205 protein-coding genes and 1 riboswitch (1 of these 206 cut by a window edge) are annotated in these 223,824 nt (G+C 43.9%); of the genes, 111 read left to right on the forward strand and 94 right to left on the reverse strand.

From position 1 onward, the window contains the following. Positions 1-1,885: the 5' portion of a phosphoenolpyruvate--protein phosphotransferase gene (ptsP, locus tag AY607_RS07390; RefSeq protein WP_064094880.1), read on the reverse strand. It extends 413 nt beyond the left edge of the window; only the first 1,885 of its 2,298 coding nucleotides appear in the window; the start codon lies at positions 1,883-1,885; its stop codon lies off the left edge, out of view. A gap of 89 nt (positions 1,886-1,974) precedes the next feature. Next, a complete protein-coding gene (locus AY607_RS07395) occupies positions 1,975-2,457 on the reverse strand; it encodes an RNA pyrophosphohydrolase (RefSeq protein WP_064094879.1) in 483 nt (160 codons plus the stop codon). A gap of 182 nt (positions 2,458-2,639) precedes the next feature. Here AY607_RS07395 and AY607_RS07400 point away from each other — a divergent pair, with 182 nt between their 5' ends. Next, the gene (locus tag AY607_RS07400) at positions 2,640-3,290 is read left to right on the forward strand and encodes an HAD family hydrolase (protein ID WP_064102222.1); all 651 of its coding nucleotides are present in this window, start codon (positions 2,640-2,642) and stop codon (positions 3,288-3,290) included. Between the two features lie 160 nt (positions 3,291-3,450). Beyond that, positions 3,451-3,699 (forward strand): DUF2789 family protein, encoded by a 249-nt coding sequence (locus AY607_RS07405; protein ID WP_064094877.1) that lies wholly within the window; start codon positions 3,451-3,453, stop codon positions 3,697-3,699. 43 nt (positions 3,700-3,742) lie between these two features. Here AY607_RS07405 and ovoA read toward each other — a convergent pair whose 3' ends face one another. The 3 genes from ovoA to AY607_RS07420 all read right to left on the reverse strand — a co-directional run bounded on the left by ovoA (position 3,743) and on the right by AY607_RS07420 (position 7,389). After that, positions 3,743-5,917, reverse strand: coding sequence for a 5-histidylcysteine sulfoxide synthase (gene ovoA / locus AY607_RS07410; protein WP_064102223.1), 2,175 nt, complete (start codon positions 5,915-5,917; stop codon positions 3,743-3,745). A 164-nt stretch (positions 5,918-6,081) separates the two neighbouring features. Beyond that, positions 6,082-6,957 carry a LysR family transcriptional regulator gene (locus tag AY607_RS07415; RefSeq protein WP_064094875.1) on the reverse strand — a complete coding sequence of 292 codons (876 nt, stop codon included), beginning with the start codon at positions 6,955-6,957 and terminating at the stop codon, positions 6,082-6,084. A 195-nt stretch (positions 6,958-7,152) separates the two neighbouring features. After that, positions 7,153-7,389, reverse strand: a complete 237-nt coding sequence (locus tag AY607_RS07420; RefSeq protein WP_064102224.1) for a DUF2061 domain-containing protein — start codon at positions 7,387-7,389, stop codon at positions 7,153-7,155. 272 nt (positions 7,390-7,661) lie between these two features. On the opposite strand from AY607_RS07420, the gene leuC reads away from it, so the two are divergent. The 4 genes from leuC (at position 7,662) to leuB (ending at position 11,555) form a co-directional block, all read left to right on the forward strand. Beyond that, positions 7,662-9,110, forward strand: a complete 1,449-nt coding sequence (gene leuC, locus AY607_RS07425; protein ID WP_064102225.1) for a 3-isopropylmalate dehydratase large subunit — start codon at positions 7,662-7,664, stop codon at positions 9,108-9,110. Between the two features lie 21 nt (positions 9,111-9,131). Continuing rightward, the gene (leuD, locus tag AY607_RS07430) at positions 9,132-9,782 is read left to right on the forward strand and encodes a 3-isopropylmalate dehydratase small subunit (protein WP_064102226.1); all 651 of its coding nucleotides are present in this window, start codon (positions 9,132-9,134) and stop codon (positions 9,780-9,782) included. Positions 9,783-9,869: 87 nt separating this feature from the next. Beyond that, positions 9,870-10,433: a hypothetical protein gene (locus AY607_RS07435; protein WP_064102227.1), complete on the forward strand. Its 564-nt coding sequence runs from the start codon at positions 9,870-9,872 to the stop codon at positions 10,431-10,433. Between the two features lie 42 nt (positions 10,434-10,475). Further along, complete coding sequence (gene leuB / locus AY607_RS07440) at positions 10,476-11,555, forward strand: 3-isopropylmalate dehydrogenase (protein WP_064102228.1); 1,080 nt, start codon at positions 10,476-10,478, stop codon at positions 11,553-11,555. Between the two features lie 70 nt (positions 11,556-11,625). On the opposite strand, the gene AY607_RS07445 is transcribed toward leuB, so the two are convergent. From AY607_RS07445 to infA, 3 genes are all read right to left on the reverse strand, one after another. Then, the gene (locus tag AY607_RS07445) at positions 11,626-12,015 is read right to left on the reverse strand and encodes a hypothetical protein (protein ID WP_064094870.1); all 390 of its coding nucleotides are present in this window, start codon (positions 12,013-12,015) and stop codon (positions 11,626-11,628) included. A gap of 158 nt (positions 12,016-12,173) precedes the next feature. After that, a complete protein-coding gene (locus tag AY607_RS07450) occupies positions 12,174-12,554 on the reverse strand; it encodes a hypothetical protein (RefSeq protein WP_064094869.1) in 381 nt (126 codons plus the stop codon). A gap of 134 nt (positions 12,555-12,688) precedes the next feature. Next, on the reverse strand, positions 12,689-12,910 hold the full coding sequence (infA, locus tag AY607_RS07455; protein WP_001284370.1) for a translation initiation factor IF-1: 222 nt from the start codon (positions 12,908-12,910) through the stop codon (positions 12,689-12,691). Positions 12,911-13,140: 230 nt separating this feature from the next. On the opposite strand from infA, the gene AY607_RS07460 reads away from it, so the two are divergent. After that, complete coding sequence (locus tag AY607_RS07460; RefSeq protein ID WP_064094868.1) at positions 13,141-14,148, forward strand: AraC family transcriptional regulator; 1,008 nt, start codon at positions 13,141-13,143, stop codon at positions 14,146-14,148. 113 nt (positions 14,149-14,261) lie between these two features. Here the strand turns inward: AY607_RS07460 and truA are convergent, their stop codons facing one another. From truA to asd, 5 genes are all read right to left on the reverse strand, one after another. Then, entirely contained in the window at positions 14,262-15,059 is a 798-nt protein-coding gene (gene truA, locus AY607_RS07465; RefSeq protein WP_064102229.1) for a tRNA pseudouridine(38-40) synthase TruA, read from the reverse strand. 14 nt (positions 15,060-15,073) lie between these two features. Further along, positions 15,074-16,042 (reverse strand): asparaginase domain-containing protein, encoded by a 969-nt coding sequence (locus AY607_RS07470; protein ID WP_064102327.1) that lies wholly within the window; start codon positions 16,040-16,042, stop codon positions 15,074-15,076. A gap of 47 nt (positions 16,043-16,089) precedes the next feature. Further along, positions 16,090-17,394 (reverse strand): hypothetical protein, encoded by a 1,305-nt coding sequence (locus AY607_RS07475; RefSeq protein WP_064094866.1) that lies wholly within the window; start codon positions 17,392-17,394, stop codon positions 16,090-16,092. Positions 17,395-17,460: 66 nt separating this feature from the next. Then, positions 17,461-18,972, reverse strand: coding sequence for a hypothetical protein (locus AY607_RS07480; RefSeq protein ID WP_064094865.1), 1,512 nt, complete (start codon positions 18,970-18,972; stop codon positions 17,461-17,463). Between the two features lie 138 nt (positions 18,973-19,110). Continuing rightward, on the reverse strand, positions 19,111-20,229 hold the full coding sequence (gene asd, locus AY607_RS07485) for an aspartate-semialdehyde dehydrogenase (protein ID WP_064094864.1): 1,119 nt from the start codon (positions 20,227-20,229) through the stop codon (positions 19,111-19,113). A 188-nt stretch (positions 20,230-20,417) separates the two neighbouring features. Between asd and AY607_RS07490 the strand changes: the two genes are divergently transcribed. Then, positions 20,418-21,548, forward strand: coding sequence for an endonuclease/exonuclease/phosphatase family protein (locus AY607_RS07490; protein ID WP_064094863.1), 1,131 nt, complete (start codon positions 20,418-20,420; stop codon positions 21,546-21,548). A 489-nt stretch (positions 21,549-22,037) separates the two neighbouring features. Here the strand turns inward: AY607_RS07490 and AY607_RS07495 are convergent, their stop codons facing one another. Then, a complete protein-coding gene (locus AY607_RS07495; RefSeq protein WP_064102230.1) occupies positions 22,038-22,973 on the reverse strand; it encodes a lauroyl acyltransferase in 936 nt (311 codons plus the stop codon). 107 nt (positions 22,974-23,080) lie between these two features. Beyond that, the gene (locus tag AY607_RS07500) at positions 23,081-24,985 is read right to left on the reverse strand and encodes an ATP-binding cassette domain-containing protein (protein ID WP_064102231.1); all 1,905 of its coding nucleotides are present in this window, start codon (positions 24,983-24,985) and stop codon (positions 23,081-23,083) included. 34 nt (positions 24,986-25,019) lie between these two features. Here AY607_RS07500 and AY607_RS07505 point away from each other — a divergent pair, with 34 nt between their 5' ends. The 12 genes from AY607_RS07505 to AY607_RS07560 all read left to right on the forward strand — a co-directional run bounded on the left by AY607_RS07505 (position 25,020) and on the right by AY607_RS07560 (position 36,956). After that, positions 25,020-25,265, forward strand: a complete 246-nt coding sequence (locus AY607_RS07505) for a SlyX family protein (protein ID WP_064094860.1) — start codon at positions 25,020-25,022, stop codon at positions 25,263-25,265. Positions 25,266-25,630: 365 nt separating this feature from the next. After that, positions 25,631-26,635 carry a hypothetical protein gene (locus tag AY607_RS07510; protein WP_064102232.1) on the forward strand — a complete coding sequence of 335 codons (1,005 nt, stop codon included), beginning with the start codon at positions 25,631-25,633 and terminating at the stop codon, positions 26,633-26,635. A gap of 70 nt (positions 26,636-26,705) precedes the next feature. Beyond that, a complete protein-coding gene (locus AY607_RS07515) occupies positions 26,706-27,155 on the forward strand; it encodes a hypothetical protein (protein ID WP_064094858.1) in 450 nt (149 codons plus the stop codon). A 30-nt stretch (positions 27,156-27,185) separates the two neighbouring features. After that, positions 27,186-29,828 (forward strand): type I DNA topoisomerase, encoded by a 2,643-nt coding sequence (gene topA, locus AY607_RS07520; RefSeq protein ID WP_064102233.1) that lies wholly within the window; start codon positions 27,186-27,188, stop codon positions 29,826-29,828. 92 nt (positions 29,829-29,920) lie between these two features. Beyond that, positions 29,921-30,727 (forward strand): NYN domain-containing protein, encoded by an 807-nt coding sequence (locus tag AY607_RS07525; protein ID WP_064094856.1) that lies wholly within the window; start codon positions 29,921-29,923, stop codon positions 30,725-30,727. Between the two features lie 5 nt (positions 30,728-30,732). Further along, a complete protein-coding gene (locus tag AY607_RS07530) occupies positions 30,733-31,491 on the forward strand; it encodes a hypothetical protein (protein WP_064102234.1) in 759 nt (252 codons plus the stop codon). Positions 31,492-31,622: 131 nt separating this feature from the next. Next, complete coding sequence (locus tag AY607_RS07535; protein WP_064094854.1) at positions 31,623-32,195, forward strand: HdeD family acid-resistance protein; 573 nt, start codon at positions 31,623-31,625, stop codon at positions 32,193-32,195. Positions 32,196-32,266: 71 nt separating this feature from the next. Beyond that, on the forward strand, positions 32,267-33,406 hold the full coding sequence (locus AY607_RS07540) for a glycerate kinase (RefSeq protein ID WP_064094853.1): 1,140 nt from the start codon (positions 32,267-32,269) through the stop codon (positions 33,404-33,406). Between the two features lie 149 nt (positions 33,407-33,555). Beyond that, positions 33,556-35,544: an ATP-dependent helicase gene (locus tag AY607_RS07545; protein ID WP_064102235.1), complete on the forward strand. Its 1,989-nt coding sequence runs from the start codon at positions 33,556-33,558 to the stop codon at positions 35,542-35,544. Between the two features lie 83 nt (positions 35,545-35,627). Next, a complete protein-coding gene (locus AY607_RS07550) occupies positions 35,628-35,879 on the forward strand; it encodes an RNA recognition motif domain-containing protein (protein WP_064094851.1) in 252 nt (83 codons plus the stop codon). Between the two features lie 189 nt (positions 35,880-36,068). Continuing rightward, entirely contained in the window at positions 36,069-36,572 is a 504-nt protein-coding gene (locus AY607_RS07555; RefSeq protein WP_064094850.1) for a DUF6586 family protein, read from the forward strand. Between the two features lie 105 nt (positions 36,573-36,677). Continuing rightward, complete coding sequence (locus AY607_RS07560) at positions 36,678-36,956, forward strand: hypothetical protein (RefSeq protein ID WP_064094849.1); 279 nt, start codon at positions 36,678-36,680, stop codon at positions 36,954-36,956. Positions 36,957-37,124: 168 nt separating this feature from the next. Here AY607_RS07560 and AY607_RS07565 read toward each other — a convergent pair whose 3' ends face one another. The 4 genes from AY607_RS07565 to AY607_RS07580 all read right to left on the reverse strand — a co-directional run bounded on the left by AY607_RS07565 (position 37,125) and on the right by AY607_RS07580 (position 40,994). Next, complete coding sequence (locus AY607_RS07565; protein ID WP_064102236.1) at positions 37,125-38,840, reverse strand: cation:proton antiporter; 1,716 nt, start codon at positions 38,838-38,840, stop codon at positions 37,125-37,127. 135 nt (positions 38,841-38,975) lie between these two features. Further along, the gene (gene rpmG, locus AY607_RS07570; protein ID WP_001205031.1) at positions 38,976-39,131 is read right to left on the reverse strand and encodes a 50S ribosomal protein L33; all 156 of its coding nucleotides are present in this window, start codon (positions 39,129-39,131) and stop codon (positions 38,976-38,978) included. Positions 39,132-39,143: 12 nt separating this feature from the next. Continuing rightward, a complete protein-coding gene (gene rpmB, locus AY607_RS07575) occupies positions 39,144-39,380 on the reverse strand; it encodes a 50S ribosomal protein L28 (RefSeq protein ID WP_000048256.1) in 237 nt (78 codons plus the stop codon). Between the two features lie 165 nt (positions 39,381-39,545). Continuing rightward, entirely contained in the window at positions 39,546-40,994 is a 1,449-nt protein-coding gene (locus AY607_RS07580) for a coniferyl aldehyde dehydrogenase (protein ID WP_064102237.1), read from the reverse strand. A gap of 114 nt (positions 40,995-41,108) precedes the next feature. Here AY607_RS07580 and AY607_RS07585 point away from each other — a divergent pair, with 114 nt between their 5' ends. From AY607_RS07585 to AY607_RS07605, 5 genes are all read left to right on the forward strand, one after another. Next, complete coding sequence (locus AY607_RS07585; protein WP_064094846.1) at positions 41,109-41,840, forward strand: TetR/AcrR family transcriptional regulator; 732 nt, start codon at positions 41,109-41,111, stop codon at positions 41,838-41,840. A gap of 48 nt (positions 41,841-41,888) precedes the next feature. Continuing rightward, positions 41,889-42,755: a formyltetrahydrofolate deformylase gene (purU, locus tag AY607_RS07590; protein ID WP_064094845.1), complete on the forward strand. Its 867-nt coding sequence runs from the start codon at positions 41,889-41,891 to the stop codon at positions 42,753-42,755. A gap of 193 nt (positions 42,756-42,948) precedes the next feature. Further along, positions 42,949-43,713 (forward strand): hypothetical protein, encoded by a 765-nt coding sequence (locus tag AY607_RS07595; protein WP_064102238.1) that lies wholly within the window; start codon positions 42,949-42,951, stop codon positions 43,711-43,713. Between the two features lie 25 nt (positions 43,714-43,738). Next, entirely contained in the window at positions 43,739-44,362 is a 624-nt protein-coding gene (locus AY607_RS07600; protein ID WP_064094843.1) for a MotA/TolQ/ExbB proton channel family protein, read from the forward strand. Continuing rightward, positions 44,362-44,766, forward strand: coding sequence for an ExbD/TolR family protein (locus AY607_RS07605; RefSeq protein WP_064094842.1), 405 nt, complete (start codon positions 44,362-44,364; stop codon positions 44,764-44,766). Before AY607_RS07600 ends, AY607_RS07605 begins: the two co-directional genes overlap by 1 nt. Before the next feature lie 64 nt (positions 44,767-44,830). Here AY607_RS07605 and msrA read toward each other — a convergent pair whose 3' ends face one another. The 6 genes from msrA to AY607_RS07635 all read right to left on the reverse strand — a co-directional run bounded on the left by msrA (position 44,831) and on the right by AY607_RS07635 (position 49,322). Next, a complete protein-coding gene (msrA, locus tag AY607_RS07610) occupies positions 44,831-45,355 on the reverse strand; it encodes a peptide-methionine (S)-S-oxide reductase MsrA (RefSeq protein WP_064102239.1) in 525 nt (174 codons plus the stop codon). A 103-nt stretch (positions 45,356-45,458) separates the two neighbouring features. Continuing rightward, positions 45,459-45,920: an META domain-containing protein gene (locus tag AY607_RS07615; RefSeq protein ID WP_064102240.1), complete on the reverse strand. Its 462-nt coding sequence runs from the start codon at positions 45,918-45,920 to the stop codon at positions 45,459-45,461. Between the two features lie 103 nt (positions 45,921-46,023). Continuing rightward, positions 46,024-47,070: a DUF4105 domain-containing protein gene (locus AY607_RS07620; RefSeq protein WP_064102241.1), complete on the reverse strand. Its 1,047-nt coding sequence runs from the start codon at positions 47,068-47,070 to the stop codon at positions 46,024-46,026. 26 nt (positions 47,071-47,096) lie between these two features. Next, a complete protein-coding gene (locus AY607_RS07625) occupies positions 47,097-47,609 on the reverse strand; it encodes a dihydrofolate reductase (RefSeq protein ID WP_064102242.1) in 513 nt (170 codons plus the stop codon). A gap of 198 nt (positions 47,610-47,807) precedes the next feature. Continuing rightward, positions 47,808-48,650, reverse strand: a complete 843-nt coding sequence (thyA, locus tag AY607_RS07630; RefSeq protein ID WP_064102243.1) for a thymidylate synthase — start codon at positions 48,648-48,650, stop codon at positions 47,808-47,810. A gap of 180 nt (positions 48,651-48,830) precedes the next feature. Continuing rightward, a complete protein-coding gene (locus tag AY607_RS07635) occupies positions 48,831-49,322 on the reverse strand; it encodes a lipocalin family protein (protein ID WP_064102244.1) in 492 nt (163 codons plus the stop codon). Between the two features lie 409 nt (positions 49,323-49,731). Here AY607_RS07635 and AY607_RS07640 point away from each other — a divergent pair, with 409 nt between their 5' ends. Then, positions 49,732-50,244, forward strand: a complete 513-nt coding sequence (locus tag AY607_RS07640) for a CHAP domain-containing protein (protein ID WP_064102245.1) — start codon at positions 49,732-49,734, stop codon at positions 50,242-50,244. Positions 50,245-50,259: 15 nt separating this feature from the next. Here the strand turns inward: AY607_RS07640 and AY607_RS07645 are convergent, their stop codons facing one another. The 3 genes from AY607_RS07645 to lgt all read right to left on the reverse strand — a co-directional run bounded on the left by AY607_RS07645 (position 50,260) and on the right by lgt (position 51,933). Beyond that, positions 50,260-50,646: a hypothetical protein gene (locus AY607_RS07645; protein WP_064102246.1), complete on the reverse strand. Its 387-nt coding sequence runs from the start codon at positions 50,644-50,646 to the stop codon at positions 50,260-50,262. Next, positions 50,639-51,031, reverse strand: a complete 393-nt coding sequence (locus tag AY607_RS07650; RefSeq protein WP_064102247.1) for a hypothetical protein — start codon at positions 51,029-51,031, stop codon at positions 50,639-50,641. Before AY607_RS07650 ends, AY607_RS07645 begins: the two co-directional genes overlap by 8 nt. A 92-nt stretch (positions 51,032-51,123) precedes the next feature. Beyond that, a complete protein-coding gene (gene lgt, locus AY607_RS07655; RefSeq protein ID WP_064094832.1) occupies positions 51,124-51,933 on the reverse strand; it encodes a prolipoprotein diacylglyceryl transferase in 810 nt (269 codons plus the stop codon). Positions 51,934-52,026: 93 nt separating this feature from the next. Here lgt and AY607_RS07660 point away from each other — a divergent pair, with 93 nt between their 5' ends. Next, positions 52,027-52,806, forward strand: a complete 780-nt coding sequence (locus AY607_RS07660; protein WP_064102248.1) for an NRDE family protein — start codon at positions 52,027-52,029, stop codon at positions 52,804-52,806. 53 nt (positions 52,807-52,859) lie between these two features. Here the strand turns inward: AY607_RS07660 and AY607_RS07665 are convergent, their stop codons facing one another. From AY607_RS07665 to tatA, 4 genes are all read right to left on the reverse strand, one after another. Next, on the reverse strand, positions 52,860-55,100 hold the full coding sequence (locus AY607_RS07665; RefSeq protein WP_064102249.1) for a PhoX family protein: 2,241 nt from the start codon (positions 55,098-55,100) through the stop codon (positions 52,860-52,862). 195 nt (positions 55,101-55,295) lie between these two features. Next, positions 55,296-56,072, reverse strand: a complete 777-nt coding sequence (gene tatC / locus AY607_RS07670) for a twin-arginine translocase subunit TatC (protein WP_064102250.1) — start codon at positions 56,070-56,072, stop codon at positions 55,296-55,298. Continuing rightward, entirely contained in the window at positions 56,069-56,482 is a 414-nt protein-coding gene (tatB, locus tag AY607_RS07675) for a Sec-independent protein translocase protein TatB (RefSeq protein ID WP_064102251.1), read from the reverse strand. The genes tatC and tatB overlap by 4 nt, the downstream gene beginning before the upstream one ends. A gap of 9 nt (positions 56,483-56,491) precedes the next feature. Continuing rightward, positions 56,492-56,710: a Sec-independent protein translocase subunit TatA gene (tatA, locus tag AY607_RS07680; protein WP_064094827.1), complete on the reverse strand. Its 219-nt coding sequence runs from the start codon at positions 56,708-56,710 to the stop codon at positions 56,492-56,494. 186 nt (positions 56,711-56,896) lie between these two features. On the opposite strand from tatA, the gene AY607_RS07685 reads away from it, so the two are divergent. Continuing rightward, positions 56,897-57,778 (forward strand): hypothetical protein, encoded by an 882-nt coding sequence (locus AY607_RS07685; RefSeq protein WP_064094826.1) that lies wholly within the window; start codon positions 56,897-56,899, stop codon positions 57,776-57,778. A 213-nt stretch (positions 57,779-57,991) separates the two neighbouring features. Here the strand turns inward: AY607_RS07685 and rdgB are convergent, their stop codons facing one another. From rdgB to AY607_RS07725, 8 genes are all read right to left on the reverse strand, one after another. Then, on the reverse strand, positions 57,992-58,618 hold the full coding sequence (rdgB, locus tag AY607_RS07690) for an RdgB/HAM1 family non-canonical purine NTP pyrophosphatase (RefSeq protein WP_064094825.1): 627 nt from the start codon (positions 58,616-58,618) through the stop codon (positions 57,992-57,994). A 104-nt stretch (positions 58,619-58,722) separates the two neighbouring features. Beyond that, positions 58,723-59,313 (reverse strand): tetratricopeptide repeat protein, encoded by a 591-nt coding sequence (locus tag AY607_RS07695; protein ID WP_064094824.1) that lies wholly within the window; start codon positions 59,311-59,313, stop codon positions 58,723-58,725. Next, entirely contained in the window at positions 59,310-59,903 is a 594-nt protein-coding gene (metW, locus tag AY607_RS07700; protein ID WP_004278415.1) for a methionine biosynthesis protein MetW, read from the reverse strand. Before metW ends, AY607_RS07695 begins: the two co-directional genes overlap by 4 nt. Further along, positions 59,903-61,063 (reverse strand): homoserine O-succinyltransferase MetX, encoded by a 1,161-nt coding sequence (gene metX, locus AY607_RS07705; RefSeq protein ID WP_064094823.1) that lies wholly within the window; start codon positions 61,061-61,063, stop codon positions 59,903-59,905. Before metX ends, metW begins: the two co-directional genes overlap by 1 nt. A gap of 112 nt (positions 61,064-61,175) precedes the next feature. After that, on the reverse strand, positions 61,176-62,873 hold the full coding sequence (gene leuA, locus AY607_RS07710) for a 2-isopropylmalate synthase (protein WP_064102252.1): 1,698 nt from the start codon (positions 62,871-62,873) through the stop codon (positions 61,176-61,178). Between the two features lie 432 nt (positions 62,874-63,305). Beyond that, positions 63,306-63,989 carry a Fe2+-dependent dioxygenase gene (locus AY607_RS07715; protein WP_044111892.1) on the reverse strand — a complete coding sequence of 228 codons (684 nt, stop codon included), beginning with the start codon at positions 63,987-63,989 and terminating at the stop codon, positions 63,306-63,308. A gap of 72 nt (positions 63,990-64,061) precedes the next feature. Then, positions 64,062-66,293, reverse strand: a complete 2,232-nt coding sequence (locus AY607_RS07720; RefSeq protein WP_064094820.1) for a TonB-dependent receptor — start codon at positions 66,291-66,293, stop codon at positions 64,062-64,064. A 313-nt stretch (positions 66,294-66,606) separates the two neighbouring features. After that, positions 66,607-68,784: a TonB-dependent receptor domain-containing protein gene (locus AY607_RS07725; RefSeq protein ID WP_064102253.1), complete on the reverse strand. Its 2,178-nt coding sequence runs from the start codon at positions 68,782-68,784 to the stop codon at positions 66,607-66,609. A 264-nt stretch (positions 68,785-69,048) separates the two neighbouring features. Here AY607_RS07725 and tig point away from each other — a divergent pair, with 264 nt between their 5' ends. From tig to AY607_RS07745, 4 genes are all read left to right on the forward strand, one after another. Further along, positions 69,049-70,380, forward strand: a complete 1,332-nt coding sequence (tig, locus tag AY607_RS07730; protein ID WP_064095175.1) for a trigger factor — start codon at positions 69,049-69,051, stop codon at positions 70,378-70,380. 182 nt (positions 70,381-70,562) lie between these two features. Beyond that, positions 70,563-71,168: an ATP-dependent Clp endopeptidase proteolytic subunit ClpP gene (gene clpP / locus AY607_RS07735; RefSeq protein WP_064094818.1), complete on the forward strand. Its 606-nt coding sequence runs from the start codon at positions 70,563-70,565 to the stop codon at positions 71,166-71,168. 29 nt (positions 71,169-71,197) lie between these two features. After that, positions 71,198-72,508, forward strand: coding sequence for an ATP-dependent protease ATP-binding subunit ClpX (gene clpX / locus AY607_RS07740; protein ID WP_064094817.1), 1,311 nt, complete (start codon positions 71,198-71,200; stop codon positions 72,506-72,508). Between the two features lie 170 nt (positions 72,509-72,678). Continuing rightward, positions 72,679-73,395: a DUF2846 domain-containing protein gene (locus AY607_RS07745; RefSeq protein WP_064102254.1), complete on the forward strand. Its 717-nt coding sequence runs from the start codon at positions 72,679-72,681 to the stop codon at positions 73,393-73,395. Positions 73,396-73,464: 69 nt separating this feature from the next. On the opposite strand, the gene AY607_RS07750 is transcribed toward AY607_RS07745, so the two are convergent. Then, positions 73,465-74,991 carry a fumarate hydratase gene (locus AY607_RS07750; protein WP_064094815.1) on the reverse strand — a complete coding sequence of 509 codons (1,527 nt, stop codon included), beginning with the start codon at positions 74,989-74,991 and terminating at the stop codon, positions 73,465-73,467. A gap of 720 nt (positions 74,992-75,711) precedes the next feature. On the opposite strand from AY607_RS07750, the gene AY607_RS07755 reads away from it, so the two are divergent. Continuing rightward, entirely contained in the window at positions 75,712-75,951 is a 240-nt protein-coding gene (locus tag AY607_RS07755; RefSeq protein WP_064102255.1) for a DUF2171 domain-containing protein, read from the forward strand. Positions 75,952-76,103: 152 nt separating this feature from the next. Here AY607_RS07755 and AY607_RS07760 read toward each other — a convergent pair whose 3' ends face one another. The 4 genes from AY607_RS07760 to AY607_RS07775 form a co-directional block, all read right to left on the reverse strand. Continuing rightward, on the reverse strand, positions 76,104-76,655 hold the full coding sequence (locus tag AY607_RS07760; protein ID WP_064094813.1) for a GNAT family N-acetyltransferase: 552 nt from the start codon (positions 76,653-76,655) through the stop codon (positions 76,104-76,106). A gap of 143 nt (positions 76,656-76,798) precedes the next feature. Further along, a complete protein-coding gene (pta, locus tag AY607_RS07765; RefSeq protein WP_064102256.1) occupies positions 76,799-78,937 on the reverse strand; it encodes a phosphate acetyltransferase in 2,139 nt (712 codons plus the stop codon). A gap of 54 nt (positions 78,938-78,991) precedes the next feature. Next, positions 78,992-80,212, reverse strand: coding sequence for an acetate/propionate family kinase (locus tag AY607_RS07770; protein WP_064102257.1), 1,221 nt, complete (start codon positions 80,210-80,212; stop codon positions 78,992-78,994). A gap of 451 nt (positions 80,213-80,663) precedes the next feature. Then, positions 80,664-81,929 (reverse strand): glutamate-5-semialdehyde dehydrogenase, encoded by a 1,266-nt coding sequence (locus AY607_RS07775; RefSeq protein ID WP_064102328.1) that lies wholly within the window; start codon positions 81,927-81,929, stop codon positions 80,664-80,666. A 321-nt stretch (positions 81,930-82,250) separates the two neighbouring features. On the opposite strand from AY607_RS07775, the gene AY607_RS07780 reads away from it, so the two are divergent. Next, positions 82,251-83,588 carry an alpha/beta fold hydrolase gene (locus AY607_RS07780; protein ID WP_064102258.1) on the forward strand — a complete coding sequence of 446 codons (1,338 nt, stop codon included), beginning with the start codon at positions 82,251-82,253 and terminating at the stop codon, positions 83,586-83,588. A gap of 28 nt (positions 83,589-83,616) precedes the next feature. On the opposite strand, the gene AY607_RS07785 is transcribed toward AY607_RS07780, so the two are convergent. Both AY607_RS07785 and nagZ read right to left on the reverse strand, forming a co-directional pair. Next, on the reverse strand, positions 83,617-84,480 hold the full coding sequence (locus AY607_RS07785; protein ID WP_064094809.1) for a class I SAM-dependent methyltransferase: 864 nt from the start codon (positions 84,478-84,480) through the stop codon (positions 83,617-83,619). Between the two features lie 123 nt (positions 84,481-84,603). Beyond that, positions 84,604-85,626 carry a beta-N-acetylhexosaminidase gene (gene nagZ / locus AY607_RS07790; protein ID WP_064102259.1) on the reverse strand — a complete coding sequence of 341 codons (1,023 nt, stop codon included), beginning with the start codon at positions 85,624-85,626 and terminating at the stop codon, positions 84,604-84,606. Between the two features lie 199 nt (positions 85,627-85,825). Between nagZ and AY607_RS07795 the strand changes: the two genes are divergently transcribed. The 7 genes from AY607_RS07795 to AY607_RS07825 all read left to right on the forward strand — a co-directional run bounded on the left by AY607_RS07795 (position 85,826) and on the right by AY607_RS07825 (position 95,729). Beyond that, positions 85,826-88,012 (forward strand): carboxy terminal-processing peptidase, encoded by a 2,187-nt coding sequence (locus AY607_RS07795; RefSeq protein WP_064094807.1) that lies wholly within the window; start codon positions 85,826-85,828, stop codon positions 88,010-88,012. A 435-nt stretch (positions 88,013-88,447) separates the two neighbouring features. Then, positions 88,448-90,298, forward strand: a complete 1,851-nt coding sequence (locus AY607_RS07800; protein ID WP_064102260.1) for a putative bifunctional diguanylate cyclase/phosphodiesterase — start codon at positions 88,448-88,450, stop codon at positions 90,296-90,298. Positions 90,299-90,441: 143 nt separating this feature from the next. Continuing rightward, positions 90,442-92,034 (forward strand): peptide chain release factor 3, encoded by a 1,593-nt coding sequence (locus tag AY607_RS07805; RefSeq protein WP_064102261.1) that lies wholly within the window; start codon positions 90,442-90,444, stop codon positions 92,032-92,034. Between the two features lie 111 nt (positions 92,035-92,145). Further along, positions 92,146-92,967 carry a hypothetical protein gene (locus tag AY607_RS07810; protein WP_064102262.1) on the forward strand — a complete coding sequence of 274 codons (822 nt, stop codon included), beginning with the start codon at positions 92,146-92,148 and terminating at the stop codon, positions 92,965-92,967. A gap of 47 nt (positions 92,968-93,014) precedes the next feature. Next, positions 93,015-93,977: an RsiV family protein gene (locus AY607_RS07815; RefSeq protein WP_064094803.1), complete on the forward strand. Its 963-nt coding sequence runs from the start codon at positions 93,015-93,017 to the stop codon at positions 93,975-93,977. Beyond that, complete coding sequence (locus AY607_RS07820) at positions 93,974-94,795, forward strand: TatD family hydrolase (protein ID WP_064094802.1); 822 nt, start codon at positions 93,974-93,976, stop codon at positions 94,793-94,795. The genes AY607_RS07815 and AY607_RS07820 overlap by 4 nt, the downstream gene beginning before the upstream one ends. A gap of 127 nt (positions 94,796-94,922) precedes the next feature. Beyond that, a complete protein-coding gene (locus AY607_RS07825) occupies positions 94,923-95,729 on the forward strand; it encodes an enoyl-ACP reductase (protein WP_064094801.1) in 807 nt (268 codons plus the stop codon). A 235-nt stretch (positions 95,730-95,964) separates the two neighbouring features. On the opposite strand, the gene secB is transcribed toward AY607_RS07825, so the two are convergent. The 4 genes from secB to rsgA form a co-directional block, all read right to left on the reverse strand. Then, entirely contained in the window at positions 95,965-96,423 is a 459-nt protein-coding gene (gene secB, locus AY607_RS07830; protein ID WP_064094800.1) for a protein-export chaperone SecB, read from the reverse strand. 38 nt (positions 96,424-96,461) lie between these two features. Next, positions 96,462-96,716: a glutaredoxin 3 gene (gene grxC, locus AY607_RS07835; RefSeq protein WP_004278388.1), complete on the reverse strand. Its 255-nt coding sequence runs from the start codon at positions 96,714-96,716 to the stop codon at positions 96,462-96,464. 21 nt (positions 96,717-96,737) lie between these two features. Then, a complete protein-coding gene (locus tag AY607_RS07840; RefSeq protein ID WP_064094799.1) occupies positions 96,738-97,145 on the reverse strand; it encodes a rhodanese-like domain-containing protein in 408 nt (135 codons plus the stop codon). A 93-nt stretch (positions 97,146-97,238) separates the two neighbouring features. Further along, on the reverse strand, positions 97,239-98,297 hold the full coding sequence (gene rsgA / locus AY607_RS07845) for a ribosome small subunit-dependent GTPase A (RefSeq protein ID WP_064094798.1): 1,059 nt from the start codon (positions 98,295-98,297) through the stop codon (positions 97,239-97,241). A 124-nt stretch (positions 98,298-98,421) separates the two neighbouring features. On the opposite strand from rsgA, the gene orn reads away from it, so the two are divergent. The 3 genes from orn to AY607_RS07865 all read left to right on the forward strand — a co-directional run bounded on the left by orn (position 98,422) and on the right by AY607_RS07865 (position 102,137). After that, positions 98,422-98,979, forward strand: coding sequence for an oligoribonuclease (gene orn, locus AY607_RS07850; protein WP_005103209.1), 558 nt, complete (start codon positions 98,422-98,424; stop codon positions 98,977-98,979). Between the two features lie 456 nt (positions 98,980-99,435). Beyond that, positions 99,436-100,206: a ThiF family adenylyltransferase gene (locus AY607_RS07860; protein WP_064102264.1), complete on the forward strand. Its 771-nt coding sequence runs from the start codon at positions 99,436-99,438 to the stop codon at positions 100,204-100,206. 98 nt (positions 100,207-100,304) lie between these two features. Continuing rightward, on the forward strand, positions 100,305-102,137 hold the full coding sequence (locus AY607_RS07865) for a tetratricopeptide repeat protein (RefSeq protein WP_064102265.1): 1,833 nt from the start codon (positions 100,305-100,307) through the stop codon (positions 102,135-102,137). Positions 102,138-102,206: 69 nt separating this feature from the next. Here the strand turns inward: AY607_RS07865 and AY607_RS07870 are convergent, their stop codons facing one another. From AY607_RS07870 to AY607_RS07880, 3 genes are read right to left on the reverse strand one after another with little or no spacing between them, the layout of a single operon-like run. Next, on the reverse strand, positions 102,207-103,622 hold the full coding sequence (locus tag AY607_RS07870) for an efflux transporter outer membrane subunit (RefSeq protein ID WP_064102266.1): 1,416 nt from the start codon (positions 103,620-103,622) through the stop codon (positions 102,207-102,209). 10 nt (positions 103,623-103,632) lie between these two features. Further along, positions 103,633-105,609: a MacB family efflux pump subunit gene (locus AY607_RS07875; protein WP_064102267.1), complete on the reverse strand. Its 1,977-nt coding sequence runs from the start codon at positions 105,607-105,609 to the stop codon at positions 103,633-103,635. A gap of 2 nt (positions 105,610-105,611) precedes the next feature. Then, positions 105,612-106,967, reverse strand: a complete 1,356-nt coding sequence (locus tag AY607_RS07880; RefSeq protein ID WP_064094792.1) for a MacA family efflux pump subunit — start codon at positions 106,965-106,967, stop codon at positions 105,612-105,614. A 595-nt stretch (positions 106,968-107,562) separates the two neighbouring features. Here AY607_RS07880 and AY607_RS07885 point away from each other — a divergent pair. Beyond that, the gene (locus tag AY607_RS07885) at positions 107,563-108,012 is read left to right on the forward strand and encodes a bacteriohemerythrin (RefSeq protein ID WP_064094791.1); all 450 of its coding nucleotides are present in this window, start codon (positions 107,563-107,565) and stop codon (positions 108,010-108,012) included. On the opposite strand, the gene holA is transcribed toward AY607_RS07885, so the two are convergent. The 4 genes from holA to AY607_RS07905 all read right to left on the reverse strand — a co-directional run bounded on the left by holA (position 108,009) and on the right by AY607_RS07905 (position 112,853). After that, the gene (holA, locus tag AY607_RS07890) at positions 108,009-109,007 is read right to left on the reverse strand and encodes a DNA polymerase III subunit delta (RefSeq protein ID WP_064102268.1); all 999 of its coding nucleotides are present in this window, start codon (positions 109,005-109,007) and stop codon (positions 108,009-108,011) included. The genes AY607_RS07885 and holA overlap by 4 nt on opposite strands. Positions 109,008-109,016: 9 nt before the next feature. Then, positions 109,017-109,550 (reverse strand): LPS assembly lipoprotein LptE, encoded by a 534-nt coding sequence (gene lptE / locus AY607_RS07895; protein WP_064102269.1) that lies wholly within the window; start codon positions 109,548-109,550, stop codon positions 109,017-109,019. Positions 109,551-109,756: 206 nt separating this feature from the next. Next, positions 109,757-112,378, reverse strand: coding sequence for a leucine--tRNA ligase (gene leuS / locus AY607_RS07900; RefSeq protein WP_064102270.1), 2,622 nt, complete (start codon positions 112,376-112,378; stop codon positions 109,757-109,759). A gap of 121 nt (positions 112,379-112,499) precedes the next feature. Further along, positions 112,500-112,853, reverse strand: coding sequence for a DUF4124 domain-containing protein (locus AY607_RS07905; protein ID WP_064094787.1), 354 nt, complete (start codon positions 112,851-112,853; stop codon positions 112,500-112,502). A gap of 684 nt (positions 112,854-113,537) precedes the next feature. Here AY607_RS07905 and AY607_RS07910 point away from each other — a divergent pair. The 20 genes from AY607_RS07910 (at position 113,538) to AY607_RS08005 (ending at position 134,462) form a co-directional block, all read left to right on the forward strand. Beyond that, entirely contained in the window at positions 113,538-115,265 is a 1,728-nt protein-coding gene (locus AY607_RS07910) for an acetolactate synthase 3 large subunit (RefSeq protein WP_064102271.1), read from the forward strand. Beyond that, positions 115,262-115,753 (forward strand): acetolactate synthase small subunit, encoded by a 492-nt coding sequence (ilvN, locus tag AY607_RS07915; RefSeq protein WP_064094785.1) that lies wholly within the window; start codon positions 115,262-115,264, stop codon positions 115,751-115,753. Before AY607_RS07910 ends, ilvN begins: the two co-directional genes overlap by 4 nt. Positions 115,754-115,860: 107 nt before the next feature. Next, positions 115,861-116,877, forward strand: a complete 1,017-nt coding sequence (gene ilvC, locus AY607_RS07920; RefSeq protein ID WP_064102272.1) for a ketol-acid reductoisomerase — start codon at positions 115,861-115,863, stop codon at positions 116,875-116,877. Between the two features lie 943 nt (positions 116,878-117,820). Beyond that, positions 117,821-118,291 carry a hypothetical protein gene (locus AY607_RS07925; protein WP_225215684.1) on the forward strand — a complete coding sequence of 157 codons (471 nt, stop codon included), beginning with the start codon at positions 117,821-117,823 and terminating at the stop codon, positions 118,289-118,291. A 114-nt stretch (positions 118,292-118,405) separates the two neighbouring features. Beyond that, entirely contained in the window at positions 118,406-119,107 is a 702-nt protein-coding gene (locus AY607_RS07930; protein WP_064102273.1) for a molecular chaperone, read from the forward strand. A gap of 41 nt (positions 119,108-119,148) precedes the next feature. After that, entirely contained in the window at positions 119,149-121,479 is a 2,331-nt protein-coding gene (locus tag AY607_RS07935; RefSeq protein WP_064102274.1) for a fimbria/pilus outer membrane usher protein, read from the forward strand. Positions 121,480-121,487: 8 nt separating this feature from the next. After that, a complete protein-coding gene (locus AY607_RS07940) occupies positions 121,488-121,895 on the forward strand; it encodes a hypothetical protein (protein ID WP_064095173.1) in 408 nt (135 codons plus the stop codon). Between the two features lie 252 nt (positions 121,896-122,147). Then, the gene (locus AY607_RS07945) at positions 122,148-123,428 is read left to right on the forward strand and encodes a glycosyltransferase family 4 protein (RefSeq protein WP_064102275.1); all 1,281 of its coding nucleotides are present in this window, start codon (positions 122,148-122,150) and stop codon (positions 123,426-123,428) included. A gap of 20 nt (positions 123,429-123,448) precedes the next feature. After that, on the forward strand, positions 123,449-124,000 hold the full coding sequence (locus tag AY607_RS07950) for a phosphatase PAP2 family protein (protein WP_064102276.1): 552 nt from the start codon (positions 123,449-123,451) through the stop codon (positions 123,998-124,000). An 87-nt stretch (positions 124,001-124,087) separates the two neighbouring features. Beyond that, the gene (iscX, locus tag AY607_RS07955) at positions 124,088-124,288 is read left to right on the forward strand and encodes a Fe-S cluster assembly protein IscX (RefSeq protein ID WP_064094779.1); all 201 of its coding nucleotides are present in this window, start codon (positions 124,088-124,090) and stop codon (positions 124,286-124,288) included. A 109-nt stretch (positions 124,289-124,397) separates the two neighbouring features. After that, positions 124,398-124,829 (forward strand): nucleoside-diphosphate kinase, encoded by a 432-nt coding sequence (ndk, locus tag AY607_RS07960; protein WP_064094778.1) that lies wholly within the window; start codon positions 124,398-124,400, stop codon positions 124,827-124,829. Between the two features lie 122 nt (positions 124,830-124,951). Continuing rightward, entirely contained in the window at positions 124,952-126,187 is a 1,236-nt protein-coding gene (gene rlmN, locus AY607_RS07965; protein WP_064094777.1) for a 23S rRNA (adenine(2503)-C(2))-methyltransferase RlmN, read from the forward strand. 14 nt (positions 126,188-126,201) lie between these two features. Continuing rightward, the gene (pilW, locus tag AY607_RS07970; protein WP_064102277.1) at positions 126,202-127,002 is read left to right on the forward strand and encodes a type IV pilus biogenesis/stability protein PilW; all 801 of its coding nucleotides are present in this window, start codon (positions 126,202-126,204) and stop codon (positions 127,000-127,002) included. Then, positions 126,993-127,784, forward strand: coding sequence for a helix-turn-helix domain-containing protein (locus tag AY607_RS07975; RefSeq protein WP_064102278.1), 792 nt, complete (start codon positions 126,993-126,995; stop codon positions 127,782-127,784). The genes pilW and AY607_RS07975 overlap by 10 nt, the downstream gene beginning before the upstream one ends. Before the next feature lie 23 nt (positions 127,785-127,807). Then, the gene (ispG, locus tag AY607_RS07980) at positions 127,808-128,929 is read left to right on the forward strand and encodes a flavodoxin-dependent (E)-4-hydroxy-3-methylbut-2-enyl-diphosphate synthase (RefSeq protein WP_064094775.1); all 1,122 of its coding nucleotides are present in this window, start codon (positions 127,808-127,810) and stop codon (positions 128,927-128,929) included. Positions 128,930-128,932: 3 nt separating this feature from the next. Further along, the gene (gene hisS / locus AY607_RS07985) at positions 128,933-130,228 is read left to right on the forward strand and encodes a histidine--tRNA ligase (protein WP_064102279.1); all 1,296 of its coding nucleotides are present in this window, start codon (positions 128,933-128,935) and stop codon (positions 130,226-130,228) included. Positions 130,229-130,258: 30 nt separating this feature from the next. Then, entirely contained in the window at positions 130,259-130,957 is a 699-nt protein-coding gene (locus AY607_RS07990) for a YfgM family protein (protein WP_064094773.1), read from the forward strand. After that, complete coding sequence (gene bamB / locus AY607_RS07995; RefSeq protein WP_064102280.1) at positions 130,954-132,102, forward strand: outer membrane protein assembly factor BamB; 1,149 nt, start codon at positions 130,954-130,956, stop codon at positions 132,100-132,102. The genes AY607_RS07990 and bamB overlap by 4 nt, the downstream gene beginning before the upstream one ends. A 167-nt stretch (positions 132,103-132,269) precedes the next feature. Further along, on the forward strand, positions 132,270-133,679 hold the full coding sequence (gene der / locus AY607_RS08000; RefSeq protein WP_005103252.1) for a ribosome biogenesis GTPase Der: 1,410 nt from the start codon (positions 132,270-132,272) through the stop codon (positions 133,677-133,679). A 138-nt stretch (positions 133,680-133,817) separates the two neighbouring features. Next, complete coding sequence (locus tag AY607_RS08005) at positions 133,818-134,462, forward strand: 4'-phosphopantetheinyl transferase family protein (RefSeq protein WP_064102281.1); 645 nt, start codon at positions 133,818-133,820, stop codon at positions 134,460-134,462. A gap of 20 nt (positions 134,463-134,482) precedes the next feature. Here AY607_RS08005 and AY607_RS08010 read toward each other — a convergent pair whose 3' ends face one another. Then, positions 134,483-135,253, reverse strand: a complete 771-nt coding sequence (locus AY607_RS08010; protein ID WP_064102282.1) for an SDR family oxidoreductase — start codon at positions 135,251-135,253, stop codon at positions 134,483-134,485. Positions 135,254-135,342: 89 nt separating this feature from the next. Here AY607_RS08010 and mazG point away from each other — a divergent pair, with 89 nt between their 5' ends. The 16 genes from mazG to AY607_RS08090 all read left to right on the forward strand — a co-directional run bounded on the left by mazG (position 135,343) and on the right by AY607_RS08090 (position 151,281). Next, the gene (mazG, locus tag AY607_RS08015; protein ID WP_064102283.1) at positions 135,343-136,155 is read left to right on the forward strand and encodes a nucleoside triphosphate pyrophosphohydrolase; all 813 of its coding nucleotides are present in this window, start codon (positions 135,343-135,345) and stop codon (positions 136,153-136,155) included. After that, a complete protein-coding gene (locus AY607_RS08020) occupies positions 136,115-136,534 on the forward strand; it encodes a ComEA family DNA-binding protein (protein ID WP_064102284.1) in 420 nt (139 codons plus the stop codon). The genes mazG and AY607_RS08020 overlap by 41 nt, the downstream gene beginning before the upstream one ends. A gap of 137 nt (positions 136,535-136,671) precedes the next feature. Further along, positions 136,672-138,141 (forward strand): polynucleotide adenylyltransferase PcnB, encoded by a 1,470-nt coding sequence (pcnB, locus tag AY607_RS08025; RefSeq protein ID WP_064094767.1) that lies wholly within the window; start codon positions 136,672-136,674, stop codon positions 138,139-138,141. Continuing rightward, a complete protein-coding gene (gene folK / locus AY607_RS08030) occupies positions 138,138-138,623 on the forward strand; it encodes a 2-amino-4-hydroxy-6-hydroxymethyldihydropteridine diphosphokinase (protein ID WP_064102285.1) in 486 nt (161 codons plus the stop codon). Before pcnB ends, folK begins: the two co-directional genes overlap by 4 nt. 53 nt (positions 138,624-138,676) lie before the next feature. Next, positions 138,677-139,486 carry a 3-methyl-2-oxobutanoate hydroxymethyltransferase gene (gene panB / locus AY607_RS08035; RefSeq protein WP_064102286.1) on the forward strand — a complete coding sequence of 270 codons (810 nt, stop codon included), beginning with the start codon at positions 138,677-138,679 and terminating at the stop codon, positions 139,484-139,486. A gap of 1 nt (position 139,487) precedes the next feature. Further along, positions 139,488-140,336 carry a pantoate--beta-alanine ligase gene (gene panC / locus AY607_RS08040; protein WP_064102287.1) on the forward strand — a complete coding sequence of 283 codons (849 nt, stop codon included), beginning with the start codon at positions 139,488-139,490 and terminating at the stop codon, positions 140,334-140,336. An 18-nt stretch (positions 140,337-140,354) separates the two neighbouring features. Then, entirely contained in the window at positions 140,355-141,206 is an 852-nt protein-coding gene (gene rapZ / locus AY607_RS08045; RefSeq protein ID WP_064094763.1) for an RNase adapter RapZ, read from the forward strand. After that, entirely contained in the window at positions 141,203-141,472 is a 270-nt protein-coding gene (locus AY607_RS08050) for an HPr family phosphocarrier protein (RefSeq protein WP_064094762.1), read from the forward strand. The genes rapZ and AY607_RS08050 overlap by 4 nt, the downstream gene beginning before the upstream one ends. A 2-nt stretch (positions 141,473-141,474) precedes the next feature. Further along, positions 141,475-142,008: a ribosome biogenesis factor YjgA gene (yjgA, locus tag AY607_RS08055; RefSeq protein ID WP_064094761.1), complete on the forward strand. Its 534-nt coding sequence runs from the start codon at positions 141,475-141,477 to the stop codon at positions 142,006-142,008. 711 nt (positions 142,009-142,719) lie between these two features. Next, a complete protein-coding gene (locus AY607_RS08060) occupies positions 142,720-143,988 on the forward strand; it encodes a sensor histidine kinase (RefSeq protein ID WP_064102288.1) in 1,269 nt (422 codons plus the stop codon). A gap of 84 nt (positions 143,989-144,072) precedes the next feature. Then, positions 144,073-146,823 (forward strand): bifunctional [glutamate--ammonia ligase]-adenylyl-L-tyrosine phosphorylase/[glutamate--ammonia-ligase] adenylyltransferase, encoded by a 2,751-nt coding sequence (gene glnE / locus AY607_RS08065; protein WP_064094759.1) that lies wholly within the window; start codon positions 144,073-144,075, stop codon positions 146,821-146,823. A 24-nt stretch (positions 146,824-146,847) separates the two neighbouring features. Continuing rightward, on the forward strand, positions 146,848-147,774 hold the full coding sequence (locus AY607_RS08070; protein ID WP_004278329.1) for a branched-chain amino acid transaminase: 927 nt from the start codon (positions 146,848-146,850) through the stop codon (positions 147,772-147,774). A 128-nt stretch (positions 147,775-147,902) separates the two neighbouring features. Further along, on the forward strand, positions 147,903-148,625 hold the full coding sequence (locus tag AY607_RS08075) for a hypothetical protein (RefSeq protein WP_064094758.1): 723 nt from the start codon (positions 147,903-147,905) through the stop codon (positions 148,623-148,625). 38 nt (positions 148,626-148,663) lie between these two features. Next, positions 148,664-149,407 carry a hypothetical protein gene (locus AY607_RS08080; protein WP_064094757.1) on the forward strand — a complete coding sequence of 248 codons (744 nt, stop codon included), beginning with the start codon at positions 148,664-148,666 and terminating at the stop codon, positions 149,405-149,407. 2 nt (positions 149,408-149,409) lie between these two features. Next, positions 149,410-150,222, forward strand: a complete 813-nt coding sequence (locus AY607_RS08085) for a glycosyltransferase family 25 protein (RefSeq protein ID WP_227509968.1) — start codon at positions 149,410-149,412, stop codon at positions 150,220-150,222. A gap of 6 nt (positions 150,223-150,228) precedes the next feature. Next, complete coding sequence (locus AY607_RS08090) at positions 150,229-151,281, forward strand: glycosyltransferase (RefSeq protein ID WP_064102290.1); 1,053 nt, start codon at positions 150,229-150,231, stop codon at positions 151,279-151,281. A 15-nt stretch (positions 151,282-151,296) separates the two neighbouring features. On the opposite strand, the gene AY607_RS08095 is transcribed toward AY607_RS08090, so the two are convergent. Next, positions 151,297-152,319: a glycosyltransferase family 2 protein gene (locus AY607_RS08095; protein ID WP_171255293.1), complete on the reverse strand. Its 1,023-nt coding sequence runs from the start codon at positions 152,317-152,319 to the stop codon at positions 151,297-151,299. A gap of 1 nt (position 152,320) precedes the next feature. Continuing rightward, on the reverse strand, positions 152,321-153,445 hold the full coding sequence (locus AY607_RS08100) for a glycosyltransferase (protein WP_064094753.1): 1,125 nt from the start codon (positions 153,443-153,445) through the stop codon (positions 152,321-152,323). A gap of 659 nt (positions 153,446-154,104) precedes the next feature. Here AY607_RS08100 and AY607_RS08105 point away from each other — a divergent pair. Further along, entirely contained in the window at positions 154,105-155,070 is a 966-nt protein-coding gene (locus AY607_RS08105) for a glycosyltransferase family 2 protein (RefSeq protein ID WP_064102292.1), read from the forward strand. Positions 155,071-155,091: 21 nt separating this feature from the next. Here the strand turns inward: AY607_RS08105 and AY607_RS08110 are convergent, their stop codons facing one another. The 4 genes from AY607_RS08110 to AY607_RS08125 form a co-directional block, all read right to left on the reverse strand. Beyond that, positions 155,092-155,964 (reverse strand): lysophospholipid acyltransferase family protein, encoded by an 873-nt coding sequence (locus AY607_RS08110; protein ID WP_064102293.1) that lies wholly within the window; start codon positions 155,962-155,964, stop codon positions 155,092-155,094. Between the two features lie 18 nt (positions 155,965-155,982). Beyond that, on the reverse strand, positions 155,983-156,204 hold the full coding sequence (locus AY607_RS08115) for a hypothetical protein (RefSeq protein WP_004278319.1): 222 nt from the start codon (positions 156,202-156,204) through the stop codon (positions 155,983-155,985). A gap of 114 nt (positions 156,205-156,318) precedes the next feature. Then, complete coding sequence (aspS, locus tag AY607_RS08120) at positions 156,319-158,103, reverse strand: aspartate--tRNA ligase (RefSeq protein ID WP_064102294.1); 1,785 nt, start codon at positions 158,101-158,103, stop codon at positions 156,319-156,321. 162 nt (positions 158,104-158,265) lie between these two features. Beyond that, the gene (locus AY607_RS08125) at positions 158,266-159,030 is read right to left on the reverse strand and encodes a DUF4184 family protein (RefSeq protein WP_064102295.1); all 765 of its coding nucleotides are present in this window, start codon (positions 159,028-159,030) and stop codon (positions 158,266-158,268) included. A 141-nt stretch (positions 159,031-159,171) separates the two neighbouring features. Between AY607_RS08125 and znuD the strand changes: the two genes are divergently transcribed. Beyond that, on the forward strand, positions 159,172-161,310 hold the full coding sequence (gene znuD / locus AY607_RS08130) for a zinc piracy TonB-dependent receptor ZnuD (RefSeq protein ID WP_064102296.1): 2,139 nt from the start codon (positions 159,172-159,174) through the stop codon (positions 161,308-161,310). A gap of 105 nt (positions 161,311-161,415) precedes the next feature. Next, positions 161,416-162,879 carry a phospholipase D-like domain-containing protein gene (locus AY607_RS08135; protein WP_064102297.1) on the forward strand — a complete coding sequence of 488 codons (1,464 nt, stop codon included), beginning with the start codon at positions 161,416-161,418 and terminating at the stop codon, positions 162,877-162,879. 84 nt (positions 162,880-162,963) lie between these two features. Here AY607_RS08135 and AY607_RS08140 read toward each other — a convergent pair whose 3' ends face one another. Next, positions 162,964-163,422, reverse strand: coding sequence for a hypothetical protein (locus AY607_RS08140; RefSeq protein WP_064094746.1), 459 nt, complete (start codon positions 163,420-163,422; stop codon positions 162,964-162,966). 179 nt (positions 163,423-163,601) lie between these two features. Here AY607_RS08140 and AY607_RS08145 point away from each other — a divergent pair, with 179 nt between their 5' ends. Next, positions 163,602-164,054, forward strand: coding sequence for an RcnB family protein (locus AY607_RS08145; protein ID WP_064102298.1), 453 nt, complete (start codon positions 163,602-163,604; stop codon positions 164,052-164,054). Positions 164,055-164,224: 170 nt separating this feature from the next. Here AY607_RS08145 and AY607_RS08150 read toward each other — a convergent pair whose 3' ends face one another. Next, positions 164,225-164,722: a phosphate-starvation-inducible protein PsiE gene (locus tag AY607_RS08150; protein ID WP_064094744.1), complete on the reverse strand. Its 498-nt coding sequence runs from the start codon at positions 164,720-164,722 to the stop codon at positions 164,225-164,227. A gap of 174 nt (positions 164,723-164,896) precedes the next feature. Between AY607_RS08150 and AY607_RS08155 the strand changes: the two genes are divergently transcribed. Beyond that, positions 164,897-165,103 carry a hypothetical protein gene (locus tag AY607_RS08155; RefSeq protein ID WP_064094743.1) on the forward strand — a complete coding sequence of 69 codons (207 nt, stop codon included), beginning with the start codon at positions 164,897-164,899 and terminating at the stop codon, positions 165,101-165,103. A gap of 59 nt (positions 165,104-165,162) precedes the next feature. Here the strand turns inward: AY607_RS08155 and AY607_RS08160 are convergent, their stop codons facing one another. The 3 genes from AY607_RS08160 to AY607_RS08170 all read right to left on the reverse strand — a co-directional run bounded on the left by AY607_RS08160 (position 165,163) and on the right by AY607_RS08170 (position 169,823). Further along, positions 165,163-166,944, reverse strand: a complete 1,782-nt coding sequence (locus AY607_RS08160) for an acyl-CoA dehydrogenase C-terminal domain-containing protein (RefSeq protein ID WP_064102299.1) — start codon at positions 166,942-166,944, stop codon at positions 165,163-165,165. A 169-nt stretch (positions 166,945-167,113) separates the two neighbouring features. Then, a complete protein-coding gene (locus tag AY607_RS08165; protein WP_064102300.1) occupies positions 167,114-168,916 on the reverse strand; it encodes an acyl-CoA dehydrogenase C-terminal domain-containing protein in 1,803 nt (600 codons plus the stop codon). Positions 168,917-169,217: 301 nt separating this feature from the next. Then, entirely contained in the window at positions 169,218-169,823 is a 606-nt protein-coding gene (locus AY607_RS08170; RefSeq protein ID WP_064102301.1) for a hypothetical protein, read from the reverse strand. Between the two features lie 135 nt (positions 169,824-169,958). On the opposite strand from AY607_RS08170, the gene baeS reads away from it, so the two are divergent. Together baeS and AY607_RS08180 are read left to right on the forward strand one after the other, a co-directional pair. After that, positions 169,959-171,611 carry a sensor histidine kinase efflux regulator BaeS gene (baeS, locus tag AY607_RS08175; RefSeq protein WP_064102302.1) on the forward strand — a complete coding sequence of 551 codons (1,653 nt, stop codon included), beginning with the start codon at positions 169,959-169,961 and terminating at the stop codon, positions 171,609-171,611. A 13-nt stretch (positions 171,612-171,624) separates the two neighbouring features. Beyond that, positions 171,625-172,311 (forward strand): response regulator, encoded by a 687-nt coding sequence (locus AY607_RS08180; protein WP_064094738.1) that lies wholly within the window; start codon positions 171,625-171,627, stop codon positions 172,309-172,311. Positions 172,312-172,544: 233 nt separating this feature from the next. Here AY607_RS08180 and AY607_RS08185 read toward each other — a convergent pair whose 3' ends face one another. From AY607_RS08185 to AY607_RS08220, 8 genes are all read right to left on the reverse strand, one after another. Beyond that, entirely contained in the window at positions 172,545-173,099 is a 555-nt protein-coding gene (locus AY607_RS08185; RefSeq protein WP_064102303.1) for a GNAT family N-acetyltransferase, read from the reverse strand. Between the two features lie 164 nt (positions 173,100-173,263). Beyond that, a complete protein-coding gene (locus tag AY607_RS08190; RefSeq protein WP_064102304.1) occupies positions 173,264-174,748 on the reverse strand; it encodes a DKNYY domain-containing protein in 1,485 nt (494 codons plus the stop codon). A 48-nt stretch (positions 174,749-174,796) separates the two neighbouring features. Continuing rightward, positions 174,797-175,168 (reverse strand): MmcQ/YjbR family DNA-binding protein, encoded by a 372-nt coding sequence (locus AY607_RS08195; protein ID WP_064102305.1) that lies wholly within the window; start codon positions 175,166-175,168, stop codon positions 174,797-174,799. 73 nt (positions 175,169-175,241) lie between these two features. Further along, entirely contained in the window at positions 175,242-176,687 is a 1,446-nt protein-coding gene (locus tag AY607_RS08200) for a protein adenylyltransferase SelO (RefSeq protein WP_064102306.1), read from the reverse strand. A gap of 132 nt (positions 176,688-176,819) precedes the next feature. Continuing rightward, entirely contained in the window at positions 176,820-177,986 is a 1,167-nt protein-coding gene (locus AY607_RS08205) for an acyl-CoA desaturase (protein ID WP_064094732.1), read from the reverse strand. Positions 177,987-178,431: 445 nt separating this feature from the next. Then, positions 178,432-179,145: a glycerophosphodiester phosphodiesterase gene (locus tag AY607_RS08210; RefSeq protein WP_064102307.1), complete on the reverse strand. Its 714-nt coding sequence runs from the start codon at positions 179,143-179,145 to the stop codon at positions 178,432-178,434. A gap of 142 nt (positions 179,146-179,287) precedes the next feature. Then, the gene (locus AY607_RS08215) at positions 179,288-179,872 is read right to left on the reverse strand and encodes a cob(I)yrinic acid a,c-diamide adenosyltransferase (RefSeq protein WP_064102308.1); all 585 of its coding nucleotides are present in this window, start codon (positions 179,870-179,872) and stop codon (positions 179,288-179,290) included. A 92-nt stretch (positions 179,873-179,964) separates the two neighbouring features. Then, positions 179,965-181,800 (reverse strand): TonB-dependent receptor plug domain-containing protein, encoded by a 1,836-nt coding sequence (locus AY607_RS08220; RefSeq protein ID WP_064102309.1) that lies wholly within the window; start codon positions 181,798-181,800, stop codon positions 179,965-179,967. 36 nt (positions 181,801-181,836) lie between these two features. Further along, positions 181,837-182,048, reverse strand: a riboswitch (cobalamin riboswitch). A gap of 144 nt (positions 182,049-182,192) precedes the next feature. On the opposite strand from AY607_RS08220, the gene AY607_RS08225 reads away from it, so the two are divergent. Together AY607_RS08225 and trpB are read left to right on the forward strand one after the other, a co-directional pair. After that, positions 182,193-182,837: a phosphoribosylanthranilate isomerase gene (locus tag AY607_RS08225; RefSeq protein WP_064102310.1), complete on the forward strand. Its 645-nt coding sequence runs from the start codon at positions 182,193-182,195 to the stop codon at positions 182,835-182,837. Then, the gene (gene trpB, locus AY607_RS08230; protein WP_064094727.1) at positions 182,818-184,062 is read left to right on the forward strand and encodes a tryptophan synthase subunit beta; all 1,245 of its coding nucleotides are present in this window, start codon (positions 182,818-182,820) and stop codon (positions 184,060-184,062) included. Before AY607_RS08225 ends, trpB begins: the two co-directional genes overlap by 20 nt. 127 nt (positions 184,063-184,189) lie before the next feature. On the opposite strand, the gene AY607_RS08235 is transcribed toward trpB, so the two are convergent. Then, on the reverse strand, positions 184,190-185,830 hold the full coding sequence (locus AY607_RS08235; RefSeq protein WP_064102311.1) for an acyl-CoA synthetase: 1,641 nt from the start codon (positions 185,828-185,830) through the stop codon (positions 184,190-184,192). 233 nt (positions 185,831-186,063) lie between these two features. Here AY607_RS08235 and AY607_RS08240 point away from each other — a divergent pair, with 233 nt between their 5' ends. The 5 genes from AY607_RS08240 to AY607_RS08260 all read left to right on the forward strand — a co-directional run bounded on the left by AY607_RS08240 (position 186,064) and on the right by AY607_RS08260 (position 192,048). Continuing rightward, positions 186,064-187,350: a D-arabinono-1,4-lactone oxidase gene (locus AY607_RS08240; protein ID WP_064102312.1), complete on the forward strand. Its 1,287-nt coding sequence runs from the start codon at positions 186,064-186,066 to the stop codon at positions 187,348-187,350. A gap of 10 nt (positions 187,351-187,360) precedes the next feature. Continuing rightward, entirely contained in the window at positions 187,361-188,518 is a 1,158-nt protein-coding gene (locus AY607_RS08245) for an alanine racemase (protein ID WP_064102313.1), read from the forward strand. A gap of 227 nt (positions 188,519-188,745) precedes the next feature. Further along, positions 188,746-190,668, forward strand: coding sequence for a threonine--tRNA ligase (thrS, locus tag AY607_RS08250; RefSeq protein WP_064094723.1), 1,923 nt, complete (start codon positions 188,746-188,748; stop codon positions 190,666-190,668). Positions 190,669-190,727: 59 nt separating this feature from the next. Then, on the forward strand, positions 190,728-191,225 hold the full coding sequence (gene infC / locus AY607_RS08255) for a translation initiation factor IF-3 (RefSeq protein ID WP_004647518.1): 498 nt from the start codon (positions 190,728-190,730) through the stop codon (positions 191,223-191,225). A 133-nt stretch (positions 191,226-191,358) separates the two neighbouring features. Beyond that, positions 191,359-192,048, forward strand: coding sequence for an HAD hydrolase-like protein (locus AY607_RS08260; protein WP_171255294.1), 690 nt, complete (start codon positions 191,359-191,361; stop codon positions 192,046-192,048). Positions 192,049-192,090: 42 nt separating this feature from the next. Here AY607_RS08260 and AY607_RS08265 read toward each other — a convergent pair whose 3' ends face one another. Together AY607_RS08265 and AY607_RS08270 are read right to left on the reverse strand one after the other, a co-directional pair. Beyond that, positions 192,091-192,642, reverse strand: coding sequence for a hypothetical protein (locus AY607_RS08265; protein ID WP_064102314.1), 552 nt, complete (start codon positions 192,640-192,642; stop codon positions 192,091-192,093). Positions 192,643-192,745: 103 nt separating this feature from the next. Then, positions 192,746-193,201 carry an Hsp20 family protein gene (locus AY607_RS08270; RefSeq protein ID WP_064102315.1) on the reverse strand — a complete coding sequence of 152 codons (456 nt, stop codon included), beginning with the start codon at positions 193,199-193,201 and terminating at the stop codon, positions 192,746-192,748. Between the two features lie 281 nt (positions 193,202-193,482). Here AY607_RS08270 and AY607_RS08275 point away from each other — a divergent pair, with 281 nt between their 5' ends. From AY607_RS08275 to AY607_RS08300, 6 genes are all read left to right on the forward strand, one after another. Next, the gene (locus AY607_RS08275; protein WP_064094718.1) at positions 193,483-194,103 is read left to right on the forward strand and encodes a glutathione S-transferase N-terminal domain-containing protein; all 621 of its coding nucleotides are present in this window, start codon (positions 193,483-193,485) and stop codon (positions 194,101-194,103) included. A gap of 74 nt (positions 194,104-194,177) precedes the next feature. Further along, the gene (locus AY607_RS08280; RefSeq protein ID WP_064094717.1) at positions 194,178-194,468 is read left to right on the forward strand and encodes a hypothetical protein; all 291 of its coding nucleotides are present in this window, start codon (positions 194,178-194,180) and stop codon (positions 194,466-194,468) included. Between the two features lie 7 nt (positions 194,469-194,475). After that, positions 194,476-194,898, forward strand: a complete 423-nt coding sequence (locus AY607_RS08285; protein WP_004278284.1) for a YqaA family protein — start codon at positions 194,476-194,478, stop codon at positions 194,896-194,898. Positions 194,899-195,083: 185 nt separating this feature from the next. Further along, entirely contained in the window at positions 195,084-195,278 is a 195-nt protein-coding gene (gene rpmI, locus AY607_RS08290; RefSeq protein WP_004278281.1) for a 50S ribosomal protein L35, read from the forward strand. A gap of 11 nt (positions 195,279-195,289) precedes the next feature. After that, on the forward strand, positions 195,290-195,649 hold the full coding sequence (rplT, locus tag AY607_RS08295; protein WP_004647525.1) for a 50S ribosomal protein L20: 360 nt from the start codon (positions 195,290-195,292) through the stop codon (positions 195,647-195,649). A 152-nt stretch (positions 195,650-195,801) separates the two neighbouring features. Beyond that, on the forward strand, positions 195,802-196,284 hold the full coding sequence (locus AY607_RS08300) for a GNAT family N-acetyltransferase (RefSeq protein WP_064102316.1): 483 nt from the start codon (positions 195,802-195,804) through the stop codon (positions 196,282-196,284). Between the two features lie 350 nt (positions 196,285-196,634). On the opposite strand, the gene AY607_RS08305 is transcribed toward AY607_RS08300, so the two are convergent. Further along, on the reverse strand, positions 196,635-197,660 hold the full coding sequence (locus AY607_RS08305; RefSeq protein ID WP_064094715.1) for a hypothetical protein: 1,026 nt from the start codon (positions 197,658-197,660) through the stop codon (positions 196,635-196,637). Between the two features lie 159 nt (positions 197,661-197,819). Between AY607_RS08305 and pheS the strand changes: the two genes are divergently transcribed. The 3 genes from pheS (at position 197,820) to AY607_RS08320 (ending at position 201,609) form a co-directional block, all read left to right on the forward strand. Beyond that, positions 197,820-198,800, forward strand: a complete 981-nt coding sequence (gene pheS, locus AY607_RS08310; protein WP_004278272.1) for a phenylalanine--tRNA ligase subunit alpha — start codon at positions 197,820-197,822, stop codon at positions 198,798-198,800. 134 nt (positions 198,801-198,934) lie between these two features. After that, positions 198,935-201,316, forward strand: coding sequence for a phenylalanine--tRNA ligase subunit beta (gene pheT / locus AY607_RS08315; protein ID WP_064094714.1), 2,382 nt, complete (start codon positions 198,935-198,937; stop codon positions 201,314-201,316). Further along, positions 201,313-201,609, forward strand: a complete 297-nt coding sequence (locus AY607_RS08320) for an integration host factor subunit alpha (protein WP_004783565.1) — start codon at positions 201,313-201,315, stop codon at positions 201,607-201,609. Before pheT ends, AY607_RS08320 begins: the two co-directional genes overlap by 4 nt. A 99-nt stretch (positions 201,610-201,708) precedes the next feature. On the opposite strand, the gene AY607_RS08325 is transcribed toward AY607_RS08320, so the two are convergent. The 3 genes from AY607_RS08325 to trxA form a co-directional block, all read right to left on the reverse strand. Continuing rightward, positions 201,709-201,996, reverse strand: coding sequence for a hypothetical protein (locus AY607_RS08325; RefSeq protein ID WP_064094713.1), 288 nt, complete (start codon positions 201,994-201,996; stop codon positions 201,709-201,711). Positions 201,997-202,397: 401 nt separating this feature from the next. Continuing rightward, on the reverse strand, positions 202,398-203,666 hold the full coding sequence (gene rho / locus AY607_RS08330; RefSeq protein WP_004278267.1) for a transcription termination factor Rho: 1,269 nt from the start codon (positions 203,664-203,666) through the stop codon (positions 202,398-202,400). Positions 203,667-203,990: 324 nt separating this feature from the next. Next, complete coding sequence (gene trxA / locus AY607_RS08335) at positions 203,991-204,317, reverse strand: thioredoxin (protein ID WP_064094712.1); 327 nt, start codon at positions 204,315-204,317, stop codon at positions 203,991-203,993. 261 nt (positions 204,318-204,578) lie between these two features. Between trxA and ppx the strand changes: the two genes are divergently transcribed. From ppx to AY607_RS08360, 5 genes are read left to right on the forward strand one after another with little or no spacing between them, the layout of a single operon-like run. Continuing rightward, complete coding sequence (ppx, locus tag AY607_RS08340; RefSeq protein WP_064102317.1) at positions 204,579-206,099, forward strand: exopolyphosphatase; 1,521 nt, start codon at positions 204,579-204,581, stop codon at positions 206,097-206,099. 30 nt (positions 206,100-206,129) lie between these two features. Then, entirely contained in the window at positions 206,130-206,954 is an 825-nt protein-coding gene (locus AY607_RS08345) for an acetyl-CoA carboxylase carboxyltransferase subunit alpha (RefSeq protein ID WP_064102318.1), read from the forward strand. Further along, positions 206,891-208,264, forward strand: coding sequence for a tRNA lysidine(34) synthetase TilS (gene tilS / locus AY607_RS08350; protein WP_081408808.1), 1,374 nt, complete (start codon positions 206,891-206,893; stop codon positions 208,262-208,264). The genes AY607_RS08345 and tilS overlap by 64 nt, the downstream gene beginning before the upstream one ends. A 2-nt stretch (positions 208,265-208,266) precedes the next feature. Beyond that, the gene (proC, locus tag AY607_RS08355; protein ID WP_064102320.1) at positions 208,267-209,106 is read left to right on the forward strand and encodes a pyrroline-5-carboxylate reductase; all 840 of its coding nucleotides are present in this window, start codon (positions 208,267-208,269) and stop codon (positions 209,104-209,106) included. A 19-nt stretch (positions 209,107-209,125) separates the two neighbouring features. Then, complete coding sequence (locus tag AY607_RS08360; RefSeq protein ID WP_064094707.1) at positions 209,126-209,695, forward strand: YggT family protein; 570 nt, start codon at positions 209,126-209,128, stop codon at positions 209,693-209,695. Between the two features lie 242 nt (positions 209,696-209,937). Here the strand turns inward: AY607_RS08360 and polA are convergent, their stop codons facing one another. Then, positions 209,938-212,700, reverse strand: a complete 2,763-nt coding sequence (gene polA / locus AY607_RS08365; protein ID WP_064102321.1) for a DNA polymerase I — start codon at positions 212,698-212,700, stop codon at positions 209,938-209,940. Positions 212,701-212,861: 161 nt separating this feature from the next. Between polA and AY607_RS08370 the strand changes: the two genes are divergently transcribed. Next, positions 212,862-215,570 (forward strand): DUF2339 domain-containing protein, encoded by a 2,709-nt coding sequence (locus AY607_RS08370; RefSeq protein WP_064102322.1) that lies wholly within the window; start codon positions 212,862-212,864, stop codon positions 215,568-215,570. Between the two features lie 40 nt (positions 215,571-215,610). Here the strand turns inward: AY607_RS08370 and AY607_RS08375 are convergent, their stop codons facing one another. Together AY607_RS08375 and AY607_RS08380 are read right to left on the reverse strand one after the other, a co-directional pair. Beyond that, positions 215,611-216,534 carry a mechanosensitive ion channel family protein gene (locus AY607_RS08375; protein ID WP_064102323.1) on the reverse strand — a complete coding sequence of 308 codons (924 nt, stop codon included), beginning with the start codon at positions 216,532-216,534 and terminating at the stop codon, positions 215,611-215,613. A gap of 9 nt (positions 216,535-216,543) precedes the next feature. Further along, entirely contained in the window at positions 216,544-217,365 is an 822-nt protein-coding gene (locus tag AY607_RS08380) for a hypothetical protein (protein WP_064094703.1), read from the reverse strand. A gap of 102 nt (positions 217,366-217,467) precedes the next feature. On the opposite strand from AY607_RS08380, the gene gspE reads away from it, so the two are divergent. After that, a complete protein-coding gene (gene gspE / locus AY607_RS08385; protein WP_064094702.1) occupies positions 217,468-218,955 on the forward strand; it encodes a type II secretion system ATPase GspE in 1,488 nt (495 codons plus the stop codon). A 50-nt stretch (positions 218,956-219,005) separates the two neighbouring features. On the opposite strand, the gene AY607_RS08390 is transcribed toward gspE, so the two are convergent. From AY607_RS08390 to AY607_RS08415, 6 genes are all read right to left on the reverse strand, one after another. Continuing rightward, on the reverse strand, positions 219,006-219,398 hold the full coding sequence (locus AY607_RS08390; protein WP_064102324.1) for a DUF4951 domain-containing protein: 393 nt from the start codon (positions 219,396-219,398) through the stop codon (positions 219,006-219,008). Between the two features lie 179 nt (positions 219,399-219,577). Continuing rightward, on the reverse strand, positions 219,578-220,003 hold the full coding sequence (locus tag AY607_RS08395; protein WP_064102325.1) for an organic hydroperoxide resistance protein: 426 nt from the start codon (positions 220,001-220,003) through the stop codon (positions 219,578-219,580). 102 nt (positions 220,004-220,105) lie between these two features. After that, a complete protein-coding gene (locus AY607_RS08400; protein WP_064102326.1) occupies positions 220,106-220,933 on the reverse strand; it encodes a carbon-nitrogen hydrolase family protein in 828 nt (275 codons plus the stop codon). Between the two features lie 20 nt (positions 220,934-220,953). Beyond that, on the reverse strand, positions 220,954-221,472 hold the full coding sequence (gene gigB, locus AY607_RS08405; protein WP_064094698.1) for an anti-anti-sigma factor GigB: 519 nt from the start codon (positions 221,470-221,472) through the stop codon (positions 220,954-220,956). Positions 221,473-221,584: 112 nt separating this feature from the next. Continuing rightward, positions 221,585-222,553, reverse strand: a complete 969-nt coding sequence (gene gigA / locus AY607_RS08410) for an RsbU family protein phosphatase GigA (protein WP_064094697.1) — start codon at positions 222,551-222,553, stop codon at positions 221,585-221,587. A 102-nt stretch (positions 222,554-222,655) separates the two neighbouring features. After that, positions 222,656-223,555 carry a VacJ family lipoprotein gene (locus tag AY607_RS08415; protein WP_064094696.1) on the reverse strand — a complete coding sequence of 300 codons (900 nt, stop codon included), beginning with the start codon at positions 223,553-223,555 and terminating at the stop codon, positions 222,656-222,658. Positions 223,556-223,824: the final 269 nt, after the last annotated feature.

Here is a 223,824-nt window from a genome sequence, read left to right on the forward strand (position 1 = left end):
CCGAGAAGAAATCGACCAGTTCGGAAAATTCATCAATCTGATATAGCACGCTGGGAACTTCCACCATAATACCGAGTTTAGGCTTGTTTACCTTGACCTGTTCCTCTTCCTGAATCGCCGCATGATCACGTTCCAGCAGGTAGAGCGCTTCTTCGACTTCACTGACACTGGTCACCATCGGCAGCAGAATATGCAGGTTATTCAGTCCGATACTGGCTTTGAGCATGGCGCGAATCTGTGAAGAAAAAATTTCCGGATGGTCCAGGGTAAAACGAATACCACGCCAGCCGAGTGCGGAATTTTCTTCTTCAATCGAGAAATATGGCAGGTCTTTGTCGGCCCCAATGTCCAGCGTTCGCATCACCACCGGTTTATTGGCAAAGTGACTGAGCTGCTGACGATAAATCGCACGTTGTTCTTCTTCACCTGGGAAGCGGTCACGTAACATAAACGGAATTTCAGAGCGGTATAGGCCAACGCCTTTGGCACCACGTTGCACACCACGGACTACATCAATCATCAGGCCGGTATTGACGAATAGTTTTACCGCTATGCCATCCGGGGTAATCGCATCTTTGGTTTCGTACTGGCGCAGATCTTTAGCAATCTGTTCTTCTTCTTTTTGAATTTCTTTATAGCGACTGCGCAGGCGACGTGGCGGATTAATAAAGACCCGGCCCTGATGCGCATCGACAATCATCTCCACATCATCGAGGGTATTGATTGGCAGTTCGGTTACGCCGACCACAGTCGGAATACCGAGGGCACGTGCCACAATCACCATATGCGAGTTCATGGCACCTTCAGTGGTGACAATCGCGGCAATTTTATCTACCGGTAATTCAACTAGTGCCGCCGTCGAAATTTCTTCACCAATCAGGATGCTTTCATCGGTCAGTTCACGGTGACTGGCATCTGCTTCCTGTAAACGGGCCAGAATACGCCGGCCCAGATCTTTCAGGTCTGCTACCCGCTCACGTAAATAATCATCTTCCATCTGGGAAAATTGTGCCACATGATTGTCAATGACAATCCGCACCGCGCCTTGTGCCCAGTGACCTTCACGGATAAAAGCCTTGATTTCTGCAGGCAGTGCATTTTCATCCAGCATCCGCAAGAATACACTAAACAGTGCGCGCTCTTCAGCCATGAGTGCATCCTGCATCTTGTCATCCAGCCACTGAATTTCTTCACGGACTGAATTCAGTGCGCTATCCAATAACATCAGTTCTTCACTGATATCATCGGCCTCACGTTCCGGTACGGCAGTCAGATCCGCTGGCGGATAAAGAATCACTGCACGGCCTAAGGCAATACCCCCTGAACCGGAAACCCCCTGAAAGGTTTTATAGGCAGGCAGGTTACTCGGTTTACGGAATACATCAATATTGCCGACCGCATGGGCATGCGCAATTACGCCTGAAAGCTGGGCACAGAGCGTAACCAGAAAAGATTCGGCAGCTTCGGAAAAATCCTGTGGCTCCTTGTTTTGGACAACCAGTACGCCCATGACCTTGCGACGGTACATGACTGGAACGCCAAGAAAAGAGTTATAAAGTTCTTCACCAGTTTCTGGCAAAAACAGGAACCGTTCATGTTTAGGAGCATTGTCCAGATTGACAATTTCTTCACGCTGGCCTACCAGTCCTACCAGCCCTTCCCCTGTCTGCAAGGATACATGGCCGACGGATTCCGCATTCAGGCCCTTAGACGCCATGAGTAGATAACGTTGATTGCGTTCATCGAGGAGATAAATCGAGCAGACATCAACCTGCATGGCTTCGGCTACATGATTGACCATGATGTCGAGTGATTCATGCAAACTGGTGGACGCATTGATCTCCTGAACAATACGTCTCAAGGTGTCCAGTTGCATATTCGACATAAGGTCTGCTCCATCAATTCAGAATTTCAGTAATTAAGTTTATTTATAACAATAGCCAAGTAAAAAATCTGCATTATTTATGCGATTTTTTAAGGTTTTTGCTGTGGAAGTTGCTGACACAATTCCACCAAGGCTTTACGATAAACATCACGTTTGAAATTCACGACTTGACCAAGTGGATACCAGTAACTGACCCATTGCCATTGATCAAATTCGGGCGGATCAGACAGATTCAACTGAATATTCTGTGCTGGGGCCGTCAGTTTGAGTAAAAACCACTTTTGTTTTTGACCAATACAGACCGGATCGGAATCCGTACGAATGTATCGATGCGGCAAACGATAGCGCAACCAGCCTTTGGTTTGCGCAATAATCTGGACGTGTTCGGGCAGTAAGCCAATTTCTTCTCTCAGCTCACGATAGAGTGCCTGTTCAGGGGTTTCTCCATACTGGATACCTCCTTGTGGAAATTGCCATGCATTATGACCAATGCGTTTTGCCCATAAAACCTGTCCAGCATCGTTTGCCAAAATGATCCCGACATTCGGTCGGAAACCTTCAGAGTCGATCATTTGGCTACCTAAAAATTGTTTAATTTATGCCTTTGCCATCGGGGAGCATTATTTCGTTATCCAACTCGAAAAAAGCAAAGTTTAAAAATGTTAAAATTGCTATGATCTTAACGAATTTCTATCGACTAGCGGAGATAGATTTACAATTTTTTTCTTAAATTTCAGTTTTAACGAGTATTTTCATGAAATTGGCGCTATTTGATCTCGATCACACCTTGTTAAACACGGATTCGGATCATTCCTGGGGAGAATTTTTGGTCAGTGAGGGCCTGGTCGATCCAGTTCAGCATCGCGCCATGAATGACAAGTTCTATGATGATTATAAAAAAGGCCAGCTGGATCCTTATGCCTATAATGAATTTGTATTCCAGTTTCTGACCCAACATGACAATGATTATCTGGTTGAATTACATCAACTGTTCATGCAAAAAGTCATTCGTCCACAAATGCGTCCTGAAGGTTTTAAAGCCATTGAGCGCCACCGTGAAGCAGGGCATGCCTTAGTGGGAATTACCGCGACTTCAGACTTTATTACCGCACCGATTTTTCGTGAATTCGGAATTACTGAAATTATTGCCACCAATGCTGAAGTCATTGATGGGAAATATACCGGTAAAGTCATCAATACCGCGTGCTATCAGCAAGGCAAGCTGGTGCGACTGGAACAGTGGCTGGAAGGCCGTGACGTAACCGAGTCTTGGGCCTATTCAGATTCAATTAATGATCGTTTCTTGCTGGAATATGCGGATCATGCCATTGCCGTCAATCCGGATGAGCGTTTGGAAACTCTGGCGAAGGAGCAGGGTTGGGAAATACAGGACTGGTCGATCTAACTAGTCCAGCTTTATTAATGTGATTTATTTAGCACAACTTCGGTTGTGCTTTTTATTTGCCTCAATGGAATATTAATGTTTTTTACAGTCCGGCCGAATCAGGCATGCTATGCTCAAACAACAGGACATGATAACAATAGTAAACTCTGAGGTATAAGATATGACTCACGTTCGGCCGCGTATGACACATCTGTTCCAACAGCTTGGCCTGGATGCCAGTGCAGAAGGTATTGCAACATTTATTCACGAGCATCAATTGCATAAAGACCTGACTTTACTGGATGCGCCGTATTGGTCAGAAGCACAACGTCAATTTTTAAGCGAGAAAATAGCCTCTGATGGCGAATGGGCGATTGTGGTGGATCAACTCAATGAATCCTTACATGAAAACTCAACCATTGAAGGATAATTAAAAAGCCAATCCTATGATTGGCTTTTTTAGGTCATCACTTTTAGCGAATCCTTTTCCAGAGGGTGACTTGTGACAGCGTGTGTTGATACTTTCTGGCCGTTTCCCGAATCACAAAAGGCACATCCTGGGGTTCGGCCATCAATTCAAAGTGCTGGGTTAAGATATTGGTCATACCGGCCAAGGTCGTAATATTTTCCCCATCCTGCTGAAAACCGCCCAGCCATTCACTACGCGCCGTATGTTCTTCCAGCCAGGTATAGGGCGAGCTCAGCATTAAAATACCCCCCATATTGATACGCTCATGAATCTGCGCCAAAAAGTCTTTCGGATGGTGTAACCGGTCAATCAGATTCGCTGCCAGAATAAAATCATAGCCGCTAAAATGTGCTTTCAAGTTGCAGGCATCAGCCTGAAAAAATTCCGTTTTAGATGCAAACTGATCCAAAGCGACATCTTCAAGTGAGCAGCTTTTTTCTTCGCTTAATTCACCTTCTAGTGGCAGTTGATAACGTACCCTGTCGCCTTGGGCCAAATAAACTGCCTGCTGGATAAAGCGAGCAGAAAAGTCCAGACCGGTTACCTGATTAAAATAGTGTGCCAGTTCAAAGCTGGCGCGACCGGTGGCACAGCCAATATCTAAGGCACGATGGCACGGCGTTCGCTGAAAATAGGGTTGCGCCAGATGGACCAGTGTTTTGGCAAAATTGGTGACACCAAAATATTCGGTGCCATACTGGAATTCCAGATATTGGGAGACTAGCTGGTCGCTTTCATAGTTTGAAGGGAAATGTTGCAGTGCCTGATCAGAGGCGACATAGCGAAAACCGGCATGCTGGAAGAAATGCCGTCTGAAGGCGTAGCGGGAACTATATAAAGCTTCATTGCCTGCCGAAATCCAGGAGCCGCCTTTCATCAGGTTATGGCGACCGTCAAAGGTCGGTGTACTGAAATCATCATAAAACGGATGCACCTGAAAACCCTGAAATGGATAGATCGGGGTTTCAGTCCACTGCCAGACATTACCCTGAATATCATAAAAATCGCCCTGCTTGAAATGATCGACCGGGCAGGAGCTGGTGCCGTACTTCAACTCGATATTGGCCTGTTCAGGACTTGGTAAATGTGGATCCAGGTCTGAAACCGCATACAGGCGATACCATTCATCTTCAGTCGGCAAGCGAATATTTTTCCCCAGCTGTTGCGATTTCCACTCACAAAAGGCCTTGGCTTCATGATAATTCACTTCTACAGGCCAATCCCAAGGCATCGGTACCTCTTCCAGCATCAGTCGCAGTGACCAGCCCGATTCAGTTTTGCGCCAAAAACAGGGGTAAGCAGCTTGGGAAAATTGCAGCCAGCCTAAACCCTCTTCACTCCAGTAGTGTTCGATCTGATAGCCACCAGCTTCGACAAAAGCCAGAAATTCCTGATTGGATACCAGATATTTGGAAGCTGCAAAAGCCGCTACCTGCGCTTTATGCTGGCCGTATTCATTGTCCCAGCCATAAAATGGATCGTTAAAATCTTTCTTTAGATGGATCTCACCTTCAGGCACAGGCAGCAAGCTGTTATCCGGAGCCATGCCGGTAATGATATTGGCACGCCACTGCGGATGCTGGCGTACATGTTCCAGAGCATGCTGGCGGATCAGTACGGAAGAAGTTTCCAGATGAATCCGTTCATGCTCAATGCCCATGATGATGGTCCACCAGGGATTTTGCCAGTTTAAGGGCAGAGTCAATGGGGCATGTTCAAGAATGTTCAAGATCAGGGCACGCACCTGATGACGATAATTGCGGACTTCCTGCACACTGGGCCAGTCATAATGTACTTTATCCAGATCATCCCAGCTCATCTCGTCCACACCGATTGCAAAAATACTTTCAAAATGCGGATTCAGGCGTTCGCTGATCAGTTTGCTGAGCAGCAGTTTGTTGACAAAAAAAGTGGCAGTATGCGCAAAATAAAAAATCAGCGGATGACGTAAGGTAATCGGTTTCATGAAAAAAGTATCTTCATGCTTGAGACATTCAAACAGTTGCTCATAGGTGTCAAAAGTATTCAGAAAATATTCACGTAAGTGCTGTCGGGCGGTCTGTTCATCGGCAAAATCAAGCGCCGGCGTGGGTAGCAGCATCGGTTTAGCCGAAAGCCATGGGCTGCTGGTACTTTTTTTATCTTTAGAATGGGGTTTTAAGGCAAAATCGAGCTGCATCCGTCAGGCTCCATGGAATAGTTTTAAGCATCCTTCTGCATCGCAAAAGAATGGAATTGTCTTAAAAATACTCGAAAGATATCGCCAAATGGGGGGTATTTAGGTAACAAAATGCTGCATCGTGCTTGATGCAGCATGTTCAGCTACAGCTTAACTTAAATAGGCTAAATAGGCAGAGCACTGTCTTGCATGAGCTGAACCAGAGCCTGTGCCGCTTTGGACTGCGTACGACCAGGATGCCAGACCATGCCCAAACGGCGGTTCATTTCCAGATTAATGTCTAGTTGGTGCAGGTCATGATTTACTAAAGTTTTTGGTAGCACAGACCAGCCCAAACCAATCGATACCAGCATCCGGATCGATTCCAGCGGATTGTTACTCATGCTGACTTTCGGTTTAATACCCTGTTTTTCAAACTCTGCCAAGGTGATCTGCGAGGTATAAGTTTGTGAAGAGGGCAACAGGCTTGGATATTCGAGCAAATCTTCCAGAGACAGATTTTTTTGCTGTGCCAGCGGATGAAACGGTGCCACCACAAAGACCAGAGGATCATTCCAGATGGTCACGTAATTCAGGCGTGCATCACCCCGTGGCGGCAGGGTTAAAAATGCCAGTTCCAGATCACCGGCAATCACCTGTTCATGTGCCTGTTCGGAATCGACAAAATGCACATCCAGGGTCACGTCCGGATAGGCTTGGACATAACGGCGCAAATGGCTCGGAAGATGATGCAGGCCAATATGATGACTGGTACCAATTTTCAGTTTACCCTGTACCAGAGCCTGTTCATGGCTCAAGGTATAATGAATATCACCGAGCTCGTTCAGCCAGTTTTTCACTTTAGGCAACAGGGAATGTGCCGCATGGGTGGCCTGTACGCCACGTCCGGCAGATTCAAACAGTTTGACTCCAAAGTATTCTTCCAGACTGTGAATACGTTTGGTGACGGCAGGCTGGGTAATAAAAAGCTGATCTGCAGCCAGAGATATCGAACCGGTTTCCATGACTTTTACAAAGGCTTCAAAGGCTGCGAGATTCATCTTAATCACCTATAAAGAATTTTTATGCTTAAGGTTATTATTGTTATATTTTAAGAATAAATCAAAGTAAAATTAGTTTATTTATATTAGGTTGCTGAATTACTAAACGTTTTCAACATATTGTATTTTTAAGAAGTTAAAAAAAGATTGCCTCTGCAGGCGGTCTTTCATCAGGAACCCCGACAGAAAATCTTATTAGACGTTAATGTCCTCATTCTGCTGTTGGTTATTACGCTCCCAGATTTTTTCATGAAAAAAGAAAGCAACGGCTTGTACGGTGGGTTCTAACAAACTTAATGCAATGGCCATGGTCAAACTGCCGGTCACCAAGTAACCCACAATCATCGCCACAGTAATGTGCATGATGTAATAGCTGAAAGTCTTTTTAAACATGCGCTGATTGTTGTCTACAAAACGTTGAATATGTGCCATGTCGAAGTTCCTCTAAATAAGTTATCTCTGCCGATGAATAAATAATAATAATTCTCATTTAATTTGTAAAAACGAATATTTTTTATAAAATGATCGGAAAATCTGATTTAAGGAGATAAATAGAAATAATCTGAAAGTCTGATTTAATTCACTTTTTAAAAGATTCCAAAAAGTTTTTTAACTAATAAAAATGATAAATTAGATTTATGTGATTGCAGCGATATAATCAAAATCAGAGAAAGAATTTACCCAGTCCAGTGGAGTATATCGACATGGCAGGCGAGACCCAAACAGTACAAAAGCAAAATGCAAAAACACTATATGACAAGTTGTGGGATGACCATTTAGTAACGCAACGTGACGATGGTTCTGCCTTACTCTATATCGACCGTCACCTGTTGCATGAAGTAACCTCACCACAGGCATTTGAAGGGTTGCAATTGGCTGGGCGCAAGCCATGGCGTTTAAGTGCCAACATTGCTACACCGGATCATAACGTACCGACCTCGAAAAAAGAGCGTGAGCAGGGCGTAGCCGGAATTGAGGATGAAACCTCGCGCATCCAGGTGCAAACCTTGGATGACAACTGCAAGACCTTTAATATTGTTGAATTTGATATTAACGATATCCGTCAGGGCATTGCGCATGTGGTCGGGCCGGAGCAGGGCTTGACCTTACCGGGCATGACCGTGGTGTGTGGTGACTCGCATACTGCAACCCATGGTGCTTTTGGCTGTTTGGCGCATGGTATCGGGACATCCGAAGTTGAACATGTATTGGCGACCCAATGCCTGGTTCAAAAGAAGATGAAAAACATGCTGGTGCGTGTTGATGGCAAATTAGGTCAGGGCGTAACACCAAAAGATGTGGTCTTGGCGATTATTGGCAAAATTGGTACAGCAGGCGGTACTGGTCACGCGATTGAATTTGGTGGTCAGGTCTTCCGTGACATGTCTATTGAAGGTCGTATGACTGTGTGCAACATGGCGATTGAAGCCGGTGCCCGTGTCGGCATGGTGGCTGTCGATGAAAAAACTATCGAGTATGTTAAAGGCCGTCCGTATGCGCCGACTGCAGAGCAGTGGGATCAGGCTGTTGCTTACTGGAATACTTTACATTCAGATGATGACGCATACTTTGACACGGTTGTTGTATTGCAAGGTGAAGAAATCGAGCCACAAGTATCTTGGGGTACTTCCCCTGAGATGGTGATTCCGGTCTCTCAAGCAGTACCGACTTTAGAACAAGCCAAAGATGATGTACAACGCAATGACTGGAACCGTGCCTATCAATATATGGGTTTAAATGCCGGTCAGGCCTTGGCTGAGATTCAGCTGGATCGGGTATTTATCGGTTCATGTACCAATTCGCGTATTGAAGATATCCGCGCTGCAGCCGAAGTGATCAAAGGTCGTAAAGTCGCATCTTCAATCAAACAGGCGATGGTGGTTCCGGGTTCTGGTCTGGTCAAAGCTCAGGCAGAAGCGGAAGGTCTGGACAAGGTATTTGTCGAGGCGGGCTTCGAATGGCGTGAACCCGGCTGTTCAATGTGTCTGGCGATGAATGCTGACAAGTTACAACCAGGCGAGCATTGTGCGTCAACCTCGAACCGTAACTTTGAAGGTCGTCAGGGCAATGGCGGTCGTACTCATCTGGTGAGTCCAGCCATGGCAGCCGCTGCTGCGATCGCAGGTCACTTTGTTGATGTCCGTTCATTTTAATTGGTACGTAGGAGCACAGACATGAAAGCTTATACCGTTGAACAAGGTATCGTTGCACCTTTAGACCGTGCCAATGTCGATACAGATTTAATTATTCCAAAACAGTTTTTGAAATCGATCAAACGTACCGGTTTCGGTGACAATTTATTTGATGAATTGCGTTACTTGGATGAAGGTTATCCAGGTCAGGACAATTCTGTTCGTCCGATCAATCCGGACTTTGTCTTGAACCAGCCACGTTATCAGGGTGCGTCTATTTTAATTTCACGTGCCAACTTTGGATGTGGTTCTAGCCGTGAACATGCGCCGTGGGCTTTGAGCGAATATGGTTTCCGTACCGTAATTGCGCCAAGCTTTGCTGATATTTTCTTTAATAACTGTTTTAAAAACGGTATGTTGCCTGTGATTTTGGCTGAAGATATTGTTGAGCAGTTATTTAAGGAGTGTGCAGCAGCTGAAGGCTATCAGTTGACCATTGACTTGCAGGCACAAGAAGTTCGTACCCCTACGGGCGAAAGCTTTAAGTTCGAAGTCGATCCATTTCGCAAGCATTGCCTGTTAAATGGTCTGGATGATATTGGCTTAACTTTGCAGGTAGCGGATGATATTCGTGCCTATGAAGAAAAAACCAAACAATCACGCCCTTGGGTATTTGCCGAAATTCACGAATAAATCAGCAAAAATTGTCATAGCGTGACTGCGAGGCTCTTGCTAATATCGGAAGATTATTAAGTTTTTTGATTGGGTAAGACAGACATTATGGCGAATTATTGGAAACAGTGGCTTGCTTTAAGTGCGGTATCGGTGATGTTGGCTGCATGTCAAAGCATTGACACGATGAAACTCAAGCATGCCAAAGCAAGTACTGAGAGCAAAAATAATGTCCTGATTTACTGTACAGGGACAGCTGATTGCCAGTTTGAGCGTTTCAACCAGACCATTATCGTCCATGCCGACAATGGCCGCATTGGTGCTGAAGCATTGAAGCAGAAACTGGTACGCTTGCAGGCTAAAAACTTAAATCAGGCCAATCCAGTTTATCTATCCGTGCCAGCAGGACAGCATGAACTGGTCGTGCGTTTTTATCCAATCAGTAAGGATAAAGCAGAAACCTTGCATGTATTCCATCGCTTTCATGCCAATAACCGCTATAGCTTAAAGATGTTCCGTGACCGTAGTGCGCGTAGCAGCAGTTTATTAAATGCTTCGGCACCGGATCCGCTCTGCGTAGATCTGGTACAAGAGCAAAAAACCATTCGTCGTTTTTGCAAACCCTATAATGCAGTCACCGGGATTGCAGAGTTTGTAGAAAAGAAAATTTAACCTCTGTCAGGTCTGAATCTGACGTTTTAAACGGAAAATCTCATGTCTAAACAAATTTTGATTTTAGCTGGTGACGGTATCGGTCCTGAAATTGTCAAAGCGGCAGAGCAGGTGCTGACTCGTGTAAATGAAAAATTTAATCTTGATTTGACATGGGAACAGGGCTTGCTCGGTGGTGCAGCTATTGATGCGCATGGTTCACCGTATCCAGACGTAACGTCTGAGCAGGCTAAAAAAGCTGATGCGATTCTACTGGGTGCCGTGGGCGGTCCAAAATGGGATACGATTGAGCGTTCAATCCGTCCGGAACGTGGTTTATTGAAATTGCGTAGTGAACTGAACCTGTTTGCCAACTTGCGCCCAGCGATTCTTTATCCGCAACTGGCTGATGCTTCAAGCTTAAAAACTGAAATCGTTGCAGGTCTGGATATTCTGATTGTGCGTGAATTAACAGGTGGAATTTACTTCGGTCAGCCACGTGGTATCCGTGAACTGGAAAATGGCGAGAAGCAAGGCTATAACACCGACGTCTATTCAGAGTCTGAAATCAAGCGTATCGCCAAAGTCGCCTTTGAAATGGCCAATTTGCGCGGTGGTAAAGTATGTTCAGTGGATAAAGCCAACGTGCTTGAAGTAACTGAACTGTGGAAACAGACAGTGACTGCGCTAAAAGATGCTGAATATCCTGAAATTAATTTATCGCATATGTATGTCGATAATGCTGCGATGCAACTGGTACGTGCACCGAAGCAGTTTGACGTGATTGTAACCTCGAATCTGTTCGGTGATATCTTGTCGGATGAAGCAGCGATGCTCACAGGTTCAATCGGTATGTTGCCATCGGCATCTCTGGATGAAAATGGCAAAGGCATGTATGAGCCTTGTCATGGTTCTGCGCCAGATATCGCTGGTCAAAACCTGGCAAATCCATTAGCGACGATTCTTTCGGTTGCAATGATGCTACGTTATACCTTCCGTGAAGAAGCAGCTGCAAAAGCGATTGAAGATGCAGTTGGTCAGGTACTGGATCAAGGCTTGCGTACAGCTGACATCATGTCTGAAGGCATGCAAAAAGTCGGTACGGTTGAAATGGGTCAAGCGGTAGTGGCTGCATTAAATTAAGCCAGTTTTGATTAAAAAACGCAGCTCAAGGCTGCGTTTTTTATGGCTGGAATTTCGAATCTGAAAATAATTAACAGGTTCGACCTGAAGTACGGACAGCTGTTGCAATATTATTTTTTAGTAAAAAAGTAATTTTACATTGCAGATCAACATCATAACTGTCTGCAGGGCTGATAGGGATAGGAACGGGTCCATTCCCTGCTGAAGGCAGAGGAATAGAAATAGGACGTTGTACCACATAGCTTAATTGCCGGGCGCTGAGTATGGGGCCACTGACCTGTTGATAACCCAGGCGTTTCAGATCCAGATTTTGATCGATAAACTGACTGCTTTGACCAATAAACTGCTGCAAGTAAGCTTCCCGTTCAGTCGGGGTGGTAGTTGGAGAGTGTGTACAACCGGTCATGCTGATGCATACACCCAAGAGAATCACGGATAGTCGATGAGAAGATAACAACATAATATAATTCACTCCTGCACAGGACTGACTGAAGACTAGTTTAGGCAGAAAATGGCAGGGTGATTGTTGTAATTTGACACACGGTAAAAAGAGGTAGCGTAATGAGTTGGGATGTCTTCATTTAATCCGATACAGGCTCTGAACTTAACTGGAGAAAGTCAGCAAGCTCTGCCGGTATAGCGAATCTCCTGAACAATGTCATCTTTCAAGTCAAACCAGATTTGGCATTTCATCTCGATGTTATAACCTCCATTTGAGGGGGTTGGCATGGGTGCGCCGATTGAGATACTTTGACTAATATTCGGTGTGCCCATTGGAATATTCATATCCCGAAAAATCGTGTAGCTGAGAGATTCTGCGGTTTGAATCGGTTTCTGCGAGGTTTTGAATCCCATGGCACGAAGATCAAGTTGACTGCGAACCTGTGTTGCAGTTTGACCGACATAGGGTTGGAGGGACTGATGCAGATGCTGATTGCCGCCAGTGGCACAGGCAACGAGAAACAAGCTGGAAAGCAGGATTAAGCACTTCATATTCATTGTTTTTATGCATGGTATTTTAATTAAATGAATAATCCAGAAATTATTAGCCCGTGTCAAATTGATTTATTCATGGGTAAATAATTAAAGTCATAAAAAAAGCCACTAACAGTGGCTTTTGCTTACGCTAAAACTTAGCGTGCACGATAGGTGATACGACCTTTAGTCAAATCATAAGGTGTCATTTCAACCTTCACACTGTCGCCAGTTAAAATACGGATATAGTGTTTACGCATTTTACCAGAGATGTGGGCAATCACTTCGTGACCGTTCTCTAAACGTACACGGAACATAGTATTAGGAAGCGTCTCGGTGACAACGCCTTCGAACTCGATGAGTTCCTCTTTATTGGCCATAGCCTACCTGAATGAATAAATTGGGAAGGCGCAAATTATAGTCAATTTTTTTGTAAAAAACAAGATGAAACGGGCGTTAGACTGATCATCTGCCAGTAAAATAAGCGAACTGTCACGATAATTTTTTAACTAAAAAGACACCAGTTTCTGTTGTCAGTTTGGTCAATCACAGTTAATCTAAAATTAATCTTTTTAAGTATAAATGAAGTACATACAAGGAAGGCTTTTGAGTGAGTCAGCTAACGGATGCATCAGTCGTATTACGTTTGGGCTATCAGGCGATTCGTCGTGCAGGGTTGCCAACAGAAGAACTTTTGACCAAAGCAGGAGTTGCTTTAAATCAGGTCGAGGCCAATGACCGTACGCCGCTAAGCGCCCAGTATGCCTTCTGGGTAGCCGCAGAGGAAGTTAGCAAGGACCCGGACATTGGATTGCATCTGGGTGAGCACTTGCCACTTTATCGTGGTCAGGTCATTGAACACCTGTTTGTTTCATCTGAAAACTTTGGTGAAGGACTGAAACGTGCTTTGGCCTATCAGCGACTGATCAGTGATGCATTTGCTGCCAAGTTAGTGATCGAAGATGATCGCTGCTATTTAACCAATGGTGAACAGCCTTTTGCTGAAAGTCTGGTGAATCGTCATTTTACTGAATGCGCCATGTCAGGTGTACTCCGGTTTTTTAAGTTTATTACTGAAGGGCGTTTTGAACCGATTTATATTGATTTCAATTTTTCCAAAGGAGCTCCTGATGAGGAATACTTCCGGGTTTACGAGTGTCCCGTGAGTCTGGGCCAGAAAGAAACCCGTCTGTATTTTGACCCAAGTATTCTGGAATATCCGTTATGGCAGGCTGAACCTGAGCTATTACAGCTGCATGAGCAACTGGCCATTGAAAAGCTGCAGGAACTGGCACGATATGACCTGGTTGGTGAAGTGCGCCGTGCGATTGGCTCTACTTTGGAAAGTGGGGACACCACGCTGGAAACTGTAGCTGCACAACTAAATATCACGCCACGGCGGTTGAGAACGCAACTGAGTGAGGCATGTACCAGTTTTCAGCAGATTCTGTCGGATTATCGCTGTCGTTTGGCCAAGCGTTTACTGGCAAATACCAATGAAAGTGTTGAACGAATTGTGTATCTAACCGGTTTTTCCGAGCCAAGCACCTTCTACCGGGCTTTTAAGCGCTGGACCAATGAAACACCGGTGGAATATAGAAAGCGCAAGCAGCGTTAAACGACCTCCCTGAGTCCCTCCTGAAAGGAGGGATTTTTCATTACGGTATTTTCGTAGGTTGTAGTTCCTCCCTCAAGTAAAGGGAGGTTAGGAGGGATTTAAAAATTAAGCTTTTAATTCGGCATGTTCAACCAATGTGGCCCTAAGGGTAATTCCGGTAATTCAAACTGCGCCGGATAGTCGGCATGAATAAAATATAAACCATCTGCAGGTGCGGTCACGCCAGCAGCTTTACGGTCTTCTGCCGCGAAAATAGTATCAATATGCTCGGCAGCATACATCCCCTGACCAATTTCCAGTAAACAGCCCATAATGTTTCGTACCATATGGTGCAGGAAACCATCGGCTTGAATGTCGAGCACCAGATATTGACCATGCCGGATCAGACGGCAATGACTGACATGGCGGACTGGCTGATTGGACTGACAGGCGGCAGCGCGGAAGCTTTCAAAATTATGTGTGCCTTCAAACTTTTTTGCGGCCCGTATCATCTGTTCGACATCGAGCGGTGCATAGACATGGGTGACCTGTTTATGCAGCAAGGCAGGACGGACAGGATGATTATAGACCACATAACGATAACGGCGCGCCTGTGCCTTAAATCGGGCATGGAAACTCTGATCCATTTCCTTGATCCACTGGATCGAGATATCTTTAGGTAGCTGGCTATTGCAGCCCATCAGCCAGCCACGTTCTGAACGCAGGGCATCGGTATCAAAATGCGCCACCATATTGGTGGCATGTACACCCGCATCCGTACGGCCGGCACCATGCAGGCTAATGGGTTGATCGGCAACTTTGCTCAGGACCTTTTCAATGGTTTCCTGTACACTTGCAACTCCCGGCTGTTGAGTCTGCCATCCCCGATAATGCATTCCACAAAACTCAATTCCCACCGCAAAACGCTGCATAATGACCTCAAACCTTATTGATCGTACCAATGACGATGCCATTGCTCTACAGTGTCGTATTGTAAATACATTTTCAGGGCTTTTGCATACAGATCCGCATGTCCATAACTTTCATTCAGTAAAATTTTGCAGTGATTGACCCATTCTGCAATGGCATAGCGCTGATCTGTCGCACCAAAAGGAACTTGGGTAGTCAAAACAGAAATACAACCCCGATCATACAGCTGATTAAGGAGCGCAATCAGGGCATCATTGACTGCAAGATTGCCAGTACCGAAACCTTGCAGAAATAAAAAATGGGGTGGTCGCGCCAATAAGGTATTTAGATTATTCAGCTGCTGAGCCAGATCGATCGGCTGCATCATGATACTCATGCAGTTAAATCCAGCCGCTTTTGCAATATCTTCTGCCCTGACCTGATAGCATGCTTGACCGGTTGGGATGGCAATGCTGGCATCAAGACCGGAGAAGGCATTGAGCTCGGTAGTATGCTGTTTGAGGGCAGTTTGTGCATGTAGCAACCGATGATGGAATGCCAGATAGACCCCGGCGCTACAGGTGCCAACCGAATCTAATGCAAATCTAAGGTTATCCAGAGCATCACTAAATTCGCGCTGTTGATCCCCTTGAGCAGTCAGCAGCGGGTACTGGCTACCGGTCAGCACCACGTGTGCTGAGTCTGCAATCAGGTGTGCGAGAACTGCACTGGCATAACTCAGCGTATCAGTACCGTGAATAATCACAAAATGCTGGATCTGCCGAGATTGTAGTTGCTGAATAAACTGTACCAGTTGCAGCCAATCAGTTGCCGTACAGGCACTACTGTCCTTAATGACGGGTGCCTGATGGTATTCGACGAAATGCTGCTCTGCAAGCACCTCTTCGAGTTTAGGAATAAATAAATCAGCAGGCATTGGTGCGAGAGGATCTCCCACGCAGCCGAATGTGCCGCCCATATAAATTAATGCAATATTTTTTATCATAAAAAAAGCAGCCAACTTTTGACTGCTTTAGTTTAAATCGAAATGCATCAGGATGCGATTTGATTCAGTAATTGCTCTGCTCGTTGTTTCTGATCAGCTGTATATTCGGCTTCTCGTTCTGCAATAATTTCACGTGCAGCAACATAGGCACCGAGCTGAATATATTGCTGGGCAAGGTCCAGGTTAAGACTTGCTTCATTAACATCCAGTAATTCCGGGAAAGATTGCACCAGCGGATCATGCTGGTTGACCGCTACAGAACTCTCGAAATTCATTGCTGGGGCAGCAGGTGATTCTGGTATGGTTTCTAAATGATCTAATTTAAAATCCATTCCTGACAGATCTGGCTGTGCAGCCGGTTCTGCTACAGGAGTTGTCGCTGTCAAGCTGGACAGATCCAGCTCAGTCGCTGGTACCGCAGTTTTTTCAGCTGTTGGAGCTGGCGTGTCAAGCGAAAAAGAAAAATCTAGAGGTTTGATGTCTTCTGTTACTGCTGGCGCTGCTTCAACCTGCGCAGGCGGTTCCACATCCAGTTTAAAGTCCAGAACAGGTGCTGTTTCTGTTGCAGCTGCAGGCGTAGTTTGAGAGAGGGTGGTGGAAATATCCTGAACTTCAAAATCTACAGAAGGCGCAGCAGGTACAGGTGTATCGTCAGCTTTTGCTGTTTCTACTGGCGTGGTCTTTGGTTCAAAATTGAATTCAAGCGGCTGAATATCTGCTACAGGTTCTGCAACAGGAGCTGGCTGGCTTGATTGAAAGTCCTGCTGCAATTGTTCAAATGCCAGTTCATTTGAAGGCGCCGGTGCAACCAGGTTATCAAAGGCATCTGAAGCGGCTTCTGGTGTAGAGGAAGTTTTAGGCTGGGCACTTGGAAAATCAATCGTTTCTTGAACAGCAGATAACGATTTCTCAAATTCACGCTGTTTCGCTTCAGCCTGAGCCAGAATATCTTCTAGTCCCAGAGAGCGGACATGGTTAATCAGCTGTGAAATCGCAAACTCGTCTTTTTGCAGGATATGGATATCCAGTAGCAGCAGATATAATTCGTGTTGAGAGTTATCCCGGTTCAGTGCCTGATTGATCTGTGCTTCAGCTGCAAAAAAATTACGTTCCTGAATCAGGCCTTCAATTTTCTTGCGTGTTTCTGCTGATAATGGTGTTGCTGATTTTTTTGCGACCGCGACTGGCTCAACCACTTTAGTTTTTTGTGGGGCTGCTTTTGATGCAGAGCCAGTTTTTTTCGCTTTTACCGTTTTAGTTTTTGCTTTATCTGATTCTTGAGCATCTTGTCTTTTTTTAAAGACAATTAATACGATGATCAATATCACTAATGGAATCACATAAATCAGCATGTTTTACCCCTTGGGGATAGAGTAGTTTAAGTTCGCCTATCCCAATAAATCGTCATGTGTAACTTTTTAATTAATTGGCTTTTTATCTGCTTGTTGGGCTTTGAGCTGTTGTTGTAGCTGGGCCAGACGCGCATTTAATAACTGAATTCTGTGATCCTTCTGATTGAGTGCCAATTCTAATTCAGTTACGTTTCTCTGTAATTTAACGGTTTTTTCTCGGGCTGTCATAACTTTTAATGACAATTCCTTTGATGTTTGATTGCGTTCTGTGTTCTGGTTTGCAGAAAGCTGTCCAGAATTGTGCTGGTTCTCAGCCACCAGACTCATTTCTGCCTGATTCAAACGGTATTTTGTTTTGCCAGCAGGCTTGGAAGGTCGCTCTGTCTGAGATGCTGCAGAGACTTTAATGGGTGCAGGTGTGGTATGGGCCGAGTTTAAGTTGAGTGCTGCACCCTTACGTAGACGATTGGCATTTCCACCAATAAAGGCATGCTCATTGTCTTTTTTAATTTGCTGCATGACTTCATTGACCGGACGCTGCTGCTGTTCGGCAATTCTTGAAGCAATCTCCCACAATGACTCATTAGATTGAACCACATAAGTCGGTTTAACCTGGTTTGAAGTTGCTTGGACTGGTTTAGCTTTGGCAGTTGCGGGAGGTGGAGTTTTCACCGGATGGGCAGAAGCAGCAGCTTTTCTGGCTTGCTCCTCAGCAAACTTCTTCACCAAAGGATCACTGGAGGCTGTCTGGTGATCAGAACCGGATTCTGCAGCTTTCTGTACAGCTTCTTTATTTTGCCCTGACGTGGTTTGATTTTCTGGCAACATACTGGCTGATTTGCTTGGAGTTGATGCTGCAGTAGCGGGCTTTGGTACGGCATCTGAAGCTTGGGTCTGGGATGCCGTGACAGATTCGTTTTTAAGCACGGGAGCGACCGTCTGAGCATGAATTGCTGTCGTGACAGTTGGCGCAGACGATGCAGTTTTAGGAATCGAAGTGTTCGATAAGGCAGGGGGTGTTGTCGATTGTAATGCCAGCGGCTTTTCTAAAACCGGTTGCTTGTTTAGGGATGTGGAGGCTGCAATATTGTAATGGCTGCTTACGGGTAAGTTCAGCGCAATATCTTTTTCACTGACGACTACAACTGGCGCAAGCGGACGTTCATTCTGTTTTAGGCTTGCCTGTAACAAATCGGTTTTAGGTCTTAAAGTGGTACGCACATGTTGCAGGCGTGCAGCATTACCTTCCTTGATTTTGACAATAATATTAAGTTCCCGATCCGTCATTGGTCGTGAAGAGGTAATGGTAATAACACCTGTGCCATTATTGCTGCGCCGGGTAAAAAAGTTCAGATGACCCGGTGGCTGATGCGATGCACCAATTGACATTAAATCTTCAGGCGAAGCCAGACTGACCTCAATGGGTAAATTGATGTCAGACTGCCGGAAGGTCATTTCTGCATAAAGTAATTCCCCAGGTGCAGACTGGATTTGTACTGGATCTACATTTATCGCATGAATATTTTGTGAAGCAACAATGGCTAAAATGGCAAGCTTTAATTTGTTATATACAGTCATCTGTGAGCTCAGTCATTATCGCATAGCGAAAATTATAGATTAACGGGATGTTTGTTTTTTGTAAAATACTTACTTAATAGTTACACAAAAAAGCCGATCAATAAAGATCGGCTTAGGGCTTTATTTCCTGACGGAAACTTAAGCGTTCTTATAGTCAATCAGAATACGCAGCATACGGCGTAATGGTTCAGCCGCACCCCAAAGTAACTGGTCACCTACAGTGAACGCACCCAGATATTCTTTACCCATATTCAGCTTGCGCAGACGGCCGACTGGAACGCTTAAAGTACCTGTTACAGCAACAGGAGTCAGATCTGTCATGGATGCTTCGCGAGTATTTGGAATCACTTTAGACCAGTCATTGGCACCTGCAATGATGTCTTCGATCTCATCCAAAGGTACATCTTTTTTCAGTTTCAACGTCAATGCCTGAGAGTGACAACGCATAGCACCAATACGCACACAGTGACCGTCAATCGGTACGATCTGCTGGTTGCCCAGAATCTTGTTGGTTTCAACCTGGCCTTTCCATTCTTCTTTCGACTGGCCGCTTTCCAGCTGCTTGTCGATATAAGGAATCAATGAACCTGCCAAAGGTACGCCGAAGTTTGCAGACGGGAAGCCTTCACCACGTTGTAATTCAGCTATTCTGGAGTCGATATCCAGAATTGGAGAACGTGGATCATCCAGCAACTCTTTGGTATTGTTATATAAATAACCCATACCATTGATCAGCTCACGCATGTTTTGCGCACCAGCACCGGAAGCTGCCTGATAAGTCATAGAAGTTGCCCATTCCACCAGATTGTTCTGGAACAGACCGCCCAAGCCCATCAACATCAGGGAAACCGTACAGTTACCACCGACAAAAGTTTTGGTGCCTTTGACCAGACCATCTTTGATCACGTTCATGTTGACCGGATCAAGTACGATAATCGCTTCATCATCCATGCGTAAGGTGGATGCTGCATCAATCCAGTAACCGTTCCAGCCTTCCGCTTTCAGTTTCGGGAAAACTTCAGAGGTATAGTCGCCACCTTGGCAGGTAATAATGACATCCATTTGCATCAGACTATTGATGTCTGTCGCATCCATAAGTGCTGGGGCAGTCTTACCGCCAAATGCCGGTGCTTCACCACCCGCATTACTGGTAGAGAAATAGAAGGGCTCAAAATGAGCAAAATCATTCTCTTCAACCATACGTTGCATAAGGACGGAACCAACCATCCCGCGCCAACCGACCAGACCTACTTTCATGTCACTTTGCCTCGGTGCGTTAAAAAAATCAAAAGGGATTCGAGTGTATCAAAAAGGGAGGTGACTGCAAGTGCTACACAATCAAAACATCAATATTCTTGAGAAAAATATCTACTTTATGATACATACAAAATTGATAACGTCACTTTTCTTTTAGAAAAAATAACAACTTATTAAAGAGCGCACTTATGATATGGGTTATCCAAATTATGGCAATCATTGTCATTTGGTTAAGTTTCTGGTCACTGATCCCGAGTGACCAATGGTGGATTCGAGGTGCGGATTTCCCAAGGTTACAAATTCTGGTTGTGGGCTTTATCACCTTTGTGCTGTTTTTAGTGCTTGAGCATCCCTGGACGTGGTTTAACCAGCTACTTTTTATTGGTCTGATTGCTGCCTTGGCCTATCAGCTCAAAATGGTATTGCCCTATACCTTTGTCTGGAAAAACCAGGTCAAACAGGTCAAGCAGGATCAGCTGGATCCGCAGCGACAAATCTCCCTGATTGTTTCAAATGTACTGACCACCAATAACCAATATCATCTGCTGATTGAACAGATCCAGACCCATCAGCCAGACCTGGTCTTAACGCTGGAAACGGATCAAACCTGGCAAAATGAACTGTCAGTGATTGAAGCAGATTATACTTATCGTGTAGCCGTACCTTTGGATAACTTGTATGGCATGCACCTGTATAGCAAGCTCAAACTCAGCAATACTCAAGTCAAGTTTATTTTAAGTGATGAGATTCCTTCAATTCATACCACTGTGATCTTACGCTCGGGACAGCCGGTACGACTTTACTGTCTGCATCCAAAACCACCGAGCCCGACCGAGGCCAAAGATTCCACCTTGCGTGATGCTGAATTGTTGATTGTGGGTGATCAGATTAAAGATATGGATGAAAGCTGTATCGTCATGGGTGATCTGAATGATGTGGCTTGGTCACGTACCACACGGCTGTTTCAACGCATCAGCGGACTATTGGACCCCCGGGTGGGACGTCATTATGTAAATACTTTTCATGCCGATTATCCTTTTTTCCGCTGGTCGCTCGATCATGTTTTTCATAGTACCGATTTTGCCCTAGTACATATGGAGCGTCTCCCCCATGTAGGCTCTGATCATTTTCCGGTGTTTCTGATTTTACAAACTGGTCGGGTGTTCGAGCATATTCAGGAAGAATTAGAGCAGACCGAAGATGATGAAGAAGAAGCCCAAGAAGCTATCAAAGAGGGGATTCAGAAAGCAGATAAAGAGGAAAAAACAGTGACTGATGAAATTGCGATGGCTTATAAAGAAGGCGGTAAAATTTCTTAGGTTTTTAGAAGAAAAGTGTACGATATTGCTTACAGGAGTTTGCGCTTCTTGCGAATGGGAAAAGCTGTGGAATCTGGGTATTCTAGGTTTATCAGCACAAGGAGTCGAGAAAGGATATTCTCATAAGGAAGACGAAGCTGAATGAAAACATCATGGACATGATGATGAAAGGGAAATCACAAATAAGCAGAACTAATTATAATATGTGGAAGCACAACCTCATTAACCCGAGTTTTACAGGATGTAGAGCTCGGGTTAAGTTATTTTAAGTGTCTATTTTTATAATATATTCTTGATGATAAGAATAATTTATCTAATTTAATGCCGTATTTTGCGAGTAATGGGTATTAATCCCTAATTACTCATGAAAACGCAGTCAATGAAACAGCGTATTTCAGCACTACTTTTTGAATCAGTGGCCTGTCACTGAAAATTGTAAAGTGATCCAGGATTTTAAGTTATGGTTTAAAACCCCGGAATTAAACCGAATCAGTAAATTGATTTATAGCCTTCAGGGCGGGTCTTAAAGCGGCGGTGGAACCACATATACTGGGTCGGTGCGATGCGTAACTGCTGCTCGATCACCAGATTCACGCGAGTGGCATCCTCGACTTCATTTTCACCAGGGAAATTTTCCAGTGCCGGTTCAATGAGCACATGGTAGCGCGGATTTTTGATATCGCCATGACGATAAAAATATAAAGGAATGGCAGCCGCTTTAGTCATTTTCAGTAAACGACGATGTGCGGTTACAGTTGCGGCCGGGACGCCAAAAAAGGGTGCCATCACCCCTTGTTTTAACCCATAATCCTGATCCGGACTGTACCAGATGGCATGGCCATTTTTCAGGTTGCGTACCAGCCCACGCATATCGTCATGATCAATCTGATGAGCATAAATTGTGGCACGACAACGATAAATCAGCATGTCCAAAAGAGGATTGTTCTGCGGACGATAAACCACATCTGGTTCAAAATACTGTGCACAAAGATAACCGCCAGCATCCAGCAAGGTGGAATGCGTACCTAAGAGCAGCATGCCTTGGCCTTTATCTTGTGCCTGCTGAATATGTTCTAGGCCTTCGATACTGACACGACCCTGAAACCATTTCGGGCTATACCAGGCATTTAAGGTCTCAAACAAACCCAGCATTTGGTCAATAAACACCTGACGTGCATTGTCCTGTACCTGCTCTGCAGACCATTTCGGAAAACAGACTTGCAGATTGCGAAGTGTAGTTTCACGGCGCGATTTAAGGTATTTAAAGGAAAGCTTGCCTAGCCAGGCAGCCAGACGGTGCTGAATGGCCCAGGGTAAGATTGCCAGAATCATCAGGAAAATAATGCCTAGCCAGTTACCCCAGTATTGAGGTAACAGGAATGACCATTGAAATTCACCGGGTTGATATGCAGGCTGGGTACTCATAGAACAACATAGGGCTAAAAGATTAGCAGCAGTCTAACAGAGAAGATTCTTGAAATAAAAAAGCATCTGTCCGAATACAGATGCTTTAATAAAGACTGGGAGAATATTTAGCCGTTATTCATATTGTCCAGCTCTTCCCAGCGCTCTAATTTTTCCAGTAACAGCTCATCAATTTCTGACAAACGGTTAGAAAGTTTCAAGGCTTTATCAGAATCGGTTACGAATAAAGCACCATCAGCCAGTTGAGCATTGATCTCGGTCTGCTCTTTTTCCAGCGCTTCTATTTCAGCCGGAAGTTGCTCAAGTGCACGCTGGTCCTTGTAGCTAAGCTTAACTTTTTTGGCAGCGACCGGCGCAGTCTCGGCTTCTGCTTTGGTCATGGCTTTTTTCACGGCACTTTTTTGGTCAACTACAGTTTGGTCCGGACGCTGTTCCAGATAATCCTGATAACCGCCAACATATTCGTCAATATTGCCCTTACCATCAAAGACCCAAGTAGATGTCACCACATTGTCCATGAAGGCCCGGTCATGCGAGATCAACAGTAAGGTGCCTGTATAGCCACTGAGCATTTCTTCAAGTAACTCTAACGTTACCATATCCAGGTCATTGGTTGGCTCATCCATCACAATCAGATTTGATGGTTTAAGTAACAGTTTCGCCAACAGGATACGGTTACGCTCACCACCCGACAAAGCTTTGACTGGTGTACGGGCACGTTCTGGCGAAAACAGGAAATCTTGTAAATAACTATAGATATGACGGCGGTTACCATTCACATCCACATGGTCAGAACCTTCTGACACGTTATCTTTCACTGATTTTTCCAGATCCAGCGCATTACGTAACTGGTCAAAATAGGCCACTTCAAGCTGCGTACCGGTCTTCACCGTGCCACCGTGTTCTATCTCACCCAGAATGGCTTTAATGAGTGTAGTTTTACCCACACCGTTATCGCCGACCAGACCGATACGATCGCCACGGAGTACAAGTGCGGAGAAATTATTGATGATCGGTGCATTGTCACCGAATTTCACACTCAGGTTCTCGATTTCAAACACCAGTTTGCCTGAGCGGTTGGCATCCTGAGTTGCCATCGTCACTTTACCTTGCTGTGAACGACGTGCCTTAGATTCTTCACGCAATGCTTTCAGGGCACGGACACGGCCTTCATTACGGGTACGACGGGCTTTGATGCCCTGACGGATCCAGACTTCTTCTTCAGCCAGCTTTTTATCGAAGAGCGCATTTTGTTTTTCTTCAGCTTCCATTTGCTGCGCTTTCAGGTCTAGATAACGTGAATAGTTACCTTCATAACTACGCAGTTGACCACGATCCAGCTCTACAATACGGGTGGCAATGCTATCGACAAAGGCACGGTCATGCGAAATAAATAGTAAGGTTAAATTATTCTGATCGAGCAGAAATTTTTCCAGCCATTCGATACTTTCTACATCCAGGTGGTTCGTCGGTTCATCCAGTAACAGGACATCGGGTTGGGTAAGTAAAGCACGTGCCAGCAGGACACGACGTTTACGACCACCGGACAAATCGGCAAGATCTGCCTCCGGGTCCAGTCCCATTTTACTTAAAATCGAATTGACCTTGGTTTCCAGCGCCCAGCCATCCAGCTGATCCATTTTGTGTTGCAGGTTCCCCATACGCTCACAGGCGTCCATGTCACCTAGCACACAGGCTTCACTGGCTTCATGATAGGCACGCAACACTTCAGCAGCTTCACCGGCACCGTCTGCCACGATATCGGCCACTTTACCTGAATCCATTGGCACATCTTGTGCCAGCATGGAAATGGTAATGCCATTTTGTAAGGAAACTTCACCGCTATCCGGCAGCAAGCTTCCTTCAATCAGCTTAAGTAAGGTAGACTTACCCTCACCATTACGGCCAATCAAACACACTCGTTCGCCGCGTTCCAAGTTAAAATTCGCGCCGTTGAGCAGGGCAGGTCCACCAAACGCAAGTTGGACATCCCTAAGGGTAATATAGGCCATAATGTTTCCTGAAATCCCCCAGTGAGGACTTTAAATGACTAAACAACAAAATCTAAATGATCAGGCGTCATTTTCCGCACCCATTGAAGATTTGCAAGTGCGAATTGCATTTTTAGACGATTTAGTTGAACAGTTGAATGATCAGGTGGCCAAACAGACTCTGGAAATTGCTGACCTGAAACAGCAAATGCAGCTGTTATATCAACGTGTTGAGTCCTCCGATCTGTCTAAAGGTATTGCAGAATTTGATCCAGTTGCAGATCGGCCACCGCATTATTAATTTGCAAGCAATGATTTAATTACAAGAATGACCCTTAGCTGATCTAAGGGTTTTTTAATCAAAAATAAAGATAGACCAATTTATAAACCTCAGAAACGAGGAATATTTTTTTGAATAAGACTTTAAAGTGTATAAAATTAATAAAGCGCAGTGTAATCATCAGACGTAAAAGAAATTTTCCTGTTAGCCACCTGTATTCCCGTTGGTAAAAAAAGCTTTCTTGCCGGCATTTCCTATCTTGGGGGAGATTCTGTCAAAACAGGTCTATAGCAGTGCCATCGGCAGATTATCCATAAAATTATTTGACCTTTCACTCACTTCCTACTCTAATAATGGCTCTCAGGTACATTCCGGAATTGCGTCCCATGCACCCAAAAGTTGTTCTACTCGATCTCGAAAATAATTTCCCCACAGCCAAGCTAATGCGTGAGATTGTGGCGCATTATTCGACTTTATACCTGTTTAGCTGTGCCGGAAAATTTGAATTCTCCTTAGAGGATTTAACCGAGCTGGCTGGCTGGGTGAGTAGTGGTCAGGTTGTAGTACTGGACACGCCTGATTCACCTCAGAAAGAATATGAGTATGCCGTGATCGTCGGACAGCTCATGGCGCTATTAGAGCCGGAAACCGAGGTTGAGCTGATTTCGGCGATGGACAGCAGCGAGATGTTGCAGCAGATGCTACAGGCTTCTGATATTCCGTGTCACCTGATTCAGATCCAGCCTGATGAAGTCACTATTGCAGCAGATCATGCCAAAAACTACCTTCCTAGTGTGGAAGCCATCAAGAACAAGCCTGCCTTGCAGCTGGTAAAAAAATACTGTGATGCTTTAGGCAAAATGAGCGGCAAGCCCCATACGGTGGAAAGCCTGAAAAATTCAGTGGCGAATATTCTGCAAGTGATGCCGCTAAAAGCCCAGCATGTGGTCGGCATGTTGATTAACCTGAAAATTGTCAAACGTTATGACGAGCAAATCAGCTTCCGGAAAAAAGTCCTGAAGCAATGGCTGCAACTCGATTTAGATGAACAAAGTCCGGTTGAAAATCCAAAACTCGATCAGGTCATTTCCCAGCTAAAAGTTGATGAGGCTCCTGTTGAATCTGAATCGCTCAAGTCACCGATCCAGTCGGCCCAGCAGGACCTGTTCAAGAACTTTGGCCGGATTGATCCGGTACAACTCGAAGTGGCGCGTAAACTGCGTGAATTGCAGGGTGATAAACCCAAAGACATTTATGAATTACGTGATTTACTGGAACAGTTATTTCCCAAATCGGATATCCGCTTGCTGCTTAAGGAGCTGATCGAGAAAGGTTATATTTACTGGAATGGTCATGAAATTTTATATAGTCATGAAATGTTCCTGAATTAATTTCATCGTGCAAACTTGCGTTTTATATTCTGCTTATGCAACTCTAATAATAGAACATAAAGGTTGAACTATGGAAAACACTGGAATCTGGGTGACGGTGGTCATCATCATTTTCGTTATAGGGTCGATTTTCGGATTGCGCGTGAGTCCGCGAGAAAAAGCCTTGGGACTGATGCGTGACAAAGCCCGTAAAATGGGTCTGCATCCACGTTTGGTAGTGGCACCAGACTGGACCAAAATTCCCAAAGCGACTGAAAGCCGTGCCAGTATGGTTGCGTACTACAGTGTGTTGATGCCGGAAGCCCGTTTGCCCCTGATGCGCGCCCGTGTTGTCGATAATAAACTCGAAATTGTGCAGGGTGATGAGAAATTTAAAGATTTTCCCATTGCATTAAAAGGCATTTATGCTATTGATATGCAGGCCAACTGTGTCGGCATGTATTGGGATGAAGAATCTGACCTTAGAGCAACACAACTTGATGACATCAAGGCACTGTTACATGCTTTGGCTGAATTTTAATTTAGAAATAAACAGGATTAACGGTTAATTATGGCGAACGCTCCTCGGTCCACATCAAAAAGCAGCACAGCGAAGTCTCCCGACGCTGGAAGTAAGCGTGCCCTAGTGATTGTGGAGTCGCCTGCAAAAGCGAAAACAATCAATAAGTACCTTGGTCCGAACTACATCGTAAAATCATCGGTGGGTCATGTACGTGACTTGCCGACAGGCGGTTCTGTAAAATCGACAGAGAAAAAGCCGGCGACACGTACCAAACTGACAGATGCAGAAAAAGCTGAAAAATCACAACTGGCCCTGATTAACCGCATGGGGGTTGATCCGGAACATGACTGGAAAGCCAAATACGAAGTCCTCCCTGGCAAAGAACATGTGGTTGCCGAACTGAAGAAACTGGCATCGCAAGTCGATGAAGTCTATCTGGCAACGGATATGGACAGGGAAGGGGAAGCGATTGCCTGGCATTTAAAAGAAGTCATCGGTGGTGATGATTCGCGTTATCAGCGTGTAGTGTTTAACGAAATCACCAAAAATGCCATTCAGGATGCCTTCAAGCATCCTGCACGTCTGGATACCAACAAAGTCAATGCGCAGCAGGCACGCCGCTTCCTCGACCGCGTGGTGGGCTTTATGATTTCGCCATTGCTGTGGGAAAAAATTGCCCGCGGCTTATCGGCAGGCCGGGTACAGTCGGTTGCTGTGAAACTGGTGGTAGAGCGTGAACGTGAAATTCGTGCCTTTATTCCTGAAGAATACTGGCAGGTATTTGCTGATACCAAGACGAAAAAAGATGAGATTCGTCTTGAAGCAGTCAAGCAAAATGGCAAGACGCTCAAACTGCGCAACAAAGATGAAACTGATGCGCTTTTAAACCTGATCAAAGATGCCGAATACAAAGTCATCAGTCGTGAAGATAAACCGACCAAGGTCAATCCAAGCGCACCGTATATCACTTCAACCTTGCAACAGGCCGCCAGCACTCGCTTGGGCTTCTCGGTGAAGAAAACCATGATGCTGGCGCAGCGTTTGTATGAAGCCGGTTTTATTACCTATATGCGTACCGACTCCACCTTCTTGAGTGATGATGCAGTCAATATGGTACGTGGTCATATCGAAGCCGAGTTTGGTGAAAAATATTTACCTGCCAAGCCGAACCGTTATGGCAATAAAGCCGGTGCGCAAGAAGCGCATGAAGCCATTCGTCCATCGAATGTCGCACTCAAAGGCGATAGTCTTGCCGGTGTAGAACGTGATGCGCAGCGTCTGTATGACCTGATCTGGCGTCAGTTTGTGGCCTGCCAGATGACACCTGCAGAATATTTATCATCAACGATTTTAGTGGATGCTAATGGGGTAGAACTCAAAGCCAAAGGTCGTACCTTGGTGTTTGACGGTTTCACTAAAGTACGTGGTCAGAACAAGTCGGATGATGATGTGCTGTTGCCTGCTGTGAAAGTGGGTGAAGTATTAAAGCTTGAAAAGCTCGATCCTTCTCAGCATTTTACCAAGCCACCGGCACGTTTTACCGAAGCCTCACTGGTGAAAGAACTCGAGAAGAAAGGCATTGGCCGTCCATCGACCTATGCTGCGATTATCTCGACCATTCAGGATCGCGGTTATGTGAAACTGGACAATCGTCGTCTCTATGCCGAGAAGATGGGCGAGATCGTGACGGATCGTCTGGATGAAAGCTTTAACAACCTGATGAACTATGACTTTACCGCAGACCTTGAAGGTCAGCTCGATAAAGTCGCAGATGGTGAACGTAACTGGAAAGAGCTGTTAGACAGCTTCTACGGCGACTTCAAGCAGCGTTTGACTACGGCACAGGGTGAAAACGGCATGCGCCGCAATCAGCCTGTGGAAGTCGATGCGGTACATTGTAAGGAATGTGACCGTCCGATGCAGATCCGTACCGGAACAACGGGTGTATTCCTGGGTTGTTCGGGTTATAACCTGCCACCCAAAGAACGTTGTAAAGGCACGCTAAACCTGACTCCGGTTGAATCTCTGGCAGCTTTGTCAGATGATGATGCGGCAGAAACTGCAGACCTGATGTCAAAAAAACGTTGTCCAGTCTGTGGCACTGCAATGGACAGCTATGTGATTGATGGCGGTCGTAAACTGCATATCTGCGGAAACAACCCGGATTGTGATGGTTATGAGCTGGAAGAAGGCGAGTTCAAGATCAAGGGCTATGATGGTCCGAGCATTCCATGTGATAAATGTGATGGTGAAATGCAGCTGAAGACGGGTCGTTTTGGTCCATACTTTGCCTGCACCAGCTGTGAGAATACCCGTAAAGTTCTGAAAAATGGTCAGCCTGCGCCACCACGCGTTGATCCGATCAAGATGGAACATCTGCGTTCCACCAAGCATGACGATTTCTTTGTGCTGCGTGACGGTGCAGCCGGTTTGTTCCTGGCAGCAAGCAAGTTTCCGAAAGTCCGTGAAACCCGGGCACCGAAAGTGGCAGAATTGCGTACCGTGGCCGACCAGCTCGACCCGAAATACCAGTTTATCTTGCAGGCACCGGATGTTGATCCTGAAGGGAATGCAACGCTGGTGAAATTTAGCCGTAAGAACCAGTCACAATATATTGGTTCAGAAAATGCTGAAGGCAAGCAGACCAAATGGTCTCTGGTTTATCAGGACGGAAAATGGGTGGAAGCCTAAACTTCAAGATTGAAAAAATGCTGACGAAAGTCGGCATTTTTTATGTCAGAATCATTTATAGAAAAAATTAAAAATAATATTTTGGGGTAAATGTGGATATTCAGACCAAAAAGTTTGCTGTATTAATTGATGCCGATAATTCTTCTATTAATGCGATTTCATCAGTCTTGGAAGAAGTTGCGAAATATGGCATTGCCAGTGTCAAACGTGTGTATGGGGACTGGAGCAGCGAAACTTTAAAGAAATGGCGAGATGTGCTACTTCCACTTGCTATTACTCCGGTACAACAATTCGCCTATACCAAGGGTAAAGATGCCACGGATATGATCCTGATTATTGATGCCATGGACTTGTTATATGCAGGTGCTTTGGATGGTTTCTGTATCGTCTCCAGTGATAGTGATTTTACCCCCTTAGCCTCAAGAATCCGTGAAAATGGCTTGAGTGTGTATGGTTTTGGAAAGAAAACGACTCCAGAAGCTTTTAAAAAAGCATGTGATAAGTTTATTTATGTGGAAAACTTGATTGCAGACATTGATATCAAGCAGCAGGAAGAGGATGAACTCGCTAATACTTCCCCGAAGAAAGGAGTAAGCTCTGACAAATCTTTAGACCATAAGATGGTGACTCCACCTAAGGAAAATTCAAATCTTCCTGAAGGGATGGATCGGGCTACGCTGAATCTGATTTATAAAGCTGTAAAAGATAATGCGGATGAAAATGGTTGGGCGAATTTAAGTATGGTCGGGCAGTATATCAGTGCAGTAAAACCTGATTTTGATTCTCGTAACTATGGTAGAGCCAAATTGTCAGGTTTAATTAAAACTCTAAATCTTTTTGAAACCAAGATTGAAATGAGCCAGATGTATTTAAGAAAAATAAAAAAACAGAGCGTGTAACTGCCATGTGGAAAAAGATTCGGATTCTGATTTTATTAATCATCTTGTTGATTGTTGCAGTCAATGCCTATCGGGACCAAAATCAGAACTGGTCCAAACCGGTTATGGTGTTGCTACATCCGATTAATGCCGATGGATTGCCGACCACACAGCAATATATCCAGCAACTGTCGGGTCAGGACTTGAATGGAGCCAGGGAATATCTGGAAAAAGCCGCGCAGCAATATCGTGATCAGCCAACTTATTTTTATTTTAATTTAGGCCGTGAACTTAAAGCTTTACCACCGAAAGTCCCTGAGCAGGCCTCACTCATCGATACCGTTTTATGGAGTTTGAAATTCCGTTTTTATGCCTGGAAACAGCATCAAAGTGCTGACGGTTCACCTAGTGTGACTTTATATTTAAATTATTATGATCCTGCACAAACCAAACAATTAAAGCATTCAACTGCCTTGCAAAAAGGCCGGATTGGATCAGTCAATTTATTTGCCTCCAAAAAACAGGCTGAACAGAATAAAATTGTCTTGGTACATGAGTTGCTGCATGCTTTTGGGGCCTCGGACAAATATGATTTAGCGACAGGACAGCCGCTTTATCCGGTGGGTTATGCATTTCCAGATCAGCAACCTTTGTTTCCGCAAGCCAAAGCAGAGCTGATGGCAGGTCATATTCCCACTTCTCAAATGACCAGCAAAATGCCAGATAGCCTGGAACAGACACTAATTAATGCGATTACAGCCATTGAACTTGGGTGGAAAGAATAACAGCATCCTTGTCACTGACCTCATAGCTGTTGTCAGCTTGAAGTCATGACATGAAAGCTGCATTTTTTATACAGTATGGTCAATTGAATCGCTTAAGATAAATTAAACGAACAGCATCAAGAAGAATAAAAATGAAAACAGTAGGTAATGACCTTGTATTCGATTCCTTACATCGAAACCGGAAATGGTATCTGGCCTTTGGTATCTTGCTGGTTATTTTTGGTTTGATTTTAATGGCGACCTTACCTGTGGCAACCTTATCTGCAGTATTCATTTTCGGCGTACTGATGATGGTCGGTGGGGTCTTACATATTATCGCATCCTTCAAGATTTTTGAGGGCGGTATGCGCTGGTTCTGGGCCTTATTTGGCTTGCTGTATTTAATTGCCGGATACTTTGCTTTTACCACGCCCGTGCAAACCGCGATCGTTCTAACCAATGTTCTGGCCATTATCCTGATTATTGCAGGAGTCATCCGCTTGATAAATGCCTTTGTATTCCGGCCAACGGCGGGATGGGGCTGGATCCTGTTTTCCGGCATACTGACTCTCCTGGCTGGAATCATGATCTTGCGAACACCAGATGCTCCGTTCTGGGTGTTGGGCTTATTTCTAGCCGTTGATATTTTATTTCAGGGTATTAACTACCTGATGCTTGCTTCCTATATTCGCCGTGAGGTTCCGAAAAGTTCATCTAAGGTTTAATCCTTTGTTTTAAGAGCATTATATACACTCTTTTTGATACTGTAGAGATACCAAAAAGAGTGATCGTTTCTATGTCAAAAATCTTTGTTCTTGCACCAGATGCCTTTAAAGAAAGTATGAGTGCTGAACAGGCCTGTCAGGCCATGCAGCGGGGTATCCAGAAAGTCATTCCGGATGCCTGTATCATACAGGTACCGATGGCTGATGGTGGTGAAGGAACTGTCGATGCGCTAATTTCAAGCCTAAGGGGTCAGCAAATCCCATGCGAAGTGACCGGGCCACTGCCTGAACAACGTATCCATACCTATTGGGGTTTAATGGATGCAGGTCAAACCGCCGTGATTGAAATGGCCAAGGCCAATGGCATTCATTTATTACCGCCTTCACAGCGTAATCCGATGCTCACGTCAACCTATGGCACAGGAGAGATGATTAAACAGGCATTGGATCTGGGAGTGAAAAAAATCATCATTGGACTGGGTGGCAGTATTACTAATGATGGTGGTGCCGGCATGGCACAGGCACTGGGCGTGCGGTTTTTAAATTATGTAGGTGAGCCAATTCGGGTCTGTGGTGGAAACTTATATCTGGTCAAATCAATGGATTTATCTGGACTGGATCCACGTTTAGCAGATACTGAAATAATCATTGCATCAGATGTCAATAATCCACTGCGTGGACCACATGGCGCATCAATAATCTTTGGACCGCAAAAAGGGGCAATGCCTGAAATGGTCAAGCAGCTGGATCAAAACCTCGGTCATTTTGCCGATGTAGTCGCTGGGCAGATTGGCCGTGATCATCGTCATGTTGCAGGCGCGGGTGCAGCCGGTGGACTGGGTTTTGGTTTAATGGCATTTACCGCTGCCTCTATTCGGTCCGGGGTGGAACTGATGATTGAACAGGTTAAACTGAGCGAGAAAATAGCTCAGGCAGATTATGTCCTGACCGGTGAAGGTAAAATTGATAGTCAAACATCTTTGGGCAAAACCCCTTTTGGGGTGGCACAGCTCGCCAGGCAGTTTAATAAACCGGTAATCGCTTTTGCTGGTCTAGTCGGTGAAGGAATTGAGGATCTGTTTGAATCAGGATTTAGCCAGATTATTGGTATTAATCCACCAGATTGTCCTTTAGAGGAAGCCTTAAAAAATGCAGAAATGAACTTGGAGAAAGCTGTCGCTGAGATAGTCAAAAATCTTTTGACAGAGTGAAAGTATTTCTCTCTCCTGCAATCCAGCACGCTTCATTATCAGGTAATAAATCAAGAAATAAAATTGGAGACAGTGTCAGGACAACTGAAAAGCCATAATTCTGGAAGCGATCTGTTAAACTATATACATCCACAAAATGATGAGTGAAAATGAGTTTAGCCACCCTGATTGATGAATTAAACCCCCAACAAAAGCAAGCAGCGACCACAGAAGCAAAACACAGTTTGGTGCTGGCCGGGGCAGGTTGTGGCAAAACCAAGACCATCGTGGCACGCGCAGCTTACTTGATTGAACAGGGCGTGCCTGCCAACCAGATTCAGATTCTGACCTTTACCCGCCGGGCTGCCAGTGAAATTGTGGCGCGTGTCGAACTGGCACTTGGTGAAGAAGCCAAGGGACTGCGGGCCTCGACCTTTCATACCTTCTGTATGTATCTGCTGCGCCGTATTCCGAAAGCTTTTGGTCTGGAACAGTTTTCGATTATTGATCGTGATGATCAGCTGATGATGTTCCGCCTGATTCGCGGTCGTGATGACAAGAAGAACCCCAATCATTTGCCTAAGCCTCAGGAATTATGTGATTTGTATTCCTTTGCACGGAACACCCGGCAAAAACTCAGTCTGGCGCTGGAAAAACAGATGCCGGAATATCTGGCCTTAAAGGACCAGATTGCCGAAATCATGAAAGAATATGAAGCACGTAAGCAGGCGCGAAGTTTTCTGGATTATGACGATATTCTGGCGATAGTTGCCACGGCGCTGGCACAGTCCGAAGGTCTGATCGACTATGTCGCTTCTATATGCCGACATATGCTGGTGGATGAAATGCAGGATACCAATCCATTGCAATGGGCTTTGCTGGAGCCACTCAAAGACCGGATCAGCCTGTTCTGTGTCGGTGATGATGCCCAGTCGATTTATGGCTTTCGTGGTGCAGACTTTGAAAATATTCACCATTTCAAAGAACGTGTGCCAGATGCGCAAATTTTTAAATTAGAAAAAAACTACCGCTCGACGCAGGAAATTCTGGATCTGTCCAACTGGCTGCTCGATCAGTCTGAAATCAAATATGATAAACGTCTGGAAGCGTATCGCGGAGAAGGCATTAAGCCGCGTATGCATATCTTCCCGAATGAGTTTGATGAAGCCAAATGGATTGCGATTGATATTAAAGAACGCCATTATCTGCAAGGCAGCAAATGGGGCGAGCATATGGTGCTGGTTCGTTCCAGCTTTGCCGCACGGCATATTGAAGCAGCCTGTATTGCAGCCAATGTACCGTATCGCTTTATTGGTGGCATGAAGCTGCTGGAAACGGCGCATGTCAAAGATTTGCTCAGCATGCTGCGGGTGGTCGCCAATCCATTGGATGATATTGCCTGGATGCGTTTCTTAACCCTGTGGAATGGTGTAGGTGATGTGGGTGCCAGCAAGCTGTCACAGCAGCTATTGGCTGAACCTGAAATGGATCAGATTGCAAAGAAATTAGAACAGTTTGGCAAGATACCGCTAGAAACCATTCTGATTATGCAGCAGATGAATGTGCTCCAAGGCGAAGTGCAAGCCTGTGTCAGTCTTGCGATTCAGGCGATTGAATCTCAGTTGGCGGAAAACTATAAAAAGGACTGGTCACGTCGCCAGAGTGATTTTGAACTGGTCAAACAGCTGGCGTCCAAGCATTCGCAGCTGAGTGAATTTTTAGAGGAATATGTACTGGATCCGGTGTCAATCTCGGAAATTGAACGTCAGTCCGATCATGATGTGGTGACGCTGATTACCATTCACTCAGCCAAAGGCACCGAGCAAAATGTATGTTATGTAGCCAATGTCACGCCGGGGAATTATCCGCATGCACGTGCCCAAGGTGATTTTGATGATGTCGAAGAAGAGCGTCGTGTGCTGTATGTAGCATTGACCCGGGCAAAAAATGAATTGATTCTGACCAAACAGAACCTGAATCATTGGGCGCGGGAAACGGTCGATGAGCAGGGGCGTAAAGTCGAGAGCTATTTCCTGAATGATCTTACCCGGCAGTTATGCACCACGGAAACTCATTACAAAACCCGGCAGCAAACCGTCAAAAGTGCCTTGATTGAACGCAAGTCGATTAATTTAGATTTTGGCATTGATCTCGATTAAACTATAGCAAAGTTGTTTCATGCAAAAAGTAGAGTAGGCGCGTGCTTTTTGATATTTTTTGCCTATCTTCTTAAGGTTATCAGATGAAAATTTTAGTTCGTAATTTAGAACGTACAGTCACAGAAGCCGAATTGCTGAAACTGTTCCAGGAATACGGCACAGTAGAAAACTGTACTTTGGTGCTGGATGCTGAAACTGGTAAATCTAAAGGCTTCGCCTTTGTAGAAATGCCACATGGTCGTGAAGCAGTTAAAGCGATCAAAGGCTTGAATACCTTACGCTTACATGGCACAGGTATTCGTGTCAAACAGGCTGAAGAAAAGCCACAGGCGTAAATAGAAAAAGGAGCAGATGATGCTCCTTTTTTATGGCTGTAATTTAGGATATTTCAATTTGCTCAGTGGGCTTAATGCTTTGAAGTCGGATCTGGATGAATTCAGTTTAAACATCTTTTGATTGCGAAATGCAGGCGAACCTTTTACTTTATAAAAGCCAAAATTTGTTTTAACCCTTAGGAAATCTCGATGACCCGTGTTGCTCGCTATCATGCGGACCGTACCAATCAAAAACTGTATTTTGCCCGTCTTTCCTGCCAGCAGGCAGAGCAAACCGAACATGTACAACAGGCTCAAGCACAGCGTGAGGCAACTGTTTTTCATTTGCATGGTGCCTTGTTAGCATTTTTACAGGAACTGGTACGTTACTATCGCCTGAATGATCCTAATCCAACCCTCAAATCAATTGAAGAACTGATGGCGGCCAAAGGCCAGATTTCGCCAGAAGTCACTGTGCTACAGCATTTATCTAAAAGCGGTTTCATTGCTGAACTGAAACGCGCCTATCGTTTATGCCAGTATGCGCCAGAACCAAGTACCCCAGAACCTGAAGACGAAACTTCTTCAAATCTCATCATTAAAGTCACACAGTCTCCACAAGCATGGTTACCTGATACTGCTATATTAAGAGAGTGGCATCGTGACCTGACCCAATTAATTGATGGGTTTCGTAATGAGATGATTGAATTTTAATCAGATCGGCTGTACTTGAAATTACAATTTTTAACCCTATATCAATTACTCTAATGATGCAAAGTGCATTCAGCTCTTTGCCGCCATGTTGAACGTGGAGGATATATGTCTATAGAACAGTTGAAAGACTTATTTGGTAATCAAGACGCGATTTTAGAACTCGTTCAACTTGAAGGTGGCGCATTGGCTTTACGCAATGCAGGTTCACATAAACAGCCTTTGGTGATGATTCAGTTTAATGACGAGGTAAAAGCTCTACTTGGAGAGCAGACTCCTTTTGTTGCGCAGCAGATGATTCAGGCGGCCTTATATGGCTTGCTGGAACAGCAGGTCAATGAATGGCAGGCTGAGGTTGTGGATGAAGAGCCAAAGTATATGAGTTAATCGTTAAAACCCATTTAAAAAGCACACGATCAGTGTGCTTTTTTGGTTTTATCAGAAATGCAGTGATGCGGATTTATAAGTACAAGAAAGAGCTTCAGTGCCTGCTTTCCTATAAAAAAGTTGCCGGATCTGGCAACTTTTTTATAGGGAGGAATTCAAAGAAAAATTTTAATGAGAAGGCGTATGCTGATGCGCGATTTCAATCTGGTTTAAAATATGATTACTCATATTTTTTGCCATTTCCTCTTTGGCATAATATACCTCACCAATATTATCCCGACGGATTGCTTCAGCTTCTTCCTTACTTTCTGCACAGACCAGTACCTGAATTTGGGGATTCAAAGTCTTGGCAATGTCGACAATTTTATGGATATCGATAATATCCATAGGGGAAATGACCAGTAAGCGCGCGTGCTGAATATGCGCCTGAATGAGAACGCCAGCTTCAGTGGCAATACCGGAAACCGCAGCAATACCTTTTTTACGCAGATTTTCTACGATGTCACGGTTTTCTTCGGCAATCACCACCTTGATGTTCTCTTCCATCAATGACCGGGTAATACGCCGCCCAACCTCACCATGGCCAATAATCACCACCTGATCGCGCAAATAATCTTGTGAAACTTCATCGGGTAACATCGCCAGCGGGTCACCACTGCGTTCCAGTAAGCGAGCCAAATTTGAGCGCTCCCGGATCCATTTTTGTACGGGTTCAATCGCAGAGAAAACGAAAGAGTTGAGGGTGATTGAAATCAAGGCACCTGCCAGAATCAGGTTTTGTCCCTCTAACGATAGCAGGTTAAGGGATACACCGAGTGCAGCCAGAATAAAGGAGAACTCACCAATCTGTGCCAGCGAAGCGCCGACGGTCAAGGCTGTATTGATCGGATAACGAAAGAACAGTACCAGTGCCATGGCTGCAATGGTCTTACCAATCATGATAATGCCCACTACTGCCAGTACATGTAAGGGCTGTTCCAGCAGGATACGCGGATCAAACAGCATGCCGACAGAGACAAAGAATAAAATCGAGAAAATTTCACGCAGTGGCAAAGTTTCCTCTTCGGCGCGATGACTGAAATCAGACTCTTTTACCACCATACCGGCAAAAAACGCACCCAGAGCCATAGAAACGCCAAAAATCTTGTAAGCGCCGAAGGCGATAGAAACAGCAGCAGCCACCACGGTTAAGGTGAACAGCTCACGTGAACCAAGACGTGCCACTACCTGTATGATCATTGGAATCAAGCGCTTACCAATAATCAGCATGAAGGCAATAAAGCCTGCGACTTTAAGTAGGGTAATGCCTAAGGTGAGCCAGATATTTTCATCGCTTGCACCTTCTAGGGCCTGACCACCGAGTAGCACTGCAGTCGCAGGTAACAAGACCAGCGCCAATACCATCACCAGATCTTCGACCAGTAACCAGCCAACTGCAATTCGGCCATTGATCGAATCCAGCAGGCCGCGATCTCCGAGCGCTTTGAGTAGAACCACGGTACTGGCACAGGACAGGCTTAGGCCGAAGACCAGCGCTGAACCAAAGCTCCACCCCCACAGCATCGAAACTCCGACCCCGAGCAAGGTGGCAACTGCAATCTGTAAAATCGCACCAGGCAGGGCAATCCGGCGTACCTGCATCAGATCGTTCAGAGAGAAATGCATCCCGACACCAAACATCAGGAACATGACGCCTAGTTCTGCCAACTGGTTGGCCAGATGAATATCACCGACCACACCCGGCGTATGAGGACTAATCAGCACACCGGCAATCAAATAGCCGATCAAAGGGGGAAGACGCAGCCGTGCTGCGAGATAGCCAAAGACTAAAGCTAAGCCAAAACCAACAGCGAGTAATATAATGAGCTCTACATCATGTGGCACTAAATACTCCTTTAGTTAGGTTTATTGGGAAATAAGCACAAAAAATGCCAAAACATTCAGAAAGTTTATCAAGCCGGATAAAAAAAGTGCAAAAAAAAACGACCTGAAAAGGCCGCTTTTTTAAAGAAACTAAAATTATTTGATTTTAGCTTCTTTGAAGATTACGTGTTGACGGATTTTTGGATCAAATTTTTTGATTTCCATTTTTTCCGGCATAGTACGTTTGTTCTTAGTCGTGGTATAGAAATAACCTGTACCAGCTGAAGAAACTAAGCGAATTTTATCACGCATGGTTCAGACTCCTTAGATCTTTTGACCTTGAGCACGCAGGTCAGCAACAACCTTTTCAATGCCCAATTTGTCGATAATACGCATACCTTTAGTGGTTAAACGAAGACGTACAAAACGTTTTTCGCTTTCTAACCAGAAACGGTGGTGGTGCAGGTTCGGCTCGAACCGGCGCTTAGTTTTGTTGTTGGCGTGTGAGACGTTGTTACCAACGACTGGACGCTTGCCGGTAACTTGGCAAACCTTAGACATGGTGTAACTCCATTGATTTAGCCAACAGCAAATCTGTATGGCCAGTCAAAAATAAACGGATTGAAATCATTCAAGGGGCGTTTTATATCAAAAATGCGCTTAAAAGACAAGCGATTTCCGTCAAAACGCGGCACGAACTATGTCGATAGCTCATGCCTTGATCATTTAGCGGAGAAGGGTCTTCGAAATCAGCTTGTGAATCGGTTTATTGAACGGCGGCAGAATGTATTTCAAGCTATACAGCTTTGGATTCGACATTACTGAGCGTTCATGCGACAAACTGAAGAAGCCCTCTGGGCCGTGGTATTTACCCATACCTGATGCACCGACACCCCCAAATGGTAAGTCGTCCTGTGCAACATGGGTCAGTACCGTATTTTGCCCAAAATGCCCTGAATGGGTACGCTGTGCGACATAATCAGCACGCGCCTGATCAAAGTCGAAGTAGTATAAAGCAAGTGGACGCGGACGGCTATTAATAAAGTCGATGACATCATCAATTTGATCATATTCCATGATTGGAAGCAGTGGGCCAAAGATTTCATGCTGCATGATCTGCATCATTGGAGTGACATTGGTCACGATGGTCGGTGCAATCTTGCGCAGATCAGCCGAATTTTCACTGCGCGGATTAATTTCAATGACTTGCGCACCCTGCTCGCGTGCATCATCCACATAACCTTGCAGACGGTTATATTGTTTGTCATTGATAATCGAAGTGTAATCTTGGTTATGGGTGATATCCGGATACATGCTTTCTACGCAAGCCTTAAAATGATCAATAAATTCAGCCGTCTTGCCACGTGGCAGGAACATATAGTCGGGTGCCACACAGGTCTGGCCAGCATTCCAGAGCTTGCCAACGGCGACACGCTGAGCCACATCACGCAGATCAATGGATGGATGCACCAGTACCGGTGATTTACCACCGAGTTCCAGAATCACTGGCACCAGATTTTCGGCAGCCGCCGCCATCACGGTTTTACCGACTGCTGTCGAACCGGTGAAAATTAACTTATCGAACGGCAAACGGCAGAATGCATCCGAGATGACACCGCCACCATTCACCACCGCGACCAATTCTTTCGGGAAGGCTTCGGCCAGGGCTTTTTCCAGCACTGCACCAAAGGCAGCCGATGAACTGGAAATCTTGATCATGGCATGGTTGCCTGCAGCCAGAGCGCAGATCAGCGGACCGATAGACAGCAGCAGCGGATAGTTCCATGGTGCAATAATCCCGACTACGCCCAAAGGCTGATATTGTACCCATGCTTTGGCTGGCTGGTGAATAATGCCGACATGACGTTTGGAGGGTTTCATCCAGCGGGTCAGGTTTTTACTGTAATATTTGACATGTTCCAGACAGGTGAGCAGTTCACCAATTTTGGTTTCCCCGATCGAACGGTTACCATAGTCCTGATTAATTGCTTCAGCAAATTGATCTTGATACTTAACTAAGATACGCTTAAGCCGAGCTAAACGATCGATACGTTCCTTTGCAGTTGGCAGAGGGTAGTGTAAGTAAGCGTGTTTTTGTTGTGCCAAGACTTCATTGAGGTACTGGCTATCAAAGAAATGTGGTGTCATTGATGTTGTTTTTGTGTGACTGTTCATGCCGCACTACCATATTCAAAAATCGATTAATTAATTTTTAGAGCAAATACTCTAATTAGTCAAGTGACTTTGTGTGTTAGCCTGCTAATGCACGAACTGAATGGTTATTTTAGGATGTCCCAAACCAAAACCTTAAAAACTAAAGAGCGTATCTTGCAGCTTAGTTTGCAGCTGTTTAATGAGCGTGGCGAACGGTCCGTCACCACCAATCACATTGCGGCTGAACTCGGAATGAGCCCAGGTAACCTGTATTATCATTTCCGCAATAAAAATGAAATTATTAAAGAATTGATGGAACAGTACCAGCAGCAAACGCTGGAGATGCTGGCCTTGCCAGATGACCGTGCGCTGGACGCCAATGACAAGGTGCATTACTTTCAGGTACTGAGTAGTCAGCTATGGGCTTATCGTTTCCTGCATCGGGATGTGTATCATCTAGTAGAAAATAACGAAGATTTTCGCAAGTTGTATCCCCGCTTTGCCGGACAGGTGATGCAGCAGGGCCAGAAAATCTATAAAGGCTTTGTCAATGCAGGCCTGATGGAAATGACCGATTCAGAAATTGAAGCCCTGATCATCAACCTGTGGATTGTACTGACCAACTGGACCAACTTCCTGTATATGTCAGGCCATCTGACCGATTCCAATACGCTGGAAGAAAAATGGGTCTGGCAGGCACTGCGCCAGATGGTATTCCTGGAAGGGGCCTATTTGCGTGGCGAAAGTCGTCAAACCTATGAAGGTTTATTGAATAGTCTGGGCTCTTCCGAACTTTTTGCCAGCCTGTCGGCTGCTAAAGACGCTGAATCTGAACAAACTATTCAGAATATCCAAGAAACGCGCTAGAATACTCGGCTTATTTTTTAATTTAACTGATTAGTGACTTAAACCAACATGAATATGACGACTGCTAACACCGCACGTTTATTGATTACTTGTGAAGACAAGCCGGGCATCGTGCAGGCTGTTTCAAGCTTCTTGTATCATCAAGGTGCTAACATTACTGCGCTTGACCAATATGCGACAGCAGCGCAGGGCGGACGTTATTTCATGCGCGTTGAATTTGAATTAGATAATCTTCAAAGTCGCAAAGAAAGCATTATCCAGACTTTTGCAGCGAATGTAGCGGAACGCTATAGCATGCAATGGCGTCTGGCTCTGGTCAGTGATGTGAAGAAAGTCGGTATTCTGGTGTCCAAGGTTGATCATGCCTTGCTGGAACTGTTATGGCGTCATGCACGTGGTGGTTTACCTTGTGAAATTACCAAAGTGGTATCGAATCACGAGACCTTACGCGAAGCAGTTGAAAACTTTGGTATTCCATTTGAAGTGGTGCCAGTAACCAAAGACAACAAGCGTGAGGCTTATGAAGAAATTGACCAGTTGATGCAGGGCAATGACCTGTTGGTACTGGCGCGTTATATGCAGATTCTGGATGAAGAGTTTGTCAGCAAGTGGGAAATGAAAGTGATCAATATCCACCATTCATTCCTGCCAGCTTTCGTGGGTGCCAATCCGTACAAGCAGGCTTATGACAAGGGTGTCAAACTGATTGGTGCAACTGCCCACTATGTGACAGCTGATCTGGATCAGGGGCCAATCATCGAGCAGGATGTGGAGCGCGTGAACCATGACTTTACTGTTGAACAGTTACGTGAACTGGGTCAGGATGTAGAGCGTAATGTATTGGCCCGTGCGGTCAGATGGCATCTGGAAGACCGTATTATTGTCGATGGTAACAAGACTGTCGTGTTCCAATAAGACTTGCATTGGATTTTAAAAAGGCATACTTTTAGTGTGCCTTTTTTTGTTTTGATGCAAAAAAAAACAGTCAAAGCTAAGATTAGCAGTTGCAAATGAAAACACTTCTCATTTATTATTGCCATACTTTAATTGTGCTAACCGATGAGCTTGATAGTTTGTTTCACATCATCTCCTCAAGGTAATAGATTTAATGAGTCAAGTTGCTGCGCCCCAAATGCCTACACCGCCGAATCAGATGAAAAAGAAAGTCATCTCTATCGTTGCGGCTGTACTTGTTGGGCATGTGGGTGTGTTATATGCGATCAGCCAGATGCAAGCGCCTGAACTGACACCCATTGATAAGCAGCCCTTAAAAGTGCGCTTTGTCAAACTTCAGGAAGCACCGAAACCTTTACCGCCAAAGCCAAAGGCCGAGCCACAAAAAGAGCCACCTAAGCCTAAAAAAGAAGTCAAAATTGTAGAAAAACCGCTGCCACCGCCACCCAAAAAAGTAGAAAAAATTGAACAGGTGAAAAAGGTGGAAGCGCCTAAAGTAGTTACAGCACCGCCAGTTGAAGCAAAACCGGCTCCGGTAGTGCCAACCGTGGTCACTGAAACTAAAGTAAAACCGGCACCCGCTCCAGTTGCACCACCTGCACCTGTGGCGCCCCCTGCACCTGCTGCACCTCCATCACCGAAAAGTGTATCGATTGGCGGAGGTGTTTCTTGGCAGCGTTCACCGAAAGTTTCATTATCTTCGAGTGAATTAAAATCAGCCTGTTCGCTGGTAGTGGACGTGGCAGCAAATGAACAGGGCAAAGTGGTCTCCGCGACTGCACGAAACTCAGATTGTAGCCCGGCAGTAACGCGCAAAGTAGAAGCAGCGGTACGTCGTGCACAACTCACCAAATATGTTGAAAATGGTGTGGCTTATCCAACCCGTGTGGAACAGCCTTTCGATTTTCAGGTTAAATAACGGCTAACCCATTAGGAGTTCGAATATGAACTTTTCAGTTTATTGGCAACACGCTGATGCAGTCAGTAAAACGCTGTATTTCGTGTTATTGGCAATGTCGATTGCGACATGGACCATTTTTGTGCTTCGTTTGATGGGCACTCGCCAATTGAAACAGATTGCCTATGCTCAGTTATCTCAGGCATTGGAAAAACTGAAAACCAAACTGGCTCCTTTGGGCTTTGAACAGCGTAAGGCAGTGGCAGAACAGGCGCTGTTACGCCAGATTTCAGCAGAGAAAGCCAATGCCGAAAAAGGTGTATCGGTTCTTGGTACAATTGCTTCAATTTCACCTTTTGTCGGTTTGTTCGGTACGGTATGGGGAATTTTCCATGCGCTGGTTGCGGTTGGTAAAAGTGGTCAGGCTGGCCTTGCACAAGTAGCAACCCCAGTCGGTGAGGCCTTGATTATGACCGGATTGGGTCTGGCCGTCGCGATTCCTGCGGTACTGGCATATAACATCTGTGTGCGTATGAATCGTGGCCTGGCACATGAACTGCAAGATCAGGCGCATGGTCTGTTGATTGATACCATGCTGCAACAGGAATCTGCTGCAAAAAAATCTGATGCGCAGATTACGCAACAAAGTTTCGTGGGAGGTCAAGCTTAATGGCTTTTCAACTGGGTGAAGACAACGATGTAGGCATGAATGAGATGAACCTCATTCCACTCATCGACATTATGTTGGTATTGATGATCATCTTTCTGGTGACAGCGACCGTTGCGAACCCGTCAATTCCATTAACCTTGCCACAAACTACTGCGGAAATTATCGATCTGCCGCCTGAAAATGTCACGATTAGCATCAATGCAGAAGGTGACATTGCCTGGAATGCCGATGTACTGACGCTAGAGCAGCTTGAAACCCGCTTCAATGAAGCCGGACAGTCTGAACGTCAGCCGACGATTGTGCTGAAAGCAGATAAAGAATCACGTTATGATACGGTGGCGCAAGTCATGTCGCGCGCGAGTGGAGCCGGACTCAGCGATATTGCTTTTGCAACTGATAACTAAGATTCAGTAAGTAAAAAAAGCGACTGATTGCAGTCGCTTTTTTTATGCCTATTTTTCATGAAACTTAATGAGTTTTTAACAAGGTTGTAAACTTGCTGCGTAATTTGTTCAATTTTGGCGGAATGGCAAAATTGCAATAGCCTTGAGTGGGATTCTTGGCAAAGAAGTTCTGATGATATTCTTCTGCAGGATAAAAAGTCGGGGCAGGGCTGACTTCAGTCACGATATTGATGCCATCGGCTTTCAGGGCATCAATCGCCTGCTGTGCCTGTTGTTGTTGCTCATCATTCAAATAAAAAATCACAGAACGATATTGGGTGCCAACGTCATTGCCCTGACGGTTCAAGGTTGTTGGATCATGGGTTGCAAAAAATACATCAAGTAACTGTGTATAACTGATCTGGTTTTCATCGAAATCGATCAGAATCACTTCAGCATGTCCGGTTTCACCCCCGCAGACGTCATCATAATTGGGATTAGTTGTATGACCACCTGCATAGCCACTCAGAACCCGCTGAACTCCCTGGATTTGTAAAAATACCGCCTCGGTACACCAAAAGCATCCACCACCGAAAAGTGCTTGTTGCATGGTTGATTCCTCATTCAATTGAAATAGGCTGATGGTTTAATTCTAGCCCACCAGTATGAAAGATAAAAAAGCCTATAAATGCAGGCTTTTTGTAGGAGGCTTATTAGCGTGGCTGAACCGCACTTTCCAGCTGGATTAACAAGTTGCCATGTCGATCCAACAGTTTCAATGTTTTTCCATATACTTGATAATGCGTCACTTTGCTTAAAGCTTCATTAAATTTTTGATCTAGCTGACCATTATTCATACAGGCCATGCGTGTAGTGGCCATTTGACTCAAATTCAAGGTGTCTTTACCCGCTGTATAGCTGCCCATGATCCGGTTACAGCCATCTGAACCTGAAACACGCTGGGTGCTGGCATCAAATTGCAGGCTTGGAATATTGCTTGCTGCTGGTACTGTCTTGATTTCAGTATTGCCAATCTGGGTCGCAATCCAGGTACGATTTTGCAAAAGTTGTAAATGATTCGCGGTTTGTGTGGTGGCGGTAGATGGGACAGTTTCACAACCCATGACCGTTAAAACCGAACCTAAAATGGCGATGGCAGTTAATTTTTTTAGCATGAGAGATACCCTGATCATAGATTAGCCATTTGTATCTAAACAAAAAAATGATCAAGGTTCCAGTTGATTTTGTATCTTTATTGAAGTGGGTATTACTATAGAGTTATCGCATGTCTGGTTTTGGCAGGCCCTGCCGAATCAGATGTGAATAGTCCTGACTGGACAGCTCGGCGGTCTGTTTCACCCGTGGATTAACGTGTGCCCGCTGATACCAGGTATGCATATCCCAGGACTGATCCAGTACTTTCAGATCATAAAGATAGTTCGGTAAATAGCCGGAGGCAAGTAACCGATAATCTGAGGGCAATTGTTGTTGAGAAACTGCCTGCACCATATCAAAGACCAGCGTAGTACAGTTACTGGTCAGGGTGTTGTACCATTTCGGCTGTTTGGCCAGTTCATCGACCTGATGGAGATATTCCACAAATAATGCTTTGGCTTGAGCTTGTGGCATCTTTACTGGAAAGAAATAGACCTGTTCGCCGCGGACATTGCTGCGAGTATATATAATATCCTTTTCGTCCGATGCCACCAGACTCAGTTCATATTTTCGGAAAAAGCCACCTATCGCTGAAAAATTCTCATTCTTCTCCTTGCGGATTTCAATTGAAAAGGTGAGTGGTTTTTGATTGGCAAAATCGAAGCTGACCAGAGTATGAGCAATTTTTGGTCCCATCCAGTAAGACGTGATGATATTCACTCCGGTAATCTGGTTCAGATCAAAACTGCGGCTTTCCCAGCGCGCAGTATAGCGGCCATCCGGTTGCCAGGCGAAATTACGGATATTGTGCAGGGTGACCAGATTGCTTCGCTGTTCATAGGAGAGCAGCCTGGAAACTTCAGGGTTCCAGTCACGATCCTGACGTGGCTCCATGCTGAAGTAAGCCAACAAGCTGAACAGAAAGGCCAGCAGATAGAGTACGGTATCCACCTGGCGGGAAATCAGATGCCGAGTAAAATAAATTCCGAGAACAACCAGTGCAAATGCGAGCCAAAGACCTATCAGAATTATGCTGCCAATTTTACCCAAAGGCTGTTGTACCCAGAGCATCAGGCTTAACCACAAGCTTGAACACAGGACAAATAAACTAAACAGACTGCCGAGTAACCACAGGCTCCAATGCTTTTCCGGTTTTTTGCGTCCTTGCATGCTCAATCTTTTATAGAAAATAGGCTTTATTTTCTGTATGTTGCGAACTCAAATGCAATACCGGATTTGTCATCAATATGTTGTTCTGATGCAACTTTTTCAAACTCGGCCGGAATCTCCGGGTAATAGGCATGACCTTTTACATCCAGTTCGACATGGGTGAGTTCCAGACGATCAGCGATATCCAGGGTCTGTTTAAATATTTCGCCGCCGCCAATAATATAAATGGACTTCGGATTTTCCGAGGCTTTTACATCTGCTACAGCCTGGTTCAAGGCATCCTCAATCGTATGCGCAACTTTAGTGCCTTCAAAAGACCAGTCGGCATCCCGGGTAATCACCCAATTCACACGTTTAGGCAGGGCACGGCCCATGGATTCAAGCGTTTTGCGACCCATAACAATCACGCCGCCTTGGGTGATTTCCTTAAAATGTTTAAGATCTGCTGAGATGTGCCAAGGCAGGTCATTGTCCTTGCCAATACAGCGCTGCTGATCCATTGCCACGACGTGTACAACTTCTAAATCTTGAAATGACATGTATTGAATCCTTCTCATCAAACCCAAAGTTCTTCGTGTAATGTTTTACTTGTACGAAGGAAAGGTTAAAAATCTATATTGACTGCCTTCATGCTTTAGGCCTGGGAATATATTTTGCAAGGGAGAGGCGTTACGCATGGTAAAAGGCCTTTCCCTAGCCCTCTCCTAGGAGGAGAGGGAACTTTAGAATAAAGAACATTAAACAGCGACAGGTGCTTTGATACCTGGATGTGATTCATAACCGACAATTTCAATATCTTCAAATTTAAAATCGAACAGGTCTTTGACTTCAGGGTTCAATTTTAACTGGCATAGACCAAGTGGCTCACGACTCAATTGTAATTGTGCTTGTTCAAAGTGGTTGGCATATAAATGGGTATCGCCACCGGTCCAGACAAAATCACCGACGTCCAGATCACAGACCTGCGCAATCATATGCGTCAGCAGGGCATAGCTGGCAATGTTAAACGGGACGCCCAAAAACACATCGGCACTACGCTGGTACAGCTGGCAAGAGAGTTTGCCATTATGCACAAAAAACTGGAATAGGGTATGACAGGGTGGTAATGCCACTTGACCCGCTTCATTCGGATTCCAGCCAGAGACAATCAGACGACGTGAATTTGGATTGGTCTTGATTTCATTGATCAGCCATTGGATCTGGTCAAAACCATCCTGTTTATAGCTGCTATCTGGATTTTTGGTTGCGCCAAAGTTACGCCACTGATGACCATATACCGGACCAAGTTCGCCTTCAGGACGGCCAAAACGCGCTGTCTTTTCCGCAGTTGCCCATTCATCCCAGATCGTGACTTTGTTGTCCTGAAGATACTTTACATTGGTATCACCTTTCAGGAACCACAACAGTTCAATCACGATAGAACGGAAATGAACTTTTTTGGTGGTGAGTAGGGGAAATCCCTTAGAAAGATCAAAGCGCATCTGATGACCAAATACCGAGCGTGTCCCTGTTCCGGTACGGTCGCCTTTATCGCCGCCGTGGTCGAGGATATGTTGTAGAAGGTCAAGATATTGGCGCATAGGTCTCTCTTAAAATTTGTTGAAAATTGCTTTTATTTGAACTGAGCAACTCAAAATTGCGTTCATCATAACATTTTTTTTAGTAGTTCCGCATAGCGATAAAACTGATTCAACCAGAGAGTAAGCGCAGTAAAAAAGGCATCCTTGAGAGATGCCTTTGAATGGTTCAATTTATTTTTTTTAAGCGGTGGGTTGGCCCGTATGAACGGTATGAATCAGATCAGACAGGTCATAACCCAGTGATTGTGCATAGGCCAGATATTGCTGTTTGGTGGCTTCATCCAGCGTTGGTTTACGATGTAGTAGCCATAGATATTTCATATGCGGCTCCCCGACCAGAGCAGTTTCATACTGTTCATCCAGTTTGAGCACCCAGTAATCTCCTTTGGTAAAAGGTACCCAGCGCAAACCCTCAGGCAAGAAGCTGACTTCCAGCTTGCCATGCTCTGCATCAACAATACTGGCCTCTCCAATTGCTTCATCCAGCTTTCCAGCACCATCCAGACAACGATTCTGGACCCGAACAGTACCATCTTCATTCAGGCTATAAACTGCAGAAATATCAGTGCTGTCTTCAGGTTGGTGCTTCATCGGCAAACGCGCGATTTCATACCAGGTTCCTAAATAATGTTCCAGATCAAAATTAGAAACAGTAGCTAAATCCTGATTCATTTTTTTCTTCTCCGTTCACTTCAATTATTTGTACTGAATCAGTCTAATACATCAGCTAAGGCTTAAAGCGATGTAATCCTGTAGAAAATTGTTATCCTTTTTTTCGATAAGTAAAATTGGCAATAATGCTGCCTATAAATAGTTAAGAGAATAAATATAGAAGGAAATCTGAGATTGTAATAATTTACTTTGACGGGATTAATATTAAAAAAAACTAAATTAAATCTTATTTTTTATAAAAAATTTCATAAAAATAATACGAAAAAAAATAATAGTTTAGTTTCATTAAACGAACAATAGAAAAATTTTATTACATATTGAATGTGAAAAATAACATTTAACCGGCTAGTATTCTCCGTTCGTTAACAAATGAAAGCCGATATTTACGGCGTGGAGTAAAAGGTAAAGCATGGTTTATGATCAACCAATGGACATGAGTGCAATACATGCACCTGCTCAAGCGAACATCATATTACGTTCTCAGGCTGAACAAAATCCCAAAAAACCTTCAACAGGTTCTATTCATAAAGCCGTAGGTTCAAGCAACGGCCATCGTATCAATATCGAGAAATTCACAAGCTATTTGCAGGGTATTACCCGTCGAACCAGTACCCAAAAATGCGCGCGCAGTATTCGTGTCGGACTGCAATCTTCGGGTGCCAAAATCGTGAATCATCCGGTCGCCGCAGCAGACTGGGGAAATACCCTGATGCAATTGGGTTATAAGAAAATTAATGCTTCTTTTGACCGCCCTAAAAAAGGTGATATCTATATTATTGATCGTACCTCAAATCATAAATATGGACACATTGCAGCATATTCAGGAACTGCCTGGGTATCAGACTTCAAGCAGAATAGTCATGCAATCTATCGCACCAAAAACCTGACCTATAGTTACTATCGTCTGGAAACATACTTCTAAAAAACTGTGCAAAGTTCACTCTTTGAAACGTTTCGCACGGTTTTCATAGACTGAGACTATAAATAGTCCAATCGCGGTAAAACCAAAACATTGCAGACCCAAAGCAAATATTGTCCATTGCGCATATTGCTCGGGCAAATAGCCGAATAGGGTAATTAAGGCAATGATGGGAATGACCCGGCTCAAGGCGTTAAAGCCATTTGCATAGGGATTGGACTTCGAAATTTTCAGGCGGGAATGGTGCAATAAATGCACAACAATTCCAATCGCTAAACTCACGCCAACAAATACCGAACCTAACTGAGCCACAGTTGATGCTGCATAAATCAAGATACAGGTCGCAATAATGACCATCAGCTTGATTTGACGGGTACAGCGTTCCGAATACCAGAACTCAAGCATGGGGTGAACCCGAATCTGATTTGTTCTGATTGAGCAGGGACAGGGGAGAAAACAGGCAAATCGCCAGAGCCATAAAGGCAATACCCTGCGCGCCTGGAATCAGGATTTCACCCTGCTGCATGTTCATAAAAATTAAAGCAAGCAATAAGGCAATTGGAATCCAGGTCAGGAGTCTATACAGCAAGCCAGTCAGATTTTTACTGGCAAAGTGGATTTTACAGTAACGGCAAATCAGAAAAACAATGCCGGTACCGATAAACATCAGAATCGCATCTAAGGGCAGCGGCTCCATCCAGTACAAGCCTGCAGCTGCCATGGCAATCACAATAAAGATCAACAGTTTTTTGAGAATAGATACCTGCGGATTAAACCAGAACTCAAGCATAATAATGAAAGAATAGAAGAGATAATCGGCACTTTAGCATATTTTGGATATAAAAAAGCGAGGCCTCTGCCTCGCTAAATTCAGCTCTTTTCTTAGCTATTTTTTTGTGGGCCCCAGTCATAAATTTTCTTCTGGTAGGCATACCACATCATCCACAAGCCAATCAGGATCATTGGCAGGCTCAGGAATTGTCCTTTGCTCATCCAGCCAATAAACAGCTGGCCATTGTCCGGCTCACGGAAGAACTCGACCACAAAACGTGCCAGACCGTAACCGATCAGGAACAATGCCGAAACTGCCATACGCGGACGCGGCTTGGAACTAAACCACCACAGCACAATAAACAGGATCAGACCTTCACACAATGCCTGATAGAGTTGAGATGGATGACGCACCAGTTGCAGTGGATCGGTCGGAAAAATCATACCCCAGGCAAAGTTTGGATCGGTTACCTGACGGCCATACAGTTCACCGCCAATAAAATTGCCAATCCGGCCAAACATCAGCCCTGTCGGCACGCAAGGTGCGATAAAATCCAGGGTCTGGAACCAGGTCATCTTATATTTCTTGCACCACCACAACATGGCCAAAATCACACCGAGGAAGCCACCATGGAAACTCATGCCGCCAGTCCAGATCTGGAATAGCCATAAAGGATCGGCCAGGAACTGGGAAAAACCGTAGAATAAAACATAGCCTACACGGCCACCAATGATTACACCCAAAGCACCAAAGAAAATCAGATCCGAGACCATATCTGGCGTCCAGCCACGCTGTTTAGCGCGATAAGTTGCCAGTCCCCAGGCAAATAAAAAAGCCAGGAGGTACATGAGTCCATACCAGTGGACTTGCAAAGGCCCGAGCGAAATCGCAACGGGATCAATGTTTGGATAGGTGAGCATTCCTGTTCCTTGTGATTCTGTTTTGCACAGATTTTAGCTGAAAGCAAAGAAAAATGTTGTACATTCAATGTGTAAAGATCGAGGGCATCAATTATGTGTATTGTGGCACTGGCTTGGCAGGTTCTGGATCAGACCCCAGTATGTCTGATTTCAAATCGTGACGAGTTTTATCAACGTCCCACGCATGGCTTATATGAATGGGAAAATAGTCCGATTATTGCTGGACAAGATTTACAGTCTGGTGGTACCTGGATAGGCATTACGGCTTCAGGAAGATGGGCGGTGATCACCAATTTCCGCGACGGACAGGACAAAAAACACTATCCAACTTCACGTGGACATATTATTCAAGACTTTTTAAATTCTGACTTAACTCCGATTCGTTTCGCACAAGATCTGGAACAGAGACAGTGTGACTATGCCGGCTTTAACCTGTTTATTGGCGATCGGGATCAGGCTGTATATATGAGCAATCGCGGTGAAGCACCGCACGTACTGGCCCATGGGGTCTATGTCGTTTCAAACGGATTGATGAGTGAAGACTGGTACAAGACCCGGCATTTGCGGAAACGCTTTACCCAGGAACTATTACCGATGCTGCAACAACAAAAGATTGCAGAAGCGGAACTGTGTCATGCAGTCTGGGATATTCTGGAAGATGAACGCAAGGTGATTCCGGAGCTGCTGCCAGATACCGGTATCTCGGTGGAAATGGAACAACTGCTGTCTTCGACTTTTATCCAGAGTCCGGCCTATGGTACCCGTTGCTCCAATTTTTTGAGAATGCAGCAGGGACAATGGCACTGGATCGAAAAGTCACAACAAGGTGCGACCGCAGGCCAAATTATTGAAAAAATAATCAAACTAAAATAAGTGCCAGATATAAAAAATGCCGACATCTGCCGGCATTTTTTCACAACCACTGTTTATGCTGTCGCTTGCTCCAAAGCTTCACCCGCAATAGCACCGCCATCTTTACGGGTAATCACCACAGTCGCAGAGCGAGGCACTTTGCCTAAACGGCTATAACGCTCGCTTTGGTTGGCTGGCCATGCACCCCCTGGATGCTGAACGTTTACGAAAATCGCCTTGTAGTCCGGGGTAATGGTCACACCGGTAATTTCACAGCCTGATGGGCCAGTGAGGAAACGGCGAACCCGATCATTCTTCAGCTTGGCACCGACAAAGGTTGCTTGTCCTTCTGCCTTGGTGCTGGCAGCAAGCGCTTTGGTTCCATCACCTACTTTACCTGGCAGTGCTGCCAGCATCATACAGTTGGTTTCATCGGTATACTGACCATCATCGGTCTGAATCCACAGAATTCCGCGCGGATCGAACCACATGCCATCCGGGCTGGAGAAGTCATTTAAATCATCCAGACCTGACAGGTTGATGTTGGATGCAGCACGCGCTTCTGCACCGAACAGGAAGATATCCCACGCAAATGCAGTAGCATTGACTGTATTCTCAGTTTCACTAAAACGGATGATATGACCATTCATATTGCCTGAATTACTGGCACTTGAACCCTTGAAGTCAATATAGCTACGCGGATTGGCTGCATCAGTTGGATAAGCACGCCCACGGTTACCGTTGTTGGTAAGCGTTACATAGACTTCGCCATTTTCCGGGTTTACTGCTACCCATTCCGGACGGTCCATTTTAGTGGCTTGAATATAGTCGGCCGCCAGACGTGCATGCACGACAATATCTGCCTGGTCTTTAAATGGATACACCGGATTTGATGCATCCAGGCCATTTTTACCATGGCTGAGTTCTAACCACTGGCCGGTACCATCCTCCTTGAACTGGGCGACATATAAGGTACCTTGATCCATATATTTATCACCGGCTGCATAACCGCCGTTGACGTCTTTAGGATCCCATTTTGCATCCGATACAAATTTGTAGATATATTCACCGGTTGCATCATCACCCATATAGAATGCGAGCGGCTGACCGGGTACAGGATTACTGCAACGGCAATCTTCATGGGCAAAACGACCCAGTGCAGTACGCTTTACCGGACGGGCACTGGCACTGAACGGATCAATTTCAACAATAAAACCACAGGTATTCATGGCATTACGGTAGTCAGTAAGGGCACTGCCATCCGCCTGTGCAGTAATATTCCAGCGGTCATACAGATCGCGCTCACCTGTCAGTTCAGCATCGGTTTTATCCCAGCGATACTGGCTGGTTGCCGGACCGCCACGACCATAACGCGACAAAGCAACTTGCTCGGCATCTGTACGTACATCGCCTTCGTCACGGGAGAAATAGCCGCTCCAGTTTTCTTCCGCAGTCAGATAAGTTCCCCACGGGGTATAACCATTACCACAGTTGGCAAAGGTACCGCGCGTCAGGGTGCCTGCAGGCGAAAAACGGGTTTTCATCAGGTCTGAACCGCGTGCCGGACCACGTAATTCCATTTCAGTGGCAGCGGTAATACGGCGGTTAAATGGCGAGTTCAGGTTGATTTTGACGGCCTGAGTGTTTGGGTCTTTCTGGATTTCGACCACTGATACCCCGTGTGCATTTACTTCACGTAAAATCTGGTCTTCAGGTCGTTTACCATCTACCGTAATCGTACCGCCTGGCGTGTGTAACTGCGATTGTTGCAGATACTCATGGTTCAGCACCAACAAACCTTGGTGTGACTGTTTTGCAGCATAATTTTTCTTCTGTGGATCCATACCGAAGAAGGACATGCCGTCATGGTTGTCCCCGGCACGGAACTGATAAGAAGCACCTGATGGAAGCTCTGTATCCAATTTTTCTGGCACACTGCTATTGATTGGATCGCCGACGGCATAGAGTACATTTAACTCATAGCCTTCTGGCACCGTAAAAAAGTTCTGGGTGTTTTTCTTGACCGCCTCAAACGCCAACTTGCTTGGACGTTGCGCCAGATCGCTCCAGGCGTGCTGATCTACTGGTTTTTCATTGGCTGGTGGTGTTTCTGGTGCAGAATTATCATCGTCATTGTCATCTGAACAGCCACTGACCGACGCAGCAAATGCCAATGCCATGGCACCACTGCCTGTTTTTGCAATAAAGCTACGGCGGTTCATGTGTTGATTCAGGATCGTTTGGAAGTGGGTATTGTTGGAATTATTACTGTCTTCAATCAGATCCTGGCAAGGTATCATGTCTTCGTTTTTCATTTTAAAGTCCCAATTAAAAAGTAAGTGCTTGGTGGTGTAGAAGTTTTCAATACCTTAAGCTTGGGATGTGACAGTAATCTTAAGAAAATATGACATTAAAATTAAATAAATCAGTGTTTTATTAATTATATAAAATAAAAAGACAGCCGAGGCTGCCTGAACAGATAGATGAGTTCTTGTTTTGGCGGGTTGTTATTATTCAGTCTTTAAACGACGTTTTTCGATCAGTTTTCCTGCCAGTAAACCCAGTTCAAACAGTAGCCACATGGGAACAGCCAGCATAATCATCGACAGGGCATCTGGAGGTGTGACGAATATTGCCACAAAGAAGCAGCCCACAATAATAAAGCGCCGTTTCTCGATCAGCGTCTGTGTTGAAACTGCGCCAATCAGGATCAGAACCAGGGTAATAATGGGGATTTCAAAGGTAAAACCAAACACCAGAAACAGCTTTAAACAGAAGCTGAGATAACTGTTGATATCGGTCATCGGGGCCACAGTTTCCGGCGAAACACTGATAAAAAAATGCAGTATCGAAGGTAATGCCACAAAATAGGCGAAGCTGATGCCGGTATAAAAAAGCACGATACTGCCGACCAAAAGCGGCAAGGCCAGACTCTTTTCCCTGACATACAGTGCAGGCTTAATAAAGCTCCAGAGCTGATACAAAATAAACGGCATCGCGATCATCAGCGTGACAAAGAAGTTCAGCTTAAACGGGGCCATGAAGGTTGCGGTGACATCTGTGGCAATCATGGTCGAGCTGGCGGGTAATTGTGCCCGCAGTGGCTCAGACAGCCTTTGATAAGTCTGATTGGCAAAGGGTAGTAGACAGAAAAACAGGCCAATCAGGATCACCACTACTTTAAAAAGATGCTTTCTTAATACCACCAAATGCTGGGTGATTGGCATCTGTTCCAGGTTCAGCGCTGCAGCATCATTGGAGGCTGGTGTGGTTGGCAAGGTTGTCATACGGCCACCTTTATATCTGTATAGCAAGGTTTAGACATTACGTTTTGAGTTTGAGGTAAATACACGAAGGATACGGGCTGTTGCACCGGCTTATAGCTAAGCAAGGGTTGAGCAGGCTGAGGTTTTATTTTTAGTTGATCAGCTGCAATCGGCTGCTGTAAATCTGCCATTTGTGCCTGCATCCTGGCTTCCAGCTCCTGAATCCGTTGCATTTCAGCTTGCATCTGTTCACGCAATTCGGACAGGCGTAATTCACGATCAAGATCATTCTGAACATTGCTCACCATACGCTTGATCTTGCCATACCATGTTCCGACAAAACGTACTGCTTCAGGAAGCTTATCTGGCCCAAGAACCAAAAGCGCAATAATTCCGAAAATCAGCAGCTCGGTCATTCCAATATTGAGCATAGCGAACTCTTAACTTTTAGCCGAATGTTCAGAGGTTTTGACCTGGGCATCAATGGTACGTGGCTCTGCAAGCTTGGCCTGTTCAGCCTCTTCATCCTTGACTGATTTTTTAAAGTCTTTAATCGCGCCGCCCACGTCTTTACCCAGATTTTTAAGTTTGGATGTGCCAAATAATAAAATCACCACAATTGCAAAAATCAGCACATGCCAAATTGATAATCCTGCCATTAGTTTATCCTCTATATTTCATGCACCTATCTCAGCAGGCTTGTATGACAGTGGAGTGACGCTTTGATGACAGTTTGCCGACACGGCAGTAGGGGAATGAATCACTCATATAAAAAATTTCATAATTCAATGAAAAATATACTGTGCTAGCATACAGCCTGATATGGAAATCTCAGCAGCATTGTCATGGCCTTGATTCTTCCCCTCCTGTCTTTTCTGACTGGTTATTGGGGGGTGCAATATTTAAAACCGATTCGACCTTTTTTGGCTGCTTTATTGGCCCGAGTACTGATTCCAGTACTGATTATCTATAACATGGTGTTTTACCAAGAGGGCAGTTTGTGGCTGATAGCCTTCAGCTTTTTCTGTTCCTGCGTATTCTTTGCCTTGTTTTATTTCACCCTAAAAAATAAACTGCGTGCTTTATGTTTGAGCTATTTAAACGGGGCATGGCTGGGGATTCCTTTTGCACTGGCAGTTTTTGGCCCGCAAGCGACCAGTACCGTGGTGGCCCTGTACATCGGTGGTTCCTTGTTTGGCAATGTCTGTGCGGTAATGGCAGTCAGTGAAGCCAGACAAGATAGTGGCTATATTTTAAAAAATGTACTGCTCTCACCACCTGTGGTAGCACTTTCGGTGGCAGCTTTATTGTCATTTTGGGATTTGAGTCACTGGCAGCAAGTGCCTTGGATAGAGATACTGTATCAGGCCAATAAAGTGCTGGTGACTTTTAGCGGCATGTGTGTGCTGGGAATGTGGCTGAGTAATGTGCGGATCAGCCGCTTCGATTTAATGCGTAGTCTGCAAATGATTTTTTATAGAGGGCTGTTTGCAGTTTTGCTGTGTGGCGCAGCTTATTATTATTTACCTATTCCGCAGCAGACGCTGACTTATGCGGTAATGCTGATGTTCTTTTTATTGCCGCCTGCAGCCAATATTGTGGCGCTGGAAACCCATTATCAGGGAACAGGCCATTCCGCCAAATATATTGCTTCGGGAACTTTGGCCAGCGTGATCTTGATTGCCTTATATGGGGCAGTGGTGCATGTATTGATGCCTCATCTATAAAAGTTCACCCTTTGCAAAAGGGGATTTAGAAATCTCCCTCTGCCCTATGGGAGAGGGTCGGGGTGAGGGTAGAATCCCTCCCAACCTCTCTTTTTAAAGAGAGGGAGTGTTTTTTCTATTTTCCTAAGGGTGAGTGATATTTTTATAATTACCTCCCCCTTGCGCAGCAGTGCTGCTCATCTCCTAGAAGGAGAGGGGAAAAATATGGAAAACTTATTTCGCCAAACTCGCTTTAAACAACTGCATCGCCTGACCACGATGACTAATTTTATTCTTTTCTTCCTTGCTCATTTCTGCACTGGAAATCCCCAGTTCCGGTAACCAGAACAAGGGGTCATAGCCAAAACCATTTTCACCACGTGCAGCTTCCAGAATTTCCCCGTGCCAGATACCCTGAAAGACTTGCGGTAACGGATCTTCGGCATGTTGGACCAGTGCCAGTACACAAACAAACATACCCTCAATTGCTTCACCCTCTTGGCGTAAGGGTTTGAGATCGGCCAGCAGTTTTTCATTATTGGCGGCATCGTTGCCATGCTCACCGGCATAACGAGCCGAATAAATGCCGGGAGCGCCTCCAAGAACTGGCACACAAATGCCTGAATCATCTGCAATAGCAGGTTTTCCGGAAATTTTAGCGGCATGACGTGCCTTGATAATCGCATTTTCGACAAAGCTTAGACCATCTTCGATCGCATCTTCGATATTCAACTTGCCTTGAGCTACGACTTCAACCGGCAGTTGTAGCTCGGCAAACAGTTTTTCAAACTCGGCAATTTTACCTTTGTTATTACTCGCCAATACCAGTGTACCTTGGGATAACCAGTCAGTTGCAGCCATGTCAAAAACTCATTATTAGATAAAGAATGGGTGCTATTTTAGCAATGGATGAAGAATTTGCGGCAATAAAAAAGCACCCGAAGGTGCTATTTATACCATTCAGCTTATTGTGCCTGAATCCATCTGTCGGCACGGTCACGTGCCTGACGGATCTGCTCTTGGGTTAAATTCGCTGCCAAGGCAGTTTTTCTGCCTTCCGACAGCGTAATCACCTTATTGTCGAGCATGCCATCACGGGTAGACAGTTCATACCACTGGTAAGCGCCCATATAGTTTTTCTTTTTCTCTTCCATCATTGCCAGGTTAAAGCTGGCACGGTTATCGCCACGGCTAGCCGCTTTTTCAAAATACTGACGCGCCAGCACTTCATCTTTTCTGGTGCCAATGCCATCGGCCAGCATACGGCCAACATTCAGCTGTGCAACTGCCAGACCTTGATCCGCAGCAGCTTTATACCAGGCAAAGGCCTGTCGTTCATCTTTTTGAATGTCTTTACCATACTGGTATTTGGTAGCCAGATAAAACTGTGCACCGGCCTGACCAGCTTTCGCTGCTTTGGTCAGACTGTTGATATCCATGATGGAATACTGAGCCGCCTGACTGGCAACAGATGGACTAGGTGCAACATAATCTGCATGGGCTTGCATGCCAAAAAGTCCCGCCAGTAGCGTCGTACTTAATAATAATTTTTTCATAGCGCGCTCACTCGATAAATTGCGACTTCACCAAATAGATTAGGGAGATGCTTGCTCAGCAAACTATCTTCTTGATTCCCGTTCACAGCGAGTCGATTAATAATTTTGATATTATTTTCCGCACAAAGTGCTTCAAAATCACGAAATGTACATAAGTGGATATTCGGGGTGTTATACCACATATACGGCAAGGCTTCAGAAACCGGCATTCTCCCTTTGATTGCCAAGAAAGAACGGGTCTTCCAATGCGCAAAGTTCGGGAAGGTAATAATGGCCTGTTTCCCCACACGCACCATATCACGTAATAATACGTCAGGCGCATCTACAGCTTGCAAAGCTTGTGCCATGACCACATTGTCAAAAGACTGGTCAGCAAAGCGGCTTAAGCCGAGGTTTAAGTCTTGCTGGATGATATTTAACCCGCGACTGACTGCAATTGCAATCTTTTCCTGATCAATTTCTAATCCGTATGCACGAATATCGTGCTTTTTGCTCATTTGTGCCAGCAGTTCACCGTCACCACAACCGAGGTCAAGTACGCTAGAACCCGGCTTGATCCACTTTTCAGCGAGTTGTTGATCGATACGCATTATATGGTCTCCTTCGGTGTTGCTTTCAGGTGTTCTTCACCCCCGAGAAATGCACGCAAAGATTTTACATAGAGCGGAATCGGGAACAGGAAGGAGTCATGGCCTTGTTCCGCATCAATATCCAGATAGCTGACAGGTTTGTGATTGCTGATCAAGGCATCCACGATTTCCTGTGAGCGGGCAGGGGTAAAACGCCAGTCAGTGGTGAATGACACCACCAGGAATTTGCACTGGGTATTGGCCATGGCTTTTTTGAGCGACTGTTCATATTCACGCGACGGATCAAAGTAATCCAGTGCCTTGGTCATAATCAGATAGGTATTGGCATCGAAGTTACGGCTGAACTGTTCGCCCTGATAACGCAAATAGCTTTCGACCTGAAATTCAACGTCAAAACCATACATAAATTTGCCTGATTTCAAATCGCGGCCAAACTTCTGCTTCATGGCCTCTTCGGACAGGTAAGTAATATGGCCCACCATACGCGCCAGAATCAGGCCACGTTTTGGATAGCTGTCATTTTCCAGATAACGACCATTATGGAAATCCGGGTCTGACAAAATCGACTGACGTGCCACTTCGTTAAAGGCAATATTCTGTGCAGAAAGCTTTGGAGCGCTGGCAATGATCACGCATTTTCTTAAACGGTTTGGATAATCCACTGACCATTGCAATGCCTGCATGCCACCCAGTGAACCGCCAATGATGGCATCCCAGGTATCAATCCCTAAACGGTCAGAGAGCAGGGCTTGGGTTTTGACCCAGTCGCGGACCGTAACTAATGGAAAATCAGGGCCATAAGGACGGTTGTCATGTTCAGGATTGGGTGAGGTCGGGCCGGTAGAGCCATTACAGCCACCAATATTATTCAGTGAAACCACAAAGAATTTTGACGTATCAATGGCTTTGCCGGGGCCAATACATGAATCCCACCAGCCGGGTTTTTTATCATCTTCATGATGATAGCCTGCAGCATGGTGATGCCCGGAAAGCGCATGGCAGATCAAAATAGCATTGGACTTATCGGCATTGAGTTCGCCGTAAGTTTCAACCATCAGTTCAAAACGGGGAAGGATGCGACCGCATTCAAGCTCTAACGGCTCTTCAAATTGGAACTTTTGTGGGACAACAATGCCCACTGAGTCAGCTGGAAAAGACACGGGAGGGATTCGCCTTAAAATCTTGAGTATGAATAATAAAAGGATACCATTTGCAGGTATCCTTCTAAAGTCTTTTTAATGCTATGGATTATTGCTAATTCTAATACCGTGTTTAGACGGCAGCAGCAATCACCTGATCAGTGCTTAACACACCCTGATCAATCAGACGGTTGGTACATGCGATAATCGCTTCGATGGAAGAGGTCACGATGTTGTCATGTACCCCTGCACCAAAGGCAGATTTACCGGTACCTTTCACTTGAAGTTCGATCAAGGCCAATGCTTTGGCATGGGCACCTGAACTGATGCTGCGCTCTTCATAGTTTACGACATCAATTGGCAACTGAAGTGCATCCAGAATTGCAGAAATTGGACCATTGCCTTCACCGCGGATACGACGGGACTGACCGTCAATTTCAAGGTCAAGCTCAATCACCTGATTGCCGTTATCATCTGACAATTTGTAGTTTTTCGCAGAATAGTGAACGTTTTTAGCATTCACATAGGTTTCCTTGAATAACTTCCAGATTTCGGTCGCGCTGATTTCAGTGCCTTGTTCATCGGTACGTTTTTGTACGATCTGAGAGAATTCAATCTGTAAACGACGCGGCAAGATCACGTTGTAGTTCGATTCTAACAAGTAGGCAATACCACCTTTACCTGATTGTGAATTCACACGGATTACGGCGTCATAATCACGGCCCAAATCTTTCGGGTCGATTGGCAAATACGGCATATCCCAGATTTCTTCGTTTTTCTGGAACTCGAAACCTTTTTTGATCGCATCCTGATGCGAACCCGAGAATGCAGTGAAGACCAAATCGCCGGCATATGGATGACGCGGGTGCACAGGTAAACCGGTACATTCTTCCACAGTCGCAATGATTTCATTGATGTTGGAGAAATCCAAATTCGGTGCTACACCTTGGGTGTACATGTTCAAGGCAATCGCAGCCACGTCAACGTTACCGGTACGTTCACCATTCCCAAATACGCAGCCTTCAACCCGGTCAGCACCGGCCATAATCGCCAATTCTGAAGCGGCAATGCCACAACCACGGTCATTGTGACAGTGAACTGAAATAATCACGCCGTCACGACGCTGAATGTTACGGTGCATCCATTCGATTTGATCGGCATAGATGTGTGGACCTGAAACTTCTACCGTTGCAGGCAAGTTTAAGATCACTTTATTCTCTGGCGATGCTTCCCAGATTTCAGTGACTGCATCGCAGACATCTTTCGCGACTTCTAATTCGGTTGCCGTAAAACATTCCGGGCTGTACTGGAAGATAAATTCAGTTTCCGGCTGTTTTGCAGCGTATTCTTTCACTTTTTGTGCAGCATTAATGGCAAGCTGTTTTGCACCTTCTACATCAACATTCAAGACTTTGTTGCGGAATGTCGGCGAGTTGGAATTATAGATATGCACAATGGCACGTTTCGCACCTTGTAAAGATTCAAAGGTACGTTGAATCAAGTGATCACGTGCCTGAACCAATACCTCGATATAAACGTCATCCGGAATATGACCTTCTTCAATCAATTTACGGGTGAAATCGAAGTCAATTTGCGAAGCTGATGGAAAGCCGATTTCAATGTGCTTGAAACCGATTTTTACCAGCATCTGGAACATCTTGAATTTCTGCTCCATGTTCATTGGCTCAAAGATCGCTTGGTTACCGTCACGCAGGTCGGTACTCATCCAGATTGGCGCTTTATTGATTTCGTTGTTCGGCCATTGACGGTCTGGTAAGTCCACACGTTGATACATGCGACGGTATTTTTTACTTGGATCAGCCAACATCATGAGAGAGCTCCTTGTGTAACCTGATACAGCCTGTGTTTGGTTGAAGCACTGGCAAAGGTTGCGGAATAGATTTTGTCTATAATCATTTTCATGCAGGTTGGAACCAGGATTAAAACTAAAAAACTTCCGAAATATGTGAAATTTAGTTTTAACCACAAAACCTGCATGTATCACTTATACAATTTAGTTTAATCCAGTTAAATCGAAAAGTTTTTGCTTTTTTTATGGATTTTAGTCGTATCTCAATAAAGATTTTCTTATAAAGTTTAAGTCATGGAAAATATTTTCACCAATTTTAAATATTTTATTTTATATTTTCTTAATTTAAACTTAATGCATGATTTTTTACACTTAAATACCCGATGATGCAGTATTTTTTTACAAAAAAATAAATCTGCTTATGTTCACAGATCACTAAATTCATGCTGGCTTTCAAAGCTCGGCCCATTTACGCATTAAATTATGATACAGATTGGTCAGTTTCATGACTTCGGCGTGCTGATCACCTAGCTCAATTCTCAGATTTTGAATACTCTGATCCAGATTAAACAGCATATGCCGTTCTGCATCATCCCGAATCATACTTTGTACCCAGAAAAAAGAGGCTATTCGGCAACCAGAAGTAATCGGAGTGACTTCATGCAGGCTGGTCGACGGATACAGAATCATATCGCCGGCAGGCAGTTTCACTTCGTGATAACCGTAAGTGTCTTCGACCACCAGTTCACCACCGACATATTCTTCCGGCTCACTCAGGAAAACCGTACAGGATAAATCCGTTCTGAGGCGTTCATTGCTCCCGCGAATACGACGAATCGAATTATCGACATGAAAGCCGAAAGATTCATTATTTTCATAGCGGTTAAACAGGGGAGGAATAATATCCAGAGGAATTGCAGCTGATAAAAATAAAGCATGCTGTCCCAGAGATTCCAGAATAATATTGCTGAGATGATGAGTGAGTGGATGATCTTCAGGCAATTGCTGATTCTGTTTCACGCTGGCAGAGAGTGTACCCGCGGTGACTTTGCCATTGACCCACTCAATCTTCTTCATCTCCTCACGGAAATATTGCACCTGTTCTTTGCTCAGTACATTTGGAATATGATGCAGCACTGGAAACCCTCGAATAATTGCATTTTCAAAATAGCATAGCCTCCCATCAGGAGGCTATGCGCTTATATCGAATTAATATTTAAAGTTGACTGCCAGCACTGCACTGCGGCCTTCTGCTTCAGTGGCATAGTGAGAGGCATAAGCTTTAGTGAAGTAACGTTCATCAGACAGGTTGTTGACGTTTAATTGCAAATCAACATTTTCATTCACGTTATAACGCGCCATGGCATCATAACGGACATAACCTGGAACCCACTTGGTATTGGCTGCATCACCATAAACTTTATCCATTGCAACAGCACCCGCTCCTAAAGTTAAAGCAGGTGTTACAGCATAGGTAGTCCAAAGGGTTGCAGAATTTTTAGGTACATTCTGCATTTGCTTACCTTTGGCAGGATTGTCAGGTGTACATACCCCTTGACGGTTACAGGATGGGCCCGGGTTCACAGTTTCACTGTCGAGATAAGTATAACCAGCAGATACAGCCCATTTATCCGTAATTTGGCCATTTACGCCCAGCTCAAGACCGTCTACTTGGGTTTCGCCGCCATTGGTATATGTAGCAGCATCCAGTTGAATCCGTGTATTTTGTTTTTCAGTACGGAACACGGCAGCGGTTAAACTCAGTCTTTCATTTAATACATCCCACTTTGTACCGATTTCAAAGGTACGGCTCTCTTCTGGATCTAAGTCCATATAGACTTGGCCAATTGCTTCTGAACCATCCCCGCCATCTACACCGACCGGATTGGCAGAAGTCGCATAACTTGCATAGATAGAACCATTTTCAACAGGTTTAAAGATTAATCCAGCCTGATAGGTCAGGAAATCGGTATTATTTTCAATAGAGTCGCCAGTCGCGTTTGTGGTTTGCTTGGTATCAAATTTATCCCAACGTAAACCCAAATCTAATAACCATTGCGGGCTAAACTCGATATTATCTAAGAGATAGACAGATGTAGTCTCGGTCGTGGTTGTCGTGAGATTTTTGTTGGCTGCGGAAGAGCCCAACCATTGATCACGTGAGTCTGGATTAGTTAATGATGTACACCATGCATCGTTGATAGCACAGTCGCTGTTGAAACCACCTGTGGTGGTACCTGGATAGCCTGGATAACTTGTTAAGTAGTTACCTTTGTCAGATTTTTGATCTGAGTACTCTGCACCTATATTAAAGCTATGCTTGAATGCACCTGTATTAAACTTACCTGTCAAAGCAAGCTGGTCGGTAAAGATGTTGGTATCAGTAATACGTGAGTTTATACGACGCCAGACTTTATCATTCAGCACGTTCCCTTTGGAGTCATCTGGCTGGGTCCATAAGTAGTCATTTTTGGCAGTGCTATATACCGCTGTATTACTCAGGGTCAGGTTATCCGTTAAATCGTGTTCCAGTTTGATGGTACCGATCTGATTTTCCTGTTTCTGGAAATCACGACTTAATAAACCATAATAAATGCCCTGTTTTACATCGACAGGTTTACCGACGGTGGCTTTTTTTGCCGCATCATACTTATAAGGAACCCCTGAATCCGGCGTGTCATCCGATTTTAAATAGTAATAACTTAAAGTCGCACGGGTAGGGGTGTCCAGACCAAATACAATACTCGGTGCAATACCGGCACGTTTATATTCGGCACCATTTTTCTGGCCAGCTTTTTCATTATGGTGACCCATCACGGCCACACGTGCTGCTATACCATTTCCAAAATCTTTATTGCCATCCAAGGTTATGCGTTGATAGTTGTCAGTACCACCCGCGACAGAACCTTCTAGAAAGTCACCCGCTTTAGCAACTTTAGAAATCATGTTGATACTACCACCAGTCGTTCCTGCACCGCCCATGGCAGATGCAGAACCTTTGGTGACTTCAACCTGTTCGACAGCAAACATTTCACGGTTCTGTGAAGTGGCGTTGCGTACGCCGTCTACATACATGGAGCTTTCAGAATTATAACCCCGAATAAAAGGACGATCACCGTTTGGATTGCCACCTTCACCCGCGCCCAAGGTAATCCCTGGAACTGTACGCAAGGCATCACTTAAGGTAGTGACTTGTGTATCTTCAATTAACTGTTTTGAAATGAGCGCAACTGACTTGGGGGTATCGAGTAAAGGCGCTACAAATTTGCTGTTTGCAGATTGGCTTACTTTGAAGCTAGGTGCCGGTTCAGCTTTGACTTCTTGATGAATCGTCTCTAACTGGATCACCTGTTCTTCTGCCATCGCAGATCCAGCCACCATTGATAAAGATGAAACAATTGCAGAGGAAACGATTTTTTTACGTGTTTTAATGAAGGTCATGTTAAACCTAAAAAATGAATATTAAAAAAGTATGAGAATAATAATGATTCTTGTTTTTATTTTTATCCTTTTGTCATAGGAATTCATGATCTTTAAGAAAATATTAAATGAGATTTCAAATGTAATGTTATATCAATACTTGATTAAACAATTGATTTTAATAAATATTGATAAATAAAGCTGATTGTTAACTTTTTATTGAGAATAATGATGTTTATTAGAAGGGCATGAATTAGCAATGTTTTGGGAAGTGCTGATCTAGCGACAAGAAAAAAACCCTGCCGAAGCAGGGTTTTGAATCATGACTTTTATATTAGAAGTCGTATGAAACAGATAACCAGTAGTTACGGCCTGGAATATAAGTACCTGTTGTACTAGAACCGATATCTAAATATTTATAACCGGTGGCAGTTTGGGGACGACCACGGTTGTCTAAATATTCATATGATTTTGCACCTTCGGTAAAATCTTTGTCCAGCAAGTTGTTCACAGCCATATTCAGACGTAATTGATCACTGACGGTATAACTTGCACCGAGGTTGAATACGCTATAGCCCGCTAACTTGTCACCAAATAATTTATATTCTTCATAGTCGCTTGAGCCTAAACCTGAAGCAGGTGCTGTTGGCGTAGTCAGGAAGCGTTGACGATCAGATTTATATTCGTACTGTAACCATAGGTCTACAGCAGGCACCAGATGCCATGTTGAAGTCAGGTTAAGCGCATTACGTGGCTGGTTATTGTAATAAGTGCCTTCGTTTTCTCCATCCGTAATTTCACTTCTGGTATAGGTATAGGCAGCTTTCATATCCCATTCAGGCAAAATGCTGTATTGCAAAGTTGCTTCTGCACCATAAACTTTGGCCTTATTCGCATTCACGCTGGTTGAACATGAGCTTGCAGTCAAGCATTCAGCGGATACAGGAAGATTCTCTGAAACAATCGCATCTTTAATCTGGTTGTAAAAACCGGTTGCCGTGAAATTGATATCATCTGTCGGCTGTAAATTAAAACCTAATTCATAGTTGGTTGAGGTTTCAGGCTTTAAGTCCGGATTACCAAATGTCAGGTTTTGTCCCTGTCCACTGAGGCCAACAACGCCGTCATAAAGGGCTTTCGCAGAAGGTGCTTTATAACCTGTGCTTACACCACCTTTCACGGTCAGCATGTCATTGGTATTCCAGACTAGATAGGCACGTGGACTAAAATGACCGCCAAAACCGGAGTGATCTTCAAAACGACCGCCATAAGTTAAACTTAAACTATCCAAAAGACGCCATTCATCTTCAGCATACACTGACCAGGATTTTTTATCGAATTCGTCTACACCAGTCGAATACAGAGCGATATTATCTTTATTGGTTTGCTCTTTGTATTCCGTACCCACAGTGAGCTTATGCGCACCCAAAGTTGAAATAATATGGCTGTCTGCAATTAAATCGGTATTTTTTAACACACGATCTGCACCAATTTGTGTATTTCCGACGGGTAATGCAGCCGAAGGTATCGTACGACCTTTGGTTTCAGTTTCTGAGTGGCTGATATAAGTATTCCACTGACCAAAGCTATAGTCGCCATCATGCCCGATTGCAAACTGGGTACGATCAAAAATCAATTTATCTTTATAACCATTTGCTGTTGTTGCAGTATCTAAAGTACCTAAACGGCTATCTTCATTCTTATAGTTTTGATGGCTGTAGAATGAGTCAAGCCACAAGGCATTTTGATCATCTACTTTGTATGTAAGTTTACCGCCTACATCATAATTATGTGCGGTGGTTGGGCGTGGATCTCGACCTGTTGAACCTTCGACCCGGTCAGACTGTCCCCGGTCATAATAACTGCCGCGAAGCTGCAGACCAAGCACATCATTGACCAATGGACCATTCACTAAAAAGCTGGTTTTCCAGGAGTCTGCTTCAGCACCATGCTCCATAACGTTGCCACTGACAGTAACGTTCCCATTCCACTCGTCTGAAACTTTTTTGGTAATGATATTAATGACACCACCCATCGCATCTGAACCATATAGGGTCGACATAGGTCCGCGAATCACTTCGATACGCTCAATGGCTGAAAGGGGCGGCATAAAGCCTGTTGCTGCTTCACCAAAACCATTCGGGGTAACATCTGTTGAGGTGGTTTGACGACGGCCATCAATCAAAATAAGGGTGTCATCAGCGTTCATACCACGGATGCTAACATTTAGTCCTGCAGTTTTGCCTACGCCATTACGCACATCCACTCCAGGGACATCAACCAACAGGTCAGCAATATTGGTGGCATTCTTACGTTGAATATCTTCTTGAGTGATCACGCTAATTGAGGCGGGTGCATCTTTTAATTGTTGTTCAAAACCCGATGCAGAAACTACAATGGTAGACAAGGTGGTAGTTGGGATGTTTGAGAGGCTATGTGTCTCTGCAAAAGCAGATGTTGCTGTGACCCCAAAAATTGCCAATGTAAGCGGACGAAGACTAAAACTATGCATGACCAAATTCCCGAACCGAAGAATAAATTAGTATTGTTGCTCAAATAAGAAACTGGATATTAATGATAGTACTTATCATTTGCAATAAAAATATACATTTTCTGCATTTAAGTGGGGTTGACTGAATATCTGAAAGGGTAGCAATTCGAATAAAAAAGACTTAAAAGCTGGAACTCGCGCGTATTTTTTGTATATCCTTAAATGTTGTCATATAATGTGGCACATTTTTATAAACCTGTTATTACCAAATATATAGAGGAAGCCATGCAAGTAACTTCTGAAGCGGTTTCGGGCGTTGCCCGTCGTTTAAATGTTTCTGTACCGACGAGCCGTATTAATGAGCAATTTGAAGCTCGTTTAAAACGCACTGCTAAAACTGCGAAGATCAACGGCTTCCGTCCAGGTAAAGTGCCTGTAAACGTTGTTCGTCGTGAATACGGCGCTGGTATCTACCAAGAAGTTGTCAACGACATCATTCGTGATACAGTTTTCGAAGCGATCCAGCAAGAAAAAATCAATGCTGTAGGCATGCCGAACATTGAAAAAACTGAAATGAAAGACGACGCTTTAGTTTATGAAGCGACCGTTGAAGTTTATCCAGAAGTTGACGTGAAATTCGAAGGCCTGGAAGTTGAACGCAAAGCTTCAGAAGTGAATGACAAAGATGTTGAGAAGATGATTGAAAATCTTCAAAAACAACGCGCTTCTTGGGCTGAAACCAAAGGCATGGCGAAAAAAGACATGCAAGTGACTTTTGACTTCGAAGGTTCAATCGACGGCGAAAAATTTGAAGGCGGTTCTGCAGAAGACTTCAAACTTGTTCTAGGTTCTGGTCGTATGATTCCTGGCTTCGAAGATGGCATCATCGGTATGAAGAAAGGCGAAGAGAAAGTGATTGATGTTACTTTCCCTGAAGACTATCAAGCTGAAAACCTGGCTGGTAAACAGGCTCAATTCAAAATTACTGTGAAGCTTGTTGAAAAACAAAAACTTCCAGAAATTGATGCTGAATTTCTGAAAATCTTCGGTGTATCTGAAGAAGAAGGCGTTGAGAAGTTGAAAGCTGACGTTCGTAAAAACATGGAACGTGAAGTGAAAAACGGCCTGCGCAACCAGGTTAAAGGCGCAACTTTTGATGCACTGGTTGCTGCAAACGAAGTTGAACTTCCAGCTGCCATGCTTGCTCAGGAAATTGACCGTCAACGTCAACAAATGATCCAGCAGTTCACTCAACAGTTTGGTGCTCAAGGCGCGAAAGCATTTGATTCAAGCATGCTTCCAGATGATCTGTTCAAAGAACAGGCTGAAAAATCTGTGAAACTTGGCGTGCTAGTAAGCAAAGTACTTGCTGATGCGAAAATCGAAGTTGATCAAGCACGTGTAGAAGCTTACATCGAAGACATGGCTTCTTCTTATGAAGATCCAAACGAAGTGATCGAATACTTCAAGAATGACAAGCAGCAACGTGCTCAAATCGAAGCTGTAGTACTTGAAGATCAAGTGGTTGACTACATTCTGAACTCTGCGAAAGTGACTGATGTAACTGTAAGCTATGAAGACTTATTGAAAGAGCAACAGGCTCGTCAACAAGGCTAATTTTAGCTTTCCATAAAAAGGCGCTTCGTGCGCCTTTTTTCATATTATTGATATATCTGTTTTTCACAAAACTAATGCAAAAAATATGAGAGATTTATTGGCGATTATTTTGCAATTTCATTGATTATCCCTCATATTGTAATTATGGATTAAGTCACAAAAATTTAGGAATAAATAAACCTATGTATGTTCCAACGATTGAAAACGCTTTAGTGCCAATGGTGGTAGAACAATCCTCTCGTGGTGAGCGTTCTTTTGATATTTATTCACGCCTTTTACGTGAGCGGGTAATTTTTTTAACAGGTGAAGTTGAAGACAATATGGCCAACTTGATCGTTGCGCAAATGTTGTTTTTGGAAGCGGAAAACCCAGATAAAGATATTCATTTATATATCAATTCACCGGGTGGCTCGGTGACAGCTGGCATGGCAATCTACGATACCATGCAGTTTATTAAACCGGATGTCGTGACTTATTGTATGGGTCAGGCAGCCTCAATGGGGGCATTCCTGCTGAATGCAGGGACCAAAGGCAAGCGTTATTGCCTGGAAAATGCCCGCGTCATGATTCACCAGCCTTTAGGTGGTTTTAAAGGCCAGGCATCAGATATTGAAATTCACGCACGTGAAATTCTGTTCATTAAAGAACGTTTAAACCGTTTAATGGCTGAACATAGTGGTCAGGAATATGAAAAAGTGGCACGTGATACAGACCGTGACAACTTTATGACTGCTCAGCAAGCGAAAGAGTACGGTCTTGTGGATGAAGTACTTACTAAACGTCCATAAGTTTTAAAGATTGAGATATTGGAGTAAATATGTCCGAACATCCTCAAGGACAAAAGCATTGTTCATTTTGCGGTAAAACGCAGTCTGAAGTCGGAAAGCTGATTGCAGGCGAGGACGCATACATTTGTAATGAATGTGTGGACGTATGCTTAGATTTGGTTCAAACCAGTCAGCAGGTAGAAACCAATGACTGGGCGAACCGTCCTTTGCCGAAACCGCATGAAATCCGTGCGGCGCTGGATCAATATGTGATTGGTCAGGACGTAGCGAAGAAAACCTTATCTGTTGCGGTATATAACCATTATAAACGTCTGAAAGTGCAGACCAATGGTAAGAAAGCAGATGATTCTGTTGAAATTGCTAAAAGTAATATCCTGCTGGTCGGACCGACTGGTTCAGGTAAGACCTTGCTGGCCCAAACACTTGCCCGTCTTCTCGATGTTCCATTTGCCATGGCAGATGCAACCACACTGACCGAAGCGGGGTATGTGGGTGAAGATGTAGAAAACATTGTACAAAAGCTTTTGCAAAAAGCTGATTACGATGTCGAAAAAGCGCAAAAGGGCATTATCTATATCGATGAGATCGACAAGATTACCCGCAAGTCGGAAAATCCATCGATCACACGTGACGTATCGGGTGAAGGTGTACAGCAAGCCTTGCTGAAAATGATCGAAGGTACGGTGGCTTCCATTCCTCCTCAAGGTGGGCGTAAGCATCCGCAGCAAGAATTTATTCAGATCGATACCTCGAACATCCTGTTCATTTGTGGTGGTGCATTCTCAGGTCTTGAGAAAATTGTCCAGCAGCGTCAGGAAAAAGGTGGTATTGGCTTTACTGCGGAAGTCCGTAACAAAGATGAAAGCAAAAAGCTGTCTGAGCTGTTCCGTCAGGTCGAAGCAACTGACTTGGTGAAATTCGGTCTGATTCCAGAATTTATTGGTCGTCTGCCAGTGATTGCAACGCTGGATGAACTGGATGAAGAAGCGCTGATGCAAATTCTGACTGAGCCAAAGAATGCATTGACCCGTCAATATAAACATCTGTTTGAGATGGAAAATGTAGATCTGGTCTTTGAAGACTCGGCTTTACGTGCTGTGGCGAAAAAAGCCCTGGAGCGTAATACCGGTGCGCGTGGTCTGCGTTCGATCCTGGAAAATTCATTGCTTGAAACCATGTATGACCTGCCGAGCCGTAGTGATGTAGGTACTGTGGTGGTGAATGAAGCAGTAATTAATGGTAAAGCTGCACCAGAGTTTCGTGCTGAGCGTCAACCACATGATGAACCAGAAACAGCAGCAAAAGTTGATTTAAAAGTGGTGAATAGCAAATCTGCCTGAGAGTTGCTATTCGTCAGAAACGTGTGAAAACCCCGTGTTTTCACACGTTTTTTATTTCCAAAAATAAAAGCAGATGCTAATCTCAACATCTAGGCGTGGACGCCGAAAGTTATAAAAAATATATCGCAAAGCACTTGCATACAAGAATAAAGACGCAGTGAGGGATAAGCATGCGTGGAGTCGCCATCGTACTCATCGGCAGTTTGGCGCTGATGGGGTGTCACGGTAAAAAAGCCGTAGTTGAACCTACACAGCCGCTCAGTACTTTAAAAAATATTGATCTTGAAAAAAAACCAGGCTTCGTCGAGAAGCACAAGGTAGGCATGTTCACGATTGGTGGTTGGGTGAACCAGAAACAGGGTCATCATTTCCAAACGGTTAAGCCACAGCATGAAGAAGCAGCTATTGTTTATTTATATCGTCCAGATTCAAAATGGAACCGTCAGGAAATTGTAGCTGCGAGTCTGTTTATCAATCAGCATCGCATTCCAAGTTTACTGCATAATCACCATTACTGGATCGAGCTACCTGCAGGCACTTATCGTTTAAGTACTAGCCGTCCTTTGGGTACTCTGCACTTTCAGACACCTAAATATCTGGACCTTACGGTAGAAGCAGGACAGTCCTATTTTATTAAATATGATGAGGAAAATCTCAGCACCCGTCGTAGTGTAACGGGACCGCTGATGCTAATGCCGAATAATGTGGGTTTAAATGAAATTGCTTTTACCCAGTTAAAGTCAGACAGTTTTAACTTTTTTGCACAGGATCAGCAAACAGGAAAAATCCGCAAAAAAGCCCAGAAGATTAAACCGACTGCTTATGATCCAAGCCTAGACGTACAATTGACCACGCCTTTTAAACTGTGGGATCCGCGGACTTGGTAATTTGGATAGTTCTTTGAGGAAAGATAATAAAAAAGCACCCTAAATGGGTGCTTTTTTATACAGCTTTAATTAGCCTGCAGCAGCATCAACTACTGGAATCTTGCCAATTTTAGCTTGCCAGATTTTCGGTGCAGTGGCATGAATAGAAGTACCATTCACATCAACCGCGACAGAGACCGGCATATCTTTCACAACAAACTTGTAGATCGCTTCCATACCCAGGTCAGCAAAGGCAACCACTTCAGCTTCACGGATCGCTTTAGACACGAGGTACGCAGCGCCACCTACAGCCATTAAGTAAGTCGCTTTATTGTCTTTGATTGCTTCAACGGCAGCAGGACCACGATCCGCTTTACCGATCATGCCAAACATGCCAGTCGCTTCAAGAACTTGACGTGTGAATTTGTCCATACGCGTAGCCGTTGTTGGACCTGCAGGACCAACGACTTCATCACCGACTGGATCGACTGGACCTACGTAGTAGATGAACTTGCCTTTAAGATCAACAGGAAGTTCTTCACCATTGTTCAGCATGTCCACCATGCGTTTGTGCGCAGCGTCACGGCCAGTGTAAATTGTACCGTTAAGAAGCAGCGTATCGCCTGGTTTCCAGGAGTTCATTTCTTCTTGCGTGATGTTGTCCAGGTCAACGCGTTTAGACGTTGAAGAATCCCAAGTCACAGATGGGTAGTCTTCAAGTTTTGGTGCCTGAATATGTGCAACACCTGAACCATCAAGGGTGAAGTGTGCATGACGAGTCGCAGCACAGTTCGGGATCATACCGACTGGTTTACCTGCAGCATGACATGGATAATCTTTGATTTTAATATCAAGTACAGTGGTTAAACCGCCAAGACCTTGTGCACCAATACCCAAAGCATTTACTTTTTCGAAGATTTCGATACGAAGCTCTTCCATTTTGCTTTGTGGACCACGACGAAGCAATTCGTCCATGTTGATCTCTTCCATCAATGCTTCTTTGGCAAGCATCATGGCTTTTTCGGCAGTACCACCGATCCCGATCCCCAGCATACCTGGTGGACACCAGCCTGCACCCATGGTCGGAACAGTTTTCAGTACCCAGTCTACGATTGAATCAGATGGGTTCAACATTGCCAGTTTAGATTTATTTTCTGAACCGCCACCTTTGGCTGCAACAGTGATATCTACTTTGTTACCCGGAACAAGCTTGTGATAGATCACAGCAGGGGTATTGTCTTTGGTGTTTTTACGGCCAAATGCAGGATCGGCCAGAACTGATGCACGAAGTACGTTCGAGTTTTCAAGGTAACCTTGACGCACACCTTCGTTGATTGCATCATCCAGGCTCATGGTTAAATCGAATTTAACGTCCATGCCCACTTCAACAAATACGTTGACGATACCAGTATCTTGGCAGATAGGGCGGTGGCCTTCTGCACACATGCGTGAGTTAATCAAGATTTGCGCGATTGCATCTTTCGCAGCTTTGTTCTCTTCACGGTCGTACGCACGGCTCATCGCTTGGATGAAGTCTTGTGGATGATAGTAAGAAATGAACTGAAGCGCATCTTTAACCGATGTGATCAAGTCATCTTGCTTGATAATAGTGGTCATACAAATATCTCTTGAGCGGGCTGTTAGCTAGCGGGCTAAATTATAAGATAAATAAATCCAGTTGTGGGTGTTTTACAGGGACATTGGCCAAAAGTTTATAGTTTAAGCAATTTATCGTCTTGTTCTGGTCACTAGCATAGTTAAAAAAGACAAGTTCGTGACATATTTATTGTCATATTTCAGCTTGTATTTCACCTCAATAAAGCTTATAAAAATTTAAGTTATTGATTTTTATTTAATATTTAAAAATATAAAAAATCCTGATTGTCATCTAAATGTCATAAAACTTTTACATAATGCAGCTATCAAATAAAGGAGATCCTAACAATGGTTACAGGTATTTTGATGGCAGCTGGTTTTTGTGTATATATCGCTGCAACTTGGATGTATGGTCAGAAAGAAGAGCAAGCCTAAGCTTATCTTCTTTCTCCTATTTTAAGGTTTTATTGGATTACGCTATCTTCAAATCTTCAAATCTTCAAATCTTCAAATCTTCAAATCTTCAAATCTTCAAATCTTCAAATCTTCAAATCTTCAAATAATATTAATAAAAAACAATATTTCAAACATCTTCCCCTTGTCACAATACTCAGGTAACTCACACATTTTATAGAATTACATTATTAACCCAGAAAAACCCAAAGCCTGAAAACCCTTACACATGCAGCGTTTTTTATTGCTTAGACTGTTTTTCTCAACTTCTAGAAACAGGCAAGTAGAATGAACAATTTTAATGCAAGTGATATTAAAGAACATGCTTCAGTCATTGCTTCATGTGGTACTCAAGTCGGGAAGGTGGATCATCTGGAAGGTCAGAATTCAATTAAATTAACGAGAAGTGATGATGAAAATAATGAACATCATTTAATTCCATTAAGTTGGGTAAGTGAAATCAAAGATGGAAGTGTAGTTTTAAATAAAACAGCAGAAGAAGTGCGTCAGCAGTGGACCACCGTGTAAAAGTGTTTGATGTCTGATTGATGCTGGTTTAGGCGAAAAAGTAAAAACCAGCTATAAGTTTAGGCCGACAGAATTGATCGGTTAAAGTGCTAAATGCCAGCCTGATAGGCTGGCATTTATTATGTGTAACAAAGCTTTTTACGGCATTTATTTTATTCATATAAGGGATTTCGTGCCTGCATCATGATTTCATCTGAATATTTATCTTGGTATTCAAAAGCCTCTTTTTTAACTTCCATCACTTGGAAACCGCATTTTTCATAGGCACGAATCCCGCGTGGATTATGTCCAAACACTTGTAAAGATAGTGTTTTTAATCTTAATTGCTTAAAGGCCCACGTTTTGATGAGCTCGATGGCTTCACTGCCATAACCTTGGCTAGTGAACCTGATTTGAGAGAGCGCAATGCGAAATTCTGCTGTTAGGTTTTCAGGATCAATCTCTAAGACAGATAATTCCCCAATCATACGGTGATCAGCCTGCAGACAAATGGCAAAATCATAACGGAGCGGATGATCAAGGCAGCGTCGAATATGGGCTTCAATTTCAGCCAGGTTAAAGTTCCGCTTTAAGCCTGTCATATGACGAATCTCATCGACTTGCGTAGCCTCCAGGAAAATGGGTGCATCTTCAACTTTTAGAGGCCTTAAGTAGATACGAGCGCCATTTAACTGAAGTATAGGTTTAATGATATTTGGCGACATTTTTTATTTTCGAGATAATCCGTGTGTAGATTATAGAAAATCTGCTCAGTCATAAGAAAAAAATAAAATGATTAATAAAAAAACCACCTGATTTTTCAACCAGGTGGTTTGGAAAACTTAAATTCAAGAAAATTCAAGAAGTATTAAGCTTCTTGCTGCTCGGCCTGAATCGCAGTTAAGGCAATGGTAAACACGATGTCATCGACCAATGCACCACGTGACAAGTCATTCACAGGTTTATTTAAACCTTGCAGCATTGGTCCAACACTGACCACATTGGCAGCACGTTGTACCGCTTTATAGGTCGTGTTACCGGTGTTCAGATCCGGGAAAATAAATACATTGGCACGTCCGGCCACTTGTGAGTCAGGTGCTTTTTGACGCCCCACGCTTTCCACCGAAGCTGCATCATATTGTAATGGCCCATCAATCAGCAGATCAGGACGACGCTCTTTGGCAATACGTGTAGCTTCCGCGACTTTTTCCACATCTGCACCGGTACCTGAAGTTCCAGTCGAATAGGAAATCATGGCTATACGCGGGTCAATACCAAAGGCTTTGGCAGAATCGGCGGACTGAATTGCAATTTCGGCGAGCTGTTCTGCATCAGGATCCGGATTGATCGCACAGTCACCATACACATAGACTTCATCTGGCAATAGCATAAAGAATACGGAAGAGACCAGTGAATAATCCGGAGCAGTCTTGATCAGCTGGAAGGCAGGGCGCACCGTATTTGCGGTGGTATGTACTGCGCCCGACACCAAACCGTCAACCTGATCCAGCGCCAGCATCATGGTGCCAAGTACTACCGTATCTTGCAGTTGTTCACGGGCTTGCAGTTCGTTGAGCCTGCCTTTACGCAGCTCGACCATCTTGTCGATGTAGTTTTCACGCACCAGATCCGGATCAAGAATTTCCAGATCTTCAGGCAATTCGATGCCGCGCGCTTTGGCTACTTCTAGCACCGCTTCAGGCTTGGCCAGCAGAATACACTGTGCAATACCACGTGCCTGACAGATGGCGGCAGCCTGTACGGTACGCGGTTCATCTCCTTCTGGCAGTACAATACGTTTTTTCGCGGCAATCGACTTCTGTACCAGTTCATGACGGAAAGCGGAAGGTGACAGACGTGGCTTATAAGAACCATTCAACATTTGATTCAGCCATTCCGGATTGATATGGCTTGAAACAAAACGCGTCACCTGATCCGCACGTTCAGTATCATCTACCGGAATTTCATTGCTGAGATTTGCCAGTTTTTGTGCGGTTTCAAATGTGTTGAGTGGTGTATGTAAAATCGGTAAACCTTGCTTGATGGCAGTCTGGCAGAATTCCAGCACCTGATCATTTGGCTGATGATGCTCAGTCAGCACCAGACCTGCCAAAGGAATCCCATTACTGCTGGCCAGACTGCTGGCCAGTAACACATCAATGCGGTCGGATGCACTGATGATCAGTTCACCCGCTACAAATTTATGCAGTTCATGCTCGATATTGGCTGAAATCAGGCTGCTATTTTGTACACGGCGCTGCTTGGCTTCGCCTTCATTAATCCAGTAACCAGAAATATATGCAGCAAGATCAGACATACGCGGTACACTCAAGGTTTTACTGAAAGGCACCAAGCCAATCACTGGTAATTTTTCAGAACCAATATGCGGATGAGTCTGCTGAATGGCTTTAATAAATTCTGCAGTTTCAGCCTTGAGGCGTAAATCCGGATTCAGCGTGACAGGAATCTGTGCAGATTCTTCAGGCAAGCCCTTGGTACGCATCAACATGATACCTGCCAGACGGGTAGAGCTGGCACCACCAAAGTTACGAAGCTGATGTTCAATTTTATCTGCGGTTTGGCTTGGCTTGAGAATATTGGCATTGCTGACCACAATAACTTTGGCATCGAGGGCCTGTGCCAATGCAGCATTCAGATCGTCGGCAAAACTGTCCTGAGTATTTGGCAGCAAACCTTCGACAATAATCAGGTCATGCTGTTTGGCAATTTGACGATGCAGACGTACCGCTTCTTCAAGCAGTTCATCCTGTTCCCCCAGATTGATCTGCTGCAAGACTTTGCTATAACGGATGGGTTCAACAGTTTCACTCTGAGAAATATGACGATACAAAGCCGTGGTGCGGTCTTCGATTTCATTCAATTCCTGAGCAAAAGGTTTGAGGAAGCCAGCTTTTACCCCTTGGCATTCCAGCGCATAAATCAGGCCCAAACAGGCAGAAGTTAGGCCTACGCCTTCCCCGGTGGGTACCAATAAAATTGTTTTCATAAGTTATGTCAGTCGCAAAATAATAGAAATCAGTTAAAAAGTGGCCGGGCCTGCTTATGCAGGCGTTGCCTCAACTTTAGACTTTTTTGCAGTATGTTGCTCGATTTCGAGTTCTACAACACTCTGAACTTCCTGGGCAATGCGGCCTTCTTCATCGGTTGGTACCACCCAGATTTGTGGGCCTGTGCCTGAGTCGATCCGGCCTTCGGTACCGCGTTTCAGTTCATTATTGGCATTCTTATCCAGATTGAAACCAAAATGAGGCAGGTAAGTCATGGTCTTTTCACGGATATACGCCGAGTTTTCGCCAATGCCACCCGTAAAGAACAGACCATCGATGCGTGGCAGACCACAGCTCAATGCTGCCAGGGATTTGGCCAGGCGATAGCAGAATACTTCAATCGCCAGGCTGGCATCTTCATTGCCTTGCTCTGATGCTTCAATCAGGGTGCGCATGTCATTGGACAGATCAGACAGACCTAAAAGACCACTTTGGCTATTCAGCATCTTGTCAATTTTATAAATGTCCCAACCCAGATTTTTCGCCAGGAAGCTGTGCAGGCTTGGGTCGACATCGCCACTGCGTGTGCCCATGACAATGCCTTCAAGTGGGGTTAAACCCATAGAGGTATCTATACTTTGCCCATTCCAAACGGCACAGGTCGAGCTACCATTGCCAAGATGCGCGGTTAACCAGCCCCCTTGTTTAAAACTGCCTGCCAGTTCAGAACCACGGTCTGAAACATAGGCATGGCTGGTTCCGTGGAAACCATAGCGACGTACACCATGAGCAGTATATAAAAATTTCGGCAGGGCATAACGATAAGCATGCGCTGGCATGGTTTGGTGGAAGGCAGTATCAAATACTGCAACCTGTGGCAATTCCGGAAATAAACGTTTGGTGGCTTCAATGCCAATCAGGTGTGCCGGATTGTGTAATGGCGCAAGCGGCGTTGCTTCACGGATTTTTTCAATAATTTCGTCATTGATCAGTTCGGCCTTGGTCAGGCTGCCGCCATGTACCACACGGTGACCGATCGCGTCCGGACGGTAGTTGGCCAGACGTTCCAGACCCACTTCAAGTGCCTTTTTATGGTCAGCAAATGGAATGTGGATATCCACCGGCTCATTGCCGACAGTCACGCCTTTAATACGAGCATTCTCTGTGCCTAAGTTTTCAGCTAAACCATGAATACGGAAATTCTGCTCCTCAAGAAGTAATGCGAACTTGATTGAAGAAGAGCCACAATTAATAACTAATACTGATTTAGACACGATTGATTACCCAATTTTTAATTAAAATTCTCGTCCATTTGCTTGATCCAATTGCAAACCATGAAGCTGCAATATTGATCAATACCTATCTTTTAACATTTGTTTTTTTTCTGTCCTAGATAGACTTTAGCAGATTAGACTTAAGCATTATCGACCAAGTTAATAATAATAACTAAAATTTATCAGTTCATAGTTTTCATTTATAAATAAAATGATGCTGAAAATACGATCAATAAAAATGTTAAATCCTGCTTAACGTTTATTTTGTGACAGATTGATTTTCCAGTTTAGCGCCTGAAATTGCAAATTTTGTTCTTGCATACAATTTTATAAAGAGATTCATCAATAAAATGACCTGGAGGTTCTGATCCCTCTATTTCAGTGTCGATTTTTCTGTGCATAAAAAAACAGCCTCACACATGAGGCTGTTTTAAATGAGCGATCTGAAGACTTACTGGCGAATCTGACCATCACCAAAGACGATCCATTTCTGGGAAGTCAGGCCTTCAAGACCAACTGGACCGCGAGCATGGATCTTGTCGGTCGAAATGCCGATTTCTGCACCAAGACCATATTCAAAACCATCAGCAAAACGGGTAGAGGCATTGATCATGACCGAGCTGGAATCTACAGCCGCTAAAAATTCACGGGCAATACTGTAGTTCTCAGTAATGATAGAGTCAGTATGGTGCGAGCCATATGTGTTGATATGTTCAATGGCTTCCTCGACACCCGATACAATCTTGATGGCCAGAATCGGTCCAAGATATTCGGTATACCAGTCTTCTTCAGTGGCAGCAATTACTGCATCACCGAGGATACGCTGAGTTTGTTTACAACCACGTAGCTCTACTTTTTTCTCTTGATACAGTTCTGCAATACGTGGCAAGAACTCTTCAGCAACTTTTTCATCGACCAGCAGGGTTTCCATGGCATTACATACGCCATAGCGATGGGTTTTGGCATTGAAAGCAATCGGCAATGCTTTTAACAAGTCCGCTTGTGCTTCCACATAGACATGACAGTTGCCATCCAGATGTTTAATGACCGGTACACGTGCTTCTTCAGTAATGCGCTCGATCAGGCTCTTGCCGCCACGGGGCACGATCACATCTACATATTCAGTCATGCTAATCAACTGGCCTACGGCAGCACGGTCAGTTGTATTCACGACCTGTACGGCAGCTTCGGGCAAGCCTGTCACTTTCAGCCCGTGTTGAATTGCGGCTGCAATTGCCTGATTCGATTCCAGCGCTTCCGAGCCACCACGTAGAATAATGGCATTTCCTGATTTCAGCGCAAGTGATGCGGCCTCCAGCGTGACGTTAGGACGTGATTCATAGATCATGCCCACCACACCTAAAGGTACACGCATCTTGCCCAGCTGAATCCCGGAGGGGCGATAGGCCATATCCGTAATTTCACCAATCGGATCTTTCAGGCCAATGACATCTTCGAGGCCTTGTAACATTCCTTCGAAGCGTGCGGGGTTCAGTTCTAAGCGATCAAGCAGAGCTGTATCCAGGTTGTTATTATGTGCCTTGGTCATATCTTTCTGGTTAGCAGCCAAAATAGCAGCTTGGCTATTTTCTAAAGCTGTATAAATAGCAGATAATGCATCGTTTTTGGTTTGGGTAGACGCACGAGCCAAAATGCGAGACGCTTGGCGTGCCTGCTGTCCTACCGTTTGCATATATTGTTCAATAGACTCTTGCATAGCGGTTTGATCACTTAGAAATTTCATTTCGATATTAACAGTCTGCTGCTGCACAATGAAGCCCATCTGTTAAAAATCATCTGTTTTCGCAGACTTCTAAACATTTTGAAAATTTTTTCTGTTTAAAAGCAGATAAGTGGTCAATCAAGCGGTTGCTTGTGAAAAGCAGCTCTGTATAGAATGAAACACGTGACATTGAAGTCATTTATAACTATTAAAGAGCAGGATGCTTGTTCAGGCACACCGGAATGCGCCTGAAATATAAGACTGTTCATCATGACTTGCACAATAAAAATAAGGCAAGGACGGAGGAAAAGGAATATGAATTCCATTATCTACATGGATGCCCATGTATTGGAACAACCTAGCCATAAGGGCTTTTTTGATCTTTATGATAAGCACAGTTTTAAGCAGCCGCCACGTACCACCTGGATGAATGGCTGGAAAATTGAATATATGGCGATTGCCCGTCCAGATACCCTGCATTTAAGACCTATGGTGATTATTGGTGGAGCTTTTCAGAATTTTAATTCCTACAAATATTGTGTAGAACAGCTTTTTGATGCAGGCCCCATCATTTTGATTGACCTGCCCTCAATGGGAGCGAACCAGCAGATTAATAATGTCGACACAGGCCTGTCTGCAGGAACACTGGAGCTCGAAGATCTTGCTGCGATGCTGGGACGATGGCTGGAGCAGATGCAGCTGCCGCAAGTGGCAATTCTAGGCATGTCCTTGGGGTCAGTGGTGGCCTCCTGTCTGGCAGATCAACGTCCTGAACTCGTAGACCGGATGATCCTGATGGGTGTCATGCAGAAAACCCGTAAAAGCTGGCGCATGCTGCTGGAAGAATCCTTACATCTGATGAAAGAACAGCGTATGGATGAATTTGGTCAGGCTGTCATTTTATATCTGGTCAATCATGCACGTTTGGCCGAAACCCGGATGTCACCCACTGCAAAGCGCCTGTTCTTTAAACAGATGGCGGAATTTACGGCAACCGAACAGGACCGCTATGAGATCAATTGCAACCGTTTATTGCGTCTGACCAATGTACCAATTCCACAGTGCAAAGTACTGGTAGCATGTGGCCAATATGACAGTTTTACTTTGCCACATGAGAATGCCGATTTTGCCCTGCAATGCCCGGATATGCAGTATGTGCAAATTGCAGGTGCTGACCATGTACCTCAGCTGCAACGTCGTAAAGAAACCATGCATTTATTTGCAACCTTTTTACGTGATGAAGCGGTTGATCAACTAGACGGCATTATTCCGTTCACTCGCGAACAGATACAGCAAATTGAACGTCGCGGTGAAGAACGGATTCAGGTACAAGATCCACAGCGCTATTTAAGTCATCGTCATTCTGATCTCATTTTAAAAGCAGAGATAGTGAACATGAATTTCTTTGGAGTATTGCTGGAGTTAGATGCAGGACAGGTTGCGCGTGCAGCAACTCATCCACGTGATCTGGCTTTGCATCTTGAAGATGAACAAGGGGAATTTCGTATAGAATGCCTGCTCTTTGAGCAGGCTGACACACAGCTGCGTGCCTTATTCAAACATGGCAGCTTTGAGGTTGCAGAACGTTTATTGCAATTTATACAAGTACAAAAAATGCTGTTACAGGCAGAAGTATTGGATGCAGTAATTTAAAAACATCATCTTTAAAAAAACAGCGTACTTAAACGCTGTTTTTTTTCACTGCATGAATCATCCAGACCAGATCACCTAAATGTTCATCCTGTTCTGGTCGTGGATTTTGCTGGCCTGGCTCGGCAAAATAACGTTGAGGTTGTTGTACCTCAACCTGGTCAAATCCTGCATCTTGAAAAAAGTGCTGCAGTTCTTGGGGGGATTTAAAATGAAAGGTAAACGCACTTCGAGACATGAATTTAAGCAGACGGCTACTGCTCCAGATAAAGTTCGCCAGTTTATTTTTCACCGGTTCAGGATAAATATCGCTGAAATAGTGAACTGCCGGGAAATACTGCGCATTTTCTGTAATACCCTGCATCAGAATGCGTAACATCTGCTGATCAAAATAATTAATCAGTCCTTCGCTAATGACCACTAAGGGCTGGTTGCGGTCAAACATCTGAAAAATACAGTCCAACTCTTCACTAAAAATATCGGCAGTCAGGACTTCAGGAGCATACTGATCGATTTGCTGTAAAGCCTGAGTCTTGATCTTGGCCATATCGGGAAGATCCAGTTCACGATAATTAATTTCTGGAAATTTCTGTCTGAAATTCCAGCTACGTGGAGATAGTCCACAGGCAATTTCAAGAACCTGAAGCTGGGGATATTGCTCAAGCAGTTGACACAAATGCTCATCAATCATCTGATGGCGCTGCTTCAGTGTCGTACGCATACTACCGCCGACATAACGCTCTGCCCAGGACTCAAGTGGGTGAAGCAGTTTGGCCAGAATTTTACCTTTAGTGGTCGCAAAGGCTGGATGCGAGATCCCCATTTGATACCAGATATAGCCGGTATAGTGCGCAGTAAATGAAATATGGCGATGTTGTGAAAGTGTTTCTGTCATATCGTTCTTACCTTATTTTTATTTTTAAGTTAATTACATAATAGTGTAACCTTTTCATTACTATAATTAAAAAGGAACACTTTGTCGTGTTCCTTTTTTTGTGTTGACTGGATTAAAAAAGCTTTAGCTCATCTGCTGTTTGAATGCCAGTATTTCGTCACGGATATTGCGCCATGCTTCTCCCAGATCAAGCTCTGCACCAATCTGGATGTTTGGGATGTTGCCGCGCATGCGTTCCAGACGTTGCTGGTTCGGGAGAGGTAGATCCTTAATCCCTTCCAGTGCAATGCATTGTGCTGCACGGTCATTGCAGACTAGACCCATGTCACAACCGGCTTTAAGGGCGGCCTGAATTCGGGCATCGGCATCGCCTGCAACACAGGCAGCCTGCATGCTTAAATCATCCGAGAACAGGACGCCGTCAAAGCCGAGCTCCTGACGCAAAACTTTCTGAATCCAGAATTCCGAGAAACCTGCCGGATTGGGATCCACTTGGCTATAGATAACATGAGCCGGCATTAAAGCATCCAGCTGTGGTTGTAACTGGATAAAGGTTTGCATGTCTTTTTGCTGGATCTCTGCGTAGGAACGCGTATCAATTGCTGCAGCAACATGCGAATCTGCTTTGACCGAGCCATGACCCGGGAAATGTTTACCGGTTGAAGCCATGCCGGCACGTTTCATACCTTTTAGAAATGCGCTGGCGAGTGGAATAATGTCCTGGATATTTTGGGCAAAGCTACGATCACCGATCACATCGCTGATATCATTTAAATCCAGCACAGGAGCAAAGCTGAAATCAATCCCGACAGCTAGTACTTCAGTCGCCATTAGCCAGCCGCATTTTTCAGCCAGTTCCAGAGCGCGCTGTGGATCGCTTGTATAAAGTTCGCCAAATTTTCCCATGGCAGGCAGTAGGGTAAAGCCCTGTCTTAGACGTTGGACACGACCGCCTTCCTGATCGACCGCAATTAAAATATCCGGGCGAACCTGACGCATATGATCAGTTAAGGCACGGACTTGAGCTGGAGATTCGATATTGCGACCAAATAAAATGACTCCACCGACTTGCGGCGCACTTAATAGTTCAATATCTTCTTGAGTCAGGGTGGTGCCTGCGATGTCGAGCATCAATGCGCCAATCATATGTGGATTCCATTTTAGAATTTTTCGGGGAAACAATACCTGATTTCTGCAATGATTTGCTACACTTTGTCAGCACAGAATATGATAAAACTACACGACATAAACATATTAAGTTGTTTAAGATGCTGAATACTTTAAATTCTGGTCGAAAAGCAACACGGTCACATTGGTCTCTAGGCCAAGGAAGTACGAATTATTTATGAAATTTCAAACGATAGCTTGCGCCGTTGCGATTGCGACAGGTGGATTCTTTTTTACCCATGTAGTGAATGATGCGATTGCGGCCAATAGTACAGAAGTGCTCAGCAAGGCGATTCAGCCATCTCAAGAACAGGCACTAGTGTCACGCCAGCTGGCAACCCTAGTGGACCGTCAGCACTATTTGAATATGCGTCTGGATGCTCAGACTTCACAGCGCATTTTTGATTTCTATATCGATAGTCTTGATCCGGAACATAGTCTATTTCTGGCTCCAGAAGTTGAAAACTACAAGAAACGTTATGGTGCCAGTTTTGGTGCCAATCTGAAAGCCGGCAATTTGTCGGGTCCTTATGAAATACATGAACAATATCGTCAGCGTCTGACCCAGTTCTATACGTATATGTTGAATGAGCTGAAAAAACCGCAGAATCTGAACCAGCCGAATGTTTATATCGAAACGGATCGTGAAAAAGCACCGTTCTTTAAAACAGAAGCTGAACAGCGCGCGCACTGGTCAAAAATGCTGGTGTCTCAGCTGATCAATCTGACTATCAGCAAAGAGGAAGAACAGGCCAAGCAGAAAGCCCTGAAAGCCAATCCGGAACTGGCCAATGGACAGGATCTCACAGGTCCTGAAGATCTGACGCCTGCGCAAACCTTGACTAAGCGTTACACCCGTCAGCTCGAACGCCTCAGCCGCATCAAGAGCGATGATGTGCTCGACAAGACACTGAACGCGATGATGCTGACCTATGATCCGCACAGTAATTACTTCCCGCCTGTCGATGCGATGGAACTGAATCGTCAGACGACTTTGCAGTTAGAAGGGATTGGTGTGTCGATTCGTCCGGAACGCGGCAATGAAGATTACACCAAGATTGAAACCATTGTCGAAGGTGGTCCAGCCAGTAAGTCAGGCCAGGTCAAATCAGGGGATCGTATCATTGGTGTAGCTCAAGATGGCGAGCAGATGGTCGATGTTATTGGCTGGCCAAGTAATGAAATTGTCGGTTTGATTCGCGGCAAGCGCGGCACCAAAGTCACTTTACGCTTACTCGGTGCAGGCGCTCCTATGGGACAGGCACGTAATGTGACCATTACCCGTGATGTGATCCAGGAAGAAGATGCAGGTGTACGTACACGTGTAGTTGAGATTCAACGTGACGGTAAAAAATATCAATATGGTGTGATCGAAATTCCGTCTTTCTATCTGAACTATCGTGCACGCCGTGCGGGTACGGATTATCGCTCGGTCTCTGAAGATACCAACAAGGCCTTGAAAGAGCTGGCAGCGAAGAATGTTGCCGGGATTATTGTCGATTTGCGCAATAACCCAGGCGGTTCACTGGAGGAAGTGGCACGTATGCTCGGACAGGTGATCAAGTCTGGTCCAGTGGTACAGATCCGTGATGGTAATGGCAACGTTAGCGTCTTTGAAGATGATGATGGCGGCGCACAAACCTATGCAGGTCCACTGGCAGTGATGGTCAATCTGGCATCTGCTTCAGCCAGTGAAATTTACTCTGCTGCGATTCAGGATTATGAGCGCGGGATTGTGATTGGCAGTACCACCACAGGTAAAGGTACGGCACAGGTACAACTGGATAGCTTGGCACATGGACAGGCGACACTGACCCAGCGTAAATTCTACCGTGTGACCGGTGGCAGTACCCAAAATAAAGGGGTCATTCCGGACATTAAACTGGTTGATATTTATAACGAAGAGTTCGGTGAGCGTAAGGCCAAAAATGCCTTGCAGTGGGATACCATTCCAACTGCGCCATTTAAACGTGAAGGCGCAGTACAGAAATATGTCCCTGAACTGGCTAAACTTTCTCAGCAACGGGTTTCACTGGATTCTCAGTTCAAGTATTTGGAACAGCGTAAAGCCGTAATGAAGAAAGCTGAAGAAGAAAAGCGTCAGGTACTGGACTTGCAACAGCGTAAAGCCGAGCTGATTGCAATGGAGCAAAAAACGCTGGAAGCAGAAAATGCCCGCCGTATTGCTACAGGTCTTAAGCCTTATCCGAATTGGGAAAGTTATCAGGCTTCGATGGATGCCTTGATTGAAACGCGTGCCAAGATGAAGGCCAAAGAACGTCCGGCTTTGCCTGAAGAAGAAGCTTTTGTGATTGAAGCGGCAAATGTGTTACTCGATTATGCCAACCTGCAGAAAAAATCCTAAGATTTAACTTTATTTATCTTTTATTAAAATAGCCTGTTTCGACAGGCTATTTTTTTATTCGGCCAGTTTGCACAAAAGACCAAATTAAATTTTGCTATGAAGTGCCATCTATCTAAATAAAAAGAAAAAAATTGTGACGGTGGTCGAATAAATGAGCTAAAAAAATGAAGCTAAATATTTGCTTAAATTTGAAACACTTCTAATATATAAGTCATATTTTATTTTTATGTTGAGTCAGATTTTAGGGGCAATTCTCAACTTCAAAAGAAAGAAATATAAATTCTAAGTTTGAGTTAAGACTGATGCTGTTGCAGATGAATTCACTTGCATTGATGTTCAGCTTGATGATTTTAATAAGTTCAAATTTGACCGGATGAAAATGGAAATACCAGTGCAGAGTATTGTAAAAATGGTCACCGATGGGGAGCATTTTATATGATTGAAATTCAGCATGATATTAGTCTGGTCACCGCTTCCATTTTTTCAGCATTGATTGCTTGTTATCTGATTATCCGGATTAAAAAATTTGCTTCAGGTGCTGCGCAGCCAAACGTTAAAACTTTCAGTTTAATGCTAACGGCTATGCTATTGGGACTATTGATTTGGTTGATCCATTTTATTGGGCTGACAGCAAGTTTTATGCTGCATAAATATGAAATAGATTGGAGGATACTGCTCCTTTCTGTTCTGGTAGTATGCTTTGCCGCTATCTTTACCTTCTGGTTGAGTACACGGAAGACCTGGTCGTTTTTTCGAATAGTTCTTGTCACCGGGATAATCGCGCTTGGTATCTTTGGTATGCATCATATCAGCATGATGGCATTCAACTTTACTGCCAGTAATGTACTACAGTCCCTGCAATTCACCCATGCACAGGATCAGCTTTTTCTGGCCATAATCTTAATGAGCGGGCTGTTACTGCTAACGCTGATTTGTATCGTTGTGTCCGAACTGCGTGTCGGTTCACGCAATCGTCAGCTTGCTTGGGCCAATCAGCAAATTGAAAACCAGACCATTCAGGATAATCTGACCAAATTACCCAACCGTCTATATCTTGCTGAGTATGCAAATAAATTATTTTCTGATCAGCCCCAGCAGCATGAAATTGCTTTTTTATACATTGATCTGGACCGTTTTAAGGCGGTCAATGATGTGTTTGGCCATCTGGTCGGTGACCAGTTGCTGATTCAGTTGACCACACGGATTCATCAGTTATTGGGTCATCACTCCAAGCTGCTCAGAATCGGCGGCGATGAATTTCTGCTGGTACTGGAAAATACCTCTGTTACCAAAGCGGCAAAAATGTCAGAAAAGATTCTCGAGCTGATCCAGGAAAGTTTCCTGATTGAAGGCAAGAGTATTCATATCTCGGGCAGTATCGGCATTGCCATGTATCCGGAACATGGCAAAAATTTACAGGATTTGTTAGTCAATGCCGATGCTGCCATGCTCAGCTCCAAGTATCAGGGGCGCAATACCTATTCGGTGTTTAACTATTCTACCGATCAGGATGAAAGCAAGAGCCAGAGTACCCTGATTAATGATCTGTATAAAGCGGTGGAAGAACAGCAGTTTGTACTGTTCTATCAGCCAAAATTTAGGACCAGGGACCGCAGCTTGTGTGGGGTAGAGGCATTAATCCGCTGGAACCATCCCCAGTTTGGACTGCTCGGCCCGAACCTGTTTATCAATGCAGCTGAAAAAACCGGACTGATTATTCAAATGGGCTATTGGGCATTAGAGCTGGCCTGTCAGCAGATTCAAAAATGGCAAGATACACATACCGAATTTTTCCCTGTTGCGGTTAATTTGTCTGCGGTACAATTTGAGCATAAGCAGCTTTTTAGTACCTTGGAAAAGTTGTTTGCCCAATATAAAATTAGTCCTCGGCATTTAATGATCGAGATTACTGAGTCGACTGCCATGCATCATATTGATGTGAGTATTCGCAGCTTCAAGCGCTTAAGACAAATGGGCATCCGTCTGGCCATTGATGATTTTGGTACGGGTCATTCAAGCTTTCTCTATTTAAAGAATTTAGCCGTTGATGAATTAAAAATTGACCGGGAATTTATCAAAAATCTGGAAGTCGGCTCCAAAGAAGAAATAATTCTGGAAAGTATTATCCAGTTGGCTATGAAACTGGGGTTGGTGGTGACTGCAGAAGGGGTTGAAACTGAAGCGCAAGCGGAAATTTTAACCCGGCTCGGTTGTGAACAGTTACAAGGTTTTTTACTGGGCTTGCCGGTAGATGAACAACGTTTAGAAAATTTACAATTCCATTAATAGCGCTCAAATTGATTGAGCGTCAGGATAGACAATATGGCTCACGGAACTCCACCCTGAAACTCTGCTACAATATCGCCAATTTTTTTCATATTGATCGAATTTGATCTCGAATGCTGTGCATTGAGCAGTAGGTATATTTCATGAGCTTTAAGCAAGAACTGGCGGCACAAGTCGCCCAGCGACGTACGTTCGCTATTATTTCCCACCCCGATGCCGGTAAAACCACCATGACAGAAAAATTGCTGTTATGGGGTCAGGCCATTCAGGTAGCCGGGATGGTAAAAAGCCGTAAATCTGACCGGGCCGCAACATCGGACTGGATGGAAATGGAAAAAGAGCGTGGTATCTCGATCACGACTTCGGTGATGCAATTTCCTTTTAAAGACAAGATGATCAATCTTCTGGATACCCCGGGACATGAGGACTTCTCGGAAGATACCTATCGTACCTTAACCGCAGTAGACTCTGCGCTGATGGTGATTGACGGGGCAAAAGGTGTCGAAGACCGTACCATTAAACTGATGGAAGTGTGTCGGATGCGCGATACCCCGATCATCTCATTCGTCAACAAAATGGACCGTGAAATCCGTGAGCCGCTCGAACTTCTTGATGAAATTGAAAACGTTCTAAAAATTAAATGTGTACCATTAACTTGGCCATTGGGTACAGGTCGTGACTTCGCTGGTGTTTATAACCTGATCGAAGACAAATTTTATGTTTATAAAGCGGGCTTCGGTTCAGTGATTACCGACATTGAGGTACGTGATGGTTATGACTATCCGGATCTTCGCGAGAAAGTCGGTGATCTGGCTTGGGCAGCATTTGAAGAATCGCTGGAACTGGTACAAATGGCCAATGAGCCTTTGGATCGTGAAGAGTTTCTGGCGGGTCGTCAAACACCTGTTCTGTTCGGTACAGCCTTGGGTAACTTTGGTGTCGACCATGTTCTGGATGCTTTCAGCCAATATGCACCACCACCGAAAGCTCATCCGACCCAAGATCGTGTTGTAGAAGCGGATGAAGAAGGTTTTACCGGTTTTGTCTTTAAAATTCAGGCCAATATGGATCCAAAACACCGTGACCGTATTGCTTTCATGCGGATATGTTCAGGCAAGTATGAAAAAGGCCTGAAGATGAAGCATGTGCGTCTGGATAAAGATGTGCGCATCAGCGATGCCTTAACTTTCCTTGCAGGAGACCGTCAGCATCTTGAAGAAGCCTGGCCGGGTGATATTATTGGTCTGCATAACCATGGTACTATCCAGATCGGTGATACATTTACCTCGGGTGAGAAACTTCAGTTTACCGGTATTCCACACTTTGCGCCGGAAATGTTCCGTCGTGTCCGCTTGAAGGATCCATTAAAATCCAAGCAGCTGCAAAAAGGTCTGAAAGAGCTTTCAGAAGAAGGCGCGACTCAGGTATTCATGCCGCAGAATAACAACGATCTGATCGTGGGTGCTGTGGGTGTGCTACAGTTTGAAGTGGTGGCTTACCGTCTGAAAGAAGAATACAAGGTCGACTGTGTTTACGAACCGGTCAACATCAACACAGTACGTTGGGTATCTTGTGATGATGAGAAGAAATTCAACGAATTCAAGAAAAAAGCCCATGACCAGTTGTCTGTCGATGGTGGTGGTCATTTAACTTATCTTGCCCCAAGCCGGGTGAATTTACAGCTGATGCAAGAGCGCTATCCGGATATCGTGTTCCGTAATACACGCGAACACTAAAATTTCAGGGTTCGTAGCCAAAGTCTAAAAATATCAAGCAGCTTCTCCGGAAGCTGTTTTGTTTTATGCTACATTTAAGCAGTTAATAACTCGATAGATATAGTAAAGAGAATGAAGCTCAGTAAGGAAGTCGTCCTCGGTTCTGTGATTGGTTTTAGCCTTGTCCTAAATGGCTGTGATCAAGGTGAAAAAGAATCCCTTACTACTCCAAAAAATGAAAAAATCACTGTAGCGAAGAATGCTGATGTCTTGCCGTATCTGAATATTCAAGAGCAGCCGGCCAAGATTGCCTTACCATTCTGTGAAAATAAAAACTGTATCAATCTGGATATTCAGACCTTAGATACGGTTGATCCATGGATGAACCAATGGATTGAAAAGCAGCAGGCAAAAGTGATTCAGGATCAAATTGGCTTGAAACAGGACATGAATTTACAGCAGGCCATCAATGCCTATGTGAAAAAATCGGATGCTTGGCAAGCTCAGTTCAATTTGAACAAGGCTTATGAACTGTCGCTTTATACCCGTATTCCTTACCAGCGCAATCAGTATGTGCTGATGCAAATCGGGGTGGATTCCAAACAGGAAAATGTCAGCGTGCATGAGCGCTATTATTTTTTTGTGGCCGATCGCCGCCAGCAGAAAATGCTGACCCCACTTGATATTATCGACTCTAAACAGCAGTTGCTGATGGATCAGATTATTCAGCAGGCTTATCAAACCTGGTTAAAAGAAAACAATTCGCAAGTTCAGCAAAAAGCACCAAAAAAACTGTATTGGGGCCAAGCTGACTGGTTCTTTGATCAGGAAGGCATCGGTCTGCATTTTCGCAGTCATGAAATCAGTAAAGACGCCAAGCAACTGGATATTTATTTAACAAAACAACAAACACAACAGGTCTTGAAAGCTGAGATCTATCAGCATATGTTTTAAAGCTGATGATCTTGCAAGATGATTACAGGTTCCGAAAAGGTGAGTGAATGCCAAGATATAAGAATATTTTTTGTCTATCCATACTGGCATCAGCGGTGCTGCTGAGTGCCTGCCAGCCAAAGGGCGATGCCCCAAAAGAGTCGACTGCTCCTGAAGTGGTACAAGCCGAGCCTGAAGTAATTAAACTCACGGGTGAGACCGAAAAACTCAAGCTGACAATTCCGGAATGTGAAGACAAAAGCTGCCCGGAAATCTCGATCGAACGCCTGAACAGTAATCAAAGTTTTATTAATGAATGGATTGATCAGCAGATTCTCCAACAGTTGAAAAGTATCCTGTCTGTAGATGCGATTGAACCGGCAAAAGTGACTGCGGCTAGTGAAGCAGAAACGGCTGCCTCTGAGCCCAAAGCAGCTTTGACAACAGTAGCAACACCAAAACAGCAGCTTGAACAGCAAATTCAGCCCTATATACAGACTTTTTTGAATCTGGATAAAGAACTCAAAGCCCTGAGTGCCAGTCATAGCATCAGCCTGATGATTAAACCCAAGATTCTGAATTCAGGGGATCCCCTTGCGACCGTGGTTCTGAACAGCAGTTATTATCTGGGAGGAGCACATGGGGCATCTGCACAGACTTATTATAACTTTGATCTCGAACAGCAAAAACTGGTCAAGTTGGACGACATTATTGCGGCCAAGCAAAAAACCAAACTCGAAACGCGTGCCTATGAAGCTTTTAAAGACTGGGTGGTAGAATCCAAGCTTGCCAAAGATGTGGCCGAGTATGAACAGGCCTGGAAGTTCAAGCTTAGCGATAATTTTTATCTGGCCCAGCAAGGTCTGGTCTTGCAATATGCCGAATATGAAATTGGACCTTATGTCGCCGGTTTGCCACGTTTGATGATTCCGTATGAGCAGTTACAAGGTGTGCTGAAACAGGAATATTTGCCACACACAGAAAACGCTGCCTCTGAAATAAAGCCAGCACCTGCTGCAAAAGCCAAATGACCTTAAAGCTATTTGATACGCATACCCATTTTGATGTTCCCGATTTCGACCCTGATCGGGAACAGTTGGCCTATGCGGCCAAAACTGCCGGTATTGAGCATCTGGTTTTAATAGGTTTTTTGCAAAACCGTTTTGCCGACCTGCTAAGAACCCACGACTTTATCAATGATCTGGAAAATGCACCGCAAAGTCATTTAGCACCGGGCTTGCATCCGTTTTATATTGAACAGCATCAGATTGCTCATTTGCAGGAGCTGGAACAACTGCTTCATCATGAAGGATGTATTGCTATTGGTGAAATCGGTCTGGATACCTTTTTAAAACAGCACAAACAGGCTGAAATTTTCCAGAAACAAAAAGATTTTTTTGCTGCACAACTGGAACTGGCGCAGCAATTCGATAAGCCGGTTTTGCTGCATATCCGTAAATCACATGCGGAGGTTTTGCAGATGTTAAAACAGCACCGATTTAAACAGGGTGGCATTGCACATGCCTTTGGTGGTGGAATTGAGGAAGCTAAAGCCTTTATCAAGCTGGGATTCAAACTGGGTATTACTGGGCAAATCACCAATCCAAACGCCAAAAAACTGCATCAAGTGGTGCAGTATGTCGGACCAGAACATCTGGTGCTGGAAACCGACTGTCCGGATATGACGCCGCTTTGTTGTCAAAGTTCAAGCGAGCATCGTACTAGAAATACGCCTGCCAATTTACCTTATGTGTTGCAAGGGCTGGCAAAAAGCCTGCATATGCACAAAGAGGAGCTGGCTGAACAGCTCTGGCAAAATACCCATCAGGCCCTGCATTTGACCATTTAAATTAATACTCTTAACTCGGTCTTAAATTCCCAGTTCATCATAAATAGAAAAAAAGGTGCATTATGCAATTTCTAAAATGCTCCAGACTTGGCATCATGCCATATACATTTTTTTAGGTGAGATTCACATGGCACAAGGACTTTTGGCGGGTAAGCGCTTCTTGATTGCGGGCATTGCGAGTAAATTATCGATCGCTTTTGGTATTGCTCAAGCATTGCATCGTGAAGGTGCTGAATTGGCTTTTACTTATCCAAATGAAAAGCTGAAAAAGCGGGTAGATGACTTTGCTGAACAGTTTGGTTCGAAACTGGTTTTTCCTTGTGATGTGGCAGTAGATGCTGAAATTGACAATGCATTTGCTGAATTGTCTAAACACTGGGATGGTCTGGACGGCGTAGTGCATTCTATCGGTTTTGCACCGGCACATACGCTGGATGGCGACTTCACCGAAATCACGGATCGTGAAGGTTTTAATATTGCGCATGACATCAGTGCCTATAGCTTTATCGCAATGGCACGCGCGGCAAAACCTTTGCTGCAAGTCCGTCAAGGTTGTTTGCTGACATTGACTTATCAAGGTTCTGAGCGTGTAATGCCAAACTATAACGTCATGGGTATGGCCAAAGCCTCTTTAGAAGCTGGCGTACGTTATTTGGCGTCTAGCTTGGGTCAGGAAGGGATTCGTGTGAACGCGATCTCTGCGGGTCCAATCCGTACCTTGGCAGCTTCAGGTATTAAATCATTCCGTAAAATGCTCGACCTGAATGAGAAAGTTGCACCATTAAAACGTAATGTGACGATTGAAGATGTCGGTAATGCTGCCTTATTCCTGTGCTCGCCATGGGCCAACGGGATTACGGGTGAAATCCTGTATGTTGATGCCGGCTTTAACACTGTTGGTATGAGCGCTGAATTGATGGCAGATGCGGAATAAAAATCTGCTTTTCACCTTCTCCCTTTGGGAGAAGGTCGGGATGAGGGAATTTTTATTTACCTCTCCCTTACTAGCAGTGCTTGTCATCTTCTAGAAGATGAGAGAATTCCTCCCTTTTTAAAGGGAGGTGAGGAGGGATTGAGTTAAGAAATTAATCTCCCCAAATCTCTCTTTAAAAAGAGGGGCTCAAAAAAAGACCGCATAAGCGGTCTTTTTTAGATTTTAAGGGCAGCGATTAAGCTTGACCATCCACAGCAGCGGCTTGGGCACGTTGCATATTGGCTTCAAATTCAGCATCGAAGTTGATTGGTGTAAGCAGTAACTGTGGGAAACTGCCTTTAGTCACCATATCATTCACTGCCTCACGTAGGAACGGGAACAGGATATTCGGGCAATAAGCACCCAGGATATATGGCAGACGCTCTTCTTCAACGCCATCAATCAGGAAAATACCGGCTTGAGTGACATCAACGATAAACGCGGTATCACCTTCGTTGGTTGCTTGAACCACGACTTTCAACGTCACTTCAAAATGAGTTTCATCAATTTTTTCTGCAGAAGAAGAAAGATTGATGTTTAACTCAGGCTGCCATTGTTTGGTAAAAACTTGCGCCCCAGGAACTTCAAAAGAAATATCTTTGGTATAAATACGCTCTAATGCCAATTGTGGTTGAGCTTGTTGTTCTTCACTCATTTTTTGATCCTTAATATGAAGTGATAATTTTAGTAAGGTTAAGCCAGTAATTCATCAAGTTTGCCTTCACGCTCTAAAGCATAAAGCTGGTCGAAACCACCGATAAACTGATCATTAATAAAAATTTGTGGCACGGTACGGTGATTGGTACGCTGCATCAATTCAAGACGGACTTCTGGTGCTTCCTGAGATAAATTAATCTCTTTATATGCCACACCTTTGCGTTCCAATAGCTGTTTCGCACGTACGCAATAAGGACATACAGTCGTCGAATAAATAGTCACTTCAGCCATGATCAATCTCCTGTTCGTGGATTATTTGCTTTTCACCAAAGGTAAACCTTGAGCTTTCCAGTTGCTGATGCCGCCATCAAGACGGTAGGCATCGGCATGACCGACCTGTTGTAACGCAGTACCAGCCACCTGTCCAAGGTTGCAAATGAACACCAAAGGGCGATCAGATGCTTTAAGCTCTTCAACATGTTTTGTAATCTGGCTATATGGAATATTACGGCTGCCACTGATATGACCTTCACGGAAGTCTTTGGCATCGCGTAAATCAATCAGCATGGCATTTTTTGCTTTGACTAAAATTCCCAGCGATTGCGGAGAGATTTTGCGACCGTTACGTTGGCCTTCGACAATGAAGAACAAAACCACTAATACCGCGAGTGTTCCAAATAAGAAGGGGTGATTCCCCATAAACTCGAACCAACGTTCCACAATTCACCTAATTACAATTTTAAAATTGCCAAGAGTATAGCTCATAAATATGGTGATCAAAATCACCGCTTCAAGGGCGAGGCCTTAAGAAAATTAATTTTTTTGCTGTGCTTCAGTAATTTCGTCGATTAAACGCAAATAGCTGTCCAGTCGGCGCGGCAAAATTTCACCTGCTGCTGCTGCCTGACGTAAGGCACACTGCTTTTCATGTTTATGGGTACAGTTGCGGAACTGGCAGTGACCGAGCAGATTTTCTATTTCAGGAAAACCAGTCTGGATCTTGTCTAAAGTCAGATGCCAGAGACCAAATTCCCGGATTCCCGGTGAGTCGATCAGCGCAGCATTTTCCCCGAATGGAATCAGGCGCGTCGAAGTCGTGGTATGTTGACCCAGTGCCGAGTTTTCAGAAATGATATTGGTCTTTTGTGCAGCATCCGGCACGATCGCATTAATCAGCGTACTTTTACCGACACCCGATTGACCGACAAAGGCCACAGTTTCATTTTTCAGACGATTAGACAGTGCAGTCAGGTCGCCATCGGACTGGGTCTGCATCACTTCATAACCGAGATCCTGATATTCTTGTAACAGATTCAGAATCGGATCGTTTTCTTTCAACAAATCGGCTTTGTTCATTACCAGAAGCGCAGGAATGTCGGCATCGGCACAGGCCACCAGATAACGGTCGATCAGACCCGGCGCCGGCTCAGGCAGAGGAGCGAATACAATCACAATCAGTGAAATGTTGGCCGCAACCGGTTTAACCTTGTGATAGCGGTCGGGGCGTGTCAATAACGATTTGCGGGGATGAATCGCGGTGATAATCCCCAAACCGGTATTTGGATCGGCTTGCCATTTAACCCGGTCACCAGTGACCAGTAAATCCAGATTGGTCCGGGTATGACAGCGCCAGACACTGCCTAGCTCGATTTCTTTCCAGAAAGGTTCAGGTTCGCCCTCTTGTACCACCGGTTTTTCAGAATGAATGTCGGGGGTAGACAAGGCCTGCACTTCAAGTTGACGACCATAATGTTGCACCACTAGACCTTCGAGATCGCTGGAGGTATCGAGATCTTCTTGACGTGTTTTCTGTTGTTTCTGAATGCGGCGCTGTTGTTGCTCTGTCAGACGACGCTTACGTATTAAGGCCATTCATATCCTAAAAAACCGGGTAAATCAGATGGCAAAAATAGCATGAAGCAGCCCCCGAATGACACCCAAGATGTAATTAATTTGCTACTATAGTTGTTTTTAAACCCAATAAGATTGCACATTTATGAGCAGTACCGCTGATACCCGCCTGATTTGGATTGACCTGGAAATGACAGGTCTAGACACAGACAATGACCAAATTATTGAAATTGCGACGATTGTAACCGATGACAATTTAAATATTCTGGCTGAAGGTCCTGTGCTTGCGGTGCATCAGCCTGCCCGTCTGTTAAATGCGATGGATGAATGGAATACCCGTCAACATGGTCAGTCTGGCCTGATTGAACGTGTGCGTCGCAGTAAACTGACCGCTCAGGATGCCGAGCAGCAAACGCTTGAATTTCTGAAAAAATGGGTGAATCCAAAATCATCACCAATGTGTGGTAACTCGATCTGTCAGGATCGTCGTTTCCTGCACCGCCTGATGCCTGAACTGGAACAGTATTTCCATTACCGTAATTTGGATGTTTCTTCAGTGAAAGAACTGGCCAAACGCTGGCGCCCGGAAATCATGAGTGGCCTCAAGAAAAATGCCTCGCATCTGGCGATGGATGACATTCGTGATTCAATTGCTGAACTGAAATACTATCGTGAATATTTTTTCATCATGAATAAAGACTAATTCCGATAGATGAAAAAGAGGCGTAAGCCTCTTTTTTTATGGTGCTGAGGCTTTTTTCTTTTTAAAAAGACCCTCTATGATTTCAAATATGGCCCACGATACAAGCACCAAAATCAAATGGGTCTGGGTTTCATAATGATCCAGGATTACAAAGCCAAACAAGCCTAAAGTCAGCAAACGAATAAAAATACTCAGCCCATAGTTTTTCTGCTTTTGGCTGCTGTAAAAATATAAATGTAACGCAATCAGTATAAAGTTAAGAGTCAAAAGAGCATTGATGAGCACAGGGTTTGACTCCTTATTTAAAATTATGTGTATAAATTTTATTCAATTATAAGGTGTTCCTGAATTTATCTTTCTGATTTTCCTGATGGATTTTGTATCGAAATTTTAGGAGCAGTAAAACAATGCTGACTTTGCTAAAATAAACCGTGATTTAACTGCTATTGATGACTTATGACTGATCTGCTTCAAGACGATGAATATGAGCGCCGCTTTGCCGGTGTTGCCAAAATTTATGGAGAAGCCAGCTTTAGCCATTATGAAAAAAGTCATGTGATGGTGATCGGTATCGGCGGTGTCGGTTCATGGGCAGTAGAAGCTCTGGCACGTAGCGGAATTGGCGAACTGACCTTGGTCGATATGGATGTCGTCGCAGCATCAAATATCAACCGCCAGTTACCTGCCATGAGTACCACCTTGGGTCATGAAAAAATTGAAGTTATGGCCGAGCGGTGTCGTGCAATTAATCCACGGATTAAAATCAATCTGATTGATGATTATCTGACGCCTGAGAATATCAAAGAAATTTTAGCTCCGACACCGGATCTCATTTTAGATTGCATTGATGATGTCAAAGCCAAATTCGCCTTGATGTTACATTGTCGCTTTAACAAGATTCCGTTAATCGTATCGGGCGGGGCAGGGGGTAAACTGGATCCATTGAAAATTCGTGTTGCAGATTTATCTAAAACTGAACAGGACCCGATGCTGGCCAAATTGCGTGCCCAGTTACGTGCTAAAGGCATCTGTAAAAAGCCCAAAGAAAAATTCGGCATTATCTGTGTCTATTCAATTGATAATCCATTCTCAAGTGCTGATGTCTGTGCCAGTGCCGGTTTGCGATGTGGGGGGTATGGGTCGGCTGTGGTGGTGACCTCCAGTTTTGCCATGGTCGCCGTCGCAGAAGGCTTGAAAAAGCTCGATAGTAAAAGAGCAAAATCCTGATTTGAAAAATAAAAAGCACAGTATCTGTGCTTTTTTTTAAGTGACGTTTAGAATGAAAGGATTCATTCACAGAACAAAAATAATGTTTTGGAGCAGCTATGTGGTTTTTGCTGGTACTGATTTTGGGGACAGGAGCTTTAGCGATCTGGATGTGGAAACGTCCGGATCCGGTGAAACGTGATCAGGCCAAAGCCGAGTATCATGATTTATGGATTGAGCAGGTTGATGCGCAGCTTAAACATGCAGCACGATTGAGTTCAGATCCGGAGCATCCGAATTATGAACGTGCCTATCAGATTTATCAGGGACTGGCCCAGCAACAGGAAATCCCACAGGCTTATGTGGGCCTGGGACTGATGCATCTGCAGGGTTTGGGACATGAGCAAAATACTGAAAAAGCCATCAGCTACCTGGACAAAGCCTTTCGCCTAGGCAGTGATGAAGCAGCTTATCATCTGGGTCAAATTCATGAAGGAGAGGCGTATCAGCAGGCTGACCCGGAAAAAGCCCTGTACTGGTACCGTCATGCGGTAGCACGGGGTAATCTGGATGCCCAGTATCGTATCACTGAACTTTCTTCTGCCGAAGTCCATCAAAACGAGATGATTGCAGAAAAACAGCGTCTGGCATTATTCATTCAAAATGCCGGGCAGGGTCATGCCAATTCGCAGTATCAGCTGGCCCAGTATTATCTGGCTGATTCTGCAGCCCAAGATTTAGTGCAAGGAATACATTATCTGTTTCTGGCGGCTCGGCAGGATCATTTGGCTGCCAATCAGCAGATCGCCGATGATTATGCGCATGGACAGATTCTCCCCCAAGACTTGACGCAATCGCTGCAATTTATTAAACGCTGTATCAGTCTCGGTGACCAGAAAGGTCTCTATGATTATTATGCCGGTGTGTTGCAAGGCCGTATCGATACCGACCAGCGTCAGCGCGTGTTTCAGCATTTATTGCAGCAGTCCAAAGATCACGCCGATGCACACGCCAAGGCTTTAATCGGGCTGGCCTATTTTCATGGCTGGTATGTCGATAAAAATGAAACCATGGCATTTCGTTACTGGTCGGAAGCGGCCAACAGCAAACATGTGCCTGCCTTATGCATAATTGCTGCGCTGTATTTTGAGCAGCATCTGGTTGCCAACGAACCGCAAAAAGCATTTGAGTTATATCAGGCTGCCTATCGGCTTAGTCCTAACGATGTGTCTGCACAGATGGGGATGGCGCTGTGTTATTTAAATGGTATTGGTACGGCGAAAGATACGGGTAAAGCCACACAAATGATTCAGAGCGCGGCACAGCAGTATTGGCAGATTGTGGCTCAGTCTGAAGCGGATTTAATTTATAGCGTCGGCCGGTTTTATAGTCTGGCTGAATATCCATTGTCGACACGTGATAAAGCTGTCCAGTACCTGAATCAGGCAGTTGCGAAAGGTTCGAAAGAAGCGGCATGGTTCCTGTACCAAGCTCTCTCAGGTATTTATCCTGTGTTTAGCAATAATGCAGAGCTGGCCAATCGTTATCTGCATCAGGCTGCACAATTGGGGCATGCCCAGGCACAAGCAGAAGTGGGCTTGAAGTATCTTAAAGGGCAACAGATTGCGCAGGATATTGCCTTAGGCTTGAGCTATCTGCGAAAAGCAGCTGCTCAGCAGAATGGTGTGGCACTAAATGCTTTGGGCGAAGCATATGAGCAGGGTCAAGGAGTTGAGAGTAATATTGAACAAGCCGTACAGTATTATCAGCAGGCGGCAGCGCAGGTGAATGTGGATGCTTATAGCCATCTTGGACGTTTATATACCAAGGGCATTGGCGTGGAGCGTGATATCGGAACCGCACGAGACTGGCTGGAAAAAGGCAGTTTACTCGGACATGAGCGATCCAATGAATTATTGAAAAATGTGAATGCTTATTTGCAAATGCAATAATTTTCCTCGAATCACACGCACTAAAAAACCGCTGTTGGACAGCGGTTTTTTTTATGATTCAGGTTGGATTCAAGGCAATTCCCGGAGGGGGCTACCACCCAATGCCTGCATTAAAGTTACATAGGCATTGTACTGGTTTTGTCTGGTTTGCACCAAAGCCAGCCGGGCATTTCGTGTGGTCTCCTGTGCATCCAGCAGGTTTTTCAAAGCTATAGCTCCATTACGATAACGCACTTCAGTCAGACGTTCTGTACGTTCAGCCAGTTCAACATTGCGTTGCTGTAATGCGACCTGTTTGGTTAGCTCAGTACGGTTCGACAGGGCGTTTTCGACATCAGCAAAAGCCTGATATATAGTCTGACGATACTGGATAATGGCTTTTTCATATTCCAGTTCATTCACCTGTAAATCACGCTTCATGTCATTCCATTGCAGGAAAGGCAAGCTCAGACCGGCACCTAAAGTCGCAACCGGATTTTTTAATGCATCTGACAATGAGGTGCTGCTGCCCACACCGGTACTCAAACTGCCGGTCAGGCTAATAGACGGATAATAACTGGCTTTATTGGCATCCTTGTTGGCCAAAGCCCTGCGTAAACGCAGTTCGGTTGCTCTCAGGTCAGGACGACGTGCCAGCAGGCTTGCCGGCAAGCCGGCTTCAATCGCAGGCAAGGCAATGTTGGGTAAACGTTGTGGTTCCTGAAGAGAGAGTTGCTGCACCGGTATATTCAGCAGTACCGCAAGTGCTGTACGCGTTTCTACCCGTTGCTGCGCTATCTGGCTCAAGGTTGCCTGCTGGCTTTGAATGGCCTGTTCGGCTTGGGTCAGATCAAGACCGGATACTGCACCGGCACGATACTGGACATTCACCAGATCATAAGTACGCTGTGCAGTCGCCAGATTTTGTTGCACCACACTATAACGCTCATTCAGATAGGCCAGTTGCCAATAGAGTTGCGCTGTGGTGCCGATCAGGCTTTGTGCGGTTGCCTGCAAGTCTTCCTCAGAGGCCAGGGCTTCCCAGCGAGCGGCTTCGGTCTGGTTGGCCAGTTTGCCAAACAGATCCAGTTCATAGCTTAGACCTGGATAATTAATCCCAAAACCTGATGAACTATCACCATCTTCTAAATCAAAACTTCTACGTGTTGTCAGTCCGGCATCGCCAATACGGACCCCTTGCTGGCTTTGCGTTTGTCGGGCCTGAATCCGGGCCTGCTGCAAGTTAATCCCGGCCACGGCCAGGTCACTATTGGCTGCCAGAACTTCATTCACCAGATTATTCAATTGTGAATCTCTAAATAAAGTCCACCACTGATCTGTCAGGATATCGGCATGGATTTGCCGGCTTAAAGCCTGGCTATTTTGAAAATTGTTAGGCACCTGAAGAGCAGGTGGCTCATAGGGTGTTTTTACCACTGCGGCACAACCGACCAGCGAGCTTCCCAGCAACAAGGCACTGGCAAGCTTGGTTAAATTCATTTGCATATCAGATTCCTTATTCGCGAGAGAGGGCATCGACTGGGTTCAGACGAGCGGCATTACGTGCCGGTATAAAGCCAAACACAATCCCGATCAAGCTTGAGCAGACAAAAGCGGCTATGATCGAAGTGGTTGAATATGCCATCTGGAATGTGCTACCAGCAAAATGGGTGATCAGTTGGCCAATCCCGAGGGAGAGCAGCACACCTAAAATGCCGCCTAAAATACATACCAGTACTGCTTCAATCAGGAACTGTTGCAGAATGTCACTTTGACGTGCACCCACCGCCATCCGTACACCGATTTCCTGAGTACGTTCAGTCACTGAGACCAGCATGATGTTCATGACCCCGATCCCGCCGACGACCAGTGAAATCACTGCAATCGCTGAAATCAAAAGGGTCATGGTTGCTGTGGTTTGCTGAATGGTTTCACGGATACTGTCGGCATTCTGGGTAAATACATCCTGCGCACCATGGCGCTGTACCAGCAGATTCAGAATGGCATTCTCCGCTGCTGCACTTGGGTATTCATCCTTAATCCGTACAATGATACTGCGTACATTGGATTGTCCCAGCATACGGCTCATTACGGTGGAATACGGCAAATACACATTCAGGCTGTCATTATTGCCCATCATGCCTTTTTGCGCGTCGATCACACCGATAATCCGGCTCGGGACACTGCCTAGTAAAAGCACCTGTCCTACCGGATTGGTACCATCCTTAAAAAAGGTATTTTTGGTATTGGTGTCAATCACCACGTCTTGTGCCTGTTGCGTGACACTGTTGCGGTCAAAGGGCTGACCAGACTGGAAGGTCATGCCACGTACATAGAAGAAATCTTCACTCACCCCATTTACCGTGGTTGAGGCTTCAATTTCTTTATAACGTCCGGTGACACTGCTATTTACCGACGGACTGACACCATCAACATACGGCTGTTCGGCCAGCGCATCGGCATCGGCTGGAATTAGGGTTTTGGCTTGTGAGGAGCGGGAATTATCTCCAAAGCCTCGGCCCTGAAATACGGTAATGGTGTTGGTTCCCAGACTGCTGATATTTTCCAGAATCTGCTTTTGTGAACCATTGCCCAGTGCGACGACTGAGACTACCGAAGCAATACCGATAATAATCCCGAGCATGGTCAGGAAAGTCCGCATCCGGTGCGCATTCATGGCCAGCAAGGCCATACGGAAGGCTTCACCCAGACGGTCAACCGCGGAACGCCATGAAGAAATCTTCTTTTTTTCATTCCGGATCAGCGGCTGTTTTTCCAGCTCGTCTTCGACTTCAGGAACATTCGGCTGATCGGAAATGATATTTCCGTCCGAAATTTCAATGATTCGTGTCGCGTTTTTTGCCACATTATGGTCATGCGTGACCAGAATAATGGTATGACCCTTGGCATTCAGTTCACGCAGAATCCGCATTACCTCTATACCGCTATTCTTGTCCAAAGCCCCTGTCGGTTCATCGGCCAGAATCACGTCACCACCATTCATCAGCGCACGGGCAATCGAGACACGTTGCTGCTGACCACCTGACAGTTGGCTCGGACGGTTCTGGGTTTTTTCACCCAGACCCAAATCGGTCAGAATCTTGACCGCACGCTCACGGCGTTCCGATGAATCCTCACCGGCATAAATCGCGGGGACTTCGACATTGCCGGCTGCACTTAAGTCACCGAGCAGGTGATAACGCTGGAAAATAAAGCCAAAATATTCACGGCGTAATTGTGCCAGTTCATCCGCTTCCAGTTCCCGGGTTTCACGACCTTTGACCTTATAGCTGCCAGTGGTTGGTTTATCCAGACAACCCAGAATATTCATCAGGGTCGATTTACCCGAACCGGACTGGCCGACAATCGCCACCAGCTCACCCGGATAAATTTCCAGATTGACCCCTTTTAAAATCTGAACCGTGCTTTCACCCGCAGGGAATTCACGTACCAGATTTTTCACCTCCAGAAGAGGCTGTTGTTGTGAATTCATGCTTACATTCTCATTGGGCCACGGCTATTGCCACCGCGTTTTGCTGCATCATTGGAAGTGTCGGAACCATCTGCAATCACCACCTGATCGCCGCGTTTCAGGCCTTTAATCACTTGCGCTGTCACACGGTTATTTAGTCCGATCAGTACAGGGGTTGGTTTTGCAGTACCATCGGCTTGCAACACACGAACCATGCCACGCTGTGCTTTACCTTGTTCAATCAGGGCACGTTCAGCATCGGAAAGCACCAAACGGGCAGGGCGATCACCTGCAGCTCGTTCATCACCACGGGCTTGATTCTGAGCTTCGTTAGGTCCAGATGGGGCACCGGCACCGCGAGATCCTTCACCACGATTTGGACGTTGTGGACGGTTTGAACTTTGAATGGCAGCAGCTGGAATAGTCAGCACATTCCGTGCCTCATCCAGAATGATATAGACCTGCGCTGTCATATCAATACGCAGCTTGCCATCTTCATTGGGTACATCAAACAGGGCGTTATAGTACACCGCAGAGCCTGAAGTTGAGCTTGAGGTATTGTTATCGGTATTTATTGAATTTGGTGCAGGCTCAACCTGACGCAGTTTGGCGTAAATCTTTTTGTCAGTATTGCCCAAAGTTGTGAAATAAACAGTTTGGCCTTTATGGACTTTCATTACATCTGCTTCAGAAATTTCAGCTTTGATGGTCATGGTGTCGAGTTGGGCCAGTTTGACTATAGTCGGTGCACTCTGGTTGGCATTCACGGTTTGACCTTCTTCGGTCACAATCGCCACGATAGTACCATCCATCGGTGCCACAATCTGGGTGTAGCCGAGGTCTTCCTTGGCAGTGGCTAAAGTCAAACGCGACTGTTCAATCTGCGCATTAATAGCAGTGATATCCGCCTGGGCAGTTTTATAGTTTGCCAGTGCAGATTCCAGTTCAGAGCGTGAAGTCGCATCTTGTGCATACATGGCCTGCTGACGCTTATACTCAGCTTCAACTTTGGCCAGATTGGCCTGTCTGACCGCCAGTTGAGCCATCTGATTTTTAATGCTGGCTTCAGCCGTTTTTAACTCATTTTCCTGACGGACAGAATCAATCTGGGCAATCAGCTGACCTTGCTTGACCTGATCTCCGAGTTGCACATACATTTTCTTGACCTGACCAGAAACCTGGGCGCCGACACTGACCATTTTTGTGGCTTCTAAAATACCGGTTGCCAGTACAGAGCTTTCAATGTCTCCTACAGTCACCTCAGCGGTAATATATTGCGGAGGCTGTTCTTTGGGTTTGAGGAAATACCAGCCTGCAGCGATTAACGCAATGGCAATCACGGCGACCATAATCAATTTCGTCGGTTTTATTTTTGGCATGATCAATATAGTTTCAAAATCAGATAATTGTGAACAATTATAAGAGTGAAATTAGGATAAATCGTGTATTTTTTTAATTTATAATGAGAATTGTTTTCTATTGTCGGGCTAAAAAACAACATGGCATAAAGTCTGATTTTATATAAAAGATTCATTCAGCTGTTCATGCTGGCATAGCTAAATTTGATGAATTTTGAGATAGAAGAAGTAATTTATAGTATTAGTCACATGACTGTTTAATTAAATAGTCACTGTTTTGAGCGGTATTCCTGAAATCTGGTTTCTGTTTAAAACTCTACAACGAATAACGATAAAAATTTCCCCTAAAGCCAAAAAAGTTATAGAAAGATTTAGTGATATCTGCTGTAAAAATAATTATTTTTTAACGGCAGGCTTTTTTTATTTTTTCTTGTGATTAGCTCATGCCTTCTTTTAAAAATTAAAAAAATCTATGTTTTACATATAGATTTAAATAAATAAAGCTTGTAATATTTAATTCCATAAAAAAATTATGGTTTTATTTGTGCGGAAAAAATCGCCTATTTGTCAGCAAAAAATAATACGACTTTACTAATAAAATTAATGAGGTGTATAGATGGAATGGAATGAAAGTTACAATATTGGAATTGAGGTGATTGATCACCAGCACCGGCAAATTCTGGATTATATAAATACTTTGGAACAAGTTAAAAATACGGGGAAACGCGATAAAATCAAGGAAATTCTAGATGATTTAATTGACTATACCCAGTCACATTTCAGCTTTGAAGAAAATTTGCTGCAACAGGTAAATTATCAGTATTTACCTTCACATCGCGGTATTCACGAATTATTTGTCAAACGGCTCAATGATTATCGTCTGAGATTTGAACAAGGCGAGTCCATTGAAAAAGATTTATATCGTCTGCTATCTAAATGGCTAATTAACCATATTCAACATGATGATCAGGACTATGTCGATGCAGTACGTGACAATATGTTGAGTTACCTGCGAACGCAGGAAAAGAAAAAAGGCAAAGGCTGGTTTGCACGTTTCTTCAGTTAGGCATGCTGGGATGCAAACAAGGTTTGACCGCACATTTCAGTAATGGCCTGTAAGATCAGATGTTCAGGGTTCTCTCTGGACATCCCTTTAATAGCGGCATCAATCCGGATTAAAAGCTGTGGCCAGGTCAAAAAGCGTTGTGGACTCAAGCGACGCAAGGCCTGTTGATACAAGCTCACTTTTGTCTTCCAGATGCCGATTTGTAACGCATTTTGAGGTTGTTCAAACAATTGCATCAACAGACGCATTTCTTTGCTGATGCTCCACAAAATCAGGCTCATCGGTTCACCTGAAGCAATTAGATATTGAAAGATTTTGATAGATTGCAACAGGTTGCCATTTAGCAGGGCATCACTCAGGTCATAGGTACTGTAACGGGATTGGTCCTGTAAGCAGGCATACAGATGTTCAATCTGGATTATCTCTACTTCAGCAAAAGTATCAGCCACGCGCATCAGACTGTTTTTGGCTGCCAGTAAATTATGCTCATGATGCTGTTCCAGCCATTGCCATGCATCATTCGCCAGTTTAATGCCAAGCTTTTCTGCTTCAATACTGAGAATTTGCTGACGGTCTTTGGGATAATTTGCCACCAGTGAGACATTCACCCCATTGGCATCCATCACCTGAAAAAAGCTGGATTTCAGACTGTTGGCATCCTGCTTCGGCATGACCACCAAAAGCAGGTTATCGCTGTCTTGCTGTAGATAGCTTTTCAGCAGTTTTAGCCCGCTGGCATCCGGCTTGATATTGCCATGTACTTCAATTGCCAATTGTGTTGAAAATAGCGACAGGCTGTTTAAGGCATTAAAAACAGTTTTCCAGTCAGCGACCGAACTAATGTCATAGCGCTGACGTTCAATATCCTGCTTTTGCCAGGTGGAACGGAAGGCATCAATTAAATTCTGTTCTAATAGAGGCTCTTGACCATGCAATACCCAGGCACCGCGAGCTGCGTCGACACGTTTGAGGGCTTGCAGATAATCAAGTTTCATATGGCAGTCTTATTGAGCAGGTTGTGGTGGGGTATTTTGTTTGACTAATGGTAAGCGGTTTGATGAGATCTGACGTGCGATCTGCTGAGCCACATCATCAATAATCACATGATCCAGAAACTTTTGTTCTTGGTCATCAGTGTTTACTGTTTCAATGTCGTATTGATAAGAACGGGTGGCTACTACAGTTCGTGGTTCAGTGATCGGATTGCCTTGTGCATCTTCAATCTGAAACGTCACATTTAAGCGCAACAAGGTTTCGACCAGTTTACCATTCAGTTCCAGACGGCGAGGAGCATAATCCAAGACACGCAACACATATGCATTCGGTGCATTACTCAGTTGTATGCCTGCTGCACCCAGGTAAACCGCCAGTTTTTCTTGCAGTTCGTCAGTGTCGGGTGGTAAAGACAGGCTCATAACAGAGTAAGCAACAGGTGCGGAGCTCGGATTGGTTCCTTTCAGATGGAAGCCACAGCTGGTCAAGCCTGCACTCAGACCACAAGTTAAAACAATTGCTGCTAAACGTTTGCCCAAATGCATGTGTTGCCCTCTATGCTTCCCAAAGGGGAATATTTGAAATTCTGATCTGGATTGTAAAGTCAAAGCCCGTTGACTGGCAACGGGCTTTGTTTGGGAATTGTTTTTTAATCCCTACCTTTTTCTAGGTAAAGATTAAATCCCTCCAAACCTCCCTTTAAAAAGGGAGGCTTTCCCCCTCTTTTTTAAAGAGGGGCTAGGGGAGATTTTTAAACCACCAAGTTCACTAATTTATTTGGTACTACAATTTCTTTCTTGGTTGGACCGGTCAAGAATTGTTGAACTTCAGGTAATGCTTTTGCTTGAGCTAGGATGTCATCTTTAGATGCATCAACAGACACTTCTAGTTTGCCACGAAGCTTACCGTTCACCTGAACTACGATAGTTTGCGTATTACGTGTTAATGCAGACTCATCCACAGATGGGAACAATACTTTTTCCAATTCGATGCCAAACTGAGCCAATAATGTTTGACTTAAGTGCGGTGCAAATGGCGCAAGCAATGTAAGAAGCGTTGTAATAGACTCACGTGCAACCGCTACATCATTGTCATCTTTCGCTTCAAACTTGTTGTTCGCGTTTAGAAGTTCCATCATCGCTGCAATGGCAGTGTTAAATGCATGACGACGTTCGATGTCATCACCCACTTTTTGGATAGTTTCGTGTGTTTTACGACGCAAGTCTTGCGCAGCAGTTGAAAGCGCAGCTTTGTCGATAGTTGATGCGTTGTTGCCTTTTTCAAGGAAGCCAGTCGCCAAACGCCATACACGTTTCAAGAAGCGGTTAGCACCTTCAACACCTGCATCAGACCATTCAAGTGACTGATCTGGTGGAGCTGCGAACATCATGAATACACGAGCGGTGTCCGCGCCGTATTGGTCAATGATTGATTGAGGGTCGATACCGTTGTTTTTCGACTTCGACATCTTCTCTTGACCGCCAACGACAACGTCTTGACCATCTTCTTTGTATTTCGCAGAAGTGATACGACCTTTTTCATCACGTTCAAGTTCGATATCGGCAGGGTTGAACCAAGTCTTCTTACCTGATTCAGCTTCGCGGTAATACGTATCAGCCAGCACCATACCTTGGGTTAACAAGTTGGTGAACGGTTCGTTGCCTTGTACCACGCCTTCATCACGCATCAGTTTGTGGAAGAAGCGTGCATAAAGCAAATGTAGAATCGCGTGTTCAACACCACCGATGTATTGGTTCACTGGAAGCCAAGTTTGACCTGCTTCAGGTTTTACCATGCCACCCGTAAAGTCTGGAGATGCATAACGTGCATAGTACCAAGAAGATTCTACGAAAGTATCCAGCGTATCTGTTTCACGACGTGCGTCGCCACCACAGCATGGACAAGTCGTTTCATAGAATTCAGGCATTTTGTTGAGTGGGTTACCTGAACCATCTGGAACAACGTCAGTTGGAAGAACCACTGGAAGTTGATCTTCAGGCACTGGTACTTGACCACAAGTGTCGCAGTTGATCATTGGAATTGGACAACCCCAATAACGCTGACGAGATACACCCCAGTCACGTAGACGGAATTGAACTTTTACATTGGCAAGTTCTTGAGGTTCCAGTTTTGCAAGGAAAGCATCAAATGCACCTTGGAAATCTAAACCGTCAAATTCGCCTGAATTAACCAGTTTGCCATCTTTAGAACCATACCATTCTTGCCATTCTGTCGCAGAGAACTCAGCGTCATCTGCGCCTTTGGCATCAATCACCTGTTTGATGGTCAGGCCATATTTATTGGCAAATTCGAAGTCACGTTCATCATGTGAAGGCACCGCCATCACCGCGCCTGAACCGTAAGACATCAATACATAGTTCGCGATCCAAACAGGAACTTCTTCACCAGTCACAGGGTGTTTTACAGAAAGACCTGTTGCCATGCCTTTCTTCTCGGCAGTCGCAAGGTCAGCTTCTGCCACAGAACCCATACGGCATTCTTCAATAAATGCAGTCAATTCAGGATTGTTTTCAGCTGCTTTAAGCGCCATGGGGTGTTCGGCTGCAACTGCAACATACGTCACACCCATTAATGTATCGGCACGTGTTGTGAAGACGGTTAAACCATCGGCATAGATTGCTGGATTTGCTGAAGGGAAGGTGATTTCCATACCCTGTGAGCGACCAATCCAGTTACGTTGCATGGTCAGAACTTGTTGTGGCCAGCCGTCTTTGAGTGTGTCTAAATCATCAAGTAATTCTTGCGCATAGTCAGTAATGCGGAAGTAGTACATTGGAATATCACGTTTTTCAACCAACGCACCTGAACGCCAGCCGCGACCATTTTCAACTTGTTCATTTGCAAGAACAGTTTGATCCACTGGATCCCAGTTCACGGTAGATAACTTGCGGTAGATCAGGCCTTTTTTATACAGCTGAACGAATAACCATTGTTCCCAGCGGTAGTATTCTGGTGTGCAGGTTGCGAATTCGCGATCCCAGTCCACTGCAAGACCTAACTTTTTCAACTGATTACGCATGTAATCAATGTTTTCAAAGGTCCATTTTGCAGGAGCAACCTGATGCGCAATTGCTGCGTTTTCCGCAGGTAGACCAAAAGCGTCCCAACCCATTGGTTGAAGCACAGTTTCACCTTTTAAACGATGGAAACGGCTGATCACGTCACCAATCGTATAGTTACGCACATGACCCATATGCAGTTTGCCACTTGGGTAAGGGAACATCGAGAGGATATAACGACGTGGACCTTCTACAGTGTCGGCAACTTTAAAGGCTTTGCGAGATTCCCAGTCCTGCTGGACTTGAGGCTCAATCGCACTGGCTTGATATTCTGAGTCAATGTGAGTAGTCATATACGTAATACAAGAGAACGGTTAAAAAATTATGAGGCACAGCATAGCGCAAAATGCACCTAAAAGTGAATTTTGCACCCGCATTTCCCGAAGAAAAATGACTGTTGTATAGAGGGATGCCTTATAAAGCGACTGCACGATTTTTAGATTGTTGCAATGCTTCATTGGCTTCGCGTTGCTGCTGGTCTTGATTCGCTGGAACTTGAGGTGATTGTTGCAGCTGTTCCTGAGTAATATTCTCGGTTTGTTCTACAGATTCAGCAGTTCTAGGCAGTGTTGGAGCTGAATTTTTCCAGCCATAGGTGTCTACTGTGGTGGCTTTCCTTGCGGATTTTGGTGGTGGGGTTTTGGTATAATGCGTGACACCTTTTGCATCGACCCATTTATGATACTGGATCGCGGAAGCGCTGCTGCTACAAACGATCAAAGAAACTGCACAACTCAGACTGAAGGCAGTTAAAAAAGATATTTTCATTGTTCTTGGGCCTCGTCTTTCTAGGCGTAATATACTGCAATTATTGTAATAATTTTTTAGTAAAAATGATGGATTTTTATCTGTTTTATTCACTATTAATTAAAAAAACCAGTACAAGCTTGAATTTAAATAATCATTAACAAATTTTCATATTCAAAATTTATTAATAAGCAGTTTACTTTGATTTAATAAAAATTCATTCATTTTTTTTATATAAGACATATTAAAAATTTATAAAAATAAACTATTAAGTATATGAATTATATTAAATTAATTGAGGTTGTAGGAAGCTGGGGAATGGCTGCAAGCAGTAATTGCTGTTAAAAACAGCAAATTTGAATGCTATAAGTACAGATTGCCTGTTTTTTAAACTTGACTTTAAAGCCTGAAAACACAAGAATGCTGCAATAGTTTTATATGCCTTAGATCGATCACCCTTCGACTAAGAGTCATTTCATGCAGTGGGCGATTTCTCTAGCCGAGAAATTGAACAAAGCTAAGCAAAATATGTTTATCCCAACATGTTTTAGGTCTCGTATTGCTCGAACAGCGAAGAGATCAGATTTTTTTCCTATTGCTATGAAAACTATGAAATTTGTGTGCTATAACAGTGCAGACAGTTAACAAATGAAACACTGCAAATGCCTCCCATTTGTGCAGTGAATAATATTAGGGTGAATCACGTTGGAACTTCTATCTGGTGGTGAAATGCTCGTTCGCGCATTAGCGGATGAAGGCGTTGAACATGTTTTTGGATACCCAGGCGGCGCAGTACTACATATTTACGACGCGCTATTTCAACAAGACAAAATCAATCATTACCTCGTACGTCACGAACAGGCTGCCGGCCACATGGCAGATGCCTACTCGCGCGTGACAGGTAAAACCGGTGTTGTGCTGGTGACTTCAGGTCCGGGCGCAACCAATACGGTAACCCCAATTGCAACAGCCTATATGGACTCAATCCCGATGGTGATTTTGTCTGGCCAGGTTGCGAGTCATCTGATTGGTGAAGATGCATTCCAGGAAACCGATATGGTCGGGATTTCCCGTCCGATCGTGAAGCATAGCTTCCAGGTGCGTCATGCCAGTGAAATTCCTGCGATTATCAAGAAAGCCTTTTATATCGCGTCCTCAGGCCGTCCAGGCCCGGTGGTGATCGATATTCCAAAGGATGCGACCAATCCTGCAGAAAAATTTGCTTACGAATACCCAGAAAAAGTGAAGATGCGTTCGTATCAACCACCGTTCCGTGGTCATTCGGGCCAAATTCGTAAAGCGATTGAAGAATTGATCAACGCTAAACGCCCCGTGATTTACTCTGGCGGTGGTGTGGTTCAGGGCAATGCTTCAGAACAATTGACAGAGCTAGCGCATTTATTGGGCTATCCAGTAACCAATACTTTGATGGGTCTTGGCGCATTCCCGGGTAATGATGAACAGTTCATCGGTATGTTGGGGATGCACGGCACTTATGAAGCCAACATGACCATGCACAATGCAGATGTGATTCTGTGTGTAGGTGCGCGTTTCGATGACCGTGTAACCAATAACCCTGCAAAATTCTGTCCAAATGCCAAAGTCATTCATATTGATATTGATCCGGCAACGATTTCAAAAACCATTATGGCGCATATCCCAATCGTGGGCGCTGTAGAGCCGGTATTGAATGAAATGCTGAACCAGTTGAAGCAGATGAATGTATCCAAGCCAAATCCTGAAGCGATTGCGGCATGGTGGAAACAGATCAATGAATGGCGCAAGGTTCATGGTGGTCGTTTTGAAGCGGGTACTAATGGCGTAATGAAGCCACAGCAAGTGGTTCAGGCATTGGACAAGGTAACCAATGGCGAAGCGATCATCACTTCTGACGTGGGTCAGCATCAGATGTTTGGTGCGATGTATTACAAGTACAAGCGTCCACGCCAATGGATCAACTCAGGTGGTCTAGGTACGATGGGTGTAGGTCTGCCATATGCGATGGCGGCGAAGCTTGCCTTCCCGGAACAGCAGGTGGTGTGTATTACTGGTGAAGCATCGATTCAGATGTGTATCCAGGAACTTTCGACCTGTAAGCAATATGGTCTGAACGTCAAAATCCTGTGCCTGAATAACCAGTCTTTAGGGATGGTGAAGCAATGGCAAGATATGAACTATGAGGGACGTCATTCAAGTTCTTATGTAGATTCATTGCCTGACTTTGCAAAGCTGATGGAAGCTTATGGCCATGTCGGCATTCAGATTGACCATGCAGACGAGCTTGAATCCAAGCTCGAAGAAGCGATGGCAATCAATGACAAATGCGTATTTATTAACGTAATGGTTGACCGTACCGAACACGTATATCCGATGCTGGTTGCAGGTCAGTCGATGCAGGATATGTGGTTGGCGAAAGGGGAGCGCACGAAATGAGACATATTATCTCTGTACTCGTAGAAAACGAATCAGGCGCGCTTTCCCGCCTTGTTGGCTTGTTCTCACAGCGTGGCTATAACATCGAAACATTGAATGTTGCCCCGACTGAAGATCCAACACTGTCACGTTTGACATTGACCACCTATGGCGATGATCACAAGATTGAGCAGATCACCAAACAGCTTAACAAGCTGGTTGAGGTGGTTAAGGTAGTGGACCTGTCTGAAGGTGCGCACATTGAGCGTGAATTGATGTTGATCAAAGTGAAAGCATTGGGTTCTTCTCGCGACGAAATCAAACGTACGGCGGATATTTTTCGTGGCCAGATCGTTGATGTAACACCAACGACCTATACCGTTCAAATCGCAGGGACTACTGAGAAAGTGGATGCGTTTATTGATGCACTTGCAGAACACACGATTCTAGAAGTGGTACGTTCTGGTGTATCCGGGATCGCACGTGGCGAAAAAGTTCTAACAATCTAAATTTTTAAATATTTCCTCATCTGAACAAGAAGAGGGGGTCAGGCAATGTGAATTTAAGGGTCATTGCCTGATTTAACAGATAAACAAGCATTCAAGCGGAGACAGCAATGCAAATTTTTTACGATAAAGACTGTGATTTATCTATTATCCAATCTAAGAAAGTAGCGATTATTGGTTACGGTTCACAAGGCCACGCGCACGCGCTTAACCTGAAAGATTCTGGCGTTGACGTAACTGTAGGTCTACGTGCGAACTCTACTTCTTGGAAAAAAGCTGAAAATGCTGGTCTTAAAGTTGCTGAAGTTGCTGCTGCTGTTGCGCAAGCTGACGTAGTTATGATTTTGACTCCAGATGAGTTTCAAGCTCAACTTTATCGTGACGAAATTGAGCCTAACATCAAAGAAGGCGCGACTCTTGCATTTGCTCACGGTTTCTCAATTCTTTACAACCAAGTTGTTCCACGTAAAGACCTTGACGTAATCATGGTTGCACCGAAAGCGCCTGGTCACACTGTACGTTCTGAATACCAACGTGGTTCAGGTGTTCCTGACCTTATCGCGGTTCACCAAGATGCTTCTGGTAATGCACGTAACGTTGCACTTTCTTACGCTTCAGGCGTAGGTGGTGGTCGTACTGGTATTATCGAAACTTCATTCCGTGAAGAAACTGAAACTGACTTATTCGGTGAGCAAGCAGTTCTTTGTGGTGGTGCAGTTGAACTTGTTAAAATGGGCTTCGAAACTCTTGTTGAAGCTGGTTATGCTCCAGAAATGGCGTACTTCGAATGTCTACACGAACTTAAATTGATCGTTGACTTAATGTTCGAAGGCGGTATCGCGGACATGAACTACTCAGTATCTAACAACGCTGAATACGGCGAATATGTAACGGGTACTGAAGTAATCAACGAACAGTCTCGTGAAGCAATGCGTAATGCACTTAAACGTATCCAATCTGGTGAATATGCGAAGATGTTCATCCAAGAAGGTGCGTTGAACTACCCATCTATGACTGCTCGTCGTCGTCAAAACGCTGCTCACGGTATCGAAGTAACGGGTAACAAGTTACGTGCAATGATGCCATGGATCCAAGCAAACAAAATCGTAGACAAAGAAAAGAACTAAGGTTTCGTGCCTTAAAAAGAGGAAAGCAGCGCTTTCCTCTTTTTTCGTACCTTGGATCCAAGCAAACAAAATCGCTGATAAAGAGAAAAACTAATTTCTCGCATCAATTGATTTTGAATGCGAAAAACCCACTCTTTTAGAGTGGGTTTTTTTATACCTAGCATTGCGTGTCTTTTGCTCCAGGCAAAGCAATGCTTTTTGATAGTGAAAGAGAAGCTTTTTTGATTTCATGTTAAGTAAGCGAAAGCAAGATGAATTAAAATAATAAAATTTTGAATAAGGTTGTAATAAATTAATTGAGAAGTAGCTACTATCTTGATTAATTCAAGTGAATAATGATTAACCTGAGGATAATGAAATAAAATCGCGTATTAGACTTTTTAATTAAAAAATCATTTGAGATTTAATATTACTTGGGTAGAATTATTAGGAGAGAAGGAAGCCAAGATTTTAAAATCAGATTTTATTTGAAAACTAATTAAAAAATATCTCTATAATCAAAATTTATATTGGATTTAATTGTAAATTGTAAGACTTTGTAAAATTTAAAAATGAGATTAATGTAATCAGATAATTTTATTTAAAATAATATAAATATCAATATTTTATATTTTTAAAATGCGATTCTAAGAAAATCATTCTTATATATAATATATAGATATAAATTTAACAGGATTATAGTTGTTTTATATATATCTTTGTAAAAAAAAGAATTTTTAATAAAAATTTAAAAAATATAGTATAAGCAAATGTAGTGTGAATAATAGAGCTTCTATATGTTTTTTAATGAAAAATAATAAGATGGCTGCACGCCTACAGTAACATTACTCATAATAATAAGAGTCCAAAATGTAAGCGTAAAACTTAATAAATATATTCTTCCAAAAAGGAATGGAGCATACTTATGAATAAAATAACTCAAGTAGTATTAGCCACCGTAGTATTGAGCTTTGGTTTAGGTTCAACAGCAGTTTATGCAAATCAGACTGCAGGAAAACCGGGTTCCCAAACACCACATAAGCCAGGCAAACATGGATGTGGAGATAAGTGTGACGGAAAAATTGATATTGTCCTGGAAGTTCCAAGACATTGTGATTTGGATGTGGAAACACCACAATTGACGCTTGCGCAAACAACGGGAGGTAACTGGAGCGATGCAGGTTTCTTTAATGTAAGCACAAATGCTCCTTATCGATTAAATATTAATGCACCAAATAATTTGCGCAGTGGCCAGAACTCTGTACCTGTATCTGTGACGACTACACGTGGTGGACGGGCTTATTCTGGAGCTCAATCAAGTACTAAAGGGCAAGCTCATCGTTGGGATGTAGCAGCTACAGTGGCTGGTAGTGCGATTGCAGCAGCTGATGCGGGTACTTATCGTGGCACATATAATGTCGAAGTTCGATTCTAATAATAAGAAATTTACTCTTAATAAGTATTGAACGGATAGGAGATGTGTGAATCATCTCCTATTTTAATAATTTTTTTATTGAATAATAACTATAATAAGTTTTTGGAGTAAAAAATGCATAAAAAAATAATTGGATTTTTATTATTATTGTTATGTAGTGCTACTCTCTCTGCGGGAATAAAGTTTAGTCCAATCCAGTTATATATTGAAAATTCTAAAAAACAGAGAAGTACAACGGTTAATATTGAGAGTACAGGGTTAAGATATTCAAAAATATATGAAATTTCTGCATTTAAATGGCAACAGAATGAAAGGGGGGATGATGTTCTCGTTGAAGATAAAACATTATTATTTAATCCAAGAACCTTTGAGTTAAAGCCGGAAAGCAAACAGATAGTCCGGATCGGATTTAGTCAGCCACTTACAGGTACTGAAAAGCAGCAAGCATGGAGAGTTATTTTTAAAGAAGTTACACCTGTAGAAGACACTTCATCGATCAACTTTTTATTTAATTTTTCCTTGCCGCTTTTTACAGAAAAACACTCAGCACCACAACTTAATGTAAATCTGGAAAAGGTAAATGGTTTAGCTTATTTAAAAGTAGGAAATAAAGCCAAATCACATGCAAAAATTGTAGAGGTTATAGTATTAGATAATCTGAATAATGAAGTATTAAAAAAAGATTTTACCCAATATGTTTTGAGTGGGAATGAAATTAAATTTGAAATTGGGGAAATAAAAACTACTGGAAATCTGAAGTTGAAAATAAAAGTAGAAGAATATGGGGAATATTTAGAATACCCTATCAGTGCTTAGAACGGATTGGCAAAAGAATAAAAATAGTCAAAGGAAGTGCTATGAGAGCCACTAAAATTCTTATGATGATAGTCTGTGGTATTGGGGTGACGCCTGTAAAAGCAAATACTAGTCCGGTACAAGGCCAGACAAAAGATCCGGAAATGTTAATCGTAAATATATGGATAAATGGCCTGGATTATAAAACTGAAGCAATTACTTTCACGGAGGACAGGAAAAAATTTATTGAATGTGATCCCTTGCATAACCTAGGAATTAAAGTAGAAAATTTTCAACGCCATTTAAAGAAAAAAGATTTCTGTTTAATCACTCAAACAGGAATTACAGTAGAGGATGACTATAGCCTTCAGGCAATTAAAATTAATTTTCCAGTCAGCTATTTTGAAGATCAGGCTTATGATCTAGAAGTATTGCAGCCCGCAAAGGCGGATTTTGGGGGATTCATTAACTATAATTTATTCTACAGTAGAGATAGTCGTGATCAGGAATTTAATACATTTTCAGAAGTTGGAGTATTTAAAGATTACTGGTTATTTAAAAATGCCTTTTTATATCGGAATGAACCTGAAGGCCAAGAAAAGAAATTCTTAAGAGTAAGAAGTAGTTTGGACTTTGAATTTCCTGAAAGGTTTTTAAGATTAACACTAGGGGATACCACCAGTCCTTATAATACTTTAAATAGTTCCTTTCGTTTTGGAGGTTTAAGTCTTGGGACCATTTATACTGATCGTCCAGATTTTGTTTACTGGAATATCCCTGCTTTGAATGGCAGTGCCAGCCTGCCTTCAACTATAGATTTATATATTAATGGCATAAATTTATATAAAGATTCAGTTGTACCAGGTAATTATAATCTGCCCGCAGGCTCAATTGTAAATCAGGCAGGCGATGCGCAAATTGTGGTGGAGGATATTTTAGGGAATAAAACAGTTAGAAGCTTCCCTGTATATATTAATAACCGTTTATTAAAGCCTAGACTCAATGAATATAATATTTCCTTGGGAAAGCTAAGATATAATTATGATTATGTTGATAATGATTATCGCGAGTTTTTTACTAAACTGTTTTTCCGGAGAGGACTTACCTTTTCAACTACCTTGGGTGGAGATCTTTTATATAGTGAGAAAGTAAGTAACTTTGACTTGTTATGGACCCAAGGGGTGAGTAAGTATTTTTTGCTGGATACGGCATTTTCAGTAAGTAAAGATGATAAGGAAAACCAGCGGGGCTATGCAGGATCTGTTGCCATAACACGGGATTTTGAAAACTGGTCATTAGGGATTAATAGCCGGTATTTTACTAAAAAATATGAATACTTAAGTGAGGATGATTACAGTTCTAATCTTAAAACTTCAGATATTATCTATTTTAATTTTTCTAATTTAAAAATTATTGACAGTTTAAATCTCAGTTATATTCAGCAGTCAAGTTACGCTACTGAAGATTTTTTCGAAGATGATCGTAAAATTTTTGATATTAGAGCATCAAAAAAACTAACAGATAATTTATATACAAGTTTTGGTTTTTTTAAGGACTTTGGAGAAGGTGATGATGGAGGGTTTAACATTGCTTTTTCTTACGATTGGGAGGGGAAAGGTCAAGTTTATCTAGATCATGATACTGATAATAATGAAACTGGCTTAAGTTATAGTAGAAGAACCATGACTCAAAATGGTTTCGATTATATTCTCGGAGTAAATCAGCGCGATAATGAAGTTAATTATAATGCCTATGGTTTATGGAAAACCAGCATCGGGAATTTGCAGCTGTCACATGATGAGTTTGAAGACCAGCGCAATTCACAGGCCGTGTTTGACGGGGCCTTAGTTTGGCTGGGGAATAAGGTAGCATTTACCAAATATGCAGATAATGCCTTTGCATTGGTCAATGTAGATCAGCATCCAGAGTTAGATATCTATCGTTCTGCCACTTTGGTAGGAAGTACCAATAATAACGGTTATATGTTTATACATAATATTATTCCTTATATTAATTATGATATTTCTTTTGACCATAACCAATTGTCGATGGAAGAAACTTTTACACATTCTTCCAAGAAAATAATTGGCCTGGATCAACGCGGATATAAATTAGATTTCCCTATTCATAAAACCAAGCGGATTCCATTAAGAATAAAAGACTTTAAACAAAATAATTTAATAGCAGGTTCAGAAGTGGTGGTTGAGGGCTTAAGCAGTGATCCATCTTTTGTGGACAGTCAGGGGATTGTCTATTTATATCTGATTCAACCCGGCCAATACCGGCTTAAAATAAAAACACAAGGTGGCCAGCAATGCCAGGCTCAATTGATTGTTCCTCAAAATCAATTTCAAAATTCAGAAAATCAAATTTTGGAAACCATATGCAGATAGGTGTAAAAATGAAAAAACTTTTTTTATTTATTCTAGTGAGCATGGGGGGGATCGCGAATGCCCAACATTGCTCAATTGATGGATTTACGAATCCGGAATTGCGTCTGGCGAGTTACCAGCGTAGTCAGTCCGCCACCTCATTTAATATTTCATGCGATACTGGCTATTCGATCCTGTTTAATAGTCAGAATCTGGTCAGTTCAAGTGGTGTGAGCTATGTTTCCAATGGTCCTTATAAATTGCGTACCAAATTAAATTTGACCGGCGCCAACAGTAATTTGTGGGGGGTGAGGCTCAATCAGGGGGCAGCCCAGCGACAAAAATACATTGTTTCAGTTCAGCTTGAGGATAATCCTTTAAATGGAGTTCCCGCAGGCAGATACAGCGATCGGGTTTCGATAGATATTTCCTTCTAGTTTTCACAGGCTGTTGCTCTTGAAATAAGATCATAACTGGTGCACTTCATTTGAGGTGGGCATCAGGTTGAAATACAGATTTATATAATAATGCGTTCCTATGGCGAGTGAGATTAATTTGATAGAGATTTATTTATTGATCCGCTTAATAGTTTTAAAAATAATCCTCTTTTCCTTTTCTTTTTATGATTCATAAGTTGGTCATATCTTCTGCTTATAGTGGATCAAATATACAAATAAAATAGGTGCGAGATGCAACCCATGTCCATCTCAGAATTATTAAAGCAACAGCCTGTTATTCAAAAAATCCGGTTTGATTTAAAACAACAACGTAAACAGTCTACTCATGACAAAATGGTCTTAGACGATCTGACCCGTTCCCGTTTGAAAATTGCCATTGTTACTGAAACCTGGCCTCCTGAAATCAATGGCGTTGCCCACGCGTTATTACAACTTTGCAAAGGATTGCAAAAGCAGGGACATAAGATTTTATTAATTCGTCCTGAACAACATCACGTCTGTACCGAATTCAAACCATATAACGAATGTCTGGTTAAGGCACATTGCATTCCCAAGTACAGCAATTTGCAGTTTGGCAGACTACAATTCCTGAAAATTCATCAAGCTGTTGAAGCTTTTGCACCGGATATTATTCATATTGTGACTGAGGGACCTTTAGGATTAGCGGCTCAGCAGCTTGCAAAATTTCATAAAATTCCAGTATCTAGCGGATTTCATTCGTCATTTCAGGAGTTCAGCCGGTTTTTTGATCTGGTTTTTTTGCTTAAACCCATTCAGGGCTATTTAAAGTGGTTTCATAACAATACTGACTTAACCTGTGTCCCAAGTCGGGATACTGCTCAAGCCTTAAAGCAGTTTGACATATCCTGTCCAGTGGCAATCGTAGGCAGAGGTGTTGATCCAGATACATTTTCACCAAAGTGGCGCTCATCGGATTTGCGTTATGCTTGGGGAGTCTCAGGCGATACCCGTGTGATGCTGTATGTTGGGCGGCTCTCGCCTGAAAAGGAAATTGACGTGCTGATCAAAACCTACTTTGTTCTGCGCCAGCTTCACCAGCAAGATATACGTTTGGTGGTTGTGGGAGATGGACCAGACCGGACCCGACTGCAACAGCTGAATCAGGATGGCAGCATTCTTTTTACTGGCAGCTTAACCGGGAAAAACCTGTCTGAAGTTTATGCCAGTGCCGATGTTTTCTGTTTTGCCAGTCAGGTAGAAACCTTTGGAAATGTGGTGCTGGAAGCGATGGCCAGTGGTTTGCCGGTGATTGCTTATGATTATGCCTGTGCAAATTTACATGTGCGACATGGTCAAACAGGATGGTTAAGCAGGCTTGGCAACCAGCAGGATTTTATCCAGCAGTTGCTTGGATTGCCTGATCTGTACAGATTGCGACAGATGGGCGTACAAGCACGTAAAAAGGCAGAAACGGTCGGCTGGCAGTATCCTGTCCGGCAGTTTGAACAAGCATTGTATTCACTGGTACGGCATCAGGAATACAATATATAAAACAAGAAAGGAGCAACAGTGTGAAACTCCAGAATGTAAAAATTAAGTTTTTGGCAATTGATTTAAAAGGCTGTGTCTATCTGAATCATTTTTCGCATTCAGCACGAATTGCTACTTTTTTTAAAATTATTAGTCGCTTAGGGAATGGCGCATTTTGGTATTTCATGCTGTTACTGGTTTGGATCATGCAAGGCCTGATCTATACCTCACAAATTGTTTATCTAATTCTGGGAAGCACCGTAGCGACTATCATTTACAAGATGCTAAAAATTAAAACGGTGAGACCACGTCCTTATCAGGTGCATCAGGTCATCCGTCTAGGTGAACATCCTCTGGACCATTTTAGTTTTCCCTCCGGGCATACCTTGCATGCTGTCATGGCAACCACTGTTTTAGGCTATGTCGCCCCTTTATTGCTGATGCTGATGTTGCCTTTTACAGTTCTGGTCGCAGTGTCCAGAATGGTGTTGGGCTTGCACTATCCAAGTGATGTCGTGGTTGGGGCTATTCTGGGTGGCATGATGGCAATTACCATTGTCCTGACTGCACCTTATTTAAATATTGTGTTGTAAAAATAAATGAAAGCCGGGACAAAGGCTCGCAGATTTTTACAGATTTGTTAAAGTACAGCATCAAAGCAATTATGGTGAGAAATAGAGATGGGTTTACGTTGGACAGATACTCTCGATATCGCGATTGAACTCTACGAAGCGCATCCTGATGTGGACCCGCAGTGGGTTCGTTTTACCGATTTACATGCCTGGGTATGTGCCTTGCCTGAATTTGAAGATGATCCGACCAAGTCGACTGAAGGTCTGCTGGAAGCTATTCAAATGGCATGGATTGACGAGGCACGCTAAGCCCTCATCTTAAAAAAGCATTTTTTTACAGATGAAAAGCAGAAAAATGCGCATTATCTCGGTATAATGCGCCAAAATTTCATGTCAACAATTGACTTAAGGAGCCATCATGGCTATCGAACGTACTTTATCTATCGTTAAACCAGACGCAGTTGCTAAAAACCACATCGGCGACATCTTTGCTCGTTTTGAAAAAGCTGGTCTTCAAATTGTTGCAACTAAAATGAAACATTTGACTCAAGCTGAAGCTGAAGGCTTCTACGCTGAGCATAAAGAACGTGGTTTCTTTGCTGACCTAGTTGCATTCATGACTTCTGGTCCAGTGGTTGTTTCAGTTCTTGAAGGCGAAAATGCTGTCCTTGCTCACCGTGACATCCTTGGCGCGACAAATCCTAAAGAAGCTGCTCCTGGTACAATCCGTGCAGATTTCGCTGTAAGCATCGACGAAAATGCTGCTCACGGTTCTGACTCTGTAGCATCTGCTGACCGCGAAATTAACTACTTCTTCGCGCAAACTGAGATTGCTCCACGTACTCGTTAATTCGCAGTATTCAAGCCAGATAAGTGTTATTATACTTATCTGGTTTTTTTATTCTCTGAATAATTCTTTGCTCACATATTGAGCTTCTCCTTTCATCTTTAGGCATGGTTTAGGTAATACACATGAGTACTGAAGTCGTCGCTGTATCTGCAGTTTCAGCTGCACAGCAACCATCTCCGTCCACTCCGGCACAGCAAAATGCTGTAGAAAAAGTGAACCTACTCGGCATGTCTCGTCCGCAAATGGAGAAATTCTTTGAGGATATGGGTGAGAAGAAGTTCCGTGCCGGGCAAGTCATGAAATGGATTCACCAGTTCTTCGTGACCGATTTTGCTGAAATGACCAATATTTCCGGCAAACTGCGTGAAAAACTGGAAAAGATTTGTGAAATTAAAGCACCGGAAGTGGTGCATAAAAACTATTCCAAAGATGGAACCCGTAAATGGGTATTCCGTGTTGGCGATGGTGAAGGTTCTCTTGTTGAAACGGTACTGATTCCTGCTGAACATCGCAGTGGTTTACGTCGCACTTTGTGTATTTCTTCACAAGTGGGCTGTGCACTGGACTGTTCATTCTGTTCGACCGGTAAACAGGGTTTTCAGCGCGATTTGACCCAGGCGGAAATTATCGGTCAGCTCTGGATGGCGAATTATTCGTATATGGAAGATGTGCCTGTACTTGAGCGTGAACGTTCAGTCACAAACGTGGTGATGATGGGCATGGGCGAGCCATTGCTCAACTACGATGCAGTATTGAATTCAATGCGCATTATGCTGGATGACTTTGCATACGGCATGTCAAAACGTCGTGTGACTTTATCGACTTCTGGTGTGGTGCCGAAAATCGATCAGATGGTCAAAGATATTGACGTGGCGCTGGCTATTTCATTGCATGCGCCAAATGATGAACTGCGTAACGAGCTGGTGCCGATCAATAAAAAATATCCGCTTGAGCAGCTGATTGCTGCATGTCAGCGTTATATTGCCAAAGATGGGAATGAAAGTTCACGTAAACATGTAACGATTGAATATGTGATGTTAGATGGCGTGAATGACCATCCTGAACATGCGCAGCAAATGATTAAGCTGTTGAAGAATTTGCCAAGCAAGATTAATTTGATTCCTTTTAATCCGTTCCCGCATGCGCCATATGGCCGCTCAAGCCGCAACCGGATTATTTCTTTCCAAAAAACTTTGTCTGATGCCGGTTTTGTGTGTACGATTCGTCAGACACGCGGTGATGACATTGATGCCGCGTGCGGACAGTTAGTCGGACAAGTTGCTGACCGTACCCGTCGTGCGGAACAGTGGAAAAAGAAAATTGCGCAATCGAATGAGATCATGCGCTCACAAGGATAATAAGAGGTCGCCAGTTGAGAAATCTAACATCAAAGTTTGCTTTGATTTCAACAGTATGTGTGTCTTTGGTTTTAGTCGCGTGTCAGACGCCGAATCTGGGTCAGAAAGACCCTGAAAAGGCCACCAAAGTCCGTACCCAATTGGCGGTAGAATATCTGAGAACAGGTGACCTGGATGCAGCCAAACGCGCGCTGGATCAGGCACTTGAGACTACTCCGCGCGATTCTCAAGCAAATATGATGATGGGCGTGCTACTGCAACAGGAAGGTAGTAAGCTTAATCTCGAAAAAGCAGATCATTATTTCAAGCGTGCGATTTCGGCCGATCCGAAAAATGCGCAGGCGCGAAATAATTACGGCACCTATTTATATCAGCTTGAACGCTATAATGATGCGATCGAGCAGTTTCAAATTGCTGGTGCCACGTTGGGTTATGATCAGCGATTCCGCGCACTGGAAAATATGGGGCGGATTTACCTGAAACTGGGTGATACAGCAAATGCTGAAAAATCATTCAAACAGGCGCTGCAAGCCAATCGCGATTCTTATATTTCAATGTTAGAGTTGGCAGAAATATTTTATTTGAACCAGCAGTTCCCGGCGGCGACACAAATGTATCAACAGTTTGTGCGTGGTGTGGGGCAGAAAAATCAGGGTGCCCGTGCACTCTGGATTGGCATTCGCACTGCGCGTGCCGGAGGTGATCAGTTGGGTATGCAGGTATTGGTCAACCAGTTACGTGCACTCTTTCCTGAAAGCCAGGAATACCAACGTTATTTGCAATTACAGTACAGTACTGAGGCCGTATGGAAGTAAATCCTAATTCACCATCGAATCATTCGAGCGTAGCTCCAAATGCGTTAGGAAATATTCAACGTCCGGGCGAGTACTTGTGCCAGATTCGTATCAATCAGCAACGCAATCTGGAAGATGTAGCGAAAGAGCTGAATATTCCGCTCAAAACCCTGACTGCACTGGAACAGGACGAATATAAGTCTTTGCCTGAAGCGACCTTCATTAAAGGTTATTACCGGACTTATGCCAAATTTCTGGGTGTTGATGCTTCAAGCATTATTCAGCGTTTTGATGAAATTTATACCAATGATACCGGGTTGCTGCCGAATCATGCCCTGAACAATTCTCCTATTAAAATTATGGGGAAATTACCAGGCTCCAAGCGGGACCGCAATCGTAAGTGGTTAAAGCGCATTTTTATTACGCTGGTAGTGCTACTGATTTTGGGTGCACTTTTTGCCATGATTCAGAACTGGTCAAGTAGTAATTCACAAAATAGCAGTGAAGTCTCTGGAGTGGGCGCTTCTAATGTCGAGATTCTGAATCTGGATACAGGTAACGCGCTTTCGGGCGACCAGCTGAAACTTGAGTTTAAGCGTCCGACCTCTGTGCATATTGTGGACTCGGCGGGCAATGTTCTGGCAACTGGCCGTCAGGCATCAAGCTTGCAGCTCAATGGTGAAGCACCATTCCAGATTCGTCTGGATGATGCCTCGGCTGTATCGCTCAGTTTGAATAATGAAAATATTTCATTGTCACCCTACACTGTGAACGGAAAAGCAGAATTCCGTTTATCACCTTAACAGATCAAGAGTAGAGCAGAACAATGATCATAAATCCAATTAAACGTCGTCCAACACGTAAAATTCGTGTGGGTTCAGTTTATGTGGGTGGTGATGCACCAATCAGTATCCAGTCCATGACCAATACTGAAACCTGTGATGTGGCAGCTACGGTTGCACAGATCCAGCGCTGCGTCGATGCTGGTGCGGATATTATGCGGGTTTCTGTGCCAACGATGGAAGCGGCAGCGGCATTTGGTGAAATTCGCAAGCAGGTCAATGTGCCTTTGGTCGCCGATATTCACTTTGATTATAAAATTGCTTTGGCAGTTGCCGATTTGGGTGCAGACTGCCTGCGGATTAACCCGGGCAATATCGGTTCTGAAGCGAAAATTCGTGAAGTCGTGGCCGCAGCACGTCATAACGACATTTCCATGCGAATCGGTGTCAATGCCGGCTCACTGGAAAAAGATATTCAAAAGAAATATGGCGAGCCGACTGGTCAGGCACTGCTTGAATCTGCGATGCGCCATATCGATATTTTAGACCGTCTGGATTTCCAGGAATTCAAAATTTCAGTCAAAGCATCGAATGTATTCCTGACCATGGATGCGTATCGTTTGCTGTCACAGCAAATTGATAATCCGCTCCATCTGGGTGTCACGGAAGCGGGTATTTACCGTACCGGTTCGGTTAAATCTGCGATCGCTTTGGGTGGCCTGCTGATGGAAGGCATTGGCGATACCATGCGTATTTCCTTAGCTGCCGAGCCTGAAGAAGAAATTAAAATCGGTTTTGATATTCTGAAATCGCTGGGTCTGCGCTCCAACGGGATTAACTTCATTGCCTGCCCAAGCTGTTCACGTCAGGAATTTAATGTGATTTCGGTGATGCAGCAACTTGAAGAGCGTTTAGAAGATATTCGTACTCCAATGGATGTCTCTGTCATTGGCTGTAAGGTCAATGGGCCGGGTGAAGCCAAAGAAGCTGATATTGGTGTGGTAGGTGCAAGTCCGCGTTCACTGGTGTACCGTAATGGTGAAAAGAGTCATTTAATTGACACGAATCAATTGGTTGATGAAATCGAAACCATGGTTCGTCAACGTGTTTCCGAGCTTGAAGAAGCTAAATCTAAAGAAATTATTCGTACAAGTTTTCCTGAGTAGATCATGAGTTCAATCGTCGCAATCAAAGGTTTTAATGACATTCTCCCAACGCAAACCCCAGCTTGGAGACGTCTTGAACAGCATCTATCCGGTTTGATGGATGCCTATGGCTATCAACAAATCCGTTTGCCTATGGTTGAGCAGACCAATCTGTTCAAACGTTCGATCGGTGATGCAACCGATATCGTTGAAAAAGAAATGTATACCTTCCTCGACAAGGGTAATCCGCCTGAGTCGTTGACGCTGCGTCCTGAAGGGACGGCGGGTTGTGTGCGTGCCATGCTGGAGCATAACCTGCTGCGCGGTGCGACGCCTCGCGTCTGGTATATCGGACCCATGTTCCGTTATGAAAAACCGCAAAAAGGCCGTTACCGTCAGTTCCACCAGTTTGGTGTAGAAACGTTTGGTGTGGCAACGCCAGATATGGATGCAGAACTGATTCTGATGACGGCGCGTCTGTGGAAACGTATGGGTGTGGCAGACAAGGTTCAGCTTGAGTTAAATACACTCGGTGAGTCGGATGAGCGTGCAGCATATCGTGCGGCACTGGTTGAATTTTTAGAGTCACATAAAGCGGATCTGGATGAAGATTCTCAGCGTCGTTTAACCACCAATCCACTGCGTATTCTGGATTCTAAAGATGCCAAAACACAAAGTATCTTGGAAAATGCACCGAAACTGCATGACTTTATGGGTGAAGAAACGCTGGCACATTTTACCCAGCTACAACAGTACTTGACTGATGCAGGCATCAGTTTTGTGATCAATCAAAAACTGGTACGTGGTCTGGACTATTACAACAAAACTGTTTTTGAATGGACCACAACCCATTTGGGTTCACAGGGTACGGTATGTGCCGGTGGCCGTTATGACGGTCTGGTGGGGCAACTTAAAGGTAAGCCTGATCAATCTGTCCCTGCTGTTGGTTTTGCCATGGGGATCGAGCGTTTATTGCTTCTGCTGGAACAGGTTGAAGACAATACCCCGACACGTGATTGTGAAGTATTCCTGGTGGCTGAACCGGCTGCTCAAGGTAAAGCTTTGGTCATTGCAGAACAGATCCGGGATCAGCTGGAAGCAGCGGGCAGTCAGATTCGACTGAAAGTGGGCTCACAGGGTTCAATGAAATCGCAAATGAAAAAGGCCGATCAGGCAGGTGCTTTATATGCAGCGATTTTAGGGGAACGTGAACTGGAAGCTCAGGCATTTACCGTGAAAGAGCTGGCAACTGCAGAGCAATCGAATGTGCCATTTACGGACTTCGTTGCATTTTTTAGTACTAAAATTTCTTCAAAATAATCGATAAAACATTAGGAAAAGGGTAATCTCATGAGCGCAATGAGTGGTGATGAACAATTTGAAAGCTTAAAATCCTTTACGAAGAAATATGGTTCTTCGATGATTACCGGGATTTTAATTGCGCTGATTGCCTTTTTCGGATGGGAATATTGGCAGAAGAAAAACCTGGCAGAGTCGCAAATGAACACTGCCAGAGTTCAGCAGTTGATGGATGATGCACAGGCATCGAAAGGCGATGGTTTTGCTCAGCTGTCTGAAACTGCAGATAAAATTGTCAAGGAAGCCCCTGATTCAGCGCAGGCGATTCAGACTCAGTTGGTGATGGCAAAACTGGCTTATGATAAAGAAGATTATGCTGCGGCCGAGAAAGCGCTACAGAAAGTTGAAAATTCGAAAGTAGACGATAAAGGCCTGGTTCAGGTAGTCAAACTTCGTCTGGCTTATGCACAATTGGCGCAGAAAAAATATGATGCTGCATTAAAAACTTTAGAAGCAGTGACTGAGCCTGCATTCAAAGCAACCGCCGATGAAGCTCGTGGCGATATCTATGTTGCCAAAAATGATATTGAAAATGCTAAAAAAGTATATCAAAGTGCATGGGATGCTTTGATTGAACGTAAAGAAGAACGTCAGATTTTACAGATGAAGCTCGAAAGCGTAGGCGTATTGGTCGATGATCCGGAAATCGAACGCCCAATTATAGAAACACAAGCGGAAGAAGCTGAATGAATAGAAAATACAAAATTACCTGTGCCTTGACTGTTTTAACGCTTGCATTGGCTGGCTGTGCAGGTAAAACCAATAAAGTTCCAGAAGTAAAACCGAATCCACTTCCAAAACTGACCCAAGCCAAAACACTGGTGCCCGTATTTTCCACTAGTGTGGCTGCGACAGAGGCTGCCGATCCATTGCGTTTACGTCTGGATGCAGACAATGGCGTGGTTTTTGCGATAGATCCAAAAGGTGAAGTTTCTGCTTTTAAGGGCAAGCAGCGTCTGTGGCAGAAAAAAGTCAGCAAAGATGGTTTAAGTTCCGGTGTGGAAGCAGCTGAGGGAATCGTGGTTGTCGGTAACCAGAAAGGCCAGCTTTTCGCACTGGACCAGCAAACTGGTGAACAAAAATGGACTGCGCAATTGACCGGTGCCTTACTGGCCCCTTCATTAATTCATGCCGGGCGTGTCATTAGCGTGACCAATGACGGTACTGTGTATGCGCATGAAATCGCGACAGGTGCACAAGTCTGGACTTATAATTTGCCTAATGTACAATTCAGCCTGCGTGGCATGGCTGCACCGGTTGCATTAGATGCGCGTAATGTGTTGATTGGCTCTTCCAATGCTTATATCTATGTGCTGGATGCTTTAAGTGGTATACCGAAATTACAGCGCCGTGTAGCAGTGTCTGATGGGCGTTCTGATATCCAGCGTCTGGTGGATATTGATGGTGAACCGGTCGTTGCAGGCCAGTTTGTGGTGACTACTAGCTATCAAGGTCAGGTGACTGTACTGGATCTGGCTTCACAACAGGTGGTCTGGAGTGAAGATGCCAGCAGTATCCAGCGTCCAGAAGTTGTGGGCAATGGCGTATTTGTGGCGCAAACTGATGGCAAAATCAAAGCCTTTGAGATTACTTCAGGTCAACTCCTTTGGGAAAATGACCGGTTGCTGAACCGCAAGTTAAGTAACCCGGTGATGCTGGGTACTGACCTGGTGGTCGGCGATCTGGATGGCGTTTTGCACCTGATTGATCCGCGTACCGGACAGATTACCGGTCGTGCAAAAACTTCTGGAGAAGTGCGTAACTTACGCGTCATCGACAACCAGCTGTATGTTTCTACACGTAAGGGCGCATTAAGCATTTGGCAGAACCGTTAATTTTAACGAGCCTTATGCTAAACTAGCCACAACCGTATTTTGTGAACGCGGGGTGATTGAAAAATCAATGCCCCGTGTTTTTATTTAGGGTATTTACCCCTTATATCTTCCTATGCTTTCTGATGTTCAGGCCACTTTGACGCCTGATATTAAATAAAGGTTACTCTATGAAACCCGTAATTGCGCTCATTGGTCGTCCGAACGTCGGAAAATCAACGCTGTTCAACCAGATTACCAAGAGCCGTGACGCATTGGTGGCAGACTTTGCCGGTCTGACACGCGACCGTAAATATGGCGATGCTACCTATCAAAATAAATCTTTCATTGTGGTCGATACTGGCGGTATTGGCGAAAATGAAGGTGGGATTGACTCCTACATGGCAGAGCAGTCCAAGACTGCCATTCATGAAGCTGACATCATCATTTTTGTGGTGGATGCGCGTGCCGGATTGCTGGCATCTGATGAACAGATTGCCCGTGAATTGCGTACTTTAGGCAAAAAAGTCTTTCTGGTTGCCAACAAAGTTGATGGTGTACATGCTGAAGCTGCCCTGGTTGAATTCTACAAACTGGGTATGGGCGAGCCGTTACAAGTCGCAGCCAGCCATGGTCGTGGTGTCCAGCAAATGCTGGAAGATGTACTTGCCGATGTACCGGAAGATGAAAATCCGGAAGAGCATGACAAAAACACGGGTCTGCGTTTAGCGATTATTGGTCGTCCAAACGTAGGTAAATCAACGCTGGTGAACCGCTTGCTCGGTGAAGAGCGTGTGGTGGCATTTGACCAGCCGGGTACAACACGTGACTCGATTTATATTCCATTCGAGCGTGATGGCCGTCAATATACCCTGATTGATACTGCCGGGGTGCGCCGTAAAGGTAAAGTTGATGAAATGATTGAGAAATTCTCGATTGTTAAAACTTTACAGGCAATGAAAGATGCCAACGTCATTGTTGTTGTAGTTGATGCACGTGATGGTATTGTTGAGCAGGACTTGCATTTGATTGGCTATGCACTTGAAGCGGGTCGTGCCATGGTTATTGCAGTCAATAAATGGGATAACATGACTGAATATGATCGTAAGCAATGTAAGCTCGATGTAGAGCGTCGCTTCGATTTTATTCCATGGGCGAAGGTGCATTTGATTTCTGCATTGCATGGAACGGGTGTGGGCGATCTTTATCCATCGATTCACCGTGCTTATGATTCATCGCGTTTAAAAGTGTCACCGGCAAAAATCACCCAGATTTTAAATGATGCGACAGAGGCCCACCAACCGCCTATGGTTCAGGGCCGTCGTATTAAAATGCGTTACGCACATATGGGTGGACAAAATCCGCCAACGATCGTGATTCATGGTAACAAGGTGGATAAAACTCCTGCAGATTATCGCCGTTACCTGGAAAACGTGTTCCGTAAAGTGTACAAGCTTGAAGGTACACCGATTAAAATCGAGTTTAAAACTTCTGAAAACCCGTTTGAAGGCCGTAAGTCTCAAGTGGATGAGCGTGCAGCTGCGCGTAAACGTCGTTATGTACAGAAATTCAAGAAAGCCGAGAAGAAATTTAAACGCTAATTCTATAGTTTAAATTTTTCGGATAAAAAGCCTGCGTAAAGCAGGCTTTTTGTTTTGAGAAAATAATGAATTTTTCTCCCAATAAAAGTGTAAATTCTTTTACACTCAAATCAATTGACATCTTTTTAATGGATTCACGTGGCTCGGCTGATTCAAATTCATCTGCATCAACTTTCTGATCTGGCATGTGATCAATTGTCAGACCGTAAAACCCAGGTTGCCGAACGGAAACGCGAAGTGGCGTGTTTGCGCAATCAGCTTTTATCCCAATCTTTTGAATTGCCTGTTAGCGATCAACAGGTGGTACGGACGAATTTTGGCAAGCCTTATTTAAATGATTATCCAGACCTCAGTTTTAATCATAGCCATAGCCAGAATTTCTACGCCTTGGCCACGAGCAGGAATGTCCAAAACTTGGGAATTGATATTGAAGAACTGAGCCGTAAAGTCCGTTTTGAAGACTTGGCACAACATGCCTTCCATCCTGAGGAAATCAAAAAGTGGCAAGTGCTGGATTATGATCCCGAATACTGGTTTAAAGTCTGGACGACCAAAGAGGCGGTGTTAAAGGCATCAGGCTTGGGAATCCGGATAAACCTGAATGAACTGAATACCAATCTTCATCCTGAGCAAAATGGCAGGCGCTGCGAACATCCAGAGATTGGCGTCTATGCCTATCAAAATTATACGCTTGCTGGCTGCATGCTCACCGTGGCCTGGCAAAGTGAGCACTCTTGCAACGGGTTGAAATTTCCGGTGATTCAGCTTCATCACATTGTCTAGGCCAGAATCAATCTCAGATTTTATTTTCTGGCAATGATCAGGTTACTCAGCCGATTCACAAATTGCGGACTCATTCGCGATAAATGAAATAAAAACTGGCTTTTGAAACCAACCGGATGATGGGTTGCCTGCCAGATTGAATCTTTGAGCTGTGCCAGTTTAAGAATCTCTTGCGCTACATCCTCTGCTTTTAAATGCACGCCCATTTTTTTAATACTTTCTGCCTGCATATCTTTGACCATGGCCGTACTAACGAAAAGTGGCATGACATCCAAGACTCGAATCCCATACGGTTGCCACTCAATATCCAGACTTTCAGTCAGGCCACGCACTGCAAACTTGCTGGTGGAATAACTGCTTAAATCGGCCTGTCCATAAATTGCCGAAGCTGAAGATAGATTAATGATGCGGGCAAATGCAGACTCTTTTAAATAAGGGAAAGCGGCATGACAGCCGCTCATGACTCCTTTAACATTAATATCCAGAGTTCGATGATGTGCCGTAATATTAGTTTCTTCAAAAGGGCCTGAATATAAAATCCCGGCATTATTGACCAGAATATTGATTTCCCCCGCCCAGGCCGAAAATTCAGACAAGGCTGTTTCCCAGGAAGCATAATCGGCCACATCGAGAAAGCCGGCTTTGGCATGTTCGCCCAGTTGCTGGGCCAGCTGTTCAGCCTGTGCAGTATTGATATCATAAATACCGACTTTATAGCCGTGCTGGTAAAATAGCTGGGCGGTTGCTGCCCCAATTCCTTGTGCTGCCCCACTAATCAATATACTGTGCATGTGTTTGATCTCCTTATTGTCTTTTTTTTAAGCATAACAAGAAACCGGCAGATTGACGCGACTATTTGGTAAAAAAGAGGTTTTTGAAAATGGAACAACTACTTCAGGTCATGCGCGAATTACGTGAAAAATGTCCATGGGATCAGCAGCAAACCCCCGAATCGCTGACCAAATATGCGATTGAGGAAGCTTATGAAGTCGAAGCAGCTGTGCGCTCAGGAAAGGTTGATGATGTCCGCGATGAACTGGGCGATTTGTTGCTACAGGTAGTGTTCCAGTCGCAGATGTATAGTGAGCAGGGCGCTTTTGATTTTCAGGATGTGGTTCAGGCCATTACCGAGAAACTGATTCGTCGTCATCCCCATGTATTTCAGGCGGAACAGTTTAAGCAGCTTAGTCCGGAAGATGTGTCCAAGCTATGGAAAGAAATCAAGCAGCAAGAAAAACAAGGCAAGCCACGTTCACGTTTAGACGATGTTAAGCACGCACCTGCACTGCAGCAGGCGGATGAGATTCAGAAAAATGTCGCCAAAATCGGTTTTGATTTTCCGGACATGGCGGGTGCTTATGCCAAGCTGGAAGAAGAACTGGCTGAATTAAAAGCAGCGGTAGCCGGACAGAATTCCGATGAAATACAGGAAGAATTTGGCGACTGCTTATTTTCTCTGGTCAATGTTGGACGTAAACTTGGCATCTCCAGCGAGATGGCATTATTAGGAACAATCCATAAATTCCGGACCCGCTTTGCCCTGATGGAAGATCAGGCACAATTACAACAATTAAACCTGGAAAAACTGTCACTGGCTGAACTTGATCAGCTCTGGGAACAGGCCAAATTACAATTAAAACAAAGAGTGGCACATGAAAAAAATATCTTATCAAATCGGTCCGACATGGATTAATCTTGTTCTGGGTTGCTGGCTCGGCTGTATTTCTATCGGGACTGTGCATGCAACTGCCACCGATTATATGGAATGGAAGACCCAACAGCAGCAACATGATGCGCGGCTGAAGAAAAAAGCCGCTGTTACCGCCACATCAGAAAGTAACCATTATCTGGCCAAGCCTGCATTGTCAGATTCCGCTACTGACAAAATCAGTCTGAATCGTGCCAGCCTCGAACAGTTGCAGGAATTGCACGGGATTGGTCAGAAGAAGGCTGAAGCCATTATTCAGTATCGGCAAAAAAATGGTAAGTTCAAAAGCATTGAAGATATTCAGCAGGTCAAAGGCATTGGACCGGCTTTATTTGCCAAAAACAAGGCGAAACTCGCTTTGTAGGGCGGCCATATGGATCATGGATTAGTTGATTGATTTGACTCGCAGGATTGACATAATCAAATTGCCCTTTAGTCGTGTAAGCGATATGATTAGCGTCATCTTAGAATTTTACGTTCAGACGTAGGAGACAGCGTCTTTTGCAAACTTTGCGCGCGTCAAAATGTGGTTTATCAACCGCTCAATTACCTTCTTATATTCTCGATGTGATTGATGCCTTAAATAAGGCAGGCTATGAAGCTTATATCGTGGGTGGTGGTGTTCGAGATCTGATGTTAGGTTTGAATCCTAAAGATTTCGATGCAGTTACCAATGCCACCCCGGCTCAGGTCAAGGAAGTTTTCGGACGGCGTTGTCGAATTATCGGGCGACGTTTCGAACTGGCCCATGTCTATTCGGGACGGGAACTGGTTGAAGTAGCAACTTTCCGTGCACCACCCAAAAAAGCAGTGACCTCGGCCGCGGGGATGATTCTGCGTGATAATAACTGGGGTAGCATCGAACAGGATTTTTCCCGTCGTGATTTCTCCATCAATGCGATGTACTACCAGCCGCGTAAGGGCATTGTGCTGGATTTCTGCAATGCAGTGGATGATATTCACAGCAAAACGTTACGCTTACTGGGTGATCCAGCTTTAAGATTTGAAGAAGATCCGGTACGGATGCTACGAACCTTGCGTTTTGCCGCCAAACTGAACTTCAATATTGATGAAGCCATTCTGGAGGTTTTCACTCCGGAAATGACCCAGTTGCTGCGTGATGTTTCCCCACATCGACTTTATGATGAATCACAGAAACTGTTCACCATGGGACATCTGAATCGTGTCTTGCCGATGCTGATCGATTTTGGAATCTGGCAGCAGTTATTTGCAGATATCAAACCTAAAATTACGCCGTTTATGGAACGCGCTGCAAAAAATACTGATCAGCGCATTTCTATCGGCAAAACCATCAACCCGGCATTTTTCTATGCAGTGCTGTTATGGCAGCCATTTCTGGAACGTTGCGAATTCTATCTGAATAAAGGTGTAGTAGCGGCTGAAGCACGTGCCCAAGCTGGTCTTGACGTGTTAAAACGCCAGGCAACCCGTACTGTTATTCCGCGCTTTGCAGAAACCTTTATTCGTGAAATCTGGGAAATGCAGACCCGTTTGCTGAATCCTAAACCACAGCAAATTGAAGCTTTGTCCAGCCATGCACGTTTCCGTGCCGGCTTTGACTTTTTGCTGTTGCGTGAAAAATCAGGTGATGCGACTGCACAGGAGATGGGCAGCTGGTGGGATGCTTACCAGCAAATGAGTGGTGACGAGAAAGAGCGTGCTATTAGCCAATATAACCGTCAGCGTGCCAAGAGCCGGCGTAAGGCAAGTCAAGAAGAGCCTCTGGAACAGAAACTGAAGCAGCAAGATTCCATTGAGATCGAACCGTTGGTAAATGAACCTGAGCCGCGTAACCGCCGGGCGCGTAAAGCCAAGTTTGAAGACAAGGTAAAACCTCTGTCGCATGTGGCAGCCAGTGCCAGTGGTGAAATTGGCGCAGATCATCCGATTATGAAACGCAAGCGGGTAAAACGTGATCTGAGTCAGGTGGTATTTGGGCCAACACAATGATCGTGACTTATATTGGCCTGGGCAGTAACTTGGGCGATTCACGCCAGATTCTGGCAGAAGCTGTACAGAAACTGGCGACATTGGGTCAGGTAAAAACCTCGCATCTGTATCAAAGTCCACCCATGGGACCACAGGACCAGCCAAACTATCTGAATGCCGTTGTACAGTTAACGACTGATCTGGTTCCTTTAAGCTTGCTGGACCGTTTGCAAGCTTTTGAGCAGGAAGCAGGTCGGGTACGTTTGCGGCATTGGGGTGAACGTACGCTGGATCTGGACTTACTGATCTACGGTAACGAGCAGATTCAAAATGAACGTCTCACCGTGCCGCATGTCGGGGTATTAGAGCGTGATTTTGTCTTGATTCCACTTCTGGATATTGATTCTGAAATACAGGTCAATGACACATTCTTAAAAGATCTGGACATCGTCAAACAATCGACCCTCACGGTACTCGATGACAGCAACTGGGCAAATATTTAATTTTTAAGTTATTGGTATGTTCGAGAGAACTTCAATCATAGAGGAACATCTTCATGGTCAGTCTGAGTGATTTAAGACGCTTCAAAGCTGATGGACGCAAATTTTCATGCCTGACTTGTTATGATGCCAGTATGGCCAAAGCCATGGAAATTGCCCAAGTCGATAGCATTTTAATTGGCGATTCTTTGGGAATGTCAATTCAGGGTCGCGACTCGACTTTGCCTGTTACGGTTGCTGATATGGCTTATCATACGGCTGCGGTACGCCGTGGTAACCAGCATGCCTTTATCATGACTGACTTGCCATTTATGAGCTATGCCACCTTAAACGATGCCTTGCAAAGCTCGAAAACCGTGATGCAGGCCGGCGCACAAATGGTGAAAATGGAAGGCGGTGCATGGCTGGCGGAAACCGTACAGGTACTGACCCGGAACGGTATTCCGGTATGTGTGCATCTGGGTTTGACTCCGCAATCGGTACATGTTTTTGGTGGTTATAAACTGCAGGCCCGTACCCGTGAAGCTGCTAATCAGCTTATTGCAGATTGTAAGGCAGTGGTAGAGGCAGGTGCTGCGCTATTGCTACTCGAATGTGTACCTGCACAGCTTGGCCAGGAAATTACCGAACTGTTTCCACAGATTCCCGTGATTGGTATTGGCGCAGGTGCAGCTACAGACGGCCAGGTACTGGTGGTTCAGGACATGCTGGGTCTGACCTTTGGCCATACCGCAAAATTTGTACGTAATTTTATGCAGGAACAATCGGGTGCTACTGCCATTCTGGATGCTTTTAAAGTGTACCATGCGGCAGTTTTAGATGGATCTTTTCCGGCACCAGAACAGACTTTTCAGGTTGAATTGTAAGATGAAAACAGAAACCACCATTCAGGGATTAGCTGCATCATTAAATCCCGCACGTGCCAAGCGCAAGATCATTGGTTTTGTACCAACCATGGGCAATCTGCATCAGGGACATTTAAATCTGGTACGTGAAGCGCGTAAGTTATGTGATGTGGTGGTGGTCAGTATCTTTGTCAATCCGATCCAGTTTGGACCCAATGAAGATTTTGACAGCTATCCGCGCACGCTTGAACAGGATCAGCAGCTTTTGGCTGAAGTCGGTTGTGACATTGTCTTTGCTCCAAGTGTGGAACAGATGTATGGCAAAAAACCGCGCTTGACCAATATCAGTGTGTCTGAAATTACCAATGATTTATGCGGTTCGCAGCGCCCTGGCCATTTTGATGGTGTGGCGGTGGTGGTTACTAAATTATTTAACATCATACAGCCGAATTATGCTTTCTTTGGCCAGAAAGATTATCAGCAGCTGGCGGTCATTCGGCAGTTTGTACAAGACCTGAATATTCCGCTGGAAGTGATTGGTGTGCCGATTGCCCGTGCAGAAGATGGTCTGGCTTTAAGTTCTCGTAATGGTTACTTAAGCAAAGAACAGCGTGCCATCGCACCGGTCATTTACCAGAGCTTGCAAAAGGCTGAACAGCAGCTACACGCAGGCGTAGAACTGGATACGGTATTGGCCGAAATTCGCCAGAGCCTAACCGATGCCGGTTTCGTTATTGATTATGTTGAAGCCCGCACTCCGGAATTACAAAAAATTCATACGTTTAATCAAGATCTTGTGTTATTTGTAGCTGCAAAGCTGGGAAATACGCGTCTAATCGACAACTTGCAGGTCAAATATACTGCCGGCTAAGATGAAAGGGTAGCATGCATGAAGCGCATTTTAATTGTCACAGGGCAATCTGGTTCAGGTAAATCATCTGCATTACAGGTGCTTGAAGATCTGGGTTATTACTGTATTGATAATCTGCCTTTGGCATTGCTTCCCGAAATCGTGGCAAAACTGGACAGTGAAAACAATCTGGAACAGTTGGCGCTGGGTGTGGATGTACGCAGTACCCGGGCAGATTTACAAGAATTTGATCATGTATTTGAGCAGTTACAGCAGCATGGTTCGGTCGATATTATCTATCTGACTACGCAGGATCAGGAGCTGATTGCACGCTTCAGTGCCTCGCGCCGGCCACATCCTCTGGCGTCACGCTTTAAAAGTCTGAATCAGTGTATCCAGGAGGAAAAAATCCTGTTGATGCCGATTCAGTTGCGTTCTACGGTGCATATCGATACCACCGACAAAAGCGTGCATGACCTGAAACATACTCTGTTGTCCAAGCTGGGACAGGCCGATAACCTGATCCTGATTTTGCAATCCTTTGGTTATAAGCACGGGATTCCACTCGATGCGGATTATGTCTTTGATGTCCGGCACTTGCCGAACCCGCATTGGGAGCTAGAACTGCGCAAATTTTCTGGATTAGATCAGCCGGTGCAGGAATTTTTACAAAAGAGCGATCAGGTCGAAGAGATGTTTAATGACCTTTATCATTTTCTGGATAAATGGTTGCCAACTTTTGCCGAGGGACACCGCCATTATATGACCGTGTCGATTGGCTGTACCGGTGGTCAGCATCGTTCTGTTTATATTGTGGATAGACTAAAAAAAGCGCTTGAGGCAAAATGGTCTATTCAAGTCCTCCATCGAGAAATGAAGCACTGGTCATGATAGATACGACAGTTGACGTAATTAATAAACTGGGTTTACATGCACGCGCATCTGGTAAACTGATAGAAGTTACCACTAAGTTTCGTTCCAGTATCCAGATTGGCAAGACTGAAAAACTGGTAGATGCTAAAAATATCATGTCCTTGCTCATGCTTGGTGCAGGCAAAGGAACAACTTTACGCTTAGTGATTGAAGGAGCAGACGAGGACAAGGCCTTATCTGAAATTCAGGCACTATTTGCAGCAAAATTTTATGAGGCAGATTAATCGTGGCACGTCGACCGAACAGTTTAACTGAAGAAGATTTTGAGTCTTTAGAGGGGCGCGCAAGTAAAACCGAACAGAAAAAAGCGGTCCAGCGTATGGCCGCTTTAGGTGCACAGCTTGCAGAGCTGAGCGCTAAACAAATTAAAAACCTACCTGTGGATGAGCGTTTGATTGAGGCTTTGCTTGATGTTCAAGCAATTAGTTCTCATGAAGCACGTCGTCGTCAATTTTCACGGATAGGCAAATTGTTGCGCAATGAAAATGAAACCGTGATTTTGTCTTATCTTACCCCGAAGCAAGGTTTGAAAAAGACAGCCCAATTACAGCGCTGGGTTGATCGAATTGTCAAAGATGGTGATCCAGCCATCAATGAGTTTACCAAAACCTTTAATGCGACAGAGCGTCATACCTTGCGCCAGCATTATCTTCGGGTGCATCGTGATTTAAAAAATCAGGCTGCTGAAGAAGAAGTGAATGCGTCTAAATTAAAGCTGTTTAACTATGTACAGCAAGTAGCGCTGATTTCAGATAACTAATCGCTACTTTCTGAAAAAGCGGTCTTTATAGGCCGCTTTTGTATGCCAGATTTATTTTAATTTACTTAAATATGAATTACCTATAGCCTCTGTCTTTTCTTCTCCTGATTTTCATTTCTATCACTGGATAGATCAATAAAACAAAAAAATTCCGCAATTAATTTGTTAACGAATGTAATTCATTTACAATTCTCAGCTGCTTTTGTGAATTTTTTTTGATCGAAATTCTAAATTTCAAAGATGTTCTATCGTATAATTGTTAAGATAATTTTAATAATTAAAAGCTCATTCTGAGTTGGATAGGAGTGAAAATAATCAGTGGGGAAGTAATTTATTTGATCTCACTCTAAAGCTATATCATTGAAAAAAGATTAGCTTTTATTTAAAGCACGGTAAAAAGCGATGCTGGGTATTTTTTGGTCAATAGTGTGTTAAAGTGAGTACAAATAAACATGTTTATTTAAGGTGAGATATATTAATTTCAAACACTTATGTAGTATTTTTTTTGAATAACAAATTTTCAAGTTATTCTTAATTAATTAAATATCAGTGCTTTGTGGTTGTTAATGTATCTGGATAGAAACAGGTTAACAAATCCTTTAATCTATATGTGAGTTTTTATCGTTGAGTAAATATAGAATCTTTGTTATTGATTGTATAAATTTGGTCGGCTGTGTTTCCTATATTCTATAAACATTTAAAGAGGCAGACATGGAACTAAAACTGCTAGAGGTCGGTCAGAATACGGAGCTCTTAAGCTCGTGCCGTATATCTCTCATTTTAGGTGTCTATACCTCTGATAATTTATTAGACACCTTCTGTAATGTTGCCCGTAAAGTCCTGGATGTTAAAACCAGTATTATCGGCTTTCATACGGAACCTTATATCTGGTACAGCTGTCCGCGGGGTTTCCGGGGCCTGCATGCTCCCCAGGATGTTAGTATACCTGCATATCTGCTACAGGCAGATGTGATAGATTGCCTGCATCCCGCATATGCAGAACTGTCAGACTACTTGAAAAGTCTGGGCGTGATGCATCAGCGACTTGTCGCATTTAATTTAAAATCGGGCCAAGGTGATTCTTTAGGTCAGGTTGTGTTCTTTGATGATCAGACTGACCTGTTTGATCAGGAAGATATTGCCACTGTAAAACAATTTGCTGAAAGTTTAGTGAATCGTATCAAACTCAATCAGGAACATAATAATCTGAAAGAGTTATATGAACAGCAATGTGCACAAAACTTCAGTAAAACCAAATTTTTCCAAATTATCGCGCATGATCTGCGTGCGCCATTTCATGGCTTGCTGGGTTTTTCCGAAGTCCTGGCGCAGGAACGTGACACACTGGATGAATCTAGTATTCAGAGCATTGCGGATTATTTATATGATAATGCGCAAGCTACCTATAATCTGCTGGAAAGCCTGCTGACCTGGGCGATGGCAGAGGGTGGACGCTTTGTTTATCATCCGATTAATTATGAGCTCAAGCAGTCCAGTAAAATTGTCTGCAGTGTACTGAAAAGTCTGGCTTTGAAGAAAAAGATTGAATTAATCGACAATATCCCAGAAGACATTAAGGTCCATGCGGATATTAATATGATTACCTCGGTATTGCAGAATCTGGTGTCCAACGCGCTGAAATTTACGCCAGTCGATCAAGGCGGTAAAGTCATTTTAGCAGCCGAAATGGAAGGCGAGCAGGTTAAAATTACCATTCAGGATACAGGTTTGGGCATGACTGAAGAGCAGATGCAGAATCTGTTCAAACCGACGCTGGGTGTCAGTGTCAGAGGTACGGCTGAAGAGAAAGGTGCCGGTTTAGGCTTGGTACTGTGCAAGCGCTTTATTGACCTGAATCATGGTCAAATTAGTGTGGATTCCAAAGAGGGCAGAGGCACTATCTTTACCGTGTATTTACCGATGGTCACCAATGATCATCAGGCACTGGTGCTTGAAGACCTGCAGGCCGAGCAGTCTTAAAAATAAATTTCAAACTAAAACATTCCCCTTGAGACAAAACTCCTGCTATAACTAAGCAGAATGTTTCAGGGGAAGAGTTGAGTGATGAATGCAGTACAATTGCAGAAAACCTTAAGAGCCAGCCAATATGCGGAACAGGTATTGGCCAATCACCAGAGTTTACTGGAACAGGATTATGCAATTGACCAGTTTCAGGGCTCACTCAGTCGGGAATACATTGATCAGCTGGTACAGGACTGCATCCTGAATATTACTGATGAAGCCGCCTGGATGCGTGCAATGCGTATTCTGCGGGCCCGTCTGATGTTTCGCTGGATCTGGCAGGATGCCAACCAACTGACCGATGTTATCACTCTGACCCAAGAACTCTCCGATTTTGCTGATGCCAGCATCTGTGCAGCAAAAGATTTTGCCCGTATTCCGCTTGTTGCCAAGTATGGCCAACCGATTGGCTATAATGGAAAAGTACAGGATCTTATTGTCATTGCCATGGGGAAACTCGGGGCACAAGAACTTAATCTTTCCAGTGATATTGATCTGATTTTCGCCTTCGACGAGCAGGGTGAAACCGATGGGCGTAAATGTATTGATGTACAGCAATTTTGCATACTCTGGGGGCAGAAACTGATTCATTTGCTGGATCAGATCACTGCTGACGGTTTTGTATTTCGCGTCGACATGCGCCTGCGTCCCTGGGGAGATGGTTCAGCACTGGCAATCAGTCACGTGGCCTTGGAGAAATATCTGAGCCAGCATGGGCGTGAATGGGAACGCTATGCCTGGATCAAAGCACGAATTGTCAATCCAAGTCCGGAAGGCGATGAGCTGCTGGAGATGACCCGACCATTTGTATTTCGTAAATACGTCGACTACAGTGCTTTTGAAGCCATGCGCGAAATGAAAGCCATGATCGAGCGTGAAGTACAACGCCGGAATATAGAAGATGATATCAAGCTCGGAGCTGGCGGCATTCGCGAAGTCGAGTTTATCGTGCAGGTTTTCCAGTTGATTTACGGCGGCGCCAAGCTTGAATTGCAGGATCGCCAGTGTCTGGTGAATCTGAATCATCTGGATGATGCCGAATTGCTGGACGAACAGGCAGTACAGGAACTGGAAGATGCCTATCTTTTTCTGCGCCGGGTTGAACATGCGATTCAGGCACTGAATGATCAGCAAACACAATCATTGCCGACTGAGCCAGAATTAAGGGCGCGTATAACAGATACCCTGGGTTTTGCCGATTGGGACAGCTTTATGGCGTATCTCAATGCGAAGCGTAGCAAGGTGATGTATCAGTTTGATCATTTGATTAAGGAAAATGGTCCGGATACCCTGATTGAAAGTTTTTCACAGCTAGAAAACCGACTGCAAGAAGTTTTGGATGACAATGCAAAAAATCTTGTCTATGAGTTTTGGAATGGGCATGCCTTAAAAAAATTACCAGCCAAAGCAGTGCAGCGTTTAAAAACTTTTTGGCCACATTTAATCGAAGCAGTTTTACAGTCAGATGATCCGCAGACAGCACTGGTACGACTGATGCCCTTGGTGGAATCGGTAATGCGCCGTACGGTATATCTGGTGATGTTAATTGAGAGTAAAGGGGCTTTGCAGCGACTGGTGAAGATGGCCACGGTCAGCCCATGGATTTGTGAAGAACTGACCCATTATCCGGTGCTACTGGATGAATTCCTGTCGATGGATTTTGAATTGCCAAAACGTAAGGATCTGGAAGATTCCTTGCGCCAGCAACTTTTACGGATTGAAATTGATCAGGTCGAAGACCAGATGCGGGTTTTGCGCCTGTTTAAAAAATCCAATGTACTTGCTGTAGCCGCCAGTGATGTGCTGGCTGAAAGTGCTTTAATGAAAGTTTCCGATGCCTTGACCGATATTGCTGAAGTATCGGTGAATGCAGCGCTGCATCTGGCCTATCAGATTGTTGCGAAAAAACATGGTTTTCCTCTAGATGCCGAAGGGCAACGCTGTTCAGTCGAGCATACGGCTTTTGCAGTCATTGGTTATGGTAAAGTCGGTGGAATTGAATTGGGTTATGGCTCGGATCTGGATCTGGTCTTTATTCACTATATGAGTGAGCAGACCGATACAGATGGACTCAAGCCGATTAGTGGCTTTGAATTTGCCATGCGTGTGGCGCAAAAATTCATGTCACTGATGACCACACAAACTCTGGATGGGCGTGTTTATGAGGTCGATACCCGCTTGCGTCCATCGGGTGAAGCTGGACTTTTGGTAACCAGTTTGAAAGCTTTTGAACAGTATCAGTTTAAAAGTGCCTGGTTATGGGAGCATCAGGCCATGGTACGAGCCCGTCCAATTGCGGGTGAAATGAGTTTAAGGAAAAAGTTCGAAGTTTTACGGCGAGATATTCTGACTCAGCCTCGCGATGAAAATTATGTACGGGCAGAAGTACTGAAAATGCGTCAGAAAATGAAGGAGCATCTCGGTTCTTCTAAAGAGCAAAAAAAAGATGGTATTTTTCATTTAAAACAAGATGCAGGTGGTATCGTAGACATCGAATTTATGGCACAGTATGCGGTGTTGGCTTGGAGTGGGACGAATAAAGATCTCGCCCATTTCTCCGACAATGTACGAATTCTTGAGGATGCCGCAAAATCAGGTTGCTTATCCAGCGACGATGCGACTGCTCTGATTCAAGCTTATCTCCGTGAACGCGCCGAGAGCCATCGCTTAGCCCTTGCAAATCAATCCATGCAAGTGTCTGCAAGCGATTGGCACGATACCCGAATGACCGTTTGCAAGTTATGGCAAAGACTGATTGATCCAAGTGCAGACTTTGTACTGGATAGTGAATAATTGTGAGAAATTGGAGTTTGTGGCATGAATTTGGCTGATCGTGATGGTTTCATTTGGCAAGATGGACAACTAGTTGACTGGCGTGAGGCAAAAACTCACGTATTAACACATACTTTGCATTACAGCATGGGTGTGTTTGAAGGCGTCCGTGCTTATGAAACCCCGAATGGAACGGCTATTTTCCGTCTAAAAGAACATACGAAGCGTTTGTTGAATTCTGCAAAAATTTATCAAATGAAAGTTCCATTTGATCAAGCAGCATTAGAGCAAGCTCAAATTGATGTTGTTCGTGAAAACAAATTAGCGTCTTGCTATTTACGTCCAATTATTTTTATTGGTTCTGAAAAACTCGGTATTGCTGCAACTGACAATACCATTCATGCCGTAGTTGCGGCATGGAGCTGGGGTGCTTATCTCGGTGAAGAAGCAATGGCGAAGGGTATTCGCGTAAAAACTTCTTCATTTACCCATCATCATCCGAACGTGACCATGTGTAAGGCCAAAGCATCAGGCAACTACACGCTGTCGATTCTTGCACATCAGGAAGTGGCGCATTCAGGTTATGACGAAGCAATGCTGCTCGACCCGCAAGGTTATGTGTGTCAAGGTTCAGGCGAAAACGTATTCCTGGTACGTGATGGCGTGATTCATACGCCTGACATCGCAGGTGGTGCGTTGGATGGTATTACCCGTCAAACCATTATTACCATTGCTAAAGACTTGGGTTATGACGTAATTGAACGCCGTATTACCCGTGATGAATTTTACATTGCAGATGAAGCATTCTTTACCGGTACTGCTGCAGAAGTAACACCAATCCGTGAATACGATGATCGTCAGATTGGTGAGGGTGTACGTGGTCCAATCACCACTCAAATCCAGAAAGCTTACTTTGATGCGGTTCAGGGCAAAGATCCTAAATATGCACACTGGTTAACTTATGTGAAGTAATTCAGAATTTACTGCTTGAAAAAACCTCTCATTTGAGAGGTTTTTTTTAACTGATGTACTTATTCTGCCGAACTTATGTCATCATATTCAGCATCAAGAAGATTTTAAGATGAGCTTAGGCATACGCAATGAGTAACATCGTTATTTGTATGAAATGGGGAACCAAATACGGTTCGGAATACGTCAATCGTTTATACAATATGGTTAAACGACATACGACAGTGGACTTTAAAATGGTCTGTCTGACGGATCGTACTGAAGGCATTGATCCTGCAGTACAATGTTTCCCTATTCCACCTTTGGCATTGCCTGAAGGTGCGCCTGAGCGTGGCTGGAACAAGCTGTCCACTTTTGAACCTGATCTTTATGGTTTAGAAGGCAATGCACTCTTCCTCGATCTTGATGTGGTGATTGTCGATAATATCGATGAGTTCTTTACCTATCCGGGCGACTTTCTGATTATTCATGACTGGAAACGGCCGTGGCGTATTACCGGTAACAGTTCGGTTTACCGGTTTAAACTGGGTGCTTTCCCAGGTCTGTTACCTTATTTCCGTGAACATTTTGATGAAATTCGTCAAAAATTCCGTAATGAGCAGGCTTATCTGTCTTGGTATGTAGATCGGGAGAAGAAACTGAGCTACTGGCCAGAGAGCTGGTGTAAGAGCTACAAATATCATTGCCTGCAAAAAATTCCGATGGCTTATTTTAAGCCGCCGGTAAAACCTGAAGGTGCCAAAATCATTGTTTTTCATGGTGAGATTAATCCGCCAGATGCAGTGAATGGTGGGGGTGGTAAATGGTATCGTTATGTGCTGCCATCGCAGTGGATTAAGGATGCGTGGCAGTAAGCGGAATAAATGTAGGATTGGAAGAGACTTGATTTCAAATGCCTGTGAGAAAAAAAAGTAAATTCGAACAATGGTTTTCATTTAGTCGCCATCAACGTCGATTTGGGGCAGACAAGGTCTACGCTCAGTTTAATGACGTAGACCTCGATGCACTTAAAAACCAGATGATTGGTGGTGAAGAAGTTCGCTATACCTATGGTTCGGCTAAAGATTTAAATGAACATATTGAACAGCTTGAACAGGAATTTGTGGGTCAGTCTGCGCTCAATCATTATCATGCCAGCTTGATTGTACTCATTCGTCGTGAAGTTGATGTTCAGAATAACTATGCAAGATTTAAAGAATTATGGTTGAGTGAGCGTGACTATTTACTGGCTTCATTAAATACACGCTGGTTAATTTCTGCCTGTGATACTTTTATTGATTTAGAAGATGATCCGCTATTACAAGCAATTCTGATGAATGCAGTGGTACTGATCAACACTATTAAACTACAGGAAACTGAACGTTTTTTATGTGACCAGTCTTTAACAGTAAATCCGGAACATCAGCAGTTATTGCAGCAACAGCGTTATGCCTTATTTGATGGTACGGCTGCATTTGCGGTTGGAACTGATGATACTTTACGTAATATGCGCTGGCGTCTCGAGCAAATATGTGAGGCCCATGAACTGGGTCAAATTGTAATTGAGATTTTTGACAGATTACAGCTTGATCAGAATAATAATGTATATTCACGTTTTAAACAGCGTCACACTCGTGAAAAGACGAGATGGTGGTAATTGTGAATACTTTAATTATCAATTTAAAAAGTTCACAGGATCGTCGTGATTTTCAAAAAAGACAATTTGAGAAATTAGGACTGGATTTTGAAATATTAGAAGCATTTTCAGTTGCTGATCTGAACGAAGAGCAATACCAAAAATTCGGTTTTGGCTGGCAAAGGCCTTTGCGTAAAGTTGAGGTGGCTTGCTTTCTCAGTCACCAAAAAGCCTGGGAAGAAGTACTAAAAAGGAATCAGCCCTGTTTAATTCTTGAAGATGATGCAGTACTGGCTTCCAATGCAAAAGAAATTTTAAACGAAATTGAACAGCAACAATTTCCAGATGTGGACTTAATCAATCTGGAAGTAAGAAGCCGTAAAAAAATTATAAGTCGGACACCCGTGTGTACCTTAGATCATACTCAGGTCGAATTATATGAGTTATATCAAGATCGTACCGGAGCAGCAGGTTATATCCTCTACCCGAGTGGCGCGCAAAAATTATTAAATCGTTTAGCAAAAACCGCACCGGCAATTGCAGATGGATTTATATTTTCTGCTTATGAATTACATTGTTTGCAAGCTGAACCTGCAGTGATTATTCAAGAAGACCAGCTTGGCGCATATGGCCTCCTGCAACAAGGGCGTTTTGATTCGACCATTGGCCGTTCTGAACACTTTAAGCCTGAATTCAGCTCTATCAAAGAAAAATACACGTTTAAAAAAAGACGGTTAGCGGGACAAATTGCGATGGCGATACGATATTTACAAGTTATGGGAAAAGCAGAAAAAAGAATGATTAAATTGAATCAAGAAAAATTTATTCAGGATTAATACTGTATGAAAAAAACCATCGTATTGGCTATTTTTACTTTACAGGGAAATGGGGCGGAACGTTTTGCTCTAACTTTGGCAAAGGGTTTAATTGATGCGGGTCATGAAGCGCATATTGTCTATTTTAAAAATATTATAGATTTACCGATACCTGAAGGCGTAAAACTCCACTTTTTTGATTATCAAAAATATCGTGCAATTCCTAAATTTATGCGTTCCGGTATTGCAGCCAAAGCATTTGATAAATTTGTACTAAAAAATATCGGCACACCTGATCTAGTGCTTTCAAACTTATTGCCTGTCGATTTTATTTTGTCTAAAAGCCAGTTGCCTAATGTTCATTTAGTTATTCATAATACGACTAGTCTGGAATATGGTGAAAGACTGGAAGGGATGCGAAAAGAGCTGACCAAGATTTATTTGGCGAAACCATGCGTAGCAGTCAGTCAAGGTGTTGAGAAAGATTTTATTGAGGTTTTTGGCCGTAAAAGCAAAATAACCACTATTTATAACCCGATTGATGTTAAGCAAGTCGTTTCAACAGCTAGTGAATATGTGCCAGATATTGATACACCCTATATTGTGAATGTTGGAAAATTTAAACAACAGAAGCGTCATGATGTTTTAATTAAAGCGTATGCAAAAGCGAATGTTCAGGAAAAATTGGTTTTGGTGGGTACGGGCGAATTATTAGAGGCATCTAAAAAATTAGTTAAAGATTTAGGTATTGAAGATAAAGTTGTTTTTACAGGGTTTAAAAAAAATCCCTATCCCTATATGAAGCATGCAAAATTTATGGTGTTGTCATCTGATTTTGAAGGGTTGGGGTTGGTCATTTTAGAATCTTTAGCTTTGGGTACACCTGTAATTAGTACTGATTGCCCATCAGGTCCCAATGAAATTTTGCCATCTGATTGTTTGGTTAAGCCTGGCGACATTTCGGCATTATCAGATAAAATTTCTGCATATTCACAACAAACAGATAATAATCCAGTTAGGTTGGATCGAAAATTTTTACCTGATTATGCCGCCAGCCAATATTTAGATCTCATTATTTAAATTATTTAAAGCTGATTATTGATAATAAGGCTTCCTTAAGCGCTTTTTGAGGGAACGTAAAAGGCGACTCATTAATTTGGACAGGTAAAACCCATTTATTCCCAAATTTAAGCACTGGTATAAAAGTCGATTATGTTCATTTTTGATTAATTTGCCAGAAAAAGGCAATTGCTGAATCTGTTGAGAAAATTTTTTCCAGTTCAGTTTTGCAGTCTGCTTATTTTTATATTTGGTACTTTGATGGATATAAATATAAAAAAAATGCATTAATGGAATGATAAAAATCGCCTGTACCTTGGTTTTCTCAATGAGTATTGGAATAAGTTGTTCGAGACAGGCCAGCGACTTATCAATATTAGCACCTTGTTTAGAGTTTGTAGCACTACTTGAGCGTATCCGGTATCCATATAAGGGTTTAGGAATCGTATAAAATGATGTGGCTTTTATCATTATACTTGGAATGGTTGCTGCATCTTCATAGTGAGTTAGTTCTGGGAATTTAGTATCTTTAAACAGGCTGGTTTTATAGACATGAATTCCAGAAAACCAGCGATTATAGTTGAAAATTTCAATGAGAGCATTTTCACTGCTGGGTAAATTACTAATCTGTTGATTGACAAAGTGAGGAATAAATTGATCAGTACTTGATTTTAAATCTTCAGAAAGCTTTTTATATCCAAAACTCACTACATCTACATTATTTAAAAGAGCTAAATTTATCTCTTTAACGTAAGTCTCTAAAAGTACATCGTCTGGATCCACGAAAGTAAGATATGTACCTTTTGCATGTGAAATACCGAGATTCCTAGCAGAACTGACACCTGAATTTTTCTGTTGAAAGATTCTGATATTTTTTACGAGAGATTTAGGTTGCTGATTCAAATAATCTTTTAAAATTTCAATAGAATGATCTGTTGAGCCATCGTCAATACATAGAATCTCAATCCGATCATCTAACTGGTCGATGATGCTTTGAAGACAGTCAACAATATACTTCTCAACATTATAAATGGGGATGATGATAGTTAAATAAAGCATTTTAGTAATGATCATTCTTGATAAGGTTTAAAAATTTATTAACCATCGTTTCATTTGAGAGCAGTTTTTTCTCAAAAGAAGTACGATAGGTTTGATTCAGATTTTGATCTATTTTCTCTGCCAATTCATCTATATTTTGGGGAGTAACCAAATTTTCTTCTAAATTTGCGATGCTCAATTGGTGAGAAATCGCATCGCTTACATTATAGGCAATTACAGGAACATCAAGGTAAAGTGCTTCTGAGATGACTAAACCATAACCTTCACTGCCCGAGCTGGAAATTAATAACCGACTTTGCTGAATATATGGATACGGATTGTTGACCCATCCCATAAATTCTACGCGACTTTCAATATTTAGTTGTTTACATAAATCCTGTAGTGAAGGCTTTAAATCACCCTCTCCTACAATGAGCAGGTTTTTCGCTTTTTCAGATTTTGCAAATGCCCTGATAGCATGTTCTGGCTGTTTTTCCTGGCTTAAACGACCAACAAATATGCAATCCCAGATCTTTTGGGCTTCTATTAATTTTTGTTGCTCAATATGTTTTATATCAAGACCATTATAAATTGTTAAAATTTGTGAGTGGGGTAATAAGTGCTTATAATCTTTTTCCAGATTCTGGTTAACGGTAATAATATTTTTTCCGTCAAAAAGTTTAATAAAATATTTCTTATCGAGATAATGTCTTCGGTATTCTTTATACCATCTGAAAGGATTATTGGTCTGTTTTCTGGATGATTTGAAAATCTCGCCATGTATCCATAACCATATATTTCCACTGATAAAATCGGAAAGACAGAATGCAAATGCATGCGATAAAATAATAAGATCCGGCTGTATATCTGAAATTATTGTATTAATCTTTTCTATATCGGCTGTTGGTGTTTCTCGTTTTCTGAGTAATTTACCTGAACAAATACACTGATTAAAACTTTCTTTTATGAAGTTAAGATTCGTGGGAATGTCCATTTTAATCTCATGATGATTTAATGGTACAACCGTGACTTGATGCCCAGTCTTTTCTAAATTTGTAGCGGTATCAAGAAGAATTTTTTCTGCACCCCCTCCTTTAAGATGATCCACTATAAATAATATATGGTATTGATTAAATTCTTTTTTCATCAGACGCTATAGATTTATTAAGTAGAAATTTATTGATAATCTTTATTATAAAGATTTTTACGCATGTCTTGTAAGGCTCTCCACTGATTATATCCTGACAAATACTGTTTTAGAGTGATATAAATCACACTTTCTGTTTTTGATTTAAGATATTGACAGAGAAATGTAAATCTTTTGATGAAAGGTCACCGTAAATTGGGGCGGTCACAATATCATAACCTGCTAATGCACCGTGTCTAAGGTAATTTGGCCTGATCACTGAATATTGATTTTTTAGATGCCATTTGATAAATACAGACTGTTTTGATTTTTAAAGCTGCTTAAGCACCAGACGTCAGATTATTTTCATCAGCTTTATAACCCGCATGTATAAGTCATAATGGCGTCTATCGCTTTCGAAGAGTTGTAGTACTGCTATTTTGCGTGCCTTGGCATTAAACGACAGTCATCACTAGATGATCCATCCGAACCAAAGGGTGTAAGCTGCAAAAGTATGGCTCCTTTGCATGATGCTTATATATTGATTATAAAGTTAGCTATATCTGTATACGGGTACTTACACTTAATGCTCCGGCTAGAACAAAAATACCTCAATAAGAAGAAAAATTTCTGATAAAAGCAATAATAAAGGCTTAGTTAAATTTGAGTGAAGAAAAAAAATGAGTTCAAGCTATCCTTATGTGTTATCTATCATTATCCCTGTATATGGGGTAGAGGACTATATTGAAGCTTGTATTACATCATTATTACCCCAGCTGAGTTCAGAGGTCGAATGCATTATTGTCGATGATGGCTGTAAAGACCGTTCAATAGAAATTTTGGAAGCCTATCTTGCTACCCATTCATCTCAGGCCAATATCCGTATTATCCACCAAGAAAATCAGGGTCTTAGCATGGCGCGTAATAATGGTTATGCGGTGGCGAAGGGGCAGTATATTGCCTATCTGGATTCTGATGATTATGTTGAGCCTCATTTTTTAGCGCGTATTTTAGAGGTCATTAGGCAGGCACCAGAGGTGGAATTAATTCACTTTAATGCACTGATGGAAAATAAACAGTATGGGACTAAACTGCTGGTGCTGGCTGAACAGACAGGCCTGGTTTATGCCGATACAGATTATTTAAAACGCGTGTTTCTTAAAAACTATTGGTATACATGGTTAAGAGTGTATAACCGTAAACTTTTAAAGGACTTTCAGTTTCCACCAAATCATTTCTACGAAGACATGCTGTCGATTCCATTCCTGTATCGTAAAGGCCTCATCATTTATGAAATTGCCGAGCCTCTGTTCAGGTACCGTTATAGGGCAGACAGTATTACCAATGGTGAAATTAAGCCAGAACATATCAAGAGTCTGGAATATGGCTTAAGCCTGTATAGAGACAAACTGGAAAATCCCTATTTCCAGATATTGTATGAGCACCTCATTTTGGCCCTGTTTGAACGAAACCTTAAACTGGGTTTTGCTATCTACAGCAAATTTTTACATCGTATTCATCACGATCTGGATTATTTACAGGATAAATTACAGCATTTGAACTGGGAAAAGCGACTGATGTTACAATATCCAAAACTGTTCTACTGGTATAAAAACTGGCTCAGTTCGCGACGGTCTATCTTCTGATAATTATTACACCGCATGATTTTAATGAGTCGGTTTATAAAGATTAACACCGCCTGCTAGACGTCTGAATCTCTTGTAACCCCACAAGTACTGTTCTGGCGCGACATTAATCATGCGCTCCATTTCTTTATTTAAGGTATCTACAGAAAGCTGTAAATCTTTCGATAAAATATCGTCAGAAATTGGGGTCACCACAATATCATAGCCTGAAAGATCCTTGCGTCTGAGGCAACTCAGCCCGACCACTGAACATTGTGTTTTAGCTGCCAGTTTAGAAAGCAAGGTAGAAGATAAAGCGTTCTGGCCATAAAAATAAGAATAAATTCCCCCGGATTCTTTAGGAACATGGTCTGGCAAAATTGCAGAAAAACCGCCTTGCTTAAGATGCTTAAACACAGCACGCACACCAGAATCATCTGTTGGAACAAGGGTCGCCTTGAGCCGTTGTCTGGCTTCCAGCATAAAACGATCGATGTCTTCATTCTTGCTGGGTTTGTACATAATCACAGGAGAGGTGTGTTGATTCACCCAGACATTCAACAGCTCCCAAGTACCAAAATGTGGTATCACGGCCAAACAGCCATGAGGATTTTGCAAAGCTTGCAGGAAAATATCTTCGCCATGCACATCCCGAATTAAAGACAGCGCATATTCAGAAGATGATCCCCAAATCTTGACTGATTCTGCATAGGTCATGCACTGACTTTTCAGACTACGTTTGGTCAAATCAGCCCGTTCAGCTTCAGAAAGTTCAGGATAAGCAGAGGTCAGATTAATCTCAGTCACTCGGCGTGCAGAAGAATGGCTGAGATACAAAAGAGATCCGGCCAGTTGTGCAAGATTTTGAATGAATCTTAACGGAAGCTTGGAGAAATTTTTGAGTAGGGTGTACATGTGATCCAGACAGTCAGATTATAGATCTTTATCCGGATTGCCCTTCAGCACCATATAAATCAAACCCACAAAAATCAGCAGGGCACCTAAAATACTACTTAGGCAAAAATATACAATACGGTCGTTGGTATCGAGATTGAACAGATTGTTGGCAAGGATATAGCGCATGAACAGCCATTGAACCACTGAAAATACAATAAGCATAATGCTGCGATTACGAACTGCAGGACGCATAGCCATTGCTAATTACCTTAGATTAAAAACTATGGCTATTATGCCACTGTTCCAGATGCGACTCAATCTTACAAAAAAGCCCCGCTCAAGGCAGGGCTTTTTCACTTAAAACATCAAGAATTATTCTTGAGATTCAGCTTTTGGTTTTTCACGCAAGCGAATACCAAGGTCACGCAGCTGGTTTGATTCAACTGGTGCTGGTGCTTGAGTCAATGGGCATTCAGCAGTTTTGGTTTTCGGGAATGCGATTACGTCACGAATTGAAGATGCACCTGTCATCAACATCACCAGACGGTCAAGACCGAAGGCCAGACCACCATGTGGAGGTGCGCCATAACGTAAGGCATTTAGCAAGAAGCTGAATTTCTCTTCTGCTTCTTCTTCAGAAATACCTAATGCTTCAAAGATGGCTTTTTGCATTTCAAGGTTATAGATACGCAGTGAACCACCACCGATTTCAGTACCATTCAATACCATATCGTACGCAACTGAAAGTGCAGCACCTGGGTTGTTCTTCACTTCTTCAACGCTTGATTTAGGCAGCGTGAACGGGTGGTGAACAGAGGTCCATTTGCCGTCATCTGTTTCTTCGAACATTGGGAAATCAACTACCCAAAGCGGAGCCCACTCGCAAGTCGCAAGATTCATGTCATGGCCGATCTTCACACGAAGCGCGCCCATTGCATCATTTACAACTTTGGCTTTGTCCGCACCAAAGAACACGATATCGCCATTTTCAGCGCCCACACGTTGCAACAGATCCAGCACGATTGGCTCGATGAATTTCACGATTGGAGATTGTAAGCCTTCGATGCCTTTTTCAAGTTCGTTAACTTTGATATAAGCCAAACCGCGAGCACCGTAGATGCCTACAAATTTGGTGTATTCATCAATCGCGCTACGTGGAAGTGAACCAGCACCCGGTACGCGAAGCGCAACGATACGGCCTTTAGGATCTTTCGCAGGACCTGCGAATACTTTGAACTCAACGTCTTGCATCAAGTCTGCAACGTCAACCAGTTTCAAAGGAATACGCATATCTGGTTTGTCAGACGCATAGTCACGCATTGCATCGTTGTATGTCATGCGTGGAAATTTATCAAACTCAACGTTTAGAAGTTCTTTGAACATCTTGATCGTTAAAGTTTCCATTAAATCCATGATGTCATCGTCACTCATGAACGATGTTTCAACATCGATCTGGGTGAATTCAGGTTGACGATCAGCACGTAAGTCTTCGTCACGGAAACATTTAGCAATTTGGTAATAACGATCAATACCACCCACCATCAACAACTGTTTGAAAAGCTGTGGAGACTGTGGTAGTGCATAGAAACTACCGTTCGATACACGGCTAGGCACTAAGTAGTCACGTGCACCTTCAGGGGTTGCACGAGTCAAGATCGGAGTTTCAACGTCCAGGAAACCATTGTCCTCGAAGTAGTTACGAATCAGGTTAGTCAATTTAGAACGGAAACGTAGGCGATCTAGCATTTCTGGACGACGAATGTCCAAAAAGCGGTATTTCAAACGAATTTCTTCAGAAATATTGGTGTTTTCGTCATTCAACGGGAATGGCGGAGTTTCAGACGCAGCAAGAACTTCAATTTCTTTACCCAGAACTTCGATTTGACCACTCACCATATTGGCATTTTCTGTGCCTGCATAACGGCGACGTACACGGCCTGTAATTTTTAAGACAAATTCTGAACGTACTTTATCAGCAGTTGCGAATGCTTCAGGAGTATCCGGGTCAATGACCACTTGAACAAGACCATCACGGTCACGCATGTCAAGGAAGATAACACCACCGTGGTCACGGCGACGGTGCACCCAACCGCATAATGTTACGGTCTGGTCAATTTGAGCTTCGGTTAAAGAACCGCAGTAATGAGTTCGCATCATAGCGTTAGAAATCCAACTATATGGTTTAAGGTCAGCGAATACGTAAACAGCGTACCGCTTTGAGTAAAGTTAAGATTATGCCTCTTTGGGCATGTTGTCACAAGAACTTGAGTCAAAAACAATATTATTTTACGGTGAAAGAACATGGAGCCAGTGCTTTATTTAACCCATCCGGCGATCTCTGTCCAAAAATAAAAACAATAAACAACCCAGACTGAAGGTGATCAGAAAGCCCTGACTAAATTCATTGATCGAGCGGCCAGTAAAATAGTACAGATCCGATCGCCAGACATCTGTAGGAATATAGCGCGCATAATCCCAAACAGAAAACAGGCCGGTCAATACAGAAAAAAGGACTAAGCTCCACGCAAACACTTTGATTTTTCGGCTGACTGCCAGATATTGCTGATGCTTTTTATAGTAGTGCACACTCATCCACAGCATAAACGGCAAAACAATCACGGACGTGCCGATCTGTAAAATCCGATGCAAGGGATAACTGTTGTCAAACAGCTGAAACTGTTGGGCTAAAAAATCATGAAAGGCAAAAGTACGAAAGTCGACATGCGTTAGTCCATCCCAGATTAAATGGCTTGCTGTACCGACGATCAGTGCCAGACAAACTGCCAAGAAAAACTTTAATGCAGAAAGGATGCTGCAAATATTTAACTCATGCTGAATACCGATGAAACGGTAAATGGCTGGGCGATATAGACCATACCAGATCATGCAAAAAATAAGTCCGATCCACAGGTCAGGATGTATCAGTGAAGACCATAAATGCGTGATATTTGAATTGCTCGAAGTAAAGAGACGATATAAATCGGGCACCATACAGCCAATCGCCAGTGCAGCAATCGGAAGCTGGTTTCCGCTTAAACGTGAAATGGGTGGAGCAAGCACAGCATGCGACAAGGTAAAGGGCATAAAAATAGTGTTTTTAATGTAATAAAAAATATTCAAAAGACATTCTAATAAAATATTCAGCGCATTATCGTAAAGGATTGCAAAAATAATGAAATGTTATATTATAACATTCATCCAAAATACTGAATTTGAGCTTCGGTCATGTCCTTTCCTAAGAATCTAATAACACTGTCAATTTTTGCTATCACTGCGCCCACGGTATTTGCAGAACAAACTTTATCTTCAATACCTGTACAGACTTTGGATACCATTCAGGTGCAAGCTCATCCATTGGTGCAAACAGCGGCAGATTTTGCGGTTGCAGATCATGTCGTAGACCAGAAAGCGCTGTCTGAACGGGCGACGACCATTGGTGATGCCTTGGCAGATGAGCTGGGGGTTTATTCCAATCAGTTTGGCAGCGGTGCCAGCCGTCCCATTATTCGTGGTCAGGATGGGCCACGCGTAAAAGTATTGCAGCATGCGTCTGAAACAGCGGATGTGTCCACTTTATCTCCTGACCATGCTGTCACCGTTGATCCGATTCTTGCCAAACAGGTTGAAGTGATTCGTGGTCCATCTACGCTGCTTTATGGTGCTGGTACAGTTGGTGGTCTGGTAAATGTCACTGATCAGAAAATTCCGACCCAAATGCCTGAAGATGGCCTGGAAGGTACAGTGGGTCTACGTTATAACTCAGGCAGTGACGAGAAACTGGCAAGTGCTGGTGTGACAGCGGGTATTGGTGAAAACTTTGCTTTGCGTGTAGAAGGTTCAAAACGTAAAGCTAATGATTATATTGCCCCGGATTATATCGTCGAAGAGCCGCATGGAGATCACTCCCACTTTCATAAAGAGCGCCGTGTAGGCAATACCTTTGCAGAAGGGCAAACGGTGAATATTGGCGGTTCATGGATTCATGATCGTGGTTTTGTCGGTCTGTCCTATAGTAACCGTCAGGATCAATATGGCTTGCCGGGACATAGTCATGAATATCATGGCTGTGAAATTCATGGAGATCATTTTCACTGCCCAAAACCAGATGAAGATGAGCACGATCATGAAGAAACAGCTGGCCCTTGGGTGGATTTAAAATCCGAGCGTTATGAGGTGCGTACCGAACTGGAGCAACCATTTGCCGGTGTTGAAAAACTGCGAGCGCATGCCAGCTTTACTGACTATGAACATGATGAGCTTGAAGAAAGCGAAGTGATCAGTAATTTTAAAAGTAAGGGCTATGACGGTCGTTTAGAACTGGTGCATGTGCCAGTTGCAGGCTGGGAAGGGGTGATTGGAACACAGCTTTCACAGCAGAAAATTAATTTATCCGCTCCAGAATTCCATGACCATGACGAGCATGATGATGAAGGACATGAGCATGATCATAGCGAACATGCTGGTCATAATCATGAGGTGTTCATGCCAGACACCAAAACCCAGAAATACAGCTTATTTGCTTTGGAACATAAACAGTTTGGCGATGTGCATGTCGAGTTGGGCGCACGCGTTGAACATCAAAAAGTGAAAGTGGATTCTAAGCAGAAAGATTATTCAGGTACTGGCGTATCTGCATCTGCTGCGGCCAACTGGGAATTTGCACCGAACTACAAGCTTTCTGTGGTGGGATCACATCAGCAGCGTTTGCCTTTGGCCCAAGAACTGTATGCGGATGGCCTGCATTTTGCCACCAATACGTATGAACTCGGTAACCCTGATCTCGATAAAGAAACCTCAAATAATCTTGAATTGGGTCTGCATTATGAAGGCGATCAGCTGGATTACCATGTGCATGTGTATCACAACTGGTTCGATGATTATATTTACGGCGAAACAATAGCGCAGAAAGGTAATTTACGCGGTGTGCAGTATACCCAAGACAAAGCCAGATTCTATGGGACTGAGGCACAGGCAGGTTACCAGATCAATGACATGTATAAAGTCAGTGTTTTCGGTGATTATGTGCGTGGCAAGATTGAAAGTGAAAATGCACCACGTGTACCCGCGGGCCGCTTAGGAACCAAAGTCGAAGCAGACTTTGCCGATGGCTGGTCAGGTCTGGCTGAATATTATCATGTCTTTAATCAGGACAAGATTACCAGTTATGAAAATGAAACCCAAGGCTACAATATGGTGAATGTTGGCTTAAGTTATGCCAATAGCATCGCAGATAAAAATGCTTACTGGGTTTATTTCAAAGCCAACAATCTGCTTGATGATCAGGTGTATTCACATACTTCATTCCTGTCCAATATTCCTCAGGTGGGTCGCAACTTTACCGTCGGCCTGCAGTATGATTTCTAATATATTCATAAACTAACAGATCAAATCAAATAGAGATCACTGAAATCTACTTGAAAAATCATCAGATAAAACCTAGCCTGAGCGTATTGGGTTAGGTTTTTTCTTATGCGTATCTTTCAACGAATTCACAATAAACTGAACTGGTCGACTCGCCGTTATGCGGCCTTAGCCATCAGTCTGCTGGCAGTCAGTTATCTGGCATCTGCCATTTATCATACTTATAAGCCTTTACCGGAAGGCTTGAATTACACGGGCAAGTTGCGTCATGCCGAAGTCAAGTTTCTGGCCGATCAGACCTATCTGGATGCAGAAGGAAAACAGCATCTGGATCATCGCATTTTTAATGAAATGCTGAAAATGATTGAAGAGGCCAAATCACTGATTGTGCTGGATATGTTTTTGTTTAATCAGCAAACCGGAACCTCGAAACAGGAGCATCAGGCATTGAGTCAACAGCTGACGGATGCTCTGATCAGTAAACGTCTGGTGCAGCCTGAGGTGGAAATTAAGTTCATTACTGATCCGATCAATTCGGTCTATGGCGGGGTCAAGTCCGAACAGTATCGGGCGTTGCGTCAGCACGGCATCGATGTCATTGAAACCAATCTGATCCCTTTACGGGCATCCAATCCGGGTTGGTCAGGCTTCTGGTATTTATGTTGCCAGGGCATTGGCAATAACCCGGAAAAAGGCTGGTTGCCCAATCCATTTGGACCAGAAAAAATTACCCTGCGCAGTTATTTTGATTTATTTAACTTTAAAGCCAATCATCGTAAAACTTTGGTGGTAGATACCGATCAGGGCTGGAAAGCTCTGGTCACCTCCATGAACCCGCATGATGGCAGCTCACGACATTCCAATATCGGCTTGGTCGTCTGGGGGACTACAGCAGTGGACATTCTGAAAACGGAGCAGTCCGTGGGTATGATGTCACAGGCTAATATGCCAGCGATCGTTGCGGGGGATTTTCAGGCAGAAAATACCCAGCCACAGGTGCAGGTGCTGACAGAAAAAGCCATTTATGACGCGATTCTGAACCTGATCCAGACGGCAAAAGCCAATGAACAGATTGATCTGGCGATGTTTTATCTGTCTGAACGCAAAATTATTAAAAGCCTGATCGCGGCCCATGATCGTGGTGTCAAGATCCGGGTTTTGCTCGATCCCAACAAAGATGCGTTTGGCCGTGAAAAGAACGGGATTCCAAACCGGCAGGTGGCTTGGGAGCTGTATAAAGCAGGTATTGATGTGCGCTGGTGCCGTACTCAGGGAGAGCAATGTCATAGCAAGATGATCATCAAGCGTAATACCCAGCAGGCCGAAATGATTTTAGGCTCAGCCAATTTCACTGCACGAAATCTGAAAAATTATAATCTGGAAACCAATATACGTGTATTAGGTCAGCCTCAGGCCGAAGTCTTTAGGGATGCCCAGCAGTATTTTGAGGGTGCCTGGTCAAATCTGAATGGGCGTTCGATGAGCGTGGACTATACGCAATATGCAGAAGACTCGTTGTTTAAATACTGGCTATACCGTTTTATGGAATGGAGTGGCTGGTCGACGTTTTGATTTTAAATTCCTCCTGACCTCTCTTTAAAAAATGGGAGGAAAGTCCCTCTTTGAAAAAGAGGGACTTAGGGAGATATTTTATGATCAGCTTTTTGATTCTGGATTTGGCGGAACCAGCTGATCCAGCTCTTTATCCGTTAATTGATCCAGTTCAGAAATATCAGTTTTAATTTTCCATTGGGTTTCATCATCGACCGGATTGGGTAGACGCGCTTCTAGCCAGTCACAGACCACGTCTGGCGGGAAATCAGCGTGATTACACTGGATCACCCAGGACAGGAAATCTTTGGCAACCCCATTCATGTACGGTGGAGGTGATACGGGAAGAAACTGAGTCGGAAGACGTTCATTTTTAGAAATATAATTCAGGACATGTCCCAGCTCTTGCACAGTTTGCCACGCCAGCGGATGATCTACATTAATCTGAAATTTAAACCACCATGCCTGTTTGCCATCTGAGCCATAGCTATCAATTCGCTCTTTCTGAACACTCGGCACTTTAGAAAAATATTCATATAAACGATCGAAATTTAAATCAGCCACGGTATTCAACTCGAAACATTAAAAAAGCAATTTTAGCATAAAGCAGCCACCTGCCGATGTGCCTGCCAGAATGAAAACATGCAAGCGCATTACAAAAAATTGCAGGTCCTACAAGCTTATTCATATTTCCTGCATTTATTTTGTTTAAAATATAATCAGGATATTTAGAGGAAGCTCAAATGAAAATAGTATTATCGGGTGCAATATTCGCTACATTGCTATTGGGAGCTTCTGCACAGAGTATGGCTGGAAATGCCTGGGTGGGCTACAGTGGTGTAGACCGTTCTGTACCGAATTATCGTAGTGCACCACCCGCTTATGATCCACCACGGCAGCATCATCCGCAGCGTCCGGTGCCACCAAGACCGTATTATCCGCAGCGACCTGCACATGGCGGTCATCCACCGGTGCAGAGTCAAAGCGGCCTAAATATTCAGTATCAGGCACCGACCACCATTTACCAAAATTCGAACAGTTATAGCTGGGTCAATGGTGATCCGAACGTGGCTCGAATTGAAAGTTCCAGATATACCATGATCAGTGACTGGCAGCGCCTGGGTTTACCTGCACCTCCGCAGGGAAGCTACTGGATCTATGAAAATGGACGTTATGTGCTGATGTCAAATCGTTAAACTGTTCTAAATTCTGAACGGATAATTCAGTTATAAACGTAAATAACCAGAAAGACCAAAATAGTTTCCTCTCCCGTGAGGAGAGGTTACTTGAGATCAATAGTCCTAAACCCTGAACGAGGCTTAAGTATTACTTTAAGCTGAAGTGCAAAAAAAGAGGGCTTAAAAGACTATGCCAGTTCATCATCTTCTGGACGTGGCGTTTTGCCGGGCGGTAGGGGCTTTTCACTATGTTTGTCACGCATCACCGATGGATAGGTCCATGAAGCATAACGCACCACCAAGATTGCAAAAGCCAGAATCAGGATTGAACCGGTAATAATGACCAGATCCATGCTGGCCTTATGGGTATGTTGAATATCTGCAATCAGCAAACGGGTCAGGGCGGTAATGGCAATATAAATCAGGAAGCGTACCGGCATATGGTTGGTCTTGAAATAGATGCCGACCATGGCGCCAAGTTCCAGATAAATAAACAGTAAAAGAATATCGTCAATGGTGGCGAACTGTTTGACAGTCAGAATATCGATGACGGTATGGCCCGCAGACCAGATCACCATACAGCCAATAATAAACAGGGCAATATAATGAAAGCTTTCTACAGCAAGATTACCGAAACGGTCGAGGAGGGCTTCAAATTTTTCAATTTTCGAACGAGATATGGACATATTATCCTCCTGATTTTCCATGTGATATAAACGATAGTTACAGAATAACGTGCAAAGATCATGCACAGAATGATTGAATGAAAAATAAAGATTAAATTATTTGAACTTTTGCGCTTTTTTTAGACTAAATTGCTATATTGTATGAGTGGTACATTGAATAAATAGGAGAAAAAAGTGTTAGATAAAATTCAAACAAAAATTAGCCAATTAGAAGCCGGAAAAAAATTAATCCTCGGCGTAGGCATTAAGGCTGAAGATATGCAAAAGGTGGTGGAACTTTGTGAATCATTGGAGTCAGAGGGGAATATCAAAATTGTAAATAAACATTTAAACCCGAAAACGAATAATCAACCAGATACACTACTGATCCAAAAAGTTTAATTTTGAAGTCTAAAAAAACGCCTGCAGCAGCAGGCGTTTTTTATTGCGGTTTTTTCAGTTTAAGCTTGAGTGGTAAAATAATCTTCAGAGAAGTTCATGATGACGTCAGCACCTGATTTTATTTTAGTAATACGTACTGCCAGTTCAGGCAGGATACGTTGCACAAAGTAGCATGCCAAAGCGAGTTTATTTTTATAGAACTCACCCTCTTTATCTTTTGCTGCATTGGCAATGCGTGCAAACATATAAGAGAAGCTCAATAGACCTACTGCATGCAGATAGTCAACCGCAGCCGAGTTTGGAAAGTCATGACTTTCTTTTGCTGCTTCCAGAATGTACTGAGTCACTGATTCAACTTCAGTGGCTGCATCCAGAGTGGCATCTTTAATGAAGTTCAGGTCTGCATCCAGGCTGTTGGCAAAGTCACGGATTTCAGAGATATATTCAGAGATATATTCACCGCCGCATTTAATGGTTTTACGACCGATCAAGTCTTGTGACTGTACGCCGTTGGTGCCTTCATAGATCTGGGAAATACGCAGGTCACGGATGCATTGCTCCACGCCCCATTCACGGATATAGCCATGGCCGCCGAAGACCATTTGCGCATCCAGAGTCGCCTGGAATGCAGTATCGGTCAGATACGCTTTTGCGATTGGTGTTAATAGCGCAACACGGTCATTGGCCTTTTTCACAGCTTCTGGATCTGTTGAGAACTTGGTGATATCCAGCTGTTGACCTACATATACCGCGAATGCGCGCGAAGCTTCATTGTTGGCACGTGCATTCAGCAGCATACGGCGTACATCACCATGTACCAGAATACTGTCTGCAGGTTTGTTTGGCGACTGAACGCCAGCCGCACTACGACCCTGTAAACGGTCTGTCGCATATTGCGCAGCATTTTGGTAAGCAAACTCAGAAGCGCCCAAGCCCTGGATACCCATTGACAGACGTTCATAGTTCATCATCACGAACATTGCCGCCAGCCCTTCGTTTTCTTTACCAACCAGGTAACCTTTCGCACCGTCGAAGTTCATCACACAAGTCGCAGATGCCTTGATCCCCATTTTATGTTCAATTGAACCAGGGCCAACCGGATTGCGTTCACCCAGTGAACCATCTGCATTGACTAGGAATTTCGGTACGATGAACAGGGAAATACCACGAGAGCCGGCAGGCGCATCAGGCGTTTTTGCAAGAACTAAATGAATGATGTTCTCAGCAAGGTCATGGTCACCGCCAGTGATGAAAATCTTGGTACCAGTAATGCTATAAGTACCATCATCATTACGTTCAGCTTTGGTCTTGATAATCCCAAGATCGGTACCTGCATGCGGTTCAGTTAGGCACATGGTACCTGACCATTCACCAGAGTAAATTTTAGGCAGATAGGTTTCTTTTTGCGCTTGAGAACCATAGCTGTTTAAAGCCATACCCGCACCCACTGAAAGAAGCGGGTAGAGCATGAAAGATGGATTGGTGGCAAACAGCATTTCATCAGAAAGTACTGTCAACATTTTCGGCATTTCCTGGCCGCCCCATTCTGCATCGGCACCCAGCCCGATCCAGCCGCCCTCAGCATATTGTTTGAATGCTTCTTTAAAACCAGCAGGTGTGGTGACATTGCCATTTTCATATTTTGCACCTTCTTCATCACCTGTACGGTTTAGAGGAAGCGTGACATTTTGTGCAAACTTTGCCATTTCTTCAAGAATAGCTTCTGCTGTAGCAGTATCCAAGTGGGCAAGGTTTTCATTGGCTTGCCAGAACTGTTCTGCATTGAAGACATCGTTCAGAATGAATTTCATGTCAGCAAGTGGCGCGTTATAAATTGGCATAGTGGGTCACCTGTTTTATTGTTTGATTGGGTTGTTTTGACTCAGTCTAAAGCATTAAAAATCTGAATGTTAGACGACTAAAGGTTAATTCTGTAACGCTTTATAAAGAAAAAGGACTGCCTGATGATGACCGTCCTTTTTCTTATTATACATTTAAAACTGCACTAACTTAGAATGCGAAGTGTTCAGCATCTAAAGTCATTAACGGCTCTACACCTGTTGCAATCACGTCAACGTGTGCACGAACACGTGGCAGGATTTTCTTGAAGTAGAAACGTGCAGTAGTCAACTTGGCATTGTAGAAGTCTGCTTCAGTTGTACCGGCAGCAAGTGTTTCCTGAGCAACCAGTGCCATGCGTGCCCATAGGTATGCAAGGGTTACATAACCAGAGAAGTACAGGTAGTCAACCGCAGCTGCACCCACTTCTTCAGGGTTTTGCATCGCACGCATACCAATCTGCATGGTCAGGTCGCCCCATTCCTTGTTCAATGCCGCAAGCGGTTCAACAAACTCTTGCATTGCAGCATTGTCTTTGTTTGCTTCAGCAAATTTATGGATGATCTTGGTGAAGTCTTTCAACATTGCACCTTGAGTACCCAGAACTTTACGGCCTAACAAGTCCAGTGCCTGGATTTCAGTCGTACCTTCGTACAGGCAAGCAATACGTGTATCACGTACAATTTGCTCCATACCGTGCTCAGAAATAAAGCCATGACCACCGAATACCTGTACACCGTGTTTCGCAGCTTCAGAACCGGTTTCAGTCAGGAACGCTTTTGCGATAGGTGTGAGCAGTGACAAGATGTTGTCTGCAAATTTACGGTCTGCTTCTTCCGATGCATGTTCAACCACGTCAGCGTATTGTGCTAACAGGTAAACCAGGGCACGACCACCTTCTGCATATGCTTTTTGCGTCAACAGCATATTACGTACCGCAGGATGCACAATGATTGGATCTGCGTCTTTTTCAGGTGCTTTAGGACCACTTAAAGAACGCATTGCCAGACGGTCTTTTGCATATGCAAGTGCGCCCTGGAATGAACCTTCAGATGCTGCAAGACCTTGAACTGCTGTACCGATACGTGCTGTGTTCATGAACGTGAACATGCAGTTTAGACCACGGTTTTCAGGCCCAATCAGGTAACCTTTTGCGTTATCAAAGTTGATCACACACGTTGCGTTACCATGGATACCCATTTTGTGTTCGATCGAACCACAACGTACGCCATTGCGGTCAGCGATTGAACCGTCAGCATTCAGGTTGAATTTTGGTACGATGAACAGAGAAATACCTTTGGTACCTTTCGGTGCGCCAGGAAGGCGAGCCAGTACAATGTGGATGATGTTCTCTGCCATGTCATGTTCACCAGCAGAGATAAAGATTTTCTCGCCAGAGATTGCATAGCTGCCGTCAGCTTGTGGCTCGGCTTTGGTACGGATAATACCCAAGTCAGAACCTGCGTGAGATTCGGTCAGACACATGGTACCCGTCCACTCGCCTGAAACCAGTTTAGGCAGATAGGTATCTTTTTGTTCTTGAGAACCGTGGTGTTCTAAAGTACGAACTGCACCGTGAGACAGACCCGGGTACATACCCCATGCCCAGTTCGCAGTACCGACCATTTCAGAAATTGTGATGCCTAAAGAGTTAGGAAGACCTTGGCCGCCATATTGCTCTTCAGCAGAAAGAGAAGGGAAGCCCAGCTCGATATATTTTTGGTACGCTTCTTTAAAACCAGTTGGAGTGGTGACAACGCCATCATTCCAGGTACAGCCTTCACGGTCACCGGTCTGGTTAATAGGAGATAATTCATTTTCACAGAAGTCTGCTGCAGCTTCTAAGTACTGATCCACCAGCTCACGGTTTACGTTTTCTTGGAATGCAGGGAGATTTGCATAGTGTTGTTCAGCATTTAATAACTCATGCAAAACGAATTGCATATCACGTAAAGGCGCTTTGTATTGTGGCATATCGGGTTCCTCAATACTGGTTGAACCAGCGTTATAATCTTAGATGAACTAAAACCTGTCGTCACTGACATGGTTTGGAATAGTCTAATCGTGCAACAACTTCCCTTGCGGTACAAGCTTTTTGAGGTGATTTGTTGGTGACTGTAAAGTCAAAGATTAATCTGAATAGTGCCTTAAATGTCTTGCGTATAAAGACTTTAGTCATATTCTGCAGGAAAGGAATAGTCAACTGCATGCAAAAAAGTGCACACAATAAAAAAGCACCCGAAGGTGCTAATGGTGAGGCATTGATTCCTATGTATTAATAGGCAGGCGCTTTAGGCTGGAAACGAACAAGGCATTTGCCATTGATGGTGTGTTCACCCATCTTGATCTGTACTGCAGTACCGTCTTTTTTACCTTGACAGGCTTGGCGCATTGCCTGTTGATGTGCCTGACGTTGAGCCAGACGCTGATCAAACTGTTTGGTTAATTCTGCACGTTGGGCATCAGTCAGGACTTCGCCACGCATCATGCTTCCACGCATGTCACCACGCATTGGACCATATTCAGCTTGCATGCCGCGATATTCGCCACGTTGACCTTTCATATCTTTACGAACTGCTTTAAAGACCATCTGGCAGGTACCGTCTATGGTTTTATCGCCACTCTTGACCTGAATGGCTGAACCAGCAGCTTTATTGTCGCAGGCCTGTTGAAGCTGTTTGGCAAACTGCATCCGTTCTGCACGTTTCGCCTTAAACTGCTCACGCTGTTCAGGGCTTAGATGATGTTTTTTACCTTCATGATGTTTCATCATGTGGGGGTGATCACTGCTTTGCACATTGCTGGTAGATTGACAGGCAGTCAAGGCACCCATTGATAAAACACTGGCACTGATTAATGCTATTTTTGTCATGGTTTGCATATGATTTATCCCGTTAAAGGTCTGATTCTTTTGATCGTTAAAGATTAAACAATAAAGATGTAGAAACAATGAAGGGTTTTTTGATGCAGTGTTCGCTACAATAATGAATATAGAAGAAAAATTGAGATTTCTATTTTGAACATTCGCCGTATTCCCATTGCATTACGTCTATTTTTGACTGTGCTGTTGACCACGCTGGTCATTACCACGGTGAGTCTGGGTGTATTGCATCTGAATATGCAGCGTAATTTTGCCCGCTATGTCGCCGATGTCGAAATGCAGAAGCTGGATTATGTAATTGAAAATCTGGCAGATGTCTATGCAGTCTATCAGGACTGGGGTAATGCGATTCAGGCACAGATTCTCCAGATAGAAGGTGAAGCCGCACCGGATGATTATGACCGTTTATCACGCTGGTGGCTGCGCCGTCAGTATGATATTGCCTTGCAACAGCGTTATTTTCAGGAACAGACCCTGGCTCAGGTCGCACCCAGTATGGTAGATCCGGCGCTGCCACAACGTCAGGTCAATGAAGAAGAATTACGTGTGCTGGCATCTAATTTGCCTTCACAGTTTCAGCCCTTTGAAGGTTTGAAATTCCCGCTCAGCTCCAATCAGAATCTGTTTAGATCTGACCGCAAGAATGGGGAACAGCCAGCACAGCAACCGACCGGCAAGAAGCAGTTTATCCAGATGCCGGATCGTCTTGGTCTCAGTTCACGTCTTTCCCTGTATGATGCCAAGCGTCGTTTTGTGGTCGGTGAGGCTTCGGATGAGCAGGTCTCCTATCGTCCGATTATGGTAAATAACCAGATTGTCGGCTATTTGGGCTTAAAACCGGTACTGGACCAAGATGATGCCTTAAGTATCAATTTCTTTAGTAACCAGAAGCGTTATTTATTTCTGGTATATGCACTCAGCGTTCTGGCAAGTCTGATTGCTTCCCTGTTACTGGCGACTTATTTTAAAAAGCCGATTCAACGTCTGCTGAATGGTACGCGAGCCTTAACCCAGGGTAATTATCAATATCAGATTAAAGTGAACCGCAATGATGAACTGGGTGATTTATCCAATGAACTAAATGCATTGGCGGTAATTCTGGATCAGCATGAAACCTCCCGCCGTCAGTGGGTGGCAGATACTTCGCATGAATTAAAAACCCCACTGGCAGTATTGCAGGCACAGATTGAAGCAATGCAGGATGGAATCCGTAAACCAACCCCTGAGCATTTTACTTCCATGCTGGCGCAGGTGAGTAGCCTGAAAAAGCTGACTCAAGATCTGGCTGCACTGGCACAGGCAGATGCCCAGCAATTGCAATTCTATTTCTCGACGGTCAATCCTTGGGAAGTGGTACAGCAGGAACTTATCAACTTCCAGCCGAACTTTGAACAGGCTGAATTGACAGTCACTGCAGAGGGTGAAGGTACTGAGTTAAATCTGGATCTGGATCGTTTTAAACAGATTGTGGCGAACTTGCTAAGCAACAGTATTCGCTATACTGAAGCAGGCGGGCAGGTTTATATTCATACCACACAAGATGATAAAGAATGGACCCTGTATGTCGATGACAGTCCATATGGCCTGACCGATGAACAACTGGCACGTATTGGTGAACGTTTCTACCGTGTCGATGATTCACGTACCCGGGCCACTGGCGGAACCGGCCTTGGTTTGGCATTATCATGTAAAATTACGCAGGCGCTGGGCGGCAGCTTAAGCTTTGCACATTCACCGTTGGGTGGTTTGCGATGCAAGCTGAGCTTTCCTAAACAAATGAAACCATGAAGGGAATATATTGATGAAACATATCATGCTGGTTGAAGATGAAATCGAACTCGCACAGTTGGTGCGAGACTATCTGGAAGCTGCTGGTTTTGAGGTCAGTATGTTTCATGATGGGCAGGAAGCATATAACAGCTTTACCCAGCGTAAACCGAGTCTGATGATTCTGGATCTGATGGTGCCGCGTATGGACGGTCTGACCATTTGCCGTAAAGTACGAGAACAGTCAGATTTGCCAATTATCATGGTGACCGCGCGTACCGAAGAGATTGATCGCGTGCTGGGGCTGAATATGGGGGCTGATGATTATATCTGTAAGCCATTTAGTCCAAAGGAGCTGGTAGCACGGGTACAGGCTGTGTTACGTCGTTTGGACCGTAAATCAGAACCGGAAAGCAATGACCTGTTCCGCATGGACAAATCCCAGCAACGGATCTGGTACCAGCAAAAAGCTTTGAACCTGACACCGACTGAATTCCGTTTACTGGAATTATTCCTGGAACATGTTGGACAGGTCTATTCTCGTGCGCAATTGCTGGATCATATCAATCCGGACAGTTTTGATGTCGCAGACCGGGTCATTGACAGTCATATCAAAAACCTGCGCCGCAAGATTTCCGATGCAGCTGAAACCGGTAACCGTCATGAGTGGATTCAGGCGGTGTATGGGGTCGGTTACCGTTTTGAATATCCTGAAGACTGATTAAGTTTTTAATGTTTAAGAGAAGCGAATGGGTGAGTACTTATTCGCTTTTTTTATAAAGCATTATTCTTTTGATTTTATGAAAAGAACAGGACACTTGTATAATGCCTCCTGGATCATTTTTAGAGGGTTCTGAAACCTAGGGTTTTTGATGGTTAAGAACTTATTCTGAAAATTATTTATTACTTTTTTAGATTCTGATTGAGTGCGAAAAACTGTTGGCTATCAATATTTTAATTTATTTCAATATAATAATGAATACAGTCTCTAGTATCCTCACCGATTAAAGGAAATCTTGCCCAATTTTTTAAAATGCCTGTTTGGGTGAAACCTGATTTCATCAGGGCGCTTTTTGATCTGCTATGTTCTGCATTACAAAAAGTCTCAATTCTTTCAAGAGTGCTATTATTTTTTAAATAGGTAATTACAGCTTTTAGTGACTCTTGCATGAATCCTTGTCCTTGAAATTTTTTTCCTAGTCCAAAGTGGATTTCCCCACAATTCTCTTTATTAAAAAGCAATACAATTCCCAGAGCCAAATCCGTTTTCTTGTCGCTAACAATCCAGGCAAAATTTTTATCTGGGTCTTCCCAGTTGACCCCACACCAATTTTCCAACATGTTTTTTGTCTGACTTATATTTTTATGTGGCATTCTCTGGAGGTATTTGCTCGCTTCCCAGTCTCCGAAATATTCAGTAAAGAGAGAATTTTCATCCCCAGTCTGAAATTTACGTAAATTTAGACGATCAGTTTTTATAGGCGAAGCTAATACTTTGCGAGTTTTCATAGTTATTTAATTTAAAATTCTAGCTTTAGTTTAAAAATATATGATCAGTTTATTCAAGTACAGCTTAAATGTTCCTAAGTAATTTAATTTTTCAGTTGATAAAAGTTCATCGTTAAATAGTCATGCCTTACATCAATACACATTCGGTTGGGGGTCAAATGACATTAGGACAAAATATTTTTAAAGCAAAAACGTTGAACATCCTTAATTTTACTGAATTTTTTACCTTTTACTGGCTTGAATATGTCCTTGTTTTTTAACAATTCTTCTGCCTGAGGGTAGCTCAGTTGATTTTTACGTAATTGATCAATTGTAGTGCTCTGCCTCACCTCAAACACAGATTCAGTCCAGCTTCCATATTCTGGAAGGTAAAAAATTCGATTTCTATATATCCAAAAACTCCCTTTGAGCGAAATCCCTTTATATAAGGGATGCTGAATGAACACATCTTCCTCTTTTTTCCATTGAGAGAAGGGCATATTGTTTAGCATTCTAATTTCTGAAGTTGTTGAGCATAATTCAGAAAAAAACATGAATAAAGTGCTTGAGAAGGTTTGATATTTTCTAAAAAAATAAATGTGCTTACCATTACTGAATACACTTGGGGATAATCTGTGAAGGTCTGAGATAAAGGGATTTTTGTTGAGGACTTCAAGTTGAAGCTTTTGAGTATTAAAAAAAGCGATTTGATCCTCAGAAGTAAAAATTGGGAAAAAGGTATGATTGTCATCTTTTTTAATTATCTTTAGATTTGGATAATCAATTTTATGTGATTGATAAAAATAGCGATCGCTTAGTGGGTCATATAAGTAAATTTCGAAGTCAAATGGAATGGATTTTAAAGCGTCATTGTAATTTAAATCTAAAATTTCATGTTTATAAAAAACATTTTTTTGATCTGTGATATAGCTGTTTTCTTGCCAGATTTTTTCATGGGGTTGAAAGGAGGTTAAATATCTTAAGTGATATGGATCTGTTGATTTTAACTGTTGTCCTTCAACATAAGTCGATTCACCATTCGTCACGATATTTTTAATTATTAGCTTATAGTTTTGCTTACCATTTTTTAACTGATATAGAGGGTAGTGGTATCCTGATTTTGCAATTTTTCTCCCCAATAACATCGAATCTATTTTTTCAGATAAAGTAGGATCGATCGAATCTGAACTTGCCCTAAAATTCCAATCACAAAAATAAGTATTTTGATGATCAGTCAGATAGCCCCCTCCCAGATAAATTAAACGAGAAGGGCTTAGATTAGGAATTTTTTGAAATCCACAATACACATTGTTCTTATCTAGGGCTATATTTTTTCTTCGATTTTGATCTTGATCAAAAGAATCTTTCCAATGGAAATGTTGAGCCAATGTTTTAAATGAGTTTACATCCGCTTCTGGAATGGGAACGCCATATCGAGCAAGTGGAATGGGGAAAAAGTAATAAATTTGATTATTAAATTTTTGAAAATGAGACGATTCATTTTTAACAAGAGCGACCCCTGTACGGTTAAAATAATCTGTGATGAGTCCTGGAGGGGAGAATTGCGCTAAGCGTTCCTCCTTGCTTAAAGTGGGTTTGGTGAATTGAGGAAATAGATAGATTAAGACTAGTATGGTTAAAGCAATCCCTATCATTTTTATATTTGACATGCATCCTCACATGAGCAATGAAATTTTATTCTTGAAGTATTAGGTTATTTAATTTTTAGTATTTAATAGAGAAATTCTCTGTCTTTCAACTTTCTTCAATTTTGCCACAACCAACTCATAAGAATTCAGCACCAAATCTTTAATCAAAGATTCATCCAGATCTTCCTCCTCGTAAACTGAAATCCAATGCTGTTTATTCATATGCCAGCCAGTACGAATATATGGATAAATATCCCGCAGCATTGCACCGTGCTCAGGCTCGACTTTTAAATTAATGGCAGCTTTACTTTGCAAATGAAAAGTCAGCATAAAGACTTTATCCATGACTTTATAAACATCACAGCCCTTGCCAAAAGGCTGGGTGACTGTTACTTCAGGAAGTTTTAAAGCAGTTTGGGCAGTAAGAGTGTGTAAGGTCATAAGCTGTGAATAAATAAAAAAACTGTGGATAGTGTTTAAATTATCCACAGTTTTTATTTTAGATGTGAATAAATTAAGAAGAACAGCTGACCATTACTTCTGGCACATCACTTGGCAATGGTGCTAAATCTTCAGGCTGTTCCAGATCTGACTGTTTCAGATAAGGCTGACTCAATAATTTAAACAGGCGGTCTACTTCAGAAAAATCATCCCGCTCTGCCAGTTCAATGGCTTTCTGTGCCATATGATTTCGCAGAATATAATGCGGATTGGCCAGTTGCATGGCGGCATCCAATTCTTCTATATCCTGGTGTTCACGGATAGATTCATATTGCGCCAGGAATGCTTCAAACTGGCGTCGGTCCAAGCAATCATCTTTAAGGGCTTCATAGTCTTTATTTTGCAACCGGATAAAACTCTGGGTGTAGTCCAGTTGCTCACTTTGCAAAATTCGCAGGAATACCATTGCACAGTCAAAACTGTCTTTATGGAAACTTGGCAACCCCATTTTCTGGTTTAAACCATGTTCATAATGTTCCAGGAAAGTTGGTTCATAGTGTTCCAGACATTGGGACAGATCTTGTTTCCATTGTTCTTTATCATAGTCTATAGGGCAGAGCGAAATGAGGTTATTCAACCACATCCATAAATTCCAGTGTCCGATACTGGGCTGCTGCTGATAGGTGTAACGGCCTTGATAATCGGAATGGTTATTAATCCAGTTCGGACGGAAACGTTCCATAAAACCATAAGGGCCAAAGTCGAGTGTTGAGCCGGTAATATTCAGGTTGTCGGTATTCATCACGCCATGTGCAAAACCGACCAGTTGCCATTTGGCAATCATGACGGCAGTGCGCTGAATGACTTTGGTGGCAAAGGCTAATATTGGCTGTTCAGCTTGCAGACATTCGGCATAATGCCACTCAATACATTTTTGCGTGAACTCAGCTAATACATCTGGTTGATATTGATTGATCCACTCGAAATGACCGAAACGGATATGACAATCCGAAGTGCGCAACATCATCGCGCCCGGCTCAAGCTTCTCGCGCTGAATTCCCTGCGTGGACGAGGTGAATCCAACTGCATTACTGGATGCGACACCCAAAGCATTCAAGGCATGACCTGCCAGATACTCACGGATCACTGAACGCAGCACCGCACGACCATCTCCCATACGCGAATAAGGCGTAGACCCAGCACCTTTTAAATGTAGATCAATGGTCTGATTATTTTTATCCAGAATTTGCGCAATCAGCAGCCCGCGACCATCTCCCAACTGTCCTGCCCATTGTCCAAACTGATGGCCTGCATAGACCATGGCTAAGGGTTCAAACTCAGCAAAGACTTTCTGAGCACTACAAATCTCGACCCATTGTGCCTTGTCTTCGTCCGACCATTGCAGCTGTTCTGCCAATGCAGCATTAAAATGTCCGGCTTTTGCGCCTTTTAACGGAAGGGGAAGCTGATGATGATAGAGACAGGACGGAAGTGTTTGATAGCGAGAATTAAAATACATGGCATCAGTACAGGATTGAAATAGGTTGACTATAACAAAGATAGTTGTATAAAACTGTTGTATAAGCGAGAGTTCACGTTATCTTTCAGCATAAAAAAAGCCCCGAGTGGGGCTTTTCGTTTTTACAGGTTTTTATTGAGAAACTGCAGATTTTTTCAAATTACGAACCAGTAAGTTCAAGGTCTCACGGTGATGGGAAAGACGTTGTTCTACCAGCTGGAACTCAACTTTCAATTTGTCATCCATCTGGTGAATTTTTTCAGCCATCGATGCTTTCTTGACCTGAATTTCCTGTTCTTTCAACTTCGCCCAGTCATTTAAAGTTTGGGTAAAAGCATCATATTCCTGTGCAATCTTGGTTTTTACTGTCGAGATGTCTTCAGAAACGTCATGGCCATAAACTGCAAGATCCTGTTCAGCATATTTAAACTTCATTGCCAATTCCGCTTTTTTAATATTAAAGCTAGGAATACGGCGCAAGTTTTTTGCTAAACCGAGTTTAGAGCAGGTCCAGATCAACCATTTGGTTGGATCATACTGCCACCATTTCACGCCGTTACGGTAGTCGTACTGGAAAATGTGGTGATAGTTATGATAACCCTCACCCCAAGTTGCGATTGCAAGTACAAAATTGTCACGCGCAGTATTTTCGTCAGTATATGGACGATTTCCCCACATATGGCACAGCGAGTTGATAAAGAACGTGACGTGATGGCTCAGGATTAAACGCATTAATCCGCCTAACAGCAATACACCCCAGACATCGCCTACCATCAAGCCAATAGGTAATAAAATTGCGGCATGAACGGCAATCACTAATGGAACGTAGTATTTGTCCTGAAACATCACTACTTTATCTTTCAACAGATCTGGCGCATTTTTGTAGTTGGCTACACCGGATGGATAATCACGTAACATCCAGCCGATATGTGCATACCAGAAGCCTCGATTGATCGAGTACGGGTCTTGCTCCACGTCATCAACATGACGGTGATGGGTACGGTGACCAGATGCCCAGAATAAAATACTATTCTGTACTGCAAATGTACCCATGATCATCAAGATGATCTTTAATGGTAAGGTGGCTTCATAAGCACGATGTGCCCACAGGCGATGGTATCCTGCTGTAATGCCAAGGCTGCTTACGCCCAGTAAAACAAACATACTGATCCAAGCGGCAACACTAAAATCATGGTGATACGCATACAACGGAATCGCAATCAGGGCTACGATTGGTAAAAATACCAAGGCAAACACAGCAATCCAGTTGATGGGGGCTTTGGGTAAGGGAGCATTCATCTCCAACAGCACTCCTAGAACCTCGAAAGGTTTTAACAATAAGCAGAAACCGCTGTTCGTTTTAACAGCAGCCTATCTTGTTCATATTAGCATGTGGTCTAGGGCTGCACTAGCATTATTGTACGGTTGTATTGTACTTGTGAGTCTTGGAATAAGCCGGCAAAAACTGCCATTTTTCCAAGCTGGATAAACCCTGATTTCTGCCTAAGTGACTGAGGATCATCAACCTTTTATTTTTTTATTTTTGGGTTAGGATAGCTCAAAGGGTTGTTCATAATTTCTACAAGATTGCATATCAGTTTGCAGACAGATGCGGAAAATAAACCTAAGTTAACCTAGACTTAGCATAAGTTTAAGCAGATTCTCTATTTTTAAAAAATTGATGAGGGTAAAGATATAAACAAGAAGATAACTGCAAATTTATTATGTAAATGAGGCTAGTACTTTAAAGCTGTTGCAGCATCAGTTTTGGATAATCTGTAATTAAGCCCTGAATACCCCAGTCCCGAAGCTGCTTGGCACGCGTCACATCATTGACCGTCCAGACACTGATATTTAGCTCGGCTGCCTGCGTAGCTTGGATCAGGTCTTGGCTAACCAGTTCATTCATCCAGCCAATATGACAGCATCCCAGTTCCAGCGCCTGATCAATGGCTTGGTGTTTGACATCGGTTTCAATCAACAAACCGCGTTTTAAGCGGGAGTTTTGCTGTTTCAAAGCATTCAGGATTTTCGCATCAAAGCTAGTAACAATAGCTGCCTGCTCATAGCCTTGCAGTTGTTGTTCGACTTCTAATGCTATTTTTTCGGCGGCTGCTTCGGAGTCAACGCTTTTGATTTCCACTTCAATATGTTCAAAATTTCGAATGACATTTAAGGTTTGATCAAGGAGCGGAGTGGCTTCGATTTTATTCCATTGTGACCATTTGACTGCATGATTATATTGGACAAGATCTTGACGGTTACACTCATACAAAGGCTTCTGCAAGCCGGTGGTACGAACAAAATTGTCGTCATGCATGATGATTAAAGCATTGTCTTTGAGTTGACGAACATCAAACTCAACGGCGCGAATGCCGATTTCCTGAATATACTGAAAACCGCCCAAGGTATTTTCAGGGGCTTCGCCACGTGCACCACGATGTCCAATTATGCGCATAAGATGCTCATGAGTGGGAAAGTTAAGTTCATTTTGCGAGGGCTACGTGACAGGAGGATGACACTATCTATTTTCGTCAGATGCCCTATAAAATCAAGACATATCTGACGCGTATTTTTAGATGCTAATCTGGAAGCTGATTTTACTTTTCGATGCTGTCATTGATATTTTTTTGCCAAAGCACTTCAGAACCCCCCTCAGCGCGTTGCAGGGTACGTGATGCGACAAATAACCAGTCCGATAAACGGTTCAGCAGTTGTAGCGATGCAGCCTGAATATTTTGGTCACGGTGGTGGACTGACATCACGCTGCGTTCGGCGCGACGACAGACTGCGCGAGCCTGATGGGCAAAGCTGCACACCAGCGTTCCAGCAGGCAGAATGAAGTCTTTTAACATCGGCAAAGCTTCATTCATACGGTCGATATCATTTTCCAGAAACTCAATCGATACCGGTTGCACCAGATTAAAACCTGGAATACACACTTCACCACCCAGATCAAATAGCCAGTGCTGGATCAGACTTAGGGATTTATCCCAAGGAGTTTTATCTTCAATAGTGCTTGCAGAAATCTGCGCGCGTAATACGCCAATTACGGCATTCAGCTCATCGACATCACCCAGCGCGGTAATACGCAAGTCATCTTTGGCAACGCGTGAGCCATCACCAAGCCCTGTAGTACCCGAATCGCCTGTGCGCGTGTAGATTTTACTTAAACGGTGACCCATTTGAATTCCTTGATTTTTTAAATGCTGAATATAAAAAGAATCATGCCATAGGCATGACATGATTCTCAAAAGTATTTCTAAAAAGATTGAACTTAGTATTTAAAGGTCACACCCGCAGAAGCGAGTCGGCCACCGTTCACATAGTACTGGTCGCCAGCGCTATGTACAGTTTTGTATTTCACATCACCGACATTTTCAATGTTAGTAAACAGTTTAACAGTTGGATTTATATTCCAATAGGCATTTAAGTCAACACGTGCATAACCTGGAATATCACGACTAGAGTCCTTCGCTTTCGATTTTGCTACCAGTGCAGCACTTAAACCGTAATCTGCATTTTGTAGACCTGTCGATACAGTGAATGACTGACGAGGGCGACGTAATAGCTCTGAATTCTGTTTCGTATCTTCAGTTTTGATATAAGTGTAACCGGCATTAATAAAGAACTGATCTTTTGCCCATTGTGCCGTCAATTCGCCGCCAGTCATCCTGGCTTCATCAATGTTCTGGTTTTGGTAAACGGTCGTTGGAAACCATCCTTCTCCACAATCAATAATACATATCGAATTAATTAAATTATCGACTTCCGTATAGAAAACGGAAGCACCTGCCAAAATATTTAATGGAAGTTTTTGATCTATCCCCATTTCATACGAAATGCTTTCTTCAGGCTTCAATTGATCATTGCCGCCAAAAGCATACATATCATTTAAAGTTGGTGCCTTAAATGCTGAACCAATATTGGTATAAATGCTGGTATTAGGGAGCAGTTGATAACGGATACCACCTTGTGCAACGGTATGTGAGCCAAATTTTTCGTTATCTTCGATACGCACACCCACCTGCGTGCTTAAGCTATTTGTCTGATATTGATGCTGAATATAGTAGCCTGTTGAATTAATGTCTTCATCAAGAGCCTGGGTTTTTGCATCGGTATTACGCTGGGTAATGCCCAGTAAAACATTTTGTGCTGCTGTGAAATTCCATTTGCCATAGATTTCTGCTTCTTGCGTGGTGCTATGTACAAAGCTGCTTGAGGTGACCTGATCTAAGTCATCTTTAAACTGAGATAGACGTGCATTAATTTCAGTAGTTTGTGTTGGGTTAATACGACCTTTTAAATTTACAATTTCATTTTCAAAATCTTGGCTGGAAAATGCACCCCAATTACTGTATTGCACATTTCCTGAATTTTGACTGTAATCGAGTGATGTTGCATAACGCTCTTTTTCAATACCGAATTTTGCACTATAGCCTTTTTGATCATAACTGTAGTTACGGTTGTCATTGATATTGAATACAGGTGTGCCATCAGTTTCTAAAACCTGACCGCGAATCTGTGCATACACCCCATTTTCTGCCAAGTCAGCACCAATAATTGATTTGTAGGTTTGATTCTCGCCAATTTCACCTGTTACAAAGGCACCTGTTTTTTCAGGCGTTTTTGTTACAAACTGTACTACACCACCAATTGCATCTGTACCATAAAGCACAGATGCAGGGCCTTTTAAGACTTCAATCTGTTTAAGATCTGTGGTGTCTAAAAATGGAATAGACGCTGCACCTGTGGTGGCTGTATTTAAACGAACACCATCACGTAGTACCAAAACTTGATTGGAATTGGTGCCGCGTAAGAAAATAGAAGTTTGCTGGCCATAACCACCCGATTGCACGACATTAATACTTGGGTCTGTTTTTAGTAAATCTGGTAGTGCTTTAAGAGGTGACTGCTCAAGAATTGCAGGTTCAATAATCGAAATACGCGCTGGCACATTTTCAATTTTTTCTCCAGAGCGAGTCGCAGTGACTACAATGGTATCTAAAGATGCTTTTGCAACTTTTTGCTCGGTGGCATGAACAGATGAAGTGGTACCCAACGCAAGTGCGATCGCACCTACCAAGGCAGTAGGTTGAAATTGAATAGACATGAAATGCTCCATACATTCACTTCCCCGTGAATGATTGAGTTATAGAACACAACAAGCAGGTTTCCGGACTTAAATGTGCAAAGCAGCGACTTTGCTGTATATCCACCTTCCCACATCAAGATGCAGTGGTGTAAACCGAAGGGTTTAAATTGAGATACGTTTCATTTTTTACCGTTGCGGGGGCAGTGCTGGATTTACACCAGCTTCCCTAAAGCCTGAAGGCTTGGACTTGCTGCAAAGTGAGCGCAGTATAAAGTCAGGATGGCGGATACACAATCTGCATCAAGAATAATCCGGATGAACTTTACGCAAGTCAGGAAAATTGCATTACAATGATTTGCCCCAATCTTATAGATTGTTCAATACATTGGTAGATATAGAGCCAACATAATATGCGAACCCGTGCCAAAATTTGTGGAATCACCCGAGTTGAAGATGTACATGCCGTAGTCAATGCTGGCTGTGATGCGATAGGATTTGTATTTTATCCACCGAGTCCGCGGCATGTCACTTTAGAGCAGGCTGAAATCCTGATCCGGGCGGTTCCAGCTTATGTGCAGGCCGTAGGTTTATTTGTAAATAGTCGCGCAGATGAAATTCAGGATATTCTGAAAACTGTTCCACTGGATATTTTACAATTTCATGGTGATGAAACGCCTGAACAATGTCAGGCCATCGCCCAGCAGGTGGGGCGCCGCTGGTATAAAGCCATTCAGGTGCAACCTGATCTGGATGTGGTTGCAGAAATTCAGCGTTATCAAGATGCAGGCGCAAGTGCAGTACTGTTAGACGCATGGCATCCTGACCTGAAAGGTGGCACAGGGCACAGCTTCGATTGGGATACATTTCCCAAACTCAATATTCCCTTGATCTTGGCAGGCGGTTTAAATCCTGACAATATCGAACAGGCAATTCTCACCACACAGGCGTATGCCGTGGATGTGAGTGGCGGTGTCGAGTCCGCAAAAGGTATTAAAGACCAACAACTCATAGAACGCTTTATGCAAGGAGTCCATCGTGGATCAGCAAAGTACTAGCCAGAACAGTCAGGCAGTTGACTATACCCAATTCCCGGATGAACGCGGGCATTTCGGTATTCATGGCGGACGTTTTGTGTCAGAAACACTCATGGCGGCTTTAGAAGACTTGGAAAAGCTCTATTTTCGTATGAAAGATGATGCGCAGTTTTTGGCAGAATTTGACCGTGACATGGCGTTTTACGTCGGTCGTCCGAGTCCTTTATATCATGCTGAACGATGGTCGAAAGAGTTGGGTGGCGCACAGATTTACCTGAAACGTGAAGACCTGAACCATACCGGTTCTCACAAAGTAAATAATACAATCGGTCAGGCCTTACTGGCGAAGCTTTCCGGCAAGAAACGTATTATTGCCGAAACAGGGGCAGGCCAGCACGGTGTAGCAACGGCAACGATTGCAGCACGTTTAGGTCTTGAATGCGTAGTATTCATGGGCGCAGACGATGTAAAACGTCAGGCGATGAACGTCTACCGTATGCGTTTATTAGGCGCGACGGTTGTGCCGGTAGAAAGTGGATCTAAAACATTGAAAGATGCCATGAACGAAGCCATGCGTGACTGGGTGACCAATGTGGATTCAACTTACTACGTCATTGGTACCGTGGCAGGTCCACATCCATATCCGCAACTGGTTCGTGATTTCCAGTCGATCATCGGTCGTGAAGCACGCCGTCAGATTCAGGAACAGGCAGGCCGTCTGCCAGATGCACTGGTCGCATGTGTCGGTGGTGGATCCAATGCCATGGGCTTGTTCTACCCATTCCTGAATGATCAGGACGTGAAAATGTACGGAGTAGAAGCAGCAGGTCTGGGTATTGAAACTGGTAAGCACTCTGCACCGTTAAATGCCGGACATGTGGGCGTATTACACGGTAACCGGACTTACCTGATGTCTGATAAAGAAGGTCAGATCATTGAAACCCATTCAATTTCTGCAGGTTTGGACTATCCGGGTGTGGGACCAGAGCATAGCTTCCTGAAAGATATGGAGCGTGTGAACTATGTACCAATTACAGATACTGAAGCATTACAGGGTTTCCGTGATTTAACCAAGATTGAAGGCATTATTCCGGCGCTGGAAAGTGCACATGCCATGGCTTATGTCACTAAACTTGCACCGACCATGGACAAGGATCAGATTATTATTGCGACGGTTTCAGGTCGTGGTGATAAGGACTTGATGACTGTGGCACGCATTGATGGCGTAGAAATGGTTGAGATGTAAGTTCCTTAAAGTTCTCTCCTTATAGGAGAGGGTTTGGGAGAGGTTATTTCAAATAAAAAATCGTGCTAATAAAACTTAGCACGATTTTTTTATCGGACAGATTTTGCGGGAACCTGCTTATCTGGAGTTAAGAGAACTCACCTTGTGCGCGTTCTTTAGCCCATTCACGTAAAACAAATTTCTGCAGTTTGCCGGTCGAAGTTTTTGGAATCTCGGTAATCACCACATCCTTAGGCACTTTAAAGCGGGCCAGATGCTCACGGCAGAATTCCATAATTTCTTCTTCAGTGGCCTGGGTACCTTCTTTAAGTTCAATAAAGGCACATGGCACTTCCTGCCAGCGTGGATCAGGCTTGGCAACTACTGCTGCAGTGAGTACGGCCGCATGTCGATATAATACTTCCTCGACTTCAAGCGAGGAAATATTTTCCCCACCGGAAATAATCACGTCTTTGGAGCGGTCAGTGATTTTGGCATAACCATCCGGTTGGCATACTGCCAGATCGCCAGTATGGAACCAGCCTCCTGCAAAGGCTTCCGCGGTGGCTTCGGGATTTTTCAGATAGCCTTTCATCACGATATTGCCACGGAACATGATCTCACCCATGGTCTGTCCATCGTGTGGTACTTCCTGCATGGTGTCGGGATCAAGCACTTTCATGCCATCCTGCAACGGATAAGGTACGCCCTGACGGGAGTGCAACTGCGCCTGTTCCTGAATGGATAAATCACTCCAGCCTGCCTGAGATGCACATAGGGCAGAAGGGCCATAGGTTTCTGTCAAGCCGTAGACATGCGTTACATTAATGCCGATATTGCGCATACCCTCAATAATGGCCGCAGGAGGAGCAGCACCTGCCACCATGACTTCGACCCGGTGCTCAAACTTGGTCTTTTTCTCTTCAGGCGTATTGATCAGCATCGACAGGACAATCGGTGCACCACAGAAATAATCGACCTTATGTTCAGCGATCAGCTTAAAGATCAGTTCAGCATCGACTTTACGCAGGCAGACATTGGTTCCGCCGTTGGCCGCCATGGTCCAGGCAAAGCACCAGCCATTACAGTGGAATAGCGGCAGGGTCCATAAATAGGTGGCGCGGGGTGTCATGCCACAGGCAATGATATTACTGGCTGCATTAATGTAAGCACCGCGATGATGATAGACCACACCTTTCGGGTTGCCGGTAGTGCCAGAGGTATAGCTTAAGCTGATGGCATCCCATTCATCTTGGGGTAAATGCCATTCAAAGTTTGCGTCGCCTTGGGCAATCCAGTCTTCATATTCGATTTGACCAATACGCTGCTCTTCACCTTCAAACTCTTCATCAGCCACATCAATCACATAAATGTCTTGTGAAATCAAAGCCAGTGCTTCTGCTGCAAGTGCAGTAAATTCGGGGTCGACCAGCAAGACTTTACTTTCAGCATGCTCCAGCATGAAAGCAAGGGTTTTGGCATCCAGACGGGTATTTAAGGTGTTGAGGACTGCGCCTGCCATCGGTACGGCAAAATGCGCTTCGATCATGGCAGGGACATTAGGCAGCAGGACAGAAACAGTGTCATTTTTACCGATGCCTAATTTCTGCAGCTGGTGAGCAAACTGACGGCAACGGTTATATTTCTCACGCCAGGTGATCCGACGCTTTCCGTGGATAATCGCATTCTGATTTGGATAAATATAAGCTGCACGATCCAGATAGCGTAAAGGTGACAAAGCTACAAAATTCGCGGGTGTACGCGGTAATTCATCATATGCGCTAACCATGGTAAAACTCCGTTCTATATTTATTTTGATATCCTGCTGAAAAGATATGTACTTCTTGGAAATCTTGCATTTATGCTTTAGTCGAGTACGATTTTAATAATTTTAAGTAATTGAATATTAATAAAAATATTTAATCCTGTTTAAATGTTTTGAACCCATGGGTTCCCATGTTTGATTTTTTAGGTATTTTACTCTAATTGAGCCATTCAAATTATATAAGCCAAGGAATAATAATGAAAATACAACAGGCAGATGCCACATGGCGAAACTGGTCAGGAAGCCAGTTGAGTTCTCCTCACATTTTTCAGCCTGGAGAAATGAATGAATTACAAAATTTGGTGAAGTCCCAGGCGCAGATGCGTACAGTGGGTGCAGGGCATTCCTTTAGCCCACTCGCCAAAACAGATAAAGGACTGCTTAATCTTGATCAGTTCACAGGTGTGGTGGCCTTTAATCAAGCGAAATCCCAATGCACTGTCCAGGCCGGTACCCGTTTATATAATCTAGGTAAAGAACTGGCAGCCATTAATCAGGCTTTAATCAATCAGGGTGATATTGACCAGCAAAGTCTGGCTGGTGCAATTTCCACCGGAACCCATGGCACCGGTATCGATTTACCCTGTTTATCTGCTTTTGTGGAAGGCTTTGAATTACTGACTGCAGCGGGAGAGCTGCTGCAATGCGATGCCCAGCAGAATACCGAGATATTTCAGGCTGGACGGGTAGCGCTGGGTAGTTTGGGGGTGTTGACCAAAATTACCCTGCAAAATCGGCCATGCTATAAATTAAAAGAACAAATCCGTTTGTGTTCATTAAAAGATGTTTTTACGCATATTGAGCAATGGAAATATCAGCATCGACATATTGAGTTTTGGGCTTTTCTGCATGCTGATCAAGTAATGCTGAAAACTCTGGATGAAACAGAAGATGACGTTCAGCCGAGGCAAGAGAGCTGGCCTTCGGAAGATACTTTATTGACCTTATGTTCCGAGTTGACACGGCTTTTCCCCCAGACGAATCCTTATCTGCAAAAACTGCTCGGTGTATTTGTCAAACCGACTCGTTATGTAGACTGGTCATCCAGAATTTTTCCAACTCCGCGTAAGACCAGATTTAATGAAATGGAATATCAGATTCCGGTCGATTCGGGATTGCAGTGTCTGGACGAGATTCTGCATATTTTACGCAAACATCAGGTGCCGATGTTTTTTCCCATCGAGTTTCGTTATGTCAAAGCCGATGATATCTGGCTGAGTCCTTTTTATCAGTGTGACGCGGTTTCGATTTCGATTCACCAGTTTTATAAACAGGATTACCGGACCATCTTTGATCTGATTGAACCGATTTTACAGAAATATCAGGGACGGCCGCATTGGGGCAAGTTGCATAGCATGAGCGCTGCTTCGCTACGTGATCTCTATCCGAAATGGGATGATTTTATGCGAGTACGTCAGCAACTGGATCCACAGAAAAAATGGCTGAATCCGTACCTAAAACAATTATTTTTATCTGGAAACTGAGGCTTTGGCGATGCAAACAGAGTATTTTCAGCAACTGACGCAGGACTTAAAACAGCAGGGGACTGGTACACCGCAACTGATTCTGGATTTGACCCAATATCAGCATAATCTGGGTCTGGTACAATCAAGATTACCTGCGCAGTTAAAACCACGTCTGGTAGTAAAATCCTTGGCGAGTCCCCCGTTACTTCAACTGGCCAGTGAGAAACTGAATACCCGGCGCTTTATGGTCTTTCATTTGCCCCATCTGCTGGAGATTATAGGGACATTTCAACAGGCCGATATTTTGCTGGGAAAACCCATGCCGGTTCAGGCGCTAAAACATTTTTACCAAAAATCCTCTAGTCAGAATAAAGCAAATATCCAGTGGCTGATTGATGATATAGAGCGTCTGAAGCAATATCTGCAACTCGCGCAGAACCTGAATCTTTGCCTGAATGTCAATATTGAAATTGATGTGGGCCTGCATCGCGGAGGTGTAAGCAGTCAGGCACAGTTTGTCGGCTTACTTAAACTGATTCAGCAATATTCCTCATACCTGAAACTGTCTGGCTTGATGGGTTATGATGCGCATGTGGCAAAACTGCCAAAAATACTGAAATGTCCTGAAAAAAGTTATCGGCGATCGCAGCAGATTTATCAGCACTATAAAACTATTTTGCAGCAGCAATTCCCTTATTTATGGCATGAAGGTCTGTGTTTGAATGGTGGGGGAAGCGCTACTTTTATGCAGCATTGCCAGCAAAGTGTCTGCAATGATCTGTCTTTTGGTTCCATGCTGCTCAAACCCAGTGATTTTGATCTGGATCATCTCTCTACCTTGAACTGCGCTTTATGGATTGCTGCGCCAATTCTAAAAGTATTGCCTTATAGTCAGCTTCCCGGTCTCGAAGTACTTGATTATCTGCCACATCCGTATAAAGCATTATTTATTTATGGCGGTTATTGGCAGGCAAGTTACTGTTATCCTGAAAAAAGTCGACCGCATATGTTGTATGGTCGCAGCAGTAATCAGGAAATGGTTTTGGTGCCTAAATACTGCGGGCTACAAGTGGATGATTATGTCTTTTTGAGACCGACACAAAGTGAAGCTGTCATTCCGCAATTTGCCCAGCTTTATAGCTACAGCAAGAGAAAATTTATGGCATGGGACACTTTTCGGGAATAATAAAATTCTGAACTAAAAAATGAGCTTAAGTTTTTTTAAATCAGATATGGTTTTGGTGATAAATCTTATTTTTATTGGGGAAAAGGTTTAATCATGCGGCCAAGCCGTGTAAAATTCGAATCGATTTTTATTTATCCACCGTTTTTATCTTTTGAGGTTTTCCCTCGATCATAATCTCGCGGTGATATGCTCCATGGTACGGGGCATCACTCCTTAAGGATTTTCTTATGCCAATTATCACTTTGCCAAATGGCGATCAAAAACAGTTTGATCATGCCGTATCTGTGATGGAAGTTGCTCAAAGCATCGGTCCTGGTCTTGCAAAAAATACAGTCGCTGGACGCGTTAACGGCCGTCTGGTTGATGCATGCGATTTAATTACCGAAGACGCAACTTTACAGATTATCACGCCTAAAGATGATGAAGGCGTCGAAATTATTCGTCACTCATGTGCGCACTTGGTGGGTCATGCGGTTAAACAGCTGTTCCCAGAAGCGAAGATGGTGATTGGTCCTGTCATTGAAGATGGTTTCTATTACGACATTTTTAATGCAAAACCATTTACCCCAGATGATATGGCTGCGATTGAAGAGCGCATGAAAAAGCTCATCGATCAAGACTACGATGTCATCAAAAAAATGACGCCACGTGATGAAGTGATCAAAGTGTTCACCGAGCGCGGCGAAGATTATAAATTACGTCTGATTGAAGATATGCCAGACGAGACCCAGATGGGTCTTTACTATCATCAGGAATATGTAGATATGTGCCGTGGTCCACACGTGCCAAACACCAAATTCTTGAAATCGTTCAAACTCACCAAGATGTCAGGTGCGTACTGGCGCGGTGATGCTAAAAACGAACAGTTACAGCGTATCTACGGTACAGCTTGGGCAGACAAGAAACAGCTTGCAGCTTATATCAAGCGTATTGAAGAAGCAGAAAAACGCGATCACCGTAAAATCGGTAAAGCGCTTGACCTATTCCACATGCAGGAAGAAGCACCGGGTATGGTGTTCTGGCATCCAAATGGCTGGACCATTTACCAAGTCCTTGAACAGTACATGCGTAAAGTCCAGCAGGACAATGGCTATCTAGAGATTAAAACACCACAAATCGTAGACTTTAGCTTGTGGGAAAAATCGGGTCATGCGGCGAACTACGCAGACAACATGTTCACCACGCATTCAGAAAGCCGTAATTATGCGGTGAAACCAATGAACTGCCCATGTCACGTGCAGGTGTTCAACCAGGGTTTGAAATCTTATCGTGATCTTCCAATTCGTTTGGCAGAGTTCGGTTCATGTCACCGTAACGAGCCATCGGGTTCATTACACGGCATTATGCGTGTTCGTGGCTTTACTCAAGATGATGCGCATATCTTCTGTACCAAGGAACAGATTGGTTCTGAAGTTGCAGACTTTATCAAATTGACACTAGACGTATACAAAGATTTTGGCTTCGAAGAAGTACAAATGAAGTTGTCGACACGTCCTGAAAAACGTGTAGGTGATGATGCGCTTTGGGATATGGCTGAAAAATCTTTGGCTGATGCTTTAGATGCAGCAGGTCTTGAGTGGGAGCTTCAACCGGGTGAAGGTGCATTTTATGGTCCGAAGATCGAATTCTCATTAAAAGACTGCTTAGGCCGTGTCTGGCAGTGTGGTACCATTCAGTGTGACTTCAACTTGCCAGAACGTCTGGATGCATCTTATGTAACTGAAGACAACGATCGTGACCAGCCTGTGATGTTGCACCGTGCAATTCTTGGTAGTTTCGAGCGTTTTATTGGTATACTGATTGAACACTATGCGGGCTTCATGCCACCTTGGCTGGCACCCGTGCAAGCCTGTGTGATGAATATTACCGATTCACAAGCAGAAGCGTGTGAGTCAGTCGTCGCAAAACTTAAAGAAAACGGTATCCGTGCAATTTCTGACTTGAGAAATGAGAAAATCGGCTTTAAGATTCGTGAACGTACATTAGAGCGTATTCCATACTTACTGGTACTTGGGGACCGTGAAGTAGAGGAAGGTACAGTAAACGTGCGTACCCGCTCAGGAAAAAATTTGGGTACTATGTCAATCGATGCTTTCGTTGACCTAGTAAAAACAGCCGTAGCCGAACGCGGCCGGTACATTGTGGAGTAACAGCGATTAAACAGCCTGACCGTAATCAACAGGGCGGTAACAAATCAAACCGTCCTGCCTTGAATGATGAAATTCGTGCGAAAGAAGTCCGTCTTGTAGACGAAAATGGTGAGCAAAAAGGGATTGTAAGCTTAGCTGAAGCCCTACGTGCAGCAGAAAGTGTTGAACTTGATCTTGTAGAGATCGTAGCAAATGCTGAGCCACCTGTATGTAAGATCATGGACTTCAACAAGCATTTGTTTGATCTTAAGCAAAAGCAGAAAGAAGCGAAGAAAAAACAACATCAAGTCCAGGTGAAAGAAATCAAGCTACGCCCGGGTACTGATGTTGGTGATTACAACGTAAAACTACGTGCAATCATCAAGTTCCTTGAAGAAGGTAACAAGGTGAAAATCACGCTTCGTTTCCGTGGTCGTGAGATGGCACACCAACAGTTGGGTCTAGCTCAATTGCAAAAAATTGAAGCTGACGTGGCTGAATTCGGTACTGTTGAACAGATGCCGAAAATGGAAGGCCGTCAAATGGGTATGCTGCTTGGTCCTAAAAAGAAAAAGTAAGCTCTCATTAAGCGAAAAAAGCCCTGCATCAGCAGGGCTTTTTTTATTAAAATCAGAAAATGTAGAGTATAAAACAATCAGATAGATTAAAATTGTTATAGCCTGATTCGTTTATTATTTAATGATTTTTTTTATGATGCAGTGGGTTAAAGAGTTTTTTAAAAATGATTCGATGATCGATCATCAGCATCACTTGCCCTATCAAGTGGTGATTTTTGATGTGGATGGTACTTTGGTCGATTCTTTCCCGCTCTTCATCGGTTTATTAAACCGGCATGCTACCAAGTACCAATATGCTGAGTTGAATGCTGAACGCATTGAATATTTTAGATCTTTTCCACCGCGTACCATTCGTAGAGAGTTGGGCTTGTCACGTTTAAGCGCGATTCGTTTAGCATTGGATTGTAAACGGACTATGCAACAGCACAGCCAGCAACCTGTCGTGTTCGACGGAATGGATCAATTGCTGCAACAGTTAAAGCAAGCTGGTATATGCTTGGCGGTCGTGACCTCCAATTCGCTGGAGAACTGTCATGCCAGTCTTGGCCAACAGCGTCTTGCTCTGTTCGACTGGATTATGCCAAATGCCTCAATTTATGGTAAACAGCGACAAATCAGAAAGATATTACGCCATACCCATTGTTCAGCACAACGCGCCATTTATATTGGTGACCAAATTTCAGATATTCATTCCGCACAAGCCTTGGGTATGCCTGTGGCAGCGGTGACATGGGGATTTAACCATGCGCATGCATTGGCAGAGGCCAAACCAACCTATTTGTGTCAAACAGTGGATGAATTGACAGCGTGTTTATTACCATAACCTGTTCACCCGGTATAAAAAAGTGTTCAGTTGATGGCTTTTTTATGCTCTGAAATTCCAGGCACTTTGTATGGCCTGCATAATCTGTTGAGCCTGCTGACGAGAAAACATCGACAGTTGAATCCGGAAAAATCCAAGACAAAATTGATTTATCCGACCGGGGTGGTGCAATTTAAAATCCAAAGTGCCATCGCGTTGACTGATGACATGCGCTGGCATGTTATAGAGCCAGCGTTTGAGATGGGCTTTGAGAGAATCATAGCGCGGATTCAGAAAACTATACTGTACCGAGTGCCGTTTTAAGCACAGGCTGATTCGGAAATCTGCCAAAGTATAATAAATGGCGTGTGAAGTAATTTTTAATTTAGTTCCAAGCATAAGTACGGCAAGACCAAGAAAGCCACCAATATAAATATAAAAGCCAGGAGCCTCCTGCCATAAAAATAGCAGCCCTTGAAGAAAACTGGAATTGCTACCCATACTGCTCAAATAGAAAATGCCGAATATTCCAACCGGACAGCACAGTAGCAGATATCCAGTTGCGCGTATGATCGGGCTGGCTTGATGAAACAGGATATTTTCTGGCGCATTCATGGCTTATTTTAATGATCAGAAAGCGTATTGCCTCAATGAGCTTAGGTAATCCGTAGCCAAAAAGAAAGGCCCTTTCGGACCTTGCTTTTTATCCTAATCAAGCTTATTCCACTGATTTTTCACTATTTTCAATGAGCAGTTTCTTGCCGATCGGAATTTGTCGAGGTAATTTCTCTTCTGGAATAATGCGCTGCAAGTCAATGATCAGCAATCCATTTTCATAATCTGCCTGTTGTACCTCAATATACTCATCCAGGCGTAAAGACAATTTAAACGCGCGTCGTACAATTCCTTTGTGCAGGAATTCGATAGCGTTATTGTCCTGATTTTCAGGTTGCCCCAAGATGGTCAGCAACTTGTTTTCCAGACGAATGTCGAGTTCTTCCTGACGAAAACCCGCAGTTGCCATCACGATGCGGTAATTATTCCCCCCATGCTTTTCGATATTATACGGCGGATAATTCGGTGTATCGCTTTGCATGGCATAATCAATAAAGTCATTCAGGCGATCAAAACCAATACTACGACGAAACAAGGGATGAAGATTTAAGTTACTCATGATTAGAACCTTCTCACTTAAGCAAAGTTATAAAAACAAGAAAATAAGATCTGTCATGTCAGACATCGACAGTGCAGAAGACTGACTTAATTCTTATGCAGAAATAAATATGTGTATGTGGCTGAAATTTTCAAGATATCCAATATAAAAATATAAAATTTCAATAATATGTTGATTTTTATTATAAAATAATTTTTATCTCCAGGCTTGTTGTTTCCTTCTAAATCCTCTATGTTGGAGACATCATCGCACGTGACAAGTGCAGGGAGTATTAAAAGAAAATGATCGATTTATATTACTGGGGCACCCCGAATGGCCACAAAATCAGTATAGCCCTGGAAGAAATGGGGCTGGAATATCAAATTATTCCCATCAATATTCTAGAAAATGACCAGTTCCAGTCCGATTTTCTGGCTATTTCTCCCAACAATAAAATCCCGGCAATCGTTGATCAGAATGGGCCGAATGGTCAGCCCATTTCAATCTTTGAGTCAGGCGCGATCTTGCAGTATCTGGGTCGAAAAACAGGTTTGTTTTATCCAGTTGATGAAGTAAAGCGTGTTCAGGTGGAACAATGGCTGATGTGGCAAATGGGCGGTCTGGGACCAATGCTCGGACAAAATCATCACTTTAGCCGTTTTGCGCCTGAGCGGATTGCTTATGCAACAGATCGTTATGTCAATGAAAGCAAACGTCTGTATGGTGTGCTGAATAAACAGCTGGTCGGGCAGGAGTATGTGGCTGGCGAATACTCGATTGCCGATATGGCGATATTTCCGTGGTTATTGCGATATGACTGGCAGCAGATCAACCTGGAAGATTATCCTGAGGTTTCCAAATATATTGATCGCTTGAATGCACGTCCTGCAGTTCAGAAAGCGCTGGCGATACAGGTCAGTTAAGCTGTAGCCTTTATGCTAAAATAGTCTTAAGCAAATAAAGCCACCCTTACGGTGGTTTTTTATTGGATGGATATATGAACGATTTTCTTCTGAACTTTACCAAGATTATTGAAAGCAATACCCGAATTTACTGGAGTATCCTCTTTGGAATTGCTGCATGTTTGGTGCTTTATATTGCTGAAATTGTGCATATTGATCAGGTGATTGCAGCCTTGAATACCAAAGATCAGCAAATTCTCCGTGCAGCGATTGAACCCATTACTCAGCAGTATAAAGGGGGGCGGATTATTGTCATGGTAGCAGCAGTAATTTGGTCGAGTTGGGAATACAGCAAAGCCAAGAAAAAGTTGGGTTTGAGCCGTTAATAGCTGTATGAGTCTGTTGCTGCTATTTCTGTCGGCCTTTGGTGCAGCGACCTTATTGCCTTTACAGTCTGAAGCTGTTTTGCTGGGGCTTTTAGTGCAGAACAAGCAGCATGCAGTGCTGTTAATTGCGGTGGCCAGTCTGGGGAATATTCTGGGGTCGTGTGTGAACTGGTATCTGGGCCTCAAGATTGAACATTATAAGAATAAAAAGTGGTTTCCGGTTTCGGCAGACAAGATGCTCAAGGCGCAAACGACCTATCAAAAATATGGTTACTGGTCTTTACTGCTGAGCTGGGTGCCTATCATTGGTGATCCGATTACCCTGATTGCGGGACTATTAAAAGAAAACTTCGCCCGTTTTCTGCTGATGGTCAGCATCGCTAAAATTGGACGTTATCTGTTTGTCTATGCGGCCTTTGCCTTGTTCTAAGTCTGAAGCTATTTTCTTGATTCAGTCTTGGATATTATTTCAGAGCGAAATCATTCTTTAAATTCGCTTATTGGGTGAAGATGCTTTTGTTTTAAACAAAGATGCTTTAGAATACTCGCTCCCTTACCTGCAGGTCGTTTTGTAATGGTGCAAACGAGCCGAACAGGTGTTCAAAAGAGGTTGTTATGCCTAAGATGAAAACTCGCCGTGGTGCAGCTAAACGCTTTAAAGCGACTGCTAACGGTTTTAAGCGTAAACAAGCGTTCAAACGCCACATTTTGACCAAAAAATCTGCTAAGCGTATTCGTCAATTGCGCGGCTGTGTAATGGTTCACGTAAGTGACGTTGCTTCAGTTCGTCGTATGTGCCCGTACATCTAAGGAGATTATAAATGGCTCGTGTAAAACGTGGTGTACAGGCTCATCGCCGTCACAAAAAAATTCTTGCTCGCGCTAAAGGTTACTATGGTGCTCGTTCACGCGTTTACCGCGTAGCGTTCCAGGCGGTAATCAAAGCTGGTCAATATGCTTACCGTGACCGTCGTCAGAAGAAACGTCAATTCCGCGCTTTGTGGATTGCACGTATCAACGCTGGTGCTCGTCAAAATGGTTTGTCGTACAGCCGTATGATCGCTGGCTTGAAAAAAGCTCAAGTGATTATCGACCGTCGCGTACTTGCTGACATCGCTATGCATGACGCAGTTGCGTTTGCTGCTTTAGCTTCTAAAGCTAAAGATGCATTGGCTGCATAAGTCTTTATGACTTGAAAAAGACCGCTTTTAGCGGTCTTTTTTATGCTTAAATAAAAGTAGTCATTTTAAATATTATTTAAAAATCAGTATTGTAAATCCTATATTTTTTAGTCATTGTTAAATTGCATAATCAAAAATAAGGCTTAAAAATAATGATTCGACTTGCCACTCAACAGGATGTCCTGCCGATTGCTCAAGTGCACGTACAAAGCTGGCGTGAAAGCTATAAAAACATCATCAAACAAGAAATTTTAGATGCATTATGTGTAGAGCAAAGAGCCGCCTTGTGGCGTTCTGTTCTTGAAGGGGCGAATCGACGGGTATTTGTCTATGAAGAAAATGCTCAGGTGCTGGGCTTTGCTGCTTTCAATTTTCCGGTAGATGCACCCATCAGTGAATTGAGAGCACTTTATTTGCTTCAAAATATTAAAGGTCGCGGCATTGGACGTGATTTGGTTCAATTGGGTCTGGGCTTAAGTCGAGAAAAATCCTATCAGCATATGCAATGTAGCGTATTGAACCTGAATTCCAGTCGTTATTTTTATGAAAAGACCGGCGCCTATTTTGTCAGTGAAGGAGATGCCAGTGATCTGGGTGAGAATCTTAAAGATTTATATTATCAGTGGGACATTTAATTTTTGAAGACTCTGGGCAAGCTGGCTCAACGTAGAAAAATCTAAACCCTGGAAAAAGACGATGGGAAATAAATCAGCCCTTGCACTGTAGGGCTGATTTATCCTTTTATCTCAATATCTCCACCAGTCAATCAAAAGGGCATTTCCGGGCGATCAGCATAAATAACAGCTTTGGTCTCATTCCGACAATGCTGCAATTTTCAGACAGCTGCTTGACCTTAATTCCATCATAGGTTGGATAATCAAAACCTATCACAAAATCTTCAGCATTATTTCAAGCTGATGTCTGCTCCTGAGTATCAACGTCTCTATTGAATTCTGCCCGGGATGTAAGCTTTTCTGGCAAAATGTTAAAGGCCGAAATAGTAGCCAATCAGACAGATAATCACGGTAATCACAATTAAGGTCAGCACATTTGCAGACGAACTGGATTTTCCTGGGTCCTGAGGTTTTTCTGCTTTAGAAATTTTTGGTGAGCGGTCTTCGGTACTCATACCCACAAATGGATCAGGCGCAACTTTAGGTGTTAGCTGTGCCGTTTTATAGTGGTTGGCGACTTTGCTGATGAATTTAGCACTTAAATCATCAATTTTTTGCGAAAAATGTCGCAGGTTAAGTTGCTGCTCCGGGCTGAGTACTTCGCCATCTGCACGATAGGGATGCTGGATTTTCGTTTGAATAAAGTCATTTAAGGCATCTAGGCGGTACAAAGTCTGGTGAGCATAATCCGCTGAATAGTCAGTGGGAATTAAGGCCAAATGACTTTCGTTATCGGCCTGAATGGCAGGCATGGTGCCGTAATAGGGCAAATTGGTATACGCTGGTTCGGTAAAATCTTGGGCAAGGCTACTTTCAAACAGTTCATGATCGGTATAAGCCTGGATATCATCCCAGTTTGGGGCTTCCAGATCGACATCAATGCGCTTGGCCAGTTTAGGATTTAACTCATAACACCAGAAAGTTTCATGGCGTAAAGGGGACTGCTGTGATTTAGGAGCTTCGTAATCATTGTCTGCGCTGTACCATTCAGGCAGTTCCTTGCCGATGATCCAGGCTGTTTTGGTTTTGGCACCATGACTGACAATAAAATGCGCCAGTGGTAATAGCTCGACATTGGCATTCGGATTTTTTTCATCAATCAGTAAATCAGAGCGATGCAAGCTCAGTCGGCGTACGCCTTGTTTTTTCAGGCCTTCCAGCCAGATCTGAAAATGCTGAGCCAGCAGGTGTTGTGACATCAGATCCCGAAAGGCAAACTGATGCTGATTAAAAATGGCATGTTGAATCCAACGATTGAAACTCAGGCCCTGAGACAAATATTCATTGCCATAAGTGACCAGGGTCAGTTGCTGTTTCCAAATTTGATCGAGTGCCATAGTGATTTGATCTGATTGATATTGTGTTTATCTTATACTTTTTATATTTAATCATGCCAATCTAATTTTCCTTAAAACGCATCTTCATCAAAGTGTCTAAAAACTGTTAGAATGTGGGGTTTTTAAAATATTTTTTAACCTGTTGCTTTGAGAGTTACTATGTCACTGGAAGCCCTGACCACTGAAGCGCTCGCTGCGATTGCAGCAGCTCAAGACCTTGCTGCACTTGATCAAGTACGAGTGCAATTTACGGGGAAAAAAAGCCAGCTCGCGGAACAATCTAAGTCGCTTGGTAAAATGGATCCTGAAGAACGTAAAGTCTTCGGCGCACAAATCCATGCTGTACGTGAAACCATTACCGCTGCATTGACATCACGTCAGGCAGAACTGCATAAAGCTGCCTTAGAACAAAAACTGGCAAGCGAAACCATTGATATTACTTTACCAGGTCGTGGTCAGCAGGTGGGCAGTATCCATCCAGTGACCCAAGTGCAAGAGCGTATTTGCCAGTTCTTTACCAAGGCAGGTTTTACGGTTGCAACAGGTCCTGAAGTTGAAGATGACTATCACAACTTTGAAGCACTGAACATTCCAGGTCATCACCCAGCGCGTGCTATGCATGATACTTTCTATTTTGATGTGAACCATTTGCTGCGTACGCATACGTCTGGTGTGCAGATTCGTACCATGGAAACCCAGCAGCCACCAATCCAGATCGTGTGTCCAGGCCGTGTTTACCGTTGTGATTCGGATCAAACCCACTCGCCGATGTTCCATCAGATCGAAGGTTTATACGTGGCTGAAAATACCAGCTTCGCGGAACTGAAAGGTTTGCTGATTAACCTGCTGAACGAATTCTTCGAAAAAGATTTGAAAGTACGTTTCCGTCCATCTTATTTCCCGTTCACCGAGCCAAGTGCGGAAGTGGATATTATGGATGAACGGGGTCGCTGGCTGGAAGTACTGGGCTGCGGTATGGTGCATCCGAATGTGCTGCAAGCTGCAGGCATTGATCCTGAAAAATACAAAGGCTTTGCTTTTGGTCTGGGTGTTGAACGTTTTGCAATGCTGCGTTATGGCGTGAATGACTTACGTATGTTCTTCCAAAACGATGTGCGTTTCTTACGCCAGTTTGCTTAAAAACAAATTTATACCTCTCCCTAACCTCTCCTAAAAGGAGACGGGTGTCTAGATATGACATAGGGCTCTCCCTCTTTGGAAGAAAGTGGGAGTTAGAGGGGATTCTAGAGATTTGAATTACAGGTTTTATATCAATGAAAATTAGCGAAAATTGGCTACGCACATGGGTCAACCCAGCCATCGATAGCGAAAAACTTTCTGATCAATTGACCATGTTGGGTCTGGAAGTGGATGAGCTTGCACCTGCAGCAAAAGCATTTACTGGTGTAGTGGTTGGTGAAGTCCTGACAGTAGAACAGCATCCAGATGCTGACCGTTTACGTGTGACTACTGTCAATATCGGTTCAGGTGAGCCACTGCAAATTGTATGTGGTGCGCCAAACGTACGTGCCGGCATGAAAGCGCCAGTTGCGACCATTGGTGCAGTACTTCCAGGCGATTTCAAAATCAAGAAAGGCAAGCTACGTGGTATCGAGTCACAAGGTATGCTGTGCGGCGCTTCAGAAATCGATTTGGAAGATAAAATCGATGGTCTTTTAGAGCTGCCTGCAGATGCACCGGTTGGCGTCAATATCCGTGAATATCTGGATCTTGATGACAACGTGATTGACATCAGCATTACGCCGAACCGTGGGGACTGCTTCAGTATTCGCGGGATCGCACGTGAAATTGGGGTGATCAACCAATTGCCAGTGACTGCCCCTGAAATTAAAGAAGTAGCTGCGACTATTAGCGACGAAAAGAAAGTCGTTGTGTCGACTGAAGGCTGCCCACGCTACTTGGGTCGTGTGATCAAGAACGTAAATACCAAAGCGCCAACCCCTGAATGGATGGAGCGTGCATTGGCGCGTTCAGGTATCCGTCAGCACAGCATTCTGGTCGATATTACCAACTATGTGCTGATGGAGCTGGGTCAACCGCTACACGCATTTGATGGCGGTAAAGTGAAAGGTGCGGTACATGTACGTCAAGCGACGGAAGCTGAAAAGTTAGTTTTGCTCAATGAACAAGAAGTTGAACTTAACGAAAAAGTGATGGTGATTGCAGATGATGAAAAAGCATTGGCCATTGCCGGTATTATGGGCGGCTTGTCTTCAGCAGTCAGCGATGCAACCACTGAAATTTTCCTAGAATCTGCATTCTTCGCGCCACTGCATATTGCCGGTCGTGCACGTAGCTTTGGCTTGCATACCGATGCTTCTCAGCGTTATGAACGTGGTGTCGATTTTGAATTGCCATTGATCGCTATGCACCGCGCATCACAATTGATTGCGGAACTTGCCGGCGGTGAGTTCGGGCCAATTACGGTTGCAGAAAATGCAGCCCTATTGCCAACACGCGATGCAATTGAGTTGAATCAAGCCCAAGTGGATCAACTGCTAGGTTATAGTGTTGACTCAGCGTTCATTACTGATGCTTTAACCCGTTTAGGGTGTGAAGTCACAGTAAAAGCAGAAGGTGAGTGGTCTGTAGTGCCGCCATCACATCGTTATGATATGGTGATTTACCAAGACTTGATTGAAGAAGTGGCTCGTATTCATGGTTATGACAATATTCAAATCAGTTTGCCTGTGATTGATGTGAAGCTGGCCAAATATCAAGATCAATTCGAATTGGGCCAACTTCGTCAAACCGCGGTAACTTTGGGTTACCAAGAGGCAATCAGTTTTAGTTTTGCAGACCTAAAACTTGAAAAGCAACTTAATTCTCATGTGAAACCTTTAGCATTAGCGAATCCAATTTCAAGTGATTTAGCGGTAATGCGTTCAACCTTGCTCTCTAGCCTGATTCCTTGTGTTCAATACAATATCAATCGTCAGCAAAGTCGGGTACGTTTCTTCGAGCTAGGTCTGCGTTTTGACTATCAAGAAGCGAACAGTATTCATGATTTAAAACAGATTCCAACCTTTGCCCTGATTGCAACGGGTGCACGTACCCCTGAGTCTTGGCATGGCAAGGCACAGCCAATGGACTTCTTTGACTTTAAGGGCGATATAGAGGAAATTCTGGCTGCTGGTCGTGTCAAAGTGGAATATATACGTTCAGAGCGTAGCTGGTTGCATCCAGGACAATCCGCAGAGATTCTCGTGAATGGTCAATCAATTGGTTACTTGGGTCGTTTACATCCCTCACTTGAAGACGAGCTTGATCTGGCAACCACATGGGTAGCAGAATTGGATCAAGCGGCTGTTTTGCAAACTTATGTATCTAATTTTACAGAATTATCACGTTTTCCATCGGTTCGACGTGATATTGCTCTTTTAATTAATGATAAGATTAATGTTAGCGAAATTCAGGGACTTATCGAAAAAACAGGCGGAGAGCTTTTAGACTCAACTTGGTTGTTCGATGTGTACACTGGACAAGGAGTAGAAGAAGGGAAACGCTCACTGGCATTTGCACTTCTCTGGCAGCATCCAAGCCGTACACTGGAAGATGCTGAAATTAAATCAGGTATGGATAATATCCTTCAAGTGTTAGAAAACACTTACCAAGCGACATTGAGGGCTTCATGACAGCACTAACTAAAGCAGAAATGGCTGATCATTTAAGTGAGCTCACGAGTTTAAACCGTCGTGAAGCAAAACAAATGGTTGAGTTGTTCTTCGATGAGATTAGCCAGGCGCTAATCTCAGGCGAGCAAGTAAAACTTTCGGGTTTTGGTAATTTTGAGTTGCGTGACAAGCGTCAACGTCCAGGCCGTAACCCGAAAACGGGTGAAGAGATTCCGATTTCTGCACGCCGTGTAGTGACCTTCCGTGCGGGACAGAAGTTTCGTCAACGTGTGGGAAATGAGCAGATCAACTGATCTGCTTTTTTTAAATTCTGCTATTTTTTAAATTTCAGTATTTAAAATAAAAAAAGAGAGCCCAAGGCTCTCTTTTTTTATACTGAATAATCTAAAAGATTATTGAGCAGCAGCTTCAGAAGCAGCAGTAGCGTCAGCAGCAGCGTCAACAGCAACAGCAGCAGCAGCGTCAGCTTCAGCAACAGCAGCAGTTTCAGAAGCAGCAACTTCAGAAGTAGATTCTACAGCAGCAGCGTCAGCAGCAGCTTCAGCTTCAGATGCAGCTTCTACAGCTTCAGATGCAGCTTGGTTAGCGTCAGCAGCAGCGTCGTCAGCTTTTTTAGCACAACCAACGAAAGCTAAAGTAGTAGCAACTGCAGCAGCAATAGCGATTTTTTTGAATAACATGGCATCACTCTCTAAAAATTGAGATTAAAAAAAACCTAAGTTAGTCTGTTAAGTGCTTTTATTATTCCTAATTATGTTAGGTACTAACAATGCAGGAGCAGTCTAACTGGTCTGCAAATATGCTATCACTGCGCCTTTTTAAATGCTACTAGCAAGGCTTAAAAAAGTACTGAAATATGCTAAAAAGTAAGAAGTTTTTAACAGAAAATAACAATGGAATGAAACATTTAGATTGGAGAAAGGCTTGGTAAGTTTTTAAAAGTTATACAATTTTTAATCTGATTATTTTATTAATCAAAAACTTAAAAATAAGTTTACATAAATAGAGCTCGATTGTTTCATTGTGTAATTCATGTCAACTTAAAAAAGGCCACCGCTTAGGTGACCTTTCATTTGAAATTTTAATTTGAAGCTTTACGTTTCATCTGATCAAAGAAATCATCATTGGTTTTGGTTTCTTTCATACGGTCCAGCAAGAATTCCATTGCCGCCAATTCATCTTGCGTATGCAGCAGCTTACGCAGAATCCAGACCTTACGAAGATTATCTTCTGACATCAGGCGCTCTTCACGACGAGTACCAGATTTCTTGATGTTCATTGCAGGGAAGACGCGTTTTTCAGCAATACGGCGATCAAGGGTAATTTCCTGGTTACCTGTACCTTTGAATTCTTCGTAGATCACTTCATCCATTTTACTACCAGTTTCAATCAGGGCAGTAGAAATGATGGTTAGAGAGCCACCTTCTTCAATATTACGTGCCGCACCAAAGAAACGTTTGGGACGTTCTAGGGCATGTGCATCCACACCACCGGTTAATACCTTACCTGATGAAGGGATCACGGTATTATAGGCACGTGCCAGACGGGTAATTGAGTCAAGCAGAATCACCACATCTTTTTTATGCTCAACTAGACGTTTCGCTTTTTCAATGACCATTTCTGCAACCTGAACATGGCGCGCAGGTGATTCATCAAAGGTAGAAGCCACGACTTCACCGCGAACCGTACGTTCCATTTCGGTTACTTCTTCTGGACGTTCATCAATTAACAGAACGATCAGGATGACTTCAGGATTATTGCGAACGATCGATTGAGCAATGCTTTGCAGCAGCATGGTTTTACCGGCTTTCGGCGGAGCCACAATAATTGAACGTTGGCCTTTACCAATCGGTGCGACTAAGTCGATCACACGCGTGGTTAAATCTTCAGTGGTACCATTGCCTAATTCCATCACCAACTGTTCAGTCGGGAATAATGGCGTAAGGTTTTCAAACAGAATCTTATTACGTGAGTTTTCAGGAGTGTCGTAGTTAATCTGGTTGACTTTAAGTAAGGCAAAATAACGTTCGCCTTCTTTTGGTGGACGAATGGTGCCGGTAATGGTGTCGCCAGTGCGTAGGTTAAAACGACGAATTTGAGAAGGGCTGACATAGATATCGTCAGGGCCTGCTAAATAAGAACCTGCGGCTGAGCGTAAAAAGCCAAAACCATCTGACAAAATTTCTAGAACGCCATCACCAAAAATCTCTTCGCCATTCATTGCATGACGTTTTAAGATGGCAAAAATAATGTCTTGCTTACGGTTACGGGCCATACCTTCAAGGCCCATAAACTCGGCAATCTTGATGAGTTCGCCAATCGGTTTTTTCTTGAGTTCGGTTAAATTCATAGGTGGTCAGATAGAATCAAAGTTCTGAGGTACAGGTTGGAAAGGGAGTAACATTCGGCCGCATACAAGCATTCAAACGAAAGCCATTGAATTTGAAAAAGAACAATTCAGAGATCTGTTTGAGTGTTTCAAAGAAAAATGTGAAAAACAATTTCTATTGCCGAGCGGCATCTTATGTAATGTGTCTTGTAAGAAATTGGCAGGATTTAGGATCCTTTATCTCTTGAGTAGCAAATATAAGAGAAAATGCTGACTTTGTCAATTTATAGCCGAAAAAAATACGCGAGCATAAGTCGCGTATTTTTTTACTAAAAAATGATCTGCTTAGATATTGTCATCAATAAATGCAGTCAGTTTAGATTTTGGTGCAGCACCGACTTGAGTCGCAACAACTTCACCATTTTTGAACATCAGCAAAGCCGGGATGTTACGAATGTTGAAATTTACAGCAGTTTGTTCGCAAGAAGTTACGTCAACTTTCACGATTTTAACCTTGCCTTGATATTCATCAGCAAGTACTTCTAGTACAGGTGCAATTGCTTTACATGGTGCACACCAACCTGCCCAGAAGTCGACCAGTACAGGAACGTCTGATTGAAGAACGTCTGCTTCGAAGTTTTCGTCAGTAGTGTTTACGATGTTGCCAGACATGGAATGTGCTCCAGATTAATATTTTAAAGATAACTAATTATTAGTATTACATAGCCATCTTTAACAATGTAGGGGAATCTGTAAATTTTCAATGCTTAATGTTATTTTGTCTAATGGATGATCACGATAGTGATGATCGTGTCTCACTATTATTCCCGATGCATAAAAAGAATAAGGCATAAAAATGTCGTTACAAATGGCTTTTAAATTGCATGCATGTGAATTACTCTAAGCACAATTCGTTAAAGGTTTATTTCTGGAATGTCTGACTTTTTGATTGATGAAGAATTACTTGCCGCCATCGATATGGGATCAAATAGCTTTCATTTGGCCATCGCTCGGGTGGATCATGGCGAAGTGAAGAAAGTGGCATCAATGTCAGAAAAAGTTCAGCTTGCCGCAGGACTAGACGAAAATAAAAATTTAACGGAAGCCGCACAGCAACGCGGTTTGGCCTGTCTGGCCCGTTTTGTCGGGCGTTTAGGTGCGGTTCAGCCGAACCGCTTGCGGATCGTGGCAACAAATGCTCTAAGGCAAGCCAAAAATGGCCATGAGTTTATCCAGAAAGCCGCAGAAATTTTGCCGAAACCGATCGAAATTATTGCCGGCCGTGAGGAAGCCCGCCTGATTTATCTGGGGGTATCGCATACCATGGCCAATAGCGGCCGTCGTCTGGTGGTTGACATCGGCGGTGGTTCGACTGAGCTGATTATCGGTGAAGAGTTCGAGCCTATTTATACTGAATCAGTACAGATGGGCTGCGTAGCCTTTACTAAGGCCTATTTTCAGGATGGGGAAATCAGTGCCAAAGCTTTTGACAAAGCAGTCACTGCGGCACGTAAAGAAATTTCTGGAATTGCCAATACCTATAAATCTGCCGGTTGGGATGCTGTCGTCGGATCGAGTGGTACAATTAAAGCCTGCCGCCAAATCTGTATTAATATGGGATGGAGCAATGATCGCGAACAGCTGACGCGAGAAGGCCTGGAAAAGCTTAAAGATAAGCTGCTCAAATATAAATATGTCTCGGATATGGAATTCGAAGGTCTGAAAGAGGATCGCCGTGCAGTTTTGCCGGCAGGAATTGCCATTTTATATGCGGTCTTTGATGTGCTGGATATTGAGTATCTGACTTATTCTGATGGGGCATTACGTGAAGGTGTCATGTATGACCTGTTAGGCCGTTTTAAACATGAAGATATCCGTGATCGTTCAGTCCATGCCCTGATTGGTCGTTATAATGCCGATGCCAAGCAGGCAGAACGTGTAGTACAAACGGCGCAAAAACTGTTTGATGATGTCGCAGCTGATCTGGGTCTGAATAGTGATGATAGTGACCTACTCCGTCGAGCCGCGTATCTCCATGAAATCGGTCTGGCGATTAGTCATAGTGGTTATCATCGTCATGGTGCCTATTTACTGCAGCATTCTGACATTGCCGGTTTTTCACAGGTTGATCAGAATCATTTGTCACATTTGGTCGCGCATCATCGGCGTAAATTGCGCACTGATGCCAAGCATGACGTGATGAAAGTGGGTGGAACTAAACTTTTACAGCTGTGTTTACTGCTTCGTCTGGCGGTTTTGGTCAATCACAGCCGTAGCGATGAGATGCTTCCTGCCATTGAACTCAAGGTCAAGAATGCGCAACAATGGCAGCTCAGTATTTCGGGTGATGCCAAACAATGGCCATTATTGATTGCTGAACTGCATGATGAACAGTTGCAGTTTAAAAATTGGGAGATTGAGCTCTCGGTTCTATCTGAACAATTTGTTAATTAATACCTTTATAGGGATGAAAACGGTTGACCTATGAAAAATAAAGCTACCCCATCAAAAGCATGGACGACAGTACAGATTGCTCGTCATCCAGAACGTCCACAATTTCTGGACTATGTTGGTGAAATATTCACTGAGTTTGATGCTTTACATGGTGACCGTCTCTATGGTGATGATGGTGCAATGATCGGTGGCCTGGCACGTTTTGATGGACAGCCAGTGATGATCGTAGGTCAGCACCGTGGTCGTAGTACCCGTGAAAAATTACAGCATAATTTTGGCATGAGTAATCCGGAAGGTTACCGTAAAGCACAACGTCTGCTAGATATGGCAGAACGTTTTAATCTGCCTGTTTTCACCTTTATTGATACCATGGGTGCCTACCCAGGTGTAGGTGCAGAAGAACGTGGTCAGGCTGAAGCCATTGCAACTAGTCTGGCGCAACTGTCTAACCTGAAAGTACCTGTAATTGCGACTGTCCTGGGTGAAGGCGGTTCTGGTGGTGCACTCGGTATTGGCGTAGCTGACCGTGTAGTAATGCTCTCTCATAGTATCTATTCGGTGATTTCACCGGAAGGTTGTGCCTCTATTCTATGGAAGACTGCAGAAAAAGCGGAACAGGCCAGTGAAGCCTTAGCCTTGACTGCAGAAAAACTGCAGAAGATGGGTATTGTAGAATATGTGGTGGATGAGGGTGAAGGTGCTCATTTAAATCCGGATCAGGTCATGAACAGCTTGAAAGCGGTACTGAAAGAAGCCTTAAATGAACTGCAAGCTATGGAACCACAAGCACGATGCGAAGCACGTTACCAGCGTTTAATGAAGTTTGGCAGCGACAATTTAGGTCTGGCATCTTAAAGCAGCTGCAGGAATTTCCTGCAGGAACAAAATTTCTCATCGGATGCAGTGGCGGCGTAGATTCTATGCTGCTTCTGCATCTGATGTTTTTTTTGTGCCCGGGAAAAATTCGGGCAATCTATGTGGATCATCAGCTGCAAAGTATCAGCAGTGCATGGGGCACTTTTGTCCAGCAGCAGTGTCAGCAACTGGATATTCCCTGCATCCTCCAGCCCGTTCATGTGGCTCATGGTAATCTGGAACAGCAAGCGCGTAATTCACGTTATCAGGCCTATCTACAACATTTACAGCAAGATGAAGTTCTGGTGCTTGGACATCATCAGCAGGATCAGGCGGAAACCTTGATGCTGCGTTTATTGTCTGGCACGGGCGTGGATGGTTTGGCTGCAATGAAACAGCTGGATATACGAGAAAATCTTACGATTTGGCGGCCACTGCTGGATGTTTCCCGTGAGCAGATTTGCCAATGGGCATCGGATCTGAATGTTCAGAATATTGAAGACCCGACCAATCAGGACATACATTATGACCGGGCTTGGGCCCGTCAAACTCTTTGGCCGATGTTAAGTGAACGTTATCCTAAAATGCAGTCTGCCCTGGTACGTACCAGCGAGCTGATGCAGGATGCACAGCATATTCTGCAGGAAGTGCTGGAGCAGGATTTACAATGCTGTGGCAATGCCGAAAGTCTGAATTTATCTGCATTTTTAAACCTATCTAAAGCCCGGCAGCGCCAACTACTTTCTGTCTGGATGAAAGGAGAAGGGCAATATCGTCCTTCTCTAGAAATGGTTGAGCGAGTACAGAATGAAGTAATTGCGGCAAAACTGGATGCGCAGGCAGCTTTACATTGGCAAGGCTTTTATTATGTGCGTTATCAGCAGCATTTGCATCGTTTAAAAGCTGAGGTCTATCGGGCGGATCAGCAACCGAAGCTAGCTGAGCAGCAGATTATTTTACGTGAACAGGATCAGGTTCAGCTGCCTTCAGGACAATTTAAGATTCAAACAGCTACTTTCGGATTATCTGCCGCCTTATTCGGTCAACGCTTATATTTGCGCACACGCAAAGGTGGGGAGAAAATTCATCTGCATGGCCGGATTGGACACTGGCCTCTGAAGAAAGCCATTCAGGAAGCGCAAATATTTCCATGGACTCGGCATACTATTCAAATATTAAGCACAGATAATGTTATGCTAGGCGTGTTTACACCTAAAGGATTTTGGTTAGCTCAATCTGCATATTGTGAAGCAGGGGGGTGGCTACCCATTTCGGTTTCTTCAACTTTAGAATTCAACGACGAGCATTAAACATGAGTGCAGCTTTAAATTGTAATATTGGCTTTATTGGTGGCGGTAATATGGCTCAAGCCTTGATTGGCGGGCTGATTTCACGGGGATTGCCACCAACACGTATTACAGTTTCTGATCCGGTCGAGAAAGTACGTTCACTGCTTGCAGAAAAAGAAGTGAATGTCACCGATGATAATCGTGCTGCCATCAAAAATGCGGATATTGTCGTGTTTGCAGTCAAACCACAGGTATTAGCTGAGGTATTGAAACCATTACAGGGTTTGCTGGACGGCAAGCTGATTATTTCGATCGTTGCGGGTGCCGAGATTGCAACATTGTCTGCACTATTGGGGACTGACCGTATTGTCCGTGTCATGCCAAATACACCAGCACTCGTACAAACCGGTGCACATGGTCTATTTGCTAAAGATGAAGTAAAGGCAGAAGATCGTGAGCTGGCGAGTCAGGTTTTAGCTTCTACCGGCCTGACAATTTGGGTAGACTCTGAAGCTCAGATTGATGCGGTCACTGCAGTATCTGGTTCGGGACCTGCTTATTTTTTCTATATGATGGAAAGTATGATTCGTGCTGGCAAGAATTTAGGTCTGGATGAAAAAGTAGCCACAGCACTCACTTTGCAAACGGCTTTGGGGGCGGCACAAATGGCCATCACCAGTTCAAATACACCGGCTGAGCTACGTAAAAACGTCACCTCTCCAAATGGAACGACTCAGGCAGCACTAGAAGTGTTCGACCGTGCGCAAATTTCTCAGAATATTCAGGCAGCACTTGCTGCTGCGCAAAAACGCAGTCAGGAACTGGCTCAAGAGCTCAGTGAAAGCAGCAAATCTTCAGTTTAATTTTTAGGAAAGTTCAAGTATGGGTGCAAATTCTGCGCTAATTTTTGGCATTATCATTAACGTCGCGATTTTGCTCGTATTCTTCCGCTTTTTAATGCAATTGGCTGCGGTAAGTCCTTACAATCCCGTCGTTCTGTCTACCGTCAAAGCAACCAAAATTGTAGATGTATTCGGGCGTATTTTCCCGACGATGGGCAAAGGGCGGGTTAATACTGCGGCATTGGCACTTTTAGTGGTGCTGTATTTGCTGAAAATTTTCGGTATGATGTATCTGTCGGGTGGCATGCCGAATGGTCCTGTGCATTTGCTCATTCTGACTTTTGTCACCATGATGCAGGATTTGATCCGTTTCTGTCGTTACTTGATTTTCGCTACCATTATTTTAAGCTGGGTGGTGATGTTTACCCAATCCCGTTCACCTTATATTGAAGTAGTTCAGGAACTTGCCGAGCCATTACTGGCACCTTTCCGCCGGATTATGCCGAATATGGGCATGATTGACCTGTCTCCAATCCTGGCAATTCTGGCCTTGATTGTGATTGAAATGATCATGAACCAGGTGGCAATTGTATTGTTAACTGGTTTTTAATCTGAATGAAAAGAAAAGGACGCTGAGGCGTCCTTTTTTATTTGCTCCTTCCTTTAGAAAAGGGAGGTTGGGAGGGATTTGTTAAACTTCCCAAACCGTGAACAAGTTTTAATCGCTGTACAAGAAGAAGATGGGATATTAACCTCTCCCTAACCCTCTCCTGAAAGGAGAGGGGATACCTTTAACATAATATTGGTTTTCACTCTCTCCCAGAGGGAGAAGGGCTGGGGTGAGGAAACCCTTTAATGCGCCTCATCCCAGTTTTTGCCTTTACCGACTTCTACCACTAACGGTACAGAAATCTGTAGTACCGATTGCATCACTTCAGCCAGTTTAGGTGCCAGTTCATCGGCAATGTCTTCATCGACTTCAAACACCAGTTCATCGTGCACTTGTAGCAGCATTTTGGCCTGATCTTTTGGCAACATCTTGTCGACTTCAATCATCGCCATTTTAATGATATCTGCAGCCGAACCTTGTAGCGGGGCATTAATTGCGGCACGTTCTGCCGCTTTACGCACCATCATATTACGGGCATCGATATCTGGGGTATATAAACGGCGTCCGAGCAGGGTTTCAACAAAACCTTGTTCTAATGCAACCTGACGGGTACGTTGCATATACTCATAAATGCCCGGATAACGGTGGAAATACTGCTTGATATAATCCTGTGATTCCTGACGGGTAAAACCTAGCTGACGGATCAGACCAAACTCGGACATGCCGTAAAGTAGGCCGAAGTTGACGGCCTTGGCCTGACGACGCTGGTCATTGGTCACTTCTTCCAAAGGAATGCCCAAAACTTCCGCTGCGGTACGGCGGTGTACATCCTGACCATGAATAAATGCATCCAGCAGGGCTTCATCCTGAGATAAGTGGGCCATCAGACGCAATTCAATTTGTGAGTAATCGGCTGCCAGCAAGACACGGCCTTCAGGTGCCACAAATGCCTTGCGGATTTGACGGCCAATTTCGGCACGAATCGGAATATTCTGCAGGTTTGGATCAGTCGATGATAAACGGCCAGTTGCAGTCAATGCCTGATGATAACTGGTATGCACCCGGTGGGTATCAGGATTGGCCTGTTTGCATAAGCCATCGGTATAGGTACTTTTCAGCTTGGACAAACCACGATACTCCAGAATCAGCTGGGCAATCGGATGTTCAATTTTTTCCAGTACACTTTCACTGGTACTGTATTGTCCGGTGGTGGTTTTTTTACCGCCTTTTAGGCCCAGCTTTTCAAATAACACTTCACCGACCTGTTTAGGTGAGCTGACATTAAAGCTTTCACCGGCAATTTCCATAATCTGGTTTTCCAGATTTTGCATGGTGTTGGAAAATTCGCCCCCAAGCTGATCCAGAAAAGCAAGATCCAGTTCGATGCCGTTTTCTTCCATTTGCGTCAGTACACGTGCGACCGGAACTTCAATATTATGCAGAATATTCACCAGTTCAGGATGCGCCTGTAATTTGCTGCTCAAGACTTCATAAAGACGATAGGTAACATGTGCATCTTCTGCAGCATAATGCGCTGCAGTTTCAAGTGGAATCTGGTTGAAGGTCTTCTGTTTGGCACCTTTACCGGCTACCTGTTCATAAGTCGTGGTCAGATGACTCAAATACAGACGGGCCACATCATCCATGCCATGACGGGTTGCGACAGAATTCAGGACATAGGAAGCTAGCATGGTGTCGAAATACCAGCCTGCCAGATGAATGCCATGATTTTCTAGGACATGTGCATCATATTTCAGATGATGACCAATTTTCTTTACAGACTCATCTTCCAGAATTGGTTTGATTTGCGCCAGAATTACTTCACGATTCAGCTGCTCCGGTGCGCCTTCATAATCATGTGCCAAGGGAACATAATAAGCATCCTGCGCATCGAAGGCGACCGAGAAACCGACAATCTGTGCAATACGATAATCCAGACTGGTGGTTTCGGTATCAAAGGCAAAACGTTTTTCGGTACTTAAGCGCCCAAACAGTGTGTCCCAATCTTGTTGGCTTAATACCGTGTGATAGGTGGCTTGTCCTAACTGGTCATCACTGCTGGTCACAGACGCATGGTCTTCCAGAGGTTCTGGTACTGTAACCGCTTTGGCGTTAATAGATTTTGCCGCCTGCTTGTAGTTTGAATTATTCGGGTTGTTCGGGTGATCTAAGGACTGCAGCTGGTTACGGAATTCCAGCTCGGTGTATAAATGACGTAAGGTCTCGACATTCGGCTCACCCAGTTTTAAATCGTCATAACCAAAGTTAAGATCCAGATCGATGACAATACTGGCCAGTTGATGGTCCAGTGCAATGCCATCGACATGTTCTTTAATATTTTGACCGACTTTGCCTTTGATCTTGTCGACATTTTCTAAAATGCCACCAATCGAGCCATATTCGTTAAGCAGTTTTGCTGCAGTTTTGGCACCCACACCCGGCACGCCCATGATGCCATCCGATGCATCGCCCATCAGGGTCAGATAGTCAATAATCTGATTTGGCCAAACGCCAAACTTTTCAAACACGCCGTCGACATCCAGCGGTTTTTCTTTAAAGCTGTCTTCCAGGGTAACTTTTTCGGTCACCAGTTGCGCCATATCTTTATCGCCCGTAGAGATCAGCACCTGATGTCCCATCGCCTCGGCACGTTTGGCCAGTGTCCCGATAATGTCATCGGCTTCGGCACCCGGCAAGGTATGCAGCGGAATGCCCAAAGCACGGATCAAGGCATGCAGATAAGGAATCTGTTCGGATAATTCCGTTGGCATGCTGGGACGGTCACCTTTATAAATCGGTGACAGCTCATGCCGGAAGGTCGGTTCTGGGGTATCGAAAATCACCGCCATATGGGTCGGTTGGGTCCGGCGCATCAGTTTTTGAATAGCAGAAATCGCACCACGAATTGCATTGGTATGTAAACCGGTTGACGTGGTTAATGGTGGCAGTGCGTGAAAGGCACGAAATAAAAAGTAAGAGCCATCGACCAAGACAAATGGTGGCATGTAATCAATTCCTTATTCAAAATACAGCGCTATTGTACGTGATTTTTACCGCGCTCGCTGAGACGAGTCTGAGTTTACAGCTTAGCGAATATCGGCCGAAGATGAAATAAGCAGCACAAGCTGTTGTATGATGGAGCGATTCAGGAAAGAGAAATATAAGAATGGCTGCAGGACGGAATGAGTTGCGCATGATCTGGCTGATTACCCTGCTGATTGCCGGGATCAGCGCCTGGTATCTGGGTTATCAGATTGTGACTTATCTGTGTGGTTTGGGGTTTATCTTTAGCGTGATGCAATATGTCACTGCGGTAGAAGCACCGCTGAATCAATTGGCCGGACAGCAGCAGATGTCCTTGGAGCATAACTCTAAAGTTCCTTTATATATTTCTTCAATTACTGCCATTGTTGGTGGACTGGCTGAACTGGATTGGCTGATGGGCATCGGAATTACGGCATGGGTATTCTTTTTGCTCAGGTGGCTGCAACGTCTGGAAGGGCGTTTGATACAGCTGCAATCACAATCCCATTCTGACGATCCCTTACAGCGCTCACCGGATCGATCCAATTCTGTTCCATTCGTGAAAACTGAGCCTGCCCAAGAGGTAAATGACTCTCCTCATCTGGTAGATCAACTGCAGCGCTGGCTTTTCCAGGGAAATCCAGTCTTAAAAGTCGCGATTAGTATTTTGGTGATTGGGATTGTTTTGCTGCTGCGTTTTGCCACCGAGCACTGGCAACTCAGTCTGGCTGCAAAATTGGGCCTGGTTGCACTGGCAAGTGGGTGTATAGCAGGGCTGGGTTATCGCCTGATGCAGAAAAATCGGAGTTTTGCTCTGGCACTGGAAGGACTAGGTTTAGGTAGTCTGTTCCTGACCTTATTTTTTGCCTATTACAATCTGGTGATTCCCACGTTACCGTTGGCGACTTTGTTATTCCTCATTATTCTGATTATTACCCTGTATTTAAGCCTGAAACAGGAAAGCATCGAACTGGCTTTGATGGCTTTGCTGATTGCTTATCTGGCGCCGTTTACCTTGCCGACCCGCGATGCTTCTGCTGTTGAGCTGATCAGCTATTATCTGCTGATCAATATCGGGGTGGCAGTACTGAGCAGTTTCCGGCCATGGAAGATTCTCAATCAAATTGCCTTTTTAGTGACTGCGGTCGTGGGCGGGATATATAGCCTGATTCATGGTTATACATATGAGCGTTATGCCATGACTGCGCTGATTCTGGCACATAGTGCGCTGTTTATCTGGCTAGGTTTCCGCTTTAGCCAGTTGCTGGCACGACAGGATCTCTCACGTTTTCAGTTAAAACCGGTACTCGACTTGGCCTTGATTTTTGCCGCACCGATTACTGCTTATATTTTTCTGTATCTGATTCACTTTAATCAGCCCGATCAAAAACTCTGGCAAGCCGGTCTAAGTCTGTTGTTCGCAGGGGGCTTTGCCACTTGTTGGACTTTATTGCGCCAAAAACAAACGATTCAGCTTATTTCACAAAGTTATCTGAGTCTGATGCTGATTTTTCTGGCATTGGTGCCACCGATCTTATTGACCGAACAATGGAGTGTGGTTGGTTGGGCTGTGGAAGGGGTGCTAATTTATCTGTGGGCCTTAGAGAAAAATGTCTGGGTGGCGCATTATTTAAGTATGGGCTTATTGTTGATGGCCGGATTTAGCAGCCTGTATTATCTGGTCGAAATCAATCCCACACCGCGGATGATTTTCTGGATTTTGAGTCTGTGTTATGTGGCAGTGGTGGCGATCAGTCAGCTTAAAGAAAAATACCAGCAGCAACTGGATAGTCTGAGTGTCAGTTTTTTAAGTAGTTTAAGTGTTGCAGCCAGTTTAATGCTCTTTGCCTTGCTGGAAGATGAGTTTTCGAGTCAGCATGCCTATGTGCTGAGTTTATTCATCATCACACTGGGCTATGTGCTGTTGAATGAAATGATTCTGCGCAAAAATCAGCAATGGTCCTGGTTGCTACCGAAGTGGAGTGGTATCTCACCCTTGCTGGTCATTGCAGTGATTCTGACACTGGATCGTAGTCAAAATGCGGTGATTGTCTGGGATAGCGGTCTGGAGCGCGGGGTTTTTGCCCTTTCAGCTATATTACTGGCCATGCTGTGGCTCAGACCGCTGGCTGGTTTGCAGCTATCCAAAGAATGGATGAGTTTGGGCGTTTTTAGCAGTTTGGCTTTGGCCAGTCTGTGTCTGATCCCGAGCATGCCTTATTTCAGTATGGTGATCCTGCCTTTATTGTTTTGCCTGTGGTGCTATCGACAGGACCTGCAATCAGGCTGGCAGCAGCTTTGGCAAACCAAGTGTTGTTTATTGCTGATGGCCACTTGGCTGGTATGTTCACAGTTATTTAGTCAGCAAGCATTCCAGTATTACTGGTTGCCGATTCTGAATCCTTTTGACCTGATCAGTGTCGCCATGTTTGCCAGTTTTATCTGGATGCTGTTGCAACAGATTAAGGTTGGCCGTGATAAAGGCATGATCGCAGTCTTGATGGTGCTGAGCCTGTTATGGCTTTCCAGTTATATTGTTTTAAGAGCTTTGCATGTGTACCTGCAGACACCGTTTAATGAGCTGGCATTATGGAACAATGCAACAGTTCAGCTCAGTCTGACCATACTCTGGGTATTACTGGCTTGGATTACCATGTGGACGGCGACACTCAAAAAACTGAAACCGATGTGGATTTTAGGCGGCAGTATTCTGGTGATTGTGACCTTGAAGCTCGTACTATTTGACCTGTCACATATTGGCACCCTGACCCGGGTGATTTCCTTCTTGCTGGCGGGCGGGGTAATGCTGCTGATTGCGTATATTGCACCGATGCCAGAGAAAACTGATTGATTGAATCCTCTCCTCTAAAAAAGGAGAGGGAATCTAAGGATTATTTCAGACCAGACTCTCTTTTGAGAGCCTTGTCATTGGCGTATTGATCGATCTCTTCATTTTCTAGAGGGCGGGAAAGTGGAGGATCGACAAAGCCCATTTTTGGCACCGGAATTTCAATCTGGTTATCGACAAAGCCGTTTCGAATCCGTTCCTGCATTTCATCACGTACTTTCAGGTAGTTTTCCTGTTGGCACCACACCGCAAACAGCAGTTCAATCGAAGATTCACGGAACGCAGTAACGGTGACGGCCGGTTTCGGGTCGGCCAGAACCAGTGCATACTTGTTGGCAACGTCCAGCAGTACTTCGCGCACTTTGATAATATCTTCATGGAAATTGATTGCCAGAGTAATTGGAATACGCCGTATCGGAAATTTTGACAGGTTCTGCACTGGCGCCCGAATTAGCTGTTCATTTGGCAACCGTACATAAATATTATCTTGGGTCAAAAGTTTAACCGAGAGCAGGTCAATCGAAATCACTTCACCTTCAATGGTATGCCCACGAATCAAGGTAATCTGGATGGTATCACCGACTTCAAAAGAACCTTCACCAATCAGGAACAGACCACTGATCAGGTTGGATGCCGAGGTTTGTGAAGCGAAACCCAGTGCGACCGTTAGAATTCCGGCAGCGCCAAGGAAGACACTGAGTTTAAATCCGGCCTCTTTCAGGCTGGCCATCACAAATAGCAGGAAGATAAAATAGAAAATCCCGCGGCGCCAGACCAGTTTCTGATGGGCATTAAAACGTACCCCGATGGTCCGGATAAAGGTATTGGAAATAAAGCGTGCGATCAGGAAACCAATAAAGCACAACACCACCGCTACCAGAACTTCAGTCAGGCGGTCGGTATTGATACTGGTAAACACTCCCTTCAGGCTGTTGGTGACTTCGGTCGGAATATTTGAACTTGGCATCAGACGCCCTTAGAAAAATGAATCAAACATATTAAATAACGCACCTGCCGGATCGCGCGGTGGATGCAGATAGGCCACTTCACCAGCATTCGGCGGCGTGCGGTTTTCCACCCGAATCCGCGGTGGACGGTCCGAACTTTCATGCAAGACCCGGATTTGTGAGGTCCATAAGCGGCCGGTACTTTCACTATAAAATAAAGGTAGAGCCGGTACAGGAACATTCATCCGGTCAAAGCGCAATTGCTGGTTGCTGGTATTGTGAAATTCAATCGGTGTGACTGCACGAAAGGCCCGTGGATGTAACTGTTTCAGTTCAGTTCTGCCATCGACTGCAGTGGCATAGCAGATTTCCCCCGAACGGTGATTCGGTCCAAACCAGGTGTCTTTTGGCAAGATTACCGGTAAATCGAAAATGGGTGCACGCTGACCTTCGACAAAACCTGCAATCCATAAGGGAGTGCTGATGTAAAGCGTACCGCGTTGTCCGGCAGGAATATAAATCGGATCGACTGGCTTGATCACTACAGAGCGGTCTGCAAGACGTGGCATGAGTTGCAGTTTATTTTGTGTGGATTTGAACATATAGCGTTCAATTTTCACGGGCGGTGGAAAGGCAAAATTTGGATCATCAATCTGATGCCATTGCTGCTCATAATCGTATTGTACGGAAGGACGATAATATTCCAGTCGCCACTCCTGAATGCCTCGGGTCAGACGAAACAGCAAGGAGCCAAACTGCCAGGCTTTGGATTGATTTATTTCAAAATTCTGTTCTCCCCACCAGCGTATTTTCGCTATATTCGGGATTAATTCATCTTTATCTTGCGGCAATCTTGGCACCCTTTCTTGCTAAATCTTTGAAAACATACTTCACGCTGTCATATGCTTAGAGTACACTCAATTTAAATTTTTTCATCATTATTATAATTCGCGATGCAAGTACTTAAACAATTACAAATCCCATATGGCTTCGCCAAGCGCCATGGAGTGCTGTTGCGTTATGAGGGAGATCAGGCCTTTATTCTGCGTCGTGACAATACCTCCATGCTTGCGTTGCAGGAAGCTCGCCGTCTGCTCGGCTATCCGGCCCATTTTCAGCTGTGTAGCGAACAGGAATTTAACCAGTTGCTCAGTTCCAGTTTTGCCGGCGATAGCGGGGAATCACAACAGGTGGCTGCCGGCCTAGAAGATCATCCGGATTTACTCAGTCTGGCCGATTCCGTACCTGAAGCTGAAGACCTGATGGATCAGGAAGATGATGCGCCGATTGTGCGTCTGATCAATGCGCTATTATCCGAAGCAATTCGTGTCGGGGCTTCTGATATTCATATTGAATCTTTTGAGAAAAAACTGTCGGTGCGTTTACGGGTCGATGGCCAGTTACGCGAAATTGTCCAGCCACGTCGTGAACTGGCACCACTCCTGGTTTCACGGATTAAAGTCATGGCCAAACTGGATATTGCCGAAAAACGTATTCCGCAAGATGGCCGTATTTCCTTGCGTCTGGCGGGGCGTGAAGTCGATGTGCGTGTCTCTACTTTGCCATCTTCTTATGGTGAACGGGTGGTGATGCGTCTGCTGGACAAGCAGGCTGGCCGTTTAAACATGACCCATTTGGGCCTAATGAATAAGGACTATGATCGACTCAAGACCCTAGTGCATCGTCCACATGGAATTATTCTGGTGACCGGCCCGACGGGTTCGGGTAAAACCACCACCTTATATGCGGCACTTTCTGACCTGAATGATGGTTCCAAAAATATTCTTACGGCTGAAGATCCGATTGAATACCAGTTAGAAGGCATTGGACAAACGCAGGTCAATACCAAAGTGGATATGACTTTTGCCCGTGCGTTAAAAGCAATGCTGCGTCAGGACCCCGATGTGGTGATGGTCGGCGAGATTCGTGATCTGGAAACCGCAGAAATTGCGGTACAGGCTTCATTAACGGGGCATCTGGTGTTATCCACCTTGCATACCAATACTGCCATTGGTGCAGTGACCCGTCTTAAAGATATGGGAATTGAACCATTTCTGCTTTCAAGTTCCCTGATTGGCGTGATTGCACAGCGTCTGGTCAGAACCCTATGCCCACATTGCGCAACCTGGCGTGAAGCAGATGCTTTTGAGAAGAATCTGTTTGAACATATTGAACATCCCCAGGATTTAAAACTCCCTCAACCGCAAGGCTGTGAGCGCTGTGGCAATATGGGCTTTAGCGGGCGTACCGCAATTTATGAAATTGTGTCCGTCGATGATCATATGCGTCGTTTAATTCACGGCAATGCGGCTGAATATGAAATAGAAAGCTATGCCCGACAGTCATCAGGCTCCATTCGTGATGATGGTTTACGCAAAGTATTGGCAGGTAAAACTACGATTGAAGAAGTATTGCGAGTGACCAACGAAGCGGCGGACTAATCTTTTAATCTATTACTTTCATTATAAGGATCGTCAGGAATTTTGGGAATTTACCAAAGGCTGGCGATTTTTTCCATGAGCTGGGCACGAAATGGTGCAGTCGGATTGCCCGGATTACGCAAAGCTTCATTTTCATAAAAGTTCTGCCAAGTCTGACTCATTTCTAAAGTCAATCCTTCCTGTTTCATTGTTTCAACATCTGCCTGAGTGATATTGAAAAAACGGGCTTGCGCACCATCGGGACCTGTTCCCCAGCCGATAATTCCTTGACCAAATTCGGGTAAGTTCATGTTGTTTGGGGTAGGTGGAATGGGCAAGCGTTCAATCTCTGTATTGACCAGAGAATTTACCTGTGGGCGGATTTTTTCTGAGAGATGAAGATCTGCAAAAGAGGCGGTAGCAACGGTCAGTAAGAAAGAACTTAAAAGAACAGGTTTGAACATCAATATAAATCAGATAAATGCAAATAAGAATTATTATATATAATTTCTTAAGTTTTTGCTGTTGTTTTGAAAAGGAAGCTGGATGTTCAGGGAAAGTGAAGCAACTAAAAGTTGAAATTTATAATTGAAGCTTGGCTATCCTGAAACTCTTTTTCAGGATAGCAGTTAAGCAAAAAAGTTTAGGTAATGACGTTTAAGTTCACATCAATATTATTACGGGTCGCATTTGAATAGGGACAGACGATATGGGCAGCGTCTACCAGTTTTTGCGCTTCTTCCTGATCCATGCCTTCGAGATGAATATTTAAGGTCACTTCAATACCAAACCCGGTAGGAATCGGTCCAATACCGACATCACCTTCAATAAAAGCATCTTTAGTCATATTGAGCTTGTCGCGATTGGCCACAAACTTCATGGCACCCAAAAAGCAGGCTGAGTAACCTGCAGCGAACAGTTGTTCTGGATTGGTTCCACCGCCTGGGCCGCCCATTTCTTTGGGCACCGCCAATTGTACATCCAGAATCTGATCGTCAGAGGTCGCATGGCCATCGCGACCGCCGGTGGCTTTGGCATGTGCGGTATATACTACTTTTTCTAATGACATGAGATAAATTCCTGCTTATTTTTCATGGAGCTTTCATGCTCAGCTATTTCGCTCGAAGAATAAGCAGGGATTTTGTTATTTTATGCAAATATAAAAAAGTTTTTAAGAGAGCTGGAGCAATTTACGATGTTGCATTAAAGGCATGGAGTCACGCACTTTTTGTTGTTCGTTTAAATCAAAGTCTACCGTGATCAGACCTGCACCCTCTGCATGGATCATCTGCAGAAGCTGACCGCGACTGTTGGTGGCAGCTGCATGACCCCAAGTCTGACGTTTTTCACCATGCCAGCCTTGCTGGGCTGCACCAAGCACCGAGCATTGGGCATCCATAGCACGTGTTTGCAGCAAAAGCTGCCAGTGCATTTCACCGGTGGTATAGGTAAATGCAGAAGGTGCAGTTAAAAGATTTGCACCTTTGGCCCGCAGGTTTAAAGCCAGTTCCGGAAAGCGCAGGTCATAGCAGACCATTAAACCGATATTGCCAAAAGGGGTCTTTGCTACTACCACATCTGTACCAGGCTCAAAGAACTTGGATTCCTGATAACCACCAACTGCATCACCCACTTGTACATCAAACAGGTGAATTTTGTCATAACGCGCTTCAGTGCGTTCTGGACTAATACAAAGACTTACAGTACGTACCCGACCGTCTTCAATGACTGAGCCGTCTGGGCGATAGGGACAGGGTAAGGTCCCAGCCACAATCCAGGTTTCGTATTGATGGGCAAGCTGTTCAAGACGTTGCTGAATGGCTTCAAACTGGGCAGCAGTTTCACGCTGTTTTCCTGCGGCAAAACAGACAAAGTTTTCAGGGAACACAATAAGTTCAGCGCCATTGGCCTTACTTTGTTGAATTAAAGATTCAATCTCCATGAAATTGGCATTAATTTCATTTTGAGAATTCATTTGTACAACAGAAAGTAAAGTCATAGTGTCCTCTTGGAAGATGGTTATACCTTTTGTTCGGAAACTTTATCCAAACTATCTTGCTCTTTCTGTAACTGTTTGACTAAAGGTTCAAACATGTTCTTGTTACTTTGATTCAGCTTCATCAAGGTTTTATGCGCATCCAGAACAGTATTCAACATATTCTGATGGGTAATATGTTCTTCCATCAGGGCGCGTGTGCATACATTAGGATCGCCACAATAATTCAGGATTACAAACACTTGGCTCAGTCCCATACTGTTGGCCAGAGTAGTAATGTCAGAATTGGTAGAAAGCATAACAGCTTGAATATTATGTACTTGTTTGAGCTTTAGGCCTAGCTTTGCCAGAACACCCAGTACAGTACTGTCAATAAAAGTGGTTTCGGTTAAATCAACGATAGCGCCAACTACGTTGTCTTGCTGTTCAATTCTGTTCAGTAATTTGTCTAGACTAATACAAGACTGGGCACGCACTTCGCCGATAAGCTTAAAAATATGCGTTCCATTCAGACTTGCATATTCAACATGACCTGTTGACATATAAATGCCATTTGCAGAGAAGGATATTAAATTATCCCATAGGGTCCAGGGATACTCAAGTGGCTGAAAGTAGTAATCAAATTAAGTGCTTATAAAGTCTGTAAATATAGTATTAATTCACTCTTATAAAACTTAAAAAGGCGATATCGTCGGCCACATGTTCTGGTACCTGAAAAGACTGATGTTGTAAATGGTGTAATAATTGCGAGAATTGTTCATTTAATCCGCCATCAAAAGGCTCCAGTGCACCATCTGAACAAATAATAAAACGGGAATTGCGGCTTAATACCCATTCATTTTCCTCAACCTCAAGCTCTTCAGTCAGGCCTAAAGGGAAGCTGCTCGTAGCAAAAATTTTAGGTTCTTGATTGGGTTCAAATATAATGGGTGGCGGATAATGTCCGGCACTGGACCATTTCAATACGTGGGTTTCCAGATTGAGAATCCCAGCAATCATGGTGATGTGTTTTTCAATATTCTCCTGCATCAGCATTCCGTTAAGCTTCTTGATCAGCTCGCGCGGGGTTTTGGAGCGTCCATGAAAAGCAGCCATCCAGGAGGTCAGCAAACTGCTCGTCACTCCATGTCCCGACACATCGGCTAAATAGAAAATGACTTCTTTATCGCTAATTTTCCAATAATCATACCAATCTCCTGAAAGATAGGCAGAAGGCTGAAAATAGGTTTCGACCTTATAATTGTTTAGTTCAATCGCATTCGGTAACAATCTTTTTTGTAATTCTGCTGCAGAGGGAAGATCCCGGCTATCCTGGTTACGCTTGTATTGTGCGTCAATTTTTTGCAGCGCCAGATCTGGATTATCAGGAAGTTTATTCCAGATCCAGCCGGCTAAAGCTCCTTGTTCCCAAGCTTGAGCTAAAGCGGTACCTTCATTCTCTAAGGCCAGTACAATCGTAGGCAGATTCCATTTGTATTGCAGATAGTCATGCACATCTGCAATCGCGATAATTGTAGAGTCATAAAGTTCATGATCATCCAGATAGATCATCTGAACATGCGGAAGCGTATCAAGTACTTGATCTAAATAAGGAATATCACGAGTCGGTTGAATGAAGTACATAAAAAAGTGATTCAATCCCGGGATTGGTTATAAGAGCTACTATAACAAGCAAAAGATGGCTAGCGAAGAGATTTCACTAGCAATCATACATGAAACATAAACTTAAGGAGCGTCGGGGGAAGATTCAATAGTGTCCTCACTAAAAGGTACATCATCCGAATTTTCGTCTTCAAAATCATCTTCCAGGAATAGAGTATCCTGTTCTGTGCCTTTCTTTTCTGCAATCGTATAGTTGGTGCGTTGCAAATAAATATCGCGAATCTGTGCATAACGATCACCCGTCAGTACCCCTTCAACATCCAGTAGTTCCGACCGAGTATCAACCACACGCCAAAACTGGTCACTCCAGTAAAGACCGTCGTTATCTTCGAGAATATATTTTTGTGGGCGGGCCTGGCTATCTACAACGCTACCAATTACTCCACGAACAGAACTTGGACCTAAAAATGGCAGCATGATATATGGGCCGGAAGGCACCCCATAATAACCTAAAGTAATTCCAAACTTTTCATCTTCATGACTTAAGCCCAGACGACGTGCCGGGTCTGCCAGCCCTAAAGTAGTTAAGGTATTAATCGTGAAACGGCCCAAAGACTTGGCGGCACGAGCAGGACGACCCTGAATCAACTGGTTGACCACATTCCAGGGTTCACCTAGGTTACTGCGGAACTGGTTATAACTGCCGCGAACATCTTGAGGAACCTTTTCCACATATTGTACGGCTACAGGACGTAACACAGTGCGGTCAATTACATCATTAAACTGATAGATCTTTCGGTTTAATGGCTGAAAAGGATCTTTAACCTCTTCGGCCTGTGCTGCTCTAGCATCGACTTTCAATTGTGTCTGTAATTGTTGGGCTTTATTCGAGATTTTCGTTCTAAGCGGTGTTTTTGCAGGCTCGTCGTTTAGATTTTCCACATCGGTAGTCGTCTCAGCAAAAACCTGTGGGGTTATGGCTAAAGAAAATAAACATATAGAGAAGTAAATAGAACGATGCATAAAGTAACCTGAGGCCTTTTCTGGGTAAGTAGCACTACTTATTAGGATGAAAATAATAAACGTTATATTCACGAATAGACATCATTTAAGCAAATTTGTATAAAAAATGAATGAAAACACACGAAAAGATTAAAAAATATACATACAAGATGATTTTTTCAAAAATAGGGTTGCAAGCCTCCTGAAATGCTGTAGAATGCACATCCATCGGCGGTGATGAAGATTAAAACTTCTGATAAAACAGTGACTTAGTTAAGATTGATTGAGTT

This window comes from Acinetobacter sp. SFA (genome assembly GCF_001647535.1).
Taxonomy (GTDB): Bacteria; Pseudomonadota; Gammaproteobacteria; order Pseudomonadales; family Moraxellaceae; genus Acinetobacter; species Acinetobacter pecorum.

Bases quoted from the DNA above. Each gene is read 5' to 3' on its own strand.
- AY607_RS07395 (WP_064094879.1), bottom strand. From the start codon at position 2,457: ATGATCGACTCTGAAGGTTTCCGACCGAATGTCGGGATCATTTTGGCA.
- AY607_RS07400 (WP_064102222.1), top strand. From the start codon at position 2,640: ATGAAATTGGCGCTATTTGATCTCGATCACACCTTGTTAAACACGGAT.
- AY607_RS07405 (WP_064094877.1), top strand. From the start codon at position 3,451: ATGACTCACGTTCGGCCGCGTATGACACATCTGTTCCAACAGCTTGGC.
- ovoA (WP_064102223.1), bottom strand. From the start codon at position 5,917: ATGCAGCTCGATTTTGCCTTAAAACCCCATTCTAAAGATAAAAAAAGT.
- AY607_RS07415 (WP_064094875.1), bottom strand. From the start codon at position 6,957: ATGAATCTCGCAGCCTTTGAAGCCTTTGTAAAAGTCATGGAAACCGGT.
- AY607_RS07420 (WP_064102224.1), bottom strand. From the start codon at position 7,389: ATGGCACATATTCAACGTTTTGTAGACAACAATCAGCGCATGTTTAAA.
- leuC (WP_064102225.1), top strand. From the start codon at position 7,662: ATGGCAGGCGAGACCCAAACAGTACAAAAGCAAAATGCAAAAACACTA.
- leuD (WP_064102226.1), top strand. From the start codon at position 9,132: ATGAAAGCTTATACCGTTGAACAAGGTATCGTTGCACCTTTAGACCGT.
- AY607_RS07435 (WP_064102227.1), top strand. From the start codon at position 9,870: ATGGCGAATTATTGGAAACAGTGGCTTGCTTTAAGTGCGGTATCGGTG.
- leuB (WP_064102228.1), top strand. From the start codon at position 10,476: ATGTCTAAACAAATTTTGATTTTAGCTGGTGACGGTATCGGTCCTGAA.
- AY607_RS07445 (WP_064094870.1), bottom strand. From the start codon at position 12,015: ATGTTGTTATCTTCTCATCGACTATCCGTGATTCTCTTGGGTGTATGC.
- AY607_RS07450 (WP_064094869.1), bottom strand. From the start codon at position 12,554: ATGAATATGAAGTGCTTAATCCTGCTTTCCAGCTTGTTTCTCGTTGCC.
- infA (WP_001284370.1), bottom strand. From the start codon at position 12,910: ATGGCCAATAAAGAGGAACTCATCGAGTTCGAAGGCGTTGTCACCGAG.
- truA (WP_064102229.1), bottom strand. From the start codon at position 15,059: ATGCAGCGTTTTGCGGTGGGAATTGAGTTTTGTGGAATGCATTATCGG.
- AY607_RS07470 (WP_064102327.1), bottom strand. From the start codon at position 16,042: ATGATAAAAAATATTGCATTAATTTATATGGGCGGCACATTCGGCTGC.
- AY607_RS07475 (WP_064094866.1), bottom strand. From the start codon at position 17,394: ATGCTGATTTATGTGATTCCATTAGTGATATTGATCATCGTATTAATT.
- AY607_RS07480 (WP_064094865.1), bottom strand. From the start codon at position 18,972: ATGACTGTATATAACAAATTAAAGCTTGCCATTTTAGCCATTGTTGCT.
- asd (WP_064094864.1), bottom strand. From the start codon at position 20,229: ATGAAAGTAGGTCTGGTCGGTTGGCGCGGGATGGTTGGTTCCGTCCTT.
- AY607_RS07490 (WP_064094863.1), top strand. From the start codon at position 20,418: ATGATATGGGTTATCCAAATTATGGCAATCATTGTCATTTGGTTAAGT.
- AY607_RS07495 (WP_064102230.1), bottom strand. From the start codon at position 22,973: ATGAGTACCCAGCCTGCATATCAACCCGGTGAATTTCAATGGTCATTC.
- AY607_RS07500 (WP_064102231.1), bottom strand. From the start codon at position 24,985: ATGGCCTATATTACCCTTAGGGATGTCCAACTTGCGTTTGGTGGACCT.
- AY607_RS07505 (WP_064094860.1), top strand. From the start codon at position 25,020: ATGACTAAACAACAAAATCTAAATGATCAGGCGTCATTTTCCGCACCC.
- AY607_RS07510 (WP_064102232.1), top strand. From the start codon at position 25,631: ATGCACCCAAAAGTTGTTCTACTCGATCTCGAAAATAATTTCCCCACA.
- AY607_RS07515 (WP_064094858.1), top strand. From the start codon at position 26,706: ATGGAAAACACTGGAATCTGGGTGACGGTGGTCATCATCATTTTCGTT.
- topA (WP_064102233.1), top strand. From the start codon at position 27,186: ATGGCGAACGCTCCTCGGTCCACATCAAAAAGCAGCACAGCGAAGTCT.
- AY607_RS07530 (WP_064102234.1), top strand. From the start codon at position 30,733: ATGTGGAAAAAGATTCGGATTCTGATTTTATTAATCATCTTGTTGATT.
- AY607_RS07535 (WP_064094854.1), top strand. From the start codon at position 31,623: ATGAAAACAGTAGGTAATGACCTTGTATTCGATTCCTTACATCGAAAC.
- AY607_RS07540 (WP_064094853.1), top strand. From the start codon at position 32,267: ATGTCAAAAATCTTTGTTCTTGCACCAGATGCCTTTAAAGAAAGTATG.
- AY607_RS07545 (WP_064102235.1), top strand. From the start codon at position 33,556: ATGAGTTTAGCCACCCTGATTGATGAATTAAACCCCCAACAAAAGCAA.
- AY607_RS07550 (WP_064094851.1), top strand. From the start codon at position 35,628: ATGAAAATTTTAGTTCGTAATTTAGAACGTACAGTCACAGAAGCCGAA.
- AY607_RS07555 (WP_064094850.1), top strand. From the start codon at position 36,069: ATGACCCGTGTTGCTCGCTATCATGCGGACCGTACCAATCAAAAACTG.
- AY607_RS07560 (WP_064094849.1), top strand. From the start codon at position 36,678: ATGTCTATAGAACAGTTGAAAGACTTATTTGGTAATCAAGACGCGATT.
- rpmG (WP_001205031.1), bottom strand. From the start codon at position 39,131: ATGCGTGATAAAATTCGCTTAGTTTCTTCAGCTGGTACAGGTTATTTC.
- rpmB (WP_000048256.1), bottom strand. From the start codon at position 39,380: ATGTCTAAGGTTTGCCAAGTTACCGGCAAGCGTCCAGTCGTTGGTAAC.
- AY607_RS07580 (WP_064102237.1), bottom strand. From the start codon at position 40,994: ATGAACAGTCACACAAAAACAACATCAATGACACCACATTTCTTTGAT.
- AY607_RS07585 (WP_064094846.1), top strand. From the start codon at position 41,109: ATGTCCCAAACCAAAACCTTAAAAACTAAAGAGCGTATCTTGCAGCTT.
- purU (WP_064094845.1), top strand. From the start codon at position 41,889: ATGAATATGACGACTGCTAACACCGCACGTTTATTGATTACTTGTGAA.
- AY607_RS07595 (WP_064102238.1), top strand. From the start codon at position 42,949: ATGAGTCAAGTTGCTGCGCCCCAAATGCCTACACCGCCGAATCAGATG.
- AY607_RS07600 (WP_064094843.1), top strand. From the start codon at position 43,739: ATGAACTTTTCAGTTTATTGGCAACACGCTGATGCAGTCAGTAAAACG.
- AY607_RS07605 (WP_064094842.1), top strand. From the start codon at position 44,362: ATGGCTTTTCAACTGGGTGAAGACAACGATGTAGGCATGAATGAGATG.
- msrA (WP_064102239.1), bottom strand. From the start codon at position 45,355: ATGCAACAAGCACTTTTCGGTGGTGGATGCTTTTGGTGTACCGAGGCG.
- AY607_RS07615 (WP_064102240.1), bottom strand. From the start codon at position 45,920: ATGCTAAAAAAATTAACTGCCATCGCCATTTTAGGTTCGGTTTTAACG.
- AY607_RS07620 (WP_064102241.1), bottom strand. From the start codon at position 47,070: ATGCAAGGACGCAAAAAACCGGAAAAGCATTGGAGCCTGTGGTTACTC.
- AY607_RS07625 (WP_064102242.1), bottom strand. From the start codon at position 47,609: ATGTCATTTCAAGATTTAGAAGTTGTACACGTCGTGGCAATGGATCAG.
- thyA (WP_064102243.1), bottom strand. From the start codon at position 48,650: ATGCGCCAATATCTTGACCTTCTACAACATATCCTCGACCACGGCGGC.
- AY607_RS07635 (WP_064102244.1), bottom strand. From the start codon at position 49,322: ATGAATCAGGATTTAGCTACTGTTTCTAATTTTGATCTGGAACATTAT.
- AY607_RS07640 (WP_064102245.1), top strand. From the start codon at position 49,732: ATGGTTTATGATCAACCAATGGACATGAGTGCAATACATGCACCTGCT.
- AY607_RS07645 (WP_064102246.1), bottom strand. From the start codon at position 50,646: ATGCTTGAGTTCTGGTATTCGGAACGCTGTACCCGTCAAATCAAGCTG.
- AY607_RS07650 (WP_064102247.1), bottom strand. From the start codon at position 51,031: ATGCTTGAGTTCTGGTTTAATCCGCAGGTATCTATTCTCAAAAAACTG.
- lgt (WP_064094832.1), bottom strand. From the start codon at position 51,933: ATGCTCACCTATCCAAACATTGATCCCGTTGCGATTTCGCTCGGGCCT.
- AY607_RS07660 (WP_064102248.1), top strand. From the start codon at position 52,027: ATGTGTATTGTGGCACTGGCTTGGCAGGTTCTGGATCAGACCCCAGTA.
- AY607_RS07665 (WP_064102249.1), bottom strand. From the start codon at position 55,100: ATGAAAAACGAAGACATGATACCTTGCCAGGATCTGATTGAAGACAGT.
- tatC (WP_064102250.1), bottom strand. From the start codon at position 56,072: ATGACAACCTTGCCAACCACACCAGCCTCCAATGATGCTGCAGCGCTG.
- tatB (WP_064102251.1), bottom strand. From the start codon at position 56,482: ATGCTCAATATTGGAATGACCGAGCTGCTGATTTTCGGAATTATTGCG.
- tatA (WP_064094827.1), bottom strand. From the start codon at position 56,710: ATGGCAGGATTATCAATTTGGCATGTGCTGATTTTTGCAATTGTGGTG.
- AY607_RS07685 (WP_064094826.1), top strand. From the start codon at position 56,897: ATGGCCTTGATTCTTCCCCTCCTGTCTTTTCTGACTGGTTATTGGGGG.
- rdgB (WP_064094825.1), bottom strand. From the start codon at position 58,618: ATGGCTGCAACTGACTGGTTATCCCAAGGTACACTGGTATTGGCGAGT.
- AY607_RS07695 (WP_064094824.1), bottom strand. From the start codon at position 59,313: ATGAAAAAATTATTATTAAGTACGACGCTACTGGCGGGACTTTTTGGC.
- metW (WP_004278415.1), bottom strand. From the start codon at position 59,903: ATGCGTATCGATCAACAACTCGCTGAAAAGTGGATCAAGCCGGGTTCT.
- leuA (WP_064102252.1), bottom strand. From the start codon at position 62,873: ATGATGTTGGCTGATCCAAGTAAAAAATACCGTCGCATGTATCAACGT.
- AY607_RS07720 (WP_064094820.1), bottom strand. From the start codon at position 66,293: ATGACCTTCATTAAAACACGTAAAAAAATCGTTTCCTCTGCAATTGTT.
- AY607_RS07725 (WP_064102253.1), bottom strand. From the start codon at position 68,784: ATGCATAGTTTTAGTCTTCGTCCGCTTACATTGGCAATTTTTGGGGTC.
- tig (WP_064095175.1), top strand. From the start codon at position 69,049: ATGCAAGTAACTTCTGAAGCGGTTTCGGGCGTTGCCCGTCGTTTAAAT.
- clpP (WP_064094818.1), top strand. From the start codon at position 70,563: ATGTATGTTCCAACGATTGAAAACGCTTTAGTGCCAATGGTGGTAGAA.
- clpX (WP_064094817.1), top strand. From the start codon at position 71,198: ATGTCCGAACATCCTCAAGGACAAAAGCATTGTTCATTTTGCGGTAAA.
- AY607_RS07745 (WP_064102254.1), top strand. From the start codon at position 72,679: ATGCGTGGAGTCGCCATCGTACTCATCGGCAGTTTGGCGCTGATGGGG.
- AY607_RS07750 (WP_064094815.1), bottom strand. From the start codon at position 74,991: ATGACCACTATTATCAAGCAAGATGACTTGATCACATCGGTTAAAGAT.
- AY607_RS07755 (WP_064102255.1), top strand. From the start codon at position 75,712: ATGAACAATTTTAATGCAAGTGATATTAAAGAACATGCTTCAGTCATT.
- AY607_RS07760 (WP_064094813.1), bottom strand. From the start codon at position 76,655: ATGTCGCCAAATATCATTAAACCTATACTTCAGTTAAATGGCGCTCGT.
- pta (WP_064102256.1), bottom strand. From the start codon at position 78,937: ATGAAAACAATTTTATTGGTACCCACCGGGGAAGGCGTAGGCCTAACT.
- AY607_RS07775 (WP_064102328.1), bottom strand. From the start codon at position 81,929: ATGCAAGAGTCTATTGAACAATATATGCAAACGGTAGGACAGCAGGCA.
- AY607_RS07780 (WP_064102258.1), top strand. From the start codon at position 82,251: ATGAATTCCATTATCTACATGGATGCCCATGTATTGGAACAACCTAGC.
- AY607_RS07785 (WP_064094809.1), bottom strand. From the start codon at position 84,480: ATGACAGAAACACTTTCACAACATCGCCATATTTCATTTACTGCGCAC.
- nagZ (WP_064102259.1), bottom strand. From the start codon at position 85,626: ATGATTGGCGCATTGATGCTCGACATCGCAGGCACCACCCTGACTCAA.
- AY607_RS07795 (WP_064094807.1), top strand. From the start codon at position 85,826: ATGAAATTTCAAACGATAGCTTGCGCCGTTGCGATTGCGACAGGTGGA.
- AY607_RS07800 (WP_064102260.1), top strand. From the start codon at position 88,448: ATGATTGAAATTCAGCATGATATTAGTCTGGTCACCGCTTCCATTTTT.
- AY607_RS07805 (WP_064102261.1), top strand. From the start codon at position 90,442: ATGAGCTTTAAGCAAGAACTGGCGGCACAAGTCGCCCAGCGACGTACG.
- AY607_RS07810 (WP_064102262.1), top strand. From the start codon at position 92,146: ATGAAGCTCAGTAAGGAAGTCGTCCTCGGTTCTGTGATTGGTTTTAGC.
- AY607_RS07815 (WP_064094803.1), top strand. From the start codon at position 93,015: ATGCCAAGATATAAGAATATTTTTTGTCTATCCATACTGGCATCAGCG.
- AY607_RS07820 (WP_064094802.1), top strand. From the start codon at position 93,974: ATGACCTTAAAGCTATTTGATACGCATACCCATTTTGATGTTCCCGAT.
- AY607_RS07825 (WP_064094801.1), top strand. From the start codon at position 94,923: ATGGCACAAGGACTTTTGGCGGGTAAGCGCTTCTTGATTGCGGGCATT.
- secB (WP_064094800.1), bottom strand. From the start codon at position 96,423: ATGAGTGAAGAACAACAAGCTCAACCACAATTGGCATTAGAGCGTATT.
- grxC (WP_004278388.1), bottom strand. From the start codon at position 96,716: ATGGCTGAAGTGACTATTTATTCGACGACTGTATGTCCTTATTGCGTA.
- rsgA (WP_064094798.1), bottom strand. From the start codon at position 98,297: ATGGCCTTAATACGTAAGCGTCGTCTGACAGAGCAACAACAGCGCCGC.
- orn (WP_005103209.1), top strand. From the start codon at position 98,422: ATGAGCAGTACCGCTGATACCCGCCTGATTTGGATTGACCTGGAAATG.
- AY607_RS07860 (WP_064102264.1), top strand. From the start codon at position 99,436: ATGACTGATCTGCTTCAAGACGATGAATATGAGCGCCGCTTTGCCGGT.
- AY607_RS07865 (WP_064102265.1), top strand. From the start codon at position 100,305: ATGTGGTTTTTGCTGGTACTGATTTTGGGGACAGGAGCTTTAGCGATC.
- AY607_RS07870 (WP_064102266.1), bottom strand. From the start codon at position 103,622: ATGCAAATGAATTTAACCAAGCTTGCCAGTGCCTTGTTGCTGGGAAGC.
- AY607_RS07875 (WP_064102267.1), bottom strand. From the start codon at position 105,609: ATGAATTCACAACAACAGCCTCTTCTGGAGGTGAAAAATCTGGTACGT.
- AY607_RS07880 (WP_064094792.1), bottom strand. From the start codon at position 106,967: ATGCCAAAAATAAAACCGACGAAATTGATTATGGTCGCCGTGATTGCC.
- AY607_RS07885 (WP_064094791.1), top strand. From the start codon at position 107,563: ATGGAATGGAATGAAAGTTACAATATTGGAATTGAGGTGATTGATCAC.
- holA (WP_064102268.1), bottom strand. From the start codon at position 109,007: ATGAAACTTGATTATCTGCAAGCCCTCAAACGTGTCGACGCAGCTCGC.
- lptE (WP_064102269.1), bottom strand. From the start codon at position 109,550: ATGCATTTGGGCAAACGTTTAGCAGCAATTGTTTTAACTTGTGGTCTG.
- leuS (WP_064102270.1), bottom strand. From the start codon at position 112,378: ATGACTACTCACATTGACTCAGAATATCAAGCCAGTGCGATTGAGCCT.
- AY607_RS07905 (WP_064094787.1), bottom strand. From the start codon at position 112,853: ATGAAAATATCTTTTTTAACTGCCTTCAGTCTGAGTTGTGCAGTTTCT.
- ilvN (WP_064094785.1), top strand. From the start codon at position 115,262: ATGAGACATATTATCTCTGTACTCGTAGAAAACGAATCAGGCGCGCTT.
- ilvC (WP_064102272.1), top strand. From the start codon at position 115,861: ATGCAAATTTTTTACGATAAAGACTGTGATTTATCTATTATCCAATCT.
- AY607_RS07930 (WP_064102273.1), top strand. From the start codon at position 118,406: ATGCATAAAAAAATAATTGGATTTTTATTATTATTGTTATGTAGTGCT.
- AY607_RS07935 (WP_064102274.1), top strand. From the start codon at position 119,149: ATGAGAGCCACTAAAATTCTTATGATGATAGTCTGTGGTATTGGGGTG.
- AY607_RS07940 (WP_064095173.1), top strand. From the start codon at position 121,488: ATGAAAAAACTTTTTTTATTTATTCTAGTGAGCATGGGGGGGATCGCG.
- AY607_RS07945 (WP_064102275.1), top strand. From the start codon at position 122,148: ATGCAACCCATGTCCATCTCAGAATTATTAAAGCAACAGCCTGTTATT.
- iscX (WP_064094779.1), top strand. From the start codon at position 124,088: ATGGGTTTACGTTGGACAGATACTCTCGATATCGCGATTGAACTCTAC.
- ndk (WP_064094778.1), top strand. From the start codon at position 124,398: ATGGCTATCGAACGTACTTTATCTATCGTTAAACCAGACGCAGTTGCT.
- rlmN (WP_064094777.1), top strand. From the start codon at position 124,952: ATGAGTACTGAAGTCGTCGCTGTATCTGCAGTTTCAGCTGCACAGCAA.
- AY607_RS07975 (WP_064102278.1), top strand. From the start codon at position 126,993: ATGGAAGTAAATCCTAATTCACCATCGAATCATTCGAGCGTAGCTCCA.
- ispG (WP_064094775.1), top strand. From the start codon at position 127,808: ATGATCATAAATCCAATTAAACGTCGTCCAACACGTAAAATTCGTGTG.
- hisS (WP_064102279.1), top strand. From the start codon at position 128,933: ATGAGTTCAATCGTCGCAATCAAAGGTTTTAATGACATTCTCCCAACG.
- AY607_RS07990 (WP_064094773.1), top strand. From the start codon at position 130,259: ATGAGCGCAATGAGTGGTGATGAACAATTTGAAAGCTTAAAATCCTTT.
- bamB (WP_064102280.1), top strand. From the start codon at position 130,954: ATGAATAGAAAATACAAAATTACCTGTGCCTTGACTGTTTTAACGCTT.
- der (WP_005103252.1), top strand. From the start codon at position 132,270: ATGAAACCCGTAATTGCGCTCATTGGTCGTCCGAACGTCGGAAAATCA.
- AY607_RS08010 (WP_064102282.1), bottom strand. From the start codon at position 135,253: ATGCACAGTATATTGATTAGTGGGGCAGCACAAGGAATTGGGGCAGCA.
- mazG (WP_064102283.1), top strand. From the start codon at position 135,343: ATGGAACAACTACTTCAGGTCATGCGCGAATTACGTGAAAAATGTCCA.
- AY607_RS08020 (WP_064102284.1), top strand. From the start codon at position 136,115: ATGAAAAAAATATCTTATCAAATCGGTCCGACATGGATTAATCTTGTT.
- folK (WP_064102285.1), top strand. From the start codon at position 138,138: ATGATCGTGACTTATATTGGCCTGGGCAGTAACTTGGGCGATTCACGC.
- panB (WP_064102286.1), top strand. From the start codon at position 138,677: ATGGTCAGTCTGAGTGATTTAAGACGCTTCAAAGCTGATGGACGCAAA.
- panC (WP_064102287.1), top strand. From the start codon at position 139,488: ATGAAAACAGAAACCACCATTCAGGGATTAGCTGCATCATTAAATCCC.
- rapZ (WP_064094763.1), top strand. From the start codon at position 140,355: ATGAAGCGCATTTTAATTGTCACAGGGCAATCTGGTTCAGGTAAATCA.
- AY607_RS08050 (WP_064094762.1), top strand. From the start codon at position 141,203: ATGATAGATACGACAGTTGACGTAATTAATAAACTGGGTTTACATGCA.
- AY607_RS08060 (WP_064102288.1), top strand. From the start codon at position 142,720: ATGGAACTAAAACTGCTAGAGGTCGGTCAGAATACGGAGCTCTTAAGC.
- glnE (WP_064094759.1), top strand. From the start codon at position 144,073: ATGAATGCAGTACAATTGCAGAAAACCTTAAGAGCCAGCCAATATGCG.
- AY607_RS08070 (WP_004278329.1), top strand. From the start codon at position 146,848: ATGAATTTGGCTGATCGTGATGGTTTCATTTGGCAAGATGGACAACTA.
- AY607_RS08075 (WP_064094758.1), top strand. From the start codon at position 147,903: ATGAGTAACATCGTTATTTGTATGAAATGGGGAACCAAATACGGTTCG.
- AY607_RS08080 (WP_064094757.1), top strand. From the start codon at position 148,664: ATGCCTGTGAGAAAAAAAAGTAAATTCGAACAATGGTTTTCATTTAGT.
- AY607_RS08090 (WP_064102290.1), top strand. From the start codon at position 150,229: ATGAAAAAAACCATCGTATTGGCTATTTTTACTTTACAGGGAAATGGG.
- AY607_RS08095 (WP_171255293.1), bottom strand. From the start codon at position 152,319: ATGCTTTATTTAACTATCATCATCCCCATTTATAATGTTGAGAAGTAT.
- AY607_RS08100 (WP_064094753.1), bottom strand. From the start codon at position 153,445: ATGAAAAAAGAATTTAATCAATACCATATATTATTTATAGTGGATCAT.
- AY607_RS08105 (WP_064102292.1), top strand. From the start codon at position 154,105: ATGAGTTCAAGCTATCCTTATGTGTTATCTATCATTATCCCTGTATAT.
- AY607_RS08110 (WP_064102293.1), bottom strand. From the start codon at position 155,964: ATGTACACCCTACTCAAAAATTTCTCCAAGCTTCCGTTAAGATTCATT.
- AY607_RS08115 (WP_004278319.1), bottom strand. From the start codon at position 156,204: ATGGCTATGCGTCCTGCAGTTCGTAATCGCAGCATTATGCTTATTGTA.
- aspS (WP_064102294.1), bottom strand. From the start codon at position 158,103: ATGATGCGAACTCATTACTGCGGTTCTTTAACCGAAGCTCAAATTGAC.
- AY607_RS08125 (WP_064102295.1), bottom strand. From the start codon at position 159,030: ATGCCCTTTACCTTGTCGCATGCTGTGCTTGCTCCACCCATTTCACGT.
- znuD (WP_064102296.1), top strand. From the start codon at position 159,172: ATGTCCTTTCCTAAGAATCTAATAACACTGTCAATTTTTGCTATCACT.
- AY607_RS08135 (WP_064102297.1), top strand. From the start codon at position 161,416: ATGCGTATCTTTCAACGAATTCACAATAAACTGAACTGGTCGACTCGC.
- AY607_RS08145 (WP_064102298.1), top strand. From the start codon at position 163,602: ATGAAAATAGTATTATCGGGTGCAATATTCGCTACATTGCTATTGGGA.
- AY607_RS08150 (WP_064094744.1), bottom strand. From the start codon at position 164,722: ATGTCCATATCTCGTTCGAAAATTGAAAAATTTGAAGCCCTCCTCGAC.
- AY607_RS08160 (WP_064102299.1), bottom strand. From the start codon at position 166,944: ATGCCAATTTATAACGCGCCACTTGCTGACATGAAATTCATTCTGAAC.
- AY607_RS08165 (WP_064102300.1), bottom strand. From the start codon at position 168,916: ATGCCACAATACAAAGCGCCTTTACGTGATATGCAATTCGTTTTGCAT.
- AY607_RS08170 (WP_064102301.1), bottom strand. From the start codon at position 169,823: ATGCAAACCATGACAAAAATAGCATTAATCAGTGCCAGTGTTTTATCA.
- AY607_RS08180 (WP_064094738.1), top strand. From the start codon at position 171,625: ATGAAACATATCATGCTGGTTGAAGATGAAATCGAACTCGCACAGTTG.
- AY607_RS08185 (WP_064102303.1), bottom strand. From the start codon at position 173,099: ATGAAAACTCGCAAAGTATTAGCTTCGCCTATAAAAACTGATCGTCTA.
- AY607_RS08190 (WP_064102304.1), bottom strand. From the start codon at position 174,748: ATGTCAAATATAAAAATGATAGGGATTGCTTTAACCATACTAGTCTTA.
- AY607_RS08195 (WP_064102305.1), bottom strand. From the start codon at position 175,168: ATGACCTTACACACTCTTACTGCCCAAACTGCTTTAAAACTTCCTGAA.
- AY607_RS08200 (WP_064102306.1), bottom strand. From the start codon at position 176,687: ATGTATTTTAATTCTCGCTATCAAACACTTCCGTCCTGTCTCTATCAT.
- AY607_RS08205 (WP_064094732.1), bottom strand. From the start codon at position 177,986: ATGAATGCTCCCTTACCCAAAGCCCCCATCAACTGGATTGCTGTGTTT.
- AY607_RS08210 (WP_064102307.1), bottom strand. From the start codon at position 179,145: ATGCGCATAATTGGACATCGTGGTGCACGTGGCGAAGCCCCTGAAAAT.
- AY607_RS08215 (WP_064102308.1), bottom strand. From the start codon at position 179,872: ATGGGTCACCGTTTAAGTAAAATCTACACGCGCACAGGCGATTCGGGT.
- AY607_RS08220 (WP_064102309.1), bottom strand. From the start codon at position 181,800: ATGTCTATTCAATTTCAACCTACTGCCTTGGTAGGTGCGATCGCACTT.
- AY607_RS08225 (WP_064102310.1), top strand. From the start codon at position 182,193: ATGCGAACCCGTGCCAAAATTTGTGGAATCACCCGAGTTGAAGATGTA.
- AY607_RS08235 (WP_064102311.1), bottom strand. From the start codon at position 185,830: ATGGTTAGCGCATATGATGAATTACCGCGTACACCCGCGAATTTTGTA.
- AY607_RS08240 (WP_064102312.1), top strand. From the start codon at position 186,064: ATGAAAATACAACAGGCAGATGCCACATGGCGAAACTGGTCAGGAAGC.
- AY607_RS08245 (WP_064102313.1), top strand. From the start codon at position 187,361: ATGCAAACAGAGTATTTTCAGCAACTGACGCAGGACTTAAAACAGCAG.
- thrS (WP_064094723.1), top strand. From the start codon at position 188,746: ATGCCAATTATCACTTTGCCAAATGGCGATCAAAAACAGTTTGATCAT.
- AY607_RS08260 (WP_171255294.1), top strand. From the start codon at position 191,359: ATGATGCAGTGGGTTAAAGAGTTTTTTAAAAATGATTCGATGATCGAT.
- AY607_RS08265 (WP_064102314.1), bottom strand. From the start codon at position 192,642: ATGAATGCGCCAGAAAATATCCTGTTTCATCAAGCCAGCCCGATCATA.
- AY607_RS08270 (WP_064102315.1), bottom strand. From the start codon at position 193,201: ATGAGTAACTTAAATCTTCATCCCTTGTTTCGTCGTAGTATTGGTTTT.
- AY607_RS08275 (WP_064094718.1), top strand. From the start codon at position 193,483: ATGATCGATTTATATTACTGGGGCACCCCGAATGGCCACAAAATCAGT.
- AY607_RS08280 (WP_064094717.1), top strand. From the start codon at position 194,178: ATGAACGATTTTCTTCTGAACTTTACCAAGATTATTGAAAGCAATACC.
- AY607_RS08285 (WP_004278284.1), top strand. From the start codon at position 194,476: ATGAGTCTGTTGCTGCTATTTCTGTCGGCCTTTGGTGCAGCGACCTTA.
- rpmI (WP_004278281.1), top strand. From the start codon at position 195,084: ATGCCTAAGATGAAAACTCGCCGTGGTGCAGCTAAACGCTTTAAAGCG.
- rplT (WP_004647525.1), top strand. From the start codon at position 195,290: ATGGCTCGTGTAAAACGTGGTGTACAGGCTCATCGCCGTCACAAAAAA.
- AY607_RS08300 (WP_064102316.1), top strand. From the start codon at position 195,802: ATGATTCGACTTGCCACTCAACAGGATGTCCTGCCGATTGCTCAAGTG.
- AY607_RS08305 (WP_064094715.1), bottom strand. From the start codon at position 197,660: ATGGCACTCGATCAAATTTGGAAACAGCAACTGACCCTGGTCACTTAT.
- pheS (WP_004278272.1), top strand. From the start codon at position 197,820: ATGTCACTGGAAGCCCTGACCACTGAAGCGCTCGCTGCGATTGCAGCA.
- pheT (WP_064094714.1), top strand. From the start codon at position 198,935: ATGAAAATTAGCGAAAATTGGCTACGCACATGGGTCAACCCAGCCATC.
- AY607_RS08320 (WP_004783565.1), top strand. From the start codon at position 201,313: ATGACAGCACTAACTAAAGCAGAAATGGCTGATCATTTAAGTGAGCTC.
- AY607_RS08325 (WP_064094713.1), bottom strand. From the start codon at position 201,996: ATGTTATTCAAAAAAATCGCTATTGCTGCTGCAGTTGCTACTACTTTA.
- rho (WP_004278267.1), bottom strand. From the start codon at position 203,666: ATGAATTTAACCGAACTCAAGAAAAAACCGATTGGCGAACTCATCAAG.
- trxA (WP_064094712.1), bottom strand. From the start codon at position 204,317: ATGTCTGGCAACATCGTAAACACTACTGACGAAAACTTCGAAGCAGAC.
- ppx (WP_064102317.1), top strand. From the start codon at position 204,579: ATGTCTGACTTTTTGATTGATGAAGAATTACTTGCCGCCATCGATATG.
- AY607_RS08345 (WP_064102318.1), top strand. From the start codon at position 206,130: ATGAAAAATAAAGCTACCCCATCAAAAGCATGGACGACAGTACAGATT.
- tilS (WP_081408808.1), top strand. From the start codon at position 206,891: ATGCGAAGCACGTTACCAGCGTTTAATGAAGTTTGGCAGCGACAATTT.
- proC (WP_064102320.1), top strand. From the start codon at position 208,267: ATGAGTGCAGCTTTAAATTGTAATATTGGCTTTATTGGTGGCGGTAAT.
- AY607_RS08360 (WP_064094707.1), top strand. From the start codon at position 209,126: ATGGGTGCAAATTCTGCGCTAATTTTTGGCATTATCATTAACGTCGCG.
- polA (WP_064102321.1), bottom strand. From the start codon at position 212,700: ATGCCACCATTTGTCTTGGTCGATGGCTCTTACTTTTTATTTCGTGCC.
- AY607_RS08370 (WP_064102322.1), top strand. From the start codon at position 212,862: ATGGCTGCAGGACGGAATGAGTTGCGCATGATCTGGCTGATTACCCTG.
- AY607_RS08375 (WP_064102323.1), bottom strand. From the start codon at position 216,534: ATGCCAAGTTCAAATATTCCGACCGAAGTCACCAACAGCCTGAAGGGA.
- gspE (WP_064094702.1), top strand. From the start codon at position 217,468: ATGCAAGTACTTAAACAATTACAAATCCCATATGGCTTCGCCAAGCGC.
- AY607_RS08390 (WP_064102324.1), bottom strand. From the start codon at position 219,398: ATGTTCAAACCTGTTCTTTTAAGTTCTTTCTTACTGACCGTTGCTACC.
- AY607_RS08395 (WP_064102325.1), bottom strand. From the start codon at position 220,003: ATGTCATTAGAAAAAGTAGTATATACCGCACATGCCAAAGCCACCGGC.
- AY607_RS08400 (WP_064102326.1), bottom strand. From the start codon at position 220,933: ATGACTTTACTTTCTGTTGTACAAATGAATTCTCAAAATGAAATTAAT.
- gigB (WP_064094698.1), bottom strand. From the start codon at position 221,472: ATGTCAACAGGTCATGTTGAATATGCAAGTCTGAATGGAACGCATATT.
- gigA (WP_064094697.1), bottom strand. From the start codon at position 222,553: ATGTACTTCATTCAACCGACTCGTGATATTCCTTATTTAGATCAAGTA.
- AY607_RS08415 (WP_064094696.1), bottom strand. From the start codon at position 223,555: ATGCATCGTTCTATTTACTTCTCTATATGTTTATTTTCTTTAGCCATA.